The following is a 222,652-nucleotide window of genomic DNA, read 5'->3' on the forward strand; positions in this document are numbered from 1 at the left end:
ATCTGCAAGGCGTGGGCAGACCAGCCCGACCGCTTCACACAAAATCCGCACCACCAAATGCCGGGACTAAACACCTAGAAATCATTAATTCTAGAGCAAGAAATGCGTTCAGCGTCGCGGCAGCGCCACGACCCATCTGAACGCATGTTGCTCTAGCGGCACCGCGCTCCCCCCTTTGCGCTTCGGGGGAGCGCCAGCCCGGTTTCGCGTCGCCGCGAAGGTGCGCTAGCCTCGCGGCATGTTCACCCTGACCGATCTCGAAGACGCGCTGGCCCTTGTGCACCGCGCCTTCCCGCCGACGCCGCAATTCGCCTGGCCACTCCTCGCCGCCCGTACCGGGGCGGAAGTCTGGGTCAAGCACGAGAACCATACGCCGACCGGCGCCTTCAAGGTGCGCGGCGGCCTGGTCTTCATGGAACGCCTGAAGCGCGAGGATCCCGCCTGCCGCGGCATCATCTCCGCCACGCGCGGCAATCACGGGCAGAGCCTTGCCTATGCCGGCGCGCGCCACGGCGTGCCGGTGACCATCGTCGTCCCCTTCGGCAACAGCCGCGAGAAGAACGCGGCGATGCGCGCCCAGGGGGCGGAACTCATCGAGCATGGCGTCGATTTCGACGCGGCGCGGGAGGAGGCGATGCGCCTCGCCCAGGCGCGCGGGCTGCGCTTCGCGCCCTCCTTCGCGCCGGATCTGGTGAAGGGCGTGGCCACCTATGCGTTGGAACTCTTTCGCCATGTGGCGTCCGTGGGACCGCCACTGGATGCGCTCTATGTCCCGATCGGCCTCGGCTCGGGCATCTGCGGCTGCATCATGGCGCGTGACCTGCTCGGGCTGAAGACCGAGATCATCGGCGTGCAGAGCACCAAGGCCGATGCCTATGCGCGCAGCCTCTCGGCCGGGCATGTGGTGACGACGCCGAGCGCCGATACGCGCGCGGACGGCATGGCGACGCGCATCCCCGATCCTGCCGCTTTCGCCCTGATCGCGCGTGGCGCGGCGCGCATCGTCACGGTGAGCGATGAGGAAGTCGCCGCCGCCATCCGCGCCTATTGGACCGACACGCACAATCTGGCGGAAGGCGCGGGCGCGGCCCCCCTGGCCGCGCTGCTGCAGGAAGCCGCGACGATGCGTGGCCGGCGCGTCGCCACCATCCTCTGCGGCGGCAACATCGATCTCGACCTCTTCCGCGATTGGGTGCTGGCATGAGCGCGACGCTGCTGCTGCAACAGGTCCGTCCGCTCGGCGGCGCGCCGGTGGATGTGCTGATCCGCGATGGCGCCATCGCCGCGATCGGCCCAGGCCTGGACGCCGCCGGCGCGATGGTGGAGCCGGGGGCGAACCGCCTGCTGCTGCCCGCCTTCGTCGAAGGCCACACGCATCTCGACAAATCGCTCTGGGGCATGGGCTGGTGGCGCAACGAGGTGGGCCCGCGCCTGATCGACCGCATCGAGACGGAGCGCGCCGAGCGTGGCCGCCTCGGCCTCGATCCGGCGCGCCAGGGCCTGCGGCTGGCGCGCGAATTCCTGCTGCGCGGCACCACGCGCATCCGCACCCATGCGGATGTCGATACCGAGATCGGCACCGCGCACAGCGACGCGCTGGTGGCGCTGCGCGAGAGGCTGCGCGGCACGATGGATCTGCAGGTCGTTGCCTTCCCGCAATCCGGCCTGCTGATCCGCCCCGGCACGCTCGAGCTGCTCGAACGGGCGCTGCGCAACGGCGCGGACATACTGGGCGGGCTCGATCCCTCGGGCATCGACCGCGATCCGGTCGGGCATCTCGATGCGATCTTCGGCCTCGCCACGAAGCACGGCGTGCCGCTCGACATCCATCTGCATGAACCGGGTGAGCTTGGCGCCTTCGCGCTCGACCTCATCATCGAGCGCACGCGCGCCCTGGGCCTGCAGGGCAGGGTGGTGGTCAGCCACGCCTTCTGCCTCGGCGAGGTGGCGCGCGCGCCCGCGCTCTGCGCCGCCCTTGCCGAGGCCGGCATCGGCATCGCCACCACCGCGCCCCCCTCGCGCCCCGTGCCGAGCGTGAAGATGGTGCGCGCGGCCGGCGGGCAGATCTTCGCGGGCAATGACGGCATCCGCGACACCTGGACCCCCTACAACATGCCCGACATGCTGCAGCGCGCGATGCTGGTGGGGCTGAAGAACGAGTTCCGGCGCGATGACGAGATCGATGTCGCCTTCGCGATGGTGACCGATGCGGCCGCCGCGGCCTGCGGCTTCGCGGATTACGGCCTCGCTGTCGGCGCGCGCGCCGATCTCGTGCTGCTGGAAGCCGAGACGGTGGCGGAGGCGGTGGTGGCCACCCCGCCGTCGCGCACCGTCATCGCCCGAGGCCGCGTGGTGGTGCGCGAGGGCGCCTTCGCCGAGTCCTTGCAGAAATAGCCGCTCAGAACGGCACCGCCAGCGCCGCCTCGGCGAAGCCGATGCGCCGCGCCGGCGGGACGGGATGGCGCCCGGCCACGCGCTCGAGCATCAGCCGCACATCGGCGCGCCGCTCCGCCTTCATCGCGGCGTCGAGGAAGAGCAGTTCCAGCACCTCCTGCTGCGCGTGGCTGCCGCCCAGCCGGTACATGCCGCCCAGCGCCGGGCGCATCGCCTGCACCGCCGCGTCGTAGTCGCCCAGCGCATGCAGCCGCACCGCGCGGCCCACGGGCAGCGCGGCCTCGCGCAGGATCGTCGCATGGTGGCCGGGCGCCTGCGCCGCTTCCTCGATCGTGCCCAGCATCCGCCCGGCCGCCTCATGCCGCCCCGCCGCCATCAGCGCCATGATCCAGTGCGGCAGCGTGAAGGCCGAGAGCGTGTCGCCGATGCGCTTCTCCGCCTTGTCCGCAAGCTCTCCCCAGCGATCGCCGGGATCGACGCCGCGCAGCTGCAGCCGGAACAGCATCGAGGCCGCGTTCTGCATGTCGATGTAGAGATCGGGCTGCGCCTGCGTCACCTTGGAGTCGAGGTTGCGGAAGCGCGTGTCGTAGAGCGCGAGCACGGCGTCGAACTCGCCGCGCTCGATGTGGAACATCGCCTGGTGCCACCAGATGTGGTGCATCAGGTTGTTGCCGCCGTCGAAGTGCCGTTCCTGCCCGGTGATCCAGGCGATGCCCTCGCCGCGCCTTCCCTGCATCTCCAGCACATGGGCGATGCCATGCGTGGCCCAGAGATCGCCGGGATCGAGCGCGACCGCCGCGCGGCCCGCATGCTCGGCCACCGTGTAGTTGCCGCATTCCTCATTGGCGAAGCAGCGGCAGGCGAGCACGCTGCCATAGCCGGGCAGGTCAGCCGACCAATGCGGCAGCACGGCTTCCGCGAGCGAAAGCATGCGCTCCGGCTGGCCCATCCAGAAGGCGGTGAAGTGGTGCAGGCGGAAGGCCAGCAGGTCCTGCGGCGCCTCGGCGACGATGCCTTCCCAGATGCCGAGCGCCTTGTCCGGATCGCCCGCGATCCAGCTGGCGAGTGCGGCCATGTGCGCCTGCTCCCGCGGCGTGGCGGGCAGGGCTCGCGCGCGCTCCAGCGAGGCCTGCGCCCGGCCGAGCAGCGCCCGGTCATAGGCCAGCATGGCGAAGCAGCCCGCCATCACCTGGCCGAGCGGCGCCTCGGGATCCGCGGTGAGGAAGGCCTTGAGGCGTTGCCCGGTATCGAAACGATACTTCAGGAAGCCTTCGATCGCGTGGTCATAGGCCGCCGCCGCGGCGGCGGAAGCCGTGGTGAGCGTCAGGCCCTGGGCGTCCTTCGGCATGGCGTGTTCCTTCCTGAAGGGCGTGGGTTAGAGTACGATCCGTCCCGTTGGACGGATCTCGTGCTCTATAACTGATTGTTTCTAGAGCAAGAAATCCGATCTGACTGATTCAGTCAGATCGGATATTGCTCTAGTCGATGCTCTCGAGCAGATCGCACAGCGTGGCGCAGCGCGGAGCCAGGTCCGGCCAGAGGATGTGCTCATGCGGCGCATGCGCCCCCGCACCGGTGCAGCCGAGCCCATCCAGCGTCGGCACGCCGAGCGCGGCGGTGAAATTGCCGTCAGAGCCGCCGCCGCGATGCTGCGTCGGCAAGGCATAGCCATGCGTGGCGGCGAAGCCCTTGGCCCGTTCGTAGAGATCGAGGATCGCCGGGGTCTCCGCGAAGGGCGGGCGGTTCATGCCGCCGGTGATGCGGATGGTGATGCCATCCGTGGTCCCGGCCAGGCCGAGGATCAGCGCTTCCAGCCGCTCGCCCTCCGCAATCGTCGGCACGCGCAGGTCGATCTCGCAGCCAGCCTCGGGCGGAATCACGTTCGGCCGCGTGCCGCCCCAGACCGGCGCGACATTGGTGGTGATGCCGGCGGGCAGGTCGGTCAGCGCGTGCACCTGCGTGATCAGTCGCGCGAGGGCCACCACCGCGCTGCGCCCTTCGCTCCAATTGCCGCCGGCATGGGCGGACACGCCCTGGATGGCGACCTCGAAGCGGCCCACGCCCTTGCGTGCCGTCACACAGGCGCCACCCGCCCCGGCGGGCTCGGGGATCAGCACCGCGCGCGCCCCCTGCGCCAGCCGCTCGATCGGCGCGCGGCTGGTCGGGCTGCCGACTTCCTCGTCGGGCGTCAGCAGCAGGGTGATCGGGCGCTTGGTGCGCGTGCCCTGGCGCAGGATCTCGCGCACGCTGTGGAAGGCCATGAAGGAGCCCGCCTTCATGTCGTAGATGCCCGGCCCGAAGGCCTTGGCACCCTCGATGCGGAAGGGCATGGGCCCGGCCAGCGTGCCGTGATCCCAGACCGTGTCGAGATGCCCGGCGATGACGATGGGCGCCCCATGGCCCGGCGTGCGGCAGACCAGCGTGTCGCCATAGCCATCCCGGCCCGGCAGGCGCTCGACCTGCCCACCCACCGCGGCCAGATCGGCCTGGCAGCGATCCATCAAGCCATTCACGGCCGCCGCGTCGGTGGTCGGCGTCTCATGCTCCACCCAGAGGCGCAACTCGTTCAGGAGACGTTCGGAAGAACCAAGTTCGGTCGTGGGCATGAGATGTTTCCCGTGGGTCGCGGCGTCGCGTGCGGAGGAGTTGTTCCAGTGTCCCGCCGCCTTGTCCATGCGTCGGCCAGATGAAGGCTTGCCCACCCTTTGTGGCACGGCTACGCCAGATCATCCGCCCGCCGATCATTCCTGGAGAGCCCTGCCGCATGCCCAAGCTGTCGCGCATCTGTGTCTTCTGTGGCTCGGCTGTCGGGGCGCGCCCCGCCTATGCCGAGGCGGCGCGCGAACTGGGCCGGGTCGTGGCCGCGCGGGGCATCGGCCTGGTCTATGGCGGCGGCGCGGTCGGGCTGATGGGCATCGCCGCCGATGCGGCGCTGCAGGCAGGGGCGGAGGTCATCGGCGTGATCCCGCACGGCCTGCTCAAGCGCGAGGTCGGCCATGGCGGCGGCGTCGAGATGCATGTCGTGGACACGATGCATGAGCGCAAGGCGATGATGGCCGAGCTCTCGGACGGCTTCATCGTGCTGCCCGGCGGCTACGGCACGCTGGAGGAGGCGGTGGAGGCCCTGACCTGGGCGCAGCTCGGCATCCAGGCGAAGGGCGTGGTGTTCCTCGATGTCGAGGGCTTCTGGAAGCCCTTCCTCGACACGCTGGACTTCATGGTGGCCGAGGGCTTCGTCCGCCCGCCGCAGCGCCCGCTCGCCATGCGCGCTGCCTCGGTCGAGGAGGCGCTCGAGAAACTCGCCGCCTATACGCCGCCCGAGGGCACGCAGGTCTGGCTGCGCCCGGAGCAGGCGTGACCACCCCCGCGATCATCCGGGACTGGCGCGGCATCGACCCGGCCCATCGGGGCGGCACCGTCGCGCTGGGCAACATGGACGGGGTGCATCTGGGCCATCTGGCAGTGCTGCGGGCGGCGCATGCGGCGCGCCCGGACCTGCCCCTGGCGGCGCTGACCTTCGAGCCGCATCCGCGCGAGCATTTCCGCCCCGATGACCCGCCCTTCCGCCTCTCTTTGCTGCCGGCCAAGGCCGAGGCGCTGGGCGCGGCCGGGGTGCGGATCGTCTATGCGCTGCCCTTCGACGCGGCGATGGCGTCCATGCCGGCGGAGGATTTCGTCGAGCAGGTCCTGCATCGGGGACTCGGCGTGCGCCACCTGGCCTGCGGGGCGGATTTCGCCTTCGGCCATCGCCGCGGCGGCACGGTCGCGCTGCTGGCGGCGGAGGCCGAGAAGCGCGGCATCGGCCTGACCATCGTCCCCCCGGTGGTGGACGATCAGGGCCCGATCTCCTCCTCGCGCATCCGCCGCGTGCTGCAGGATGGCTATCCGGAGCGCGCGGCCCGCAAGCTCGGCCGCCCCTGGGCGCTGCGGGGCGAGGTGTTCCACGGCGACCGGCTGGGCCGGGAACTCGGCTGGCCCACGGCCAATATCCTGCTCGGCCGGCAGCTTGAGCCGGCCCGGGGCGTCTATGCGGTGCGGGTGCGCCTCGCGGATGGGTCCGAGGTGCCGGGCGTGGCGAATGTCGGCCGCCGACCCACTTTGGGCGGCGACCCGGTGACGCGGCTGGAGGTGCACCTGTTCGACTGGCGCGGCGATCTCTACGGGCAGGAGATCAGCGTGAGCCTGCTGGCCTTCCTGCGCCCCGACGCGAAATTCGACAGCCTCGACGCGCTGAAGGCGGCGATCGCCGATGATGCCGCCGCGGCCCGCCGCTTTCTGCAGGCCACGCCCCCGGGCTGAGCTTCTCGCGTGCCAGCGCTCAGCCCAGCCCGAGCCACTGGAACAGGCGCGCGGAAGGTGGCCAGGCCTGGGCGAGCGCGGCGTGATGCCTCACCAGAAGCGTGCCGCCCAGGGCCAGCACACAGATAGTTGCCGCCCAGCCGAGCAGCGCGGGCCGATCCGGGGCCACCGCTGGCGGGGCCTGGTGGGGCTTCGGCGGGGTTGTGGACGCAGGCTCGCCCTGGCGGGGCGCGGACAGCGGGGGGACCTCGGCAGGCGCCACTACGCCTGGCGGGGGGAGCGGCGCGGGCGCCGGGGCGCGTTCCGGGGTTGGGACCGGGGCTGGGACCGGGGCCGGTGCATGGAAGGTGTGATGGCATTTCGCGCATTGCATCAGCCGCGGCCCCGCCTTCAGCAGGTGGTCCGGCACCTCATAGGCGGCATCGCAGCTGGGGCATTGCACGAGCATCCAGCGCACATAGGGCGGCACTCGCCATGGCGTCCAGCCTTCATGCGGGTGCGCGCCCGGTTGCGGCGGTGCGGTGGCGCCCGCGCCTGACGCATGGCATGAACGACCCATGGTCAGGTTCGAGGCAGTCGGTCTGCGCTACGGGGCGAGTCCGGGCGCGGCGCTTCGCAGCGCGGCGGTGGCGCCCGAGGCGCTGATCGACGTCACCTTCTCGCTGCCGGCCGGATCCTTCACCTGGCTGCTGGGCGAATCAGGGGCCGGGAAATCCTCGGTCCTGCGCCTGATCCACCTCGCGCTTCGCCCCAGCCGCGGCGAGGTGGAGGTGATGGGCCTGCGCACCAGCCGCGCGAGCCGGGAGGCGATGGCCGCCTCGCGGCGGCGCATCGGGGTGGTGTTCCAGGATTTCCGCCTGCTGCCCTATCTCTCGGCCTTCGACAACGTCGCCCTGCCGCTGCGCCTCGCGGGCCGGCCCGAGGCGGCGTTGCGCGCCGATGTGACCGAGATCATGCGCTGGGTCGGGCTGAAGGACCGTGCGGCCGCCCTGCCGGCGGAGCTCTCGGGCGGGGAGCAGCAGCGCGTGGCGATCGCGCGCGCGGTGGTGCACCGCCCGGCCATCCTCGTCGCGGATGAACCGACCGGGAACCTCGATTCCCGCCAGGCGCGCCGGCTGCTCGCCCTGCTCTCCGAAATGAACCGGCTGGGCACCACGGTGGTGGTGGCCACCCATGACGAGGATCTGGTGGCGCGCTTTCCCGCCCCGCGCCTGCTGCTGCAGCACGGCCGGCTCTACGATCCGGACGGCGCCCGCGATGTCGATGGCCGGACCAGCTTGCCGCCAGAGGTCGATGATGCGGAGTGAACGCCGGCGCATGTCGCGCGACCCGCTGGGGCTGCGCCGCGCCCTCTCGGGCCTGCTGCTGCCCGGCCTGGTCGGCGCCATGGCGCTGCTGGCGGCGTTGGTCGTCTCCGGCGCCGAGAGCGCGGCCGCGCTGGCCCAGCGCTGGCAGCAGGGCGCGCTGAGCGCGATCACCGTCCAGATCCCCGCCGCCGATCCGGCCGCGCTGGAGCGGGCGGTGGCGGCGCTGCGCGCGACGCCGGAGGTCGCGCAGGCGCGCATCGTCGATGGCGCGCGGCTGGCCAGCCTGCTCCAGCCCTGGCTGGGCGAGGGCTCCGTCATCCCCCTGCCCGGCCTGATCGAGGTCGAGCTGCGCGAGACCCGGCGCGATCCGGACCTTCTCGCCGCCCGGCTGGCGGCCGCGGTGCCCGGCGCCGCCATCGAGTTCCATGGCGTCTGGGTGCAGCGGCTCGCGACCCTCGCACGCAGCCTGCAGGCGCTGGCCTGGGCCGTGCTGACGCTGGTCGCGGGCGTCGCCATCGCCGTCATCGCGGTCGCGACCCGGGCGGGCATCGCGGCGCGGCGCGATGCCATCGAGGTCCTGCACGGGCTCGGGGCGCGCGATGGCGACATCGCGGGCCGCTTCGCCCGGCGGCTCGGCACCCTGGCGGCGCTCGGCGCCAGCTTCGGGGTGGCCGCGGCCCTGCCCGCCCTCGCCCTGCTGTCGGACATCGCCAGCCCCTGGCTCGGCATGGCGGAGGAACGGGGCGGGCTGACCCGCCTGCCCTGGCCCATCCTGCTGGCCCTGCCAGCCATTGCATTCGTGATCGGATGGGGTACTGCGCAGGCCACCGTCCGGCGTTGGCTGCGCCGCTTCCCCTGATGCGGGGCGACGGCTTGCCGGAACCCCAGGAGCGCCCCGCTTGTTGATCTGGATTCGATCCGCCCTCTTCAACGCGCTGTTCTTCCTGCTCACCGCGCTGCTGGGGCTGCTGGCGATGCCGCTGCAATTGATGTCGCGGCGCCACACCATCGCGATGGTGCGCTTCTGGGCGCGCGCCGTCGTATGGCTGCTGAGCGTTCTCTGCGCGGTGCGGGTCGAGGTCCGCGGCCTGGGCAACCTGCCGGCGGGCAGTTGCGTGATCGCCGCGAAGCATCAATCCGCCTTCGACACCATCATCTGGCTCGCCCTGCTGCCCGATGCCGCCTATGTCCTGAAGAAGGAATTGCTGCGGATTCCGCTCTATGGCTGGCATGTGCGGCGCCTGGACATGCTGCCGATCGACCGTTCGGGGGGCGGTGCCGCCTTGCGCGGCCTGCTGCGCGCCGCCGCGGAGGTGCTGCGCAATGGGCGGCAGATCGTGATTTTCCCAGAAGGCACGCGCACCGCGCCCGGCGAGCGCGTGCCTTACCAGCCCGGCATCGTGGCCATCGCCGCGGCGACCACGGCGCCTGTCATTCCCGTCGCCACCGACAGCGGGCGAGTCTGGGGGCGGCGCACCTTCCGCAAGTGGCCGGGCGTGATCCGCCTGTCCATCCTGCCGGCCGTCGAGGTCTCGCGCGCCCGGGCCTCCCTGCTCCCGGTCCTCGAGGACCTCATCGAGGGTGAGACGGCCCGCCTCCTGGCGGAGCCCCGCAACCCGCACTAGGACCTGTGGACACTTGGGCTGCGGGCGCATCCGCCGGTGCTTTTCCGTGCTGGGCGCGTTGGCCATGCTCGCCGATGGATAGCCATCGGCTCCGCTGTCCGCCTTCCCAGCCCGAAAAATCCCTCGCCGGCTGCATCCCGGCCCCAACTGTCCACAGACCCTAGAGCAATATGCGTTCTTCTGGAATCATTTGGACGCGTTTCTTGCTCTAGATTCAATGATTTCCAGAGTACGATCTGCGTTCATCAGAACGCAGCGTGCTCTAGCCCGGCGGCCCGACGGCGCAATTCCGGCTGCACGGGCCTGCCGCGAGGGTGTATGCAGGCCGCAACGACGCAAGTCATGCCCCAGAGGTGGCGAGAAAAGAGTTGAGGCTGTCTCGAACACGCATTGTTCTGATCGCGACGGTCACGCTCGTGATCCTGGGGGGCATCCAGGCGCTGCTTTGGCGATTCATGGCGCAACAGGTCGAGCAGGGCTTCATGGCCTGGGTCCAGCAGCGGCGCGCCCAGGGCTGGCTCGTCAGCCACGCCCCACCGAGCCGAGGCGGCTGGCCCTTCACGGTGCAACTCGGCGTGCGCTCGCTCTCGCTGGAAGGCGGGGCGCTGACGATCCCGCGCGGGATCGCCGTTGATTTCGACCTGCTGACCTTCAGCACGGCGCTGCCCTGGATCGACACGCTGCGGATCGACTTCCAGGGCACCCACAGGGCGCGCATCGGCGGCGGGCAATGGACCATCGCCGCCGAGAGCATGGCGATGGACCTGCCCCTGGCCACTGGTGTCCTGCCGCGTGAGGCCCGGCTGAACGCGCTTGGCCTGCGTATCGGCGGTGCGGAGGGCGATATCGCGATCGGGCGGCTCGCGGTCGGTCTGGCGGCCTCCTCCACGGCCACCGAGGCCGAGGCGGCGATGCACCTGGCCGTCGAGGCGGCCGACATCCTGCTTGCCCCCGGCATGGCGGGCAGCGCGGATGGCCGCTTCGGTCGGGATATCGCGGCGCTCTCCCTGGACCTTGCACTGACCGGCCCGGTTCCGCCCGCGGGGCTGGCCCGAAGCCGCGCCGAAGCCTGGCGCGACAGCGGCGGCACCCTCGAAATGCGCGCCATCGGCCTGCGCTGGGGGCCGGTGACGGCGGCAGCCGCCGCGACCCTGGCGCTCGATGAGGACCTCCAGCCGATGGGCGCGGGCACCCTGCGCGTCGCCGGCGCGTCCGAGGCCCTGGGCGCGCTGGCCGAGGCCGGGTTGATCGGGCGACGTGCCTCGAACACGGCACGCGCCATGCTGCCGCTGCTCGGCCCGGCCACGGCGCCGGGGGGCGGACCGGCCGATGTCGAGGTGCCGCTGACGATCGAGGCGCGCACGCTGGCCATCGCCCGGATCCCCGTCCTGCGCCTGCAGCCGCTGCAATGGACGGCGCTGCCCTCCATCCTATCCGCCGATTGACGCGGTGCCTCGATACGCCGGAGAATCCGAACCCTGGGCCCAGAGAGCAGCTGATGACCGAAACACCGGACTTGCCGAGCCACGCGGACGAGCTGCACGGCGCCACCCTGGTGCTCGATACGCATGTGGACATTCCCTGGCCCGACCCGGCGGATCCCGCGACCGTAACGAAACGGCAGGTGGACTTCCCGAAGATGCGGGCGGGCGGCATGGGGGCCGCCATCTTCATCGCCTATGTGCCGCAGGGCCCGCGCACGCCGGAGGGGCACCTCGCCGCGGGGCAGCGGGCGGAGGCGATGCTGCGCTCGATCGCCACCACGGCCGAGGGCGGGCCCGATCGCGGGCGCTTCTGCCGCTCGGCCGCCGAACTCGCGGCCGCGCACGCGGCCGGATCGCTCGCGGTCCTCAGCGCGGTCGAGAACGGCTACGCCATGGGCCACGACCTCTCGCGTCTGGCCGCCTGGCGGCGCCTGGGGGCGGTCTATGTCACGCTGACCCATGACGGCCATAACGAGATCGCGGATTCTGCCCGGCCGCGCGCCGATCTGGGCGATGCGCCGGCGCTGCATGGCGGGCTCTCCGCGCTCGGGCGCGCGGTGGTGCTCGAGATGAACCGCTTGGGCCTGCTGATCGATGTCTCGCATGTCGCCAAGCCCGGCATGCTGCAGGCCGCGGCGCTCTCGCGCGCGCCGATCGTGGCGACCCATGCCTGCTGCCGCGCGCTGTGCGACCATCCGCGCAACCTCGATGACGAGCAGCTGGACGCGCTGCGCGATGGCGCGGGGCTGGTCCAGATCACCGCCGTGCCGGCCTTCCTGCGGCCCGCCAAGCCCGGCACCCGGTCCCGGGCGACGGTCAAGGATTACGTCGATCACGTGGACTACGCCGTCGCGCGGATCGGCATCGAGCATGTCGGGCTCTCCTCGGATTTCGATGGTGGCGGGGGGCTCGAGGATTGGGATTCCGCTGCCGCCACCGGCGCCGTGACCGCGGAACTGGTGCGCCGGGGCTATTCGCGCGGCGAGATCCGCCTGCTGTGGAGCGGCAACTTCCTGCGGTTGCTGCGCGCGGCGGAATGTGTGGCGCGCGGATGAGCGGACAGACGGCATGACGGAGGCGACCCCCGACCTCTTCCGGTCCCGCGCGGTGAGCGAGGCGGCGGCACCCGACCGCTATGACGAGCCGCTGCGCGTCATGCGCTCCTGGGCCTGGATCGCCGGCGCGGCGCTGGTGGCGCTGGCCGTCATCCTGCTGGTGTGGTCGGCGCTGGTCGATGTGCCGGTGAAGGTGCGCGGGCGAGGGATCCTGCTGCCGCCCGGCGGCATCAGCGACATCGTCTCCGACACCGATGGCCGGATCGAGACGCTGATGGTCCGCCCGGGCGACCGCGTGGCGATGTCACAGACCGTCGCGCTGGTCGACCAGTCGGAGGTGCGCCTGCAGCTCGCGCTGGCCGAGGGCCAGGCCGAGGATGCGCGCCGGCAATTCGACTCCCTCGTCGCCTTCCACCGGCGCGAGGAGGCCGCCGCCGATGCCTTCCGCGTGGCGCGCGACGCGGCCCTGGCGCAGAACCTGGTGCTGCTGCAGGAACGCCTGGCGATGATGCAGCAGCGCGAGGAAGTGCTGCGCACCCTGGCGCAGCAGAACCTCGTGAACCGCGACCGCTTCCTGTTCTCGCGCGTCGAGGTCTTCCAGGTGCATGAGCAGATCGCCGCCGCGCGCAACGAACGCGGGCAGCTCGTGCTCGACCAGGCGCTGAAGCGCACGCAGCGCGAGCGCGAGACGCTGGAGGCCGAGCGCCGGGCCGACGAGACCTCGCGCCAGGTGACGGCGCTGCGCGAGCGGCTGTCGCGGCTCGGCGCCATCAACGCCCCCTTCGCGGGCCGGGTGGTCGAGGTGAAGGTGAATGACGGCCAGGTCGTGCAGCGCGGCGTGCCGATCCTGGCCATCGAGCGCGAGCCGGAGAGCGGCCCCGCCGGGCCGGTCGCGGTCATCTACGTCACGGCGCAGGACGGCAAGCGCCTGGCCGAGGGCATGGCGGTGGAGATCTCGCCCTCCTCCACGCGGCGGGAGGAGCATGGCGTCATCCTCGGGCGGATCGAGCGCGTGGCGGATGTGCCGGCCTCCTCCGCCGGCCTGTTGCGGACGCTGCAGAACGACCAGCTCGTGCGCGGCTTCACCGCCGATGGCGCGACGCTGTTCGAGGTGCAGGTGCGGCTCGAGGCCGACCCCTCCACCCGCAGCGGCCTGCGCTGGACCACCGGAAGGGGGCCGGATTTCCTGATCGAGACGGGCACCCTGGCCGATGCCGAGGTCACGCTGCGCTCCGTGCGGCTGCTCGGCATGGCCTTCCCCGCCCTGCGCCGGAGCCTGACGCGGGACGCCGAGCCGTGACGCAGGCCCGCCGCGTCCGCACGCCGACGCTGCTGCAGATGGAGGCGGTGGAATGCGGGGCGGTCGCGCTCGGCATCGTGCTGGCGCATTACGGCCGCTGGGTGCCGCTGGAGGAGTTGCGCGCGCGCTGCGGCGTCTCACGCGATGGCAGCCGCGCCAGCCATGTCGCCGCCGCCGCGGCGCAGTACGGGCTGAAGGTGCAGGCCTTCCGCATGGAGCCGGGCAACCTGCGGGACGCGCCCAAGCCGCTGATCGGCCATTGGGGCATGAACCATTTCGTCGTCATCGACGAGGTGACCGACAGCCACGCCTACATCAACGACCCCGCCACGGGCCCCCGGCGCATCACGATCGAGGAGCTGGACCGGCTGTTCACCGGCGTGGCCATCCAGTTCGAGCCGGGCGAGGAGTTCCGCCGCGGCGGCACGCCCCCGCTCGCCATCAACGGCATCAAGGCGCGCATCCGCGCCAACGCCCCGGCCTTCGCCTTCATCGTCGTGCTGAGCCTGCTGCTGATCCTGCCCTCGCTGCTCGTGGCCGCCTTCTCGCAGATCTTCGTGGACGACATCCTGATCGCGCGCTTCGACGACTGGCTGGAGGCCCTGCTCTGGGCCATGGTCGCGACCGCGGGCGTGATGGGCATTCTCACCTGGCTGCAGCTCGACACGCTGCTGCGGCTCGAGACGCGGCTCTCCGCCATGGGCTCGGCGCAGTTCCTCGAACACCTGATGAAGCTGCCGATCGCCTTCTTCGCGCAGCGCCATCCGGGCGACATCGGCGCGCGCGTCATCCTGAACGACCGCATCGCGCGCCTCGTCTCCGGCGATGTCGGGCGCGGGCTGCTCGGGCTGGTGACGGCCGCGGCCTATGTGCTTGCCATGCTGCTCTACGACTGGCTGCTGACCACGGTGGTGGTCGTGGCGGCCGCGCTCAACCTGCTGGCCCTCGCCGTTCTCAGCCGATCGCTGCGCGACGACAACCAGCGCCTGATGGCCCGCACCATGCGCGCCGAGGGCCTGGCCAAGCAGGGCCTGCAGATGATCGAGACCTACCGCTCCTCCGGCACCGAGCATCTGCTGCTGGCGCAGCTGGCGGGCCAGCGCGCGGCGATGGCGAACATCACCCAGCGCCTGGCGCTGCGCCGCGCGATGCTCGACGGCATGCCGGCCTTCATCGCCATCGCCGCGGGCGCGGCGCTGCTCGCGCTGGGCGGCGCGCGCATCATGTCGGGCGAGATGACGATCGGCCAGCTCGTGGCCTTCCAGGCGCTGTCGATGGGCTTCATGGCGCCCGTCGCGCAGCTGATGAGCGTGGCGACGCAGATGCAGGATGCGCGCGCCAACCTCATGCTGCTGGAGGACACGCTCAACAACCAGCCGGCGCCGGAATTCGACGACCAGGCGCCGCATGCGCTCTCGGCGCGCTTCGCCGGGCGGGTCGAGCTGCGCGCGGTCAGCTTCGGGCACAGCCGGCTCGAGCCGCCGCTGCTGGATGGCGTCTCGCTGACCATCGAGCCCGGGCAGCGCCTGGGCGTGGTCGGCGGGTCGGGCTCCGGCAAATCCACCCTCGCGCTGCTGGTCGCCGGCCTCTACCGGCCCTGGTCGGGGACGATCCTGATCGACGGCAAGCCGCTCGAAGCGCTGCCGCGCGACGTGCTGCGCCGCGAGATCGCCGTGGTGGACCAGCAGGGCTTCCTCTTCGACGGGACCGTGCGCGACAACCTCTCGATGTGGGACACGACCCTGGCCGATGAGCGGCTGGTGGAGTGCGCCCGCACCGCCAACATCCATGCCGACATCCTGACCCGCCGCGGCGGCTATGCGGCGGCGGTGTCGGAGGAAGGGCGCAACTGGTCCGGCGGCCAGCGCAGCCGGATCGAGCTGGCGCGCGCGCTGGTCAACGACCCGGCCATCCTCATCCTCGATGAGGCGACGGCCGCGCTCGACAACCGCGCCGAAGCCACGCTGATGCGCAACCTGCGCCGGCGCGGCTGCACGATGCTGATCGTCGCGCATCGCCTGTCCCTCGTGCGGGATTGCGACCTCATCATCGTGATGGAGAAGGGCCGCATCGTGCAGCAGGGGCGGCCGGACGACCTGGCGGCCATGCCGGGTCCGTTCCGCACCATGCTGGTCGCGGGGTGAGGCCATGGCCACCGACCTGACCGTGCCCGACCCCGATCCCGAGGCGGCCGCGCGCCAGAGCGCGCCGGAGCCCGTCATCCTGCGCCTGCCCGCCCATGCGCCCCTCGCACTCGACGATCCGCAGGGCAGGTGGCTCGTGCTGACCGGCGAGGTCACGCTCTTCGCCCTGCAGCCGGGCGCCGCAGCGGGGGCCGAGGCACCGCGCCTCTATGTGGCGACGCTGCTGGCGGGCAGCCTGCTGTGCGGCGTGGGCCGCAGCGAGTTCGGCCTGCGCCTGATCGCCGTGGGCACGGCGGAAACCACGCTCCAGCCGCTGGATACCGAGGCCTTCCTGGCGCAGGAGAACGGGCCGCCGCGGCTCTGCGCGGGCATCCTGGCCTGGAGCCGGGCCCTGGCCGAGGGCGTGGCCCGCGCCCTGGCGCCGCGCCCGGTCGCGGACATCGCCATCACCCGGGCCGGCGGCGCCCTGCAGGCCCTGCCGCGCACGGTCGCGGTCTCGCGCGGCGAGCCGGTCTGGGTGCGGCTCGGCGAAGGCCCCTGGCTGCTCTTCGGGCTGGAGGTGATCCAGGGCTTCGTGCCGCTGCCCGCCGAGGCCTGGCTGGTCGGCGCCGGCCCGGTGCAGCCTGTGGGCGCGCTGGAGGCCCTGGCCGAGCCGGATTGGGCCGCCGGGCTCGCCGCCTTCAACGACTCCCTGCTGTCCGTCCTGCCCTCCGCCATCGCGCTGGAGGCGGCGGAGGAGCTGAACCGTGTGCGCCTGCGCCAGGCGCGCGACGAGGAGGCCGAGCGCATCGCGCTCGCCGGCTTCGCCAGCATCCTGGGCAACCGCACCGAGATCCTCGAGGCGGATGATTCCGAACCCTCGGTCACGGTGTTCCGCATCGCCGCGAACCATCTGGGCGTGCGCGCGAAGCGGCCCGTGCGGGTGCGGCGGGCCGATGTGGATGTGGCCTCGAGCAACCAGGAGCTGGCACGCGCCTCGGGCCTGCGGCTGCGCCCCGTGCAGCTGCCCGCGGATTGGTGGCAATCCGATTTCGGCGTGCTGCTCGGCGAACATGCCGATGGCGACCCGATCGCGCTGGTGCCGCAGGCGCGCGGCTACCGGATGCATCGCGCGAACGCGCCGCAGGGCGTGCGCGTCGGCGCGGCGGAGGCGGCGGCGATCAACCCCGCCGCCCATACGCTGCTGCGCCCCCTGCCGCGCAAGGCGCTCGACATCATGGAGCTGCTGAGTGTCGGCATGAATCGCGCCAGCGGGGATGTGGTGCTGCTCAGCCTCGCCATGCTGGTCGGCGCGCTGCTGGGCCAGGCGGTGCCGATGGCGACGGGCGTTGCCTTCTCCTTCCTGATCCCCGGGGGCCATCTCTCGGAACTGGCGCAGCTCAGCCTCGCGCTGGTGCTGGTGGCGGGTGTGGCCTGGGTGGTGAAGATCGCCTCCGAGATCGCGCGCCAGCGCATCGAGGCGCGCGCGGGGCCGGCGCTGCATGCGGCGATCTGGGACCGCGTGCTGCGGCTGCCGCTGGCGCAATTCGCGCGCCAGACGGTGGGCGAGACATCGGCGCGCGCCACGGCCGCGATCACCTTCGCCGCCCAGATCCGCGCCTTCGCCTTCGTGCTGGCCTCGGGGCTCGCCATCGTCTTCTCCTCGGCGCTGGTGATGGTGCTGTCGCAACCCACCGCCGCGCTGATCGCGCTCGGCCTGCTCGCGCTGCAATTGCTGATCGCGAACTATGCCGGCTGGCTGCAGGCGCGCGCCTTCGCGAGCGGCGAGGCGCTGTCCGGCCTGGCGGACGCCATGGTGTTCCAGATCGTCGCGGGCATCGTGAAGCTGCGCCTGACCGGCGCGGAGGCGCGCGCGCGCCGCGTCTGGAGCACGCGCTTCGCGGAGATGCGCCGGCGCATGACATCGGCGCGGCGCATCGGCAATGGCTATGACGCCTTCGCCGCCGCCTTCACGGTGGTCTCGACCGCCGCGGCCTTCCTCATCATCGCGCTGCTGCAGGTGCGTGAGCCGGGCCAGCCGGCGCCGAGCCTCGCCACCGTGATGAGCTTCATCGCGGCCTATGGCCTGATGGCCGCCGCCGGCACGCAGATCGCGAAGGTGGCCTTCTCGCTGTGGTTCCTGCTGCCGACGCGCAAATTCATCGACCCGCTGCTGGAAGCCCTGCCGGAATCCGATTCGGGGCGCGTCGATCCCGGGCGCCTGGCCGGCACCATCGAGATCACCAACGTCACCTTCCGCTACCCCGGCGCGGACCAGCCGGTCTTCGCGGGCCTGACCGTGCGGATCGAGCCCGGGGAGTTCGTGGCCATCGTCGGGCGCTCGGGCGTGGGGAAATCGACCCTGGTACGCCTGCTGCTGGGCCTCGAGGATCCGCTGTCGGGCGCGATCTATGTCGATGGGCAGGACATCCGCGGGCTGGATACCTATGCGCTGCGCAGCCAGGTGGCGACCGTGCTGCAGGCCTGCCGCGTGCCGCCGGGCAGCATCCGCGACGCGGTGCGTGGCCTGTCCATGGCAAGCGACGAGGAGATCTGGCAGGCGCTGCAACGCGCCTCCCTCGCCGCCGATGTCCGCGCCATGCCCATGGCGCTCGAGACGATGCTGACGGATGCCTCGCGCGTGCTCTCCGGCGGGCAGGTGCAACGCCTGCTGCTGGCGCGCGCGATGCTCCAGCGCCCCGCGATCCTCATCATGGATGAGGCGACGAGCGCGCTGGACAACCTGACCCAGGCGGCCACGATGCGCGCGGTGCGGCGCATGCCCTGCACGCGCATCGTCGTGGCGCATCGGCTTTCCACCATCCGCCGGGCGGACCGCATCATCGTGCTCGATGCCGGACGGGTCGTGGAAAGCGGCACCTTCGCGCAGCTCATCGAGCGCAAGGCCGGCGCCTTCGCGCGCCAATATGCCGAGGAAGCGCGCTGGGAAGCGGCCTCGCGCGCCAGCGGGAACGCGTCCTGATCGGTTCCGGGATCAGATCCCGATGATCTGATCCCGAGCGACCGAGGGTTTCGCCTTCGTGCCGCCAGGACACCGGGGCGGGCTGCCTGCCTGCCGAGGGGCTCACGCGAACCCCGTGCTGGCCTCCCTGGCACCAAAATTCCCAAATACCAGGCGCAGGAAGGTCCGACCTGCGGCCCGAAGGGCCGAGCGCACGAAGGCGCGCCGCGGCTTATGCGTCATGCGCGGAGCATGCCTTCGGCATGACGAAGCAAGGGCCGTGGATGCGGCCCGCGTCACGCCGGAGGCGTGCCTTCGGCACGACGCGACTGAGGGGCTCAAGGGTGAAACCTTCGTGCGATGGGTATAGGGCGCCAGATTGGGCTTGCATGTGTGCGGCGTCGCGGTCATTAATGTATGCGTTAATCGATAAGGTAGCGCACTTGGTCGCCTCCTCCCCGCATCCCGCCGCGCTTCTGGCTGCGATGGCATGCCGCGCCCGCCCGGGCCGGCGCCAGCGCGGCGCATGAGCGGCCTTCCCTCCGTCCCGGCCGGCGCGGCGGCCGGGACCGCCTCGGACACCGCCTATCGGCGACTCAAGGCGATGATCCTCGACAACCTCCTGCCGCCGCACAGCCAGCACCTGGAAGCCGAGCTCGCGCTCAATCTCGGCATGTCCCGCACCCCGGTGCGTGAGGCCATGATGCGGCTTGCGCAGGAAGGGCTTGTGGCGGTCACGCCTCGCCACGGCATGCGCGTGCTGCCGATCTCCGCCGCCGACATGCGCGACATCTATGACGTGCTGGAGAGCCTGGAGCCAAAGGCCGCCGAGCTTCTCGCCCGCCGTCGGGTCGGCCCCGAGCAGCTCGCGCCCCTGCATGCGGCCTGCGATGCGATGGAGGCCGCCCTGTCGCGCGGCGACCGCCAGGCCTGGGCCGCGGCGGATGAGGCGTTCCACCGGCATCTGCTGGAATTGTGCGGCAACCGCCGGCTGGCGGCGATGGTCATGCAGGTCTGGGAGCAATCGCATCGCGCCCGCATGGTCACGCTGAACCTGCGGCCCCTGCCGGAGAAATCGACCGCGGAGCATCGCGCCATGCTGGTCGCGATCGCCGCCGGCGAGGGTGAGAAAGCCCATGAGCTGTTTCGCATGCATCGGCGCCGCGGCGGCGCCGAACTCATTGCCTTGATAGAACGGAGTGGTCTGGGATGGCTCTAGGCGGCAACAGCCTCAACATCGCGGTGATGCCCGGTGATGGCATCGGCGTTGAGGTGATGGATGCCACGCTTGGCGTGCTGGAGAAGCTCGCACGCCGTCATGGCCTGGGCCTGGCGCAGCAACGGCTGGAGGCCGGCGCCTTCGCCTACCAGGCCACGGGCACGGCGCTCAGCGATGAGACCTTCCGCCGCGCCGAGGCGGCGGATGCCATCCTCTTCGGCGCCATGGGCTGGCCCGGAATCCGCTACCCGGACGGTACCGAGATCGCCCCCCAGCTCGATCTGCGCTTCCGGCTCGGCCTCTATGCCGGGGTGCGGCCGATCCGCGCCATCCCGGGCGTGCCGCTCGCCCTGGCCGATCCCCGCGCCGCGAGGATCGACCTCGTGATCCTGCGCGAGAGCACCGAAGGCCTGTTCTGGGCGCGCGGCCGAGGCGAGGTGATCGGCGATGCCGAGGCGCGCGACACGATGGTGATCACCCGCGCCACCACCGAACGCCTCTCCCGCTTCGCCTTCCGCCTCGCCGAACGCCGCGCCGCGCGGCTGGGCCGGGCGCAGAGGGTGACGCTGGTGGACAAGGCGAATGTCTTCACCTCGCTGGCCTTCATGCGCCGCGTCTTCGACGATGTGGCGCGCGAATTTCCGCACGTGCCGGCCGGCCACCAGTATGTGGACGCCATGGCGCTCGACCTGGTGCGAAAGCCCTGGGACTACGACGTGCTGCCGACCGAGAACATGTTCGGCGACATCCTCTCCGACCTCGGCGCCGGGCTGATCGGTGGCATGGGCTATGCGCCCTCGGCCGATATCGGCGACACCCACGCGCTGTTCCAGCCGAGCCACGGCACGGGCCCGGACATCCATGGCAAGGGGCTGGCGAACCCCACGGCGATGATCCTCTCCGCCGCGCTCATGCTCGACTGGCTCGCGATGCGCGGCGCCGGCCAGGCCTGGAGCGACGCGGCCACGGAACTCGAGGCAGCGGTGGATGGTGCCTTCGCCGAAGGTCTGCGCAGCGCGGAGTTCGGCGGCGCCGGCACGCTGGATGTCGCACGCGCCATCGCCGAACGCATCCCGCGATGAGCCTGCGCATCGGCATCATCGGCTGCGGCTACTTCGCCCGGTTCCACCGCGAGGCCTGGTCGCGCCTGCCGGTGCGGGTGGCCGCCATCTGCGATGCCGATGCGACGCGTGCGGCGGCGGCGGCGGCCGAGTTCACCCAGGCGCAGGCCCTCACCGACGCAGACCGGATGCTGCAGTCGGTGGATCTTGACCTGGTGGACATCGTGACGCCGCCGGACACACATGCGGCGCTGGTCGAGCTGTGCATGAAGCGCGGCATTCCCGCGATCTGCCAGAAGCCGCTTGCCCCGGATTGGGCCACGGCGCTCGCCATCGTCGAGACGGCGGAACGCCATGGCGGCACGCTGATCGTGCATGAGAATTTCCGCTTCATGCCCTGGTTCCAGGAGGTCGATCGGCTGCTCCGCGCAGGTGCGATCGGTGAGCCGCTGGACATCTCCTTCCGGCTGCGCTCCGGCGACGGCCAGGGTCCGGATGCCTATCTCGCGCGCCAGCCCTATTTCCGCACCATGCCGCGCTTCCTGGTGCATGAGACGGTGATCCACCTGATCGACGTCTTTCGCCTGCTGTTCGGCGAGGTCTCCGGCGTCTTCGCGCGCCTGCGCACGCTCAACCCCGCGATCATCGGCGAGGATGCGGCAACGGTGATGTTCGCCTTCGCCGAGCCGCGTCGCAGCGGCATCGTCGATGGCAACCGTCTGATCGATCACGCGAGCCGCGACCCGCGCATGACCAATGGCGTGCTGCTGGTCGAGGGCACGGGCGGTCAGCTGCGCCTCGACGGGCATGGCCGGCTGTTCCTGCGCCCGCATGGCGGCGCCGAGGCCGAGCACGCCTATGCCTGGCAGGATCGGGGATATGGCGGCGATTGCGTGTTCCGCCAAAGCGAGGCCGCGCTCGCGCATGTCGCGGAGGGCGCGCCCGTGCCCAACACGGCGCGCGCCTGGCTGCGCAACATGGAAATCGAGGAGGCGATCTATCGTTCCGCCGCGGAGCGCCGCTTCATCGAGGTGTGAAACAACGACAACAAGACTGAGGGAGCAACGAGAATGCACATCACCACCACACGTCGCGCCACCCTTCTGGGCGGCGCTGGCCTGCTCGCCAGCCCGCATGTGGCGCGTGCGCAGGGCATCACCATGCGCTTCAGCCACACCGATGGCGGCACCGGCAGCCGCCAGGCGGCCGCCGAGCGCTTCGCGGCGCGCATCCGCGACCTGACCGGCGGGCGCATCAACGTCCAGGTCTTCCACTCCGGCCAGCTCGCCAATGACCCCCGCGCCATCGAGCAACTGCAGCTGGGCGGGATCGACTTCACGGTCTCCGGCACCGGCTCCTACGCGCCGCACCAGCGCTCGCTGAACCTCACCGCGCTGCCCTTCCTGGTCGACACCTATGAGCAGGGCTGGGCGCTCTACGATGAGGGGCGCTGGATCAAGGCGCAGTTCGACCAGCTGCCCGCCAAGGGCCTGCGCATCCTCTCGACCTGGGAAGCCGGCTTCCGCAGCTTCACCACGCGCGCGCCGCTCAACTCGCCGGCCGATGCCCGCGGGCTGCGCATGCGCGTCTTCCCCAACGACATGATCCGCTGGATCATGGAGGCCATCGGCTTCAGCCCGGTCGTTCTCCCCGTGACGGAAGTCTACCTCGCCATCCAGCAGGGCACGGTGATCGGCCAGGAGAACCCGATCGACACCATCCACTCGCTGCGCTTCTACGAGGTGGCGCCGCACATCACGCTCACGCAGCACGTCTACAGCCCCATTCCGCTCGCCATGGCCGAGCGCAGCTGGCAGCGCCTGAGCCCCGCCGACCGCGAGCATGTGATGACCGCGGCGCGCGAGGCCGCGACCTTCAGCCGCAATGCGGTGCGGGAGGCCGAGGCCGGGCAGCTGCGCGAGATGGAAGGCCGCGGTGCGCGGGTGAACCGACCCAACATCGCGCCGTTCCGCGAGTCGGTGCAGAGCGTCTACACCCGTGCCCGCGAGGTCTATGGCGCGGAGGTCGATGCCATCCTCGCCGAGGCCGAGGCGATCCGCCGCGCGCGGCCCGCCGCGTGATGCTCGCCTCGCCGCGAGGCGACATGCCGCGCGCCCTGCGCCTGCTGGGCCTGGTCATCGATGCCGCGCTGGTCTTCGCCTGCGCGGCGATGGGCACGCTGGTCTTCTTCAACGTGCTCTCGCGCTTCATCTTCAACATCGACGTGGCCTGGAGCGGCGAGTTGGTGACCTTCCTGCTGGTCTGGGGAAGCTTCCTCGGCGGCGCGGCGGCGGTGCAGCGCGGCGCCCACATGCGGGTGGGCGAGGTGATCGAGGCGCTGCCCCTGCGTGCGCGCCTGCTGCTCGAGGCGATGGTGCTGGTGGCGACGCTGGCGCTGCTCGTCTTCGTGGCGTGGTACGGCCTCGCGATCTGCCGGCGCACCTGGGCGCAGGAGACCACGGTGCTCTACTGGCCGCAGGGGCTGCTCTACGCCGGCATGCCCATCAGCGCCGTACTGGCGATGCCCTTCATCCTCCATGACCTTCTGGTGCTGCTCCGCGGACGGCTGCCGGACTGGTCCGACAGCTGAGGCGGTCCGATGTTCCTCGGCGTCATCACGGGAATCTTCTTCGCGCTCGCACTGCTCGGCGTGCCGCTGGTCTGGGCGCTGCTCGGCACGGCCGTGCTGTCCAACTTCACGCTCGACTTCCCCTATCCCGACCAGGCGCTGATGGTGAACTTCATCGGCGGGGTCGAGCCCTTCCACCTCGTCGCCGTGCCGCTCTTCATCCTGGCGGGCGAGATCATCAGCCGCGGCGGCGTGGGCGAGCGGCTGATCATCTTCGCCCGCACATTGTTCGGCTTCCTCCCCGGCGGGCTGGGCATCGTGACGGTGGTGGGCTGCATGCTGTTCGGCGCGGTCTCGGGCTCCGCCATCGCCACCGCGGCGGCGATCGGGACGGTCATGGCCCCGGGCATGGCGGCAGCCGGTTATCGCCCGGCCTTCACCGGCGCGCTGATCGCCACCGCCGGCACGCTCGGCATCATCATTCCGCCTTCGATCCCCATGCTGGTCTTCGGCTTCGTGGCCAACACCTCTGTGGCCGAACTGTTCATCGCGGGCATCGTGCCCGGCATCCTCTTCGGCGTCGCGCTGATCCTGGTCTGCATCTGGGAAGGGCGCAGCACGGGATGCGATCCGGGCGGGCGCCCGGCCTCGCGCGCCGAGATCACCACGGCCTTCCGCGCCTGTGCGCCGGCGTTGCTGATGCCGTTGATCATCCTGGGCGGCATCTACAGCGGCCTGTTCACGCCGACCGAGGCGGCCGCGGTCGCCTGTGCCTACTCGCTCTTCGTCGCGATGGCGGTCTATCGCAGCCTATCGCTGATCCAGCTGCCGGGCATCCTGCGCGCGACCATGGTGACGTCCGCGGTGGTGATGCTGGTGATCGGCGCAACCAATGCGCTGGCCTGGCTCATCACGCTCGAGCAGGTGCCCGCGCAGATGCTGGAACTTGTGCGCGGCATCGCGACGGAACGCTGGAGCTTCCTGCTGCTGCTCAACGTGATCCTGCTGGTGCTGGGCGTCTTCCTCGAGCCGCTGCCCGCCCTGCTGCTGGCCGTGCCGCTCTTCCTGCCGGCCGCCCAGGCCTATGGGATCGACACGGTGCATCTCGGGCTGATCTTCACCTGCAACCTCGCCATCGGTCTCTACTCGCCCCCGGTGGGGGGCACGCTCTTCGTCGCGGCGAAGATCGCGGGCGTGGGCATGGCCGCGATCAGCCGGGCGCTGCTGCCGCTGTTCCTCTCGAGCCTGGTGGTGATGGCGTTGATCACCTATGTGGAGGCGGTGCCGATGGCGCTGGTCTGGCTGGGACGATGATGCAGGTCGCGGATGCAAGCTTCCACGGCGCGGGGCTGGTGCGCCCCGAATGTGTGCTGGTCGCCCGTGACGGGGCCGTCTTCACCGCGGATTTCCGAGGGGGTGTGGCCGCACTGCACCCCGATGGCACGCATGATCTGATCACCGGGCGGATCGCGGACCTGCCGCAGGGTCTCAAGCCCAACGGCATCGCCTTCGACCGGGACGGCAGCTTCCTCATCGCTCATCTCGGCAGCGAGGAGGGGGGCGTCTTCCGCCTGACACGCGACGGCCAGGCAAGCCCCGTGCTGCGAGAGGCCGAGGGTATCGCGCTGCCACCCACCAACTATGCGACACGTGATGGGCAGGGCCGCCTGTGGATCACCGTCTCCACCCGGCTGATGCCGCGCGAACGCGACTGGCGCCCGGATGCCGCCAGCGGCTTCATCGTCCTGGTGGATGATCGTGGAGCGCGCATCGTCGCCGATGGCCTGGGCTACACCAATGAATGCATGCCCTCGCCCGATGGGCGGTACCTTTATGTGAATGAGACCTACAGCCGGCATCTCGCGCGTTTCGCACTGCGCGCGGACGGCACCTTGGGGCCGAAGGAACGGCTGATCGAATTCGGCCCTGGCACTTTTCCCGATGGCCTCGCCTTCGATGCCGAGGGCCAGATCTGGATCACCGCCATCGTGGCCAACAGGCTGCTGCGGGTGGATCCGCACCGCCGCAGCGTGACCTGCATGCTTGATGGCGGCGATGCGGCACATGTGGCCGAGGTCGAGGCGGCATGGCGGGCCGGCCGCATGACGCCGGCGATGATGGCACGCGCGGGGGCGAGCCCGCTCGGCAACATTTCCTCCCTTGCCTTTGCGGGACCAGGCCGGAAGGCCGCCTGGCTCGGCTGCCTGCTCGGCGAACGCATCATGCACCTCGAACTTCCCGTCGCCGGACATCCCCCGCCCCATTGGCTCTGGTAGCCACGGGTTTTGCGCCCGGGCGGGCTGCTACATCAATGTCTCTGCGGAACGAAGCCCTGCTGCGCGCCGCGTCAGAAGGGCCAGATGACCGGCACCAGGAAGACCGAGACGATGAAGAACCAGATCATCAGCGGCAGGCCGAGCTTCCAGTAGTCGCTGAAGGCATAGCCGCCCGGGCCCATCACCATCAGGTTCGTCGGCGTCGCGATGGGCGTGAGGAAGGAGGCCGCGGCCGCCACGCAGACCGCCATCAGCACCGGCATGGGCGAGACATCCAGGCTGGTCGCCGCCGCCACGCCGATCGGGATGACGATCAGCGCGGTCGCGGTGTTGCTGATGAGCTGGCCGAGGATCGCGGTGAGCAGGAAGAGCCCCGCCACCAGCGCATAGGGCCCGGCCTCGCCGACCAGGGTCACCAGCCCCTCGGCCATCAGCTTGGCCGCGCCGGTTTCCTGCATGGCGGTGGAGAGCGGCATCATCGCCGCCACCAGGATCACCGTCGTCCAGTCGATGGCGCGGTAGGATTGTTCCACCGACATCACATTCGTCAGGATCAGCGCGAAGGCGGCGAGCAGCCCGGCCACGGCCGGCGGCACGATGCCGGTGGCGAGCAGCACCACCATGCCGCCCAGGATGATGATGGCCTGCTTCGCCCCCATGCCGAGCGGCACGGCCTGGCGACGCACCACATCGGGCGAGTTCACCACCAGCACCTCGGGATCGGCGAGCTGCACATCCAGCGCCTTCCAGGTGCCCTGCAGCAGCACGGTATCGCCGGCCTGGAGCCGCGTATCGCCCTGGTCGAGATCCGCGCCGCCGCGCTGCACGGCCACGACGATAAGGTCGCCGCTCTCGGTCGCCATGCCGGGGTAGAAATTCTGCCCGATCAGCGCCGAGCGGGGCGGGATCATGACCTCGGCCAGGCCGACCTGCTTGTTGAACAGCGTCTCCTCGATCTCGCCGGCCGCCTCCTCCTCGCGGAAGGCGAGATGCATCTCGGCGGCGAGCCGGGCCGCATCCTCGGCGCTGCCGCGCAGCAGCAGGTGGTCACCCGCGCGCATCGGCTCCCCGGCCCAGGGCAGGCTGGCATCGCCCTGCTGCACGGACATCAGGCGCAGGCCCGGAAAGGCCGCGAGGTCGATGCTCGCGGGCAGCGCGCCAATAAAGGGCGAGGTGTCGCGCAGTCGCAGGCGGAACACGCCGTCCTGCAGGCCGTACTGCTCGACCAGCGTGCGCGCATGGCGGCTGAAATCGCGCGGCATGGAGGGGCCGGAACGGTGCGGCAGCAGGCGCTCGCCGAACAGGATGATGATGGCCATGGTGCCCAGCAGCAGCGGCACGCCGACGATGGTGAAGGAGAAGAAGCCGAAATTCCCCGCCCCCGCATCGGCGGCCGCGTTCTGCACCAGCACGTTCACCGGCGTACCGGTAAGGGCAAGCAAGGAGCCCGCATGGGCCGAGAAGACGAGTGGCATCAGCAATTGGGAGGGCGGGCGCTTCAGCCGCACCGCCATCACCACCACCACCGGCAGCAGCGCCGCCACCGCGCCGTTCAGGCTGATCAGCGCGGTGAGCAGCGCCACGAGCAGCGAGGTGAGCAGCAGCAGCCGCGTGCGGCTGTCCTCGCCCGCCTGGGCGATCAATTGCTGCCCGGCCCAGGCCGTCACACCCGCGCGTTCCAGCGCGGCGCTGACCACGAAGAGGGCCGCGATGAAGATCACCGCCGGATCGCCGAAGCCCGCCAGCGCGGCGGAGAGGCTCAGCACGCCTGAGCCCCAGAGTGCCAGCGACACGCCCATCGCCACCAGCACCACCGGCAGGCGGTTCCAGACGAAGAGCACGATGGCGGCGCCGATGATCAGGGCCGTGATGGTGATGTCGCTCATGCGGGCAACTCCGAAAGGATTCTCATAGCGGCAGCAGCCAGGGCACCAGGATCAGGCTCGCGGCCATCACGATGACGGTGAAGGGCACGCCGATCTTCACGAAATCGCCGAAGCCGTAATTGCCCGGCCCGACCACCAGCGTGTTCGTCGGCGAGGAGACGGGCGTCATGAAGGCGGCGGAGGCGGCGATGGCGATGATCATCGCGAAGGGATAGGGCGAGGCGCCGATATCCTGCGCCACCGCCAGCCCCACCGGGGCCATCAGCACCGCCGTCGCGGTGTTCGAGATGAACAGGCCAAGAGCGGCGGTGATGACGAAGAGCAGGCCGAGCAGCACATGGGCCGAGGCCTCGCCCGCCACCGCGGTCACCGCATCCGCCGCCAGATCCACGCCGCCGGTGCGTTGCAACGCCAGCGAGAAGGGCAGCATCCCGACGATCAGGATGATGGTCTTCCAGCTGATGGAGCTGTAGGCGCTGTTGAAATCGACGCAGCGCAGCGCGCCCAGCAGCAGGCAGCCGATCAGCGCCGCATGCACATTGGGCACCACGCCGCTGACCATCATGCCGACCGTCAGCGCCAGCACCGCCACGGCCTGGGGCGCACGGCTGGCGGCGGGCAGGACCTCTTTCAGCTCGGCCGGCAGGTTCAGCACGGCGAGACCCTCCACCCCGCCCTGCAGGCGGCGGATGTCGGACCAGAAGCCGGTCAGCAGCAGCGTGTCGCCGGCCTTCAGCCGCTCATCCCCGAGGTCGCGGCTGACCACCTGGCGGCCATGCCGCAGGCCGATCACGGTCAGCCCCGTTTCCTCACGCAGCCGCGCGCTGCGCAGGCTCGCGCCGATCAGGCTGGAATCGGGCGTAACGATGGCCTCGACCATGCCGATCTCCTGCGCATGGTCGGTGAAATGCCCGGCCTCGCCCAGCGGCAGGATCTCGAGGCCGTAGCGCGTGGCCAGCGCCGCGATCTCCACATTCGGCGCCACGACATCGAGCAGCAGCACCTGCCCCGCGGCGAAGACGTGGCGCGGGGCGGGGCTCAGCACCTCGGTCGAGAAGCGCCCCGGCTGCTCGATGGCCAGCAGCGTGAAGCCGGGCGCGGCATCCACCACCTGCTCCAGCCGCTGGCCGATGAGCGAGGAGGCGGGGCCGATCCGGACGCGGAAGGAATGTGCGGCGAGGTCGTATTGCGTCACCCAGTCGCGCAGGTTCGGCGCGCGGCTTGCGTCTTCGCCGCGGCCGCCGCCGGCGGGCAGCATCCTGCGCGCCACCAGCATATAGGCGATGCCCAGGGCCAGGATGGCCACGCCGAACGGCGTGAAGCTGAAGAAGCCGAAGCCCTCGCCCCCCTGGCGGATCAGCTCGGCATTCACCACCAGGTTCGGCGCGGTCGCGACCAGGGTCAGCGTGCCGCTGATCAGGGCGGCGAAGCTCAGCGGCATCATCAGCTGGCCCGGCGCGATGCCTTTCGACTGGCAGATCCGCAGCACCACGGGGATGAAGATGGCGACCACCGCCGTTCCGCTCATGAAGGCGCCCAGCCCGCAGACGGAGAGCATCAGCAGCACCACCAGCCGGTTCTCGCTGTCGCCGGCCTTCTCGTTCAGCCAATCGCCCAGGCGCCGCGCCACGCCGGTGCGCACCAGCCCCTCGCCGATCACGAACAAAGCGGCGATCAGCAGCACGGCGGGATCGGCGAAGCCGGCCAGCGCCTCATTGATCGTCAGCACGCCGGTAAAGGGCATCAGCACGATCATCAGCAGCGCCACCGCATCCATGCGCGGGCGATTGGCGATGAACATGACGATGGCGGCCGCCAGCAGCAGCAGCACGAGGGCGAGGTCGGTGTTCATCAGGAAAGGCCTTGCCCGGGGCTCAACGGAGCGGAAAGAGCAGCGGCACGACCAGCGTGGCCACCAGGAAGAAATAGCCGAACAGCGGCAGGCCGAGCCGCGCATAGTCGCCGAAGCGATAGCCCGCCGGCCCCTGCACCATCATGTTCGCCCCCGAGGCGATGGGCGTGAGGAAGGCCGCCGCCGTCGCCACCCACACCGTGATCAGCGCCGTGCGTGGTGAGACACCCACCTCGGCCGCGGCCAGCACGGCGATGGGGATGATGACCAGCGCCGTGGCCGATCCGCTCATCAATTGCGAGAGCACGCCCGCCATCAGGAACAGCCCGGCCAGCAGCGCCAGCGGCCCGGCATCGCCCACCAGCCGCACCAGCCCCTCGGCCAGCAGCGCCGCCGCGCCGGTCTGGTACATGGCGGCCGAGAGCGGCATCAGCGCGGCGATGGTGACCAGCGTGCTCCAGTTGATGGCGCGGAAGGCCTGATCCGCCGTCATCACGCGCAGCAGGATCAGCGCGATCGCCGCCAGCAGGCCGGTGATGACCGCCGGCATCACGCCGCTCGCGAGCAGGCCCACCATCAGCGCCAGCACGGCCAGGGCGCGCTTCGCCCCCGTGCCCATGGCGATCGTCTGGCGCCGCACCGCATCCGGATTGTCCACCACCAGCACGTCCGGGTCGTGCACCAGATCGTCCAGCGCCTGCCAATTGCCCTGCAGCAGCAGCGTGTCGCCGGCGGCGAGCCGCGTCTCGCGCTCGCGCAGATTGGCGCCGTGGCGCTGCACGGCCAGGATCACCATCTCCCCGTTCGGGGTGATCATGCCGGGGAAGACCTTCTCGCCGATCAGCGCCGAGCGCGGCGGCAGCACCACTTCGGCCAGCCCCGCGCTGGCGTTGAACAGCGCGGCGCGGATCGCCGCCCCGGCCTCCTGCCCGCGCAGCTTCAGCTTCTGCGCCTCGGCGAAGGCGGTGACCGCATCGAGCGTGCCATGCACCAGCAGCCGGTCGCCCGGCGCGAGCACCAGGCGCCGCGTCTCGTTGCCCTCGGCGTCGTGGATGCCGATGAGCTGGAGCCCGGCCTCGGCGCGCAGATCCACCCAGGAGCGCCGCAGCCCCGCCGGCACCGAGCCGGGCAGGACCTCGAGCTGATAGAGCTCCTCGAACAGGTTGTATTGTTGCGCCAGCGTGCCGGAATGGCGGCTGAGATCCTCCGGCAATTGCCGCCCGCTGCGCTCGGGCAGCAGGCGCTTGCCGTAGAGCACGGTGATCGCGACGGTGCCCCCCATCAGCAGCACGCCGATGGGCGACAGCTCGAAATAGCTGAAGCCGGGCTGGCCCATATCGACCAGCCGGGTCGAGATCAGCACCGCCACCACCGTGCCGGTCAGCACCAGGGTCGAGCCGGCATGCGCCGCGAAGGCGAGTGGCATCAGCAGTTGCGAGGGCTTGCGCCCCAGCCGCACCGCCACCAGCGTCGCCACCGGCAGCATCGCCGCCACCGCGCCCGAGATGCCGATCATCGCCGCCAGCGCGCCGGTCAGCGCCATGGTGAGAATCAGCAGGCGCCTGCGGCTCTGCCCCGCCTTGCGCACCAGGAACTGGCTGGCCCAGGCGGTGACGCCGGTATGATCCAGGCTCGCGCTCACCACGAAGAGCGAGGCGACGAACAGGATCGCCGGGTCGCCGAAGCCCGCCAGCGCCGCCGTCGGTTCCAGGATGCCCGTGGCATAGAGCGAGAGGGCGACGCCCAGCGTCACCACCGCCGCCGGGGCGATGTTCGTGGCAAGGCAGGCCACCATCACCGCGATGATGGTGAAGACGGTCGCGATGCTGCTCATCGCGCCGTTGCCGGGGCGCCCTGCCGCGGCGCATTCACAGACCCCAAGGCAGCCCGAGCAGGTACCAGCCGGCCAGGAAGGCGGTCCAGACCACGCAGAGCACCGCGACATAGGGCAGCATCAGCGCGATGACGGTGCCGACCCCCGCATCCTTCTGGTACTTGATCGCGAAGGTCACGATCATCGCGAAATAGGCGTTGAGCGGCGTGATCGCGTTGATCGGGCTGTCGCCCACGCGATAGGCGGCCAGCACCACTTCCGGCTCCATGCCAAGCTGCATCAGCAGCGGCACGAAGACCGGCGCGAAGATCGCCCATTTCGCGATGGCGGCCGTGATGATGAGGTCGAGCCCGAAGACCGCCACCACGAAGCCGATCAGCACCGCGATGGAAGGCAGGTTCAGCGCCTTGAGGAATTCCGCCATCGAGACGGCGGCCAGGGTCGCCATGTTGGTGTAGTTGAAGAAGGCGATGAACTGGCTGATCACCAGCAGCAGCAGGATCAGCCCGGCGAGCGAGCCGATCGCCTTCTGCATCGCGGCCAGCGCCTCATTCGTCGTGTTCATGGTGCGCGCGCCCTTGCCATAGGCGATGCCGCAGACCAGGAAGATCAGCGCGATGGTGACGATCAGGCTGTTCATGAAGGGCGAGTTGGCGATCATCGCCCCCGTCTCGGCATTGCGCAGCGGCGCGCCGGGGGGCAGCAGCAGCAGCAGCACGAAGGCCAGCACGCCGAAGAAGGCGTTGCGCGCGTAGCGGAGGCCGCGCAGTTCATCCTCCGACATGCTGTTCTCGCCAGGCACCTGATAGTCGCCCGTGTACTTGCCCAGGCGCGGTTCGATCACACGCTCGGTGATCAGCGCGATCAGCACCGTGAGCAGGATGGTCGAGCCGATCGAGAACCAGAGATTGGCGGCGAGGTCGATCGAGGCGTTGGGGTTCACCAGCCGCGCCGCGTCATTGGTGATCTCGGTCAGGATGCCGTCCACCGGCACGATCAGGATGTTCACCAGGAAGGCCGAGGCGACGGCCGCGAAGGCCGCCGCGAGGCCCGCCAGCGGGTGCCGCCCCACGCTGAGGAAGGCCGCCGCCGCCAGCGGGATCAGCACGAGATAGCCGGCATCGGCGGCGATGGAGGAGATGATGCCGACGAAGACCAGGATGTAGGTCAGCGCCTTGGGGGGCGCGATGATGACGAGCTTGCGGATCAGCGCCTTGACCAGCCCCGCTTCCTCCGCCACGCCCACGCCCACCATCGCGATGATGATGACGCCCACAGCGTTGAAGCCCATGAAGTTGGCCACCACGCCGGTGTACATGAAGCGGATGCCCTCGATGGTCAGCAGGCCGCGCGCCGCCGTCGTCGCGCTCTCGATCTTGCCGGTGGCGGGGTTGTAGGCCTGGTAGGTGACCTCCGCGCCCAGGATCGAGAGCAACGTCGAGAGCACGACGATGAAGCCGATGAGATAGACGAAGATCATCACCGGGTGCGGCACCTTGTTGCCGACCCGCTCGACGGTATCGAGGATCTTCTGCATGCCGGTCTTCGGCGCGGTCGCGTCACTCATCGGTCACTTCCCCATCCCCACCAATGCGTCGCGTCAGCGCGCCAGAGCCGCCAGGATCCGCACCCAGGAGCGGATGCCCTTGTGGAAGCTTTCCAGGTTGTACTTCTCGTTCGGGCTGTGGATGCGGTCATCCTCCAGCCCGAAGCCGGCCAGGATCACATCCATCCCCAGCGACTGCTTCAGCTGATGCGTCACCGGAATGGAGCCGCCGCCGCCGATGAACACCGCCGGCTTGCCCCATTCATCGCTGAGCGCATCGCGCGCCTTGCCGAAGGCCGGGTCGTCGATCGGGAAGCGGATCGCCTGGCCCGAGCCGTGCTCGAGGAATTCGACGCGGCAATCGGCCGGCACGCGCGCCTTCACATGCGCGCGGAAGGCGGCGCGCACCTTGTGCGGGTCCTGGTCGAAGACGAGGCGGAAGGACACCTTGGCCGAGGCCTTGGCCGGGATCACGGTCTTGAAGCCGTCGCCCTGGTAGCCGCCGCCCATGCCGTTGATCTCGCAGGTCGGGCGCGACCAGGTCTGCTCGAGCGTGGTGCGCCCCTTCTCGCCGGCGGGAATCGACAGGCCGATCGCGCCCAGGAAGGCGTCCGAGCTGAAGCCGAGCGTATCCCACTGCGCGCGCAGGGCCACGGGCAGTTCCGGCACGCCGTCGTAGAAGCCCTCCAGCGTCACGCGGCCATCCGCGTCATGCAGGTCCGAGAGGATGCGCGCGAGGATGCGGTTCGGGTTCGCGGCGGCCGAGCCGTAGAAGCCCGAATGCAGGTCGCGGTCGGCGGCGTGGATGATCACCTCCTCCCCGCACAGGCCGCGCAGCATGGTGACGATGGCCGGCGTCTTCGGATCCCACATGTTGGTGTCGCAGATCAGCCCGATATCGGCGCGCAGCTCATCGGCATTGGCGTTGAGGAAGCCGGGCAGGTTCACGCCACCCGATTCCTCCTCGCCTTCCAGCAGGATGGTGACCGGGATGGGCAGCTTGCCGGTCACGGCCTTCCAGGCGCGGCAGGCCTCGACGAAGGCCATGAGCTGGCCCTTGTCGTCGGCGGCGCCGCGGCCGGTGATGATCTTCGTCCCATCCGGCAGGGTCTGGATGGTCGGCTCGAAGGGGTCGCGGTCCCACAGCTCGAGCGGGTCCACCGGCTGCACGTCGTAGTGGCCGTAGAACAGCGCCGAGGGGCCGGTCGCGGAGCGGTCATGCGCCACGACGATGGGATGGCCGGGCGTAGGCCGCGCCGAGGCGTCGAAGCCGATGCTCTTCAGGTCGGCCACATGCCAATCGGCATTCGCCTGGCATTCGGCGGCATAGGCCGGGTCGGTCGAGATCGACTTGATGCGGATGACCTTGAACAGGCGCTCCAGCGCCGCATCCAGGTTCGCGTCGACATTCGCGAGCACGTCATCGAGCTTGTCCATGTGCCCTCCCAGGCAAGTTCCGCATTGTCTCGGCCAAGGCGAGCGACGGGGGCGACGGCGCCCGGCCACGCCGCATGACGGCACGCCTGCCCCCGCCGGATGTCCTGGCGTTGGCGCGAGTAGAGCATGGATCGCCGGGCGCGCATCAGGGACTTCCCGATCCGCGCCCCGGTTTCGCCCCCACCGCGCCAGGGGCAGGCGTCGCGGGTCGTCCTCGCCCTGACGCCTGATCGCCTCGACCGCCAACCTATGTGGCTTCCGCCACGGGGAAATCCGTCCCAAATCCCGCCACTTTGCGAGCCGTCCCAAGCACTCCGCGTCAGGGCTGCCCCGGGATCGTCGAGACTTCCGAGGGCACCGACCGCCAGCGCGTGCCCGCCCGCCCGGCCGCCACGCCGTAGTCGAACAGCGCCTGCATGTAGACAGGGTCGAAGGGCTGGCTGCGCGGCGTGCGGAAATCGCTGCCGATATAGGCCACGCGGAACGCGATGCCGTCGCGCTGCGTGGTCAGGTAGATGCGGTCGATGTCGCTGAGCCCGCTGAAATGCAGCAGCGTGGAGGCGGCGCGGCTGGCGATGCTGAAGACGCCGCGCGTCGCGCTGCTGGCCTCGACATCGACGCGCCCGTTGCGGATGACATGCGCGGTGCGCGGCCGTTCCGTGCGCCGGCCGATCTCGCCGGGCACCAGCCGCACACCGGCGGGGTAGAGGAAGACCTGGCTGGCCGCGCCGCCATCCACATGCATTTCCTGGAAGCGCCGCCCCTCCTGCTCGACCTCGATCAGCACCGGGGGGAAGGCGCCGGGGATGGAGGCCGAGGCCAGCAGGATGCGCCGGAACAGATCAAGCGCCTGCGGATGGCCGCTGGCCGCGATGGCGCCGATGTTCCACACCACCGGGCGCTGCATGTCGAGATTGGTGGTGCCGATCAGCAGCATCCGGCCCTTGGCGTATTCGGCCGCGATGGCGGCCAGCATCTCGTTGTTCGCGTGGCGCTCGATGAGGCGGCTCAGCGGCGAGGTATCGGCCACCGCCTCCCCGAACAGGATCGAGAAGGCGGCGACGACGGTGCGCGGGATGATCAGCACGTCGGTCGGCGCCACGCCCACGAAGACGTCGCGCAGCGGCGCGTCATAGGCCGGGCCGAGGAAGGCGAAGGGGGCGATCAGCGCGCCCGCCGAGATGCCGGTGACGACGTTGAATTCGGGCCGGGTGCCGGATTCGGTCCAGCCCTGCATCAGCCCCGCCCCGAAGGCGCCATTGTCGCCCCCGCCCGAGAGCGCCAGCAGATGCGCCGGGCCGAGCGGCCGCCCGCCGGCCTGCGCCTGCTCGCGGCGGATCATCTCCGCCACCTCGCGCCGCAGGGCCTCGGGGCGCGCATCGGGCCAGAAGCGGGCATTGGGAATGCCCAGCACGGGCAGCCCCTCCGTCGCCTCGGCCGGCGGCGCGTCCAGGCGCAGGAAGCTGCCGCAGCCGCTCAACAGCAGCGCCAGCAGGGGCAGGCAGGCAAGCCGCTTCAGGCGTTCCAGCACGAGTTCGAGGCTCCTAAAGCCGGCGCAGCGCACCCGCGAAATCGCGTGCCGGCGCGCTGGCCGGCCGGCGGATCGGCGCGGCGAGGCAGCCGGCGAGCGCGGTCTGGCGCAGGTCGGAAGGGGAATAGCCGAATTCGCGGCGGAAGGCACGGCTGAAGGCGGAGGGGTCGAAGAAGCCGAAATCTTCCGCCACGCGGATGATGTCGCGCCGGTCCTCCGGCTCGGACAGCGCGCGATGCGCCTGGCGCAGGCGCTCGGCCTGGATGTAGCGCGCCACGCCGCCGAAGGGCTCGAACAGCCGGTAGAGTTGGGACCGCGACATGCCGGCGAGCTTCGCCAGACGCTCCGGCCCCAGTCGCGTGGAGCGCAGGTTCTGCCGGATGATCTGGCGCACCCGGGCCAGCCGGGCGCGTTCCACCTGCGCCTCCGCCTCGGGCGCCTGCGGCGCGCCGGGGGCGAGGCAGGCGCCCACCACGGCGCGCGTGGCCTCCGCCGCGCGGGGCAGTTCGGCCTCGGTCATCGTCGTCAGGCTCTCGGCCAGGCCGCCGATATAGCTGCGCAGCAGCCCCCCCATGGCGCCCGGCACCGGCGCGCCGCGGCAGGCATCGAGCGTCGGGCCCAGCACGGGAAAGGCATCGCGCGAGACGAAGAGGCACAGCCAGTCCAGCTCCGAGCGCTGGCCTTCCATCACCTGGTCGAAGGAGAAGATGTGCGGCTGGCCGGCCTCGACGCCGGTCTCGGCCGCGTCGGCCTGGATGCGCTGGTGGCCGCGGCGCGCCACATGGATCAGCCAATGGTCGAGCCCATCGCGCCGGATCTGGGCAGTGGTGCGGCGGAAGCGGGTCGGCGGCGCCTGCACCGTGCTCAGGGCGAAATGCCCGAAGGTCCACATCGAGAAGCGCGCCCTGTAGCCCGGCGCGGGGTCGAGAGATTCCGTGATCTCGACCACCGCGTTGCAATGGTCGCGCCAGGCGTCGAGTTGCAGGGCGGGCGGCAGGCCCTCGGTGGAGAAGCCGATGGGCCGGGCGAGCGTTTCCCCGATCATGCTCATGTCGGTCGCCCTCCTTCTCGCCAGGCCACGGGACGCCCCCGCGGGCATGCGGCGAGCCTGCCAGTTCCTTCCAAAAGTGGATAGGATTCGTTGCGGATCACAGCTGGGCTTGTCTAATCCATGCGGGGCCGCCCCGCGGCGCACGGCGCCGTGTTGGGGACACGGCGCACAGCGGCGGGATGCGTCGCGCATGTCGCCCCCCCGCCGCGCCGATAGCGTGCCGCCCCAAGGCGCGGAGAAGGAACCACGCGGATGCCGCACAGAGCGAGGACCGGGGCATGATCGGCCTGCCCGAGGAGCCGCTGGGCGCGCCACGTATCTCCACCGGCACGCTGCCCGATCCGGCCGAGATCGCCGCGCTGATCCGCACGGCGCATGAACGCTATGCGGGCGTCACCGAGGGGCGGGTCGCGGACTACATCCCCGCCCTGGCCGCAGCCCCCCCGGGGCTGTTCGGCATCTGCGTCGCCTCGGTCGAGGGCGGGGTCTTCGCCGTGGGGGATGCCGACATCCCCTTCTCCATCCAGAGCATCTCCAAGCCCTTCGTCTTCGCCCTGGTCTGCGAGGCGCTGGGCTTCGACGCAGCGCGCGCCCGGGTGGGCGTGAACGCCACCGGCCTGCCCTTCAACTCGATCATGGCGATCGAGCTGAATGGCGGGCGGCCGATGAACCCGATGGTCAATGCCGGCGCCATCGCCACCACCGCCCTCGTGCCCGGCGTCACGCCGGCGGCGCGCTGGGATTTCCTGCGGGCCGGGCTTTCCGCCTTCGCCGGGCGCGAGCTCACGATGGATGCGGCCATCTACGAATCGGAGGCCGCGACCAACCAGCGCAACCGCGGCATCGCGCGGCTGCTGCAATCCTATGGCCACATCGCCGCCGACCCGGAGGAAGCGACCGACCTCTACACCCGCCAATGCGCGCTCGCCGTCACGGCGCGGGATCTCGCCATCATGGGGGCGACGCTGGCCGATGGCGGGGTCAACCCGGTGACCGGCGCGCGGGTGGTGGCGGCCGAGCGCTGCAAGCGCGTGCTCGCGGTGCTGGCCACCGCCGGGCTCTACGAACGCTCGGGCGACTGGCTCTATGAGATCGGCCTGCCCGGCAAGAGCGGCGTGTCGGGCGGCATCGTCACCATCGCGCCGGGCAAGGGGGGCCTGGGCACCTTCGCGCCCCCGCTGGACGAGGCCGGCAACAGCCAGCGCGGGCAGCTCGCCACGCGCTTCCTGTCGGAGCGGCTCGGGCTGAACCTCTTCGCCTCCCGCCCCGTGCATCCGGCGGGGAGGGCGCCATGAGGCGCCCGCGGCTGCTCTTCCTGACCCTGGGCGGCACGATCAGCATGGTGCCCGCGGCCGGGGGCGGCCTCGCCCCCCGGCTGTGCGCGGCGGAGCTGCTCGCCGCCGTGCCGCAGCTGGCCGAGGTGGCGGAGATCGAGGCGCATTCCCTGCTCGGCCTGCCCAGCCCCTCGCTCGGCAAGAACCATCTGGTGGAGGTCGCCCAGCGCATCGAGGCCGCCTTCGGCCTCGAGCCCGGCTTCGACGGCGCGGTGGTGGTGCAGGGCACCGACACGATCGAGGAGAGCGCCTTCATCCTTGATCTGCTGGTGGCCGGCGACCGGCCGGTGGTGGTGACCGGGGCGATGCGCCCGGCCTCCGCCCCCGGCGCGGATGGGCCGGCGAACCTGCTCGCCGCCGCGCAGGTGGCGGCGGCCCCGGCCGCGCGCGGGCTGGGCGCGCTGGTGGTGCTGAATGACGAGATCCACGCCGCCCGGCATGTCCACAAGGGACACACCGCCCTGCCCTCGGCCTTCCTCTCGCCCAATGGCGGGCCGATCGGGCTGGTGGCGGAGGGGCGGGCGCGGATCTGGGCCCGCCCACCCCGCCTGCCCACCCTGCCCAGCCAGGGCGGGCCGCCACGCCCGGTGGCGCTGCTGGCCGCGGCGATGGGCGGGGATGGGCGGATGCTCGATGCGGTGGAAGGGCTCGGCTATGCCGGCCTTGTGCTGGAGGGCATGGGTGCGGGCCATGTCCCGGCGGAGGTCGCGCCGCTGCTCGGCCATCTGGCGCAGCGCCTGCCGGTGGTGCTGGCCTCGCGCTGCCTCGCCGGGCCGGTCTTCACCCACAGCTACGGCTATCCGGGCGGGGAGATCGACCTGCTCGGCCGCGGGCTGATCCCGGCCGGCACGCTTTCGGGCCCCAAGGCGCGGCTGCTGCTGGGCCTCGTGCTGCGTGCCGGCGGGCGCAGCGCCGCCGCGGCGGCCTTCGCGCCCTATCAATAGAAGAGCGCGAGACTACAGCCGGCGATCTGCCGGGCGGCCGCGCAGCCAGGCCAGCGTGCCGGCCAGCCCGGCGAGGTCCGTGCCGACGCGCCCGAAGCGCAGGCTCAGCGCATGGCCGAGCGCCCGGGCCGCATGGTGGCGCAGCCGGGCGCGCGCCTCGGCCCGCGCGGCGGCCGGTCCCGGCCCGTGCAGCGCGGCGAAGCGCAGCCGCGACCAGGCCATGTGCCAGGCCTTCAGCCGCGCCACCCGCCCGCCCGGCCGGCCCGACCTGCCCCCGGCATGGCGGATTCCCGCCGCCGGCACCACCACGGCCCCGCCCGCGCGGGCGCACAGATCGTCATCCTCGTAGAACAGGAAGAAGGCCTCATCGAAGCGCAGCCCCGACGCCATGCGAAGCAGCAGGCAGGCGCCGGAGGCGTAGTCGGCGCAGAAGGGCCCCTCGGGCCAGGGCTCCGAGTCGCGCCGGCGCGGCAGCAGGGGCCGGCGCGCCTGCCTGACATTCCAGGAACGTCCGGGCCGCCCCTGCTCATCCAGGATCAAGGGGGCGAGCAGCGGGGCGGCGAGGTCGGCCTCGGCCTGGGCGAGCAGCGGCGCCTGCACGGCGGGGTCGAAGCGCGCATCGGGGTTCAGCAGCAGGGCGAATTCGGTGCCCACCTGGTCGAGGCCCCGGTTGCAGCCCGCCCCGAAGCCGAGATTTTCCGGCAATTCCAGCAGCTTGGCGTCGGGCCGCCTGGCGCGCACCAGGCCCGGCGTGGCATCCCCCCCGGCATTGTCCACCACCACCAGGGGCATCCCGGCCGGGATCGCTTCCAGGAAGGGGATGATCTCGGCCGCGCTGCCATAGGTGACGGTGACGATGGTGATGCGCGCCGGGCTCTCCATGCCCCACCCTTCCCACGCCCCTAACCCCGGCCGCAAGGCACCGGGCGGGCAGCGTCGGGGGGCATGAAATCCCGCTGTCACATAAACGCAGGTCCGGGTTGCCCATTGAATGGCTGCACGTCGCTCCCTTTTAGGCTAGACCGCCATTCTTGGTGGCAACTCCGTGACGGAATTGATGGGAATGGGTGTTGTAATCGGGGAGGTGGCACGCAAGCTCGGCTACCGCCCGGGTATGGCCTGCGCGGTGCTCGGTGCGCCCCAGGGTTTGACGTTTGGACTGCCGAGCGGCGCGACCGCCGCGGCGGAGCTCATCCTGTGCTTCGCGGCCGACAAGGCGGCGCTGCGGGCGATCGCCCCGCGGGCGCTGAACCTCTATGGCATCGGGGCGCGGCTGTGGTTCGCCTATCCGAAGAAGTCCGGGCCGGTGCGCAGCGATCTCGACCGCGACCATGGCTGGGATCCCGTGACCAGTGAGGGGCTGCTTCCCGTCACCCAGATCGCGCTGGACGACACCTGGTCGGCGCTGCGTTTCCGCTTCCGGGAGGAAATCCCGAAGGTGATGCGCGCCGGGGCGTGATGGTGCCCCGCGGCCTCGCGGGGCGGCGTTAGCGCACGCTGCGTTCTCATGAACGCAGCTCGTGCTCTAAAAGTCATTGAATCCAGAGCAAGAAATGCGTTCAGCGTCGCGGCGGCGCCGCGACCCATCTGAACGCAGATTGCTCTAGCCGCCGCGCCGCGTTGGCGGGTCGCGCGACAGACCCTTGGCGGCCAGGGCCTGTTCATAGGCCGCCCAGCGTTCCGCCTGCTCCTCGCCGAGCTGGCGCAGATAGGCCCAGGAATAGATCCCCGTATCGTGGAGATCGTCGAAGACGAGCCGGATGGCGTAATTGCCCACCGGCTCGACCTTCATGATGCCCACATGCCGCCGCGCCGGCACGATCACGCGCTGGCCCGGCCCATGCCCCTGCACCTCGGCCGAGGGGCTCTCCACCCGCAGATACTCCGCCGGCAGGGCGAAGCGCGCACCGTCGTCGAAGGCGACATGCAGCGTCTTCTCGGCCCGGTTGAGCCGGATCTCGGTGGGTATGGGCGGCCGCGACATCAGCGAAGCCCGCTCCTCACAGCTTCCTGGCTTCGTCGGGCAGCATGATCGGGATGCCGTCGCGCACCGGATAGGCCAGCCCGGCCTTCTCGCTGACCAGCTCGCTCGCCTCGCGGTCGTAGCGCAGCGGGCCCTTGGTGACGGGGCAGACCAGGATTTCCAGCAGGCGCGGATCAACCGGCACCGGCGACTCGACCGCACTCATGGCGCGTTCCCTCAGCAATCGTGAACGAGGCCTGATTAGCTCGGCCGGCCCTCGGGCGCCATGCCATGGCTGCCCATCTGCATCAGCGCCACCAGCATGGCCGCCCGCGTCTCGGGCAGCTCGGCCTCCAGCAGCGCCTGCTTCTCGCGCGCGTCGAAGGGGCAGACCATGCACAGCGTCGTCACCAGCATGGCGTCGCTGGTCTGCTCCACCGCCTCCCAATTGGCTTCGATGCCATGCGCGCGGAAATAGGGGCGGATGGCGCCGAGCAGCTCGGCACGGTCGATGCGGGGCGGCGGGCCATCGATGACAAGGTCGTGGCCGAAATCGCCGTACTCCGCCCGCACGCGCCGGTAGCCGCGCCGCCCGACGACCTCCTCGGCGATGCGGAAGCGGATCACGCCGGTCAGGGTGATCAGGAAACGCCCATCCTCGGTCTCGCTGAAGCTGGTCAGCCGGCCGAGGCAGCCGACCCGGTAGACCTGGCTGTCGGCGCCGATGCGCGGCAAGGCGGGGTCGGGCTGCACCATGCCGAGCATCCGCCCGGCCGCCAGCGCATCCTCGATCATCGCCAGGTAGCGGGGCTCGAAGATGTTCAGCGGCAGCTTGCCCTCCGGCAGCAGCAGCGCGCCGGAGAGGGGGAAGATCGGGATCTCTGACGGCAGCGCGTCAAAGCCGGGATGGAAGGCGGGCATCGAGTCCGTTTCAGCCCCGGGGGCACAAGGTGTTGGCGCAGGAGATCCGCCCGAAGGGACGGATCGTGCGCCGAGGCGTCAGGCGCCGCCCGGATGTCGGGATCAGCGGAACAGTAGGGTGGAGAGCTTCCGCCGTCCCGCAAGGGTCGCGGGGTCATCGAAGCCCCAGGCTTCGAAGAACTTCAGCAATTGCTTGCGCGCCGCTTCCTCGTTCCAGGCGCGGTCGCGCTTGATCGACTCGATCAGCGCCTCGACCGCGCCGGCGCGGTTGTCCATGGCGTTCAGCGCCACGGCGAGGTCGATGCGCGCGGCATGGTCATCGGCGTTCACGGCCAGGCGGCGCTCGAACTCGCCCAGCTTCTCGCGCGCCTTGCGGCCTTCCACGGCCAGCTGCAGGGCCGAGCGGACCGAGGCGATCTCGGCATGGTCCTTGATCTTGGCGGGGGCCTCGTCGATCACCTCCTGCGCCTGGTCCTCGGCCTCCAGCGCCATGAGCATGCGCGCGAGCCCGGCGCGGGCCTCGGCATTCTCCGGCTCGGCCTCCATCAGGGCGGCGAAGAGCTCGGCCGCACCGGCATGGTTGCCGGCCTCGACAGCGGCCTTGGCCTCGGCAAGCAGGTCGGCGCCGGGCATCTGGCCGCCGGCCATCTTCAGCAGGTTCTCGACGAATTTCTTGATCTCGCCCTCGGGCAGCGCGCCCTGGAAGAGGTCGGCGATCTGGCCCTGCACGAAGCCGACCACGGTGGGCACCGACTGCAGCGGCAGGCCCATCTGAGCGAGCTGCGCGACGAGCTGGCGGTTCTTGTCGATGTCGATCTTCACCAGCCGCACGCGCCCGCCGGCGGCACGCACCACCTTCTCGATCGCCGGCGTCAGCGCCTTGCAGGGCCCGCACCAGGTCGCCCAGAAATCGACCAGCACCGGCACTTCGCGGCTGGCTTCCACCACATCGGCCATGAAGGTCCGCTGGTCGCCATCCTTGATCGGGTCGGGCGCGCCGCCCGGGGCGTTCTGGCGGGTCGGGTCGAAGATCGCATCCATGGCTGGCATTCCTCAGCGGCTTACTCTCGCCGCGCATAGATGCTGCGCGCGGGCCGCGAAGCAAGCGGGGGGCGTCACGTCGGCGCGGGAATCGCCACAAGTTCCGGCGCATGGCCGATATGCCGCAGAAAGCGCAGCATCTCGGCCGGGCGGATCGCGGTGGTCATGGTGTTGGTGAGCGGGTGGAAATTCACCCACTCGAACCCTTCCATCAGGTCACGGTCGAAGACCACCCGCACCGCGCCCGGGGTGGCATTGACCATCCCGAAGGGCGTGACCGAGCCGGGCTCGACCCCCAGATGCGCCCACAGCGCGGGTGCTTCGGCGAAGGCCACGCGGGGCATGCCCAGCGCCCGGCCCAGCGCGTTGACCGAGACGCGGCGCTCCTCCTCCAGCACCGCCAGCAGGAAGGGCCCCTCCCCCTTGGCGGGCCGGAGGAAGAGGTTCTTGGAATGCCCGCCCGGCAGGTCGGGGCGCAGCGCCTGGCTTTCCGCCACGGTGAAGACCGGCGGGTGGCTTACCGTGCGCGCCTCGATCCCCAAGGTGGCGAGGCGCGCGAGCAGGCCCTGCGGGGTTTCCATATCCCTCAGTCGAGCTTGATGTTGGCGGCGCGCACCACCGCGCCCCAGGCGGCGACCTCGCCCTCGAGCCAGCGGGCGAAGCTCGCCGGGCCCTCGACCTTCGCCTCGGCGCCGAGTTCCACCACGCGCCGCGCGATGGCCGGCGTGGCCATGGCCTCGGCGAAGGCTCGGTGCAGGCGCTCGACCATCGCGGGCGGGGTGCCGCCCGGCGCCAGCACGCCCTGCCAGCTGCCGCTCTCCTCCGCCGGCCAGCCGAGTTCCTTGAAGGTCGGCACGTCCGGGATCTGCGGCAGCCGCGCGGTGCCGGACACCGCGATGGCGCGCAGCCGCCCATCGGCGACGAAGGGCAGGGTGGCGGTGGCGCCGTTGACCATCAGCTGCGCCTCGCCGCTCGCCACCGCCGCCAGGCCCGGCGCGCCGCCGCGATAGGGCACCTGGGTGATCTCGGCCCCCCAGGCCTGGGTGAGCATCAGCGCGGTGAGGTGGTTGGCCGCCCCCACACCGGAATTCGCGAAGTTCAGCCGGTTCGCATTCGCCTTGGCATAGGCCACCAGTTCGGCGCCGCTGCGCACCGGCACGGAAGGGTGCGCGGCCAGCACATAGGGCGCGTAGATCAGCATGGTGACGGGGGCGAGGTCGCGCTTCAGGTCGAAGGGCAGGCGGGAGAACAGCGCCGGCGCGGTGGCCAGGATGCCGGCATCCATCAGCAGCGTCGTCGTCCCGTCCGGGATCGCCTTCGCCACATGGTCGGCGCCGAGATTGCCCGAGGCGCCGGCGCGGTTCTCCACCACCACGGATTGGCCGACGAGCCGCGTGAGTTCCATCTGCAGCAGCCGCGCCAGGATGTCGCTGGTCCCGCCCGGGGCGAAGGGCACGACGATGCGCATCGGCCGCGTGATCTCCTGCGCGCGGAGCAGCCCGGGCGCGGCGAGGGTGGCAAGGCCGGCGGCAGCAAGGCTGCGACGAGCGATCATGGCGGGGTTTCCTTCCTCCGGCGTGATGTGCCCACGCCCTTGCCCGATCTGTGCCGCGCGCGGGCGGGCGGCGCAACCTCGCCGGCGGGTGGCGGGGTTGGGGCCTTTGCGGGTTGCATCCGGTGGCGGCGACTCCCACCTCCCCTGCCATGCCGATCACCCCCCTCGCCCATCGCGGCGTCGTGGAGGTGGCGGGCGCGGATCGCGCCGGCTTCCTCCAGGGCCTCGTCTCGAACGACGTCACCAAGGCCGCGCCGGGCCAGGCCGTCTGGGCCGCGCTGCTGACGCCGCAGGGCAAGTGGCTCGCCGATTTCTTCATCCTCGCCGAGGGCGAGCGCCTGCTGCTGGAGGTCGAGGCCGCGCAGGCGGCGATGCTGGTCGCCACCCTCACGCGCTTCCGCCTGCGCGCGAAGGTCACGCTGCGCGACGCCTCCGCCGATTTCGTGGTGCACGCCGCCTGGGGCGGCGCGGTGCCGCCGCCCGGCGTGATCGCCGCGCCCGATCCGCGCCTGCCCGAGGCCGGCTTTCGTGTGCTCGCCCCCGCGCCACTGCCCGCCGACGCCACCGCCGCGGAATACGACGCGCACCGCCTCGCCCTCGGCCTGCCGGAGGGCGCGCGGGACATGATCCCGGACAAGTCTGTCCTGCTGGAGGCCGGCTTCGATGAGTTGCACGGCGTCTCCTGGACCAAGGGCTGCTACATGGGCCAGGAGCTGACGGCGCGGACCAAGTATCGCGGCCTGCTCAAGCGGCGGCTGTTTCCTGTCACGGTGGAAGGCCCCCTGCCCGCCCCCGGCACGCCGGTCACGCGCGACGGCGCGGAGGTGGGCGAGATGCGCTCCGGCCAGGGCAGCCTTGGCCTCGCGCTGCTGCGGATCGAGGCCGCCGAGGGCGCGCTGAGCTGCGGTGCGGCCACGCTGCGCCCGCGCATCCCCGGCTGGATGGTGCTGCCGGCGCGCGAGACCGCCTGATGGCGGCCGATCACGGCCCGGGCGTGCGCATCCCGCCGCCGGTCTTCCTCGCCGCCGTCATGGCCGGCGCCTGGGGGCTCGACCGGTTCTGGCGCATCGAGATCGGCCCCGCCGCGCCTGAACTGGGCGCGATGGTGGCAGCCGTGGCGCTGGCGCTGATCGGCTGGGCGATCCTGGTGATGCTGCGCGCCGGGATCGACCCGCGCCCCGACAAGCCCGACGCGGCGATGGTGGAAACCGGCCCCTTCCGCTTCGGGCGCAACCCGATCTATCTCGGCTTCCTGCTGATCGCGACGGGCTTCGCGCTCGCCTATGGCACGCTGTTTCCCTGGATCGGCGTGGTGGTGCTGCATGGGCTGCTCGACCGCCTGGTGATCGCGCGGGAGGAAGCCTATCTCGAGCGCCGTTTCGGCGCCGCCTACCTGGCCTACAAGGCGCGCGTCAGACGCTGGATGTAGGCAGCCGCACCGGCGGCGCCTCGCCCTCGAACCAGCCGACATCGAGGGTCGCGACCTCCCCGAAGGGCACGCGCGCCTTGGCGGCCATGCGGATGATGGGCCAAGCGGTGTAGGGCATGGAGAGCAGCGGCCAGGGATCGCGCCACTGCCAGCAGACATCGGGCGTGCTCAGCAGGCGCTTGAGATTGGCGCGGAAGGGTCCCCTCTGGAACAGCGAAAGCTGTGTCTCCGTCAGGCAGGACCAGAATTGCTGCAATTGCCGCGCGTCACGGTGGCGCGGCGGCGGGGCGTCCGACTCCGCGATGGCGCGGGCCAATTCCGGGGCGTCAAAGAAGTGCAGGCCGCTGGTGGTGCGCGGGTTGCACTCGATGCCGAAGGGGCGGCCATCCGCCTCCTCGATCAGGTCGAAGGAGATGAAGCCGGTCCAGCCACTGGCGGCGACGAAGCGCGCCACCCAATCCTCGATGGCGGGATGGTCCACGCGATCGAAGGACACGGCCACCGAGCCCGACATCTGCAGGCCGCGATAGACCACCGTGCCACGCACCCGCCCACGATGCGCCAGCGAGCAGGTGCTGAACTCGGCGCCGGCGACGAAGCGCTGCACGATGCAGGGCGCGGCCGGATCGGCTTCCGGCAGCACCGCCCCACGTGGCAGACGCACGACACCGCGGCCCGAGCAGGAATGCACGGGCTTCACCACCACGGCACTCTCGGCCGCCAGCGCCTGCGCCTTGGCCGAGCCGAGCGGCGCGCTGCCGGGCACATCGATGCCGTGCTGCTCGGCGAAGTCGATGAAGCCGCCCTTGTGGTGCAGCCGCGTCACCATCTCGGGCGGCATGGCCAGCACGCGCACGCCGGTCGGCAGATGGGGGGGCAGATGCGCCACATGCAGCGCCTCTTCCGAGACCGGCACCACCAGGCCCACGCGCTCGCGCCGCACCACGGCGGCGAGGGCCTCGAGATAGGCCTGCTTGCCCTCGCGCGGGGCGGGCACCTGGATCGAGGCCGCAACGTCGCGCGAGGCGCCGCAGAGATGCCGCGCGAAGGGTTCCGCCACCACCACGCGCCAGCCCGCGGCGGCGAAGCCGCGCGCGAGGTCGAGCGCCTTGGGCAACCGCCCGAGCGTGAGCAGGACGGTCCTGTTCATGGATCGGCCCCCCTGTCCACTTGGGTGACGCGGACGAAGATCTGCCGCACCGGGCGCGTGGTCAGCCGCGCCGCGGGGCGCACGCGCGCCGCGTCCTGCACATGGAAGTCGAAGCGGCGGAACAACCGCGCGATCAGCAGCGTCGCCTCGATGGTCGCGAAGGCCGCACCGGCGCAGATGCGCGGGCCGATGCCGAAGGGAATGTAGGCACCCGGCGTCATCTCGCCCTTCCGTTCGGGCAGGAAGCGGTCGGGATCGAAGGTGTTGGGGTCGCGCCAGTAGCGGCGATGGCGGTGCAGCACCCAGGGCGCGACCATGATCAGCGCGCCGCGCTTCACCTTGTAGTCGCCGATGCGCGTCGCCTCATTCGCCACGCGCGGCAGGAAGGTGATGGGCGGATACAGGCGCAGCGTCTCGTTGAAGATGTTGCGCGTGAAGACCAGGCGCTTCGTGTGCTCGAAGGTGATCGGCCCCGTGCCGCAGACCTCGCGCACCTCCGCGCGCAGCCGCGCCACCAGTTCGGGGCGCGTGGCCAGCAGGAAGAACACCCAGGTCAGCGCGCTCGCACTGGTCTCATGCCCCGCCAGGAACAGCACGCCGAGCTGGTCGATGAGTTCCTCCCGCGTGAAGGCGCGGCCTTCCCCGTCGCGCGCGGCGACGACGGCGGAGGCGATGTCGTCGAAGCTCTGCCCGGCATCGAGATGCCCATCCAGCAGCTCGCCCAGGCTCTGGCGGATGATGCGGCAGGATTCGAGCACGGCCTCGGTCTGCGGGATCTTCGTCCAGGCGCGATCCATGATCAGGCGGCGGATCTCCACCTGCGCGACGGAACGTTCGAAGAAGGTGAAGGCGTCGAACACCTCATGCGCGATGCGCGTCTCGAGCCCCGAGGAGAAGACCGAGCGGCAGATGATGTCGGCCGTCAGATGCGACATGGCGAGATCGAGTGAGAAGGCCTCGCCACGCTCGGCATCTCGCGCCAGCGTCTCCTCCGCCGCCGCGGCGCCTTCCTCCATGCAGGGGAAGGCGCGGTTGACGCGCATGAGGCTCAGCGCCGGGTCCATCATGTCGCGCTGGCGCCGCCAGGTGGACCCGGAGCTCACGAAGATGCTGTCGCCGATCAGCGGGTCGAGCGCATTCACCATCAGGTCGGATTTCGGGAAGATGCCTTCCGCGTCGAACAGCACGTCGCGCACCAGCTTGGGTTCGTTCACCACCACGATGGAGCGGCGCGAATAGCCGAGCGGGCCGATCGGCATGGTATAGGCCTCGGCCGGCAGCAGGCCGAGCAGATTGCCCTCGCCCTGCAGCATGGCGCGGATCAGCGCCACGACCGGCGAGCGGGGCACCGGATAGGGCGGCACGAAGGCGGCGGACTGTCCAGAAATCATGACACCATTCCCTCGCTTTACAGCCAGAAGTGTCAAGTGGCATTGTCACTTCGACGGAGACAGGGGAGGGCCATGGAACTGTTCCTGTTCCACAGCCTCATCGTGGCGCACATCATCACGGGCAGCACCGGGGCCATCGCCTTCTGGGTGCCGGTGATCGGGCGCAAGGGCGGCGCCAACCACCGCAAATGGGGCCGCGTCTTCACCTATGCGCTGCTCGCCACAGGCTGCTTCGCGCTGTGCATGAGCCTGCTGACGCTGGCCGACCCGATCGGGACCCACCCGCATCTGGAAGGCCGGTTCGATATCGAATTCATCCGCGGCATGTTCGGCTGGATGATGCTGCACACCGCCATCCTGACCATCAACCTGACCTGGTATGGCTGGCTCTGCGTGAAGAACCAGGGACGGCATGAACTCAACCGCACGAAGCTGAACATCGCGCTGCAATACATCGTGATGGTCGCGGCCGTGGCCTGCGCCATCGATGGCTGGCTGATCGGCCAGCCGCTGATGATGGGCATCGCCGTGGTCGGAATCGCCACGGGCCTGACCAATCTCTGGTTCCTCCATAAGCCCCGCATCGAACGGGCCGATTGGCTGAAGGAACACATCAAGGCGCTCGTCGGCGCGGGCATCAGCGTCTACACCGCCTTCATGGCCTTCGGCTCGGTGCGGATCTTCCCCGAAATGGCACTGCACCCGGGCATGTGGAGCATCCCACTCATCGTCGGCCTCGCCATCATCATCTGGCATCGCCTGGCGGTGGACCGCCAGGCCCGCATCCGCCGGCAACGCGTGCAGGCGACGGCATGAGGGTGGGGGCACGTCTGGCCTTCGGAGGGGGCTTCGCCCCCTCCGAACCTCCCCCACCAAGGGGCAGTGGCCCCTTGGAACCCATTCTGGATATTGGCCATGCGGAGGCAGGGGTTTCGCGCTGGCGCGAAGCCCCTGCCCCCGCATGGCCAAACACCCCGGCGGTCCAGGGCGCCCTGCGCCCTGGTGGGGGGAGTTCGAGGGGGGCGAAGCCCCTCTCGACAGCCCGCCGACGCACCCACCCCTGATGCCGACCCCGCATGTCGTTGTCGTCGGCGCCGGCATGGGCGGACTCGCCGCTGCGGCCGATCTGGCGCGCCAAGGCGTGCGCGTCACCGTGCTGGAGCGTGCGGCCGCGGCGGGCGGCAAGGCGCGGAAGGTACCGGTGGCGGGGGCAGCGGTGGATGGCGGGCCCACCGTCTTCACCATGCGCTGGATCTTCGAGGGGTTGTTCGCCGATGCCGGCAAGCGGCTGGACGATTTCGTCCAGATCGAGGGGGCGGAGATGCTCGCCCGCCATGCCTGGCGGGAGGGCGGGCGGCTGGATCTCTTCGCGGATATCGATCGTTCGGTGGAGGCGATCGGGGAATTCGCGGGCGCGGCGGAGGCGCGGGGCTATCGCGATTTCGTGGCGCGCAGCGCCGACATCTATCGCACCCTGGTGGGGTCCTTCATCGCCTCGGAGCGTCCTTCGCCGCTCGATCTGGTGACGCGGGTGGGCCTGGGGAACGTCGGCGCGCTGGTCCGCACGGCGCCTTGGCTCACCATGTGGCAGGCGCTGGGCAAGCATTTCCGCGATCCGCGGCTGCGCCAGTTGTTCGGCCGCTATGCGACCTATTGCGGCTGCTCACCCTTCCTGGCGCCGGCGACGCTGATGCTGGTGGCGCATGTCGAGCAGGATGGCGTCTGGCTCGTGCGCGGCGGCATGTCCCGGGTGGCGGCGGCGATGCGCGAATTGGGCGAGAGCCAGGGCGCGGCCTTCCGCTTCGGGGCGCATGTCGCGCGGATCCTGGTCGAAGGCGGCCGTGCGGCCGGGGTCGCGCTGGCGGATGGCGAGCGGATCGCGGCCGATGCCGTGGTCTTCAACGGCGATGTCTCGGCCTTGGGCCAGGGGCTGCTGGGCGAGGCCGCGCGCCCCGCCGCGAAGGAGACGCCGCGCGCCGCGCGCAGCCTCGCCGCCATCACCTGGTGCGTGCATGCGCCAACCTCGGGCTTCGACCTCGCCCATCACAACGTCTTCTTCGCCGAGGACTATGCGCGCGAATTCGCCGCCATCTTCGGCGCGCGCGGCATCACCGAGGCGCCGACCGTCTATATCTGCGCCCAGGATCGCGGCTTGAGCGAGGTCGCGCCCGGCGCGCCGGAGCGCCTGCTGCTGCTGGTCAACGCGCCCCCCGATGGCGATCGCGGCGAGTTCCCGGTGGAGATGCTCGCCCGCGTGCAGGAGACGAGCTTCGCCCTGCTGAAGCGCTGCGGGCTGGAGGTCCAGGCCACGCCCGAGACCACGCTGCGCACCACGCCGGCCGGCTTCAATGCGCTGTTCCCGGGCACGGGGGGCGCGCTTTATGGCCGGGCGAGCCATGGCGCGACGGGCACTTTCGGGCGGCCCGGCGCGGTGTCGAGGCTGCCGGGCGTCTACCTCGCGGGGGGCTCGGTGCATCCGGGCCCGGGCATCCCGATGGCGACCATGTCGGGCCGGCTGGCGGCGGCGCGGCTCTTGGCCGATCTGGCCGGCACGCGCGCCGTGGTCAGCCTGCCGGCCGGGTGAAGCGCGCGGCGAAGAAGCCGTCCAGCCCGCCGAGGTCGGCCCAGAAATCGGGGCGCGTGCGCAGCGTGCCGCCGGGCGTGATCGCCATTTCCAGCCCCGGCACCTCCTCGGGCCGGATCGGGTCCGGCACCAGGCCGAGGGCGGCGGCGCGGGCCAGATGCGCCTCTCCTTCCTCGGGCTGGAGCGAGCAGGTGGCGAGCACCAGCCGCCCGCCGGGCGCCAGCAGCGCCGCGGCGCGTTCCAGCAGCCGCGCCTGGGCGGCGGCCATCTGCGCCACGTCGCCGGGGCGCTTGAGGTGCGGGATGTCCGGATGGCGGCGGATGATGCCCGTGGCGGTGCAGGGCGCATCCAGCAGCACGGCGTCGAAGGTGACGCCGGGCGCCCAGAGCGCGGCATCGGCCTCGATCACCTCGGCCTCCAGATGCAGGCGGGCGAGGTTCTCCCGCAGGCGCGCGGCGCGCTTCGCCTCGCGCTCCACCGCCGTCACCCGGGCGCCGGCGGCGACGAGCTGCGCGGTCTTGCCGCCGGGGGCCGCGCAGAGATCCGCGATCCGCTCGCCGGGCCGCGCGCGCAGCAGCTTCGCGGGCAGGGCGGCCGCGGCGTCCTGCACCCAGAATTTCCCCTCGGCGAAGCCCGGCAATTCGGTGACGCGCGTGCCGGCGGGCAGGCGCAGCGTGCCGGTGGGCAGCGCCAGCGCGCCCTCGGGCGGGGTGGCGCCGGGCATAAGGGTGAGGTCGAGGGGCGCTTCCTCGGCATGGGCGCGGGCGATGGCGCGCACCTTCGGCCCATAGGCGGCGTGCCAGGCGCTCCAGAGCCAGGGGGGCGTGTCCAGCCGCTCGCGGTCCAGGCCTTCGAACAAAGCGGGGCCTTCGGTGGCGACCTTGCGCAGCACGGCGTTGGTCAGCCCGGCGAAGGCCTTGGGCACGATGGCGACGGTGGCGGAGACCACCGCATGGGCCGGCGTGCCGAGCAGCAGCAGCTCGGCCGCCCCCATGCGCAGCGCGGTGCGCACCGGCGCGGGCGGGGAGCGGCGCAGGAAGGGCTCGAGCACGGAATCGAGGCTGCCGGCATGGCGCAGCGCGGCGGCGGCGATGCGATGCGCGGCGGCCTTGTCGCGCGGGGAGAGATGCGTGCCGAGCCCTGCCAGGGCTTCCTCCAGCGGGCGGCGCTTCTCCCACACCGCCTCGAGCAGCGTGGCGGCGGCGCGGCGCGTGGCGAAGCCGGGCGTGCGGGTCAGGGTCTTGGGGGGTGTATCTGACATGTGGGGCGGTTTATGGCCCCCTGCCCGCGGGCGTGCTAGGGGCCGCGCGATGCAGCGCTTCGCCGACTTCCTGGACCGACTGCCGGAGACGCGCCGCGCGCCGCTCTGGCTGGTCCTGCTGTGCCTGCTCTTCTGGCTGCCGGGCTTCTTCACCATCCCGCCGGGCGACCGTGACGAAAGCCGCTTCGCCCAGGCCAGCCGCCAGATGGTGGAGAGCGGCGACTATGTCCGCATCCGCCTGGGCGAGGTCGAGCGCAACAAGAAGCCCGCCGGCATCCATTGGGCGCAGGCCGCGAGCGTGCATGTGCTGGAGGCAACGGGGCTGGGCTCGCGGGCCGATATCTGGGCCTATCGCGTGCCCTCCCTGCTGGGGGCGATCCTCGCCGTGCTGGCGACCTTCCATTTCGGCCGGCTGCTGGTGGGGCGCCGCGCCGCCTTCCTCGGCGCCGCCCTGCTGTCGAGCGCCTTCGTGCTCGGCATCGAGACGCATATCGCCAAGACGGATGCCGCGCTGCTCGGCACCATCGCGGTGGCGATGGGGCTGATGGGCCGCGCCTATCTCACGCCCGGCCATTTCACCGCGCGGCAGGCGGCCGCCTTCTGGCTGGTGCTGGGCGCCGCGGTGCTGCTCAAGGGCCCGATCGGCCCGGCCGTGCCGCTGCTGGCGGGGGTGACGCTCTGGGTCGCAGATCGCCGCGCGCCCTGGTTCGCGGCCCTGCGCCCGAAATGGGGCGTGGCCCTGATGCTGGCCGCCGCGGCACCCTGGTTCATCGCGGTGAGCATCGCCACTGAAGGCCGGTTCCTCACCGACGCGCTGGGCGGGGACATGCTGAACAAGGTCGGCGGGGCGGATGAGAATCATTGGGGCCCGCCCGGCTACTACCTGGCGATCTTCGGCATCACCGCCTTCCCCGCCGCCTTCCTGGTGCTGCGCGCCATACCGGGGATCTGGGCGGATCGGCTGCAGCCGGCCACGCGCTTCCTGCTCGCCTGGGCGGTCCCGGTCTGGCTGATGTTCGAGGCCGTGACCACCAAGCTGCCGCACTACACCCTGCCCGCCTACCCGGCGCTGATGCTGCTGGCCGCCGCCTGGGCGATGGACCCGCTGCGCCGGCCCACGCCGCGCTGGCTGGGGTGGTTCGCGACCGTGGCGCTGGTGGCCGCCGCGCTGGGCCTCGCCGTGGCGGCGGTGGCGCTGCCGGTGATCGCCGATGGGCGGGTCTCGCCCGTCTCGCTGCTCGCCCTGCCGGCGGCGGGCGCGCTGGTCTTCGTGGTGCTCTGGGCGCTGCGCGACGGCGCACCGGCGCGCGCCGCGCTGGGGGCGGTGCTGCTGGCGATCCCCTTGCAGGCGGTGGTGCTGGAGGGCGTGCTGCCGCGCCTGACCGCGCCCTGGCTTTCGCCGCGCATCGCCGCCTTGGTGCACAATGCCGCGCCCGGCCTGCCGGATGAGCGTTTCGGCATCGCCGGCTATCACGAGCCCTCGCTGCAATTCGCGCTCGGCGGGGAGATCCGCCTGCTGCGCGACGGCGCCGAGGCCGCGCGCTTCCTGGCCGCGCAGCCGGGCCGGCTGGCCGCGGTGGCCGACCGGCAGGAGGCCGGCTTCCGCGCCGAGGCCGCTGCCCTCGGCCTGACACCGCGCGACCACGGCATGGTCGAAGGTTTCAACTATTCGCGCGGCCGCCGGGTGGCGATCGTGCTGTATGGGGTGGGCGAATGATCGAGTGGGTGACGGGCATCGTGGCGGCGGGCGGGTGGCCCGGCGTCTTCGCGCTGATGTTCCTGGAGAACCTGTTTCCGCCGATCCCCTCCGAGGTGATCATGCCGCTGGCCGGCTTCGCCGCGGCACGTGGGCAGATGTCCTTCACGCTGGCGATCCTGGCCGGCATCGCCGGCACGGTGGCGGGCAACGCCTTCTGGTTCGAGCTCGCGCGCGTGATCACGGCGGACCGAATCCGCCCCATGGTCGGCCGCTATGGCCGCTGGTTCGCGGTGGGCGAGGCAGATCTGTTGAAGGCCGAAGACACGCTGCGGAAATACGGCCCCTTCGCGCTGTGCTTCGGCCGGCTGCTGCCGGGCATCCGCACGCTGATCTCCATCCCCGCCGGGCTGATCCATATCCCGCGCGGGCTGTTCTACCTCTGGACGACGCTGGGCAGCACGGTGTGGATCATCTTCCTGACCACCGCCGGCTACTGGATGGAGGACCATTACGACCAGGTCGAGGGCTGGCTGGAACCGCTCGCCTATGTCGTGGTCGCGGGCATACTGGGCACCTATGCCTGGCACATCTGGACCAGCCGAATCAGGAAGAACTGAGAAAACTGGCGTAATCCTGGGTGATTTGGCCGATTCGGGCGCCTGGGTCTATGCAGGCGCAACCTGTCGCTGAATCTGGATGACCATGAACGCTCCCGCGCTGCCGCCCATCGCCCTGTTCGACATGAAGGCGCAGCAGGCGCTGATCCGCGCCGATATCGACCGTCGCCTCGCCGAGGTGCTGGACAGCGGCGCCTTCATCAACGGCCCGCAGGTCGCCGAGCTTGAGGGCAAGCTCGCCGCCTTCGCGGGCTGCGGCCATGCGGTCGGTGTTTCCTCCGGCACGGATGCGCTGCAGATCGCCATGATGGGCGAGGGCATCGGCAATGGCGATGCGGTATTCCTGCCCGCCTTCACCTACACCGCGACCGCCGAGGTGCCGCTCGTGCTCGGCGCGACGCCGGTCTTCTGCGACGTCGATCCGGTGACCTTCAACATCGACATCGAAGACCTTCAGCGTCGCATCCGGCAGGTGGCGCAGGAAGGCCGGCTGCGCCCGCGCGCGGTCGTCGGCGTGGACCTCTTCGGCCTGCCCGCCGACTGGCCCGCGATCGAGGAGATCTGCGAATTGCAGGCCATGTTCGCGCTCGATGACGCGGCGCAGGCCTATGGCGCCGCCCTGCACGGCAAGCGGCTCGGCCGCTGGGGCCATGCGACGGCGTTGAGCTTCTACCCGACCAAGACGCTCGGCGCCTATGGCGATGGCGGCGCGCTGCTGACCGACAATGCCGACCGCGCCGAGCTGTGGCGGTCCTTGCGGACCCATGGCGAGGGCAAGACGCGCTACGAGGTCACGCGCACCGGCATGAACGGGCGGCTGGATACGATGCAGGCGGCGATCCTGCTCGCCAAGCTGCCGCTGCTGGAAGGCGAGCTGGCCGCGCGCACGCGCATCGCCGCGATGTACAATGAGGGCCTGGCCGGCCTGGTGCAGACGCCGGTGACCACGCCCGGTTCGGAGCCCGCCTGGGGCCTCTACTCCATCCTGGTGGAGAACGAGGCTGCGCGCGCGCGCATCCAGGCCGCGGCCCGGGCGCTCGGCGTGCCGAGCGGCATCTACTACCCCAAGCCGCTGCACCACCAGCCGGCCTATACCGTGGCCCATGCCGATGCCTTCGCCGCCGAGGCGCCGCCGCTGCCGGTCAGCGAGATGCTCTGCCAGCGCATCATGTCCCTGCCCATGCACCCCTACCTGACCGATGCCGAGGTCGCCCGCGTCATCGCCGCGATCCGCAGCGCCGTCTGACCTGGGCGGCCGGATGGCTGCGCCCGTCACGCGGCAGGCGCGCATCAATCTTGAGGCTTGAAACCGGGGTGCGCGTTGCGGTTGCATGACGGCTTCCGACAGGAGGCCCGCCATGCGCCGCCGTTCCATGCTTGCAACCGGGGCCGCCGCCGCGCTCACCCGGCTCGGCCCCGCCCGCGCCGATGAACCGGTGGATGTGGCGCTGGTGCTCGCCGTCGATGTCTCGCGCTCGGTCGATGAGGATGAGGCGCGGCTGCAGCGCGAGGGCTACCGGGCGGCCGTGACCGACCCCAAGGTGGTCGAGGCGATCCGCGGCGGCATGCTGGGCTCGGTCGCCATTGCCTATACGGAATGGGCGGGCATCGAGTTCCAGCGCCTGCTGCTGCCCTGGAAGCGGATCGCGACGCAGCGCGACGCGGATGACTGGGCCGCGGCGCTGGAAGCCGCGCCGCGCATCTCGCTCTCCTGGACCTCGGTGTCGGGCGCCATCGCCCATGCGCAATCCGTGCTGGCGCAATGCCCGCATGAGGCGACGCGGCGCGTCATCGATGTCTCGGGCGACGGGGTGAACAATTCCGGCCCGCCGGCCGAGGTCGCGCGCGACCGCGCGGTGGCGGAGGGCATCACCATCAACGGCCTGCCGATCCTGAACGACCGCCCGACCTTCGGCCGCGCGCCCCCCATTCCGCTCGACATCTACTACCGGGAGAGCGTGATTGGCGGCCAGGGCGCCTTCATGATCGCCGCCGAGGATTTCGAGAGCTTCGGCAACGCGGTCCGCCGCAAGCTGATCCGCGAGATCGCGGGGCTTGCGGGGCCGCTGGTGGAATACGCGTAAGGCGCAGAATGTCGGCACGACCTGCGGCCCGAAGGGCCGAGCGGCCGAATGGCCGCCGCGCCCGGTGGCGCGAGGCAAGCGGCCGGATGGCCGCGCCCGCCGCCTGAGGGCAAAAAAGCTAATCCACGTCGTCGAGGCTGAGGCCGAAGGCGGCGACACCTTCTTCCAGCAGGTCGCCCAGCCCATCCATGCCGAGCAGGTAGTCCGAGGCATCGCGCCCGGCATTGCGCTCGGCCGCCAGGGCCTTCGCTTCGTCCCATTCGGCGGCCTCGTAGTCGCCGCGGCCGATCCAGGCGAGCGCGATCAGCGCGGCCTGCTCATCCTCGTTCAGCTCGGTGATGAAGGCGCGCAGCGTGTCCTCGGGCAGGTCGTCCGGATCGTCGAGGTCCTCATCCTCGTCATCATCGCCAAGCTCGGCCTCCTCGGGCTCCTGCACGGCGCGGGCGTGTTCCACGATCGTCGCCACCGCCACCAGGGAGATGCCGAGATCGAAATCCTCGTCGGAAGGTTCAGCCATGGCGCAACCCCATCTGTCGGTTGCCCCCATTACAGCGTGAGGCAGCGCCGTTTTCCAGGGTGACGCGCGAAAATCGGCGTGACACGGGGAGGGGCGCCGCGGCGTGCCCCCCGTGTCACGCCTGGGCTGCTCAGCGCGCCGGCATGGCCCGGCGGGCGTTGCGCATCATCTCGAGCATCGCGGCCGGCACCCAGATGGTCTCCACCGACTCGCCCGTGCCGATGGTGACCGGAATCAGCCCCGGCCGGGGGCTCTGGGAGAACATCATGTCGAGATGCACGAAGTCGAAATTCATGCCCGACATGCCCGTGACCATCACGCGCCCGCCGCCCACGATGTTGCCTCGGGCCATCGGGCCGTAATCGACCTCGCAATTGTCGCCGCTGCTGCAGGTGACGCGCGGGTAGCTCTGCGCCGCGGCGTCGCCGGCGAAGATGGCGCCCGCCCCGACGAGAAAAACACCAGCCAGGATCGCCCGGATGGAATGACGCATGGTTCTGCTCCTCAACCTCAGGAAACGCGCCCGTGAAACCGGTGCCGTCCCGCCTGCGAGTATCCGGGGCTGCATCGCGGCACTCCAATGCGATGCCGGCATGGATTCGATGCCTGCCGCGTATGCGGCTCAGTTCCCGGCATGACAGCGGCGCACGGCCTCGATGAAGCTCGCCAGCGGCGGCGACCAGCGCCGTCCCGCCACGGTCACCAGGCAGATCTCGCGCGCCAGCGGCGCATCCGCCACGGGGCGCAGCACAAGCCCCGGCTGCACGGCGCTGAATTCGGGCAGGAAGCACACGCCGAGGCCAGCGGCCACGAGGCTCTGGATCCAGTCCTCGCGCTCACTGCGGCAGACCACGTTGATGCGCGCGCCGGCCTCGCGCAGCTTCTCCGAAAGCCGGTCGCGGATCTCGCAATTGATGCGCAGCAGATAGGTCTGCCCATCCATGTCGGCCATGCGGATCTCGTTGCGTTGCGCGAAGGGGTGGTCCGGCGCGCAGGCCACCATGGTGCGCTCGGCATAGAGCCGCTCGGTGTCCAGCCGCTCGCCCTCGCAGGCGGGGCGCGAGACCAGTGCCGCATCGAACTCGCCGGCGAGCAGCCGCGGGGCCAGCTGCTCCGCCTTCGCGTCGGTCAGGGTCAGCCCCACCCCGGGCTGACGCGCCCGGAAGCCCTGCAGGAAGGCGGCGAAGCGCGCCGGGCCGATCGAGCACATCACGCCCAGATGCAGGTCGGCCGCGGTCAGGCGGCGATGCCGCGCGGCCTCCAGCTCCGCTGCCTCGCTGCGCGCGAGCACGTCTTCCAGCCGGGGGCGCATGAGCCGGCCCAGCGCGGTCAGGTGCGTGTGGCCGCGCTCACGCGCAAACAGCGGCCCGCCCAGCTCATGTTCCAGCTTCTGGATGGCGCGGGTCAGCGTGGGTTGCGTGACACCGCAGGCCTCGGCGGCGCGGGTGAAGTTCAGGCTCTGGCAGACCGCCAGGAAGTAGCGGATTTCGCGAAGGTCCATGGTCCCGATCCCAGGCCGCGCGCGGCAGGCGGCGCGGCGATCGGGCAGGTCTTCGCGCGTGGCGGCGCGAAGGTTCCGCTCAGGCGGCCCAATCGGGGGCGAAGGCCGGGTTCACGAAGCGCCGGTCCTTGGGCAGGGCGGCCAGCGCGGCGTGCTCCTCGGCGGAGAGGCGCAGCCTGAGCGCCTCGAGATTCGCCGCCTGCCGGCTCGGCGCCGCGGCCTTGGGCACCATGGCGAGGTTCGGCTGCGCCAGCAGCCAGGCGAGGGCCACCTGCGCCGGCGTGGCGCCATGCGCCGCCGCGATGCGCGCCAGCACCGGGTGGTCGAGCGCCTGGCCTTTGCCGAGCGGCGAATAGGCGGTCAGCGCCATGTCGTTCGCCACGCAGATGTCGCGCAGCACCGACTGGTCGAGCAGCACATGGCATTCCACCTGCAGGCAGGCGAGGCCGCGCTTCTCGGCGATGGCGCGCTTCAGCAGCCCGGCCGGGAAGTTCGACACGCCGATGGCGCGCGCCAGGCCCTCCGCGCGCAGCGCCGCCAGCATCGCCAGCGCATCCGGCAGATCGAGCTCCGGGCTCGGCCAATGGATCAGCAGCAGGTCGACATAGGGCGTGCCGAGCCGCGCGAGGCTGGCCTCGAAGGCGGCGCGGATCTCGGCCCCGCGCGGCTTGTCGTACCAGACCTTGGTGGTGAGGAAGATCTCCTCGCGCTTCACGCCGCTGGTGGCGATGCCGGCGCCGACCGCATCTTCATTGCCGTACATCTCGGCCGTGTCGATATGCCGGTAGCCGAGCGCGAGGGCCGAGCGCACCGCCGCGGCGCATTCCTCGCCCTTCATCGGCCAGGTGCCCAGGCCGATCCGCGGCATGCGCAGATGCTTCGTGGCGATCACCGGCATGTCCATGGCGCGAATCCTATCGCTTCGAGAGATCGATGACACCGGCGAAGCCCTGCTCGGTGCCGAAGGCGAGGTGCGAGCCGGAAGGGTTCCAGGCCAGCGCCGAGACGCCGCCGCCGCGCGGGGGCGCGACGGGCACCACCTTGCCGGTCGCGATCTCGGCCAGCAGCACCAGGCCATCGTCGAAGCCGGCGGCGACGACCTCATGCTGGGGGTGGCAGGCGACGGCGGTGCAGAGCACGGCATCGCCGCCGGCGAGTTCGGTCGGCGCCTTGCCCATCGGCCCGCCGCCGAAGAAGGGCCAGAGCACGACGGATTCCGCCCCGCTCGTCGCCAGCCAGCGCCCGCGCGCGGAGAAGGAGAGGCTGCGCGTCTTGCCCGGATAGCCGGACATGCGCATGTGCTGCCCATCGGTCAGGCGCCAGCCATGCAGCGCGGCCTCCTGCATCGCGGTGACCACATGCTCGCCGGCCGGATCGAAGGCCACCGCATGGTGGCTGCCCTTCCATTCCAGCGGCCGGGCCGTATCCACCTTCGCATTCACGTACCAGAGCGACACGCCGCCATAATGGCTGGCCGCGATGCGCTTGCCCTTGGTGTCGAAGGCCAGACCGCCGACCGAGGACGGATGCGCCGGTAGCGTCTTCAGCGCGCGGCCCGCACCATCCAGCACATGCACCAGCTTGCCGACCGAGGTCGCGCGCACGCCGGAGTCATGGGCGATGACATGGTCGATCCATTTGCTGCCATAGCGCGCGACCTCCGCAAGGTTGCCATCGGCGCCGATGCGGACCAGCCGCCCGTCATCGCCGCCCGAGAGCAGGCCGTCCTTGCAATCGGCGGTGGCGCTGAGCACGGCGCCGTCATGCGCCTCGATGCGCGTCCAGCCCTCCTGCATCCGCGCCGGCGCGGCCAGGTGCACCGTCCCGTCGGCCAGCGCGAAGCCGAGGCTGCGCCCTTCCCGCCCGAACACCGCCGCGACGACCCAGGCGCCGAGTTCGCGCGAGGCCCCGCGCGCGGCGAGCAGGAAATCGGCCTCGGCCACTTCCGCCATCAGGCCGGCACCTGGCAGGCCTCGAAGCCGCGGCGCAGCTGCGGGCGGTTCAGGTCGCGGCCGATGAAGACGATCTTCGAGCGGCGCGCATCGCCTTCCTTCCACGGGCCGATGAAGTCGCCATCGGCGATCATGTGCACCGCCTGGAAGGCGAAGCGGCGGTCGTCATTCGCATAGGCGAGCACGCCCTTGGTGCGCAGCAGATCCTGCCCCTTGGCCTGCAGCAGGTCGCTGATCCAGGTGTTGAACTTCTCCGGGTCGATCGGGCGCGAGACCTCGAAGGAGACGCTGTTGATCTCGCTGTCATGCTCATGCTCGTCGCCGGTGGTGAGGAATTCGGGCTCCTGCGCCAGGATGCGCTCGAGCTTGAAGGCGTCGCGCCCCAGCACGGCCTCGATCGGCACGGCGGATTTGGTGGAGCGGCGGATCTCGGCATAGGGGTTGATGCCGCGGATCAGCGCCTCCACCGCATCGGCCTCGGCCGGCGTGACCAGGTCGATCTTGTTGAGCAGGATGACGTCCGCGAAGGCGATCTGCTCGCGCGCCTCCTTGGTGTCGGCCAGCCGCGCGGGCAGGTTCTTCGCGTCCACCACGGTGATGATGGCGTCGAGCCGCGTGGTGCGCTTCACATCCTCATCGGTGAAGAAGGTCTGCGCGACAGGCGCAGGCGCGGCGAGGCCGGTGGTCTCGACGATGATGCCGTCGAACTTGCCGCGGCGCTTCATCAGCCCGCCGATGATGCGGATCAGGTCGCCGCGGACGGTGCAGCAGATGCAGCCGTTGTTCATCTCGAACACTTCCTCGTCGGCATCGACGACAAGGTCGTTGTCCACGCCGAGCTCGCCGAACTCGTTGATCACCACGGCGTATTTCCGGCCATGCTGTTCGGTGAGGATGCGGTTGAGCAGCGTGGTCTTGCCCGCACCGAGATAGCCGGTGAGGACGGTGACGGGGACGGTGTCAGGCGTGGCATCGGCCATGGTGGGGGCCTCCGGTCAGGGGGATTTTGCGCCTATATGGGCGAGGCAGGGCGGGCGCGTCACCCCTCCCGCGGCAGATCGCGCAGCGCGCGCTCCAGCTCGACGAGGCCGACGGGCTTGAGCAGGTAGCCATTCATCCCCGCCTCGGCCGCGGCGGCGCGGCTTTCGGGCGTGTCCTGCGCGGTCACCGCCAGCACCGGCACGCGCCCGGCCGGCCCGGGCAGGGCACGGATGCGGCGCGCCACCTCGAAACCGTCCATCTCGGGCATCTGCAGGTCCAGCAGCACCGCCAGCCAGCGCCGCTGCTGGAGCATCTGCAGCGCCTCCTCCCCGCTTGCGGCGCCGAGCTGGGCATGGCCGGCGCGTTCCAGCACCGTGCCGAGCAGGCGGCGGTTCACCGCCACGTCGTCCACCACCAGCACCGGCGGCAGGGGCGCCGCCGCCGCGGGGGGAGCGGAATGGGCCGCGCTGCCCCGCGCCGGGCCGGGGATCACCTGCGCCACGCGCTCGAGCGGCACCTCGCGCAGCGGCAAGGCCAGGGTGAAGACGCTGCCGTGTCCCGGCGCGCTGCTGACCGTGAGACTGCCCCCCATGCGCTGCGCCAGATCCCTGCAGATCGACAGGCCCAGCCCCGCCCCACCGTCACTGGGCTGGAAGCGGTCGAACATGGTCGGCAGGCGCTCCGGCGCGATGCCACGCCCGGTGTCCGAGACCGCGACCTCCAGGCCCTGGCCCAAGACCTGCCGCGCCTCGATCCGCACCACGCCACCCACCGTGAAGCGGATGGCGTTGGCGACGAGGTTGGTGAGGATCTGGCGCAGCCGCAGCGGATCGCCGACCCAGGCGGCCGGCGTGCCGGGGGCAACGGCGGTGGCGAGCGTGGTGCCCTGCAGCGCCGCGCGGCCGCGCAGCAGCGCCACCACCTGTTCCATCGCCTCGTCGATCCGGAAGACCTCATCCGGGCGCGTGCCCTCCGGCGCCTCGATCATGTCGCGCAGCAGCAGCATGAGGTCGGAGGCCGCCTGCCGCGCCGCCCCGGCATCCTGCCGCGCCACCGGCGGCAGGCTGGGCGAGGAGAGCACGAGGTCCAGCAGCCCCAGCACGCCGCTGAGCGGCGTGCGCACCTCATGCGCCGCGATGGCCAGCATCTCCGCCTGGCGGTGCACCAGCGCGTTGCGCGCCGCGATGGCCTCGGCCGAGGCCGCCGCCGCCGCGGCCGCCGCCGCGTCGCGCTGGCGCACGCCGCGCAGCACGACCACGGCGGCCAGGATCTGGCACAGCGCGAGCAGGCCGAGCAGCGTCAGGCAGAGCCGGTGGTCGACATCCCACAGATGCTCGGCGCCGAGCACGCCCAGCGAGGCGATGGCCGGCGCCAGCAGCAGCAGCGCCGCACCCGGCATGGATCAGGCCGGGACGGCGTGCAGCGCGTCCGCAAGCGTGCGGAAGATGCGGTCCACATGCGGCCGCTCCACGATCAGCGGCGGGGAGAGCGCCACGATGTCGCCGGTGACGCGCACCAGCACGCCGGCATCGAAGCAGTGGCGGAAGACCTCCATGGCGCGGGCGCCGGGCTTGCCGGGGCGCGGCGCCAGCTCGATGCCGGCCACGAGGCCGATGTCGCGCACATCCACCACGCCCGTCGCGCCGCGCATGGCGTGCGCGGCGTCCTGGAAATAGGGCTCCATGGCACGCGCACGGGCCGGCAGGTCCTCGGCGCGGTGCAGTTCAAGCGTGGCGATGGCGGCGGCGGCCGCCAGCGGATGGCCGGAATAGGTGTAGCCGTGGAACAGCTCGATCCCCGCCGGCACGCCATTCACGATGGTGTCGTAGATGGCGGTGGAGGTGGCCACCGCACCCATCGGCACGGCGGCGTTGGTGAGGCCCTTGGCCATGGTCAGCAGGTCCGGGGTCACGCCCAGCCGCTCGGCACCGAAATTCGTCCCCAGGCGGCCGAAGCCGGTGATGACCTCGTCGAAGATCAGCAGGATGCCGTGCTTCGTGCAGATCTCGCGCAGCCGCTTGAGATAGCCCAGGGGCGGCACGAGCACGCCGGTGGAACCCGCCACCGGCTCGACGATCACGGCCGCGATCGTGTCGCCGCCATGCAGCGCGACCAGGTTCTCCAGCGCATCGGCCAGGTGCACGCCGTGTTCGGGCTGGCCCCGTGAGAAGGCATTCTGCGGCAGATGCGTGTGCGGCAGATGATCGACATAGGGCAGCGACACGGAAAACTGCTTGCGGTTCGGCCCGATGCCGCCCACCGACATGCCGCCGAAGCCCACGCCATGGTAGCCGCGCTCACGCCCGATCAGCCGCACGCGCTGGGCTTCGCCCCGGGCGCGGTGATAGGCAAGCGCGATCTTCAGCGCGGTATCCGCCGCCTCACTGCCGGAATTGACGAAGAAGACGCGGTCCATGCCCTCGGGCGTCAGCTCCGCCACGCGGGCGGCGGCCTCGAAGGCGATGGGGTGACCGAGCTGGAAGGTCGGCGCGAAATCGAGGATCGCGGCCTGCTTCTGGATCGCCTCGGTGATCTCGCGCCGGCCATGGCCGGCATTGCAGCACCACAGCCCGGCCGTGCCGTCCAGGATCTCGCGCCCATCGGGCGTGAAATAGGACATGCCCTCGGCGCGGGCGAGCAGGCGCGGCGTGTCCTTGAAATACTTGTTGTCGCTGTAGGGCATCCAGAAGGCGTCGAGGTTGTTCGGCCGGGGGATCTGGATTTCGTTCATCGTGCGGGGTCCTTCTGCCCCGCCACAAAAGCGCAGCCCGGCGATGGCCGCAAGCGCACGTTGTCGGCGCCTGCGCGCGCGCCTACACAGGGGCATGCGCCTGCTGACCCTCGATGGCTCCCTGGCCTGCTGCTCCGCCGCCCTGCTGGTGGAAGGGGCGCTGGTGGCCGAGGCGATCGAGCCCGGCGCGCGCGGCCAGCCCAGCGCCCTGCCCCCCCTTGCCGCCCGGATGATGCAGGCCGCCGGCGGCCGGGTGGAAGCCGTGGCCGTGGTGGTGGGCCCTGGCGGCTTCACCGGGCTGCGCGCCGCCATCGCGCTGGCGGAGGGCATGGCGCTCGGACTCGGCGTGCCGGTGATCGGTGTCACCACCGGGGAGGCGCTGGCCGCCGCCCTGCCGGAGCAGGCGCGTGCCACCCAGGCGGTCTGGGCCGCCATCGATTCCAAGCGCGGCCGGCTGGTGCTGGAATGCCTCGCCCCCGGTGCGCGAGAGGCCGGTGAAGCGATGGCAATGGCCGAGATCGATCTGCCCCGCCCGACGGAGCCGGTGCTCGCCGTGGGCGATGCCGCGCCGCTGCTCGCCGCCCGGCTGCTGGCGCGCGGCGCCGCCTGTACCCTGACCGACAGCCGACTGCCCCGCGCCGGCGCGGCCGGGCTGGTGGCCTGGGCGCGGCTGACCGGCGCGCTGCCCCCGCGCGACGCCACGCCGCGCTATGTCGAGCCGCCCGCCGTGCGCCCGCCGGCCGGCGCATGAAGGCTGCCGAGGCCGCCCGCATTCACGCCGCCGCCTTCCCCCCGGCCGAACGCTGGGGGGAGGACGCGATCGCCCTGCTGCTCGGCCTGCCCGGCAGCTACGCGCACCACATTCCCGACATCGGCTTCGTGCTGGCGCGCGTCGCGGCCGATGAGGCGGAGATCCTGACCCTGGCGGTGGTGCCGGAAGCCCGCGGCCAGGGCCATGGCGCGGTGCTGCTGATGACCGCCATGGCCGGCGCGGTGGCGCGCGGTGCGCGGTCCATGTTCCTCGAGGTCTCGATGGCGAATGTGCCGGCGCGCAAGCTCTATGCCGGCGGCGGCTTCACCGAGGTCGGCCGCCGCCCGCGCTACTACGCCGATGGCTCGGACGCGCTGGTGCTGCGGCGGGACTTCAACCTGGAGTAGGTTTTTTGCGTGCCCTCAGACGCCGGGCGCGGGCATCCGCCCGCTTGGCTTCGCCGCATAAGCGGCGGGCCGCATTCGCGGCCTCGGCCTGCGGAAGACGCAGGCCGCCTTGCTCATCTATCCGGCACGAAGGGCACGCCCAACGCCGCCGGCCCGCCCGCCCCGTCGCGGCGCACGCGCATGATCAGCACCAGCACCAGGATCGTGATCAGATAGGGCGCGGCCGCCAGCGCCTGGGAAGGCACGGGCACGCCCAGCGCCTGCGCATGCAGCTGCAGGATGGTGATGGCACCGAACAGATAGGCCCCAGCCAGCGCCCGCCAGGGCCGCCAGCTCGCGAAGACCACGATGGCGAGCGCGATCCAGCCGCGCCCGCCGGTCATGCCGCTGCTCCAGAAGGGGGTCGCCACCAGCGAGAGATAGGCCCCCGCCAACCCCGCGCAGGCGCCGCCGAACAGCACGGCGAGGAAGCGGATGCGCAGCACCTTGTAGCCCAGCGCATGGGCGCTGGTCGCACTCTCCCCGCAGGCGCGCAGCACGAGGCCCGCCCGCGTGCGGCCCAGGAACCAGGCCACACCCGCGACCAGCGCGAGCGAGGCATAGACGAAGGGATCCTGCGCGAAGAGGATCGGCCCGAGGAAGGGGATCTCCGACAGGAAGGGGATCTCGACCTTGCCGATCCCCGCGCGCTGCTGCCCCACGAAGCCCGCACCCACCACGCCCGACAGGCCGAGCCCGAAGATCGCCAGCGCGAGCCCCGCTGCCACCTGGTTCGCTGCCAGCCCGAGCGTGAGCGCCGCGAAGAGGGCGGCCATCGCCATCCCCGCCGCGATCGCCGCCAGCACGCCGAAGAAAGCCGAGCCGGTGAAGATCGCCACCGCGATGCCCACCGCGGCGCCCATGATCATCATGCCCTCGACGCCGAGGTTCAGCACGCCCGCGCGCTCCACCACCACCTCGCCGATCGCGGCGATCAACAGCGGCGTGGCGGCGGTGATGATGGTGAGGAGGATGGCTTCCAGCAGCATCATGCGCGCGCCCTCCCCACCCAGCGCACCCGGTAGAGCAGCAGCGTGTCGCAGGCGAGGACGAAGAACAGCAGCAGCCCCTGGAACACGCGCGTCACATCCAGCGGCAGGCGCAGCATGATCTGCGCATTCTCCGCCCCGATGAAGGTGATGGCGAGGAAGAGCCCCGCCACCAGGCAGCCCACCGGATTGAGCCGGCCGAGGAAGGCCACGATGATCGCCGTGAAGCCCGTGCCGGGCGAGAGCCCCGGCTGCAATTGCCGGATGGTGCCCGCGAGTTCGAGGATCCCCGCCAGCCCTGCCAGCCCGCCCGAGATGGCGAAGACCAGCCAGGTCAGCCGCTTCGAATCGAACCCGGCGAAGCGCGCCGCGCGCGGCGCCTCACCCGCCAGGCGGATCTCGAAGCCCTTGAGGCTGCGCGCCGCCATCACCGCCACCAGCACCACCATCACCAGCATGATCGGCGTGCCGAGGTTGAGCCGCCCGCCCTCGATCAGCAAAGGCAGCGTCGCCTCGCGCTCGAAGGTGACGGAGTTGGGCATGTTGAAGCCCGCCGGGTCGCGCCAGGGGCCGCGCACCAGCCAATCCAGCAGCAACTCCGCCACATAGACCAGCATCAGGCTGGTCAGGATCTCATTCACCGCGAAGCGCGTCTTGAGCGCGGCCGGGATCATCGCCAGCGCCATGCCGCCCAGCGTGCCGGCCAGCAGCATCGCCGGCAGCAGCCAGGGCCCGTTCGGCGTGCCATGCGTGACGATCGCCACCCAGCCGCCCGCCATCGCCCCGGCGAGGAACTGCCCCTCCGCGCCGATGTTCCAGACATTGGCGCGGTAGCAGAGCGCGAGGCCGAGCGCGATCAGCACCAGCGGCGTCGCCTTCACCGCGACTTCCTGCAGGCCCCAGGAATCCGAGACCGGCATGATGAAATAGACATGCAACGCCGCCCAGGGATCCGCCCCGAGGGCGATGAAGATCGGCACGGCGGAGAGCACCGTCAGCGCCACCGCCAGCAAGGGCGAGGCGAGGGTGAGCAGCGCAGGGGTCTGCGCGCGACGTTCGAGCAGGATCACGCGGCCGCCCCCCCCATCAGCAGGCCGAGCTTCTCGCGCGTCACCTCGCGCAGCGGCAGCGCGCCGGAGAGACGGCCATGGAAGATCACCGCGATGCGATCCGCGATCTCCAGCAGCTCATCGAGGTCCTGGCTGATCACCAGCACCGCCGAGCCCTGCCGCGCGAGATCGACCAGCGCCTGGCGGATCAGCCGCGCCGCGCCGGCATCCACGCCCCAGCTCGGCTGCGAGACGACCAGCAGGCCCGGCTTGCGCAGCACCTCCCGCCCCACGATGAATTTCTGGAGGTTGCCGCCCGACAGCGCGCGTGCCGCCGGGTCGCGCGGGCCCTTGCGGACATCGAAGGCGCGCGTCACCGCCTCCACCGAGGCGAGCATCCGCGCCCGGTCGAACAGCCCGTGGCGGACGAAGCCATTGGTCGCATGCCCGCTGAGCAGCGCGTTCTCCGACAGCGCGAAGCCCGGCGCGGTCGCGTGACCCAGCCGCTCCTCCGGCACGAAGGCCGCGCCGCGGCGGCGCCGCTGGGTGATGCCCTCGCGCCCCACCGCCGCGCCGTCGAGAATGATGACCTCGTCACGCGGGGCCGCGACCTCGCCCGAGAGGGCGGCGAAGAGCTCATCCTGGCCATTGCCCGCCACGCCCGCGATGCCCAGCACCTCGCCCGCCTGCACGGTGAGGCTGACATCGCGCAGCGCCGTGCCATGCGGGTCGGGCGAGGGCATGGAGAGGTTGATCACGGCGAGGCGCACCGGCCCCGCCGGCGCTTCCTCATGCCGCACGGCGCCGACCTCGCTGCCGACCATCATCGCGGCGAGACTCGCCGCCGTCTCGCGCCTGGGGTCGCAGCGCGCGACGACACGGCCCTGGCGCAGGATGGTCGCGGCCTCGCAGAGCCGGCGCACCTCTTCCAGCTTGTGCGAGATGTAGAGCACCGCGCGGCCCTCCCCGCGCAGCCGGTCGAGCGTGGCGAAGAGCCCCTCGGCCTCCTGCGGCGTCAGCACCGAGGTGGGTTCATCAAGGATCAGCAGCTTCGGGTCCTGCATCAGGGCCCGCACGATCTCCACCCGCTGCCGTTCGCCCACCGACAGGCGCCAGACCTCGCGGCCCGGGTCGAGCGGCAGGCCATAGGCGCGCGAGACCTCGGCGAGCCGTGCGGCCACCGCTGGCACGGGCTCGGCGGTATCGAGCGCGAGGGCCACGTTCTCCGCCACGCTCAGCGCGTCGAACAGCGAGAAATGCTGGAACACCATGCCGATGCCCCGCGCCCGCGCCGCGCGGGGGTTGGGCAGGTGCATCGGCTCGCCGCGCCAGAGCAGCCTGCCGGAATCGGGCTGCAGCAGCCCGTAGAGCATCTTCACCAGCGTCGACTTGCCCGCGCCATTCTCACCGAGCAGCGCATGGATCTCGCCCGGCTCGACGCGCAGATCGACCGCATCATTCGCGACCAGCGCACCGAACCGGCGCGTGACCTGCTGGGCCTCGATCAGGGGGGGCGTGGGATTCATTGCGGCTTTGCCTAGCCGTTCACGCGGCCCTTGCAAAGCGGGATCGCGCGCGGCTATACGCCCGTCATTGCATCAAGAGTTGGGCCGACGCCCAACGCCAACCTGCCCCTCCCGGGCAAGGTGGCGCCTCCGCAAGGGGGGATGTGGCCGGTCCGGCAACCAAACGGGACACGCAGCCACCTCGCCCCGCCCGGACGTCGGCCCCGACAGGAGGACGACATGCTCGATGGCCTGGGCCCTGCCCCCGATCTGACCCTGCTCTTCGCGCCCGAGGACCGGGTGGAGTTCGTCGCCTTCGGCGATTGGCGGATGCGCTGCGGGCGGCGGCAGGCCTCGCTGCTCTATGTCGTGCACCATGCCTCCTGCGGCGGCTGGAGCTCAGCCTGTCGCGTGGTGCGTGACGGCAGGCCGGGGCATCTCTCGGTGGTGATGGAGACGACGCGGGAAGGCGATGCGCGGGACGAATTGCGCGGCTGGCTGCAGGCGCGGCTGCGGGAGATGGCCCCGCGCTGAACCCCGCGCCATACTCGCGGCCCCGCAGGAGGAACCCGCCCGATGGCCGAAGAGATGGACCGCACGCTGTTCGACGCCGTGCTGACGCAAAGCGGACTGCCGCTGACCGAGGCCGAGCGCGCCGGCATCCATGAGGCCACGCGCCACCTCATGCCCATGCTGGCGCGGCTGCACGCGCCGCGCCCGGTCGCGCTGGAACCCGCCACGGTCTTCCTCCCGAAATGAGCGCCCTGCCCAACACCCTGGCCGGCGCCGCGCGGCTGATCGCGACGAAGCAGGCCTCGCCCAGGGAACTCGCCCGCATCGCGCTGGACCGCGCAGCGGCGCTCAACCCGCGCACGCACGCCTTCATCCGCCTCACGCCCGAGATCGCCCTGGCACAGGCCGCCGCGGCCGAGGCGCGGCAGATGGCCGGCACGCTGCGCGGGCCACTCGATGGCATCCCGATCGGCCACAAGGACATCTACGAGACGGCGGGCGTGCCGACCACGGGCCATTCGCGCATCCTTGAGCACCATGTGCCGGCGCACGACGCCGCCGCCGTGCAGGGCTGGGCGGAGGCCGGCGCGGTGATGATCGGCAAGCTCGCCACGCATGAATTCGCCTGGGGCGGGCCGAGCTTCGACCTGCCCTGGCCGCCCGCGCGCAACCCCTGGGACCTGAGCCGCTTCACCGGCGGATCATCTTCCGGCACCGGCGCGGCCGTGGCCTCGGGCGCCATCCTGGGCGGGACGGGCAGCGACACGGGCGGGTCGATCCGCGCGCCGGCGGCCTTCTGCGGCATCGCCGGCGTGAAGCCGAGCTTCGGCCTGGTCTCGCGCCGCGGCGTGCTGCCGCTGGCCTACAGCCTCGACACGGTGGGCCCGCTTGCGCCCACGGTGGAGGATTGCGCGCTGCTGCTGGCGGCGATCCTCGGCAAGGATCCGGGCGATGCAGCGCAGGACAAGCGCGCCGCGCCGGATGTGCTGGCCACGATCGGCGATGGCGTGAAGGGCCTGCGCATCGGCGTGGTGCGGCATTTCTTCGAGGACGAGATCCAGGCCACGCCGGCCGTGCGCGCGGGGATCGAGCACCTCTGCGACGTGCTGCGCGCCGAGGGGGCCAGCATCCGCGACGTGACGCTGCCGCCCTTGCTCGATTTCCACGATGCCGGCTGGGTCATCCTGATGACCGAGGCCACCACCGTGCACGCGCCCTGGCTCACCACGCGCTACCGCGAGTATGGCGAGGTGCTGCGGGAACGCCTGGCGATGGCGCGGCTGGTCTCGGGAATCGACTATGTGCAGGCGCAGCGGCGCCGCCGCGAACTCTGCGCGGCGGTGGCGGCGGTGATGCAGGATGTGGATCTGCTGGTCTGCGCCGGCCAGCCGCGCGAGGCACCGCCGATCGAGAGTGTCGCGAAATTCGCCTCCATCGCCACGCCGGGCCTCACCATCCCCTTCAACGTGACGGGCCAGCCCACGGTGAGCTTCTGCACCGGCTTCGGCGAGGGCGGGCTGCCGGTCGGCGCGCAGATCATCGGCCGGCCCTTCGAGGATGCGCTGGCGCTGCGCGCGGCGCATGCCTTCGAACGCGCGACGAACTGGGCCGGGCGCAGGCCCTCACTGTAGCAGGCGCGCACTCGCCCTTCGATGGCGCGCCGCATGGGCGCGTTCGTCGAGGGTGAGGATGCGCCCCTCGCGCACCACCACGCGCCCATCGATCACCGAAAGCGCCACGCGCGGCGGCGTGCAGAAGACGAGCGCGGCGAGGAGATCCGCAGCGCCCGCCTGCTCCAGGCCGTGCACGTCGAAGGCCACGAGATCCGCCGCCATGCCGGGCATCAGCGCGCCGATCTCGCCCTGCCGGCCCAGCACGCGCGCCCCGCCCAGCATGGCGAGTTCCAGCGCCTGGCGCGCATTCAGCGCGGCGGGGCCGTGGCCCACGCGCGCCAGCAGCATCGCCTGCCGCGCCTCACCCAGCATGTGCCCGCCATCATTGCTCGCCGAGCCATCGACACCGAGCCCGACCGGCACGCCCGCCGCGCGCATCGCCGGGATCGGCGCGATGCCGGAGGCGAGGCGCATGTTCGAACACGGGCAATGCGCCACGCCGGTGCCGCTGCGTGCGAAGGCGGCGATGCCGGGCGCATCGAGATGGACGCAATGCGCGTGCCAGACATCATCGCCGAGCCAGCCGAGTTCCTCGGCATACTCAGCCGGCGTGCAGCGGAAGCGTTCGCGCGTGAAGGCGATGTCCTTGTCGTTCTCGGCCAGATGCGTGTGCAGCCGCAGCCCCTTGCCGCGCGCGAGGATCGCCGCGTCGCGCATCAATTCGCGCGTCACCGAGAAGGGCGAGCAGGGCGCGATGCCGAGCCGCAGCATCGAGCGCGGCGAGGGGTCGTGGAAGCGCGCGGCGAGGCGCTCCATGTCGGCGAGGATCGCGCTCTCCTCTTCAACCACCGCATCCGGCGGCAACCCGCCCTTCGACTGGCCGAGGCTCATCGCGCCGCGCGTCGGGTGGAAGCGCAGGCCGATGGCGCGCGCGGCCTCGATCGTGTCCTCCAGCCGGCAGCCATTGGGGAAGAGGTAGAGATGATCCGCCGCCGTCGTGCAGCCAGAGAGGATCAGCTCCGCCATGGCCGTCGTCGTCGCGATGCGCAGATCCTCGGGCGTCATGCGCGCCCAGACCGGGTAGAGCGCGCCGAGCCAGTCGAACAACTCCGCATCCTGCGCCGCCGGCAGGGCACGTGTGAGCGTCTGGTACATGTGGTGATGCGTGTTGATGAGGCCGGGCAGCAGCACATGGCCGGTGAGGTCGATGGACTCATCCGCTTGTGGCGGCTGTCCATCGCCCAGCGAATCGATCACGCCATCCCGCAGCAGCACCCAACCGCGGGCGATCTCGCGCCGCGCGGTGTCCATGGTGACGACCAGCTCGGCATTCTTCAGCAGCAGCGAGGCCATCAGCGCGCAAGCTCCGTGACGATGCGCGCCACGGCGCCGCAGAGCGCGGTGGCACGCGGCAGATCCACGCCCTGCGGCCAGCGATCATCCGGATCATGGAAGCGCGGATTGCTGCCGATCAGCGACAGGAAACGCCCGCCGCGCAGCAGGATGTCATGCGCCTCGCCATTCGCGGTGTCGCCGGGCGCGAGGGTGATCTCGGCGGGCGGGTAGCCGGCCGCGATCAGCGCGTCGCGCATCCGTGCCGAGAGGCCCTCGACATTGCTGCGCAGCGTCAGCGCCCCACCCCCCGCCGCGCCGAGATTGGCGCCGAGATGCAGGAAGAGCGCGGCGTCGCGCACCAGGCCGGGCGCGGCATCAAGCCAGGCATTCAGGCCGATATGGCCCAGCTCATGCCCGCAGGTCGCGGCAAACTGCACGGGCCGCGCCAGGCTCTCGCCGCGCAGAACATGCAACGCCTCGAGCCAGGCCAGCACGCCGCCGGCGCGCTCGCCCAGGCTGGTCCACCAGGAGGTGCGCGGCGTCATCACCACCAAAGGCGGCGCGGCGCCGCCGGGCAACTCGGCCAGCACATTGGCGCTCTCGCCTGGGCTGCGCGTGGCATCGAGCGTGACGCGCACCTCCTGCCCGGCAAGGGCGGCGATGCGCGCGGCCTCCCGCCCCGCCACCTGCAGCACAGGCGGGCCGAAGGGGCTGCGGAAATTCGGCGCGTTCAGGGGTGCCAATCCATCGGGCTCGGTGCGCAGCGCGACGATCATGGCCTTCGCCGTGCTCTCGCGCCGCTGCTGCTCGAAGGGCATTTTCTTCAGCGAGGCCGCGCCGGGATGCATCTCGGTGAACAGGATCTCCGCACCCAGCCTTCCCTCGACACCGGCGGGCCCGGTGAGACCGCCATCGAAGAGCGGCAGCCCTTCGATCCGCCCCCCCTCCCAGGCGAGGTCGGCGCGGTGCACGACCAGGCGCTCGATCGCCACACGCATCAGCCGCGCCGCGCCGGCCTCGGCGGCCAGCCAGCGCGCGGCGGGCAGGTCATCGGCGGTCGCGGCGCGCAGCGTGCCGAGCCGGTCATAGGCGCGGAAGCGGGCTTCGAGGCGGTGCTGCATCACGCGGGGGGTCCTGTGGGCGGCGGGGCGGGCTTCGACTATAGCGCGATCATGTCATCCGCCACGCTTGCCGGCTGCGGCGCCCTCGCGCTCTGGGCCTTTCTCGCGCTGCTCTCGCGCCTGTCGGCGGGGATTCCGCCCCTGCAACTCACCGCGCTCGGCTTCGCGGTGGGCGGGGCGGTGGCGCTGGCGGTGGTGGCCGCCCAAGGGAAGCTGCGCCTGCTGCGCCAGAAACCGCTCGCCTGGGCGCATGGGGTGGGCGGGCTTTTCGGCTACCACGCGCTGTATTTCGCCGCCCTCGCCCTGGCCCCGGCGGTGGAGGCGAACCTCATCAACTATCTCTGGCCGCTGCTGATCGTGCTGCTCTCGGCACCGCTGCGCGGCTTACGGCTCGGCCCCGCGCGGCTCGCCGGCGTGGCGATGGGCTTTGCCGGCTGCGCCCTGCTGGTCGGGCCGGGGGCGAGCTTCCCGGCCGAGGCGGTGCCGGGATTCCTCGCCGCGCTGGGCTGCGCCGTGGTCTGGGCGGTGTATTCCGTCACGGCGGGCACGCGGCCTTTGCGAACCGTGCCGACCGAGGCGGTGGCGGGCTTCTGCCTCGCCACGGCGGCGCTCGCGGCTGTCGCGCATCTGCTGTTCGAGACCAGCGTGATGCCGGGCGGCGGGCAGGCGCTGGCGGTGCTGCTGCTCGGCCTCGGTCCGGTGGGGGCGGCCTTCTTCCTGTGGGATATCGGCATGAAGCGCGGCGATCCGCGCCTGCTCGGCACGCTGGCCTATGCGGTGCCGGTGGCCTCCACGCTGCTGCTGATCCTGGCGGGCGAGGGCGCCTTCACCCTGACCGTCGCCGTGGCGACGGCCATGGTCGCGGGGGGCGGATTCATCGCGTCGCGCGCGGATCGTCCCATCGCCGCAGGGCGCAGGCGCGGTAGCGCCGAGCACCCGAAGGCGTGAATCGGACGGCCTAATCCTTCTTCCTGAGCAGCGCGCGCACAACCTCCGCAGAACCCTGGTGGCGCGGGCCTTCGTCGAGGTGCACGGCACCTTCCAGCAATTCCAGCACCTCGAGCGCGCCGAACAGATCCTCGACGATGGCGCGGGACCAGAGCAGGTCGGGCATCTTCGGCCCGCCGCTGCGCCGGCCTTCCTGCGCGGGCGAGAAGCATTCCAGCGCCAGCAGCCCGCCCGGGGCGAGACTCCGCAGCACGCCGGCGGCCGCGGCCGCGCGATCGGCGGGCGGCAAATGCAGGTAGATCCAGGCGACGAGGTCGAAGCCCGCGGCCGGATAGTCCCAGGCGGCGGCATCGGCGGTGATCGTGGTCAGCGCCACGCCGCGCGCGGCCGCCAACCGCGCCGCCTTGGCCGAGCCCACCGGCGACCAGTCGAGCGAGGTCGTCACCAGCCCCTGCTGCGCCAGCCAGACGCCATTCCGCCCCTCGCCATCGCCCAGCGCCAGCGCACGCGTGCCCGGCTTCAGCCATTGCGTGAGACTGGCGAGGTAGCGGTTCGGCGCCTCCCCGAACTGGAACTCGCCGCTGCCATAGCGTTCATCCCAGGCAAGGGAGGTGCTCATGCGCGTGGTTCCCATCCCGGCGGCGCCAATTCAAAACCGGCGAACTCGAAGGCGGGAGAGACGGTGCAGGCGACGAGGCACCAGCGATCCCCCACCGGCCGCGCCGCCTGCCACCAGCCCTTCGGCACCATGCCCATCAGCGCCTGGCCCGCGCCGAGATCCGGGCCGATCAGGATCTCCCGGTCCACCCCGGTGCCATGCTGCGAGAGGGAGAGCAGCAGCGCCCCGCCGCCCTGCCAGAACCAGCCCTCATCGGCATCGACGCGATGCCAATGGCTGCGCTCGCCGGGCTGGAGCAGGAAGTTGATGGCCGTGCCCGCGCCCCGCCCGCCGCCGGGCGGCGCGTCGCGCCAGGTCTCGCGGTAATGCCCGCCCTCGGGATGCGGGGCGAGGCCGAGGGCCGCGATCACCGAAGCGGCCGGCAGGCTGGGGTCGAGCAGGTTCATGGCCTTCAGCCCGGCGGGGCGGTCTTGGCGAGCGGCGGCAGCACCGAGACGGCGGCGAACCAGGCGGCGAGGCGCGGATGCGCCGCGCGCCAGGGCTCGTTGGCGAAGCGGAAATCGAGATAGCCCAGCGCGCAGCCCGCGGCGATGGCGCCGATATCGGCGAGACCCTCGGGCGGGGCGGCCTCCAGCACTGCGAGGGCGCGTTCCACCGCGGCCTTCTGGCGCTGGTCGAAGGTCACCCGCGCCTCGTCCTGCGGCAGGGCCTGGCCCATGCGGCGCGCCACGGCGGCGTCCATGATGCCATCCGCCAGGGCGTGCATGATCTGCGCCTCAAGCCGCGCGGCGCTGCCGGTGGGCGGGAACAGCGGCGCGGCGTCGCCCAGCGTGTCGAGATATTCGCAGATCACCGGGCTGTCATAGACCGGCCGACCGTCATCGGTGAGCAGGCAGGGGATCTTGGAGAGCGGGTTGTCGCGGGTCAGCACCTCGGGCGCGCCATGCGGGTTGGTGGCGACGAGGTCGATGCGCCCCTCGATCCCGCGCGCGATGGCGCAGGCCACGACCTTGCGGGCGAAGGGGCTGGCCGGGGAGTGGTGCAGTTTCATGGATCGACGTGTCCTTCCTGGAACGGGAGCCAGCGGCCCGATGACCGAAGCGCCGCAAGGCGCGTAGGTCTGAATCGGTCCGCCATTCAAGCAGGCCCGATGACCGAAGCGCCGTAAGGCGCGTAGGTCTGAATCGGTCCGCCCTTATCTGAAATGATTCTTCGCTTCGCGCCGGGCGGTGAATTCGGCCAGGTCGCGGGCGCGGAAATAGGGGTTGGCGGCCAGCTCCTGCGCCAGCGTCGTCGGCACGGTGGGCCGCCCCGCCGCCCGCAGCGCCCCGGCAGCCTCTGCCTCAGCTCGTAAAGCCTTGTTGTCGGGCTCCACCGTCAGGGCGAAGCGGGCATTCGTCTCGGTGTATTCATGGCCGCAGCACAGGCGGGTATTCGCCGGCAGCTGCGCGAGGCGGCGGAAGGATTTGAACAGCGCCTCCATCCCCCCCGCCTCGAGCGGCCGGCCGCAGCCGAGCGCGAAGACGATGTCGCCGCACAGCAGCACATGGTCGGCGGCGAAGTGGAAGGCGATGTGCCCGGTGGTGTGGCCGGGCAGGTGCATCACCCTGGCCTCCGCCGCGCCAAGGCGCACCGCATCGCCCTCCCCCACCGCCTGGTCGAGGGGGGGCAGGCGATGCGCATCCGGCGCGCCGCCCACCAGCTTCGCCTGCGGGTAGCGCGCGCGCAGTTCCGCCACGCCGTTGATGTGGTCGCCATGATGGTGCGTCAGCAGGATGAGGTCGAGCCGCCCGCCCGCTTCCTCCACCGCCGCGATCGCCGGGCCGGCCTCGCCGGGGTCGCAGATGGCCACGGCCCCGGTCGGGCCATCGACCAGGCGCCAGAGGTAGTTGTCCTCGAGGCAGGGGATGGCGGTGACTTTCAGCGACATCGGGCAATTCTCCGAAGCTCGCGCGGACCAGTCCAAACCGGCCCCCGGACCCCCTATATCCCCGGCATGACGATCGAGGTCCATGGTCTGCGCGAATTCTACGCCTCCGCCGGCGGTGCCCTGGCGGCCGGGCTGGTGCGGGAGCGGCTGGCCGCCCTGTGGCCATCCCTGCCGGGCAGCCGCGTGCTCGGCCTCGGCCATGCCGCGCCCTATCTGGGCCTCTGGCGGGCGGAAGCACGAGCCTGCATCGCGCTGACCCCCTCGTCCGCGCTGCCGGTCGAGTTGCTGCGCTGGCCCGATGCGCCGGACGCCTGCGCAACGCTGGTGGCGGAGGAGGAAGCCCTGCCCTTCGCCGATGCCAGCTTCGACCGGGTGCTGCTGGTGCATGCGCTGGAAGGGGCGGGCCGCGCCCGGCGCCTGCTGCGCGAGGTCTGGCGCGTGCTGCGCGACGATGGGCGGCTGATCGTGGTGGTCCCGAACCGGACAGGCCTCTGGGCGCATCTGGACCGCACGCCCTTCGGCCATGGCCAGCCCTATTCGGCCGGGCAGCTCGAAAGGCTGCTCGCGCGGCACCTCTTCCGCGCCGAGCGGCGGGAGAGCGCGCTCTTCGTGCCGCCCTACGGGCTGCGCTTCCTGGGCACCGCCGCGCGGGGGTGGGAGCGGCTGGGCCGCACGCTCTGCCCGCGCCTGGCCGGGCTGGCGATGGTGGAGGCGGAGAAGGACCTGTTCTCGGCCATGCCGGCCGGCGCCGTCTCGGTGACACGGCGCGTCCTCGCCCCGCTGCCCTCCGGCGTCGCGGCGTCAACCGCGGATCAATCTTCCCATGCGAGTCTGCCGCGATGCAGACCCATGCCGCCCCCCGCCTGACCGATACGCTCGATCCAGCGGCGCTGAGCGCCGCGCTGCGCGCCGAGCTCGACCCGCGCATGGAGGCGCTGCGCGCCTTCATGGACCGGCGCATCGCCGAGCTGTCCGCCGAACTGCATGCCAGCGTCGAGCTGGCCGACATGACCGATTCGAAGATGTCGGGCGAGCTGGCGCGGATCCATGACCAGATCGGCCAGCTCGTCGCCGTGCCGGTGGCGAGCGCGCGCAACTCCGGACTGGAGCTGGAGGCGGTGGTGCACGCCACCGAGAGCGCGGCCAACACGATCATGGAGGCCGCCGAGGCGATCCAGGACTGGGTCGCCGCCGGGGCGCGCGACCCGGCGGCGGTGGCCGCCATCGCCGCGCGGGTGAACTCGATCTTCGAGGCCTGCAGCTTCCAGGATGTCACCGGCCAGCGCATCCGCCGCGCCATCCAGCACCTGCAGCAGGTGGAGACGATGCTGGAGACGATCATGCCAGCCCCGCCCGCTGCGGCGCGCCCGCAGGTGAATGTGGCGACGCAGATTCGCACCGTGGAGTCGAAGGGCGGGGACCTCGCCCAGGAAGACATCGACGCGCTGCTGAATTTCTGATCCCGCACGCTTTCGAGGACAGCAGAAGGCCCGGCGGGCTTACCCGCCGGGCCTTGTTCATCCAGCCTGGCGGCAGCCGTTATCCCGCACGCAACTTCGCGCAGAAGCCGGCTACCTCGGCGCGGAGCGCCTCGCCCTCCACCCCCACGGCCGCGCCCGAGCGGCGCAGCGTGGCGAGCCCCCCGGCGCTGCCGGCAATCTCCTGGGTGAGGCGACCGATATCCGCTGCGGCCTCATCGGTGCCGGAGGCCGCCTCGGCCGCGTTGCGGGCGATCTCGCGCGTTGCCGCACCCTGCTGCTCCACCGCGGCGGCGATGGCGCCGGTGACTTCCTCCATCCGCGCCACGGCACCGGCGATGCCGCGCACCGTGCCCACCGCGAGCTCGGTGGCGCCGCGCATGGCGCCGATCTGCGCGCCGATCTCCTCGGTCGCCTTGGCGGTCTGGGTGGCCAGCGCCTTCACCTCCTGCGCCACCACGGCGAAGCCCTTGCCGGCCTCGCCGGCGCGCGCGGCCTCGATGGTCGCGTTCAGCGCCAGCAGGTTGGTCTGGCCGGCGATGTCGCTGATCAGCCGCACCACATCGCCGATGCGGCTCGCGGCCTCGTTCAGCCCGACGACCGTGGTGTCCGATTCCCGCGCTGCGGTCGCGGCCTCCTGCGCCGTGCGGGCGCTCTCGCCGACCTGGCGGGTGATCTCGGCGACCGAGGCGGCGAGTTCCTCCGCCGCCGCGGCCACGGCCTGTACATTGCCGGTGGCCTGGGCCACGCGGCCCACGGAATCCCCGGCCCGCGCGGAGGTGCGCTCCCCGGCCTCGCCCACAGCATCGGCAGCCCGCTGCAACTCGCCCGCCGCGGTGCCGAGCCGCCCGGCGATGGCGCCGATGCTCGCCTCCAGCTGGTCGGCCGTGGCGCGCCGGCCCGCGGCGCGTTCCGCCTGCGCGGCCTCGCGCGCGGCCTCGGCCTCGGCGGCGATGCGCCGCGCCTCGATCGCCCCGTCCCGCAGCGCGGCAACGGCACGGCCGATGTCGCCAAGCTCGTCACGGCGGCCGAGGCAGGGCACGTCGGTCTCGAGCCGCCCGGCGCCGATCGCGCGCAGGGCCGTGGTCAGCCCGCCCAGGGGGGCGAGCAGCGCGCGCATCGCCCACCACAGCACGACCGCCAGCAGGACCAGCAGCCCGGCCGCGGCCATGACCGCCATGCGCGTCTGCTCATCGGCGGCAGCGGCGGCGGCGGCGAGGTCGAGCCCGACGAAGAGGATCCCCACCTGCCGCCCGGCCGCATCGCGCAGCGGCTGGTAGATGGTCAGGTGCGGCGTGCCGAGGATGATCGCCTCGCCGCGATAGGTCTCACCACGGCGCACGGCCTCCAGCGCCGGGCCCGGGCCGAGCACCGTGCCGACCGCGCGCGTGCCGTCGGGGCGCTGCACATTGGTGGCGATGCGCGTCTCGCCGGCGAAGATGGTGGCCACGCCCCCGCCCACCTGGCGCACGCGGTCCGGCACCGCGTTCAGGTCGTTCAGCGCGACATCGCCGCGGAACAGCCGGTTGCCGGGCTCCAGCCGGAAGGCCTCGCCCTTGTCGTTCACCAGCAGGTTGAGCAGCGTGAGGTTGCGCTCCAGCTGCTGGGCCACGACGCCGCTCTCGCGGCCCTGCATGCGGGCGATCGACCAGCTCTCGAGCGCGGCGAAGCCGGCGAGCAGGGCCGTCATCGCAACCAGGAGGATGCGCCCCCTGATCCCGATCCGGCCCATCAGCGCGGCGAAGGGGGCGGTGACGCGATGGTGGAAGGGTTGCATGGGGGTTTCCGGACAAGGGGCGAAGCATCCTATCGGGTGAGGGGTTAAGCCCGGCTGAATCTGCCGTGGATGCAGGCGACCTGCCTTTCCCGAGGGCAGTGCCGGCCGCCAACAACCGGGGCCGACCGCCCCCAGGCGCGGCGCCGGCCCAGCGCCGGCCCTGGCACATCAATTGCTTCGACCTCGCCATGGACATCTGGCCGCCCTGCCACGCCACGGCCGCGCGCCGCCCCCGGCCCGCTGCCGCCGCCGATGCCGCCCGCCTGCCTCCGCCCCCGATCCAGGATTGCCATGTCCAGCGAAATGAGCGGCCTCGCCGCGCTTGAGCGCCAGGTGGCGCGCGAGCTTGACCTGCTGGCCTATCCCGCCGCGCCCTGGGTGGCGCCGATGACCGGGCCCGATGGCCTGCCCGTGCTGGATTGCGCGGTGATCGGCGCGGGGCAGTTCGGCCTCGCGGTCGGCGGCCTGCTGAAGCGTGAGCGCGTGGCGGGCTTCCAGCTCTTCGACAGCGCCCCGCCGGGCCGCGAGGGCCCCTGGGTGACCTTCGCGCGCATGGCCATGCTGCGCACGCCCAAGGACCTCTCGGGGCCGGAGCTGGGCATCCCCTCCCTCTCCTTCCGCGCCTTCTGGGAGGCGCAGCACGGCGCCGAGGGCTGGGCACGGCTCTATCGCGTGCCGCGCACCGCCTGGATGGACTACCTGAACTGGTTCCGCCGCGTCATGGCGCTGCCGGTGAGCAATGGCTGGCGCCTGACCGGGATGGCGCCGGTGGCCGAGGGGCGCCTGCTGCGCCTCACCTTCGCGACACCCGAGGGCGAGGCGGTGCGCCACGCCAAGACGGTGGTGATGGCGACCGGCGCCGCGGGCGGCGGCGGCTACGGCCTCTCCCCCGTGCTGCGCGGCCTGCCGGCCGGGCGCGCGCTGCACGCCAATGACAGCTTCGACCCCGCCTGCCTCGCCGGGCTGCGCCTGGGCGTGCTCGGCGCGGGGGCGGCGGGCTTCGATGTCGCCATCACCGCGCTGCAGGCCGGTGCCGCCAGCGCCGAGGTCGCCTGCCGCCGCGCCGAATTGCCGCGCGACAATCCGCGCCGCTGGATGGAAAACGCCGGCATGCTCGCCCATTACGTCGACCTGCCGGATGCGACGAAATGGGCCTATATCCACGCGCTGCGGCAACTCGGCCAGCCGCCGCCGCAGCCCACCTTCGACGCCGCCATGGCGCTGCCCGGCTTTCGCCTCGCCACCGGCATGCCCTGGGAGTCGGTGCGCTGGACGGGCAGCGACATATTGGTCGAGGGCGGCGGGCAGGCGCGCCGCTACGATCTGGTGGTGGAAGCCAGCGGCTTCCAATCCGACATCGCGCTGCGCCCGGAATGCGCCGCGCTCGCCCCCCTCATCGCCCGCTGGTCGGACCGCTTCGCCCCGCCGGCGGGGCAGGAGGAGCCGCGCATGGCGCGCCAGCCCTATCTCGACCGTTTCGGCGCCTTCACCGAGAAGGAGCCGGGCCAGGCACCCTGGGTGGCGCGCGTGCTGACCATCACCGGCAATGCGGGGCTGAGCCTGGGGCCCATCGCGTCCTCGATCAGCGCGATGAAATACGTCGCGCCGCGCCTGGTGGAGGGGGTGAAGCGGCAATTGCTGCTCGACCAGCAGGCGCAGGACTGGGCGCTGTTCCACACGCTCGACCATGCGGAGCTGCGGCCCTTCTCCCTGCCGGCGCGCGACGCGGCATGAGACAGCATGGGCGCTACCCCTTCTCCGCCATCGCGCATCGGCCGGTCTGGGCCTGGCCGGGCGGCGCGCGGCTCGCGGTCTTCGTCGCCGTGAACCTCGAGGCCTTCCCCTTCGCCGAGGGGCTGGGCATTCCCCTGGTCAATCCGCTGCCCGAGCCGGATGTGCAGAATTTCGGCATGCGCGACTGGGGCAACCGGGTGGGCGTGTGGAACCTGCTCGATGCGCTCGACGAATACGCGATTCCGGCCGCCGGGCTGATCAACACCGCGATCTATGATCTCTGCCCCGAGGTCGCCGCCGCCTTCCGTGCGCGCGGCGACGAGTTCCTCGGCCATGGCCGGACCAATGCCGAGCGCCAATCCGACATGGACGAGGCAACCGAGGCCGCGATGATCGCCGCCTGCCGCGCGCGCATCACGCAGGAAGAAGGCGCGCCGCCGCGCGGCTGGATGGGCCCCTGGGTGGCCGAGACGCATGTCACGCCCGACCTGCTGGCCGAGGCCGGCTTCACCTATGTGATGGACTGGACGCATGACGACCAGCCGACGCGCCTCGCCACGCGCCGGGGCTCGCTGATCACCCTGCCCTATTCGCGGCCGACCAACGACATTCCCGCCCTGCACGCGGGGAAATGGCCGGCGGATGCCTGGGCCGATGCGCTGATCGACGGCATCGAGGAAAGCCTGCGCCTGAGCGCCCGCTGGCCGCTGGTGTTCAACCTCTCGCTGCATCCTTTCCTGGTCGGGCACCCGCATCGGCTGCGGCATCTGCGCCGCGTCTTCGCGCATCTGCACGCGCGCCGCGACGCGCTGTGGCTGACGCGCCCGGGCGCGATCGCGGACCATGCGGTGCAGGAGATCTGAACGATGACGACCGGTGCGATCCTGTTCCGCAACGCCACGCTGCTGCCCGGCGCGGGCGATTGGATGCCGCGCCAGGGCCAGGACCTGCTGATCCGCGACGGCGTGATCGCGGCGCCGGCGGCAGCACCGGATGCCGAGGTGATCGAGGCGCGCCACCTGCTGCTGCTGCCCGCCTTCGTCAACGCGCATACCCACTCGCCCGAGGCGCTGGCGCGCGGCCGCGCGCCCATGGCGCGGCTGGATGAGTGGCTCGCGGCGCAATATGCCGGCGGGCAGGATTCGCTGCCCGCGGCACGGATCCGCCACGCCATCCTGCTCTCCGCCGCCGAGGCGATCCGCGGCGGCGCCGTGCGCGTCACCGATCATTTCCGCCAGATCCCGCCCTCGGTCGAGGCGCTTCGCGTCGCCGCCGAGGCCTGGGCGGAGGGCGGCATCCGCGCGCGGCTCGCGCTGATGCTGCGCGACCTGCCCTCGCCTTCCGCCAGCTTCGTCCCGCCGAGCACCGAGGCCGCCCTCGCCATCGCGCGCGCCGCCCTCGCCGCGCGGCCCTTCGCCTGCGAGATCGGCCTCGGCCCCTCCGCGCCCCAGCGCTGCAGCGACGAATTGCTGCGCGGCCTCGCCGATCTCGCGCGCCAGGAGGGCGCCTTCCTGCACCTGCATCTGTGCGAGACGGCGAAGGACGCCGCGGATTGCCGCGCGCGCTTCGGCACGGATCCGGTCACGCATCTGGGCCGGCTCGGCCTGCTCGGCGCGCATGTCGATCTCGCGCATTGCGTGCACCTGACGGATGGGGAGCTGGACCAGCTGGCCGCGACCGGCACGCGCATGGTGCACAACCCGGTCGCCAATCTCCGGCTCGGCAGCGGCATCGCGCCCGTATCCCGCGCCCTGGCGCGCGGCGTGCGGCTGGGCATCGGCAGCGACGGGCCCGGCAGCAACGACACGCAGGACATGCTCGAGGCCACGAAGCTCGCGCTGCTGCTGCCGCGCGCCGGGCGGCCCGATGCGGAATGGCCGACCGCCGCGCAGATCCTCGACATCGCGACCGATGGCGCGCGCCTCGCCCCCGGCGCGGTGGCGGACCTCATCGCCTTCGACCTGCGCGGCGCCGGCTTCACCGATACGACACCGGAAGAACTCGCGCCGCGCCTGCTGATGGCCACCCGCCCGCGCGACATGGTGCATGTGCTCGGCGCCGGCGCCTTCCTGATGCGCGAGCGCGTGCTGACCTCCGCCACGCTGCGCGCCATCGCCCCATGAGCAGCATGCCCCTGGCGCAGAGGCTCCTTCATGCTATCCTCGCCTCGCCCTGGTGAGCCCGAAATCGGGACCTGGGCGACCCTGATGCGGCACGCCCGACCGGCGATGCCGTGCCCCGTCGCCGAGACCTGATCGCCATGGATGCCCTGCCCGTTTCGCATCTCCAGCCCCTGCCGGATGCCGCCGCGCGCCTTGCCGCGCTGGGCGAACGCGCGGCCTGGGAATTGGCGACGCTGAGCTACCCGGCGCGCCCCTGGGTGCGCCCGCGCCTGCATCCGGAGGGGCATGTGCATGACGTGGTGATCGTCGGCGCGGGGCAATGCGGGATCGCCACGGGTTTCGCGCTGCGGCAGGCCGCGATCCACAATGTGCTGATCCTCGATGCCGCGCCGCCCGGCGCGACGGGCATCTGGCGCCGCTTCGCGCGCATGGCGACGCTGCGCACGCCCAAGCACGTCACGGGCCCCGAGCTCGGCTTTCCGTCGCTGGCCGTGCGCGCCTGGTTCGAGGCGCGCTATGGCGAAGCCGCCTGGGCGAGCCTCGGCAAGATCGGGCGCGAAACCTGGCACGACTACCTCAACTGGCTCGCGCAGCAGCTCGACCTGCCCACCGAGCATGGCTGGCGCGTGACCGCGCTCGAGCCCCTGGCCGATGACCTGCTCGCGCTGACGGCCGAGCGTGCGGACGGCGCGCGCCGCCGCGTGCTGGCGCGCCATGTCGTGCTGGGCACCGGCATGGACGGCAATGGCGCCTGGGCCGTGCCGGCGCTGGTGCGTGAGAGCCTGCCGCGCGACCGCTACGCGCATACGGCGGAGGCGATCGATTTCGCGCGCCTTGCCGGCCGGCGCGTGGCCGTTCTCGGCGCCGGCGCCTCGGCCTTCGACAATGCGGCGACGGCGCTGGAACATGGCGCGGCGCGCGTCGATCTGCTGGCACGGCGTGAGAGCCTGCCGCGCGTGAACCCGAATCGCTGGATCGAGTTCCACGGCTTCCTCAGCCATTACGCCGAGCTGCCCGACGCACTGCGCTGGCGCTACATGCGCACGCTCTTCGCGATGAGCCAGCCGCCGCCGCAGGAGACCTGGGACCGCTGCGCCGCGCATCCGAACTTCCAGGTGCATCTCGGCGCGCCGATCGCCACGCTCGGCATGGCGGGCGATGCGCTGCGCATCGTCACGCTGCGCGGGGTCGTCACGGCGGATTTCCTCATCCTCGGCACGGGCCTCACCATCGACCTGTCGCTGCGCCCCGAACTCGCCGCCATCGCGCCGCACGCCGCGCTGTGGCGGGACCGCTACACGCCGCCCGCGGCGGAGGCGAACGAGACGATCGGCGGCTTCCCCTATCTCGGCCCCGACCTCTCCTTCACCGAGCGCAGGCCCGGCGCCGCCCCCTGGATCACGCGCGTGCGGAGCTGCAGCTTCGGTTCGCTTGTCAGCACCATCTCCTCCGCCGGCATCTCGATGCTGCGCCCGACGGTGGAGCGCATGGCGCGCGGCATCGCACGCGACCTTTTCCTCGAACAGGCGGGCGCGGACCACGCGCTGCTCGCCGCCTATGACGAGCGCGAACTCGTCTCCACCGCCCTCGCCTCGGACGCCACAAGGAGCATCGATCCATGAAGGACGGCGCCGCCCATCTCCGCAGCCTGCGCGACGGCCGCGCCATCTTCATCGATGGCCGGCGCGTTGCCGATGTCACCACCGACCCGGCCTTCGCCGGCGCCGTCGCCTCCGCCGCCGGGCTCTACGCCCTGCAGGCGCGCGAGGCGGAATCGATGACCTTCGAGTTGCCGGGCGGGACGCGCACCGGCCTTGCCTGGATGCAGCCGCGCAACCATGCCGAACTGGTGCGGCGCCGCCATGCGATGGAGCGCATCGCGGAGCAGAGCTGCGGCATGATGGGGCGCAGCCCCGACCATGTCGCCTCCACCTTCGTCGGCTTCATGGCGGGGCTACATGTCTGGCGCGACTATGATGCGAAGCGCGCCGATGCGCTGGCCGCCTATTTCGCGGAAGCCCGCGCGAAGGACCATTGGCTCGGCTACGTCATCATCAACCCGCAGGCCGACAAGTCGAAACAGGCGAAGGACCAGCCGGGGCGCGACCTGGTGGCGCAGGTGGTGGATGAGGATGCGGAGGGCATCACCATCCGCGGCGCGAAGATGCTCGCCACCGCCGGGGTGATGGCGAATGAGATCATGGTCTCGGGCATCGTGGCGCTGATGCCCGGCGACGAGCCCTATGCCTTCACCGCGATCACGCCGATGGCGACGAAGGGGCTGAAGCTGACCTCGCGCCGCAGCTACGAGGCTGCCGCGACCTCGACCTTCGACTATCCGCTCTCCGCCCGCTTCGACGAGAACGATGCCGTGGTGTTCTTCGACGATGTGAAGATCCCGTGGGAGCGCGTGTTCGTCCACAAGGACCTGCGCATGATGCAGGCGCAATGGCATGAGACGCGCGCGCATGTGATGCAGAACTACCAGTGCATCGTGCGGCTGATGGTGAAGCTGCGCTTCCTGCTCGGCCTGGCGCACAAGGTGGCGGAGACGAACGGCATTCTGGGCTTCCCCCAGACGCGCGAGACGCTGGGCCTGCTCGCCGCCAAGGCCAGCACGATCGAGGGCCTGGTCGTCGCGATGGAAGCCGCCGGCGAGGATTTCCACGGCACCTTCGTGCCCGATCGCCGCCTGCTGGTGACGGCGCAGGTGCTGGCCCAGACCACCTACCCCGAATTCGTCGAGGCCATCCGCGGCCTGTCGGGCGGCGGGCTCATCATGGTGCCCTCCTCGGTCGCGGATTTCGATGGCGGCGAGGTGGAGCAGATGATCCTCGCCTCCCAGCGCTCCCCGGTGACGGACAGCGAGGGGCGCGTGAAGCTGATGAAGCTGGTCTGGGATGCGATCGGCAGCGAATTCGGCTCGCGCCACCTGCAATACGAGATGTTCTATTCCGGCCCGCAATTCGCCATCCGCGGCAATGCCTATCGCTTCCATGACTGGGCCGGGCCGAAGGCGATGGTGGAGGATTTCATGGCCAGCTATGACCTGCCGCGCGCACCCGCACGGCACGCCGCCGAATGACGCTGGCGGAGATCCGCGCCCGCGCCTTCGTCGCTCACGGCGAGGTGCGACTCGCGGGCGCGGCGGAAGGCCCGCTCGCCGGGCTCACCTTCGCGGCGAAGGACCTGTTCGATGTCGCGGGCACGCGCAGCGGCTGGGGCAATCCGGACCGGCTGGCCGAAGCGCCGCTCTCGCGCAGCACGGCCAGCGCGCTGCTGCCCGCCCTCGCCGCCGGGGCGACGCTGATCGGCAAGACGCATACCGATGAGCTTGCCAGCGGCATGTTCGGCGAGAACCCGCATTACGGCGCGCCGATCAATCCGCGCGCGCCGGATCGCGTGCCGGGCGGCTCCTCCTCCGGCTCGGCCAGCGCGGTGGCGGCGGGGCTCTGCGACTTCGCCTTCGGCACGGATACGGGCGGATCGGTGCGCGTGCCGGCGAGCTTCTGCGGGCTCTATGGCATCCGCACGACGCATGGCCGCCTCTCCACCGCGGGGCTGATGCCCATGGCGCCGAGCTTCGACACGGTCGGCTGGTTCACACGCGACGCCGCGCTGCTGGCGCGCATCGGCGCGCTGTATTTCGGCAGGGCAGCGGCGCCGCGGCCGCGCCTGCTGCTGGCGGAGGATGCCTTCGCCTTCGCGACACCAGCGGTCGGCGCGGCCCTGCGCGCCTTCGCCGCGCGGCTCGGCCCCACGCAGCCGGTGACGCTGTACGAGGAAGGCCTGGCGCAGTGGCTCGACACCTTCCGCCCGCTGCAGCTCGGGGAACTCCACGCCACGCACGGCACATGGGCGCTGCAGGAAGGGCGCGTGCTGTCGCCGCTGGTGGCGGAGCGCATGGTGATCGCGAGCAAGGTCGCGCCCGCGACCATCGCCGCCGCCTGGCCCCGGCGCGAGGCGCTGGCCGCGCGGCTGCACGCGCTGCTCGGCGCGGATGGCGTGCTGGTGATGCCGACGGCGCATGACGTGGCGCCGCTGCGCGACGCGCCGGTGCCCGCGCAGATCGCCTATCGCGACACCACCCTCGCGCTCACCTGCGTGGCCAGCCTCTGCCGCCTGCCGCAGGTGAACATCCCGGCCGGCACGGCGGCGGGCGTGCCGGTGGGTCTCTCGCTGCTCGCCGCGCCGCATCGCGATGCGGAGCTGCTCGCGCTGGTCGAAGCGCTGGCATGAGGGATTTCGTCGGCTGCGCGGGCGCCTCGCCCGAAATCACCTGGCCGAATGGCGGGCGGCTCGCGCTCATCGTCGTGCTCAACATCGAGGAAGGCGCGGAGCCCTCGATCGAGGATGGCGATGGCGCCACCGAGCTCGCGCTGACCGATGGCATCCCGGGCGAGGTGCCGGCGGGCATGCGCGACCTCGTGGCCGAATCACTCTTCGAATATGGCGCGCGCGCCGGCGTCTGGCGGATCCTGCGCGAGGCCGAGGCGCGCGCCCTGCCGCTGACGCTCTCCGCCTGCGGCCGGGCGCTGGAGCGCAACCCGCCGCTGGCCGCCGCGATCCGCGCCGCGCCGCAGCACGAGGTCGCCGCGCATGGCTACGGCTTTCGTCGCCACTGGCTGCTGAGCGAGGAAGAGCAGCGCGCCGAGATCGCGCGCGCCGTCGCCGCGCTGGAGGCGACCACGGGCCGCCGCCCGCAGGGCTGGCAGAGCCGCTATTCCCCCACGCCCGCCACGCGCCGCCTGCTGCGGGAACAGGGCGGCTTTCTCTACGACGCCGATTTCTACGCCGATGACCTGCCCTGCTGGACGCAGGTGGAAGGGGCGCCGCATCTGATGCTGCCGCACAGCTTCCTGCACAACGACAACCGCTATGCCAGCGGCAAGGTGCAGACGGCGGATGATTTCCTGGCGCTGCTCGCCAGCGCCTTCCGCGTGCTGCGCGCGGAGAGCCGCGACGCGACGCGGCTGATGGTGGTGAGCCTGCATGCGCGGCTCAGCGGCCATCCCGCGCGCTTCGATGCGCTGCGGCGCTTCCTCGATCTGATCGAGGCGGCGCCGGAGGTCTGGCGCTGCACGCGGCTCGACCTCGCGCGGCACTGGATCGCGCAGGTGCCGCCACCATGAGTGAGATCCTGATCGCCAACGGGCTGCTCGCCGAAGGACATCGTTGCGATATCCTGCTGCGCGGCGGGCAGATCGCGGCGGTGTTCGAGGCGGGTGCAGGACCGGACCCGGCCGCGCGGATCGACGCGACGGATCGGCTGGTGATCCCGGGCCTCGTCAACGCGCATACGCATGGACATGCGAACCTGATGAAGGGCGTAGCCGATCGCTGGCTGCTGGAATCCTCGCTCACAAACGGCCCCTGGATGGGCGGGCGGCGCGATGCGGCGACCATCCACCTCTCCACGCTGCTCGGCGCGACCGAGATGCTCGAATCCGGCTGCACCGCCTGCTACGACCTCTTCTACGAATTCCCCGCGCCCACCGCCGCGGGCCTGCTCGCCGCCGCGCGCGCCTATGCCGAGGCCGGCATGCGCGCGGTGATCGCGCCGATGGTCGCGGATCGTGCCTTGTTCGAGATCCTGCCGGGATTCCTCCACACCCTGCCGACCGACCTGCGCGAGGCCGCGGCCGGCTTCCGCCTGCCACCGGCCGAGGCCACGCTGGCGGCGCTGCGGGAGGCCTTCGCGGTGGCGCCGGATCTGCCGCCGGGCATCAGCCTCGCCTTGGCACCGACCATCCCGCATCATTGCAGCGACGCTTTCCTGACCGGCTGTCGAGACCTTGCCGCGCAATTGGGGCTGCGGCTGCACACGCATGTCGCGGAATCGAAGCTCCAGGCGCTGCTGGCGCGCCAGCTCTGGGGCATGGGGCCGGTCGCGCATCTCGACCGCCACGGGCTGCTCGGCCCGCATTTCACCGCGGCCCATGCGATCTGGCTGGAGGACAGCGAGCTCGATCTCCTCGCCGCGCGCGGCGCCAGCCTCGCGCATATGCCGGCGAGCAACATGCGGCTCGGCAGCGGCATCGCCGCGATCCGCGCGGCGCGGGCGCGCGGCATCACCATCGGGCTCGGCACGGATGGCTGCAACTCGGCCGACAGCCTCGACATGATCGAGGCGATGCGCCTCGCCGCGCATCTCTCGCGCCTGCGCGAGGGCCCGCGCGATTCCTGGCTGGCGGCGGCCGAACTGCGGGAGATGGCGAGCGCAGGTGGGGCGGCGGTGCTCGGCCTCGGCGATCGGTGCGGCCGCATCGCGCCGGGAATGGCGGCGGATCTCGTGCTGCTCGACCTCGACCATCGCGGCTTCATCCCGCTGCAGGATGCGGGCAACCAGCTCGTCACCTGCAACCTCGCCGGCGCCGTCACGGATGTCTTCGTCGCGGGTGAGCGCGTGGTGCAGGGCGGGCGAAGCCGCGCCAATCGCGATCTGCGCGCGCGCGCCACGGCAGCACTCGCCGAATTGCAGCCGCGCCTCGCCCCCGCGCGCGCGCTGGCGGCGCGGCTCGAGCCCTTCGTCGCCGCCTATGCCGAGGCCGCGAGCGCCGCGCCCCTGCCGGTGATGGCCAAGATTCCCCAGGAGAACCGCAGCGCATGAGCGAGCTTCCGCGACTGACCATCGGCGTGTCGGATTGCGACCGCGCCCGCGCCTTGGCCGAGGGGCGCGTGCCGATCAGGGGCGTGGAAGCCGTGCCGACCGTGATGGCGCTGCAGCCGCTGTTCAACCTGCAGATGACGCGCCACAGCTTCGATTGCTGCGAATTCCCCATCGCCACCTGGCTGCGCCACTTCGATGCCGCGCAGCAGGACTATGTCGGCATCCCGGTCTTTCCCTCGCGGCATTTCCGCTTCTCCTGCGTCTTCGTGAACAAGGCGAAGGGGCTGACCAAACCGTCCGACCTGATCGGCAAGCGCATCGGCACCATGGTGTGGGACATGGCGGCGGCGGTCTGGCTGCGCGGCATCTTCGACGAGCATTACGGCCTGCCCTGGCGGAGCCCGATCTACGTCAATGCCGGCCTCAATGAACGCCGCAGCGGTGAGGACCACCCGCAGCACTACCCGCCCGGCGCGGTGATCGAGCATGTCGAGCACGCCTCGCTCTCCGAGATGCTCGAAGCCGGCGAGATCGACGCGCTCTACACCGCCCGCGCGCCGGACAGCTTCTTCACCGCGCCCGACAAGGTCGGCCGGCTCTTCGCCGATCCGATGGCCGCCGAGCTCGACTATTTCCGCCGCACCGGCATCTACCCGCCCATGCACCTGGTCTGCGTGAAGCGCCGCTTCGTCGAGGCGAATCCCGAACTGCCGCGCGCGCTCTACGACGCCTTCGCGGAGAGCCAGCGCCTCGCAAGGCTGCGGCTGCATGACAGCGCGACGCTCGCCGTGGGCATGCCCTGGCTGGTGCAGCAGCTGGAGGAGACGGAGCGCCTGCTCGGCCCGGCCTTCTGGGCCACGGGCTTCTCTGCCAACCGCCACACGCTCGAGACGCTGATCCGCTACATGCGCGCCGAGGGCATCCTGCGCGCCGCGCTCGCGCCGGAAGATCTGTTTCCCGCCTCGCTCCTGGAGACGTGACCATGGTCACCACCGATGACCGCGCGCAGCGGCTGATCGAGTCCGCGCAGAAGTATCGCGCGCCCTTCCGGCTCGACCCCACGCTGGCGCTCTACTGCCCGCAGGACAATCTCGATTCGCTCACCCATCCGCGCATCGCCGCCTGGTTCGACTTCATCCTGCGCGACTACACGCCGCAATTGCCCGCCGCGCCGCATCGCGTGCTGCTGCTGCTGCCCTGCACGGCGACGAAGCCCTACATCCATTCGATGGAGCATCGGCGCATCAACGCCGCACTTCTCGCCGCCGGCTTCCTGCCCACCGCGCCGGCCGATCCGAAGCTGCTCACCGCCCGCGCGCCGGAGGAGCCGGAGGCGCTGTTCAGCCTCGCGCCCCTGTTGCATCCGCGCGGCATCGTCATCCATCGCGCGGTGATCAGCGAGCCGCTCGGCCTCGTGCCCTATGAGCACATGCTGGACTATCCCGGCGGCGAATCCCCGGCCGTGGCCTATGACGATCCCGGCCTGTTCGAGGAACGCGGCAATGCCGTCTCCCCCTGGCGGGTGGATTGCACGGCCACGCGCGTCTCAGCCGCGAAGTGGAAATGGGGCGTCAACGAGAAGCGCGCCTATGTCGAGATGCACAACGCCATGTCCGATGTGGTGGCGAAGGTGCTGACGCGCTTCGGCGGGCTCTACACGCAGCGCATCTCCTGGGTCGCGCCCGGTCTCACGCATCGCAGCTTCGTCGTGGCCAAGAGCGAGCGCGCGGCGCATGGCATCGTCGCCACGCGGCAGGTGGGCGATGCGCGTCTCGCGCTGATCGGCGCGAACGATCTGCTGCCGCCGGAACTGCGCCTCACCGCCATGCCGACGCGCGAACAGTGCAACGCCGCGCTGCTGCGCCTCGCCGCGCGGCTCGGCCGCACGCCGGCCGAGGCGGCGGGGCATTTCGCACGCGGCGGCGGCAATGCCACGCCGCTCGCCCTGCCCGAACTGCTCGAGGATCTGCTGGCGGCGATCCTGCCGGGCAGGGAAGCGGCGTAGCGGCTAGAGCAATGCTCTACAGAGCACGAGATCCGTCCAAGAGGACGGATCGTGCTCTACCGCGCCGCCATCGCGGCCAGCAGCACCAGCACGGTCAGCAGCAGCATCAGCGCCCCGCTCGGCCAGGTGCGCAGCCGGGCATCGAGCAGCTCGGCGAAGCGGTTCACCGGCGGGGTGAGGCGCGTGAAGCCGCGCTCCGCCAGCACCAGCACGTCGCCTTCGGGCGGGCTCGGCAGCGCCCGCGCGCGCCGCAGCGCCTGGGCCAGCAGCGCGCCGAGCAGCACCGGCCAGAGCGCGCCCCACAATTTCGATGGCGCAAGCACCTCCGTGAGGCTGCCGATGCTGAGCGGCAGGAACAGCACCCAGGGCAGCAGCACGGCCGCCACGGTCATGCCGAGCCAGGGGATAATCAGCGCCCAGCACGGCGGCTCCCCGGCGCCGGATTCCGCCGCCTCGGCCTTCAGACGCGCCGCGAAATGCAGCATCAGCATCGTGGTGCCGGCGGCGGAGAAGGCGGCAAGCCAGCCGAGCAGCCCCTCGCCAAGCTGGGCCTTGGTCGATGCCTTGGCGAGCGCGCCCCCGGTCAGCGGCAGGCCGCCGAAGCTCAGCACCAGCAGCAGCACGGGGGCGGCCATCCAGCGCCAGCGCGCCGGGCCGAGTGCCAGCGCCACACCCACCGCGAGGAACAGCGCGCCCTTCGCCAGCACGTGATGCGCGGCGTAGAAGGCCGCGCTCAGCGGCGCCGAGGCGTCGCCCATCGCGAGGCCAAAGCCGAGTGCCGCCATCACCACGCCCATCTGGCTCACCGAGGAATAGGCCAGGATGGTCTTGGGGTTGCGTTGCAGGATGCCGAAGCCCACCGCGTAGAAGGCGCCGAACAGCCCGAGCGCGCCGAGGGCGACGCCCCAGCCCGGCTGCCCGGCCTCGAAGGGCAGGAAGCGGGCGAGGCCGATGATGCCGGCCTTGATGATCGCCCCGCTCAGCACCGCGGAGGCCGGCATGGGCGCCGCGGGATGGGCCAGGGGCAGCCAGACATGCAGCGGCACCAGCCCCGCCTTCAGCCCGAAGCCCAGGATCAGCGCCGCGATCGCCGCATCGCGCACCGGCGAGGCGGGCAGCGCCGCCACCACCGCCTCGATCGAGATGCTCTCCCCCGGCGTGCCCACGGCGAGCAGCACGAAGCCGAGCAGCAGGCAGACCTCGCCAAGCACCGCGAGCAGCAGGTAGCGCGACGCCGCGCGCCGCGCCGCCGCCGTGCGGTCATGCACCACCAGCCCATAGCCCGCGAGGCTGACCAGCGCGAAGGCGAGGTAGAAGCTCAGCAGATCCTCGGCGAGGAAGACGCCGAGGCTGCCCGCCAGCGTCAGCAGCCACCAGATCGCGAAGCGCGGGCGCGCGGTGTCGACATAGGCGCCGGCATAGGCTCCCGCCGCGCTCCAGAGCAGCGCCGCCACGCCCAGCAGCAGCGCCGAGGGCGTGTCGAGTGCCAGGCCGAGTTGCAGCCCCTCGACCATGAAGCGCAGCGGCGGCTGCCCCGGCGCGAGCAGCGCCGCCGCCAGGCCCGGCAGCGGCGCATAGGCGAGCCAGGAGGGCACGCGCGGCCGCAGCCTCGGCGCCAGGCAGGCCAGCATCAGGCCAAGCGGCGTCACGAAGCTTGCGACCAGCAGCAGATGCGCCAGGGCCGTCATGGCGCCCCCACCTGCATCAGCCCGAGCGCGCCCAGCGGCAGCAGGCCGAGCAGCACCGAGACGATGGCGAGGCCGAGTGCCACCTGCTCCGTCCGGCGCGGCACGGGGCCCAGCGCGGGCGCGGCCTCCTCACGCCCCGCCAGGGTGCCGGCCAGCACGCGGAAGACATAGCCGCCGGTCAGCAGGCCGCCGCCCAGGATCACCAGCGCCCACCACCATTGCCCGCTCTCGAGCGCGGCCAGCAGCAGCAGCCATTTCGCGGTGAAGCCGCCGCTCGGCGGAATGCCCATCAGCGACAGGCCGGCGAGGCCGAAGGCGAGCACGCTCAAGGGCGCCACGCGCGCGGCACCGTGCAGCTCCTCGATCCGGTCATGCCCGAAGGCGCCGGCGATGACGCCCGCGGCGAGGAACATCCCCGCCTTGGCGAAGGCGTGGCTGATCGCCTGCAGCGCGCCGCCGGTCCAGGCGCCGTCACCATATTGCGCGGCCTCGCCCACCATCAGCGGGAACATCAGGAAGAGGTAGCCGATCTGCGCCACGGTCGAGTAGGCGACCAGCAGCTTGAGCCGCGCTTGCCGCAGCGCCACCAGGCTGCCGAAGAGGATAGCGGCCGCCCCCAGCGCGGCGAAGACCGGCGCGACAGCGGCGGTCAGCGCCTCCGGCATCGCGCCGAACCACAGCCGCAGCAGCAGCACGTAGCTCGCCTTCACCACCAGGCCCGAGAGCAGCGCGCTGGCCGCCGGTGGCGCGCCGGCATGGGCGGGCGGCAGCCACAGATGCAGCGGAAACAGCGCCATCTTGCCGAGCAGCCCGGCCGACATCAGCGCGGCCGCCAGCATCGTCGCCCGATCCGCGCGCGCGACCTGCGCCAGCAGCAGGATGTCGAGCGTGCCATAGGCGCCATAGAGCAGCGCCGTGCCCAGCAGGTACATCACCGAGCCGATCAGCGCGAAGAGCAGGTAGCGCAGCTCCGCCTTGAACTGCGTCGCGCGGCCATCGAGGCAGGCGAGCGAGAGCGCGGCGAAGGTCAGCATCTCCAGCGCCACGAAGAGGTTGAACAGGTCGCCCCCCAGGAAGGCGGCGTTCAGCGCGCCGCCCAGCGCCAGCAGGAAGCACCAGAAGGCGAGGGCCTGGCGCGTCTCGGGCGCACCCGGCGCCGTGGCATAGTCGGCGCGCGCATGCAGCCCCGCCGCGGCCAGGATGACCGCGGTGGTGACCAGCATGGCGGCGGAAAGCCCATCGGCGCGCAGCGCGAGGCCGAGCGGCGGCACCCATCCGCCGACGAGATAGACCAGTGGCGCGTCGGCCCGCAGCACGCCGGCGAGGATCACGAGCGAGAGCGCCACGCCCGCGCCGAGCGTGGCCAGCGCCACCTGCTCGGCACGCCGCCCGCCCAGCGCGAAGGCGAGCAGCATGCCGGTGAGCGGCAGCAGCAGCGCCAGCACCAGCGCGGCGCCGCCGGGCGTCCCCGCCATCATGAGGGCGGCTTGTCCTCGGCGATGGTGGCCGCGCCGGTGATCTGGAACATCCGCAGCACCAGCACCACGGCCAGCGCCGTCGCCGCGAAGGCAACGACGAGGCCGGTGATCACCATCGCCTGGGGCACCGGATCGGCGCCGAACCCCGCCCCCGCGCCGCGCCGCGCCACCACGCCGAACAGCAGGAAGACGCCGCCGCCGAGCAGGTTGAAGGCCACCACCTTGCGCAGCAGCGCCGCATGCGTCGCCACGCCGAACAGGCCGAGCGCCACCAGCGCCGCGCCAGCCAGGCCGTAGAGCGTGGTGGCACTCATGCGCCATGCTCCGGCGGGCCGGCGACCAGCAGCGCGAGGCCCGCGGCGACGGAGACGGTCATCGCGATCTCGATCGTCAGGATCAGCGGTTTCGCGAAGGAAGGCGGATAGGCCAGGAAGTCGCCCGCCACGAAAAAGCCCAGCAGCCCGATGGCGATGAAGGTCAGCGGCCCCGCCACCACCGCCCAGCGCAGCGCCGCGCTGGAGACCGCCGGCATGCGCGCCAGCCCCGCGACCCAGGCGAGCAGGAACATGGCCGCGAGGATGGTGCCCCCCTGGAACTTGCCGCCCGGCGCATCGGCGCCGACCCAGGCGACATAGATGCCGATGACGAGCCCGACCGGCGGCAGCACGCGCGCGAGCAGCGAGAGCGGCCCCGATTCCTGCGCCGGGAAGCGCGGCCCGGGCACGCCGCCCCAGAGCCGATCGGGCGCCATCGACCAGACGGCGATGACGGCGAAGACCACCACCACGGATTCCAGCAGCGTATCCAGCCCGCGATAGGCCATCAGCACGCCCGTCACCGGGTTGCGCACGCCGAGCGACTCCAGCTGCTGCGCCACCGGCGCCGCGAGGCTCGGCGCCGGATCGGGCAGGCTCAGCACGGCCGCCGCCAGGGCGAGGCCGATGGCGGCGCAGATCACGCCCGCCAGTGCGCGCTGCCGCGCATTCGGCGTGGCGGCATCGATCTCCGCCGCGCCGCCGCGCAGCCGCGCCACGGCGAAGAGCAGCATCATGCCCGTCGCCCCCGCGCCGATCGCGGCCTCGGTCAGCGCCACGTCGATGGCGTCGAGCCGCACCCAGACCAGGGTGAGCAGCAGGCCATAGGCGACGAAGCCGACCACGGCGGCGAAGTTGCTGCGCACCGCCAGCACCCAGACCGCGACCGCGAGCACGCTCAGCCCCAGCGCGGCATCCATCAGCAGGCCGGGCATTACCGGCGCCGCCTCTCGCGGCGGAGTTGCGCGGCCAGCATCTGGGTCGCGGTGGCGCCGCCGAACAGCACCAGAAGCCAGATCAGCAGCAGCTTGAGCGCGGTGAAAAGGTCACCCGTCAGCGGCATCAGGCCGAGCACGATCAGCCCGAGGCCGAGATTGTCCGCCTTGGCCAGCGCGTGCAGGCGCGACAGCGGATCGGGGAAGCGCAACAGCCCCAGCGTGCCGGCGAGGAAGAACACGACGCCCGCCGCGATCAGCAGGAGGCTCGGCAGGGCCAGCACGCCGCTCATCGCCGCGTCAGGGCGCGCGCCGCCAGCACGAAGGCGACGGTGGCGAAGGCGCCGAGCAGCGCCAGCACCAGCGCGACATCGAGGATCGCGCTCTGCCCGCTCGCCTGGGCGAAGAGCAGCAGGATGGCGATGCCGCCGGTGCAGAGCAGTTGCGCCGCCATCATCCGGTCCGCCGCCGCGGGGCCGCGCAGCGCGCGCCACAGCCCGGCCAGCACGGCCAGCAGGATGATGCCGGCGGCGGCGTAGAGCGCCTCAGCCATCGCGCGGGGCGGCGCGCACGAACAGGGCCTCGCTGACGGCGAGGTCCTCGGCCACCGGCAGGCGCGTATCCAGCGCATGCACGGCGATCCGCCCCTCGCCCGCCAGCCCCGCCGGCAAGGCGCCCGGCGCGAGGCTGGAGAGTGCGGTGAAGCCATCGCGCGCCGCACCGGGCGGCAGGCGCGTGGCAAAGGCGACCATGCCCGGCTGCACCGGCAGGCGCGGATCGAAGGCGCGCCGCGCGATGTCCACACCCGCCACCAGGGATTGCGTGACGATGCGCGCCAGCAGGCGCAGCGCCGCGCCGGGGCTGCCGAGACCTGAGCCGGGCGGCAGCAGGCGCAGGCTCACCCAGCCCGCCGCGACCGCCGCCAGCACGCCCACCACCAGCCCCGCCGGCCCCGCGATCACCAGCCAGAGGCCGAAGAACAGCGCGGTCCGCAGCGCAAGGGTCATGCGCTGGCCTTGGGCGGATGGGCGCGGAACCAGGTGACGTAGAGCGTGGGCAGGAAGACCAGCGTCAGCAGCGTCGCCACCATCAGGCCGCCCATGATCGCGAAGGCCATCGGCCCCCAGAACACGGTGGGCGCGATGGGAATCATGCCGAGCACGGTGGAGAGCGCGGTGAGCATCATCGGCCGCAGGCGCGAGGTGCTGGCCGCCACCACCGCATCCCACAGCGCCATGCCCTCCGCCCGGTCACTCTCGATCTGCACGATCAGGATCACCGCGTTCTTCGCGATCATGCCAAGCAGCGCGAGGATGCCCAGGATGGCCACGAAGCCCAGCGGCTGCTGGAAGCTGAGCAGCGCGAGCACCACGCCGATCAGCCCGAGCGGCAGCACCGTCATCACCATGGTCAGGCGCTGGAAGCTCTGCAGCTGGAACATCAGCGCGGTGAGCATCAGGATCAGCATCAGCGGCACCACCGCGAAGACGGAGGCGGAGGATTCGGCGCTTTCCTCGGCGATGCCGCCCAGGTCGATGCGATAGCCCGCCGGCAGCGTGGCATTCAGCGCGGCCATCGGCGCGGCCACGCCCTGCACCACCGTCTCGGGCAGCACGCCGGGCACGACATCGGCCATCACGGTCAGCGTCGGCACCCGGTCCTGCCGCCAGATCAGCGGGTATTCCTGCTCATACTCGAAGCTGACGAACTGGCCGAGCGCGACATTGCGCCCGCCCGGCAGCGGCACCTGCAGGGAGCGCAGCGTGGCCAGCGAGACGCGCTCCTCCGCCGTCGCGCGGGCGATGACGTTGATCAGGTAGATGTCGTCGCGCAGCTGCGTCACCGTGCTGCCGGTGATCGTCGCGTTCACCATGTTGGCGAGGCCGGCGGAGCTGAGGCCGAGCAGCCGCGCCTGGTCCTGGTCCACGCGCATCCGCAGCACGCGCGCGGGTTCGAACCAGTCGAAATGCACCAGCCGCGCCTGCGGATTGGCCGCGAGGATGTTGGCGGCGCTGAGCGCGATCTCGCGCAGCTTCTCCGGATCCGGGCCGCTGACGCGCCATTGCAGCGGCCAGCCGACGGGCGGGCCAAGCTCCAGGGGCGCGACGCGGGCGATGGTCTGGGGGAATTCCTCGGCCAGCAGGCGCTCGAGCTTCACGCGCAGCCGCTCGCGCGCCGGCAGGTCCTTCGAGACGATGACGAGCTGCGCGAAGAAGGGGTTGGCGAGCTGCACGTTGAGCGGCAGGTAGAAGCGGATCGCACCGCGGCCGATATAGCTGCTCCAGCTCGCGATGTCGGGATCGCCGCGCAGCCGCGCCTCCAGCCGGTTCACCACCGCCTCGCTGGCGACGATGGAGGAGTTCTGCGGCAGGGTGAGGTCCACCGTCAGCTCGGGCCGGTCCGAGGCCGGGAAGAACTGGCGCGGGACGAACTGCACGGCCAGCAGCGACAGCACGAAGATGCCCACGGTGATGCCGATGGTGATCCAGCGGAAGCGCATGGCCAGCAGCAGCAGGTTCGTGAAGCCGCGCTGCACGGCGCCCGGCGGGGCGGGCGGCGCGCCGGCGGGCAACGCCTTCGGCGCCTTGAGCAGGGCGATGCCGAGCAGGGGGGCGAAGAGCACCGCGACGAACCAGGACACGACCAGCGCGATCGCCACCACGGCGAAGATCGAGAAGGTGTATTCCCCGGCCGAACTCGCCGCGAAGCCGATGGGCACGAAGCCGGCGATGGTGATCAGCGTGCCGGTCAGCATCGGCGCGGCCAAGGTCTTGTAGGCGAAGGTGGCCGATTGCTCCTTCGAATCACCGGCGGCGAGGCGCCGCATCATCGCATCCACCGTGGTCATCGCATCATCGACCAGCAGCGTCAGGGCGATGATGAGCGCGCCGAGCGAGATGCGCTGCAGGTCGATGCCCGCGAAGGACATCAGCGGGAAGACGATGGCAAGCGTGAGCGGAATGGCCAGCGCCACCACGGCGCCGGGCCGCACACCCAGGCCGATGAAGCTCGCCACCAGGATGATCACGATCGCCTGCCACAGGCTGGTGATGAACTCGTTGATCGCGGTGTCGACGGTCGCCGCCTGGTCCGCGACCAGGTGCGGCTCGATGCCGATCGGCAGCCCCGCCGTGATCCGCGCCATCTCCGCCTTGATGTTGCGCCCCAGCGCGAGGATGTCACCCGAATCGCGCATCGCGATGGCGAGGCCGAGTGCGGGCGTGCCGTTCACCCGGAACATCGGCTGCGGCGGTTCCGCGAAGGCGCGGCGCACCGTGGCGATGTCGCTGAGGCGGAAGATCCGGTCACCGGCCACGAGGTTGACGGCCAGGATGTCCTGCTCCGTCTCGAAGGCGCCGGAGACGCGGATGACCAGGCGCTCATCCGCCGTCTCGACCAGGCCGGCCGGGCGCACCGCGTTCTGCGCCTGCAGCGCGGCGACCACCGCGCTCATGCTCACGCCGAGGCCGGCGAGGCGCTCGGTGGAGAATTCGATGAACACCACCTCGTCCTGCGCGCCGAGGATCTCGATCTTGGACACGTCGGGCACCAGCAGCAGGCGCGAGCGCGCGGCCTCCACATGGTCGCGCAGCTCGCGCAGCGTGAAGCCGTCCGAGGTGAAGCCGTAGATGATGCCGAAGGTGTTGCCGAAGTCGTCGTTGAAGCCCGGGCCGATCACGCCCACCGGCAAGGTGTGGCGCATGTCGCCCACCCGCTTGCGTACCTCATACCACATGTCGGGCACGATGGCGGGCGGGGTGGAATCCTTCAGGTCGACGAAGATGGTGGTGACGCCCGCGCTGGTATAGCTGCGCACGCGGTCGATGTTGGGGGTCTCCTGCAGCGTGCGCTCGATCCGCTCGGTGACCTGCAGCAGCGTCTCGTTCAGCGTCGCACCCGGCCATTGCGCCTGCACCACCATGGTGCGGAAGGTGAAGGCGGGGTCCTCGTTGCGGCCGAGCTTGAGGAAGACGAAGGTGCCCGCCACGATCGAGACGATCATGAAATAGACCATGAGCGAGCGACGGTTGATCGCCCACTCCGAGAGGTTCGGCCCGATCATGTCGCGTTGCCGAGCAGGCGGACCTTCTGGCCCGGCCGCAGGGCCTGCACGCCGGCGGTCACGATGACGTCACCCGGGTTGAGCCCCTGCCCGATCAGCACGCTGTCCGGCTCGAAGCGCTGCACCTCGATGTTGCGCAGCGAGACGGTCTGCTGCGCCGTGTCCACCACCCAGACGGCCGGCTGGTTGTTCGCCCGGGTCAGCGCCGTGGCCGGGATGCGGATGCCGGCGGTGCCGCCGATCTCCATGCGCCCGGTCACGGTCGAGCCCAGGCGCAGCGCCGCCGGCGGATCGGCCATGCCGACGCGGACCTGGAAGGTGCCGGTCACCGGATCCGCCTGGGGCGAGACCTCCCGCACGCGCCCGATCGCATTCACCGTCGGATCGGATGTCAGCATGATAAGGATGCGCGGGTTTTCCGGCGCGCGATCCTTGAGATTGGCCGGCACGTCGAACACCGCGTCGCGGCCGCCCTGCTGGGCGATCTGCAGGATCATCCGCCCCGCCTGCACCACCTCTCCGGGTTCAGCGCCGCGCGCCACCACGGTGCCGGAGGTATCGGCGACGAGATCGGTGTAGCTGAGCCGGTTCTCGGCGATGTTGAGCTGCGCCTGCGCCGAATCCGCGGCGGAGATCGCGGATTGCAGCTGCTGGGCCGCCTCGTCGTAGCGGACCCGCGTGGCGAAGCCGCTGGCGAGCAGCTGGCGCTGGCGGTTGTAGTTGTTGCGGGTCTCCACCACGCGCGCCTGGGCGGCGACCAGCGATGCCCGGGCCGCGCGCAGGTTGCTTTCCTCATTGTCCCGGTTGAGCCGCGCCACGACCTGCCCGGCCGTCACGCGGTCCCCGACATTGACGCTGCGCTCGACCATCCGGCCCTCGATCCGGAAGGCGAGGTTGACGGTCGTTTCGGCCCGGATGGTGCCGGTGAGGGAGACAACCTCCCCGCCGCTGCGCGGCTGCACGCTGACCACCCGCACGGGCCGCGTCTCCGGGGCGGGCGGGGGGGCGCTGTCGCCGCAGGCGGCCAGCGCGGCGAGCAGCAGCATGGCGAGCGGCAGGCGTCCCCGGGGCAGGCCGCCACAGCGGGAACTCGGTACGGGTACGGCTCGGAACATGGGCATCCCCTGGCTGGCTGGCCGGCGTGAACCCTCGCCACGCAGGCGCGTCTGCGCGTTGTTCGGCGCGGGCCGGTTCGCCACCCGCCTGCACCGGCCCGCACGCCGCATCTGCAATGTTGTAGCCGAGCCGGAATCCCGACACCATCCGCATCGGCGGCGCGCCGGGTCCATGGTCTCGACCAACCGTCCCGGCACTGCGCCGGGCGTCCCAAAGGCCCGCCGGGCACCGCATGGCGGGTCGCCTCGGGCCAGGGCACGGCGGAAGCTGCGATGGCGGTCGAATGGCCCGCGGGCAGGATGGGGAGCGTGTGGCATGATGCTGGGCCTGTGCGCGGCCATCCTGGGGGCGGCGGCGCTGTTCTTCGCGCAATCCATCTTCGTGCCCATTGCCTTCGCCCTGTTCAGCATCGCCCTGGTCTGGCCGATGCAGCGCCGCCTGGCCGGCTTCCTGCCCGCGGGCCTCGCCATGCTGGTCACGATGCTGGTCGCGCTGGTCACGCTGGTGGCCATGGCGCTGCTCATCGCCTGGGCCTTCGGCGGCGTGGGGCAGTGGGTGGTGGCGAATTCGGCGCATCTGCAGGCGCTCTACGCCGCCAAGCTCGCCTTCCTGGAGAGCCAGGGCATCGCTGTCGCCGGCGTCTTCGCCGACAATTTCAACACGCGCTGGCTGGTGGTGATCGCGCAGGAGGTCACGGGCCGGCTGCACGGCATCCTGAGCTTCACCGTCGTCACCATCGTCTTCCTGGTGCTCGGCCTGCTGGAGGTCGAGGTGGTGGGCCGGCAGATGGCGCGCATGCGGCTCGGCCCGCCCTTGCTGGTGGCGGCGGCCGAGACCTCGGCCAAGCTGCGCACCTACATGCTGGTGCGCACGCTGATGAGCGTGGTCACGGGCGTTTGCGTCTGGGGCTTCGCCCGCTTCATGGGGCTCGACCTTGCGGCCGAGTGGGGCATCATCGCCTTCGTGCTGAACTACATCCCCTTCATCGGGCCGCTGGTCGCCACGCTCTTCCCCACCATCTTCGCCATCCTGCAATTCGCCGACTGGCAGGTGGCGCTGGTCGTGTTCGTATCGCTGAACCTGATCCAGACCGTCTCGGGCAGCTACATCGAACCGCTGCTGGCCGGTGCGCGGCTGGCCGTTTCTTCCTTCATGGTCCTGCTCGCGGTGTTCTTCGGCGCCTTCCTGTGGGGCATTCCGGGGGCCTTCATCGGCGTGCCGGTGATGATCGCCGCCCTCACCCTCTGCCAGCAATTCGAGGGCAGCCGCTGGGTGGCGACACTGCTCTCGGGCCGCGATCCGGGGCGGCAGGGCGGGTGATTCGCCTGGTTGTCGTGGGCGGCGCGCTGCCATAGAGGGCTGGCGCAGCAGGTTGAACGAGAGGTTCCCGTGGCCCGTACCCCTTCCTCCAAGCGCACCCCCGCCCCGCGGGAGCCCCTGCTGGTCGATCTCGGCCTGCAGGGCGGCGGCTCGCATGGCGCCTTCACCTGGGGCGTGCTGGATCGCCTGCTGGAAGAGGAATGGCTGAAGATCGAGGCGATCTCCGGCACCTCGGCGGGCGCCATGAACGCCGCCGTGCTCGCGCATGGCCATGCGACCGGCGGGGCCGAGGGTGCGCGCGCGGCACTCGACGCCTTCTGGCAGGCCGTCTCCAAGGCTGCCGCGTTGAGCCCGCTCAAGCGCGGCCCGCTCGACGTGCTGCTCGATCGCTGGACGCTCGACAATTCGCCCGCCTACATCGCCATGGATGTGATGACGCGGCTCTTCTCGCCCTATGACATGCCCTTCGGCGGCACCAATCCGCTGGCCGAGATCCTGCACGAACAGGTGGATTTCGCGCGCCTCGCCAGCGCGCCGATCAAGCTGTTCATCACGGCGACCAATGTCCGCACCGGGCGCGGGCGGGTGTTCCGCAATGCCGAGATCTCGCCCGAGGTGCTGATGGCCTCGGCCTGCCTGCCGCAGATGTTCCAGGCGGTGGAGATCGAGGGCGACCCCTATTGGGATGGCGGCTTCGCCGGCAACCCCACGATCATGCCCCTCATCGCCGAGTGTAAATCGGACGACACGATCCTGGTCGGCATCAACCCGGTGGAACGCCCGGGCACGCCGCGCAGCGCGCGCGACATCCTCAACCGGCTGAACGAGGTCTCCTTCAACGCGGTCCTGCTGAAGGAACTCCACATGATGGCGCTGCTGCGCAAGGGCGCGGACCCCACCAAGGCGGAGACGGCGCATTGGGCGAAGATGCGCATCCATCTTGTGCGCAGCGAGATGCTGACCGAGCTGGGCGCCTCCTCCAAGCTGAACGCCGAATGGCCCTTCCTGACCATGCTGCGCGACGAGGGCCGGCGCGCCGCCGAGGCGTTCCTTGCGGACCAGGGCAAGGATCTCGGCAAGCGCTCGACGCTCGACATCGACCGCCTGCTCGAGGGGCATTGAGCATGACCGCCCCTCGCCACCCCGCCGCGGCCTGCCCGTGACCATGCGCCGGCTGCGACGCCTCGCGCTATGGATCGGCGGCGCGCTGGCGCTGGTGGTGCTCGCCATCGTCGTGGTTCGCGCCATCGAGGCGCAGCGCGGCCCGGGGCTCGGCCTCTGGCACAAGGTGGTGCCGCCCGAGCTGTCCATCGCGGAGCTGGACGCGGCCGATTGGGCAGGCTGGATGGCCGCCGAGGAGCGCGCCTTCGCCGTGGTGCGGCGCGACGTGACCGAGGCATTGCCGCAAGCGGATCAAGCGCCGGTGAACCGCTTCTTCGCGGGCAGCCCGATGCACACGCCGCGCTTCGCGACCGACTGGAACCGCTCCTTCGTGCTGCAGCCCGAGGGCACCCCGCGCGGCGTGGCGGTGCTGGTGCACGGGCTGACGGACGCGCCCTTCTCCATGCGCCATCTCGCGCAGCGCTATCGCGAGGCCGGCTTCCTCGCCATCGGGCTGCGCGTGCCGGGGCATGGCACGGTGCCGGCGGGGCTGACCGATGTCACCTGGGAACAATGGATGGCCGCGGTGCGGCTGGCCGTGCGCGCGGCGCGCGCGCGGGTGCCGGAAGGCCAGCCGCTGCATCTGGTGGGCTATTCGAATGGCGGCGCGCTGGCGCTGAAATACGCGCTGGACAGCGTGGCCGATCCGCGGCTCGCGCGGCCGGATCGCGTGGTGCTGCTCTCGCCGATGATCGGCGTCACCGCCTTCGCGCGCTTCGCCGGAATCGCCGGCCTGCCCGCCCTGCTGCCCGCCTTCGCGGCGGCCGCCTGGCTCGACATCCTGCCCGAGTTCAATCCGTTCAAGTACAATTCCTTCCCGGTGAACGCCGCACGGCAATCGCACCGCCTGCCCACCGCCGTGCAGGCGCAAATCGATGCGCTGACGGCGAGCGGGCAGATCGCGCGCCTGCCGCCGGTGCTGACCTTCCAATCCGTAGTGGACGCCACCGTCAGCACGCGCGCGGTCCTCACCGGGCTTTATGCGCGGCTGCCGGCGAATGGCAGCGAGCTTGTGTTGTTCGACGTCAACCACAGCGCGAAGGCCGGCCCGCTGCTGACCCCCGCGGCTGCGGCCGCCCTCACCGGGCTGCAACCCGCCGGGCCGCAGCGCTTCCGCCTGACGCTCATCACCAATGCCAGCCCCGACTCGCCCGAGGCGGTGGAACGCAGCAGGCCGGCCGGCGGCACGGCGATGACGGAGCGCCCTCTCGGCCTCGCCTGGCCGCGGGAGGTGTTCTCGCTCTCCCACATCGCCCTCCCCTTCCCGCCGCAGGATGGGCTCTACGGGAACCTGCCCGACGCGGCCGATGATTTCGGCCTGCGGCTGGGTGCCGCGGCGCTGCGCGGCGAGCGCGGCGTGCTGGTGACGAGCCTCGATTCGCTGATCCGCGTCTCGTCCAATCCCTTCTTCGACTACCTCCTCACCAGGCTGGATGAGGTGATCCGCCCGGCACAATGATGGGACGCGGCCGCATGGTCGCGCCCCGCGCCGCGCGGGTGTAGTCTGCCGCGCGACACGCCAATCCACGCAAGGACCAGACACATGGCCGATCTGCTCGTCATCGCCTACGACACCGAAGCCCAGGCCGAGGAAGCCCGCACGCGCCTCTTCGCCCTGCAGCGCGAATACCTGATCGAGCTCGGCGACGCTGTGGTCGCGATCAAGCGCGAGGATGGCACGGTGAAGCTGAACCAGGTCTTCCAGCCGGTCGCCGCCGGCGCCGCGGGGGGCGCGCTCTGGGGCTCGCTGATCGGCCTGCTCTTCCTCAACCCGCTGGCCGGGGCGGCGATCGGCGCGGCCTCGGGCGCGCTGAGCGGCAAGCTCACCGATCTCGGCATCAACGACAATTTCATGAAGGAGGTCGCCTCCAGCCTCGAGAGCGGCAAGGCGGCGCTCTTCCTGCTCATCCGCAAGGTGACGGCGGACAAGGTGCTGGCGGCGATGGCGGGCACGGGCGGGACGGTGATGCGCAGCTCCTTCGACGAGACGAAGGAAGAAGCGCTGCAGGCCGCGCTCTCCGCCGCGCAGCAGGCGGCGAAGCCCGCCTGACGCGCGCAGGCAGATCGCCGGTCACGCGGCCGGCTTCAGCCGGCCGAGCGGCCGAATGGCCGCCGCGCCTAGTGGCGCGAGGCAAGCGGCCGAAGGCCGCGCCCGCCGATTGAGGGGATATTCAAGGCCTGAACAGGCCGTAGAGCGTGGTCGCGACCTCGGTCGCGATCAGCAGCATCACCGCGACCTCGAGGCCGCGGGATTGCCGCGCCTCGACCAGCGCCAGCAAGGTCTGGGAGGTCTCGTGGATCATCGCGAGCTTGCCTTCCAGCGCCTCGCTGCGCTCCCGCAATTCCCATTCCTCGGCCAGCGAATCGTAGAGCGGGGCGAGGTCGGGATTGTCCCAGAGCAGTTCCGACTTCGCCGCCGTATCCACCCGCCCCGCTGCCCGGCTGCGCGCCGCCAGCGCCTCGCCGATGGTGCGCAGCAACGCCCGGGAGGACACGCCGAGCCGCCCGCGCTGGCTGAGCCGCGTGACGATGGGCTCCAGCCGGTCCAGCGTGCGCGCCAGGCTGGCCTCCTGGTGTGAGAGCGCCGCGCTCTTGGCCAGTGCCTCCGCCAGGATGGCGAGGCGCAGCGGCGCGAGGTCGCGCAGCAGGATCGCACCACCGGTATCCGGCCCATCGGAGTCCGCCGGCGCGCGGATCAGCGCATCCTCCTCCACCGGCGTGGCGAGCGGGTCCGACAGGCGCGGGCGCAGCGTCATCACCAGCGCCTCGATCGCGGGCTGCGCCATGCCGATGGTCACCAGCGCGCCCCAGCGGAAGGCGAAGGCATGGCCGGGCCCCGCGATGGTCAGCGCCATGGGGCCGGCGGGCGAGGCGCGCGCGCGATCGAGCCCGCGAACATCCAGCCGCTCGGCCAGCAGGAAGGCGCGCGCCGGGATGGTCATGCGCCCAGCACCGAAAGGCGTTGGGGTGTCAGCAATCTCAGCCCTCCCTGCGGATCGGCCGCGAAGCGGTGCAGCCAGACATGCCGGGTCGCGTCATCCCGCGCGCCCATCACCGGCGAGGGCGCGGAGAGGATCCGCAGGCCCCCGCAACGGCCCATCCAATCATAATGCCGATGCCCATGCATCACGATCAGCCGCGGCGCGCGGCGGCGCAGGCGCTGCAGCACCCAATGGCCGTTCACCAGCGCGGTGCCGATGCGCTCGGCCAGCGGCGCGCCGGGGCGCGGATACTCGACGAGGTGGTGATGCAGCGCAACGATCCAGTGCGCATCCGGAAAGGCGCGCATCGCCGCCTCCGCCGCGCGCAGCTGCGCCATGCCCACCAGGCCGAGCGCATTGGTGAAGGAGAAATGCGTCTCCGCGTTGGAATCGAGCAGGATCACGCCGAGCCCGTCCGGCGTCGCGGGGGGAACGACCTGCGGAAAGGCGAGGTCCCAGTCGCGCCGCGCCTGCGCACCCGCGCGCACCCCGCCCGCATCCGCGAAGCGCGCCAGCCTTGCACCGCGCCCGCCCTCTGCAAGGAAGCCCTCGAGCGTCGGGCCGGGCCGCCCCTGCGCGCGATCCACGGTGAGGACCCGCGCGCCCTGCAACCGCGCCGCCGCCGCCAGGAATCGCAGGCGCCGCAAGGCGCCGCCGGGGGCGATGGGCAGTTCGAGCCGCGCCGGATTGGCGCGATCGACGATGTTCACATCGTGGTTGCCCGGCAGGATCAGCACGCGGTCGCGCAGAGCCGGATGCGCGGCGAGGAGATCCTCGAAGGCGATGAACTCGGCATTGCGCCCGGCATCGGTGATGTCGCCGGTGACGAGAATCCAGTCGATCCGCGCGCGTGCATCCTCGGCCTCGAGCAGCGCGAGGAGTCGGTCGAGCCGGTGATTGCCGCGCGGCCCGTCGCGCCCGCATTCCAGGCGGAAGCCATAGGTCTCGCCCACCAGATGCAGGTCGGAGAGATGCACCACGCGCCAGCGCGCCGCAGCCGCATCGGCGCCTGGTGCTAGATCTTCCGGCGTGCCGGCCATCGCCTCCGCGATCGACCATGCGGGCGCGCCGATCATCAGATAGACCGCGATGGCCCAGCCGCCATTCACCAGCGCGTCGCGCGCCGAGGCGGCGAGGCCGAGCGCGCTGGTGCTGCCCATGCTGATCGTCGGCAGCGGCCCAAGCGCCCAGGCGATGCTGCCCGCCGCGAGCGCGATCAGGCCGCCCGCCACCAGCCCGGCGACGCGCCGCGTGGCGGCGAAATCCCTCCCGCGCGCGATCCGCTCGATCACCATGCGCACCAACTCGCGCAGCGCGGTGTAGAGCGGCTGCACCAGCCCCGCATTGAGCGCCCAGAAATTGCGCTCGATGGCGGCGAAGATCCGTCGTCCCCAGCGCCAGGCGACGAAGCCGAGCACGGCGACGAACAGCGAGACGGAGACCACGCGACCGAAATCGGAAACCTGCCGCCACACCGTCTCGGCGAACCAGAGGATCAGTTTCGGTGTCGCGCCGAGCAACAGCGCTGGCAGTGCCAGCAACAGGACAGCAGCGAGCAGCAGCTTCGGCAGGCTGATCTCGAGCAGCATATGCGTCGCATGGCCCAGCAGCGAATGCCGGACCGTGCTCGACGCATCATCCTCGAGATCGCCCGCGCGCGGATCCACAAACGACATGCGCCGAGTGTAGGCGCGCGGGGCGGCGCCCGCCATGGCGAGCGCCGCCCCGGCTCACGTCACCCCTGCGCCTGCGGCATCTGCACCGCGACGAAGACGCTGCGGCCCTCGCGCTGGATGCGCAGCGCCACCGCGGCACCCGGGTTGCGCACCGCCTCGCGGATCGCACCCACGGCCTGCGGCACATCCGCCACGTCGCGCCCCGCCACGCCGAGGATCACGTCGCCGCGCCGCAGCCCCGCCTCGGCCGCCGGGCTCTCGGGCCGGACATCGGCGATCACCGCGCCCTTGGTGTCGGGCGCGAGGTTGAGGCTGCGCCGCAGCTCCTCCGTCACCGGGGCCAGGGCCACGCCCACCGGGCCGCCGCGCGTCTCGGTGGCGCTGGCGCTGCGCGGGCCGTCCTCGCCCGGCAGGGTCGCCAGCGTGATGCTGAGATCCTGCGCCGCACCGTCGCGCTGCAGGGCGAGCTTCACCGTGCTGCCCGGCCGCGCATCGCCGATGGCCCGCGCGAGGTCGCGCGGGTTGGTCACCGGCGTGGCGTCCACCGCCGTCACCACGTCGCCGGCGCGCAGGCCCGCACGGGCGGCGGGGCTGTCCGCTTCCACCTGGCCGACCAGCGCGCCCTCGGCCTTGGGCAGGCGCAGCGCCTGCGCCAGGGCCGGCGTCACCGGCTGGGTCGAGGCGCCGAGGAAGCCGCGCTCCACGCGCCCATTCGCCTGCAGCTGCGCCACCACCTGGCGCACCATGTTGGAGGGGATGGCGAAGCCGATGCCCACCGACCCGCCGCTCGGCGAGAAGATCGCGGTGTTCACGCCGATCACGCTGCCATCGGTGGCGAAGAGCGGACCGCCCGAATTGCCGCTGTTGATCGGCGCGTCGATCTGGATGAAGTCGTCATAGGGGCCCGCGCCGATGTCGCGGCTGCGCGCCGAGACGACGCCGGCCGTGACCGTGCCGCCCAGGCCGAAGGGGTTGCCCACGGCCACCACCCAATCGCCCGGCCGCGCGCGGTCGCTGTCGCCGAGCGTGAGGTGCGGCAGCGCCGCGCCGGCCTCGATCTTCAGCAGCGCGAGGTCGGTGCGCGGGTCGCGCCCCACCACGCGCGCGGTGAATTCGCGCCCGTCATCGAGCTTCACCTTCAGCGTCGCCGCGCCCTGCACGACATGGTTGTTGGTCACGACATGGCCGCTGGCATCGACAAGAAAGCCCGAGCCGAGCGCGCCACGGCCCTCACCGCGCCCCTGGCCGGGGCGGCCACGGGGCATCTCGGCCCCCGGCGCCGTGCGCTCGGTCGCGGTGATGGTGACGACCGCCGGGCGCACCCGCGCCACGAGATCGGCGAAGCCGGCCATCGGCAGGACGGGCTGGGTGATGGCGGGCGGCGTGATGGCGGCAGGCGCCTGCTGCGCATCGGCGCCATGCCAGAAGGCGAGGCCGCTGAGCGCGGTGCCGGCCAGCAGCAGGGCCGCGAAGCCGCCGCGGCGGCGCTTGGTGGTGTCGGTCATGGTGGTCTCCCGATATCTCGGCGCGGGGCGAAGGCCCGGCGCTGTGGCCGGACCATCGCGCGCGGATGCTGGAGCCACCCGGGAGGCTCCATGACAGATTTGTCAGAGTCCGCCCGGGCCGCGGATTGGCGCGGCGGGGGGCGCTGTGTAGCGTGCGGCCCGCAATCGGGGGAAAGACCATGACGACACGACGGATCCTGCTGGGCGCGGCGCTGGCTGCCCCGGCGCTGCGCAGCGCCACCGCCCAGGGCGCCTGGCCGGAGCGTCCCGTGCGCCTGGTCGTCGCCTTCGCGCCGGGCGGTTTCGCGGACCTCATCGGCCGGCAGCTTGCCGAGCATCTCGGCCCCGTCTGGCGGCAGAGCGTGGTGGTGGAGAATCGCGGCGGCGCGGGCGGCAATGTCGCGGCCCAGCAGATCGCGCGCGCGGCGCCGGATGGCTACACCGCGCTCGTCACCACCGGCGCATTCGCCATCAACCAGAGCCTGATGCGCAACCCCGGCTACCGGCCGGAAGAATTCGCGCCCGTCGCCGTCATCGCCGGCACGCCCAACCTCTTCGTCGTGCGCGCCGACAGCCCCGCCCGCAGCCTGCGCGACCTGGTGGAGCTTGGCCGGCGCCGGCCGCTGAACTACGGCACGGCCGGCGTGGGCGTGGCCGCGCATCTCTCGGCCGAGCTGCTGTTCAAGCGCGAGGGCGGGGTGGATGCGCAGCACGTGCCCTATGCGGGGGCGGGGCCGGCGATGCTCGCGCTGCTCGCCGGCACTGTGGACATGGTCGCGACCTCGCTGCCCAGCGCCGTGGCGCAGGTGCAGGGCGGGCAGGCGCGCGGCCTCGCGGTGACGAGTGCGACGCGCAACAGCGCGCTGCCCGAGGTGCCGACCATGGCGGAGGCCGGCTTCCCGCCGATCATCGACGTGGCCTGGGTGGCGATGTTCTTCCCCGCCGCGGTGCCGGCCGCGATCCAGGCCAAGGTCAATGCGGATGTGCAACGCGTGATGGCGCTGCCCGCCTTCCAGGCGCGCCTTGCGGCGAACGGCTTCGACCCGATCGGCGGCACCCTGGAAGAGGCGCGGCGCTACGTGGCCGATGAGGTCACGAGCTGGCGCGAAGTGGTGCGCACCGTCAACGTGCAGATCGATTGAGATGCTGATCCCCTGCGAAGGCCGGCGCATCGCCTGCGACCTGATCGGCGATGCGGACCGCGAGGTGGTCTGCCTCGTGCACGCGCTCGGCGCGGATGGCGGCATGTGGGCCGAGCAGATCCCGATGCTGCTGGAAGCCGGCCACGCCGTGCTGCGCATCGACCTGCGCGGCCATGGCGGCTCCGACGCCCCGCCCGGCCCCTACAGCATGGCGGGGCTGGCCGCCGACATCGCCTTCGTGCTGCGCCGGCTCGACCTGCCGCCGGTGCATTACGCGGGGCTCTCGCTCGGCGGCATGGTGGGGCAGGCGCTGGCGCTGGATCATCCGGGCCTGCTGCGCTCGATCATGATCTGCGACGCGCTGCCGGAATCCCTGCCAAATGCGGCGGAGATCTGGGGCCCGCGCATCCGCGCGGCGCGCGCGGCGGGATCGGTGGAACCTCTCGCGCAGGCGACGGTGGAACGCTGGCTCACGCCCGCATTCCAGGCGGCGAATCCGCAGCGCTGGCAACAGATCCGCGACACCATCGCGGCCACCGACGCGGAAGGCTATGCCGGCTGCGCCGAGGCGATCAGCGATTTCAGCCATGTCGCGCGGCTGCCCGGCCTTGCGGTGCGCGCCTGCATCGTCTGCGGCGCGGATGACCACGCCGTGCCGCCGGCGGAGGGCGAGCGCATCGCCGCCCTGGTGCCCGACGGCCGCTTCCATGCCATCGAGGGCGCGCGGCATCTGCCGAATGTCGAGAAGCCGGCCGTGTTCAACGCGCTGCTGAAGGCCTGGATCGCGGGCTGAGCCTCAATCCCGCAGATGGCAGGCGACCCAATGCCCGGGTCGCGCCTCTCGCAGCTCGGGCGCGGTCGTCTGGCAGGGGTCTGGCTTGGCGATCGGGCAGCGCGTGTGGAAATGGCAGCCCCTGGGCGGGTTGAGCGGGCTCGGCACGTCGCCCTGCAGGCGGATGCGGCTGCGCTTCACGGTCGGGTCGGGGATCGGCACGGCGGAGAGCAGCGCCTCGGTATAGGGGTGCAGCGGCGTGGTGTAGAGATCGCGCGCCGTGGTGATCTCCACGATGCGGCCGAGATACATCACCGCGACGCGATCGCTGATGTGCTCGACGACGGAAAGATCATGCGCGATGAACAGGAAGGTGAGGCCGAATTTCTCCTGAAGATCCTCGAGCAGGTTGACGACCTGCGCCTGGATCGAGACGTCGAGCGCGCTGACCGGCTCATCGCAGACGATCAGCTTCGGCGAGACCGCGAGCGCGCGCGCGATGCCGATGCGCTGGCGCTGGCCGCCGGAGAATTCATGCGGGAAGCGGCGCATCTGATCGGCGTTGAGGCCGACGGTCTCGAGCAGTTCCACCACGCGATCCTCGCGCTCGCGCGCGGTCTTCGCCAGGCGATGGATGATCAGCGCCTCGGCGATGATCGCGCCCACCGTCATGCGCGGGTTGAGCGAGGCGAAGGGGTCCTGGAAGATGATCTGCAGGTCGCGCCGCAGCGCGCCGAGATGCTCATTGTCCAGCGCGGTGACGTCCTGCCCGCGGAACCAGACCTTGCCGGAAGTGGGTTCGATCAGCCGCAGGATCAGCCGGCCCGTGGTGGATTTGCCGCAGCCGCTCTCCCCCACCAGGCCGAGCGTCTCACCCGCCGCGAGGTCGAAGCTGACGCCGCTCACGGCATGCACCTCGCCCACCGTGCGGCGCAGCACGCCGCCCTTCACGGCGAAGCGCTTCACCAGCTTCTCGACGCGCAGCAGCGGTTCGCTCATCGGGGCGCGTCCCTCATAGGATGCAGGCCACCTTGTGGCCGGGTGCGACCTCGCGCAGCGGCGGCTCGGCGGCGGTGCATGCGGGCATGGCGTAGCGGCAGCGCGCGGCGAAGCGGCAGCCGGGCGGCGGGTTGAGCAGCGAGGGCACGGTACCGGGAATCGCCTCCAGCCGCGTGTGCTGCGTGGCGGCGAGATCGATGCGCGGGATCGAGCGGATCAGCCCCTGCGTATAGGGATGGCGCGGCGTGGCGAAGAGCGCGCCGACCTCGGCCTCCTCCACCACCTTGCCGGCATACATGACGATGACGCGCTGCGCGTTCTCCGCCACCACGCCCATCGCATGGGTGATCAGCAGCACCGCCATGCCCAGGCGCTGCTTCATATCCTCGAGCAGGTCGAGGATCTGCGCCTGGATCGTCACGTCGAGCGCAGTGGTGGGTTCATCGGCGATAACAAGCTTCGGGTTGCAGGCCAACGCCATGGCGATCATCACGCGCTGGCGCATGCCACCCGAGAATTGATGCGGATAGTCATGGATGCGCGATTGCGGGTTGGGGATCTGCACCAGGCGCAGCATCTCCATCGCGCGGTCGAGCGCGGCGCGCTTCGAGAGGCCCTCATGGTGGCGCACGGTCTCGGCGATCTGCGCGCCGACGGTGTAGACCGGGTTGAGCGAGGTCATCGGCTCCTGGAAGATGAAGCCGATCTCCTTGGCGCGGATGCCGCGCATCTCCTCCGGGCCGAGGGGGACGATGTCGCGCCCCTGCCAGAGGATCCTGCCATCGACGATGCGCCCGGGCGGCATGTCGATCAGCTTCAGGATGGTCTTGGCGGTGACGGTCTTGCCGCAGCCGGATTCGCCGACGACGCACACCGTCTCGCCGCGATCCACCGCGATGTCCACGCCATCCACGGCGCGCACCATGCCGTCATCGGTCTTGAAGTGGACCTTGAGGTTGGTGATGTCGAGCAGGTGGTCCTTCGTCATGGATCGTCCCCGGCGGTCTGCGCAGCAGACCGAGGCCGCGAATGCGGCCCGCCGCCAGTGCGGCGAGCCAAGCGGCGGCACGCCGCGCCCGGCGCTTGAGGGCGAATATCTCCGCTCACTGGACGCGCCTCGGATCCAGCGCATCGCGCAGACCGTCGCCGACGAAGTTGATGCTCAGCACGGTGAGGAAGATGGCGAGCCCCGGAAACAGCGCCCAATGCGGCGCGAAATCGAGATTGTCCTTCGCATCGAACAGCAGGCGCCCCCAGGTCGGGATGTCCGGCGGAAAGCCGAGGCCGAGGAAGGAGAGCGTGCTCTCCGCGATGATCGCGGCCGCGACATCGATGGTGGCGGCGACGATCACCGGCCCCAGCGCATTGGGCAGGATGTGCCGCAGCACGAGGCGCAGGCGCGAGGCCCCGAGCGCGCGCGCGGCCTCGACGAATTCCTTCTCGCGCAGGGAGAAGAATTGCGCGCGCACCAGGCGCGCGACCGGCATCCAGTTGAAGGCGCCGATCACCGCGACGATCAGGATGAAGACGCCAAGCTCCTGCCCCACCACGCCGGTCAGCGTGTCGCGGAACAGGTAGATGATCAGCAGCAGCAGCGGCAGCTGCGGCAGGGAGAGGAAGAGGTCCGTCACCCACATCAGCGCCGCGTCGAGCTTGCCGCCCGCCATGCCGGCGACCGCGCCGATGAAGGTGCCGAGCCCGACCGCCACCAGCATGGCGGTGAAGCCCACCGCCAGCGAGATGCGCCCGCCATAGAGGATGCGCGCGAGCAGATCCTGCCCGAGATCGTCCGTGCCGAGCGGATGCTCCCAGCTCGGCCCCTGCAGCCGCGCGGTGAAGTCGATCTCGTCGATCGGCAGGCGCCAGACCAACGGGCCCAGCAGCACGCCGAGGATGAGGGTGAGCAGGATGGCCGCGCTCACCACCGCCAACCGGTGCTTGCGGAAGCGCCGCCAGGCCTCCTGCCACGGCCCGATGCGCGGGCGCGGCGCGGCGGCGGGGCTAGCGGTAGCTGATGCGGGGATCGAGCCAGCCATACAGGATGTCCGCCAGCAGGTTGAAGATGATGACGAGGGTCGCGGTGACGAAGGTGACGGCCATGATCACCGGCGTGTCGTTTGCCAGGATCGCGCTGATCAGCAGGCTGCCGATGCCCGGCACGCGGAAGATCTGCTCGGTGACGATGGCGCCGCCGAAGACGGCCGGCATCTGCAGCGCCACCAGCGTGACCACCGGGATCATCGCGTTGCGCACGATGTGCAGCCGCGTCACGCGCCCCTCGGGGATGCCCTTGGCGCGCGCGGTGGTGACATGGTCAAGCCGGATCACGTCGAGCACGGCGGAGCGCACGAAGCGCGTCCAGGCCGCGCCCTGGAACAGCCCCAGCACGGCGACCGGCATGATCGACTGGCGGAACTGCTCCCACCACCAGCGCCAGCCCGTGGCGTCGATCTGCGAGCGATAGACGAAGGGCAGCCAGTCCAGCGTGATGGAGAACAGCAGGATCAGCAGCAGGCCGGTGAAGAAGGTCGGCAGCGAGAAGCCGATGAAGGCAAGCGTATTGGCGATCTGGTCGAAGATCGAATAGGGCCGCGTCGCCGCATAGACGCCCACCGGAAGCGCGATGCACAGCGCCAGGATCTGCGAACTGCCGATGATGAGCAGCGTCGTCGGCAGGCGCTGCAGGATGAGGTCATCCACCGGGATTCGGCTGACGAAGGAATAGCCCCACTCACCGCGCAGCATGGCCAGCAGCCAGCTGATGTAGCGTTCGTGGATCGGGTCATCCAGCCCGAGGCTCGCGCGCAGGGCGGCGCGGACATCGGGCGGGACGGCGGGGTTGGAGGCCAGCTCCTCGAAGGGATCCCCCGGTGCCAGGGCCAGCACCGTGAACAGGATCACGCTGATCCCGAGCAGGCTCGGGATCGCGATGAGCAGGCGGCGGAGAAGGTAGTTGGTCACGCGCGCAGGCTGGCGTGATCAGGTTTCCCGCCACCAATCGCCGAGCAGCCAGAGCGTGGTGTCCCACCCGCTCAGCACATGGCGCAGATTGTTCAGGCTGCCGCTGACCGTGGGCCGGCTGACCAGCGGGATGACGTGGTTGGAGCCCACGATCAGGTCGTTGAGGCGGATGAACATCGCCGCGCGGCGGATCGGGTCGAGCTCACCCTGCGCGGCGCGGAAGGTGCTGTCGTATTCATCGTTGCGCCAACGCACAATGTTGCGTCCCTGCCAGGAATTGGCCCTGGTCGAGACCTCCCAGGAGACGTACTGGTTCATGAAGCGCTCGGGGTCGGCCTGCGGCATCGTCGTGGTGTACATCTGCACATCGGCCCAGAACTTCGTGTAGGTGTCCGGGTTGGCGACATCGGTCGAGAAGAAGACCGAGGCCGTGACCGACTTCAGCTCGAGGTCGATGCCCGCGCGCTGCGCGGCCTGCTTGTAGATCGCCTGGGTGCGCTGCCGCGGCGCATTGACCGAGGTCTGGTAGATGAAGCGCAGCCGCACGCCGTCCTTCGCGCGGATGCCGTCGCGCCCGCGCACCCATCCGGCCGCGTCCAGGATCTGGTTCGCCTTCTCGATGCTGAATTCCCAGCGCATGTTCGGGCTGCGGAAGCGCGGCGGATTGTTGAGGAAATTCGCCGTGGCCGGACCGCCGCGACCATAGATGAACTGCTCCAGCGCATTGCGGTCGATCAGCAGCGCCATCGCCTGGCGCACCGCCGGGTCGCGGAAGGCCGGGTGCTGCGTGCTGATATGCGCGCGCTCGCCCTCGACCTCGCGATGCGGATCGGTGGCGTTGAGCTGCACGAACTCGATGCCGCCGCCCTCGACGATGTTCACCTTGCCACGGCCCGCCGCCTCCAGCCGCTTGAGGATCTCGTCCTCCACCTGCAGGTTCCAGGCATAGTCATAGTCGGCCGTCTGCAGCACCGCGCGCGCGGCCGAGACCGCATCGCCGCCGCCCTTGATCTCGAGCGTGTCGAAATAGGGGCGGTTGTCCGTGTGGTAGTTGCGGTTCAGCTCGCCGCGCAGCGTGTCACCCGGCGCGAAGCTCGTCAGGCGATAGGGGCCGGTGCCGACGGGGCGGATATTGGTCGGCGCGTCGCGCGAATTGGCGCCGGCGAAATCCTTGAAGAGATGCTTCGGGATCATCATGCCCGAGGCGCCGACGAAGGCATCGGCCCAGAAGGGCGAGGGCTGCGCGAACTCCACGCGCACCGTGTAGTCGTCCACCTTCACCGCGTTCACGTCGCGATAACTGCCGGAGGTGACGGTCGCCACCGCGGGGCTGCGCGCATATTCCCAGTTGAAGATCACGTCATCGGCCGAGAAATCCTGGCCGTCATGCCATTTCACGCCGCGCTTGAGCTTCCAGGTCACGGAGCGGCCATCGGCGCTGAGCCCGCCATTCTCGCGCGACGGGATCTCGGCCGCGAGGATCGGGTGCAGCGTGCCATCCGCCGCCCAACCGGCCAGCGGCTCGTAGAAGACGCGGCTGGCATCCTGGTTGGTCGTGCCGGCCGCGAAATGCGGGTTCAGCAGCGTCGAGGCCTGCCAATAGAGGATCTTCAGCGCCCCGCCGCCGCCGCGCCGCGTCGGGCGATAGGCCGGCACGCTCTGCGCCGCGGCCGGCGCCGCGCCCGCGAGGGCGAGAAGCTGCGTCGCCATCGGCGCGGTGAAGCCCACCGCCGCCATGCGCTTCACGAAGCCGCGCCGCGAGAGCGCGCCGCGCTGCACGCGGCCGATCAACTGCCGGAGGTCATCCTCGGTCATGCTCAATCTCCCTTCATCCCTCGGCGCCGAGGACCGTTTGCCGGCCTGCTTGCGACGCCTGTCCCTGTTCAGTCGGTGAGGCTAGCGCAGGAGTTGCGCGATGGGCAATTCATTCGGGCGGGCTGCCCAATTCCTGCTCCACCACGCTGACCCAATAGGCCACGCCGAGCGGAATCGTCGCATCGTTGAAGTCGAAGAGCGGCGTGTGCAGCGCGGGCGAGGTACCGTCCGGCGCACCACCGCCGATCGACATGAAGGCGCCGGGCCGCTGTTCCAGCATCAGCGAGAAATCCTCGGCCCCCGTGCTCGGGTCCGGGTTCGGGTCCACCGCCGCGGCGCCGACGATCGCGGCGGCGGCGGCATAGGCGACCTTGGTCTGTTCCGGATGGTTCACGGTGGCGGGCACGCCCCGGTGATACACGGCCTCCGCCGTGCAGCCATGCGCCGCGGCCAGGCCATGCGCGAGCTCGGCGATGCGCCGCTCCAGCAGCGCGCGCACGGGTTCGGTATAGCTGCGCGCCGTGCCGCTGATGGTCAGCTCCGCGGGCATCACATTCGCCCCGCTATGCGCGCCGCCCGAGATCGCGCCGACGCTGAGCACGGCCGCATCCTTGGCCGCGATGTTGCGGCCGATGATGGTCTGCAGCGCCAGCACGAAATGCGCCTGCACGATGGTGACGTCGGTAGCGAGATGCGGTGTCGAGCCGCCATGCCCGCCGGTGCCGCGGAACACCACGGTGAAGCGGTCCGCCGCCGCCATGGTCGGGCCGGGCCGGATCGCGAAGGTGCCCGCCGCGCGGCGCGGCGCATTGTGCAGGCCGTAGATGGCATCGCAGGGGAAGCGCTCGAACAGCCCGTCCGCCAGCATCGCCCGCGCGCCGCCGCGCCCTTCCTCGGCGGGTTGGAAGATCAGGTGCACCGTGCCGGCGAAGTCGCGGTTCTGCGCCAGCCAGCGCGCCGCGCCGAGCAGCATGGTGGTGTGCCCGTCATGCCCGCAGGCATGCATCACGCCGGGATTGGTCGAAGCATAGGGCAGGCCCGTGGCTTCGGTGATCGGCAGCGCATCCATGTCAGCGCGCAGCCCGATCACCCGCTGCCCCGGCCGCGTGCCCTGGATGGTGCCCACCACGCCGAGCTTGCCCACGCCCTCCTCGCAGGCGATGCCCCAGTCGCGCAGATGCCGCGCGACGAGGGCGGCGGTGCGGTGCTCCTCCATCCCCATCTCGGGATGCGCGTGGATGTCCTGCCGGATGGCGGCGAGTTCCGCCTGCCAGGCCTTCACCCCCTCGACCACCTGACGGCCCATGCGCGCCCCCTTCTGCCGATGCCTCTGCCGGCAGCTTGGCGCATCGCGCCGGCCGCCGCAAAGGGGGCTCAGAAGCTCATGCCGATGCCGAGCGAATAGCCGGAGACATTGCCGTCGGCGAAGAGGTAGCGCGCGATCAGCCGCACGCGGTTGATGTTGAGCCCCATGGCGCCGAGTTCCCAGCGGCCGGTGTCGAACTCGATGCCGCCACCGGCCTTGGCCGACCAGTCGAAGCCGATGGCCTCCCGCTGGTCGCCGAGGTAGCTCGTGCCCGAGACATCGATCACCCAGCGCAGCGGGCGGCCGAACACCTCGCGCCCGGTCGGCCAGCGATAGCGGCCCCACAGGCCCAGCGACTGCGCCGTGGAATTGCCGCGCGCCGCGGGCATGGTGTCGCCGAAGGTCTCCAGGAACATGTAGGAATAGCGCAGCTCGATCTCGATCTCGCGCTCCGGCTTGTAGTCGTAATAGGCGAGGGTCAGCGCACCGCCGCGGCCCCAGACATTCACATGCGCGTCGTCCAGATGCGCGAAATCGACGTTGCGCCTGTATTCCAGGAAGGAGGCGAACATCCCCGCATCCGAGGTTGCGTAGCCGGCGGAGAAATTCGCGATCGGCCGCAGCCAGAGATTCTCCGCGATCTGGAAATCATAGCCGACGCCGAGCGTGGTGGTGATGTTGTTCCACCGCAACGGGTAGCGCCGCGCGCCCTCCCCGGTGAACAGCGCGCGCGGATCGTAGCGCGCATAGCCGAGATAGGCCTCGAGATAGAGCGGGAAGGATTCGCTGACGGTGAAGCCGAATCCGAGCTGCGTGAGGGTCAGCGTCGGGTCGGTCTCACCATCGGCGCTGAGGGAGGTGGAATTGAGCTGCAACGCACTCGCCGACCCATCCGGGATCACGTTGTAGCCCATCAGGCCCAGCACGCCGCCGCGCTGGACGCGCACCGAGTCCCGCAGCGCCGCGAGCCGCGCCGCCACCTCGTCGCGCCGCTCGCCGCTCACGGCGTGCTGGGCGTGGGCCATCGGCGCAGCGCCAAGGGCGAGACACGCGACCACCCCGACGCAAACGCCTCTCTTTCCCGCCCGCAAGACCCGATCCTGACCTGTTGGGAAGCAGGATAGGCCAAGGCGAGCCGGGCGCACAACGCGGACCGGTCGCACTCGCCCAAGCTAGATAGCGCGGCCCGCCTCATGCCCCTCGAAGACGGCCTCGAGCGCCGAGCGCGGTGCAGCGGCATCACCGATCACCCGCAGCCGATCCCCCCAGCCCTGCGCCGTCAGCGCCGCCACCAGCGCATCGCGCGGCGCCGCATGGGCGGGCGCGACGATGGCGTCGAAGGCCTGGGTCTCACGCCGCTCACCGGAGGGCAGGTCGAGCAGCGTGGTCGTGCCGGCGCCGTCCCAGCGCAGCACCTGCTGCATCGGCAGGATGCGCACGCCCTTCGCCTTGAGCCGCGCCCGCCAGGCGAAGGAGGAGTAGATGTTCACCTGCCAGCCTGGCGTGCCGCTGGGCACGATCAGCGTCACCGCACGGCCGGTCCCCGCCAGCCACTCGACGAAGCCGGCCAGCGCGAAGCTGCCGAGCATGTCCTGCACTGCGATCCGCTGCGGCAAGGCGGCGGGATCGGCCAGTGCCTGTTCCATGGTCAGCCCCTCCCCGCCCTCGGCAAAGCGCGTGCCCTGCGGATCCGCGCCGGTGGCGAGGACGACCAGATCGGGTCCATGCGCCGTGATGGCCTCGGCATCCGCCATCCGGTTGAGCCGCACGGTCACGCCCGCGCGCTGCAGGGCGGCGCGCTGCGCCACCAGCAGCCCCGCCGCCTCGGCGCGCAGCGCGTGGCGCTCGGTCCAGGCAAGGGCGCCGCCCAGCGTGCCGCTGCCCTCCCAGAGTTCCACCTGATGGCCCCGGCGGGCGGCCAGCGCCGCGGCCTCCATGCCCGCAGGGCCGCCGCCCACCACAAGCACGCGGCGCGGCGTGGCGGCGGGCGGCGGTGGCTCGGGCCAGGCTTCCTCGCGCCCCGCACGCGGGTTGCTGAGGCAGGTGATGGGCAGGGAGAGCGCGAGGAAACCCGCACAGCCCTGGTTGCAGCCGATGCAGGGCCGGCCCTCACCCTCGCGATTCGTGGCCGCAAGACGCACCAGCGCCGGCTCGGCGATGTGCGCGCGCGCCATGCCGACCATCGCGACATCGCCCTCCGCGAGAAAGGCCTCGGCCTCGGCCACGCCACGGAAGCGGCAGACGGCGAAGACCGGCACGGCCTGCCCCGCCGCGCGCAGCGCCTGCGCGATGCCGCGCGGCAGGTGATGGAAGGCATCGGGCGCAAAGCCCATATCCGCCATCTGCGTGCTGATGGTGTAGGAGCCGTGATAGGCGCTGTGGCTGACATTGACGAAATCTACGCGCGCCTCGGCCACCAGCTTCACCACGATGCGCTGCATGTCGGGCAGGGTGAGGCCGCCCTCGAGGAACTCATCGGCCGAGACGCGCAGCCCGAGCGCCACGGAATCGCCGACTGCCCTGCGCACCGCGCCCAGGCAGGCGGCGGCAAGGCGCAGGCGGTTCTCCTCGCTCCCGCCCCAGGAATCGGTGCGGCGATTGACGGCGGGCGAGAGGAATTGCTGCAGCAGATGGCCATGCGCCATGGTCAGCTCGATGCCATCGAGCCCGGCCTCCACCAGGTTGCGCGCGACCTCGGCATGGGCGGCGATGACCAGGCCGATCTCCTCCTCCGTCATCGGATGCGGCGGCGGCGCGGTGGCCGCCCAGGGCACGGCAGAGGCCGACCAGGCGGGCGTGCGCGTGAAATTGCCGTCGATATGCCGGCCGAGATGGATCACCTGGCCGAAGAGCAGCGCGCCCTCGGCCTGCACGGCCCTGGCGATGCGCGCGAAATGCGGGATGGCCTCGCGCTCATAGCCGTTCACCCCCTGGCGCCGGCCGAGGGAGGAGCGATGCACGCGGATCCCCTCGAAGACCAGCATCGCCGCGCCGCCGCGCGCGCGTTCGCGATGATAGGCGAGGTGCCGGTCGGAAGGGCGGTTGTCCTCGCCATAGCTGGTGGTGTGGGCGGGCACGAAGATGCGGTTGCGCGCGACGCGCGGCCCGAGCGCGATCGGGCGGAACACATGCGGAAACCGCGTCTCGCCCGATGTGCTCATCTGTCCCGTCCTGCTCCGACCCGGCACAGTCTTGACGCCTTGCACGCGCATGGCAACGTGGCGCGCGGGCTTCGACAGCAGAAAGCCCCGTGGGGAACGCCGCCATGATGCCGACCGCGCTGCTGCGCCGGATGCCGCCCGCCATCGCCGCCGTCCATCCCGCCACCGATGCGCCGCGCCTGTGGAATCGCGACAGCATCGAGCCGCACCGCGCGCGCCACCTGGTCGACCTGCCCGAGGGCGTGAACGACGAATTGCGCGCCGCGCTCGCGCATGTGCGCGCCAATGGCCTCGACCTCGAGACGGTGGAGCAGGAGGATCTGCGCCTGCCCTCGCTGGCGCGGCAGGCGGCGCGGTTTCGGGCCATGCTCGATGACGGGCCGGGCTTCTTCGTGCTGCGCGGCATCGACCTCGCCGGGCTCAGCGACATGGAGGCCGGAATCGTCGCCTGGGGCATCGCGAATTATCTCGGCCGGCCGATCCGCCAGGGGCTGCAGCGCGACCGGCGGCTCTTCACCGTCACCGATGCCGGTGCGGCGAACAAGGACCCGACGCGCATCGGCGCCTCCTCCCGCGAGAGCCGGCCGCATACAGACAATGGCTGCCTCGAGCCGCGCTCGCCCTGCGCCATCGGCCTGCTCTGCGTCTCGGATGCGATCGCGGGCGGGGAGAGCTGGGTGGTCTCGGCGGCGACGGTGCACAACGAGATGCTGCGCCTGCGCCCCGATCTCGTCGCCCTGCTGCATGAGGGCTTCCACTTCCTGCCGCCGCATCTGCACACCTGGCCGGCGGGGCCGAACACCATCGTCAAGCCGATCTTCGAATCCGTGCCGCGCTTCGATGGGAAGGGCGAGGAGATCCGCGTGCGCTATGCGCGCGTGATGGTCGAACCCGGCATGGCGCTGTTCGGCACGCCGCTGACCGAGCGCCAGCGCGAGGCGCTGGACCTGCTCGACACGCTGATCCAGCGCGCCGACCTGGGCTTCTCCTACCGGCTGATGCCGGGCGAGTTCCTCTTCGTGAACAACCTGGTGAACCTGCATGGTCGCGGCGCCTATGCCGACGACCCCGAGGGCGCGGGCAAGCGGCGCGTGCTGAAGCGGGTGTGGATGTGGCGGCGGCATATCGGCCCCGGCGACGATCCCGCCGCGCTCGATCTCGCCGAGCTCGGCTGAGATGACCACCGCGCTGACGCTGCGCGCCGAGGCCGCGACGGCGGAGAATGTCGCGCCCTTCGGCACGCTGCTCGGCGCCACCGCGCCCGGCCCGGTGCTGCGCAGCGCCTTCTATGGCGACCGCGTGGCGCTGCGGAAGCCGGGCCGCTTCGTCGCCGACGACACGCTGGAATTCACCGTCGCCACGCTGGAGCGCCGGCCCTTCCGCGTGAGCTGGATGGAGCGCCATTTCCTGCACACGCAGAGCTTCTTCCCGCTGGGTGGCCGGCCCTTCGTGATGGTGCTGGCCCCGCCCGGCGCGGCCGAGATGCCCGACCTGTCGGCGGCGCGCGCGCTGCTCTTCGACGGCACGGCCGCGCTGATGCTGCACCTGGGCACCTGGCACGAATTCCCCTTCCCGCTGCTGGACGGCACCGACGTGATCATCGCCATCCGCCGCGACACGGCGCGCGACCTGCAGCGCGTAGAAGGCAATGAGGCGCGCGGCCCGGACCTCGACAAGAAGGACATCGTCGCACGCGCCGGGGTGGAGATCTCGGTCAGCCTGTAAGACTGGCGATCTCCTCTGCCAGCCAGGGGCGCGCGGCGATGGCGCGCCGCAGGTAATGCGACCAGCGCAGGTCCAGCACCTTGTCCGAGAGGAGGAAGCGCTTGGCCTCCGCCGCCGTCGCGCCATCCACTTCCTGCAGCGGGCGGCCGCCGGCCGCGGCCATGGCGCCGAGCTGGATGCGGCAGGCATCGTCGAGCATGATCGCGCAATGCACCGCCTCGCGGATCGAGCGCCCGACGACGAGCGTGCCATGATTCGCCAACAGCAGCGCGCGGCGTGGCCCGAGCGCGGCGGCGAGTTCCACGCCCGTCTCCACCGTGTCGACGATACCGCCATATTCGGCATGCAGCGCGCAATCCTCATGGAACATCAGCGCGCTCTGGAAGAGCATGCGCAGGGGCTCGCCGGTGGCGCTCAGCATCACCGCGTTCAGGCTGTGCGTGTGGATGACGCAGGCGATGTCGGCGCGCGCGCGATAGAGCCCCGCATGGATCACCAGCGAAGGGTTGATGCGCCCCGGCCCGGCGAGCACGCGCAGATCCATGTCCGCCTGGTGCAGATCGGCCGCCCGCACCTCCTCGAATCCCTGGCCATAGCCATGGCACCAGAAGCTGTCGCCGCCCGGCAGCCGCGCCGTGAGATGGCCCGCGATGCCGGCATTCTGCCCCTGCAGGTCGAGGATGTGATAGGCGGCGAGCAGGTCCTGCCGCAGCACGGTCTCCGGGCTCATGGACTCTCCAGCGCGGGAATGCGGTTGGCGCCCTCGGCGATGCGCAGGCAGGAGGCGAGATGGCCGGGGCGCACCGCCTCCAGCGGCGGCGTGTCCACGCGGCATCGCGCCACCGCCACCGGGCAGCGGCTCGCGAAGCTGCAGCCGGGCGGCAGGTTGATCGGCGAGGGAATCTCGCCCTCCAGCACATGCCGCCGCAGCACGGCCGTGGGATCCGCCGGCAGATGCGCGGACATCAGCGCCTGCGCATAGGGATGCACCGGATCGGCGAACACCTCCGCCGCGGGCGCATATTCCACGACGCTGCCGAGATAGAGCACCAGGATGCGATCGCTGATCAGCTTCACCGTGCCGAGGTCATGGCTGATGAACATCATCGCCGCCCCCGTCTCCGCCTTCAGCTCGGCCAACAGGTCGAGGATGCCGGCGCGCACGGAGAGATCGAGCGAGCTGGTGGGTTCGTCCAGCACGATCAGCTTCGGGCTGGTGGCGATGGCGCGCGCGATGCAGACGCGCTGCAACTGGCCGCCCGACAGCTCGGCCGGGAATCGCGTGAGCAACTCGCCGGTCAGGCGCACGCGCCGCGCCAGCGCTTCGGCCTGGTCGCGACGCTCGGCGGCGGAGAGTTGCGTGTGCAGCTTGAGCGGCTCGGCGATCAACTCACCGATGCGGATGCGCGGGTTCAGCGCGCTCCAGGGGTCCTGGAACACCATCTGCATCTCGGCCCGCAAGGGGCGACAGGCGGATTCCGGCAGCGCGGTGATGTCGCGGCCGCGGAAAAGGATGCGGCCGGCAGTGGGCTGCAGCAGGCGGATGACAGTGCGGCCGATGGTCGACTTGCCCGAGCCGCTCTCCCCCACCACGCCGAGCGTCTCGCCGGCGTTGATCGTGAAGCTGACCTTGTTCACCGCATGCACGGTCGCGCCACGCCCGGCGCCGAAATGCTTGACGAGGCCTTCGACCTCCAGAACCGGCGTGCTCATGCCGGCACCAGGCGATGGCAGCGCGCGACATGGCCCGCGCCCAGCGCCACGTCGCGCGGCGGGATGGCGCAATCCGCGCCCAGCCGCGGGCAGCGGTCGCTATAGGCGCAGCCGGCCGGCAGCGCGAAGAGGTTGGGCGGCGTGCCGCCCACGCTGCGCGCGGCGCCGATCTTCAGCCGCTCCGGCGTCGCGCCGATCAGATTCTGCGTGTAGGGGTGGGAAGGGTTGTCGAAGACGGTCCTGACCGGACCGCTCTCCACGATCGCGCCGGCATACATCACCGCCATCTCGTCGCAGTAATGCGCCACCACGCCGAGGTCATGGGTGATGATGATGGCGCCGATCCCGGTGCGCCGCACGCGATCGCGCAGCAGATCGAGGATCTGCGCCTGCACCGTGACGTCGAGCCCGGTGGTAGGCTCATCGGCGATCAGCAGGCGCGGATCATTCATCAGGGCGAGGGCGATCAGCACGCGCTGCGCCATGCCGCCGGAGAGCTCATGCGGCCAGGCGCGCATGCGGCGCGGCGGGTCGGGGATGCCCAGCGCGCCGAGCATCTCGATGGCGCGCTGCCGCGCCTCGGCCTCGCTGGCCGGGCGATGCGCGCGATGGATGCGGATGAGCTGGTCACCGATGCGGCTGAGCGGGTCGAGCGAGGATTTCGGGCTCTGCACCACCAGCGCGATGTCGCGCCCGCGCAGCGCGTTCAGTTCGCCCTCCGGCATCGCCAGCAGGTCGCGCCCCTCGAAGAGCGCCCGGCCGCCGACCAGCTTCGCCGGTGGGCGCAGCAGGCCCATGATGGAGGTCGCGGTCAGCGACTTGCCCGCCCCCGTCTCCCCCACCAGGCCCAGGACGCGCCCGGCTTCCAGCGTGAAGCTGACGCCGTTCAGCGCGCGCGCCACGCGCAGCCTGTTGTCCAGGTCACGCGAGATGAAATGGGTGTGCAGGTCCTCGACCGCGAGCAGGCTCACCGCGTCGCCGCCTTCCGCCGTGGATCGAGCAGATCCTGCAGGCCATCGCCCAGCATGTTGAGGCCCAGCACCATCAGGATCAGCGCGATGCCGGGAAACACGCCGACCCACCATTGCCCGGTGACGAGGTATTCCGCGCCCTGGCGGATCATCGCGCCCCATTCCGGCGTGGGCGGCTGGATGCCCACGCCGAGGAAGGCCAGCGTCGCGCTGATGCGCACCGCCCAGGCCGCGCGCACGGCGGATTGCGCCATCGCACCCTGGATGGCGTTGGGCAGGATATGCACGAAGAGGATGCGCCAGGTGGGATTGCCGGCCGCGCGGGCGGATTCGACGAAGGTGGAGTGGCGCAGCGCCAGCACCTCGGCGCGCACGACGCGGGCGAAGACGGGGCTGTCGAGGAAGCCGATCACCAGCACGACATTGAGCAGCGAGGGCCCCGCCGCCGCCACGACGGCCAGAGCCAGGATGATGGAGGGGAAGACGCGCAGCGCATCGAAGAAGCGCATCGCGATCTCATCGAACCAGCCGCCGCGATAGCCGGTGTAGAGGCCGAGCGGCACGCCGGCGAGGATGCCCACCACCACGGCGGGAATCGCGATGCCGAAGGCCCAGCCGGCGCCGGCGATGACGCGCGAGAGCACGTCCATGCCATTGCCGTCGGTGCCAAAGAGATGCGCGCCCCCGGGCGGGGCGAGCACGTTGCGCGCATTCGCCGCCTGCGGGTCGAAGGGCGTCAGCAGCGGTGCGAAGACCGCCATCAGCGCGAAGACCAGCAGGATCGCCGCCCCCGCCGCCATGGTCGGGCTGCGCCGCGTGATCCCGGCGAGGCGCCGCAGCCAGCGCGGCGTGGTGCTGCCGATGACGGCGCCACTCATGCCGCGTGTCCCGCGCGCGGCTCGGTCAGCATGACGAAGAGATCCACCGCGAGGAACACGACCACGGAGAAGAGCGCGAGCGCCAGCACATAGCCCTGCACCGCCGCGAAGTCGTTCGCGATGATCGCCGACAGCCCGTATTGCCCCAGCCCGCCCCAGGCGAAGACGTATTCGATCAGCGAGGTCGTGCCCACCAGGCCCGTGATCTCGGTGCCGATGAAGGTCACCACCGGCGTGCGGGCGTTGCGCAGCGCCATGGCGCGCACCGCGCGCGGCGGCAGGCCCTGCGCGCGCGCATAGCGGATGTAGTCCGAGCCCAGCACCTCGAGCGTGATGGCGCGCGTCTGCTTGATGATCGGCGCGGCGGAGATGATCGCGACACAGAGCACCGGCAGCACGAGCTGGCGGAAGGCGGAATTGGCCACGTCCCAATCGGCGGCGATCAGCCCGTCGATCAGATAACTGCCGGTGACGCGCGGCGGCGGGTCCAGCATCAGGCTCAGCCGCCCCATGCCCGGCGGCGCCCAGTCCAGCAGGTAGAAGAAGACGAAGAGCATGATCAGGCCGAGCCAGTAGGTCGGCACCGAGAATCCAAGCAGGGAGAGGAACCGGCTGACCTGGTCGAAGCCGCGATCCGGGCGGAAGGCGGCGCGCAGCCCGATCGGGATGCCAAGCCCCGCGCCGATCAGCACGCCCCAGAACATCAGCTCGATCGTCGCCGGCGCGCGCTCCAGGATCTCGCCCAGCACGGGGCGGTTGCTGAGCCAGGAGGCGCCGAGATCGCCCTGCAGCACCCGGCCGAAATACACGCCGAACTGCACCCAGATCGGCTGGTCGAGCGCGAGCGAGGCGCGCACCAGCGCGATCTCCGCATCGGTCGCGGTCGGCCCGGCGAGCAGCCCCACCGGGTCCTGCCCGCCGATGCGCACCAGCAGGAAGGTGAGCAGCAGGATGACGAAGAGCAGCGGCACCACCAGCGCGATGCGCCGCAACAGCATCTTCCCGATCGGCATCTGGGCCTCGCCTCAGGTGATGCGCAGATCGTACCAGCGTTCGTGGTCGTCCGGATGCGGGCACCAGCCGGAGATGTTGCCGGCCATCGCCTCCCACACCGTGGGGTAGACGGTGACGATCCAGGGCGCCTCGTCCATCCACAGCGCCTGGGCTTCCTTCATCAGCGCCTCGCGCCGCGGCAGGTCGAGGCTCTGGCGCGCCTCGTCGATCAGCGCGTCCATGCGCGGATTCTCGAAGCGCGCGCGGTTCGACACGCCCTGCGAATGCGCGAGTAGGAAGGTGGCGTAGACGGGGTCGAGCACGATCGGCCCATCCTCGAAGCTGAAGATGGCCATGTCCTGCCGCGCCGGGGCGCTGCGGGCGCGCATGTCGCTGTCGCTGATGCGCACGGCGCGCGCGCGCACGCCGATGGCCTGCAGCTGCGAGGCGACCTGGATCGAGAGCGGCTCCTCCCAGTTGAAGATCTGCGAATAGAAGATCTCGATCTGCTGGTTGAAGTCGAAATTCGCCTCGGCCAGCAGGGCACGGGCGCGCGCGGGGTCGAAATCGTATTTGAAGGCGCTCGGGTCGTAGTTCGCCACGATGGGCGGCACGATGGAGCGCGCCTGCTCCGCGAAGCCAAAGAAGACACCCTGGATCAGCGCCTGCTTGTCCACCGCGAAGTTGAAGGCCTGGCGCACGCGCTTGTCGTTGAAGGGCGCCATGCGCGTGTTCATGCGCACCGAGGAGATGGTGCGCCCGAAGCTGTCCTGGGTGCGCACGCGCCGGTCCGCGCGCAGCTCCGCCACCTGCTGCAGGAAGGGCCGATGGATCCACTGCACCTGGCCGCTGCGCAGCAGCGTGATGCGCGAGGCGGCCGAGGGCACGGCGCGGTAGATCACGCGGTTGAAATAGGGCTGCTCGCGGAAGTAGTTGGGGTTGGCGACGAAGACCGCCTGCTCGCCCGCGCGCAGCGATTCCAGGTGATAGGCGCCGAAGCCCGCGGTGTTGCTCTCCATCCATTTCAGCGCCCAGGGATCGTCGGGCGTCGCGTGCTTCTTCACCTCGGTCGTGTCGTAGATGCCCGGCACGTAGAGCGTGAGCGCGGCGAGCAGGATCAGGCTCGGCGCCGAGAGCGTGAACTCCACCTCGTATTTCGAGATCGCCTTCACCGCCGTGACGTTGGAGACATTGGCGATGAAGCCGCCCGTGCGCCGCTGCGCGAAGGACTTGGCCCAGGACCATTCGACATCCGCGGCCGTCAGCTCATTGCCGAAGGGGCTGCGGATTCCCTGGCGGAGCTTGAAGACCCAGGTCTTGCCATCCGCCGAGTTGGTCCAGCTCTCCGCCAGATGGCCCTCGATCACGTCAGGGTTGAGATAGGGCCGGCCGTCGCGGATCACGCGGCCGTAGCGCGTCAGCCCTTCATAGCATTGCACCACCACTTCCTGCGTGCCGGGGCGCAGCGCGTCGCCGTCGAAGCCCTCCGGCGCGCCGGGGGCGGCCAGCAGCAGCGTGCGCCCGGCGCGCTGCGCCAGCACCGCGGGCGCGGCAAGCGAGGATGCGGCAAGGGCGGCGGAACCGAGCAGCAGGTCGCGTCGTTCGACGGCCATGGTTTTTCTCCTCCAGCGGCGGCGGTATTGACGCCGCTCTTGCCGACAAGTTCAAGCGGCACCGCATGTTTTTTTGCGCCTGCCGGCGTTGCCCTGCCCCGCGGGGGGCGGCAATCTCCGCGCGCAACGGATCGGGGACTGGGCCATGCATGATCTCGTCATCCGCGGCGGCACCATTGTCGATGGCACCGGCCGCGCCGCCTTCACCGGCGACCTCGCCATCGATGGCGACCGCATCGCCCAGGTCGGCGGCAAGGCCGGGCCGGGGCGGCGGGAGGTGCGGGCCGAGGGCCGGCTCGTCACGCCCGGCTGGGTCGATGTGCACACGCATTACGACGGCCAGGCGACCTGGGACCCGGTGCTCGCCCCCACCGTCTGGCATGGCGCCACCACCATCCTCTTCGGCAATTGCGGCGTGGGCTTCGCCCCGGTGCGCGCGCGCGACCGCCAGGCGCTGATCGACCTGATGGAAGGCGTGGAGGACATCCCCGGCATCACCCTCGCCGAGGGGCTCAAATGGGATTGGGAGAGTTTTCCCGATTATCTCGACGCGCTCGCGCGCCTGCCGCGCACCATCGACATCGGCGCGCAGGTCGCCCACCACCCGCTGCGCGTCTTCGTCATGGGCGAGCGCGGGCTGAACCGCGAGATCGCCACGGCGGACGACATCGAGCGGATGGCGAGCCTGACGGAAGAGGCGGTGCGCGCCGGCGCCTTCGGCTTCACCACCTCCCGCACCGACCAGCACAAGACGCCGAGCGGCGACCTCACCCCCGCGCGCTACGCCGAGGAGCAGGAGCTGCTGGCCATCGGCCGCGCCCTGGGCCGTGCGGGCAGCGGCACCTTCGGCATGCTCAGCGATTTCGAGGATGAGGCCGCGGAGTTCAAATGGCTGCGCCAGGTCGCCGCCGATTCGGGGCGCCCGGTCTGGTTCCTGCTCACCGACCGCGCCTATGACCCGCAGCGCTGGCGCCGGCTGATGGATGGCGTGCGCGCGGCGCGCGCCGATGGGCTGCCGCTCTCCGCCCAGGTGGCGAGCCGCCCGGTCGGGCTGATCCTCGGCCTCACCACCTCGCTCAACCCCTTCGCCCTGCGCGAGAGCTTCGCCGCGCTGTCGCACCTGCCGCCGGCGGAACAGCTCGCGCGGCTGCGCGAACCCGCGACGCGCGCGCAGATCCTGGCCGAGGAACCCTCGGCGCGGCTGATGGAAGTGCTGCCGCCGCTCTCGCGCGCCATCGGCACGCGCTTCGACAAGATGTTCGCCCTCGGCGACCCGCCGGATTACGAGCCGCCGCCCGAGCGCAGCATGGCCGCCATGGCCGCCGCCGCCGGGCAGAAGGCGGATGCCTTCGCCTATGACTACCTGGTCGGCGGCGATGGCGGGCGCATGCTCTACTTCCCGGTGGTGAACTACGCGCCGGGCGATCTCTCCGTGGTGCAGGAAATGATCACGGATCCGCACACCGTCGTCGGCCTCTCCGATGGCGGGGCGCATTGCGGCGTGATCTGCGACGCCTCGATGACCACCTTCATGCTCACCCATTGGGCGCGCGACCGCACGCGCGGCGCCCGCCTGCCGCTGGAATTCGTGGTCAAGCGCCAGACCAGCGAGACGGCGGATTTCTACGGGCTGAGCGATCGCGGGCGGCTCGCCCCCGGCCTCAAGGCCGATGTCAACGTCATCGATTTCGCGGGCCTGCGCCTGCATCATCCCGAGATGATCTACGACCTGCCCGCGGGCGGGCGGCGGCTGGTGCAGCGCGTCGATGGCTACGACATGACCATCGTCTCCGGCGTGCCGGTGATGGAAGGCGGGCAGGAGACCGGCGCGCGTCCCGGCGTGCTGGTGCGCAACCGCGGCTGACCAGGATTGTCCGGCAGGAAGATTGCGGCATCGGAGGTGCCGACATAGCCTTTCGCGAAAGGGATGCGCGCCGATCCGGCGCGATCCCGGGGAAGGAAACAATGGCATGATCCACCGTCGCAGCGGCCTCGCCGCGCTTGCCGGCATCGCCCTCGCCACGCCCGCGCTGCGGCGCGCGCAGGCGCAATCCCAGGCGCCATGGCCGAACCGGCCCGTGCGCATCATCATCCCCTTCGCGGCGAGCGGCGGTGCGGACACCTTCACCCGCCTGCTGACCGAGCCCCTTGCCGAGGCCTTCGGCCAGCCCTTCGTGGTCGAGAACCGCCCCGGCGGCGGCGGCGTGATCGGCACCGATGCGGTGGTGCGCGCGGCCCCCGATGGCCACACGCTGATGATGCTCACCGTGACGCACACGGCCAATGAGACGCTGCTGCCCAACCGCCCCTATGTGCTGATGCGCGACCTGACGCCGGTCGCCTGCCTCAACCGCACCTACCAGGTGCTGGTGGTGAATGCCGAATTGCCGGTGCGCAGCGTGGCCGACCTGATCGCCTATGCGAAGGCACGGCCCGGCGCGCTGGACTACGCAACGGCCGGCCCCGGCACGCCCTATCACATCGCCTTCGAGGTGTTCCGCCATGCCGCGGGGATCGAGGCGCAGCACGTGCCCTTCCGCCTCAGCGGCGATGCGCGCAACGCCGTGGTCGCCGGCACGGTGCCGACGATGTTCGACGGCATCGCCACCATGCTGCCGCTGATCCAGGCCGGGCGCGTGCGCGCGCTGGCCACCACGGGGCTCGAGCGCAGCGCGCTGATGCCCGACGTGCCGACCGTGGCCGAGACGCTGCCCGGCTTCCAGCAGGTCGGCTTCAACGGGCTGATGGCGCCCGCCGCCACGCCGCGCCCGATCATCGAGCGCCTGAACACCGAGGTGAACCGCATCGTGCGCCTGCCCTCCACCCAGGCCGCCTTCGCGCGGCTGGGCGCCGAGATCGCGCCCATGAGCATCGCGCAGTTCGACATGCTGCTGCGCCAGGACATCGAGCGCCGGCGGGAGTGGATCCGCATCGCCGGCATCCAGCCGGCGTGAGCGCCTTCACGCTCAACGGCGCCGCCGTGACGGTGGCGCTTGACGATGCCGTACCGCTGCTCGCCGCGCTGCGCGGCCCGCTCGGCCTGTCGGGGCCGCATTTCGGCTGCGGCGCGGAGGCCTGCGGCGCCTGCGCCGTGCTGCTCGATGGCCGGCCCGTGATGGCCTGCACCCTGCCGCTCGGCGCCGTCGCCGGGCGCAGCGTCACCACGGTGGAGGGGCTCGGCGACGAGTCCGCGCCACACCCGCTGCAGCGCGCCTTCCTCGAGGAACAGGCCGGGCAATGCGGCTATTGCCTGCCCGGCATCCTGATCGCCGCCAGCGCGCTGCTGCGCGACAACCCCGCGCCGGAGGAGGATGCGATCCGCACCGCGCTCGACCCGCATCTGTGCCGCTGCGGCAGCCACAACCGCATCATCCGCGCCGTGCAGCGCGCCGCGGCGGCGATGCGCGCATGAACCCGCCCAAGCTGCCCGCGAGCCTGCAGGCGAACCCGCGTCTCGGCGCCTGGATCGGCTTCGAGACGAAGGGCGCCGTGCGCGTCAGCCCCGGCAAGGTCGAGATCGGCCAGGGCATCCTCACCGCACTGTCGCAGATCGCCGCCGATGAGCTGGATGTGGCGATCTCGCGCATCGCCATCACCACCGTCGCCACGCCCGACAGCCCGGATGAGGGTGTCACCTCCGGCTCGCTCTCCGTGCAGAACAGCGGCGCGGCGCTGCGCCATGTCTGCGCCGAGGCGCGCGGCATCTTCCTCGGCGTCGCGGCCCAGCGCAGCGGCGTGCCCGTTGACGAGATCCGTGTCGACGACGGCATCTTTCTCGGCCCCGCCGGCCCGATCGGCTCCTATTGGGAGCTTGCGGCGCAGGGGCTTCTGGAGGCGGAGGCCACGCCCGGCGCGCGCGCCAAGCCGCCCGCCGCGCGTCGCCTCGCCGGCCAATCGACACCGCGGCGCGACCTGCCCGACAAGGTGTTCGGCCGTCCGCGCTTCCTGCATGACCTCCGCCCCGCCGGGCTGCTGCATGCGCGCGTGCTGCGACCCGCCGCGCGCGGCGCGACGCTGCTGGAGTTGCCGGACATCGCCCTGCCCGGCGGTGCCTTCCTGGTGCGCGACGGCAGCTTCCTCGCCGTGCTGGCCGAGCAGGAACATGACTGCGAGGCCGCCGCCGCGAAGCTCGCCCCAAGGCTGCGCTGGGCCGCGCGCGACACGCTGCCGGAAGAACACGCCCTGCCCGCCTGGCTGCGCCAGGCCAGCGCGCAGGAGAGCATCGCCTTCGAACGCGAGGCCGCCCCGCCGCCCGCCATCACGCAGGAGGCGCGCGCCAGCTTCTTCCGCCCGCCCGTCGCGCACGCCTCCATCGGCCCCTCCTGCGCCATCGCGCAATGGACGGGCGAGACGGTGGAGATCTGGTCGCACACCCAGGGTCCCTACAACCTCCGCATGGACATGGCGAAGGCGCTGCGCCGACCCGAGGACTCCATCCTCATCCGCCATGTCGAGGGTGCGGGCTGCTACGGCCACAACGGCGCCGACGATGTCGCGCTGGATGCGGCGCTGGCCGCGCGCGGCGCGCCGGGGCGGCCGGTGCGCGTGCTCTGGAGCCGCGCCGATGAGCTGGGCTGGTCGCCTTTCTCGCCCGCCATGCTCGTCGATGTCGCGGCCGCGCTGGATGGGCAGGGCGCCATCGCGCGCTTCGACGTGACGGTGACGAGCAACGGCCATTCCTCGCGCCCCGGCCGCGGCAAGCTGCCGACGCTGCTCGCCGCCGCCGACCTCGCCGAGCCCTTCCCGGTGCCGCCCGCGATCAACCACGGGCTCGAGCGCGGCGGGGGCGCGCAGCGCAACGCCGTGCCGATCTACCGCATGCCGGCGCTGCGCGTGACGATGCGCACCGTCACCGACATGCCGCTGCGGACCTCCGCCATGCGCGGCCTCGGCGCGCCGGTGAATGTCTGGGCGATCGAATCCACGATGGACCGGCTCGCGGCGCTGGCCGGCGCCGATCCGCTCGATTTCCGCCTGCGCCACCTCGATGATCCGCGCGCCGCCGATGTGCTGCGCGCGGCGGCCGAGATGGCGGGCTGGCGCGGGCGGGTGCGCGAAGAGGGCATCGGCATGGGCATGGCCGTCGCGCGCTACAAGAATCTCGGCGGCTGGTGCGCGGTCTTCGCGGAGATCGCGGCGGAGGAGGTGGTGCGCGCGCGCCGGCTCTGGATCGCCGCGGACCTGGGCGAGATCGTGAACCCCGACGGCACCATCAACCAGCTCGAGGGCGGGGCCATCCACGCCACCAGCCAGGCGCTGAAGGAGGCCGTGCGCTTCGACCGCCGCCGCGTCACCAGCGACACCTGGGAGAGCTACCCGATCCTGCGCTTCTCGGAAGTGCCGAAGGTGGAGGTGCGGCTGCTCGACCGCCCGGAGATGCCACCGCTGGGCGCGGGCGAGCCCTCCTTCGGCCCCACCGTCGCGGCGCTGGCGAATGCCATCGCCGATGCGCTCGGCGTGCGGCCGCGCGCCATGCCCTTCACGCCGGAGAACATCGCGGCGGGCGAGAGTGACTGAAACCCTCACCCTCGGCTGCTTCGAGACGGATCGCGTGCGCGCCATCCTCGATGGCCGCGTCACCATCCCGGGCATCCGCTTCGCGCGCGAACCGGGCGAGCCGCAGGACCTGTTCCGCCGCGCGCTGCGCGACAAGGCCTTCGCCGTCACGGAACTCTCGATGTCGTCGCACATCGTCACCACCGCGCGCGGCGATGCGCCCTACATCGCCGTGCCGGTCTTTCCCTCCCGCGCCTTTCGCCACAGCGCCATCTACATCCGCACCGATCGCGGCATCCGCGAGGCGTCGGACCTCGCGGGGCGGCGCATCGGCCTGCCGGAATACCAGCAGACGGCTGCACTCTGGGTGCGCGGGATGCTGCGCGACCAATACGGTGTCGATACCACCACCATCGCCTGGCGCACCGGCGGGCTGGAGGAACCCGGTGCGGGCGAGCGCATCGCGCTCTCCCTGCCCGCGCATCTCGATGTGCAGCCGATCCCCGCCGGGCAGACGCTGAACGGCATGCTGGCGGCAGGCGAGATCGACGCGCTGATCGGCCCGCGCCCGCCTTCCTGCTTCACGCGCCGCAGCGCGCCCGTGGACCGGCTCTGGCCGGATTTCCGCGCCGAGGAGGAACGCTATTTCGACGCCACGGGCTTCTTCCCGATCATGCATTGCATGGCCGTGCGGCGCGACGTGGCGGCGGCGCATCCCTGGCTGCCGGCGGCGATCTTCCACGCCTGGGCCGAGGCCAAGCGGATCGCCCTGGCGGAGCTTTCCATGGTGAATGTGCTGCGCATCTCCCTGCCCTGGATCGCCGCGGCGGCCGCGGCGCAGACGGCGCGCATGGGCGGCGATCCCTGGCCCTATGGCTTCGCGCGCAACCGCGCCGAGATCGTCGCGATGATCGACCATGCGGTGCGCGACGGCCTGGCCGCCGCGCCGATCGCGCCCGAGGCGCTGTTCCACCCCGCGACGCTCGACCTCATCGGCTGAGGCATCGCGGCGTCACAGGTGGCGGCCACTATCCACCGTGATGACGCTGCCCGTGGTCAGGCGCAGATGCGTGATGGCGGAAAGGATGGCCAGCGCCACGTCGTCCGCTTCCGCCACGATGCCGAGCGGCGTCGTCGCCGCCTGCTTCTCCACGCCCGCGCGCCCGCGCCCGGGCACGAAATCCGTGGCGACGGCGGCCGGCGCCACGCCGATCACGCGCAACTCCGGCGCCAGCACGCGCGCCAGCGACAGGCCCATGGTGTCGAGCGCGCCCTTCGAGGCGCAATAGGCGATGGAACTGCCCAGTCCCGTCTGCGCCGAGAGCGAGGAGACATTGACGATCACGCCATCGCCGCTTGCACGCAGCAGCGGCGCGAAGGCGCGGATCGTGGCGAAGGGGCCACGCACATTGGTGAGCAGGATGGCGTCGAAGGTCGCATCGTCCAGCGCGTCGAGATCCGCATGCGGCACGGCGCGCGTGAAGCCCGCCGAATTCACCAGCACATCGGCGCGGCCGAAGCGCGCCGCGACCTCGGCGGCGGCAGCGGCGATCTGCGCGCTGTCCAGCATGGGGATGTGCAGCGCGACATGCCCCTCGCCCGGCAATTCGGTGAGCAGCGCGGCGGCGCGCTCGGCCCCCGCATTGTAGCCGACCACACAGCGCGCCCCCGCTGCCGCAAGGCGCCGCACCGTCGCCGCGCCGATCCCGTTGCTGCCGCCGGTGACCACCGCCACCCGGCCTTCCAGCGAATAGGGGCCAAGCCCCCCGGCCCGGATGGCTGCCATGCGACTCTCCTTCTTTCCCGCCGCAGTAAGGAGGATTGCACGCCCCCGCGCAATCGCCCCAGGATGCGCGCCACAAGGCCGACGCGCGATCGTGCCGAGGGGAGAACAGGTCCATGCGCAGACACATCCTGGCGGGGCTCGGCGCCCTGCTGCTCGCCGCCCTGCCGGCGCAGGCGCAGAGCTGGCCGGAGCGGCCGATCACGCTGGTCCAGGGCTTCGGCGCGGGCGGCAATGCCGACACCATCGCGCGTCTCATCGCCGCGCCGCTCGCGGAGGCGCTGGGCCGGCCCGTGGTGGTGGAGGCGCGCACCGGCGCGGGCGGCAACATCGCCAGCGAATACGTGGCCCGCGCGCAGCCCGACGGGCACACGCTGATCCTGCTCACCGGGGGGCACACCGCCTCGGCCGCGCTCTACCGCGCGCTGCGCTTCGACCCGGTGGCGGATTTCGCCTTCGTCTCCACCGTCGCGGTCTTCCCCTTCGTCGTCGCCACACGCGCGGATGGGCCGATCCAGAGCCTGCCGGCGCTGATCGCGCAGGCGCGCGCGAACCCCGGCGGCATCACCTTCAGCTCCGTCGGCGTCGGATCCACCCAGCATCTGGCAGGCGAGTTGCTGGCGCAGACGGCCGGCGTGCGCATGACCCATGTGCCCTATCGCGGCGGCACCCAGCCGCTGACGGACCTGCTCTCGGGCCGCATCGACCTGATGGTGGACAGCATCACCGTGACCGGCGGCGGCATCCGCGCGGGCACGGTGCGCGCACTCGGCATCACCAGCCGCGAGCCCTGGCCGCTGCTCGATACCGCGCCCAGCGTCGCGGCGACGCTGCCGGGGTTCGAGGTGCTCTCCTGGGTCGGGCTCGCGGCCCCCGCGCGCACGCCGCAGCCGATCGTCGATCGCCTGCAGGCGGAGCTGGCGCGCATCCTCGGTTCGGCGGAGATGCAGGAGCGCCTCGCGCGTGTCGGCACGCTCGCGCGTGCCAGCACGCCCGGCGAGATGCGCGCCATGGTCGCCGCGCAGGTCGCGCAGTGGCAGCGCGTGGTCGAGGCCGCGGGGATCGAGCGGCAGTAGCCCCGCCTCTCAGCCCGGCCGCGCGTTCACCCGCCGGCCGATCTCCTGCGCGATGCGCGCCTGGTCGGCGACGAAGGCGGCGAATTCGGCGGGCGGCATGGCGATGCCCTCGAGGCCCAGCGTGTCGAATTGCTGGCGCACCTCGGCATCCGCCACCGCCGCCGCCACCGCCGCATGGACGCGGTTGACGATGGCGGCCGGCGCGCCGGCGGGCATCCACAGGCCGAACCAGTTCACCACGTCGAAGCCCGCGAGCCCGGCCTCCTGCAGCGTCGGCACCTCGGGCATGCCCTTCCAGCGCCGCGCGCCGGTCAGTGCGATGGCGCGCAGATTGCCCGCCCGCACATGCTGCAGCGCGATCTGCGTGCCGACGAAGAACATGTCGATGCGCCCGGCGAGCAGGTCCGTCGTCGCCTCCGCCACGCCGCGATAGGGCACGGAGAGGATGTCGGTGCCGGTCATGGTCTTGAACAGCTCGGCGGGGATGTGGCTCGCCGTGCCGTTGCCGGCATTGGCGTAGGTCAGCTTCCCCGGCTGCGCCTTCGCCAGCGCGACCAGCTCCTCGAAGTTGCGCGCCGGCAGGCCGGGATGCACGACCAGCGCCTGGCCGAAATTCTGCGCCGCCAGCGTCACATGCGTGAAGTCGCGCACCGGGTCGTAGGTGACGTTGTCGTTGAAGGGCGGGATGTTGGTGTGCGAGGCCGTGGTGAACAGCCAGGTGTGCCCATCCGGCGGCTGGCGCGCGACATAGGCGGTACCCACAAGCCCGCCGCCGCCGGCGCGATTCTCCGTCACCACCGGCTGGCCGAGGCTCGCGCTGAGCTTCGGCGCGATGGCGCGCAGGATGAGATCCGGCGGCCCGCCCGGCGGCGAGGGCACGACGACGCTGATGCGCCGGTTCGGGAAATCGCCCGTGCCCTGCGCGCGCGCCGGGCTCACGGCCAGCGCGGCGGCACCGAGGGTCAAATGGCGTCGCGTGAACAGGCGCATTCTCACTCCTCCGGGGGAAGCTTCAGGACAGCCGCGTGGGCAGGCCGCTCTCGATCGAATCCATGATGGCGCGCAGCACCGCGACATTGTGCACGGCGTCGCCGCCCGGCAGCACCAGCGGGCGGCGGGCGGCGACATGGGCGGCGAAATGTTCCAGCTCCGCGCGCTCGGTGCTGGTCTTGTCGAAGGTGAGCACCTGCGGGCGCTGCTTCACGCCGATATTGGCGCGGTCGATCGGGCAGTAGCGCAGCTCCCAGGTGGTCAGATGCTCGACATCGCCGACCTCGACCCAGGCATTGGCGCCGAAGACCTGCATCCGCCAGGTCTCGGCCGTGGCGATGACGGTGCCGAGATAGCCGGTGGCGCCGTTCTCGAAGCGGAACAGCATCGAGGTGGTGTCGTCCATGCCGAAATCCTGCACCAGGCGATGGCTCTGCGCCGTCACCTGCGCGATCGGGCCGGCAAGGTAGAGCATCGCATCCAGCACATGCACGCCGCGCCCGGTCATGCCCCCGGCCGGGCCCTCGTTGCGGTCATGCCGCCAATGCCCCTTGGGGAAGCGATAGGCGCTGGGGCCGCAGAAATTGCCCTCCATGTGCAGCACGCGGCCGAGCGTGCCATCGGCGATCATGCGATGGATCGCCTGCAGCGCCGGCTGGAAGCGCCAATTGTAGCCCACGCCGAGCGTCACGCCGGCATCCGCGCAGGCCTGCGCCGCGCGCGCGGCCTCCGCCGCATTCACGCCGAGCGGCTTCTCGGTGAAGACCGGCTTGCCCGCCTGCGCGGCGGCGACGATCTGCGCCGTGTGCTGGGTGTGCGGCGTGGCCAGCACCACCGCATCGATCGCCGGATCGGCCAGCGCGGCCTCGTAGCTTTCCAGCATCCGCAGGCCCTGCGCCGCGGCGAAGTCGCGCGCCTTGTCGGGCGTGCGCGTGGCGGCGGCGGTGAAGCGGATGGTGGGGCTCAGCCCCTGCACGCAGCGCACGAGGTGCTGGCCCCAGGTGCCGAGGCCGATGATGGCGGCGTTGATCATGCGAGGTGCTGCTTGAAGAAGGCGGTGGTGCGCTCCCAGGCGAGCTTCGCGGCGGCTTCCTGGTAGCGCGGCGTCGAGTTGTTGTGGAAGCCGTGCTGCGTGCCGGCATACATGTGCATCTCATGCGTCACGCCCTGCGCCTTCAGCGCGGCCTCGAAGGCGGGCCATAGGTCGTTGATGCGCGCATCGTGCTCGGCATAGTGGATCTGCAGCGCCGCCCGGATGCGTGGCACGGCGGCGGTCTCGGCCGCGGCGCCATAGAAGGGCACCCCGGCGCGCATCTCCGCCCCCAGGACGGTGGCGAGGAAGTTCGTCGTGCTGCCGCCCCAGCAGAAGCCCGTGACGCCAAGCCTGCCGCTGGAGAGCGCATGCGCCTTCAGGTGCACCGCACTGTTCAGCATGTCGGTGCGCAGCTTCGCCTGGTCGAGCCCGGCCTGCAGCGCGCGGCCGTCATCATCATTGCCGGGATAGCCACCCGCCGGTGCCAGCCCATCCGGGGCGAGCGCGAGGAAGCCATCGAGCGCGAGGCGCCGCGCCACATCCTCGATATAGGGGTTGAGGCCGCGATTCTCATGGATCACGAGCACCGCGGGAAAGGGCCCCGTGCCGCGCGGCTGCACCAGGTAGCCGCGCATCCGCCCGGAATTCCCGCCGGGCGAGTCATAGGCGATGTAGCGCGCGCGGATGCGCTCATCGGTGAAGGAGACGGTCTGCGCCTGCGCGTAGCGCGGCAGCAGCGCCTGCGCCATGGCGAGGCCCCCCACCACCGTCGCCGCGGCGCGGGCGAGGAAGTCGCGCCGGTCCATGCGGCCATGGCAGTATTCGTCGTAGAGATCGTAGATGCGCTGGTCGATCTCCAGCTGCGTGAGCGGGGGGTGGGCGAGGTCGGACATGCGGGATCCTCCTGGCCCGGAGCCTATTCCCATGGGGCGCGCGCGACCAGCGCCCCGGATTCCTTGACGCGCGCCGCACCGCCCCGCAGGTTCGCGGCATGACAGCTTCCCGCCCGGCCGCCGGCACCGCCATCGAGACGCTGCTGGCCCAGGGCGTCGCCGCCTATCGCGCCGGCCGGCTTGAGGAGGCGCGGCGCTGCGCGGAGGCCGCCCTGGCCGCCCAGCCCGATCGCGTCGAGCCGCTGCCCCTGCTCGCGCGCATCCTGGCCAAGGCGGGCGAGACGGGGCGCGCGCTGGAGCTTTATGCGCGCGCCGCCGCGGCCCAGCCGGCGCAGCCCGAATACCCCTATCGCCACGCCATGCTGCTGGTGCACGCCGAGCGCTTCGCCGAGTCGCTGCACGGCTTCGCGGAGGCGCTGCGCCGCCAGCCCGACCATGCCGGCGCGCGGCTCAACCAGGCCGTGGCGCTGCACCGGCTCGACCGTCTGCCGGAGGCGCTGGAGGCGGTGGGCGTGCTGCTCGCCCAGAAGCCCGGCCTCGCCGCCGCCTGGACGCTGCGCGCGCAGCTGCTGGAAGGGCTCGGCCGGCGCGCCGAGGCGGTGGCGGCCGAGGCCCGCGCCACCGCGCTGCAACCCGGCGACGCGGCGGCGCAGACGCGGTTCGCGCAAGTGCTGCTGCGCGCCGGCGAGGCCGAGGCCGCGCTCGCCCATGCCGCGTTGGCGATCGCGGCAGCGCCGGGCGATTCGGCGGCGCTGCTGGCACAGGGCCTCGCGCTGCAGGCGCTGCGCCGGCATGGCGAGGCGGTGCCCGCGCTGCGCGCCGCCCTGCCGGGTGCGAACGAGCCCCTGGCGGTGGAAAGCGCGCTGGCGAATTCGCTGGTCGCGCTCGGCGATTGGGCGGCGGCACAGGAGATCCGCCAGCGCGGCCTCGCCGCGACGGAGGCCGCGCTGGTGGCCACGCCGGAGGATGCGGCCCTGCGCCAGCGCCGCGCGCTGCTGCTCTCGCAGCTCGACCGGCTGGAAGAGACGCTGGTGGCGCTCGACGCCCTGCCACCGGACGAGGCGACCGAGCCGCAGCGCCTGCTGCGCCGCGGCGTCACGCTGTTCAGCCTGCAGCGGGAGGAAGAGGCGCTGCGCTGCTACACCGCGGCGATCGCGCTGAAGCCCGAGGAACCACGGCCGCATTTCGACCTGGCGATGCACCGCCTGGCGATGGGCGACCTGCCCGCCGCCTGGGCCGAGTATGAGTGGCGCTGGAAGGTGCCGGACTTCCCCTCGGCGCGGCGGCCCTTCACCCAGCCGCTCTGGCGCGGGGAGGCGCTGGGCCCCGGCCGCACGCTGCTGCTGCATGCCGAGCAGGGGCTGGGCGACACGCTGCAATTCTGCCGCTACGTCGCGCTCGCCGCCGAACGCAGCGGAGCGCGGGTGGTGCTGGAGGTGCAGCCGCAGCTGGCGGGGCTGATGCGCCGCCTCGCCGGGCCCGCGCAGGTGCTGGCGCATGGCGAGCCGCTGCCGGCCTTCGACGCCCATTGCCCGCTGCTGAGCCTGCCGCTCGCCTTCGGCACCACGCTGGAGACCATCCCGGCCACAATCCCCTACCTCACGCCGGACCCCGCCCTGCGTGAGGCTTGGCGGCGCCGGCTGGGCCCCGCGCGGCGGCGGCGGATCGGGCTGGTCTGGGCGGGCAACAGCGCGAACGGCACCGACCTGCGCCGCTCCATGCCGCTCGCCGCCGCGGCGCCGCTGCTCGGGCTGGATGCCGAGATCATCGGCCTGCAGATGGAGGTCCCGCCGCGCGACGAGGCCGCGCTGGCGGCGATGCCGGGGTTACGGCTGCTGGGGCCCGACTGCCCGGGGATGGAGCCGACCGCGGCGGTGGTTTCGCTGATGGATGCGGTGGTGACGGTGGATACCTCGATGGGGCATCTGGCCGGCGCGCTGGGCCGGCCGGTCTTCGTGCTGCTCGCCCAGCCCTGCGACTGGCGCTGGATGCTGCGCCGGGAGGACAGCCCCTGGTACCCCACGGCGCGGCTGGTGCGGCAGCGCCGGCGCGGCGACTGGGACGAGGTGATCGCGCGGCTGCTGCCCCTGCTGGCCCAAGGCTGAACAAGCGGGCTGAACTGGCTCAAAGATTGAAGGCGACCTCACCATGCTGGGCGATGTCGTAGCCGCCCATGCGCTCGGCCCGGCTGCGGAACAGGGGGGTGCGGGCGAAGCGCAGCAGCGTCTGCAGCGGCGCGTCGAAGTAATGCCGGCGCGCGACCACGAGGTCGAAGCGCTCGCGGACCAGGGGCACGAAGTCGAGGCCCCGCGCGGCGGCCTCGGCGCTGATGCCGAAGCCGATCTCGGCGCGGCCCTCGGCCACGGCGGCGGCGACCTCATCCTCGGCCAAGGCGGGGGTGGGCAGGAAGCCCACCTGCTCCAGCCGGATCCCGGCCTCGGACAGCAGGTGCCCGAGCAGAACATGGCTGCCCGCGCGCGGCTGGCGGCCGATGACGCGCAGGCCCGGGCGCAGCAGGTCGGCGATGCCGCGCAGGCCCAGCGGATTGCCCGCCGGCACCAGCAGCCCCTGGGCGCGCCAGGCCCAGGTGATGCCGACCATGCCGCGCCCGCCCAGCGCGTCGCGCACCGCCGGTTCGTTGAACTGGCCGCTATCGGGGTCGAGCAGGTGGCAGGCGGCGACCATGGCCTCGCCCTCGGCGAGCGCGGTCAGGCCCTCGAGGCTGCCCCCCACCCGCAACGCGAGGCCGCAGCCGGATTGCCGCACGGCCCAGTCCAACAGCGGGTCATGGCTGCCGGCGAGGATGGCGGGCGGGGTGTGGCGCGCGGCGGGCTCGGCGGAATCGGCCTGGGCGGCAAGCCAGGCCTCGAGCGGGCGGCGGGGAAACAGCCACTTCCCGCCAAGCTGCACAGCCGGCACGCGCCGGCCGCGCGCCAGGTCGTAGAGCGAACGCTCGGAGAGGCGCAGATAGGCCGCGGCCTCGCGCAGGGTCAGGACATCCGGCATCGGGCGGCAAATTCCGGCATATTCCGGCAGAAGGTCAAGAAGCGCGCTGGTTGACCGGCCCTCCCGCCAAGCCCAGCTACCGGTGCTCCGGGAGAGCTTCGTGCAGGATCTGGCCAGCGCCTTCAGCACCGCGGCATCGCTTGTCATGACCGCCGACCCGGCGGTGATGGGCATCGTGCTGCTCTCGCTGCAGGTCAGCCTCAGCGCCACCGTCATCGCCGCGCTGATCGGCCTGCCGCTTGGCGCGCTGCTCGCCGTGGCGCCCTTCCCCGGCCGCGGCGCGGTGCTGGCGGCGCTGAACGCGCTGATGGGCCTGCCGCCGGTGGTGGCGGGGCTGATGGTCTACCTGCTGCTCTCACGCGCCGGCCCGCTCGGGCAGTTCGGGCTGCTGTTCACGCCGGGGGCCATGGTGATCGCCCAGGCCGTGCTGATCACCCCCATCCTCGCCGCCCTCGCGCGCCAGGTGCTGGAAGGGCTGTGGGAGGAATATGCGGAGCAGCTCCGCTCCTTCGGCGCCGGGCCGCTGCGCGCCGTGCCCACCCTGCTCTGGGATGGCCGCTTCGCGCTGCTCACCGTGCTGCTCGCGGGCTTCGGCCGCGCCAGTGCCGAGGTCGGCGCGGTGATGATCGTGGGCGGCAACATCGAGGGCTTCACCCGGGTGATGACCACCGCCATCGCGCTCGAGACCTCGAAGGGCGACCTGCCGCTGGCGCTCGCGCTCGGCATGATCCTGATGGCGATCGTGCTGGGCGTGAACGCGCTGGCCCAGGCCCTGCGGGGGTGCGCGCAGCGCTGGGCCGGCTGATGCGCGCGCCCGACAGCATCCTGCCGCTGCGCATCGAGGGGCTGCGCTTCACGGCGCGCGGCGTGGAGATCCTGCACGGGCTCGACCTGGTGCTGGAGGAGGGCGCGCCGACGCTCATCATCGGGCCGAATGGCGCGGGCAAATCCGTGCTGCTGCGCCTGCTGCACGGGCTGCTGCCGCCCAGCGCCGGCGCGGTGCGCTGGGCCGGCAGCGCCGCCGCGGCGCGGCAATCGATGGTGTTCCAGCGGCCGGTGCTGCTGCGCCGCTCGGTGGCGGCGAATGTCGCCTATCCGCTCGCGCTCACCGGGCTCGCACGGCCGGAACGTGCGGCGCGGGTGCAGGCGGCGCTCGATCTGGTCGGGCTGGCGGCGCTGGCGGAGCGGCCGGCGCGCAAGCTCTCGGGCGGCGAGCAGCAGCGCCTCGCCCTGGCGCGCGCCGCCGCGCTGCGCCCCGCCGTGCTGTTCCTCGACGAGCCCTGCGCCAGCCTCGACCCCGCCGCGACGCGGGCGGTGGAGGATGTCATCGGCCGGCTCGTGGCGGCGGGCACCAAGATCATCATGACGACGCATGACCTCGGCCAGGCGCGGCGGCTCGCGGGGGATGTCGTCTTCCTGCATCGCGGCCGGGCGCTGGAACACACGCCCGCCGCCGCCTTCTTTGCCTGCCCCGCCACGGCGGAGGCCGCGGCCTTCCTGCGCGGCGAGCTGGTCTGGTGAGCCGGCACGGACCGCGGAGGATCGCCATCTTCCGCCGCGCCCTTCTCGCCACCGCGCTCCTCGGGGCCGCCCGGCCGGCCGCCGCGCAGGCGCGGCGCATCACCGTCGCCAGCACCACCAGCACGGAGCAATCGGGCCTGTTCGGCCATATCCTGCCGATCTTCACGCGCGAGAGCGGCATCACCGTGCGGGTGGTCGCGCTGGGCACCGGCCAGGCGCTGGATGTCGGGCGGCGCGGCGATGCCGACGTCGTCTTCGTGCATGACCGCGCCGCCGAGGAACGCTTCGTCGCCGAGGGTTTTGCCACGTCGCGCCACCACGTCATGTTCAACGACTTCGTGGTGATCGGCCCGGCCGCCGACCCGGCGCGCATCAACGGCCTGCGCGACACCGCCGAGGCGCTGCGCCGCATCGCCGCCACCCGCGCGCCCTTCATCAGCCGCGGCGACCGTTCCGGCACCCATGCGGCGGAACTGCGCCTCTGGCAGCAGGCCGGGCTGGACCCCGTGGCCGGGCGCGGCGCCTGGTACCGGGAGATCGGCCAGGGCATGGGCCCGGCGCTGAACACGGCCGCCGCGCAGGGTGCCTATCTCCTCGCCGATCGCGGCACCTGGCTCAGCTTCCGCAACCGCCAGGATCTGCGCATCCTGGTCGAGGGCGATGCCCGGCTGTTCAACCAGTACGGCGTCATGCTGGTGAACCCCCGGCGACACCCGAGCGTGAAGGCGGCGGACGGCCAGCGCTTCATCGACTGGCTGCTCTCACCGGCCGGGCAGGCGGCCATCGCCGGCCACCGGATCAATGGCGAGCAGCTCTTCTTCCCCAACGCGACGCAGCCCGAGCCGGTGTCGTAACCGCGGGGCCGCGCCGCTTGATCCCGCGCCGGGCAGGCCGCACGCTGCGCCGCTGCAGTGACGGGACACCAGGATGACCATCGGCCGCATCCAGACCGTGCTCGGCGACATCGCGCCCGAGGCCCTCGGCGTGACGCTGATGCATGAGCACATCCTGTGCGACATCACGCCCCCCGCCTTGCGTGGGCGCCCGGAACTCGAGGCGCCGATCACGCTGCAGAACCGCTACGACATCGACCATGGCCGCCGCCCCCATGCCGGCAAGACCAGGCTGCTGGACCGCGAGCTGGCGGTGGCGGAGGTCTCGGCCTTCGCGCGCGATGGCGGGCAGGCGATGGTGGAGCTGACCATCGGCGGCCTCGCCCCCGACCCGCTCGGCCTTGTCGAGGTCGCGCGGCGCAGCGGCGTGCACATCGTCATGGGCTGCGGGCATTACGTGCAGGTCTATCACGACGCCGCGAATGCGACGCGCGGCGTGGAGGATTTCGCCGCCGAGATGATCGGCGCGGTGCGGCAGGGCGCCTGGGGCACCGCGGTGCGCGCCGGGCTGATCGGCGAGATCGGCTGCTCCGAGATCTGGACCGCGCAGGAGCAGCGCGTGATGGCCGGCGCGGTGCTCGCGCAGCAGGCGACGGGCGCGGCGCTGACCATCCATCCCGGCGCCGTGCCGGACCAGCCCTTCGCGATCGTCGATTTCCTGCGCGCGCATGGCGGCAACCTCGGCCGCACCATCATCGACCATATCGACCGCACCATCTTCGATTCAGACCGGCTGTTCCGCCTGGCCGATACGGGCTGCGTGCTGGAATTCGACCTGTTCGGCTATGAGCACGCCTACTGGTCCTTCGCGCCGATCAACATGCCCAATGACGGCACGCGCATCGACATGATCCGCGCGCTGTTCGACCGCGGGCATGGCGCGCAGATCGCGATCTCGCAGGATATCTGCCGGCTGACCCGGCTGCTGGCCTATGGCGGCCACGGCTATGGCCACCTGCTGCGCAACGTCGTGCCCTTCATGCGCGAGAAGGGATTTTCGGAGGCGGAGCTCAACCTGATGCTGGTCGAGACTCCGCGCCGATTGCTGACGATCGTGTAAAAGCCAGGGGTGTGAAGGCCGGGCGCCAAGGCGCCCGACCCCCACAAGCGGGACTCACTTCAGGTCGAAGCGGTCCAGCTCCATCACCTTCACCCAGGCGGCGACGAAGTCCTGCACGAACTTCGCCTGCGCGTCGTCCTGGCCGTAGACCTCGGCCAGCGCCCGCAGCTGCGAGTTGGAGCCGAAGACGAGGTCCACGCGCGTCGCCGTCCACTTCTGCGTGCCCGTGGCGCGGTCACGCCCAACGAACTCCTCGGCCTCGCTCGTCGTCGGCGTCCACTCCGTGCCCATGTCGAGCAGGTTGATGAAGAAGTCGTTCGTCAGCGTGCCCGGACGGTGCGTGAGGACGCCATGCGGCGAGGAGCCGACATTGGCGCCCAGCACGCGCATGCCGCCGACCAGCACGGTCATTTCCGGCGCGGTCAGCGTCAGCAGCTGCGCCTTGTCCACCAGCTGCTCCTCGGCCGAGACCGTGAAGCGCGCCTTGCGGTAGTTGCGGAAGCCATCGGCCTCCGGCTCGAGCACCGCGAAGGAGGCGGCATCCGTCTGCTTCGCGGTGGCGTCGGTGCGGCCCGGCGTGAAGGGCACCTCGATCTTGTGCCCGGCCGCCTTCGCCGCCGCCTCGATGCCGGCGCAGCCGCCGAGCACGATCATGTCGGCCAGCGAGATCTCCTTGCCGCCGGTCGCCGCCGCGTTGAAGGCCTTGCGGACCTTCTCGAGCTTCGCCAGCACCTTGCTGAGCTGGGCGGGCTGGTTGACCTCCCAGTCCTTCATCGGCGCGAGGCGGATGCGCGCACCATTGGCGCCCCCGCGGCGGTCCGAGCCGCGATAGGTCGAGGCCGACGCCCAGGCCGTCTGCACCAGTTGGGAGACCGACAGGCCGGAGTCGAGGATCTGCTTCTTCAGCGCCTTCACATCCGCCTTGCCGACCAGCTTGTGCGTCACCGGCGGCACCGGATCCTGCCAGATCAGGTCCTCCTTCGGCACCAGCGCGCCGAGGTAGCGCGCCTTCGGCCCCATGTCGCGATGCGTCAGCTTGAACCAGGCGCGCGCGAAGGCATCCGCGAACTTCTTGGGGTTCTTGTGGAAGCTCTCGGAAATCTTGCGGTATTCCGGGTCCATCTTCATCGCCATGTCGGCCGTGGTCATCATCGGCGGATGGCGCTTCGAGGGATCATGCGCGTCCTCGACCAGCGTCCAGGCGGCGCGGTCCTTGGGGTGCCACTGCTGCGCGCCGGCGGGCGACTTGTGCAGTTCCCACTCATAGCCGAACAGCATGTCGAAATAGCCCATGTCCCACTTGGTGGGGTTGGGCTTCCACGCACCCTCGATGCCCGAGGTGATGGCGTCGCCGCCCTTGCCGGACTTCCAGGTGCTGATCCAGCCCAGGCCCATCTGCTCGATCGGCGCGCCCTCGGGCTCGCGGCCCACATGCTCGGCGGGGCCGGCGCCATGCGCCTTGCCGAAGGTGTGGCCACCGGCCACCAGCGCCACCGTCTCCTCGTCGTTCATCGCCATGCGCGCGAAGGTCTCGCGGATGTCGCGGGCTGAGGCGAGCGGGTCGGGACGGCCGTTCGGGCCCTCGGGGTTCACATAGATCAGGCCCATCTGCACGGCGGCGAGCGGATTCTCCAGCTCACGATCGCCGGTGTAGCGGGAATCGCCGAGCCAGGTGGTCTCGGTGCCCCAGTAGATGTCCTCTTCCGGCTCGTAGATGTCCTCGCGGCCGCCGGCGAAGCCGAAGGGCTTCAGGCCCATCGATTCGATCGCGCAATTGCCCGCGAAGATGAACAGGTCGGCCCAGGAGATGCTGTTGCCGTATTTCTGCTTGATCGGCCACAGCAGGCGGCGCGCCTTGTCGAGGTTGCCGTTGTCGGGCCAGGAATTCTCGGGCGCGAAGCGATGCGCGCCGTTCGAGGCGCCGCCACGGCCATCCGCCGTGCGGTAGGTGCCGGCCGCGTGCCACGCCATGCGGATGAAGAGCGGGCCGTAATGCCCGTAATCCGCCGGCCACCAGGGCTGCGAGACGGTCATCAGCGCGAAGATGTCCTGCTTCAGCGCCTCGAGGTCGAGCTTCTTGAACGCCTCGGCGTAGCTGAAGCCCGTGCCCATCGGGTTGGACTTGCTGGAATGCTGGCTCAGCATCCGCAGGTTGAGCTGGTTCGGCCACCAGTCGCGATTGCCGCGGGTGGTGAACCGCACCGCGGTCGGCGTGCCATGCATCACCGGGCATTTCCCGGCGGTCTGGCTGGCGTGTCCGTCCATATTCCTCTCCACTCCTGGTTGTTCTGCCCGAAGGGCAGTCAAGGCGATGTCCCGCGCGGCGGACGCACCTCTCCCGCCGCGCGACCGCGGTCTCATAGCAGGCTGGCTCGATTAGGGTAACTTGGAATATCTGATTATTGCGATAAGCTGAGCTGATGATAAACCTGACGCTCAAGCAGCTGCGCTACTTCGAGGCGCTGGCCCGCCACGGGCATTTCGGCCGCGCCGCGGAATCCTGCGCCATCTCCCAGCCCGCGCTCTCCATGCAGATCCGCGAGTTGGAGGAATCGCTCGGCGCGGCGCTGTTCGAACGCGGCCCCCGCCAGGTGCGGCTGACCAGCTTCGGCGAGGAGATCGCGCTGCGCGCGCGCAACATCCTGCGCGCGACCGACGAGCTGGCGGACCTTGCCCGCGCCGCGCGCGGCCGCCTCGCCGGGCGGCTCGGCCTGGGCATCATCCCCACCATCGCGCCCTATCTGCTGCCCGCCGTCATCGGCAACCTCACCCGCCTGCATGCCGGCCTCGACATCCATGTGCGGGAGACGCTGACGCCGAAGTTGATCCGCGAACTGGCCGAGGGGCGGCTCGACGCCGCGATCGTCGCGCTGCCGGTCTCCGAATCCTCCTTCGCCGAGGTGGCGCTGTTCAGCGAGGAATTCGTGCTCGTCCGCCCGGCGGAGGAGGCCGGCAAGCCCGCGCCGAGCGCTGAGACGCTGCGCCGGATGCGCCTGCTGCTGCTGGAAGAAGGCCATTGCTTCCGCGACCAGGCGCTGGCCTTCTGCAACATGCATGCGGCCCTGCCGCGGGAGGTGCTGGATGCAAGCTCCCTCTCCACCCTGGTGCAGATGGTGGGCGCGGGCATCGGCGTGACGCTGATCCCCGAGATGGCGGTGCCGGTGGAGACGCGCTCGGCCGCTGTCGCCATCACGCGCTTCCGTAGCCCGCGCCCGGCGCGCACCATCGGCATGGTCTGGCGCAAGACCAGCCCCATCGCCCCGCAGCTGCGCCAGATCGCCGAGGTGGTGCGCCAGGCCGGGGAGGCGTTGTTCGCGCAGCAGCAGACGACTCCCGCCCCTGGCACGGCCGGCGCGGCTGGGTGAACATGGCCCCGCCCTGACGGAGAGCGACGCCGATGCGCTATGATTTCGTGCCCCTGCCCCACCGCAAGCCGCTGCGCTGGCCCGGCGGTGCGCGCATCGCGCTGCTGGTGACGACCAATCTGGAATACTGGGACCAGGTGAAGGACACGGAGAAGCCCTTCTACCCCGGCGGGCCTTCCATCATCACCGATGTGCTGCCCGGCAATGTCTACGACAACCCGAACTGGACCTGGCGCGAATACGGCCAGCGCGTCGGCGTCTGGCGCATGTTCGAGACCTTCGAGAAGGCGGGCGTGCCCACCAGCTGTACGATGAACGCGAAATTCGGCCTCGAGCGCCGCGCCGTGGTGCAGCACGCGATCGATCGCGGCTGGGAGATCGTGGCCCACAACTATGTGCAGACCGACCTGCTGACCAACTACCAGTTCGACATCGAGGCCGAGCGCGCGGTGATCCGCGAGACGCTGCGCGTCTATCGCGAGGTCGTCGGCAAGCCGGCGAAAGGCTGGCTCTCCTGCTCGCTGCGCTCCACGCCGAACACGGCCGACATCGTGGCGGAGGAGGGGCTGACCTTCTTCACCGACCTGCTGAACGACGACCAGCCCTATCTGATCCATACGGCATCAGGGCGGCCGCTGGTCTCGATCCCCTATACCTCGGAGGTCAACGACTTCACCGTTTTCCTGCGCCAGGGCAAGGACGTGAATGGCGGCTTCGCCGTGTTCAAGGAACAGTTCGACGAGCTGTATCGGGAGGGCGCGGGCAGCGGGCGGCTGATGAACATCGGCCTGCACCCGCATGTCATCGGCCAGCCCTTCCGCATCCGCGCGCTGCGCGACTTCCTCGACTACGCCAGGACTTTCCCCGATGTGTGGTGGACGACGCGCGAGCAGATCGCGGCCTGGTACCTGGAGCACCACGCGGAGCACATCTAGCGCAGGGCGAAGCCCTCACCCGCGCGCGTGACGTGCCACAGCACGCGCCCGCGCGCATGGTGCGGCACCAGGGCGAGGCCCTCGCTCGCCGCTTCCTCGAGCAGCGCGCGGCGCGTCGCCACCGCGACCCCAGGGTCCGAGCAGAAGCGCGAGGTGACGTCGGGCGCCAGCAGCTGGGCGGGGTGGTGCACCGCATCGGCGGCGATCAGCACGGTGCGCTTCGTGCCGCGCAGCGTGATGCCGACCTGGCCGGGCGTGTGCCCCGGCAGCGGGCGAAAACGCAGGCCTGGGAAGGGCGCGTGGTCGTCCGGCACCTGGTCGAGCAGCCCGGCCTCGGCCAGCGGCAGCACGCTGTCGCGGAAGCAGCCATGGCCGACCGGCGCCACCGCATCCAGCGCCGCCCAATGCGCGAATTCGCGCGCCGCGACGATGTGCCGCGCGCGCGGGAAGGTCGGCACCCATCGGCCTTCATCGAGCCGCGTCGCCCAGCCGACATGATCGGCGTGCAGATGCGTGAACAGCATCGCCTCGACGGACTCCGGCGCCATGCCGAGCCGCGCAAGGAAATCCGTGCGTCGCCGGTGCCAGGAGGCACGCGCGGGCCGTTCCTTGTCGTCGCCGATGCCGCCATCGACGATGATGCGCCGCCCGAAGGCCTCGATGGCGAAGACCTGCACGCGCAGCAGGATGGAATCGGTGGCCGGCTCCACGCTCGCGGCATCGAGCACCGCGGCGCGATCCAGCAGCGAAGGCTCCGTGCCGGGAAACAGCAGGTCGCGCGGCAGGCGGAAAGGATCCTCATCCGCCACGCCGCGCAGCACGATCCCGCCGAGGTCGAGCGACCAGTCACTCATGGCATGAACTGCCCGCCATTCACCCACAGCACCTGCCCCGTCATGTAGCCGGAATCGGGGCCGAGCAGGAACATCACCGGCCCCACCACATCGTCCGGCTGCGCGAAGCGCTTGAGCGGAATCATCGCGGTATAGGCTTCCATGTTCACATGCGGCGTGCGGTCCTCGTTGCTGCGGCCCGTGCCGCCGCGCAGGAAGGCCGTATCCACCGCCGCGGGACCAACCGCATTCACCCGCACCGCCGGCGCGGCCTCCAGCGCCAGGGTCTTGGTCAGCGAGATCATCGCCGCCTTCGACGCCGCATAGGGCGCGTAGCCCGGCCGCGTGAAGGCCGCGAGGCCGGAGACGATCTGCACCATCGCCGCGCGCTCGCCCTTCATCAGTCGCGGCAGCGCGGCGCGCGCCGTGAGGAAGGCTGTGCGCAGATTGCCGGCCAGCGTCTCATCCCACTCCGCCGCGCCGGTCTCGGCGATCGGCGCCAACCGGTTCACGAAACCGGCGAGGTTGACGAAGCCATCGAGGGAATCGCCGAGCGTGCCGAAGGCAAGCGCGACGGACTCCTCCGAACTGCCATCCACCTCGATCGCGCGCACGCCCGCCGGCACGGGGTGTCGCGCCAGTGAGGCCGGCAGGTCGAGCACGCTGACGCGCCAGCCCTCGGCCAGCGCGCGCGCGACCAAAGCGCGGCCGATGCCGCCCGCGCCCCCCAGGACCGCGAGGTGACGCATCAGGCGCAGCTATCGGCCGGGAAGCTGTCGAACAGCGACCAGGCCTGGTTCCGGATCTCGATGATGAAGCCCGGCAGTTCCGCGTCGCGCGCCGCGTCGAAGCAGGTGTTCTCGCCGGTGACGCCGGTGAAGGTGATGCCGCGCAGCGCGTCGCGGATCGCGGTGCGCTCGGCCGCGACTCGCGACGCCTCGCCCGTCGTGCCGGCGCGCTCCATCGCCTGCTTCAGCAGGTAGACGGTGTCATAGGCCTGCGCGTCGGAGTGATGCGGGATCTTCTTCGTGGTCAGGCCGCGGCGCGCATTCTCCTCGGCGTATTTGCGCGTGAAGGCGCGCGTCGCGTCGTTGCGGTCCCACCAGAAGCCGGCGACGATCAGCATGCCCTCGCCCTCCGGCCCGAAGAGCTCGACCGAGTTGGGGTCGGCGAAGATCTGGCTGCCGATGACGCGGCCGGTGAAGCCCTGCCGGCGCAATTCGCGCAGCACCTTGCCCGCGCCGTCGGGCGTGGCGGCCAGCGCCACCACCTGCGGGTTGCGCTGCAGGATCTGCGTCACCTGCGGCGCCACGTCGAAGGTGCGGTACTGGAAGGAGACGGGCTCGCCAAAGGGGATGTTCCGCGCGCGCAGCAGCGCCGGGTAGAACTGCGTCGCCGTGATGTTGGAGATGCGCTCATCGGAGATGAACATGATCTCGGCGCGGCTGGTGGGAATGCCCTTGCGGTTCAGCGAGGTCAGCAGCCGGCCGAACTGCTTGCCCTCATCCTCGGTCAGGCGCCAGGCATAGCTGAAATTCGCCGTCAGCCCGGGCTGCGAGGCCGAGGTCGAGACCTGCACGATGCCCAGCCGCTCGCCCACCGGGAAGGCGACCGCGGACTCCCCCGAGGAGAAGGGGCCGACGATCGCCACCGCATTGTCGTCGCGCGCGAATTTCTGCGTGGCCGTGGCCGCCTGGCGCGGATCGGATCCCGTATCGAATTTCTCGAGCCGGATGCGCCGCCCGTTCACGCCGCCCGCCGCGTTGATCTCGCCCACCGCGAGATCAACGCAGGTCTCGGTGGCCTCGCCGGGCGACTTCAGCGGCCCCGACTTCACCATCGAGAGACCGAGCACGATCTCCCGGTTCTGCGCCAGCGCCGGCGCGGCCAGCAGGCCCGCCGTGGCGCCGAGGATGGTCCTGCGTTGCATCATCATGCTTCCCACTCCCTGTCGTTCAATACGCGCCGAGATAGGCGGCGGCGAGGGCATCATTGTTCGCAAGCGTTCCGGCCGGCCCGTCCAGCACGACGCGGCCCAGTTCCATCACATAGCCCCGCGCGGCGCTGCGCAGCGCCATGCGCGTATTCTGCTCGACCAGCAGGATGGCCAGGCCCTCCTGGTTCAGGCCGCGGATCAGGTCGAAAAGCCGGCCCACCAGCAGGGGCGAGAGGCCGAGCGAGGGCTCGTCCAGCATCATCAGCCGCGGCCGCGCCAGCAACGCGCGCGAGATGGCGAGCATCTGCTGCTCGCCCCCCGAGAGCACCGAGGCCGGCATGTCCCGCCGCGCCGCGAGGTTGGAGAAGCGCGCATAGACGCCCTCGATGTCGCGCGCGACATCGCCATCGCGCCGCGCATAGGCGCCCATCAGCAGGTTCTCATGCACGGTGAGGCTGACCAGGATCTGCCGCCCCTCCGGCACCAGCACCAGGCCGCGCTGCACGCGCGCCGGCGCGCTGAGCGCGGTGATGTCGGCGCCGTCGAGGAAGATGCGCCCCGCGGCCGGCTTCACCGCGCCGGCGATGGCCTTCAGCAGGCTCGACTTGCCCGCGCCATTCGCGCCCAGCACCGTCACCACCTCGGCGGCGCCGACGCCGAGCGACACGCCCCGCACCGCCTGGGTGCGGCCATAGCGGACCTCGAGCGCATCGACCTCAAGCAGCATCGGCGGCCCCTTCCTCGGCGCCGAGATAGGCCTCGCGCACCAGCCTGTCGGCGCGCGCGCCGGCCATGCTGCCCGCGAAGATGCGCCGGCCGAAATTCAGCACGACGACGTTCTCGCAGACCTCGTTGACGAAACCCATGTCGTGCTCGACGACGAGCAGCGCCGTGCCCTTCGCCGCGACCTCGCGCAGGAAGCGCGCGAGCTCCGCCGTCTCCGCCGGGTTCAGCCCCGCCGCCGGCTCATCCAGCAGCAGCAGCTTCGGCCGACTCGCGAGCGCGCGCACCACCTCGATCTTCTTGCGGATGCCATAGGGCAGGGCCGAGACGACCTCGCCCGGGTCGATGTCGAGCCCGGCCTCCGCCAGCAGCGCCTCCGCCTCCCGCCGCCAGCGCCCGCCCGGCATCCAGCCGATCGGCGTGAGCAGCGCGCCGAGGCCGGCCGCGCGCGCATGCTGGCCGAGCATGACATTCTCCACCGCCGAGAGATGCGGCATCAGGCGGATGTTCTGGAAGGAGCGCGCGAGTCCCGCCAGCACGCGCGCGCGCGGCGGCAGCGCGCCGATCGGCTGACCATCGAGGATGATGCTGCCGGCATCGAGCGGATAGACGCCCGAGATCAGGTTGAACACGGTGGTCTTGCCCGCGCCATTCGGCCCGATCAGGCCAAGCCGCCCGCCGCGCGGCAGGCTGAAGCCCACATCATCCACCACCTTGAGCCCGCCGAAGGACTTGGTGACGCCCTCCAGCCGCAGCAGCGCCTCATCCGGCATCGGCCAGGCGCCTCCGGCGGTTGAGCAGGCGGGCGAGCAGCGTGCGCGTCACGATGCCCTCGGGGCGGAACATCATCATCGCCACGATGATCACGCCGAAGACGACATAGCGCCAGGACCCGCCGATGCGCAGCAACTCCGGCACCAGGGTGAAGAAGGTCGCGCCCACCAGGGGGCCCCAGGCGGTCTGCGTGCCGCCGATCAGCACGAAGAGCAGCACGTAGATCGACAGCAGCGCGGAGAAATACTGCGCCTCGACGAAGGAGAAATGGTGCGCATAGAGGCTGCCGGCGAGGCCCGCGAGGCCCGCGCCCAGCGCGAAGCTCGCCACCTGCACGGCGCGCGCGGGCACGCCCATCAGCGTCGAGACCAGTTCGTCGTCGTGCAGCGCGCGCATGGCGAGGCCGAGCCGCGTCGCCATCAGGAAGAACACCAGCAGCGTCGCGGCGAGGGCGGCGCCGAGCAGCACCGGCAGGTCGACATAGTCGGGCACCACCATGCCCATCGCCCCGCCCAGCGCCGGCTGGGTCAGGATCACGCCGGTGACGACCTGGGCGAAGGCGAAGGTCGCCAGCACCATGTAGACGCCACGCGTGCGCAGCACGGGAAAGGCGATGGCGATGCCCACAAGCGCCGTCACCAGCGTCGCCGCCGGGATTGTCAGCGCCGGCGGCCAGCCGAGCTGCTCGCCCAGCACCGCGGCCGCATAGGCGCCGATCGCCATGAAGCCCGCGCCGCCGAGGTTGAGCTGCCCGGCCGCGGCGGTGACGAAGATGCCGTAGGCGAAGATGATGTTGATGGCGAGGATGGCCAGGATGCCGGCCCAGTAGCCCGACATGTCAGAGCTTCCCCTTGCCGATGCGGCTGCCGCCGAACAGGCCCTGCGGGCGCAGGATGATCGCCGCGAGCAGCGTGGACCACACCACCACCTGCGCCGCATCGCCGCCGAAGAAATGGATGCCGAGCGTCTCCAGCAGCCCCACCAGCAAGCCCCCCGCGATGGCGCCCCAGATCGAACCCAGCCCCCCCAGCACCATCGCCGCGATCGCCTTGGTGCCGACATGGTCGCCCATGAAGGGCGAGACATCGCTGTAGTTCACGACGAAGAGCGCGCCGGCGACACCGCAGAGCAGGCCGCTCAGCAGGAAGACGATCGGCACGATGCGCGTCACCTCCACGCCGAGCAGCGTGGCCGTATCCGGGCTCTCGGCGATGCTGCGCAGCGCGCGGCCGGTGCGCGTCCTCGCCAGCAGCCAGGACAGCCAGAAGACGATGCCGAGCGAGAGCAGCAGCGAGGCCAGCTGCGGCAGCCCCAGCACCAGCGGGCCGATCTGCCAGTCGAGCCGGAAGCGCACCGGGAAGCTCTGCGCCTCCGACCCCAGCACGATCAGCACCAGGTGTTCGAAGATCAGCAGGAAGCCGAGCGAGGAGACCAGCGGGATGGCATGTTCCGTAGCGTCGCCATGGCGCGTCTTGAGGTAGCGGAAGGTGAAGCGCTCGACGATGAGGGAGGCAAGGATGGCCACCGCCACGCCGCCCAGCAGCGCCGGCGCCCAGTGCAGCCCGCCGCCACCGAAAGGCAGGCCCCAGCGCGCGAGGCCCCAGGCGACCATGCCGGTCAGCATGAACATCGTCGGGATGGTGAAGTTGAGGAAGTTCAGCACGCCGATGGTCAGCGTGAAGGCGACCGCCACGGTCACGTAGATGCCGCCCAGCATCAGGCCCGAGATCACCTGCTGCGCCAGCGTGGCCCCGCCCGGCAGCAGCATCAGCACGGCGATGACGAGGATGGCGCCCAGCGCCACCCCGGCCGAAATGACAAGGGGATGCGCCCCCCGCGACAGCGCGGCCTGTGCCGTCATGCCAAGGTCTCGCGACGGGAAACGGGGCGGATCGGCGGCAAGGGCGGCTCCTGCAGCAAGAGCCGCTAAGGGGGCGCGATTCGCCGGCGCGATGCAACCCCCTTCCTGGCCAGGGGCGCTACACCGGTTCGTAATTCACGCTGCGCAGCAATTCGGTGGCGCGGGAGATCTCGTGCGCGATGAAGCGGCGCGTCTCCTCGATGCTCTCGGTCACGGGTTCGAGGATCTGCGCGGTCAGGCGCTCGACGATCGCGGCCTCGCGCATCGTCTCCTGCATCATGGCGTTGAGGCGCTGGCAGATCTCGGCCGGCGTGCCCTTCGGCGCCCAGACGCCGTACCAGGACTGGAATTCGTAGCCGGGCAGCCCGGCCTCGGCCATGGTCGGCACGTTCGGCGCCAGCGGCGAGCGCTGCGCGGTGGCGATGCCCAGCGCGCGCACGCGCCCATCCGCGGTGGCCGGCAGCAGGGCGAAGCTCGGGTCGATCAGCAGCTGCGCGTTGCCGCCCATCAGGTCGGTGAGCGCGGGCTGCGTGCCGCGATAGGCCACCATGTCGAGATTGGCGCCGGTGCGGCGGTTGAACTCGATGGTCGCCAGATGCCCGGCCGAGCCGAGCGAGGAGATGGCGATGTTCCACTCGCGCGGATTCGCCTTGGCCGCCGCCACCACCTCGGCGACCGTGCGCTGCGGGCGCGCGCCGGTCATCACCATCACCAGCGGCGCGCGCGCGGTGCGGGCCACCACCTCCAGGTCGCGCTGCGGGTCGAAATTCGCCCCCTTCAGCACCAGGGGCATGACCGCGGTGTTGAAGGCGGAGGCGAGCAGGGTGAAGCCATCCGGCGCGGCCTGCAGCACGGCGTTGGTGCCCACCAGCCCCGCGCCGCCGACGCGGTTCTCGACCACCGCCGTGGCACCCAGCTTCTCCTGCAGCTTCTGGCCGAGCAGGCGGGCCAGCGCATCATTCGCGGCGCCCGGCGGCCAGGGGCAGATCACGCGGATCACGCGCCCGCGCGGCCAGGCATCCTGCGCCTGGACGGCGGGGGCGGCGAGCAGGCCGGCGGCGGCGGTGCCGAGAAGGGTGCGGCGATGCATGGGACGTTCCTCCGTTCTGGTTCGTTCGGGCAATCGGATCAGCCGCCGCGCACCCAATCGGGATGCAGGCGCACATATTTGATGGCCTGGCGCCAATAGGTGTAGGCGATGTGCAGCATCCCATCCGGCGTCTGGCAGAGGCTGGGGTAGGAGAATTCGCGGTTCAGCCGCTCTTTCGAGTTGTTCGTCAGGCAGAAGCCGTCGCCGATCTCGAGGTTACGGCGCCAGGGCCAGGTCATGCCGCCATCGGCCGAGAGGGCGAGCGTCATGGGTGCGCGCGGCGCGCCCCAGAAGGCGCTGCGCTCGGTGAGCGGCGCGACCTCGGCGCCGCCGATGTCGTCATAGAGCGAGAGCCGCCGTCCCGTGGCGGCGGCGCGGCTGGAATCGTTGAACAGCAGCGCGATGCGGCCATCGGCCAAAGCGCAGGCCTGGATCGAGGAATTGTTGTTCGGCAGCACGGTCGGTACCGGCGCACTCCAGCTCCGCCCGCCATCGGTCGACCGGCTGCGATGGATGAAATCCGCCCAGCGGCTGCGGAAGAACGCGACCAGCGTGCCGTCCGGCCGGGCCACGATGTTCATGTGCACGCAGCCCGTGCTGCCGGGGACCGGATGCTCGGTCCAATGCGCGCCGCCATCGGCGGAGATCATCACCGAACTGGTGTCGAGATCGCCCGTCCAGGCGCCGACGGGCGGCTTGGTGCAGCGCCAGATCGGCAGCAGCCACTCGCCGCTCGGCAGCACGGTGATGGGGTTGCGGATGAAGGTGCCGAAGCCCGGCTGCTCGGGGAAAAGCGTCTCGATCGGGCCCCAGCTCCGGCCGCCATCGCGCGACAGGCGGCGGCGCACCAGGGCGGTGTCCTGGTTGCCGGCGACCTGCGCCGTCCAGAGCAGCCAGAGCACGCCATCCGGGGCGAGGAAGAGCAGCGGATTCTGCTCCGAGCGCGTCGGGTCGTCCGACAGGCGCAGGGGGTCGGACCAGCGCGTCGCGCCGGGCGCGAGCCGCGCAACATGCACGGAGATGTCGGGCACGCCCTCCTGCGTCCCGCCGAACCAGGCGCAGCCGAGATCGCCGCCCGGCAGGGGCAGCAGGAAGGCGGCGTGGTTCTGCACGCAGGGCGTGGGGATGAAGGCCTCCAGCCGCGCCGGATCGCCCGGGACGGGGGCGAGGGTCTCGGACCGCGCGATGGCGGGGTTGGTGTCGGGCATGTCGCGTCTCCTCAGGCCGGCGCCGTCATCGGCGCCCCGCCACGCCGATGGCGCCGAGCGAGAGGCGCACGCCCTCGCCCAGCTCCGCCGCGAGGCGCCGCACGGCGGGGGTGGCGGCGGCGAAGAAGGCCTCGGTGCCCAGCCCGCCCACACCGGCGGTCAGGCTCACGCCGGCGATCGGCTGGCCGGCGGCATCCAGCACCGGCGCGGCGACGGTGCGCAGCCCATAGGCGTTCTCGCCATCCGACATCGCCACGCCGCACGCCCGCACCTGTTCGAGCCGCCGCAGCAGCGCGTCCATCCCGGTGAGGGTGCGCTCGGAGAGCTTCACGCGCGGCACGGCCTCCAGATGCGCCACCTGTGCGGCCTGCGGCAGGAAGGCGAGCATCGCCTGGCCGAGCGCGGTGGCGTAGGCGCCGATGCGCGTGCCCGGCCGCCGCACCAGCCCATGCCGCTCCAGCCCGGCCTCGACGCGGGCCAGGTAGATCACCTCGCCCTGTTCGAGCACGCCGAGCGACCCGGCCTCGGCCAGGCCCGGCACCACCTCGCGCAGCAGCGGCGCGGCATGGCCGGGCAGGTCGGTCGCGGCCAGCACGGCGTGGCCGAGTTCCAGGCATTTCAGCGTCAGGCGGAAGCGCCGCCCCTCGGGCACCGCGCGCAGATAGCCGAGCCCGACCAGGGTGTGGATCAGCCGGAAGGCGGTGCCGCGGTCTAGCCCCGCGGCGGCGGCGATCTCGGCCACGGTCAGCGCCGGCAACCCATGGCCGAAGGCCCGGAGCACGGCGAAAGCCTTGGCGACGGACTGCACCTGGTTCTTCGGGTTGGCGGGCCGCGCGCGCGGCGACGCGGAGATGCTGTCCGGCATGTGACGGCGCCTGTCCCTCCCCCCTCGATCGCCCCGCATTTGATCGGAATGCGAACACTTGTTCGTTTTCTGCCGAATTGGTATCTGGCCCCGCAGCGTCGCGTCAAGCGCCGCGCCGCCTGCGCCAGGGGAACGCCGATGTCCGAAAGCCCGCCGCCCCATGCCGTGGTCAGCGGCGCGAGTTCCGGGATCGGCGCCGCCATCGTGGCGCGGCTTCTGGCGCAGGGCTGGCGCGTCACCGGCCTCGGGCGGCGCGACCCGGGCCTTGCCGATCCCGGCTACGCGCATCGCGGGGTCGATCTGCTCGATCCCGCGGCCACGCGCGCGGCGGTGGCCGGGCTGCGGCCCACCGCGCTGGTCCATGCCGCGGGGCTGATGCGCGCCGCCCCGCTCGGCGCGCTGGAGGCAGAGACGGCGCGGCTGCTCTGGCGCCTGCATGTGGAGGCCGCCGCGCTGCTGGCGGATCTGCTGGTGCCCGGCATGGCGCCGGGGGGGCGCGTGGTGCTGATCGGCAGCCGCACCTCGGCCGGCGCGGCCGGGCGCGGCGACTACGCGGCCTCCAAGGCCGCGCTGGTGGGGCTTGCGCGGTCCTGGGCCATGGAGTTGGCGCCGCGCGGCATCACGGTGAATGTCGTCGCCCCCGCCGCCACCGACACGCCGATGCTGCGCGACCCCGCGCGGGCCGCGAGCGTGCCGAAGCTGCCGCCGATCGGCCGCCTGGTGCGGCCGGAGGAGGTCGCGGCGCTGACCGCCTTCCTGCTGGGGCCGGAGGCCGGGGCCATCACCGGCCAGCAGATCATGGTCTGCGGCGGCGCTTCGCTATAGAGCAATATGCGTTCAGATGGGTCGCGGCGCTGCCGCGACCCATCTGAACGCATTTCTTGCTCTAGATTCGATGATTTCTAGAGCACGAGGCGATAGACCCGCGCCGCGGTGCCGGCGAAGAGCGCCGCCTTCTCCGCGGCACTCGCCCCCTGGGCGAGCCGCTTGAAGGCGTTCCAGAGCACGGCGTAGCTGCACATGCCCTTGTCCACCGGGAAATTGCTTTCGAACATGCAGCGATCCACGCCGAAGGCGGCGATGCAGGTCTCGATATAGGGCCGCCAGGCCTCGGCCAGCGTGGCGGAATCGGGCGGGCGCGGCGCCTCGTGGAAGGGGAAGCCGTTCACCTCCATCGCCAGCCCGCCGAGCTTCACCATCACGTTCGGCAGCGCCGACAGGGCGCGGATGTCGCGCGACCAATCGGCGAAGACCTCCGCGCGCTGCCCCCGGAAGGGCCCGACGCCGAGCGGCCCGCCGACATGGTCGAGCACGATCACCGCCTCCGGCACCGCGCGCGCCAGGGCCAGCACGGCGGGCAGTTGCGGGTGATAGGCCCAGACATCGAGGCTCAGCCCCTGTCGCGCCAGCACGCGGAGCCCCTCCGCGAAGGCGGGATGCGCGAGCGGCCCCGGCGGCGGCGTGACGAGGTTGGAGCGCACCTCGGGCGAATCGAACCAGGCGGTGCGGTTGCGCACGCCCTTGAAGCGCGGCCCGGCAGCGGCGCGATGCGCCTCCAGCACTGGCGCCACGGCCGCGCCCAGCGTCAGGTCCGCGAAGCCCACGATGCCGTCGCAGATGCGCGGGGTGCCGTAGCGGCCGGAGGCACTCATCGCCGCCACGCCGTTGACGAACTCGACCTCGCCGAGCGGGCGCAGCGCCTCATCGCCGGTCGCGCGATACATCGCGCCGCACTGGACGAAGACGGTGGCGCGGATGTCGTGCCCCGTGGCGAGATCCGCGCGCAGATCCTCGAAGAGGTAGCGTTCGCCCGGATGGTCCCAGAGGTGATGGTGCGGATCGATGATCGGCAGCGCGGGCTCGAGGATCGGCTCCTCATGCTGCGCCAGCCAGTCCGGGCGGATGGCGATCTGGCGCGAGGCGGTGAGACTCGGTGGCGGAATGGTCATGGGCCTCTCCTCAGAGCGCGCCGCTGGCCAGCGCATGATCGACGCCGCCCAGGATGTGCCGCGCCAGGATCTCCCGCGCCGCGGCGGCATCGCGCGCCAGCGCGCAATCGCGCAGCGCGGCATGTTCCTGCGCCGCGATGTCGCCGCGGAAGCCCAGCGCGAGATACTGGTAGCGCTGGTAGCGGTCGAAGATCGCGGCATGGGTCGCCATCAGCGTGCGTGAGCCGCAGGCGGAAACGAGCATGCGGTGGAATTGCGAATCGAGCCGCCGCCAGGGCGCGAGGGCCGCGGCCTCGCCGGCGCGCAGCCGCGCCTCCATCTGTGCCAGCATGTGGTGCGCGGCGACCACCTGCGCCTCCCACGCCACGTCACCGGCGCGGAAGGATTGCTCCATCGCATGGCCCTCGAGCAGCAGGCGCAGGCTGGCCAATTCGCGCAGATCGGCGGCGGTGAAGGGCGCGACCTCGAAGCCGCGCTGGCCTTCCGCCACCACCAGCCGCTCCGCCACCAGGCGGTTCAGCGCCTCGCGCAGCGTGCCGATGCCGACCGCGTAGGAATCGCGCAGCGCATCCAGCTTCAGCTTCTGCCCCGGCGCCAGTGCGCCGCGCAGGATATCGGCGCGAATCAGGTGATAGGCGCGCTCACCGGCCGTCCCGGCGGGGGCCACCGCCTCGCTCATCGCCGGGCCTGCCTTGGCGCGGGCGGGGCGCGCGCCGGCGCGGGGGGCCGCTCCGCGAAGGGCTGCAGCGCGCCGCCGCGCATCAGATGCTCGAGGCAGCCGCCGAGATGCGCGCGCAGCACCGCCTCGGCCCGCACCGCGTCGCGCCGCAGCGCGCAGTCCAGCAGCGCGGCGTGCTCGCCCGCCGCGACCGTGCCGCGGAAGGTCAGCGCCACCATCTGGTAGCGCAGATAGCGGTCATGCACCGCCGCATGGGTCTCGAGCAGCACGGCCGAGCCGCAGGCCTCGATCAGCGCGGCGTGGAAGGCGCGGTCGTAGCGTTTCCACAGCGCCGGCTCCACCGCCTCGCCCGCCAGCAGCCGGCGTTCCAGCACCGCCAGCCTGTGATGCGCGCCCACCACGCGCCCTTCCCAATCCAGGTCGCCCGCGGCGAAGGACAGCGCCATCGCCTGGCCTTCCAGCAGCAGGCGCAGATCCGCGATCTCGCGGAAATCCTCGATGGAGACGGGGGCGACGCGAAAGCCGCGCTGCCCCTCCGCCGCCACGAGCTGCTCGGAGGCCAGGCGGTTCAGCGCCTCGCGCAGCGTGCCCACCGCCACGCCGTAGATCTGGCGCAGCCCGTCCAGGCCGAGCTTGCGCCCGGGCGCGAGGCGGCCCTGCAGCACATCCGCGCGGATGCGCCGGTAGACGGCCTCGCCGGGCGCCCCCTGGAGCGCTGCGCTGGCCTCCGCGCTGTCCTGCCGTGTCACGCGCCGGGGTCCTGCTGGGCTGGGTTGCGGGGCGAGTATCCGCGCCTCCGCGCCACGCCGCAACATCGGATGGCGGCAAAATCATCCGATTTTTGGCAAAATCTCTGTTGATCATCCTTTCGCCTGCGATTAGCCTCATGCTCGGTTGCCTCGACGCAGCCCCGCCAATATCCAAGGTCCAGGGAGAACGCCCATGCCATCGCAAATCGGACGCCGGTCCGTGCTGGCGAGTGCCGCCGCCACGCTCGTCGCGGCCCCCGCCATCACTTCCAGCGCCCAGGCGCAGGCAGCGCGCCGCCGGCTGCGCTTCACCGCCGTCTTCTCCGACCAGGACATCCGCGCCGAGGCGATGCGCGGCTTCCAGCGCGACCTCGCCGCGGATTTCGATGTCGAGCTGCATCTCAACGCCACGCTGTTCCGCCAGGGCACGGAGCTGGTCGCGATCCAGCGCGGCAATGTTGAGATGGCGAACCTCGCGCCGCAGGATTTCTCGCGCCAGATCCCGGCCTGGTCGGTCATGGCCTCGGCCTATCTGTTCCGCGACGCCGACCACATGAGCAAGGTCTTCGCCAGCCCGGTCGGCGAGGAGTTCAAGCGCATGGCGCGCGAGCAGCTGAACGTGCAGGTGCTCGGCCCGCTCTATTTCGGCACGCGCCATGTGAACCTGCGTCCGCGCACGCGCGTCAGCACGCCGGCCGATTTGCGCGGCCTGAAGCTGCGCATGCCGCCGGGCGAGACCTGGCAGTTCCTGGGCGAGGCGCTGGGCGCCAACCCCACGCCGGTCGCCTTCGCCGAGCTCTACACCGCGCTGCAATCCGGCACGGTGGACGGCCAGGACAACCCGCTGCCGACCAGCCGCACCATGCGCTTCCATGAGGTGACGACGCAGTTCGTCCTGACCAGCCACCTCGTCGCCTATGACCTGCTCTCGATCTCGTCGCGCGTCTGGGACGGGCTGAGCGCGGCGCAGAAGGCCGCGGTGCAGGCCGCCGCCGACAAGGCGATCGCGGAGAGCACGCGCCGCCATCTGGCGCAGGAGGAGGAGATGGTGACCTTCTTCCGCGGCGCGGGGCTCGAGGTCTATGCGCCCAATGTGGACGCCTTCCGCGCCGAGGCGCAGCGCCGCTACCTGGCCTCGACCCAGTCGCAGGCCTGGCCGCCCGGCATCCTCGACCGCATCAACGCGATCCGCTGAGCGGCGCGACCGGCGGGTGGCCTTGCCATGAAGGGTCTCGGCCCCCTCGCCGCCTGGTTCGGCCGGCGCGCGGAGGATGTGCTCTCCGCGCTGCTGGTGGCGATGTTCATCGCCTTCATGCTGCAGATCGTCACGCGCTACGTCTTCAACGCGCCGCTGAGCTGGACGGCGGAGCTGTCCACCCTCGCCTGGGTCTGGGGCATCCTCTGGGGTGCGGGGCTCGTGCTGCGCGATGAGGAAGAGATCCGCTTCGACGTCATCTACGGGCTGATGGCGCCGCGCCTGCGGCGGATCTGCGACACGCTGACCAGCCTTGCGGTCGTGGCGGTCTTCACCTGGTCGCTGCCGGCGATGGTGGACTACGTCACCTTCATGAAGGTGGAGCGCAGCGCCTATCTCGGCATCCGCTTCGACATCCTCTACTCGGTCTACCTGGTCTTCGCGGTGGCGATGATCATCCGCCACGCCGCGATGGCCTGGCGCTGCATCCGCGGACAGCGCGCGTGAGCCCCTTCGCCCTCTCGCTCATCGCCCTGATCGGCCTGTCGCTGATGGGCCTGCCGATCGGGCTGACCATGATCATGGCCAGCATCATCTATCTCGGCCTGTCCGGGCAGGACATGTCGATCGCGGCCGAGCAGGTGCTGAACGGGCTGAACGGCAGCTATGTGCTGCTTGCCGTGCCGCTCTTCATCTTCTCCGCCGGGCTGATGAATGCCGGCAGCCTGACCGACCGTCTGCTGCGCTTCTGCAACCTGCTCGTCGGGCGATTCCGCGGCGGGCTCGGCCATGTGAACGTGGTGCAGAGCGTGATCTTCGCCGGCATGTCGGGCTCGGCGGTCGCTGATGCGGCCGGCAGCGGCAAGGTGCAGATCGACATGATGGTGCGCGGCGGCACCTACACGCCGAGCTACGCCGCGGCCCTTACCGCCGTCACCGCCGTGATCGGGCCGATTATCCCGCCCTCGATTCCCCTGGTGCTCTACGCGCTGGTGGCGGACGCCTCCATCGGCTTCCTCTTTCTCGCCGGCGTCGTCCCGGGCCTGCTGATGGCCGCGGCGCAGATGGGCATCAACAGCTGGATGGCGCACCGCCACGACTTCCCCGTCGCCGAGCGCGTGCCGCTGCGCGAATTCCCGCGCCTGACGCTGGAGGCCATCCCGGCGCTGCTCATGCCGGTGATCCTGCTCGGCGGAATCTATGGCGGCGTGATGACGCCCACCGAGGCCGCCGCCGTCGCCGCCGCCTATGCCTGGTTCATCGCCGCCGTCTTCTACCGCAGCCTCACGCTCGGCCAGACCTGGCGCGCGGTGGTGGAGAGCGCGCGTGCGACCGCCGCCATCGGCATGCTCATCGCCGGCGCGCTCGCCTTCAACTACGTCATCACCAGCGAGAACATCCCCAACACCGTGCGCGGCATCCTGGCCGGGTGGGAGATGTCGCCCTGGGTCTTCCTGCTGGTGGTCAACCTGATCCTGCTGGTGCTGGGCTGCCTGCTGGAAGGCAGCACCATCCTGCTCGTCGTCGTGCCGGTGCTGGTGCCGACCGCGCAGGCGCTGGGCATCGACATGGTGCATTTCGGCATCGTCGTCGTGGTGAACATCATGCTCGGCCTGGTCACGCCGCCCTATGGGCTGCTGCTGTTCATCGTGGCCAAGCTCTCCGGCGCGCCGCTCACCGCCGTGGTTCGCGACACCATGCCCTTCGTGCTCGCGATGCTCGCGGCGCTGATGGCGATCACCTTCCTGCCGGACCTCGTGCTGTGGCTGCCGCGCCAGATGGGCTACCAGGGGTGACGCCGATGACCACGCTGCATGTCCTCAACGGCCCCAATCTCGACCGGCTCGGCAAGCGCGAGCCCGAGATCTACGGCCACACCACGCTGGCCGAGATCGAGGCGCTATGCCGCGAGGCCGCCACGGGTGCCACGCTGGTCTTCCGCCAGACCAACTACGAAGGCCAGCTCATCGAGTGGATCCATGAGGCGATCGACACCGACGCCGATGGCATCGTCATCAACCCCGCCGGGCTCAGCTTCCGCTCCATCCCGCTGATCGACGCGCTGCGCATGGTGCGCGTGCCGATCATCGAGCTGCACATCTCCAACATCCATCGCCGCGATCCGCTGCACCAGCATTCGCTGGTCTCGGGCGTGGCGACGGCGGTGATCGCGGGCCTGGGCGCGCGCGGCTACGCCACCGCCATCCGCAGCCTGCGCGAGATGATCGCCGGATGACGCCGGTCGAGCAGCGCCCTTCCCTCCTGCTCGGGCTGATCGGCCAGGGGATCCAGGCCTCGCTGACCCCCGCGCTGCATGAGCGCGAGGGCGCGGCGCAGGGCCTGCGGGTGATCTACCGCAAGATCGACCTCGACCCGCTCGGCCTCGGCCCCGATGCGCTGCCCGAATTGCTCACCGCGGCGGAGCGCCTGGGCTTCGGCGGGCTCAACATCACCTATCCCTGCAAGCAGGCCGTGCTGCCGCTGCTGCAGGAGATCGCGCCCGAAGCCGCGGCGCTGGGCGCGGTGAACACGGTGGTGCTGCGCGCGGGCCGGCGCATCGGCCACAACACCGATTGTTCCGGCTTCGCGGAGGGCTTCCGGCGCGGTCTCGGCGACGTGCCGCGCGGGACGGTGCTGCAGCTCGGCGCCGGCGGCGCCGGGGCCGCGGTGGCGGAGGCGCTGCTCGCCGCGGGCGTGGGGCGGCTGCTGCTGCACGACATCGACACGGCGCGCGCCGAGGCGCTGGTCGCGGCGCTGGGCGCACGCCATGGCGCGGCACGCGTGGCGCGCTGCGCCGACCCCGCCGCCGCCATCGCCGGCGCCGATGGGCTGGTGAACTGCACCCCGGTCGGCATGACGAAGCTGCCCGGCACGCCCATCGACACGGCGCTGCTGCATCCCCGCCTCTGGGTGGCGGAGATCATCTACTTCCCGCTCGAGACCGCGCTGCTGCGCGCCGCGCGGGCGCTCGGCTGCCGCACGCTGGATGGCAGCTTCATGGCCGTCTTCCAGGCGGTCGGCGCCTTCCGCCTGTTCACCGGCCTCGAGCCCGATGCCGCGCGCATGCAGGCGCATTTCGCCGAGATGACGCGCGGCTGAAGCCGCCGCCGCGTCAGCCGCCCGCCTGCACCTTGTCCTGCGTCCTCGTCTCGAAATCGCTCGCCTCATGGCGTTCCCAGAGCTGGCTCGACAGCTCGCCCTGGGTGCGGTTCACCATCCGCCCGCGCACCGCGGCAGGGCGCGCATGGATCGCATCGGCCCAGCGATTGACATGCCTGTAGGACTGCACGTCGAGGAACTCCATCGCGCCATACATCCAGCCCTTCACCAGCCCGCCATACCAGGGCCAGATCGCCATGTCGGCGATGGTGTAGTCGCTGCCCGCGATGAATTCATGCTGCGCCAGGCGCTGGTCGAGCACGTCGAGCTGGCGCTTCGTCTCCATGGTGAAGCGGTCGATCGGGTATTCCATCTTGCTCGGCGCATAGGCGTAGAAATGCCCGAAGCCACCGCCGACATAGGGGGCGCTGCCCATCTGCCAGAACAGCCAGGAGAGGCACTCCGCCCGCGCCGCCCCGCCGCTCGGCAGGAAGGCGCCGAACTTCTCCGCGAGATGCATCAGAATCGCGCCCGATTCGAAGACGCGGATCGGCGTCGGCCCGGAACGATCGACCAGTGCGGGGATCTTGGAGTTCGGGTTGATCTCGACGAAGCCGGAGCTGAATTGCGCGCCCTCGCCGATGCGGATCAGCCAGGCGTCGTATTCGGCGCCGCTATGGCCCAGCGCCAGCAGCTCCTCCAGCATCAGCGTCACCTTCACGCCGTTCGGGGTGCCCTGGGAGTAGAGCTGCATCGGGTGGCGCCCGACCGGCAGCGCCGCCTCATGCGTCGCCCCCGCGATGGGGCGGTTGATGTTGGCGAAGCGCCCGCCATTCGCCTTGTTCCAGCTCCAGACCTTGGGGGGTGTGTACTCGCTCATGCGCAGGGCTCCCGTCTCGCGGATCGATCCTCGTGAAGATGGCGGCGCGTGGCGGGCTGCGCCAGGGGGGCAGCTAAGCCGCATTCAGCCCGAGCCGCCCCAGCCCCGGCAGCTTCAGCGCCGGCCGCCGCAGATCCAGCCCCAGCACGCCGCCGAGGAGATTGAGCTCGATGCCCTCCACCCAGCCCAGCGTGACGCCAAGATAGCCCCCCAGCGTCAGCCGGATCCCGGTGCCCGAGGCGGTGCGGCGCAGCCAGCGCCCATCATGCGGGAAGTCCTTGCCGATGGCGTTGGGCGGCAGCACCGCGCCGGCCTCCGGCACCGCCTCCAGCACCGCGGCGACGAAGGTGTTGGAGTTGGGGCCGGGCCAGGCGCGGTAGTCGCCACGATTCGGCCAGGGATAGCCCGCGATCGCGGCCTCGAGGCGCGGGATCATCGCCGCAGCGGCCGCGCCATCGGCGGCGAAGACGATCTCCGGCGCGCGGCCGAACCAGCGCCCATCGGGCTCGAAGCCGTTGACGCGGATCGGGTCGCCCCAGGCGGTGTAGTCGTAGCGCGTATAGTTCGCTGCGCCCTCCGGCTTGAAGACGATCCAGCTATGCACGGCGAAGATGCCGCGCCAGCGCACGGTGGGCGCGGCGAAGACGCGCAGCACGGCGGGATGATGCGTCGCCGCCGGGGGCAGATGCCCGATGCTCGAGCGATCCGCCTGCCACCACCCCGCGCCGACGCCGCGCCACTGGTGCAGCCCGGCCGAGACGCCGAGCGGCAGCAGGTAGAGCAGCAGCAGGATGGTCAGCACAAGGCGCGTGGTCCTCATCGCTCCTGCATCTGAGGGCGCGAGAACCCGCGCGCAACCCTCAGAGCCGGGCGGAGGCGATCCGCGCGCCCTCGACCAGCGCGGCGAGCTTGGCCCAGGCGATGTCGCCATGCACCGCGCCATAGCCCGCGAAGGTGCCGAAGCCGCAATCCGTGCCGGCGATCACGCGCTCCGGCCCGACGATGCGCGCGAAGGTCTCGATGCGCTGCGCGACCAGTTCCGGGTGCTCGACGAAATTCGTCGTGCTGTCGAGGCAGCCGGGGATCAGCACCCAATCCGCGGGCGGCGGGCTCTCCCGCCACACGGTCCACTCATGCGCGTGGCGCGGATTCGACGCCTCGAAGAGAAGCGCGCCGATGCGCAGCTTGCGCAATTCCGGCAGCACGCGCGCCAGCGGAATGTCGCGCGTGTGCGGGCCCTCGTAATTGCCCCAGCAGATATGCAGCCGGACATCTGACGGGGCGATGTTGCGCAGCGCGTGGTTGAGGATCTCCACATGCCGCGCCGCACGGCGCAGGAACTCCGCCTCGCTCATCTCGGGGTAGAGCATGTGCCGCCCGAGGCCGAGATCCGGCGCATCGATCTGCACGGTCAGGCCGGCGGCGACGATGCCCTCATACTCATGCCGCATGCCCTCGGCGAGGTCCTCCATATAGGCGTCGATGTCGGCATGGATGTCGGAGGGCTGGAACAGCGCGATGACGCCAGGCGAGGCGCTGTTCATGAAGCCGCGCGCATAGCCCGCCGCCGCCATCGCGCCGCGCATCACGCGCAGGTCATGCGCCAGCGGATCCATGCTCTTCACCGTGATCGGCCCCGTGCAGCGCGGCCGCCGATAGGTGGGCGTGCCCCCCGCCTTGGCGATCTTCTGGGCATAGGCGGGATAATCGCCGAGATCCGCCGGCATGCGACGCGGGCTGTCGCCGGCGAAACCGGTGAGCCGGTCCTTGATGTAGGTGGCGTAGGAGATCTTGGAGGTCTCGCCATCCGAGGGGATGTCGATGCCGATCTCCGCCTGGCGTCGCAGCACGTCCTGCGTCGCGTGCAGCATCGCGGCGTCGTAGGCGGCCGGGTCGAGCGCCTCCTCACGTTCGCGCGCGAAGAGGAAATCCGCGACGATCTGGCTGCGCGGCAGCGAGCCGACATGGGTGGTGAGGATCCTCGCCATGCGCCTTCTCCTTCAGACGAAGCGCGGCGGCGCCGGCGAATCGCCGCCCCGCACCACATAGGCGACCATGGTGGCGGAAGAGGTGGCGCGGAAGGCGCGCGTGGCGCCGATCGGCACGGTCAGCGTATCGCCCGGCCCCATCACCACCTCGCCTTCCGGCAGCGTCACGGCGAGCACGCCGGCATGGACGAAGATGACCTCCGCCTCGTCGCGCTGATGCGCGGGCACGCTGGCGCCCGAGTGCATCGTCAGCGCGCGGAGGTTGAAGCCATGCGGCCACCAGCCGCTGATCGGGCCGGGCGCGAAGCCATCGGCGGTGGCCTGCGGCGTGATGATGGCGCTCTCCGTCACACCGGGCCCGGAGAGTGGCGAGGCGGGATTCGCCACGAACTGCGCGGGCTTCACCACGCAGCCCGCCAGCTTCTCCGCCGGCGGCGTGGCGAGGCGCGCGATCTCCGCCGCATCGGGCACGCGCTGGCGCACCGCGCCCTCCGGCACGCGCTCACCCACCGTCGTATCGATGAGCTTGCCGCCTTCCAGCAGCACCAGGCCGTAATGCGCGGCGAGATCGAACACCTTCGGCGCCCAGGTCACCTTGCCCGGGTTGTCGCCACCCAGCACGGCGAAGAGGAAGCCCGTCTCCTCGCCGATGTTCTCGAAGCCGCGGAACATGTGGATGGGAATGGAGATGACATCGCCCGGCCCCATCAGCGCCTCGCCCTCATCGGCGTTGACGCCGAAGATCATGCGCCAGCGGCCGGTATGCGCGACGAAGACCTCCGCCGTCTCATGGCTGTGCTGGCTGTTGAGGCAGCGTGGCGGCTGGCGCGCGCCGCCGATGTTGAAGCCATGCGCCTCGGGGATGTGCACATGCTGGTTCGGATTCTCCGAGACACCGGGCCCGATCAGCGTGAAATTCTCCTTCGCGTCCGAGCCGGGCGAGCGGCTGTCCACGAAGGCGTTGCGGCAGGGGATGAGGTCCGCATAGCGGATCAGGCGCTGATGGCTCATGGCGTGGCGTCCGGCTGGAGTCGCAGGGTGGTGTCGGCGTCGAAGAGATGCAGGCGGGTGGCGTCGAAGCGCAGCGCGATGCGGCTGCCGATCCCGGCCCGCCAGCCGCGATCGGCCTTGGCGATGATCCGCGCCTCGCCGATCAGGGCGGTGACCAGCACCGCATCGCCGGTGAGTTCGACGGCATAGATGGTGGCGTCCACATCGCCCGCACCGGCCGGCTGCACGGTGATGTCCTCGGGCCGGATGCCGAGCACGGCGGGGCCGGCATGGCGCGTGACATGCGTCGTGGCGCGCAGCCCGCCCGCGGCGGTGAAGACGCCCGCCGCATGGTCGCCCCGCAGCAGGTTCATGGGCGGCGAACCGATGAAGCCGGCGACGAAGAGATCCGCCGGTGCGTCGTAGATCTCTTCCGGCGTCGCCAATTGGCGGATCTCGCCATGGTTCATCACGGCGACGCGATGCGCGAGCGTCATCGCCTCGATCTGGTCATGCGTGACATAGACGGTGGTCACACCCAGCTCGTGCTGCAGGTGCTTGATCTCCGCCCGTGTCGAGACGCGCAGCTTGGCGTCGAGATTCGACAGCGGCTCATCCATCAGGAAGACCGTCGGGCGGCGCACGATGGCACGGGCCAGCGCCACGCGCTGGCGCTGCCCGCCGGAGAGTTCCTTGGGCCGGCGATGCAGCAGCGGCTCGAGTTCCACCTTCGCCGCCGCCGCGCGCACCCGCGCCTCGCGCTCCGCGCCCTTGATGCCGCGCAGCTTCAGCGGATAGCCGATATTCTCCCCCACCGTCATGTGCGGATAGAGGCCATAGGACTGGAACACCATGGCGATGTCGCGCTCGCGCGGCGGCAGATCGTTCACGCGCTGGCCGCCGATGAGGATGTCGCCGCTGCTGGGTTCCTCCAGCCCCGCGATCATGCGCATCGTCGTGGTCTTGCCGCAGCCCGAGGGGCCGAGCAGCACCATGAACTCGCCGTCGCGGATCTCCAGCGACTGGTTGCGCACGGCGACGAAGCTGCCCCAGCTCTTGCTGACATTCCGCAGGACGACATCGGCCATCGGCGCCTCACTTCACCGCGCCGCCGGTCATGCCGCGCACGAAGTGGCGCTGGATGACGCTGGCGAGCAGGAACATCGGAATGGAGATCAGGATGCCGGCGGCGGCGATCAGCTCCCACAGATCGCCGCGCTCGGTGCGGAAGCGCGTGATGCCGACGGGCAGCGTCACCGCATCGTCGCGTGTCAGGATCAGCGCGAAAAGGAACTCGTTCCAGGTCAGGATGAAGCAGAAGACGGCCGAGACCAGCACGCCGGGCCAGACCATCGGCACGACGATGTCGATGATCACGCGCAGCCGGGTCGCGCCATCCACCAGCGCCGCCTCCTCGGATTCGGTCGGCACGGCATCCAGGAACCCCTTGAGCATCCACACGGCGAAGGGCGTGACGATCGCGAGATTGACGACGATGAGCGCCAGATGCGTGTCGAGCAGGCCGAGATCGCGGAACAGCAGGTAGAAGGGCAGCACGATCACCACGGCCGGGACGAATTGCGTGGCCAGGATGGTGAAGAACAGCGCGTGCTTGAAGCGCAGCTCGAAACGGCTGAAGGCATAGGCGGCCAGGGTCGAGAAGGGGATGGCGATCAGCACCGTCACGCCCGCCACGATCGTGCTGTTCAGCAACGTCTGCCCGATATTCCAGGGATGCGCGAAGATGGCGCGGAAATTGTCGAGCGTGGGCGTGAAGATGATCGTCAGGTCGAACAGGTCGACCGGCCGCTTGAAGGCGGTCAGCGCCATCCACAGGATCGGGAAGAGGATCAGGAACAGCACCAGCAGCAGGATGGCGGATTCCACCGCGCGCCAGAACAGGCGGCGCCGGCGGGCGACAGCGGCGCGATCCAGGCTCATGGGCTCGCCTTGCGCAGCACGAGCCGCGTGTACCAGACCGCGAGGAAGACCAGCATCGCGGTCAGGATCCAGGCGACGGCGCTCGCATAGCCCATGTCGTACCAGCGGAAGGCGATGGAATAGACGAGATAAGCGAGGGTCACCGTGGCCTGCCCCGGCCCGCCCCCCGTCAGCGTCACCACCTGGTCGAACATCTTGAGCGCGAAGACCGTCTTCAGGATGGCCACCACCGCCAGCACCGGCAGCAGCGCGGGCAGGGTCACGTCGCGGAAGACCTGCCACTCGCTCGCGCCATCGATGCGCGCGGCCTCCTCCGGCTCCTTCGGCAGGGCGGCCATGCCACCCAGCACCACCAGCGTCATGTAGGGCACCCAGCGCCAGGCATCGGAGAAGACCAGCACCAGCAAGGCCGGGCCCGGCTCCGCCAGCCAGACGAAGCCGCGCAGGAAAGGCAGCACCGCGCCGGCCAGCCAGGTGAAGACGCCCATCTCGGCGTTGAACATGAAGCGGAAGGAGATGCCGACCAGCGCGGGCGAGACCGCGAAGGGCAGGATCAGCACCGCGCGCGTGGCGCTGTGCAGCACCCCCGCGCGGCGCAGCAGCACCGCGAGTCCGAGTGCGGAAAGCACGGTGATGGTGACGTCGATGAGGACGAAGATCGCCGTCACCCGCAGCGCATTCGCGAAATCCGGATCGTCGGTCAGGGCGGTGACATAGTGCTCCGCCCCGATGAAGGGCCCCGGCGTCAGGCTGCGCGTCAGCCGCCAGTCGCGGAAGCTGGTGACGAGCGAGACGGCCAGCGGCCAGATCGTCGTCCCCAGCACAATCAGGGCCGCCGGCAGGATCAGCAGGTATTTCAGCCGGCGGTCCTGCATGCGCAATCAGCCGCGGCGGACGATGCGGCGCACCTGCGCGGCGGCGCCGTTGAAGGCATCCGGCACGCTCTTCGCCCCGGTCGCGGCCTCGCTCATCGCCGTCTCCAGCGCCTCGCTGATCTGCGGCCATTCGGGGCCGAAGGTGATGCTCTGCGTGGCGCGCAGGCCCTCCGCCGCGAAGCGGTGCATGCCGCCGAAGCGCGCATTCACCGCCTCATCCATCAGGTTCGGCTGCATCACCGCCACCACGTCGCTCTCGCGCGGATCGAGCAGGATGTCGCGCTCCAGCGCGGGGTTCGCGATCCAGGCGAGCAGCTCGGCCGCGGCCTCCTTGCGGCGCGAACGGCGCGGGATGCCCCAGACCCAGGTATTGGTGAAGGTGGTGCGCGGCTGGCCCGCATAGCTCGGCATCGGCGCGAAGCCGAGCTGCGGCGCCGTCAGCCGGCTTGCCTGCGGGTTCAGCAGGGTGGAGCGCACCCACCACCAGACCGGCAGCATCGCCGCATTGCCCTGGCCCATGCTGTTCACCGCATCCTGCTCGGCGAAGCTCACCGCGCCGGCGGGGGTCACGCGATGGCGGCGCAGCAGATCCACGTAATCCTGCACGGATTGCAGGCCGGCGGCGTTGTTGAAGGCGGGCTGGCCCTGCGCGTCGAAGAGCTGCCCGCCGCGGCCCCAGAGGAAATTGTACCACACCATCAGGTTCTGGCCGTTGCCGCGCCCATAGGGCACGGAGACGCCGGCGATGCCCGGCTCACGCGCCTGGATCGCCTGCGCGGTCTCCACCAGGCCCTCCCAGGTCGCGGGCGGGGTCAGGTTGTGCTTCTCGAACAGGTCACGCCGGTAGAAGAGCAGCTGCACATGGCCGCGGCTCGGCAGGCCGAGCAGGCGGCCGCCGACGCGCCCCTGGCGCAGATGCGCCTCCGGCCAGCGATCGAGCGGGATCTGCTTGGCGCGCACCACATCGTCGAGCGGATCGAAGAGGTTGTTGAGGGAGGCCACCCACTGGTCCATCGCGATGGCGAGGTCGTAGTCGCCGCCGCCGCCCACCATCTCCGCCGTCAGCGCCTCCCGCATGCTGGCGAAGGGGATGAAGGTGTACTTGGCGGTGATGCCGGTCTGCTCGGTGAAGGCGGCAAGCCGCGCCTCATGCGCGCGGAACTGGCTGGCCACCACGCAGAGCACCTTCAGCTCCGTGCCGGCGAAGGGCTTGCCCGGGCGCAGGCCGGGCGTGGCGGTGACGGAGGCGGCGGCCGGACCGGCCATGCCGAGGGCCGCGCCGGCGGCCAGGAAGTCGCGACGACGAATCGCCATGAACGGTGTCTCCTTCCCTCGGCGTCGGCTTCGCGCCGCGCCATTCTTGAATACGCATGCAAGCCTAGGGGCAGAGCCGCCATCCTGGCAAGCGGGCTTTGTCACTGGGGCTCGGGGGCGCGCCAGACGAGCTGGCCGTCGATGCTCACGCAGCCTTCCGGCGGCATGCGGGCGGAGCCACGCACCACCAGTTCGCCCCGCACCACCTCATGGCGCGTCGCCGCCTCGGGGTTCTCGATCATCTCGCAGATCAGCGTCACGGCCGCATCGACCATCGGCCGGAGGGGCTGCGAGAAGGAGGTGAGCGAGAAGCTCGGCCAGCGCGCCGGGCCGGTATCGTCGAAGCCGACCAGCGAGAGGTCGCGCGGGATGCGCAGGCCGAATTCATGGCGCGCGACCTCGGCCACGGCAGTCGCCATGTGGTCATTGCCGCAGAAGATCGCCTCCGGCCGGTCGGGGCGGTCGAGCAGGCGGCGCGCGGCCGCGGCGGCGGCGTCGAAGCGGTAGAGGCCCACCTCGCGCAGCGGCTTCGGATAGCCGTTCTCGGCGAGCCAGCCGAAGAAGCCGCGCTCGCGGTCGCGGCTGGTGGAGGAATTCTCGATGCCGGCGAGGAAGGCCATGCGCCGATGCCCGCCGGCGGCGAGGAACTGCGCGATCATGCGCCCGCCGCGCAGGTTCTCGCCGGTGACGGAGGAGACATTCGTGCCGCGCGTCGTGCGGTTGAACAGCAGCACCGGAATGCCCGCCGCGCGGCATTGCTCGGCCAGCGCGGAGGACAGGGTGGACGAGGCGAGGATCAGCCCGTCGATCCGCCAGGCCAGCACCTGTTCCAGCTGCGGGTCGGCATGGCGGCCGGCATCGGGCGTGAAGAGCAGCAGCTGGTAGCCGCGCGCCTGCAGGCCGCGCGAGAGCGTCTCCAGCACCTCCGGGTAGAAATGATTCTGCAGATAGGCGGCGGCGACACCGATGATGCGGCTGCGGCTGGTGGTCAGGCTGCGCGCGATGGCGTTGGGCCGGTAGCCGAGGCTGCGCGCGGCTTCCTCCACCCGCGCGCGGGTCTCGGCCGCGATGCTCGCGCCGGGGGTGAAGGCGCGGCTGACGGCGGATTGCGACACGCCGGCGAGGCGCGCCACATCCACCGCCGTGGCGTAGCGCTGGCCGCGCCGCGCGCTGCTCATCCGGCCGTCCAGCCGCCATCGACGAGGAGCGAGGAGCCCGTCATCAAGGCGGCCGCGTCGGAGCAGAGGAAGGTGATCGCGCCCATCAGATCCTCGACCTGGCCGAGCCGGCCGAGCTTGATCTTGCCGAGCACGAAGTCGCGGAAGGCCTTGTCCTCGAAGAAGGGGCGCGTCAGCGGCGTCTCGATGAAGGTGGGGCAGAGCGTGTTCACGCGGATCCGGTGCGGCCCGAGATCGATCGCCATGGCCCGCGCCATGCCCTCCATCGCCCATTTCGAGGCGCAATAGACCGAGCGCCGTGGCCCGCCCACATGGCCCATCTGCGAGGAGAGATGCAGGATCGAGCCCCCGATCCCCGCCGCGATCATGCCCTTCGCCACGGCCTGCGCGACGAAGAAGGCGGCGCGGAGGTTGAGCGCCATCACCGCGTCGAAATCCGCGACGCTCACCTCGGTGAAGGTCGCGGGGCGGTTGGTGCCGGCATTGTTCACCAGCGCGTGGAACGGCCCCGCCTGCGCGATCTTCGCGGTGGCGTCTTCGATGTCGAGCACATCCATTGGCAGCGCGATGGCCTTGCCGCCGGCCTCGCGGATCGCCGCGGCCGCGGCCTCGATCTCCGCGGCCGAGCGCGCCGCGAGCACAACCTCGGCGCCCGCCTGCGCCAGCGCGGCGGCGGCGGCAAGGCCGATGCCGCGGCCCGCGCCGGTCACCAGCGCGCGGCGACCATCGAGGCGCATGGAGGGGGTGCGCGGAAGCTCCATCTCACTCGGCCGCCTGGCCATAGGGCACGTTGCGCCCGCCATAGCGGCGCAGGCGGATATTCGCCTGCTCGGCATGGCCGACAAAGCCCTCGAGCATGCACAGGCGGGAGCAGTAGGCGCCCACCATCGCGCTCGCGGCATCCGTCAGGACCCGTTGGTAGGTCACGGTCTTGAGGAACTTGCCCACCCAGAGTCCACCCGTGTAGCGCGCCGCGCCCAGCGTCGGCAGGGTGTGGTTGGTGCCGATCACCTTGTCGCCGTAGCTGACATTGGTGCGCGGGCCGAGGAAGAGCGCGCCGTAGTTCGTCATGTTCTGCAGGAAGAAGTCATCGTCCGCCGTCATCACCTGCACATGCTCGGAGGCGATGCGGTCGGCCTCGCGCAGCATCTCGGCGCGATCCTCGCAGACGATGACCTCGCCATAATCGTTCCAGGCCTGGCGGGCGATCTCGCCGGTCGGCAGGATGGCGAGCAGGCGCTCCACCTCCGCCATCGTCTCGCGCGCCAGCTTCGCGCTGGTGGTGAGCAGGATGGCCGGGCTGGTCGGGCCGTGCTCGGCCTGGCCGAGCAGATCGGTGGCGCAGATCTCGCCATCCACCGTCTCATCCGCGATGATCAGCGTCTCGGTCGGCCCGGCGAAGAGATCGATGCCAACGCGGCCATAGAGCTGGCGCTTCGCCTCCGCCACATAGGCGTTGCCGGGGCCCACCAGCATGTCCACCGCGGCGATGCTCTCCGTGCCCAGCGCCATGGCGCCGATCGCCTGCACGCCGCCCAGCACGCGGATCTCGTCCGCGCCGGCAAGATGCTGCGCGGCGACGATGGCGGGCGCGGGGCGGCCCTGGAAGGGGGGCGCGCAGGTGGCGATGCGCGGCACGCCCGCCACCTTCGCCGTCACCACCGACATATGCGCCGAGGCCAGCAGCGGATACTTGCCGCCGGGCACGTAGCAGCCCACGGCATTCACCGGGATGTGCTTATGGCCGAGCACGACGCCGGGAAGTGTTTCGACCTCCACATCGCGCATCGAGTCGCGCTGGTGTTGCGCGAAGTTGCGCACCTGTTCCTGCGCGAAGCGGATATCGTCGAGGGCGCGGGCCGGCAGTTCGGCGATGCAGGCGCGGATCTCGGCATCGGTCAGGCGGAAATCGGCGCGGTCCCAATGGTCGAAGCGGGCCGACATCTCCCGCACCGCGACGTCGCCGCGCTTGGCGATGTCGGCCAGCAGCGCCTCCACCGTCGCGCGCACCGCGCTCTGGGCGGCATCCTTGTCCGCACTCGCGATGGAGCGCTTGAGCCATTGGGGCATGAGAGGGTCCCGAACCGTGCCTGTCGTCGCGGCAGTTTGCATGCGCTTGCAAGACCCGCACAAGGGGGCCTTGGTGGCGGCGGCCGGCGCGGGATGGTAGAAGCGGGCGCCGCCCCCTCCCCTCTCGCCGTCGCGGACCGGCAAGGTTGCACCCGTGCCAGACGCCCCGACCGACACGCCCTTCGAGATCTTCCTCGCCACCTTCCCGGGGCTGGAGGCCGTGCTGCTCGAGGAGGTGCGCGGCAAGGGCTTCCGCCATGCCCGCGCCGTGGCCGGTGGTGTCACCATCGAGGGCGGCTGGCCCGACGCCTGGCGCGCCAATCTCTGGCTGCGCGGCGCGGGGCGCGTGCTGGCGCGGGTGGCGCAGTTTCACGCCACGCATTTCGCGCAGCTCGATGACCGCGCGCGCGGCGTGGACTGGGCCCGGCTGCTGCGGCGCGACGTGCCCTTCCGGGTCGAGGCCAGCTGCGCGGGCTCGCGCCTCTATCACTCGGATGCCGTCGCGCAGCGCGTGGCGACCGCGATCCGGGAAACCCTCGGCGCGCGGGAATCGCCGGACGCGCCGGTGCTGGTCATGGCGCGGATGGAGAAGGACATCTGCACGCTCAGCCTCGATACCTCGGGCGAGCCGCTGCACAAGCGCGGCTACAAGCAGGCGGTGAATCCGGCGCCGCTGCGCGAGACCATGGCCGCGCTCTTCCTGCGCCAGGCCGGCTATGACGGCACCATGCCGCTGTTCGACCCGATGTGCGGCGCCGGCACCTTCGTGATCGAGGCGGCGGAGATCGCGCTGCGGCTGAACCCCGGCCGATCGCGCGCCTTCGCCTTCGAGCATCTGGCCACCTTCGATGCCGAGGCCTGGGCACGGATGCGCGCGGTGCAGCGCGCCGCGCCGCCACCCCCGCCGCTGACGGGCAGTGACCGCGATGCCGGCGCCATCGCCATGAGCAGGGCCAATGCCGAGCGGGCGGGCGTGGCGGCGGCCACCACCTTCACCCAGGCGCCGATCAGCGCCGCGAGCCCGCCGGAAGGCCCGCCGGGCCTCGTGATCTTCAACCCGCCCTACGGCACGCGGCTGGGCGAGCGCCAGGCGCTGCTGCCGCTCTACCGCGCGCTGGGCCAGACGCTGCTGAGCCGATTCGCCGGCTGGCGAGTGGCGATGGTGGTGAGCGAGCCGAAGCTCGCCTACGCCAGCGGCCTGCCCTTCCTGCCGCCCGGCGCGCCGGTGCCGCATGGCGGGCTGCGCGTGCAGCTCTTCCAGACCGGGCGGCTATAGGCCTACAAGGCTCGGCATGGTGGCCCGTCGCGCCCTTCGCCTTGTGCTGGCCCTGGTGCTCTGCCTGCAGAGCAGCCTGGCGCTGGCGCATTGCCTGCGTCTCGCTGCCCCCGCACCGCACCAGCCCTTCCATGTCGAGATCTGCACGCCCGATGGCGTGGTGACGATGGATCTCGCGGATCGCGAGGAGGCGCCCGCGGAGCACGACGCCGCGGGCTTCTGCATCGCCTGCCACGGCGCGGCGCAGGCGAGCCTGCCGGCCCCGCCAGACCTGCCGCTGCCCGTCCTGCGCCGGCTTGCGCCCCCGCCTTTGCCGCAACACGCGGGCGCGCCGCTTTCCGCCCGCGCGCCGCCCTACGAGCCCACCGGCCCACCCCAGCTTTCCTGACCTGCCGACACCCGCGCGCCGCCACCGGCGCCGGGTGATTTCGCGTGCGGGCGGCAGCGCCTGCGCGCGCGCGTCAGCATGGCGTCCTCATCGGCGCCTTTCAGGAAATCCGTCATGTCCGCTCTTTCGCGTCGTCCCTTGCTCGCCAGCCTTGCGCTTGGCGCCTTGCCGCTGCCTGCCCTCGCGCAGTCCCGCCCGATCATCGATGCGCTGGGGCGCGAGGTGCACCTCGCCGCGCCGCCGCGCCGCGTGGTGGTGATGTTCAACTACGAGGAATTCACCGCCATCGCCGGCGTCGAGGGCTGGCAGCGCGTGGTCGGCATGAACCGCTTCGTCTGGGAAGGCTGGCGCCCGGCCATCTTCGCCCGCTACCGGCCGCTCATCCCCAATCTCGGCGCCATGCCCGATGTCGGCAGCACGGATGAGGGCACTTTCAGCGCCGAGAAGGTGATCGCGCTGCGGCCCGATCTTCTCGTCATGCCTTATTGGTCCTGGGTCGCAGCCGAGACCGCTCGCGCGCAGATCGAGGCCGCGGGCATCCCGATCCTGGTCATCGACTACAATGCGCAGACGCTGGAGCGCCACATCGCCTCCACCCGCGCGCTCGGCGCCGCCATGGGCACGCCCGAGCGCGCCGAGGCGCTGGCCGAACGCTATCGGCGCAACATGGAAGGGATGCTCGAGCGCATCGCCCGCGTGCAAACGGGGGCCAGGCCAAAGGTGCATTTCGAGCTCGGCCAGGCCGGGGCGGGCACGATCGGCAACAGCTATGCCGGCACGATGTGGGGCAGGATCGCCACCACCATCGGCGCCGAGAACATCGCCGAGGGGCGCCTGACCGGCCCCTGGGGTCCGCTGGCGGCGGAGACGGTGCTGGCGGCGAATCCGGATTTCGTCTTCATCGCCGGCTCCTCCTGGGTCAATCGCCCGAACGCCGTGCGCACCGGCTACGACGTGGCCCCGGAGGTGACGCGCGCCTCCCTCGCCCCCTACGCCGCGCGGCCGGCCTGGCAGGCGCTGTCCGCCATCCGGCGCGGCGAGTTGCACGCCATCGAGCATGGGCTGGCGCGCACGATCTTCGACGATACCGCGACACTCTACATCGCCAAGCGGCTCTGGCCCGGCGCCTTCGCGGATGCCGATCCGGTGGCGGCGCTGGCGGAGTTCCATGCGCGCTTCCTGCCCGTCACCTTCTCCGGCACCTGGATGCTGCCGTGGCGGGCCTGAGCGCGACCGCCGAGGCCCAGGCCGGCTGGGCGCGGCTCGCCGCACGGCGCGCGGCGCTGCTCGGCGCCGGCGTGGCGGTGCTCGCGGCCTGCTTCCTGCTCGATGTCGCGACGGGGCCGGCGATGCTGCCGCTCGGCACCGTCGCGGCCTCGGTGCTCGGCGCGGGGCAGGACCCGATGGTGGAGGCCATCGTCTGGGCCATCCGCCTGCCGGTCGCGATCATGGCGCTGCTGGTCGGCGCGGCGCTGGGCCTGACGGGGGCGGTGATGCAGACCATCCTGAACAACCCGATGGCGTCGAGCTACACGCTCGGCGTCTCGGCCGGTGCGGGATTCGGCGCGGCGCTGGTCATCGTCTTCGGTGCGGCGCTGCCGCTGGCGGAGGGGCAGGCCGTGCCGCTCGCGGCCTTTCTCTTCGCCGGGCTCGCCTGTGCCGGCGTCTGGGCGCTGGGCGGAATCCGCGGCGCCACGCCGGAGACGCTGGTGCTGGCGGGCATCGCGCTGATGTTCCTGTTCCAGGCGCTGCTCGCGCTGCTGCAATTCATGGCCTCGCCCGAGGCGTTGCAGCAGATCGTCTTCTGGCTCTTCGGCAGCCTGCAACGCGCGACCTGGCCGAAGCTCGGTATCATCGCGGGCGTGCTGGCCATCGCGGTGCCGCTGCTGCTGCGCGATGCGTGGAAGCTCACGGCGCTGCGGCTCGGCGATGACCGCGCGGCGGCGCTGGGCGTGCGGGTGCGCGGGGTGCGACTGCGCGGCTTCCTGTTCGTTTCGGTGGCGACGGGCGTGGCGGTGGCCTTCGTCGGCACGATCGGCTTCGTGGGCCTGGTCGCGCCGCATGTCGCGCGCATGTTGCTGGGCGAGGATCAGCGTGTGCTGCTGCCCGGTGCCGCGCTGGCCGGCGCGGTGCTGCTCTCCGCCGCCTCGGTGGCGAGCAAGACGGTCTCGCCCGGCGCGCTGTTTCCTATCGGGATCGTCACGGCGCTGATCGGCGTGCCCTTCTTCGCCTGGCTCATCCTCTCCAGCCGGCGGTCGCATTGGTGAGCGCGCGGCTGGAGCTGGAGGCCGTCTCTGTGCGCTACGGCACGCACCCGGCGGTGCAGGGCGTGACGCTGGCGGCACGGGGCGGCGAGGTGCTGGCGCTGCTCGGGCCGAACGGGTCGGGCAAATCCTCGCTGCTGCGCGCGGCGGCGGGGTTGCTGGCGCATCAGGGGCAGGTGCGACGCCAGGGGATCGGGCCGCGCGGCATCGGCTTCATGCCGCAGGACAATGGCGCGCGCGCCGCGCTGACGGTGCTGGAGACGGTGCTGCTCGGCCGGCTCGGCGCGCTGGGAATGCGCGTGCCGCCGGAAGAGGTGGCGCGCGCCATCGCGGCACTCGACCGGCTGGGCCTCGCGGGGCTGGCGGGGCGGCTGCTCGGCGAGCTGTCGGGCGGGCAGCGCCAGCTGGTGTTTCTCGCGCAGCTGCTCTGCGCCGAACCCCAGGCGCTGCTGCTGGATGAACCGACCAGCGCGCTCGATCTGCGCAACCAGTTCACGCTGCTCGGCCTGCTGCGCGACCTGGCGCGGGCGCAGGGGCTGGTGGTGGTGGTGGCGATCCACGACCTCAACGCGGCCGCGGCCTTCGCGGATCGCCTCGCGGTGCTGCAGGCCGGGCGCCTGGTGGCGCTGGGCCCGCCGGAGGAGGTGCTCACGCCCCGGCTGATGGCCGAGGTCTATGGGCTGGAGGCCGAGCTCTGCATCAGCGCCACTGGCCGGCGCGTGATCCTGCCCGTGGCGGCGATCAATGCCGATGGCCGCCCGGGCTGCCCGCCGCCTCGATCGCCAGCATGACCTGCACCTCGCCCGCGCGCTCGAAGCGCAGCGTCAGGGGCACGGAGGCGCCGCGGTTGAGCGGGCCGGTCAGGCCGATCAGCATCACATGCAGCCCGCCGGGGCGCAGCTGCACGGTCTGGCCGGGCGGCACGGGGATGTCGTTGACCGGGCGCATGCGCATCACATCGCCCTCGCGGATATGCGTGTGCAGCTCCACCACGCGCGCGGCGGGCGTGCTGGCGGAGAGCAGGCGGTCCGGCTGGCTGCCGGTGTTGCGGATGGTCATGAAGCCCGCGCCATTGGCGTTGGCGCCGGCGGCGCGCGACCAGGGGCGGTCGATGCGCAGCTCGCCGGCGGCGATCTCGCTGGCGGCGAGGGGGGTGGCGGCCAGCAGCAGCGGGGTGCCGAGCAGCAGACGGCGGGTGAAGACGGTCATGGCAATATCCTTGAGGGCGCCGGCGCGGCGGCGCGGATGGGGGGCGCGGCGGCGCGGGGCCGCTGGCGCGTGATCGGTGAGCCCCGCCAAGGCGGGGATGCCCCGCGACCGGCAGCGCCGGGGCAGGGTCGGTCCGTTCAGGCCTGGGCCGGTGGTCCGGTCGGCTGGTAGGGCGGGGCGCGCGCACCGGGCGGGGCGGCGGCGTGCAGGGGCAGCGGCGGCGGGGCGAGGCGCGTCAGCGTCGGCACCGGCAGGCCGGGCGGTGCCAGCGGCGCGGCCTGCGGCGCGCCATGGCAGGTGAGGCAGAAGCCGGCATGGTCGCCGCCCGGCGCGGGGGCCTCATCCGCGCCGAGATCCAAGGTGACGATGCCGTCCGGCGTGCAGATCTCGACATGGAAGGCCGCGTGGCCGGCCGGGTTGGCCATGCGCAGGCAATGCGCCATCGCTAGGCCGCTCTGCAGGCAGAGCACCAGGGCAAAAAGCACCCGCAGCAGGCGTTGGACCGAACGGCTCACGCCGCGCTTCTAGGCCTTGGCGCGGGGGGCGCGCAACCGGCGCGGCGCCGGCGCGGCGGGCGCGGGGAGGGGCACCGGCATCAGGTTGATCCCGCCCAGCCGCACGCCGCGCTCGCGCACCAGGGCCTCGGCGAAGCCGCGCACCTCCGCCGCCGGGCCGCGCAGCAGCGCGACCTCCACGCAGAGATGGTGATCCAGATGCAAATGCAGCGTGGTGACGCCGAGGTCGTGATGCGCGTGCTGCGCCTCGGTCAGGCGGCGGCCGAGTTCGCGCTCGTGATGGTCATAGAGGTAGGAGACGGCGGCGACGCAGGGCAGGTCGGGCTGGCTGGCCCCGGCGGCATCCCTTAGCCCCGCGCGCAAGAGGTCACGAATCGCCTCCGAGCGGTTGGCGTCGCCGCGCCCGGCCATGAAGGCGTCCAGCGCGGCGGCGGTCTCGTCATCGAGGCTGATGGTCAGGCGTTGCATGGCGTGGCTCCCCTGCGCCACGGTAGCGCGGGGGCGGGCGCTGCACAGCCGGCGGCAGGTTATGATGATTCTTGGCAATCCTCATACCGGGGGCTAGCCTTCGCGGCTCCACGCCGGATTGCCGCCCATGCGCCGCCTCGCCTGCCTTCTGCTCTGCTGCCTGCTCGCCTGGCCCGCCGCGGCGCAGACCAGTGGGGGCACGGCGGTGATCGCGGTGGCGGGCGATCCGGGGCATCTCAACCCCGCCATCTCCACCGCCGGGCCGCTGCACGCGGTCGCGGGCTCGCTGTTCAACGGGCTGGTCACGCTGGATGAGGCCGGCACGCCGCAGCCCGACCTTGCCGAGGTCTGGGCCACGGCGCCGGACGGGCTCAGCGTCACCTTCCGGCTGCGCGGCGATGTGCGCTGGCATGACGGCACGCCCCTCACCGCGCGCGACGTGCAGGTGAGCTTCGAGCAGGTGCTGCTGCGCCACCATGCGCGCGCCCGCGCCGGCCTCGCCCCCGTGCTGGCGGCGGTGGAGCATGATGGCGATCGGATCGTCGTCTTCCGCCTCAACCGCCCGCACCCGGCGCTGCTGCGCCAGCTCGAGGTCAGCGAGGCGCCGATCCTGCCCGCGCATCTCTTCGACGGCACGGATCCCACCACCAACCCGGCCAATCTGCGCCCGGTCGGCACGGGGCCCTTCCGCTTCGACTCCTATCGGCGCGACGAGCAGGTCCTGCTGACGCGCAACCCGGCCTATTTCAAGCCGGGCCTGCCGCGGCTCGACCGGCTGGTCTTCCGCATCATCCCCGACGCCAACACCCAGGTGAACGCGCTGCTCGCCGGCGAGGTGGACATGCTGGCGCGCGTCGCCCCCCCCGATGCGGCGCGGCTGCGCGGGCGCGGCGTGACGCTGATGGAAACCCGCGCCGTGGCGGGGGGATCGAACTGCGTGATGTCGCTCGGCTTCAACCTCGACCGGCCGCTCACCGGCACCCTGGCGCTGCGCGAGGCCCTCGCGATGGGGGTGGACCGGCAGCGGCTGCTGGACCTTGCCGCCCATGGCCAGGGGCGGGTGGCGGCGGCGCCGATCGCCTCGGGCATCGCCTGGGCGCAGGCACCCCATGCGCTGGCCCCGTGGCGGCACGATGTGGCGGCGGCCAACCGGCGGCTCGACGCGGCGGGGCTGGCGCGCGACGCGCAGGGGCTGCGGGCCACGCTCGACATCGTGCATTTCCCGGCCTTCGCGCGGTGGTCGGAGCTGCTGCGCCAGCAACTCGCGCCGCTCGGAATCGCGCTGCGCCCGCGCATGATGGATCCCGCCGCCCTGGCGCAGACGGTCTTCACGCGGCGCGATTTCGACCTGACGCTGATCTCCTATTGCCAGGGCAGCGATCCCGAGATCGGCGCGCGGCGCATGGTGCATTCCTCGGCCGTGGGCAACGTGCCCTTCTCCAACGCCGCCGGCTATCGCAATGCCGAGGTCGATGCGCTGTTCGATACGGCAGCCGGGCTCACGGAGGATGGCGCAAGGGGGGCGGCCTATCGCGCGGCGCAGGCGATCCTGGCGCGCGACCTGCCCTATCTCTGGCTGGTCGAGACCGACTTCACCGCCGCCTGGCGCGACCGCTTCGCCGATTTCGCGCCCTGGACCAGCCAGGTGGCCGAACGCGCCTGGCGCCAGCCCTGATCCGCTTCCTCGCGCGGCGCCTGGTCTTCGGCGCGCTGGCCATCGGCCTCGCCGCCAGCCTCGCCTTCGCCCTCGCCTGGCACGCGCCGGGAGGGCCGGCGGTGGGGCTGGCGGGTGAGCACGCCGCGCCCGGCCAGCTGGAGGAGATCACGCAGCGCTACGGGCTGGACCGGCCGGCCGTCGCGGTCTGGCTGGACTGGATGGGCGGGCTGCTGCGCGGCGATCTCGGCCAATCCTGGCGCGCGCAGCAGCCCGTCGCCACGCTGATCGCCGAGCGCCTGCCGCTGACGCTGAGCCTGACGCTGGCGGGCGCGGCGCTGGCGGCGCTGGCGGGGAGCGCGCTGGGCCTCGCCGCCGCCTGCACGCCGCAGCGCTGGCCGGTGGCGGCGCTCGCGGGGCTGCATGCCGTGCCCGGGCCGGTGGTGGCGCAGGCGCTGGTGCTGGTCTTCGCCCTGGGCCTCGGCCTGCTGCCAGTGCAGGGCATCGCCGATGCGCGCGATCCGGCCGCGGGTGGCCTCGCGCTGGTGATCGAGCGCGCGCGGCATCTGGCGCTGCCGGTGCTGGCGCTCGCGCTGCACCAGCTCTGCTTCGTGGCGCTGCTGCTGCGCGCGGGGCTGCTGGCGGAGATGCGCCAGCCTTATGTGGTGGCGGCGCAGGCGCGCGGGATGTCGCGCGGCGCGGCGCGGCTGCGCCACGCCTTGCCCAATGCGGCCCTGCCGGTGGCGACGCTGAGCGCGCTGCGGCTGGGCAATCTGATCGGCGGCGCCCTGGTGATCGAGGTGGCCTTCGCCCTGCCGGGGCTCGGGCGGCTCGCCGTCTCGGCGGCGCTGGCGCGCGACCATCCGGTGGTGATCGGCAGCGTGGTCGTCGCCTGCGCCCTGGCCTGGGCGGCGAATCTGCTGGCCGATGCGCTGGCGCCCTGGCTCGATCCCAGGCTCCGGCAGACGGGACCATGACGGCGCAGCGCCTCGCCATCGCGCTGCTGGTCGCGCTCTACCTCGCCTGCCTCGCTTTCGCGCCCCCGGGCGCGCTGGCGACGCTGCCGGGCGGGGTGGCGCTGCACCCGCCGAGTCTCGCCCATCCGCTCGGCACGGATGACCTCGGGCGGGACATGCTGGCGGCGCTGCTGCAGGGCGGGCGCAGCTCGCTGGCCGTGGCGGCGGGGGCGACGGCGCTGGCGCTCGCCTGCGGGCTGGCGGCGGGGCTGCTCGCCGGGCTCGGCCCGCTTTGGCTGGATGAGGCGATGATGCGCCTCGCCGAGATCACCGCCAGCCTGCCCACTCTGCTGCTGGCCGTGCTGGTCGCCGCCCTGTTCGGGGGCGCTTCCTGGCATCTCGCGCTGCTGCTCGGCCTCACGCGCTGGCCGATGATCGCGCGGATCATCCGCATCGAGGTGCAGCGCCTGCGCGCGGCCGAGTTCTGGCGCGCCGCCGTCGCGCTCGGCGCACCGCTGCCCGGCCTCGCGCGGCGGCATCTGCTGCCGCATCTCGCCGCGCCGCTGATGGCCGCCGCCGGCATCGTCTTCGGCGGCGCGGTGCTGGCCGAGGCCGCGCTGGCCTTCGTCGGGCTCGGCGATCCGGGGGCGACGAGCTGGGGGCAGATGATCGCGGCGGGCTTCGGGCTGATCGGCCTGGCCTGGTGGGTCTGGCTCTGGCCGGCGCTGCTGCTGGTGGCGGTCAGCGGGCTGGTCGCGCTGGCGGTGCAGGCGGAGCGGCCGGCAGGCGCCGATTGACACCGGCGGCGGCGCGCCGCCACGCTTGGATCGTCAGCAAGAAGGCTCGCCCCATGGCCCGGCAGGAAGCGCCCGATCGTTTCGACCCCTGGCCGCCGGGCATCGAGCCCGAGGTGCCCGTGCCGGGTTACCCCAATACCTGGACGCATACCCCCGCCCAGCCGCTCCTGCGCCGCGCCCCCGGCCGCACCGAGGTCACCGGCCCGCGCGCGCTGCAGCGCAAGCTGCCCTGTGGCGAGGCCAACCTCGCCGAGCCCATCCCCGGCCGCCCCGCCATCGGCCAGCTCATGCATCTCTCCGGGCGCATCCTGGACGAGGATGGCCGCCCGGTGCGCGGCGCGGTGGTGGAGCTGTGGCAGGCCAATGCCGCCGGGCGCTACTACCACCCGATCGACCAGCGCGCCGCGCCGCTCGACCCGAACTTCGTCGGCAATGGCAGGCTGCTGACCGATGAGGAAGGCCGCTACGCCTTCTTCACCATCAAGCCCGGCGCCTATCCCGTGCCGGTGAAGGAGACCTGGTGGCGCCCGCCGCATGTGCATTTCTCGGTGCTCGGCCCGGCCTCGCTGTCGCGGCTGGTGACGCAGATGTATTTCGCCGGCGATCCGCTGAACGCGCATGACCGCATCCTCAACGCCGTGCCCGATGCGGCGGCGCGCGCGCGGCTGATCGCGCGCGACCTGCCGCCCTGGGAGGTGGGCGACCAGTGGCTCGGCTACACGCATGACATCGTGCTGCGCGGCCGCCACGCCACGCCGGCGACACCCTGAGGCGGCCGACATGCTCACCAATTCTCCGCTGCCGCCGACCTCCCAGGCCACGATCGGCCCCTTCTTCCCGCGCACCTATTTCCAGCCCGGCGACAACGACCTGACGCGCATCGCCACCGACGCCGCGCCAACCACGCAGGGCGAGGCTATCCTGCTGCGCGGCCAGGTGCGGCGCGAGGGCGGGGTGCCCTGCGTGAACATGATCCTCGAGGCCTGGCAAGCGGATGCGGCGGGGCGCTTCGACCATCCGCTCGACCCCGCGCGGCACCTCGCGGATCCCGATTTCCTCGGCTGGGGCCGCGCCTTCACCGATGCCGAGGGGCGCTACGCATTCCGCACCGTGATGCCCGGCGGCTTCGTGGATTCCACCGGCGCCCGCGCGCCGCACATCAACCTGATCGTGATGGGCGCGGGGTTGATGCGGCTCGCCATGACCACGGCCTTCTTCCCCGACCACGCCGCGCAGCACGCGGCGGATCCCGTGCTGGCGCTGGTCGATCCGGCGCGGCGGCCGCTGCTGGTGGCGACCGAGGAGGCGCGCGCGGACGGCCTGCGCGTCTTCCGCTTCGACCTGCTGCTGCGCGGCGATCCGGCGACGGAGACGCCCTTCTTCGAGATGTAGCTACCCCGCTAGAGCACGATCGATCCTCTCGGATCGATCTCGTGCTCTAGAACCTATTGAATCTACAGCACGAAATCCGATCACACTGATCGAGTGTGATCGGCTAGTGCTGTAGGGCGCAGAGGAATTTACCCCGCCGCTTCGCCTTGGCGAAGGGCGCGGGCATCGCCGCCGCCTGCTGCAGCGCGGCCAGGATGCGCGCCTGGTCGGCCCAGGCGATGGCCCCGCTCTCCTGCCCCAGCGCGATGCGCCAGGCGGCATCGGCCACGGGCGTGCCCGGCATCGCACGCTCGAGTAGCCGCGCCTGTGCCGTCACCTCGGCCGGCGTGCCGGGCGCGCGCGGCTCCCGCGCCGCCCAATCCTCGCACCAGTCGCACATCTACAGCACTCTCGACAAACACTGGATCAGTGTTTGTCGATTTCGTGCTGTAGTTTCAATATGTCCCAGAGCACGAGATCGATGCATCAGCATCGATCGTGCTCTATCGCTGCCCATCCCAGGCCGCGATATCCGCCTGCCGCAGCCCGCCAACGCGGGCATGCGGCCGCCCACCCGTGGTCATGGCCAGCGCGAAAAGGATCTCGTCGGGGCGCGGCGCGTCGGGCACGACGCAGGTGATGCCGTCGAAATGGCTGCGCACATAGGCGGCGTTGCGGTGATGGATCGGCAGATCGAGAACCGCGCCCATCGGCCCCACCTTGGTCATACTCGGCACGATGGACAGCGCCTGGCCGAGCAGCCCGCGCATCGCATAGCCGCCGGCCACATGCCACAGCGCGCCATGCTCCAGCTCGCCCGCCGTGCCGACCAGCCCGCCCTTGCCATAGGCCTCGATGCGCGACGCATCGCCGCCGAGCCCGGCGAGCAGCTTCTCCGCCACCATCAGCCCGATCGGCTTCATCGCCTCCATCATCCACATCAGCTCGGGCTCGAAACGGCCCGCGAAGGGATTGCGCAGCACCACCGCGCACCAGCCCTTCAGGATCGGCTGGTCGAGCACCGGCCCGCCATCATGGCGCACCTCCTCCACATGCAGCACGGTCTTGCGGATGACGAGTTCCTGGCTCATGGCGATGCCTCCGTCAGAAGCGGCAAGTCTGCCCCGAGCACGCGCGCCGCGCCAGCGAGGCGCAGCGCCGCGCCAAGGATATGCCCCTGCGCGATCCAGCGCGCGGCCAGCACCGCCCCCTGGTCGAGCGCCCGCGCGATCTCATCCGCCGTCAGCGCACCGACATGGGTGGTGACGCGCCGCGCGCCGAGATCGCTGTCCGGATCGAGGCTTTCGGCCGGCACGCGGGTGATGGCGGGGCTCGCCACATCCACCGCATTGGCGAGCAGCGTGGCCGCCGCATCCGCCGTCGCGGAATCGCGCGCGACCACCGTGACCGCATCGGCGATGCCGAGCGAGAAGGAGCGCCCATGCCGGCCCGAGGTCGCGATGCCGCCGATGCCGCTCTCCGGCGTGACGCGCAGCGCGCCTTCCCTCCGCCCGGAAGTGTCGGCGGCGAGCGCGATGTCCAGCGCGGTACCCGGCGCGACAAAGACCGCGATGTCGCCGCCATCATTGACGAAGGCGCGGCTGAGGCCGGGTGCCGCCGCGCGCATGGTCGCGAGCAGCTCATCCGCCACCGCGCCCGCCACCGCGGCCATGGCCGTGACGAAGATGCCCTGCCGCGCAAAGGGCGCGCAGCCCGCCGCCATGCGCCGCGCCACCGCACCGCGCAGCGGCGGTCCCGGCTGCGCCGCGCGCAGCGACGGCAACTCGGCCACAAGCTCATCAAGGATCGTCGCGAAGCGCCGCGCCGCGGCGGCCTCGGCGGAGGTCACCTGGTCCGCGGGACCATCGCCCTTCAGCACCACGTCGATCGGCCCGTGATGCAGATGCAGCCGCCCGCCAGTGAGGCGCTGCACCTTCATCCCTTGGCGAAGGGCCAAGGATTGCCGGGGATCCAGCCCTCGACGCGCAGCTGGTCGCCCAGGCCCCGCAGCAGATCCTCGACCGGCACGATGTCCTTCATGTGCCCGCCCAGCTGCGCATAGAGCGCGCGCGGCAGGGTGAACTCGATGGGCGCGACGAGGGCCGGCGTGGGCACATGGCCGAAGGCGTTCTTCGGCAGCTTCAGCACATCCGCCATCACCGTGATGCCCCCGCCGGGCCAGACATAGCAGGGCGCGCCGCCCATGGTGACGCGCGTCTCGCCCGCCGCCACGGAGCGCGTCAGCAGCACGGGATTCTCCGTGACACCCGCGCGCAGCGAACCGCCCGCGCCGGCCATGAAGATCACGGTGCAGAGCGAGGGTTCGCAATTCTCGCCGATGCGCTCGACCACCACACGCACCGCCTCGGGCATCGGCGCTTCCACCGGCCGCAGCGACTCATCCAGCACGCAGTAGAGCGCATCCTCCCCGGTGGTGGAGGTCAGCAGCAGGCGCAAGCCGGGCCAGGCTGTTCGGGGATCGATGCTCTCGATGATGCCGAGCGGATCGGTGATGTCCGTGCCACCCCAGCCGAGGCCCGGATTCGCCACCTGGAAATAGCGCCCGGGCGTGGAGCGCCGGCCACGCACGCGGATGCCCGCCGGCTTCATGCCGAGCACCTTGCCCGCCTGGTGTTCGCTGAGCACGCCGGTGATGTGGTCATCCACCACGATCACCTCATCGACATGGCCGAGCCATTGCTGCGCGAAGATGCCGACTGTGGCGCTGCCGCAACCCACGCGCATGCGCACTTCCGCACGCCCATCGACAATCGGCGCGGCGCCCGCCTGCACGCGCACGGCATGGCCGCCATCGATGGTCAGCTCCACCGCCTCGCCGGCGCAGAGCGCGAGCAGCGTCTCGCAGGTGATCGTGCCCTCGCGCTTCGAGCCCCCGGTGAGGTGCCGCACGCCGCCGAGGCTGAGCATCTGGCTGCCATATTCGGCGGTGGTGACATGGCCCACCTGCTCGCCCTTCGCGCGCACCGCCGCGGCCTCGGGGCCGAGATGGCGGTCCGTGTCGATCTTCACCTTCACGCCGCAATAGCTGAAGATTCCCTCCGTCACGATCGTCACCGTATCGACGCCGTGATGCGTGGCGCCGACGATGAAGGGCGCGGGCTTGTAGTCCGGATAGGTGGTGCCCGCGCCGATGCCGGTGACGAAGGCGCGCGACGGGTCGAGCAGCTTTCCGTCCCACGCCCCTTCGGCAAAGGCCACGACCGGCCCGCCCGCCTCGACCTGCTGCGCGAGCGTGATGGCCGGATCGGTGCGGACCAGCTGCCCATCCTGGTTGGCGTAGCGGCTGCACGCGCCGCTGCGCCCGGGGCGGATGCGGCAGAGCACCGGGCAGGCATCGCAGCGGATGATGCCCTCACCCTCCGCCTGGCCGAATTGCTGGCTGCGGGCTGCGGCGCTGACCCTATCGGACATGCAGCGCCTTCCACAGCCGATGCGGCAACACGGGCACCTGGCGCATCGTCACGCCCGTGGCGTGGCGGATGGCGCCGAGGATGGCGGGCGCGGTCGGCACCAGCGCAGGCTCGCCCACGCCCTTCGCGCCGAAGGGGCCCTCAGGTTCCGGATCCTCGATCAGATGCACGGTGATCTCCGGCACGTCGCCCGCGGTCGGGATCAGGTAGTCGTGCAGGTTCTCGGTACGGCCGGGGATGAATTCCTCCATCAGCGCGAGGCCGAGGCCCTGCGCGATGCCGCCATGGATCTGGCCCAGCGTCAGCGAGGGATTGATCGCGCGCCCGACATCCTGCGCCGCGACGATGCGCTTCACCTTCACGGTGCCGAGCGCCGTGTCCACCGCAACAAGCGCGAGTTGCGCGGCGAAGCCATAGGTGGCGTAGGGCACGCCCTGGCCATCGGCATCGAGTGCCGTGGTCGGCGGGTCATAGCGCCCCTCAGCCTCAAGATCGCTCTCCAGCGTCGCGAGGTCGATCTCCCGCGCCGCGCCCACGCGCAGGATCGTGCCATCGAGATGCAACGCCGCCGCCTCGCCCGCATTGGCGAGCGCGAGGAGGCGCGCGCGCAAGGCCTTCCCGGCCTCCATCGCCGCACGGCCACTCACGAAGGTCTGGCGGCTGGCGGAGGTCTTGCCCGCATCGAAGGTCAGGTCCGTATCGCCGAGCACGAAGCGGAAGCGTTCCAACGGCAAGCCCAGCGCATCGGCGCAGATCTGCGCGAGCACAGTCGTGCTGCCCTGCCCGATATCGACGGCGCCGTTGAACAGCGTCAGCGTGCCATCGCGCCCGAGCACGAGCCGCATGCGCGAGGGATTCGACATGGAGGTGTTGCCGCAGCCATACCACATGCAGGCGATGCCCGCGCCGAGGCGATGGCGCGTGTTGGTGCCGTTATGCGCGGCCACTTCCGCCAGCATCGCCTCCCAGGCCGGCTTCAGCGCATCGAGGCACTCGGGCAGACCGGCCGAGGCGTGCAGCACCTGGCCGGAATGCGTCACATCGCCATGGCCGATGGCGTTGCGGCGCCGGATCTCCCAGCGATCCAGGCCGAGTTGCGCGGCCAAGTCATCAACGAGCGATTCGGTCGCGATCGCCGCCTGCGGCACGCCGAAGCCGCGGAAGGCGCCGGCGGGCGTGTCATTCGTGTAGATCGCGGCCGAGTGGTTCGCGACATGCGGCACGCGATAGGGCCCCGCGGCGTGGACCGGCACGCGGTTCGCCACCGTCGGTCCCCAGCTCGCATAGGCGCCGGTGTTGAAGCGCGCCGTCATGGCGAAGGACGTGAAATGCCCCTCGGCGTCGGCGCTCATCCGCGCCGTGATGCGCGCCGGGTGGCGCTTCGTCGTGCTCGCCATGCTCTCGGTGCGCGAATAGACCATGCGCACGGGGCGATTCACCTTGCGCGCCGCAACCGCGAGCAAGGGCTGCACCGAGACATCGAGCTTGCCGCCGAAACCGCCGCCGCAGGCGGTGGGGATGATGCGCACCGACTCCTCGGGCAGCCCGAGCACGCGCGCCGTCTCCTCGCGATCCATGTAGGGCGCCTGGGTGCAGGCGATGATGTCCATGCCACCCGCGCGCGGGATGGCGTGCCCGGCCTCGGGCTCGATGTAGGCGTGCTCGACGAAGCCTGTCTCGAAACTGGCCTCGGCGGTGACGAAGGCGGGCGCCGTCGCGGCATCGCCGCGCACCAGCCGCCCGCGCACCAGCACATTGCCCGGCGCATGGGCGTGAAGCTGCGGCGCGCCCGGCGCCGCCGCCGCCTCCACGCCCTGCAGCACGGGCAGGATCTCCCAGGTGAGCGGCAGGTCCGAATCGCGCACCGCCGCCACGGCCGCCTGGGTGCCGACCAGGCCGAGCACCGCCTCGCCCCGGAAGCGCACGATTCCCTCGGCCAGCACGGGCTGGTCCTTGAGGTTCGGCATGATGCCGAAGCCGTTCAGCCCGGGCACATCGGCATGGGTGAGGATGGCTTCCAGCCCCAGGCGCTGCCGCGCCGCTTCCAGGTCACCCAGCGTGAAGCGCGCGCTGGCATGGGGTGCGCGCACCACACGCAGCCACAGCGCATCGGCGGGCGCGAAATCCGCGCCGAAGCGATCCGTGCCCAGCACCTTCGCCGCGCCGTCAAGCCGCACGATGCCTGCGCCCACCGCCGCGCCCGCCTCGGGCATCGGCATGGCGCGGGGCGCGACATCCATGATGGCGTCGAGGATCTTCGCATAGCCGGTGCAGCGGCACAGCACGCCGCCGATCGCATCCATCACCTGCGCGCGCGTGGGCGATGCCTCGCGCAGCAGCAGATCCGCCGCCGCCATGATCATGCCCGGCGTGCAGATGCCGCATTGCGCCGCGCCATGCGCGAGGAAGGCGGCGCGCAGGCGATCCAGCACGGGCAACTCGGCCTCGATGGTGGTCACGCTGGCACCGGCGACTTGCGCCGTCGGCACCAGGCAGGCGCAGGCCTGGCGGCCCTCCACCAGCACGGTGCAGGCGCCACAATCGCCCGCTTCGCAACCCACCTTCGTGCCGGTGAGGCCGAGCCGTTCCCGCAACGTCTCCGACAGCGGCGCGAAGGGCGCAGCTTCGATGGTGCAGGGCGCGCCGTTGAGCGTGAAGGCGATCATGCGTGCATCCCCCGCAGCAGGTCGCGCAGCAGTGTCAGCGCCGCCGCGCGGCGATAGGCGGCGGAGGCGCGGATGTCATCGATGGGCGTGAGGGCTTCAAGATGCGCCGGCTGCACCAGCGCCGCCGCCGCGCCCGGCGTGGCGCCGAGCAGCGCCGATTCGAGCGCCGGCAGGCGCTGCGCCACCGGCCCGCAGGCGCCGATGGCCAGCCGGGCCGCGGTGATGCGCCCGGCCTCGAGCGCCAGCACGCCCGCCACCATCACGATCGAGATGACGAGATAGTGCCGCGCGCCGAGTTTCTGGAAATGGCCGATGCCGCCTGGAAGATCAGGCACATGCAGGGCGATGGCGATCTCCTCCGCCCGCAGCGCCACCGCACGGTAGCCGGTGAGGAAATCGGCCACGGGCACCAGCCGCGGCCACGGGCCGGCGATCTCCACCATCGCCTCCAGCGCCAGCAGGTTCGGAATCCCGTCGCCAGCCGGCGAAGCGGTGATGAGGTTGCCGAGGATGGTGCCGCGATTCTGCACCTGCGCCCCGCCCACCTCCGCCGCCGCGCGCTTGAGCCCATCGAAGAGCGGCGGCAGCGCCGCCGCGCGCAGCGCCGACCAGGTCACCAGCGCGCCGATGCGCCAGCCCGTGGACGTGCGCTCGATCGCGTCGAGGCCGGGGATCCCGGTGATGTCGAGGATGTCCTTCTGCGTCGGCTCGCCCCAGGCGCGGCGCGTGGCCGCGGCCGGGTAGATATCCGTGCCGCCGGCGATGATGGCGACGTCCTGCGCGGCGCGGATCGACAGGGCCTCGGCCAGCGTCGCGGGGCGATGATAGGCGCTCATGCGAAGGGCCCGAACAGCTGCTCGGCCTCGGCGCGCGTGTAGTAGCCGCGTGCCACATCCTGCGCGACCAGGGCGCGGTCGCGCCCGCGGGGATCGCCATAGCCGCCGCCGCCGGGCGTCATCACCTCCACGCGGTCACCGGCCACGAGCCGCAGCCCCTGGTCCTTGGAGAGATGTTCCGGAATCGTCGTGACCCCGCCGCGATGCAGCCGCACGACATTGCGCGCCCCTTCCCCGCCGCCGCAGACGCCGGGCGGGCCGGTGCGGCCGTGATCCATGACGAAGCTGGCGCGGGCCTCGCCACGCAGCAATTCGACCTCGTAATGCACGCCGAAGCCGCCACGCCGCAGCCCGGCGCCGCCGGAGCCCTCATGGATCGCGAAACGCCTGAACAGCACCGGATAGTATTGCTCCATCACCTCGACCGGCGCGGTCTTGCTGATGCCGATGGTGGAGCAGCCATTGGTCAGCCCATCCTCCCGCGCATTGCCGCCATAGCCGCCGCCGGTGATCTGGTACATCACATAGCCCGCCTGGCGCGCGGGATCGAAGCCGCCAAGCGCGAAATTGCCCGAGGTGCCGGCCGGCGCCGCCCAGAGCTGGTCCGGGATCGCCTGCGCGAGTGCGAGGAACACCGCCTCCGCGATGCGCTGGCTGACCTCCGCCGCGCAGCCCGAGACGGGGCGCGGATATCGCGCATCGAGGAAGGTGCCCTCCGGCCGCAGCACGGTCAGCGGCGCGAAGGTGCCGGCATTGATCGGCACCTCGGGGAAGACATGCTTCACGCCGAGATAGATCGCCGAGCAGGTCGTCGCCCAGACCGAATTCATCGGCCCCTGGCAGGGGGGCGAGGAGCCGGAAAGGTCGAAGACCATGCCCTCGCCCTGCTTGGTGATGGTCAGGCGGATGCGCAGCGGCTCGTTCACCACGCCGTCGGAATCGACGATGGTCTCAGCGCTGTAGCTGCCATCGGGGATGCGCGCGATCTCGGCGCGCATGCGCGCGGCGGCGCGGGCCTGGATGCCGGCGATGGCGGCCTTCAGCGTCGCGGCGCCATGGCGCGCGACCAGTTCCATCAACCGCGTCTCGCCCACCAGAAGTGCGGCGGCCTGCGCCTTGATGTCGCCGATGCGCTGGTCCGCGACGCGGATGTTGGACTGGATGATGGACAGGATCTCGCGGTCCAGCACGCCGCGCTTGAACAGCTTCACGGGCGGCAGGCGCAGCCCCTCCTGCTCGACCTCGGTGGCATGGGCGCTGAACCCGCCCGGCACCATGCCGCCGATATCGGGCCAGTGGCCGGTGTTCTGCAGCCAGCAGAACTGCGCGCCCTCGACGAAGACCGGCTTGGCGAAACGCACATCCATCAGATGCGTGCCGCCGAGATAGGGATCGTTGACGATGTAGATGTCGCCGGGTTCCGGCGGCGCGACCGAGCCCTCGCGGATGAGTCGGGACAAATGCGCCGCCGAATGCGCCATGGTGCCGACGAAGACCGGCAGGCCCAGCTCGCCCTGCGCGATCAGCGCGCCATCCTCGACGCCATAGATCCCATCCGAGCGGTCATCGGCCTCGGCGATCACCGGTGAGAAGGCGGCGCGGGAGAAGGCGATGTCCATCTCGTTGCAGACCTGCTGCAGGCCCGCCTGGATCACCGCCAGGGTCAGCGCATCGGGCTCGGTCATGGTTGCACCCGGATGCGCAGATTGCCGATGGCATCGACCACCGCTTCCGATCCGGGCTCCAGCACCGTCGTCGCATCCGCCTGCTGCAGGATGGCGGGGCCGGCGATGCGCGCCCCGGGCGACAGCGCCTCGCGCTGCCAGATCCTTGCCTGATGCCAGGCGCCATCGGCGTAGAGGGCGCGCTCGCCGATCAGCGGCTCGCCCTCGGGCTTCGGCAGCAGCGCCGCCAGATCGAAGGCGCGACGCTTGCCGATCACGCTGGTGTTGAGGTTGACCAGTACGGCACGAATCTCCGGCATGCGGATCTGGAAGCGGGCGAAATAGGCGGCCTCGAAGGCGGCCTGGATCTCGGCGCGGGTCATCTCCGCGCGCGGCAGCGCCACGCGGATCAGATGCGTCTGGCCGCGGAACTGCATCTCCGCGCTGTGCAGCACCACCGCTTCCTCCACCTCGCCGCGCTCGGCCAGCACGGTGGCGAGGCCGCGTTCGCGCTGCGTGGCAAGGGTGGCGGCGATCTCCGCCTCGGGGATGTCATCCAGCCCGCGGTTGAGCGTGTTCACCAGATCCTGCCGCAGATCGGCGACGAGGCAGCCCAGCGCGTTGGTCAGCCCCGGGCGCGCCGGCACGAGCACTTCGGGAATGCCGATCTCGCGCGCCAATGCCACGGCATGCAGCGGGCCGGCGCCACCGAAGGCGAAGAGCACGAAGTCGCGCGGGTCATGCCCCTTCGAGAGCGACACCATCCTGATGGCGCCGGTCATGTGCACATTCGCGAGCCGGATCACCGCCGCCGCCGCCTGCTCCACCGAGAGGCCGAGCGGGTTGCCGATCTCGCGCGCGAAGACCTCCCGCAGCGTCGCGATCGACACCGGATCGCGCACCGCGAGCAGGCGCTGCGGATCGAGCCGGCCGAGCACGAGATTCGCGTCCGTGATGGTCGGTCGGGTCCCGCCGCGCCCGTAGCAGATCGGCCCCGGCGTACTGCCCGCGCTCTCCGGTCCCACGCGCAGCATCCCCGCGCGATCGAGGCTGGCGATCGAGCCACCGCCCGCCCCCACCGTGCGCACATCGACCATCGGCAAGTGGATCGGCAGCCCATAGGCGATGGAGAGCTCGGCCGAGACCTCCGGCACGCCGCCGGCGATCAGCGCGACATCGGTGGAGGTCCCGCCCATGTCATAGGTGATCGCATTCGCCAGCCCGCTCTGCGCCAGCGTCGCGGCGGCGGCCATGACGCCCGAGGCGGGGCCGGACATCACCGTCTTCGCCGCATCGCGCGCGACGAGCCGCGCCGGCACCGTGCCGCCATTGCCGTTCATCACCAGCAGGTCGCGACGATGCCCGGCCTCGGCCAGCTTCTCCTGCAGCCGGTGCAGGTAGCGATCGAGCACGGGCTGCACCGCGGCATTCACGCTCGCCGTCGTGCCGCGCTCATATTCGCGGAATTCCGAGAGAAGCTCATGCCCCAGCGTGACATAGGCGTTCGGCCAGAGCGCGCGCGCGATCTCCCCCGCACGCGCTTCATGCGCCGGATTGGCATAGGCATGGAGAAAGTGGATGACCAGCGCCTCGCACCCCTCGGCCAGCAGCGCGCGTACCTCGCGCGCCACGGCCTCCTCGTCGAGCGGCGTCAGCACATGGCCGCGCGCGTCCATGCGCTCCGCCACCTCGCGCCGCCACTCGCGCGGCACGAGCGGCGTGAAGCTGCCGGTGAGGCCATAGGGGTGCGGGCGCGTGCGCCGGCCGAGTTCCAGCACGTCGCGGAAGCCCAGAGTCGTGATCAGGCCGACCCGCGCCAGCTTGCGCTCGAGCACCGCATTCGTCGTCGCCGTGGTGCCATGGATGATCAGGTCGAGCGCGGCCGGATCGCTGCCCGCGGCCGCGATGGCGGCCAGCACGCCATCCGCCTGATTCGCCGTGGTGGTCGGCACCTTGGCGAGGCGCACGCTGCCATCCGCCTGTTGCAGCAACAGGTCCGTGAAGGTCCCACCCACATCGATGCCAGCGACGATCCGCATGCTCATACCGTCAGATAGGCTTCGCGCACATGGTCATCGGCTTCCAGCGCCGCCATCGTGCCCTGGTACTGGATGCTGCCCTTCTCGATGACATAGGCGCGGTCGCTGACGGCCGCGGCGAAGTCAAGATTCTGTTCGGAGAGCAGCACGGCGATGCCTTCCTGCTTCATGCGCAGCACCGCCTCGGCCATCAGCTCGACGATGACGGGGGCGAGGCCCTCGCTCGGCTCGTCGAGCAGCACGGCCTCGGGATTGCCCATCAGCGTGCGCGCGATGGTCAGCATCTGCTGCTCACCGCCCGACATGGCGCTCGCGCGGCGGTTGCGCATCTCGGCCAGGTTGGGGAAGACGGCGAAGAGTCGTTCGGGCGTCCAGGCCGCGCGGCCGGGCGACGCGGGCCGGCGGCCGACCTCGAGATTCTCGAAGACGGTGAGGTCGGTGAAGATCCGCCGCTCCTCCGGCACATAGCCCAGGCCGAGCCGCGCGATGCGGAAGGGGGCCAGGCCGGTGATGTCATGGCCAGCGAAGCGCAGCCGCCCGGCGCGCGGCGCCAGCAGGCCCATGATGGCCTTCAGCGTGGTGGATTTGCCCGCGCCGTTGCGCCCCATCAGCGCCGCGACCTCGCCGCGCCGCAGGGTGAGGGTGACGCCAAACAGCACTTCGGCCGGGCCGTAGCCGGCCTTCAGGCCCTCGACCTCCAGCACCGCGTCAGCCATGTGCCGCGCGCCTTGCCCGCAGCGCCGCCTTGTGGCCGGTGGTGCCGAGATAGACGCGCTTCACCTGCTCATCCGCGCGCACCTCCTCGGGCGAGCCGCGGGCGATGATCTCGCCGCGCACAAGCACGAGGATGCGATCCGCATGGGCGAAGACCGCATCCATGTCGTGCTCCGTGAAGAGCACGCCGATGCCCTCCTCGCGCGCGATATTGGCGGTGAGCTGCATCAGGCTCGCGCGTTCGCGCGGCGCCATGCCGGCGGTGGGTTCATCCATCAGCAGCAGCCGCGGTGCTGCGGCAAGTGCGATGGCAAGCTCCACGCGCTTCACATCGCCATAGGCCAGCTCGCCGATCGGGCGATCCGCGGCCGCTTCCATGCCAACGCGCGCGAGCAGGGCGAGGGCCTCGTCACGATAGAGATCATCGGTACGCGCGAGCATGTCGCGCGTGCGCCCGGCATGGGCGATCAGCGCCATCTGCACATTGCCGATCACCGCCATGGAGAGGAAGGTCTGCGCCACCTGGAAGGTGCGCCCCACACCCAGGCGGCACACCATGCGCGGGGCCATGCCCGTGATGTCCTGCCCGGCGAGCGTGACGCGCCCGGTATCGGGGCGGAGCTGCCCGCCGACCATGTTGAAGGTGGTGGATTTGCCCGCGCCGTTCGGCCCGATGATCGCCAGCATCTCGCCGGCCGCGAGCGTGAAGGAGACATCACGCGCCGCCACCACGCCGCCAAAGCGCTTGTTGAGTCCCTCGACCGAGAGCAGCGTCATGAGCGCACCACAACCGCCTGCCCGCGCAGCACGGCATAGGCGCCGCTCAGCCCGCGCGGGAAGATCAGGACCAAAGCGATGATCGAGGCCCCCAGCAGGAACCGCCAGAAATCCGTCAGCGGCATGAAGATGTCCTTGATCGCGTGGAAGGCGCCCGCGCCGATCACCGCGCCCATCACGGTCTGGATGCCGCCCAGCAGGATCATCGCCAGGAAATCGACCGACATCGGGATCGCCAGCAGCGTCGGGTCGATCGAGCCCTTCGAGAAGGCGTAGAGCCCGCCGGCAAGACCGGCCGCGCTGCCGGCCAGCGTGAAGCCCAGCCAGCGATGCGTGCGCACATCCACGCCGATGGCATCCGCGCGCTGTTCGGAGTCGCGCGCCGCGCGCAGCGTCGCGCCGAAGGGCGCGTAGACCACATGGCGCAGCGCGAGGATCGCGCCGATGGCCAACACCGCGACGAGGTAGAAATAGACATGGCGCGAGGCCGCCCAGGCGCTGGGCCACACGCCGACCACGCCATTGTCGCCGCCTGTCACCTCGACCCATTGGAAGCACACCGCATAGGCGATCTGCGCGAAGGCCAGGGTGAGCATGGCGAGGTAGATGCCCGAGAGCCGCACGACGAAAAAGCCGAACAGGGCGGCGAAGGCCCCGCCCACGATCGGCGCCGCCAGCAGCGCGGGTTCCATCGGCAGGCCGAGCTTCGTCACCAGCAGCCCCGCGCCATAGGCGCCCAGGCCGAAATAGGCGGCGTGGCCGAAGCTCACGATGCCGCCATTGCCCACCAGGAAGTTCAGCGAGAAGGCGGCGAGGGCGAAGATCATCACCTCGGTCATCACCTTCATCGCATAGGCGTCGCCGAAGAGCGGCAGCAGCAGCGCGGCAGCGATGGCGAGGCCCAGCAGCGCGCGCTCGGGCAGGGCGAAGCGCCGCGGCGCAAGGATGCCCTCCGGCAAGGCAGCGCGGCCCGCGGCGGGCTCGGGCTTGCCGAGCAGGCCCCAGGGCTTCACCACCAGCACCGCGGCCATCAGCAGGAAGACCAGCACCAGCGTGATCTTCGGGAAGACCAGCACGCCGAAGGCCTGCAGCAGGCCGATCAGCACGGCGGCGAGGAAGGCGCCGGTGATGCTGCCCATGCCGCCGATCACCGTCACCACGAAGACCTCGGTGATGATCGAGAGATCCATCTGGCCCGAGGCCGAGACGCGCGGAATCTGCAGTGCCCCGCCCAGCCCCGCGAGGAAGGCGCCGAGGAACAGCGTGCCGGTGAAGAGCATCGCCTGGTTCACGCCGAGCGCGCCCACCATCTCGCGGTCGCGCGTCGCCGCACGGATCAGGATGCCGAAACGCGTGCGGTGCATCAGCAGCCAGAGCAGGCCGAGCACGGCCGGCCCGACGAAGATCAGGAAGAGTTCATAGGCGGGAAAGCGCTGGCCGAGGATCTCCACGCCATGCCGCAGGCCGGGCGCGCGGGGCCCCGGGATGTCGACCGGCCCCCAGATCTTCAGCACCGCATCCTGCACCATCAGCACCACGCCGAAGGTGGCGAGCAGCTGGAACAACTCCGGCACCTTGTAGATCCGGCGTAGCAGCAGGACTTCCATCACCACGCCGAGCGCGCCCACTACCAGCGCGCTGATCAGCACGCCGGCGAAGAACAGCCAGGGGTTGCGGTCGAATTCCAGCAGCCAGGGCACGATCGTCACCGCCATATAGGCGCCGAGCATGTAGAAGCTGCCATGCGCGAAGTTGACGATGCGCGTGACGCCGAAGACCAGCGTCAGCCCCGAAGCGATGACGAAGAGCGAGGAGGCGCTGGCCAGGCCCGACAGGGCCTGGACCACGATGAAGCCGGGTTCCACTCAGATACGCCGCGCGGCGCGCACCTCGGCCTCGGGGAACATCACGGTCGCGCCATCCACGTAGCGGATGTTGCGCATCGCCCCCTGGCGGCCGCGCAGATGCGTCTCACCCACCCAGGTGCCCATGGTGCCCTGCTGGTCGAGCGCGCGCATCGTCACCGGGCCGGTCACCGTCTCCGTCCGCAGGTCGCGCAGCGCCTCCACCAGCGCCTCGCTATCCGTGCTGTTCGCCTTGTTCAGCATGGCGGCGATCTTCTGCACCGTGACATAGCCGAGCAGGCTGCCCTTGCGCGGCGTGTCGTTGAAGCGTGCGCGATAGGCGGCGACGTAGGCGGCATGCGAGGGCTCGGTCACCTGCTCCCAGGGATAGCCGGTGACGATCCAGCCCTCGGGCGTCTCGTCGCCCAGCGGGATCATGTATTCCGGCTCGCCGGTCAGTAGCGAGAGCACGAAGCGGCGCTCGAACAGCCCGCGCGTATTGCCCTCCCGCACGAAGGCGGTGAGGTCGGCGCCGAACAGCACGTTGAAGATCGCATCCGGCCGCGCCTGCGCCAGCGCGCCCACCGTGGCGCCCGCATCGACGCGCCCGAGCGCGGGATATTGCTCGGCCACGATCTCCGCGCCGGGGATGGATTGCGTGATCAGCCGCTTGAAATTCGCCGCCGCCGACTGCCCGTATTCGTAGTTGGGCGCGACGATCGCCCAGCGCCTTTCGCTGCGCCCGCGCGCGGCCTCGGTCAGCATGCGGGTCTGCATGTAGGTGTTGGGGCGCAGCCGCCAAGTGTAGCGATTGCCCTGCGCCATGGTCAGGGCATCGGACAGCGGCTCGGTCGCGAAGAACAGGCGCCGGCGCTGGTTGGCGAAATCCGCGACCGCGAGACCCACATTGGAAAGGAAGGTACCAGCGATGAAGGACACGTTCTCGCGCGTCAGCAGATCCTCCGCCACGCGCACGGCGTCACCGGGGGTCGAGCCATCGTCGCGGAAGATGAATTCCAGCGGCCGCCCGCCCATCACGCCGCCGCGCGCATTGATCGCATCGGCGGCGAGCTGCATGGCGTTGCGGTAGGGCACCGAGAAGGCGGCCATGCGGGCGTAGCTGTTCAGCTCGCCGATCCGCACCGGCGCGCCTTGCGCGCGAGGGCTGCGCAGCCCCACCAGCGCGGCTGTCGTCAGCCCACCCACCGCCAGCGCGCCGCGGCGCGTGATCCCGGTCCTGTCCATTCTCTCGAGCCCCCTCATTGGTTCCTTGTGGGGGGTATCCTCACCGTTGCCGCGCCCGCGGTCCAGGGGGGTCGCGCAGGGCTGTTGCGAGGGCGGCGCCGGCCGGGTCCAGCCGGCCGGGGCGGCGGATCAGCACCACGTCGCGGTTCACCACCGGCCCGCCCAGGGCGCGCATCACGATCCGCCGGCGCGGCAGCAGCAGCGCGCCGGCCTGGGGCAGCACCGCGATCCCCAGCCGCGCCTCGACCAGCGCCAGCACGGTCGCGATCTGGGAGACGGCCTGCACCGGCGGCAGGGGCGAGAGCCCGGCCGCGAGCCGCGCGGCCTCGATCAGCCCGCGCAGCGCGCTGCTTGCATCGAGCCCGACCCAGGCCTCGCCCTCCAACTCGCGCCAGGTGACGCGCCGGCGCGCCGCGAGGGGGTGGCCGGCCGGGCAGAACAGCGCAAGGCGATCGGTGAACAGCCGCTCCACCGTGAGCCCTTCCAGCGTCGGCGCGGGGAAGGTGCCCAGGCCGAGCGCGACGGCGCCGGCGCGGACCAGTTCCGGGATGGCGCTGGCCGGCGCCTCCACCAGGCTGGCGCGGCCCTCCGGCAGGGCGTTGGCGAAGCGGCGCAGCGCGGCGGGGGCGAGGGCGGCGGCCAGCAGCGGCGTTGTGGCGAGGCTGCTGGCCAGCGCCGCCCCCGCGGCGACGCGGCGCGCGGCCTGGGCGGCGGCGTCGAGATCGGCCAGCAGGGCGGCGGCGCGCGGCCGGAAGGCCTCGCCCGCCGGGGTCAGGCTGACGCGGCGCGTGCTGCGCGCGAGCAGCCGCGCACCGAGGGCGTGTTCCAGCCCGGCCACCAGCTCCGACACCGCGGATTGCGCGAGGCCGAGGCGGCGGGCGGCGGCGGTGAATCCGGCCTCCTCCGCCACGGCGAGGAAGGCGCGGAGCATGCGCGGCGTGGCATCCATCGTGAAACGCGATCAATTCATCTGATAAATCAGCTTGCGCGATGCCGGGCAGCCCCGCAACCCTCGCCGCCATGCCGGACACGCTGCACCCCCGCACCGGAAGCTGGATCGGCGCCTCCCTGCGCCGGGTGGAGGATGCGCGGCTGCTGACCGGGCAGGGGCGCTTCGTCGCCGACATCCCCCCGCCCCCCGGCACGCTGCACGCCGCCTTCCTGCGCGCGCCCTTCGGCCCGGCCCGGCTCGGCCCGCTGGACAGCGCACCGGCGCTCGCCCTGCCCGGCGTGCGCGGCGTGCTGCTCGCCGCCGAGCTCGGCCTGGTCGGCGCCCCCGCCATCAACCGCTTCGCCGACACGCCCGAAGGCGTGCTGCCGCGCTTCGCCGCCCTGGCCGAGGGGCGGGTGGCCAGCGCCGGCGAGGCCATCGCCCTGATCCTGGCGGAGAGCGCCGCCGCCGCCGCCGATGCGGTCGAGGCGCTGGCGCCCGACCTCGCGCCGCTGGCGGAAGCCCCCGCCCCGCCCGCCTTCACCGGCCGCTGGCAGCGCGCGCCGGAGCCGGGCAATGCGCCGCGCTGCGTGGAGGCCGGCATCGCCCATGCCCGCATCGCCCCCTCGGCGCTGGAACCCCGCGCCGTGCTGGCGGTGCCGGGCGCCGAGGGCATGACGCTGCATCTCTCCACCCAGACGCCGCATCGCGCGCGGCGCGACATCGCGGCCGCGCTGGGCATTCCCGCGGAACGGCTCCGTGTGGTGGCACCCGATGTCGGCGGCGCCTTCGGGGGCAAGGCCTCGATCTTTCCGGAGGAAATCGCGCTGGCCGCCGCCGCCTGGCGTCTCGGCGTGCCGCTGCGCTGGGTGGCGACGCGCGGGGAGGAATTGCTGGCCGCCACCATGGGCCGCGGCGGCATGCTGCAGGCGCGCCTCGTCTTCGACCCTCTCGGGCGCGCGAGGCGGCTCACCGCCACGCTCGATTTCCCGCTCGGCCATCGCCTGCCCTATTCGGCCGCGGTGCCGGGGCGCAACGCCGCGCGCGGCCTGCCCGGCCCCTATGACGTGCCGGGCATCGAAGTCACGCTGCAGGCGCGCCCGGAGGCGCGGCCCGCCATGGGCATCCATCGCGGCGCCGGGCGGCCGGAGGCGACGATGCTGCTCGAGAGGCTGATGGACCGTGCGGCGCGCAAGCTCGGCCTCAGCCCCGTCGCGCTGCGCCGGCGCAATCTGGTGCGGCGCTTCCCGCATGTCCTGCCGGGCGGGGAGGCGCTCGATTCCGGCGATTACGATGCCCTGCTCGACACGCTGCTGGCCGCCGCGGGCGGCAGCTGGGACAGCCTGGCCGCCGCGCGCGATGCGCGGCGCGCGCAGGGCGAGGCGGTGGGGCTGGGCCTCGCGCTCTATGTCGAGCCCTGCGGCCAGGGATTCGAGAGCGCGCGGATCACGCGCGAGGCCTCGGGCGGCTACACACTGGCCGTCGGTGCCACGGCGCAGGGCCAGGGGCGGGAGACGGCCTTCGCCCAGCTCGCGGCCGAGGCGCTGGGCATCGCACCCGCGCGCATTCGCGTGGTGCAGGGCGATACCGCCGCCACGCCGGAGGGCATCGGCGCGCTCGCCAGCCGCAGCACCGGCATCGGCGGCGGCGCCGTGCTCGCGGCCTGCGCGAAGCTGCTCGCGATGGCGGAATCCGGCCCGGCCAGCGCCGAGGCGATCTTCACCGCCGCGCGCGAATCCTGGGCCGCCGGCGCGGTGCTGGCGCAGGTGGCGCTGGATGCCGAGACCGGCCGGGCCCGTGTGGAGCAGCTCATCTGGGTGGATGACGCCGGCACGGTGCTCAACCCGATGCTCGCCAAGGGGCAGATGTGGGGCGGGCTGATGATGGGCGTGGCCGAGGCGCTGTTCGAGCACGCGGTCTTCGACGCGCAGGGCCAGCTGCTGACCGGCAGCCTGATGGACTATGCGCTGCCGCGCGCCGATGATCTGCCCGACACTGTGGTGCTGAAGGGGCTGGCCCAGCCGAGCCTTGCCGCCAACACGCCGCTCGGCGCCAAGGGCATCGGCGAGGCCGGCTGCATTGGCGTGCCGGCGGCGGTGGTGAATGCGGCGCTGGATGCCGCCTGCCCCGCGGGCGACGAGCCGGCGACGATCGAGCTGCCGCTGACCGCGGAACGACTCTGGCGATGGATGCAGGAACGAAGGAGATGAACGCCATGCGCGCGACGGATGCGAAGGATTTCGCCGCGGAGGCGCTGCGCGGCATCTGGTGTGCCGCGCTGATGCCCTTCACCCCGGGCAGCCTCGCGGTGGATGAGGCCGGCTTCCGCGCCAACCTCGCCCATTGGTTCGGCGATCTGGGCATCGATGGCGTCTTCGTCGCCGGCAAGCAGGGCGAGTTCTTCGCCATGTCCCTCGCCGAGCGCAAGCGCGCCTTCGAGATCGCCGTCGACGTGGCGCGCGCCGAGGGCAAGCGCACCATCATGAGCGTCTCCGACCAGAACATGGACACGGTGATCGAGCTCGCGAAACATGCCGAGGCGGTGGGCGCGGATTTCCTGGTGGTGCATGCGCCGGTGCTGCATTTCATCCATGACCGCGACGAGATCCTCTACGAATACTACCGGCACATCGCATCGCAGGTGCAGATCGGCATCTGCCTCTGGTCGCACCCCGACAGCGGCTACCTGATGAGCCCTGAGCTCTGCGCGCGCATCGCCGACATCCCCAACATCGTCGGCATCAAGTATTCCGTGCCGCGCGAGATGTATGTGCGGCTCACCGAACTCACGCGCGGCAAGCTGATCGTCAGCACGGCGAGCGAGGAGGAGTGGCTGGACAACATCCTCGAGCTCGGCTGGCGCTGCTACCTCTGCTCCTCGCCTCCCTACCTGATCCAGACCGCGGCGGATCGGCGGATGCGCGCCTATACGGACCTCGCCTTCGCGGGCCGGGCGGCGGAGGCGAAGGCCCTGTGGGAGAGCCTGCAGCCGGTGCGGCACGCGCTGAAATCCACGCGCCCCGGCGGCAAGCCGCATGCGCATCAGAAATACTGGCAGTCGCTGCTCGGCCAGGTGGGCGGGGCGGTGCGCCCGCCCATGCTCGAACTCACCGAGGCCGAGAAGCAGGCGACGCGCGCCGCCTTCCAGGCGTGCGGCCTCAAGCTTCCCCTCCACGCAGCCGCGGAGTGACGACGATGATGAAGCCCTTCAACTTCAACGCCTGGATCGCCGAGAACGAGCACCTGCTCAAGCCGCCGGTGGGCAACAAGTCGCTGTTCACCACGACCGACGGCATGGTGGTGATGATCGTCGGCGGGCCGAACCAGCGCGTCGATTTCCACGACGATCCGGTGGAGGAATTCTTCTACCAGCTGCGCGGCGACATGATGCTGAAGATCCATGATCGCGGGAAGATCGAGGATCTCATCATCCGCGAGGGCGATGTCTTCCTGCTGCCGCCGCATATGCGCCACTCGCCGCAGCGCCCTCTGCCGGGCAGCGTCGGCCTTGTCGTCGAAGGCACGCGCACCGAGGCGCATCGCGACGGCTTCGAATGGTTCTGCTTCAACTGCGGCGGGCTGGTGCATCGCGTCGAGGTGCAGGTGAAGGACATCGTGAAGGATCTGCCGCCGCTCTTCACCGCCTTCTATGGCAGCGAAGCGAAGCGCACCTGCCCGCATTGCGGCACGATCCATCCGGGCAAGGAGCCGCCGCCGGGCTGGGTCTGCCTGTGAGTCTCGCCGCGCCCGGGCTGCTGGACGGCGTCAACCATGTCGGCATGGCGGTGCGCGACCTGGATGTCGCCGCCGCGCGCTTCGAGGCGCTTGGTTTCCAGGTCACGCCCTATTCGCCGCACGCCGCCGCCTGGAAGCCGGGCGAGGCGGTGCAGCCGCTCGGCTCGGGCAATCGCTGCCTGATGTTCCCGGGCAACTATCTCGAGATCCTGGGCAGCGCCGATCCGCGCCAGCAGGCCGCGCGCGTCGCGGGCTTCCTCGCGCGGCACCAGGGGGCGCACATCATCTGCTTCGATGGCGAGGATCTGCCCGCCGCCGAGACGCGCCTCGCCGCCGCCGGCCTTGCCACCTCCGGCATCCTGCCCCTGCAGCGCGAGGTCGAGACGCCGGATGGCCCGCGCACCGCACGCTTCGAAAGGTTGCAGTTCTCGCCTGGGGATTCGCCGGAAGGCTACATCCAGGTCGCGCGCCACCTCACGCCCGACTTCATCTACCAGCCGCGCCATTGCGTGCACCCGAATGGCGCGCAGGCGCTGGTGGAGACGCTGGTGGTGGCGGACGACCTGCCGGCCTTCATCGCCAAATACGCCCGCTATGCCGGCTTCGGCCCGGCCGAGGACTCGCCCGGCCGCGCGGTGTTCCGCTTCGCCTCCGGGCAGCGCCTCACGCTGCTCGACCTGCCCCGCGCGCGCGCGGCGCTGCCCGGCACGCTGCTGCCCATGCCCCCCTGCATCGCCGCCATCGCCATCGCCTGCGCAGATCCCGCCGCTGCCGCGCGCCACGCCGCCGCATCCGGCGCCACCGTGCTCACCCTGCCCGATGGGCGGCCGATGATCCCGGCGGAGGAAGCCTGCGGCCTCGCCCTTTTGTTCGAACGGACGCCATGACCGATCGCAGCCGCCCCCCTATGCCCGGCCTGCCGGAGACGCAGTTCATCGGGCTCGACGCCACGGCGCTCGGCCTGCTCGGCACGCGCGCGAGCTACCGCGAGACCGGCCCGCGCGGCGCCGCCGAAGGCCTGCCCGTGCTGCTGCTGCACGGCATCGGCTCCAACGCCACGGGCTGGCGCTACCTGCTGGAGGATCTGGGCGCGACGCGGCGCGTCATCGCCTGGAATGCGCCGGGCTACTGGCTGAGCGATGGCTTCGCGGCAGACGCGCCGCGCATCGAGGATTTCGCCGATGCCGCCGCCGCGCTGCTCGGCGCCCTCGGCGTGGCGCGGGCGCATGTGGTGGGCAGTTCCTTCGGCGGCCTCGTCGCGGCCGGGCTCGCGGCGCGGCATCCGGGGCGGATCGGCAGCCTGACGCTGCTCGGCGCCTCGGCCGGCTTCCGCAGCAAATCGGCGGAGGAGCGCGCGCAAAGGCTGGCCATGCGCGCGGAGAGCATCCGCGAGGGCGGGCTGGCGCTGGCCGCCGAGCGCTGGCAGCGCCTCATCGCCCCGGATTCGCCGCCGGAGGTCGTCACGCTGCTGCAACGTACCCTCGCGGCCACGCATCCGCGCGGCATGATGCAGGCGGCGCGGGCCATCGATTCCGGCGACCTCATCGGCGATTTCGCGCCGCGCATCATCGCCCCCACGCTGGTGGGCTGCGGCAGCGAGGACCAGATCAACCCCGTGCCGGTGAGCGAGGCCATCGCCGCCGCCATCCCGGGCGCGCGCCTCGCGATCCTTCCGGGCGTGGGCCACATCTCGAAGCTCGAGGCGCCGCGCGCCCTGGCGGCGCTGCTGCGTGCCCATTTCCCGACAGGAGAAGCCGCCCGATGAGGATCGCCCGCCGCGCCCTGCCTGCCCTCGCCGCGGCGCTCCTGGCCGCGCCCGCCACCCTGCGCGCGCAGGGCGCCTTCCCCGCGCGTCCCGTGCGCATCGTCGTGCCCTATCCGCCGGGCGGCGGCGTGGATGTGATGGCGCGCGCGCTCGCCGATGCGCTGGGGCGCGCCTGGAACCAGACAGTGACGGTGGACAACCGCCCCGGCGGCAACACCATCCCCGGCGTCGAGCATGTGGCGCGCGCGCCGGCCGATGGGCATGTGCTGCTGCTGACCTCCGACAGTTCCATCACCTCCAACCCGCATCTCTACGCAACCCTGCCGGTGGACCCGATCCGCGACCTCGCCCCGGTCACGCTGCTGGCGGAGGTGCACCAGATGGTGATCGTGCAGGGGGCGCTGCCGGCGCGCGACATGGCCGGGTTGATCGCCGCGGCGCGGGCGCGGCCCGGGCAGCTCAACTACGGTTCCTACGGCGCGGGCAGCCAGCCGCAGCTTTTCTTCGAGGCGCTGAAGGCCGAGCAACGGCTGGACATCGTGCATGTGCCCTATCGCGGCCTCGCCCCCGCGCTGCAGGCGACCATCGCGGGCGAGGTGCAGATGACGCTGGCCGGCGCGGGCATCGCCGGGCCGCATCTGGCCGCCGGCACGTTGCGCGCGCTCGCCATCGGGCGCGACGCGCGCCTGCCCAGCCTGCCGGAGGTGCCGACCATGGCGGAGCTTGGCCTGGGTGCCATGGACCCGCGCACCTGGTTCGGCCTCTTCGCCCCCGGCGGCACGCCGCCCGCCACGCTGCTGGCGCTGCAGGGCGCAGTGGCGGCGGTGATGGGCGAGCCCGCCTTCGCCGCCCGCCACGTCACCGGCCGGGGCATGAGCGGCCACGCCAACACGCCCGAGGCCTTCGCCGCCTTCATCGCCGCCGACCTGATCGACAAGGGGCGGCTGATCCGCCTCTCGGGCGCGCGGGTGGAATGATTCCCGACGCACGAAGTTCCGACCTGCGGCCCGTAGGGCCGAGCGCGCGAAGGCGCGCCGCGGCCAATGCCGCGCAGCCAAGGCGGCCGGATGGCCGCCGCCCGGCGTCTGAGGGGCAGGAAGGTGATACCTTCCTGCGCTTGATATGAGGGCGCGGGCAGAGGGTTCTTGCAACGCGGTCTGACTCATGTGAACCAGAGGCCACAGGGCCGGGACGAACCGGGAGAAGGAGAGCAAACAATGAACAGGCGCACATTCCTCGCAGGCAGCACGGGCCTTGCGGCCGGCACGGCGATCGGCGGCGGGCTCGCCCTGCCGGCCTATGCCCAGGGCGCGGCGCTGCGCATCGGCATGATCACCACGCTCTCCGGCCCTGGCGGCTATCTCGGCCAGGACATCCGCGACGCCTTCCAGCTCGCCATGGACATGGAGCAGGGCCGGCTTGGCGGGCAGGCCGTGCAGCTCGCGGTCGAGGACGACGCGCTGCGCCCCGGCCAGGGCAAGGCGATCGCCGAACGCTTCCTGAAGAACGACCGGATCCGCCTGTTCACCGGCGTGGTGTTCTCGAACGTGCTGGGTGCCGTGGCGCCGGACGTGCTGGATGGGGATGGCATCTATGTGTCGCCCAATGCCGGGCCGTCGAATTTCGCCGGGCGCGAATGCCACCGGAACTACTATGTCGTCTCCTGGCAGAATGACAGCCTGCATGAGAGCGCGGGCGAGCTGGCGAACCAGCTTGGCTACGGGCGCATGGCGATCCTCGCGCCGAACTACCAGGCCGGGCGCGACGCGCTGACCGGCTTCAAGCGGCTCTACAAGGGCCAGGTGGTGCTGGAGACCTACACGCGGCTCGACCAGACCGACTACGCAGCCGAGATGGCGCAGATCCGCGCCGCGCGGCCGGATGCCGTGTTCCAGTTCCATCCGGGCGGGCTCGGCATCGCCTTCCTGCGGCAATATGCGCAGGCCGGTCTGCTGGCCACGATCCCGCAATGCGTCGCCGCCCCCTCGATGGACAGCACGACGCTGGCCGCGGTCGGCGATGCGGCGGAGGGCGTGAACTGCACCTCTCACTGGAACACGGATTTCGACAACGCGGCCTCGCGCCGTTTCGTTGAGGCGTTCCGGGCGCGCTACAACCGTATCCCGACCTATTACGCCCAGCAGGGCTATGACACGGCGCTCGCCATCGGCGCGGCGCTGCGCCAGACGCGCGGCAGCGTGGACCCTGCCGCCTTCCGCACCGCCATGCTGCGCGCCGATTTCGAGACGACGCGCGGGCGCTTCCGCTTCGGCCCGAACCAGCACCCGGTGCAGGATTGGTACGCGCTGAAGGTGCAGCGGGTGAACGGCCAGCTGGCGCTCGTGACGCAGCGCCGCGTGCTGGAGAATCACGGCGACGCCTATTCGGCGACGTGCCGCCTCTGAACCGCGTCTGGCCGGCAGGAAGCGTCGATCCATGAGCGTCCTGCTGGCCGAGCAGCTTCTCAACGGCGTGCAGCTCGGCGTCATGCTGTTTCTGCTGGCCGCCGGGCTCACCCTGGTCTTCGGCATCATGGGCGTGATCAACCTCGCCCATGGCTCGCTCTACATGATCGGCGCCTATGGCGCGGCGGTGGTGGCGCAGGCGACAGGCAGCTGGTGGCTGGCGCTGCTGGCCGGGCTTGGTGCCGCGGCGGCCACCGGCATGGCGATGGAATTGCTGGTGCTGCGCCGGCTCTATGCGCGCGACCATCTGGACCAGGTGCTGGCGACCTTCGGGCTGATCCTGTTCTTCAACCAGGGCATCACCATGCTGGTCGGCCGCCAGCCGCTTTTCGTCGAATTGCCGCCGCTGCTGACCGGCGCGGTGGAGATCCTGCCCGGCGTGCCCTACCCGGCCTACCGCCTGCTGATCATCGCCATCGGGCTGGTGGTGGCGGCGGGGCTCTATCTGCTGATCCAGCACAGCCGCATCGGCATGCTGGTGCGCGCCGGGGCGACGCATCGGGAGATGGTGCGCGCGCTGGGCGTGGATATCCGCAAGCTCTACACGCTGGTCTTCGGGCTCGGCGCGCTGCTGGCGGGCCTCGCGGGGCTGATGGCCGGGCCGGTCTACAATGTGCAGGTCGGCATGGGCGAGCAGATCCTGATCCTCACCTTCGTGGTGGTGGTGATCGGCGGCATCGGCTCGGTGCGCGGCGCGCTGTTCGGCGCGCTGCTTGTCGGCATCACCGATACGCTGCTGCGCGGCATCATGCCGGGGCTGCTGCGCGGCGTGCTGCCGGCGAGCGAGGCGGATGCGCTCGGCGCCTCGCTCTCCTCCATGGGAGTCTATGTGCTGATGGCGGTGGTGCTGCTGGTGCGGCCGCGCGGCCTGTTCCCCGCCCATGCGTGAGCGTGTCATCCTGGGCCTTCTGCTGCTTGGCGCCATCCTGCTGCCCTTGGGCGCGCAGGCCGCGGGCTTCCCCGCCACCACGGGCATCGCCACGCAGATCGTCTGCCTCGCCATCGCCGCCGCCTCGCTCAACCTGCTGATCGGCCATGCGGGGCTGGTGAGCTTCGGCCACGCCGCCTATTTCGGCCTCGGCGCCTATGTGGTCGGCATCCTCTGGGAGCATTTCCGCCTGGGCGAGCCGCTGCTGGGCTTCATTCCCGGCACGAACCAGCTGCTGATCACCCTGCCGCTCGCGATGCTCGTCGCCGGGCTGGCGGCGGCGGCGATCGGCGCGCTGTCGCTGCGCACCTCGGGCGTGCAGTTCATCATGATCACGCTCGCCTTCGCGCAGATGGTCTTCTTCCTCTTCGTCGGCCTGAAGCAGTATGGCGGCGATGACGGGCTGGTGGTGCGCCGGCGCAACCTCGTCCCCGGGCTCGACCTGCGCGACGCGATGCAGATGTACTGGCTCTGCCTCGGGCTGCTGGTCGCCTGGCTCTTCGTGCTGGCGCGCATCGTCGGCAGCCGCTTCGGCCGGGTGCTGGAGGGCATCCGCCAGAACGAGCGCCGCATGGCGGCGATCGGCGTGTCCACCTACGCCTACAAGCTGGTCGCCTTCATCATCTCCGGCGTGGGCTGCGGCATGGCCGGTGCGCTGATGGCGAACTACCTGCGCTTCGTCTCGCCCGAGATGATGTCCTGGCAGCGCTCGGGCGAGTTGATGGTGATGGTCATCCTGGGCGGCGTCGGCACGCTGTTCGGCCCGGTGCTGGGGGCTGCGGGCCTCGTCGGGCTGGAATACGCGCTGGGGGGACTCACCGAGCATTGGCAGTTCTTCCTCGGGCCGATCCTGCTCGGCGTGGTGCTCTATGCGCGCGGCGGGCTGATGGGTCTGCTCGGCTATGGGCGCGGCGGGGGACGGGGGCATGGCTGAGCCCGTCCTGGTCGCGGAGGGCCTCGTCAAGCGCTTCGGCGGGCTGGTCGCCACCGACAACCTCTCGCTTGAGGTACATACAGGCGAACTGCACGCGCTGATCGGCCCGAACGGCGCGGGCAAGACCACGCTGATGGGGCTGCTGACCGGCGAGATCCGCCCCGATGCCGGGCGCATCCTGTTCCTCGGCGCGGATGTCTCGCGCCTCTCCGTCGCGATGCGCGCGCGGCGCGGCCTCGCGCGCAGCTTCCAGATCGTGCAGTTGCTGGATGACGACACGGCTTTGGCGAATGTCGCACTCGCCGTGCAGGCCCATGCCGGGCATTCCTTCCGCTTCTGGCGCCGCGCGGCGGAGGAGGCCGCGCTGGTCGAACCCGCGCGCGCGCTTCTGGCGCAGGTCGGCCTTGGCGAGGCGCGGTGGGACACACGCGTGGGCGATCTTTCTCATGGCGAACGCAAGGTGCTCGAACTCGCCATCGCGCTCGCCGCCGCGCCGCGCCTGCTGCTGCTGGACGAGCCGATGGCCGGCCTCGGCGCCGCCGAGAGCCTCGCCATGACCGAGACGCTGCGTGCGCTGAAGGGGCGCATCCCCATCCTGCTCGTCGAGCACGACATGGAGGCGGTCTTCGCGCTGGCGGACCGCATCACGGTGCTGGTCTATGGCCGCGCCATCGCCTCCGGCAGCCCCGCCGAGATCCGCGCCGACCCGGCCGTGCAGGAAGCCTACCTCGCCGAGGAGCATGGCTGATGCTGGAGGTGCAGGGCCTCAAGGCGGGCTATGGCGCCAGCCAGGTGCTCTCCGACGTCTCGCTGCGCGTGGCGGAGGGCGAGGTGGCGACCTTGCTGGGCCGCAACGGCATGGGCAAGACCACCACGGTGCGCGCGGTGATGGGCCTGAACCCGCCGCGCGGCGGCTCCGTGACCTTCCGGGGCGAGGCTTTGGCCGGCCTGCCGCCCGAGCGCGTGGCGCAGCGCGGCATCGGCCTCGTGCCGGAAGGCCGGCAGGTCTTCCCCACGCTCAGCGTGCGCGAGAATCTCGTGGCGACCGCGGCGGATCGCTTCCGCCGGCCTTCGCCCTGGGATCTGCGGCGCATCTACGCGCTGTTCCCGCGGCTCGAGGAACGGCAGCGGCAATCGGCGCGCACGCTGTCGGGCGGCGAGCAGCAGATGCTCGCCATCGGCCGCGCGCTGATGACCAACCCCTGGCTACTGATCCTCGACGAGGCGACCGAGGGGCTGGCGCCGGTGATCCGCACCGAGATCTGGGCGACGCTTGCCACGCTGAAGCGCGAGGGGCTGGCGATCCTGGTGATCGACAAGAATTTGCGCGCGCTGAAGGCGCTCGCGGATCGACATCATGTGCTGGAAAAAGGCGCGACCGTCTGGACGGGTTCCGCCGCTGATCTGGAGCGCGATATGGAGCAGGTGCGCGGCTTGATCGGGGTGTGATCCTCACCCCGGCTGGATGTTGCGCTCCCGCACCACGGCGGCCCAGACACGCATCTGCTCGGTGACGAACTCACCGAAGGCGGCGCGCGGCATGGGCGCGGTCTCCACGCCATCGGCGGTGAAACGCGCGATCACCTCGGGCTTGCCGAGCACCTCCAGCGTTGCCGCGTGCAGCGTCTCCAGCACCGGCTCGGGCGTGCCGGCGCGTGTCCACAGGCCGAAGAAATTCAACGCCAGATAGCCCGGCAGCCCGGCGGCCTCGGCCACGGTCGGCACATCGGGCATGGCCGGGCTGCGCTCGGCGCCGGTGAAGGCCAGCGCACGCAGCCGGCCCTCGCGCACATGCGGCAAAGCGGTGCTCGGGTTCTCGAACATCGCATCGACCTGCGCGCCGAGCAGCGCGGGCATGGCGAGTCCGCTGCCGCGGAAGGGCACATGCGTCAGCGTCGCACCGCTGCGGCTGGCGAGGAGTTCGATCGCCATGTGGCTCATCGAGGCATTGCCGGCCGAGGCCACGTTCACCCCGTTGCGCGCGCGCGCCAGGGCAAGCAGGCCGGCCAGGTCGCGCGCCGGGGAGTTGGCCGGCACGACGAGGAAAAGCCCGTTGCGTACCAGCAGCGTGATCGGCGCGAAGTCGCGCGCGCTGTCATAGGGCAGGTTGGGGAAGAGCCCTGGATTGATCGCGAAGGGCGCGCCGGCGACGAGCAGCGTGTGCCCATCCGCCGGCTGGCGCGCGACATGCGCCGTGCCGATCTGCGTCGCGGCACCCGGGCGGTTCTCCACCACCACCGGGTAGCGATCGCCGAAGCGGCGCGGGAATTCCTGCGCCAGGATGCGCGCCGCCATGTCGGCCGTGCCGCCGGGCGCGACACCCACCACCACCGACATCTGGCGCGACGGGAAGCTGGCCTGCGCCGAGGCGCGGCGCGGCGCGAGCAGCAGGGCGGGCGTGGCGAGCAGGGCGCGACGGGGCATGTTCATGCCGGCAAGCCTGCCTCACCCCTCGCGCGCCTGTCCAGTTTTCGTCCGATGCATGGTGGAAGAAGCGCACGCATGGTCCTAGGCTCGCGGCAGTTGCTGATGGAAACCCAGATGCCCGAGACCCCGCCTTGCCAGATCCTGCCCATTCCCGGCGCCGGCATCGGCCACACCGCGCATCACACGGACTACATGGCGCGCGAGATCGGCACGGTCAGCCTCAGCCCGCGCGATCCAGTCATCGCGGGCAGCCATGCGAGCTTCGAACTCGTCTTCACCGCCGGGCGTTTCGGCGTGGATGACACGGGCTCCCTGCGCATCTGCACGCGCCAGGTCTCCGATCTCGCGCGGCCGCAATTCACCGATCCGAAGGCGGCGAACTACGTCTCGGCCGAGGCCTCGAACGGCGCGGTGCTGCGGCTGAGCTTCGACGCGAAGCTCGCCATGCGACCCTGGAGCCGCACCATCACCGTCACCGTCGAGCGCGGCTTCCTGGCACCGGGCGACACCATCACCGTTCGGCTCGGCGATCGCCGCTTCGGCTCGCCGGGGCTGCGCATGCAGACCTATGCCGAGGATGAGTTCCGCTTCCTGCTGCTGGCCGATGTCTTCGCCACCTGCAACTGGGCGCTGCTGCCCGACCAGCCGAGCATCGCCATTATCGCCGGCCCGCCGGTGACGCGCCGCGCCGTGCTGCCGACGCTGCGCCGCGCCGGCGAGGACTTTGTCCTGAATCTCCGTGCCGACGATGCCTGGGGCAACCCGACCGCGCAGCTGCGTGAGCGTGTTTTTCTGCGCGCCGTGGGTGGCGAGATCGCTGGCCTGCCCGCGCATCTCGACTGGCCCGTGGGGGCCCGCGCGCACCGGATCGAAGGCCTGCGCGCCGCAGCGGGCGAGGTGCAGGTGCAATGGTGCGACGAGGCCGGCGCGGTGCTCGCCACCTCCAACCCGCTGCGCCTCGTGCCCCATGCCGCGCTGCTGCCCTATTGGGCGGATCTGCATGGCCAGTCGGGCGAGACGGTGGGCTCGAACAGCGCGCGGCGGCTCGCGGAATACGCGCGCGACTGCGCCTTCGTCGATGCGATGTGCCACCAGGGCAACGACTTCCAGATCACCGGCGCATTCTGGGCCGATCTCAACCGCCTCACGGCGGAGTTCGACCAACCCGGCCGCTTCGTCTTCTTCCCCGGCTATGAATGGAGCGGCAACACCGCGCTCGGTGGCGATCGCAACGTGATCTTCCTGGAGGAGGGCCGCACCATCCGCCGTTCCTGCCACGCGCTGGTGGAGGATCTCGCCGATGCGGCCAATGACGCGCTGGATGCGAAGGCGCTGCATGCGGCGCTGCGCGCGGAGGGCGGCGTGCTCTGCCAGCCGCATGTCGGCGGGCGCTACGCCAATCTGCACTTCGCGCATGACCGCATGCTGGAACGCGCGGTCGAGGTGCATTCCGACTGGGGCACCTTCGACTGGCTGCTGGAGGATGCCTTCGCCGTCGGCGCGCGCGTCGGCATCTCCGCCAATTCGGACGGGCATAAGGGGCGGCAGGGGGCGTCGCATCCCGGCGCCTCGCAATTCGGCTCCTATGGCGGGCTGACCTGCCTCCTGGCCGAGGATCTCTCGCGCCCCGCGCTGTTCCAGGCGCTGAAGCGGCGGCACCACTACGCCACCACGGCGGCGACGCGCGTGCATCTCGATGTGCAGCTCAGCCTCGCCACGCCGGCCGCGCTGCATGAGGATGATCCCGCACTCGGCGGGCCGCCGATCGGGCACACGGATCGCGCGATGATGGGCGACATCCTGACGG

208 protein-coding genes, 1 pseudogene and 1 riboswitch (1 of these 210 cut by a window edge) are annotated in these 222,652 nt (G+C 71.4%); of the genes and pseudogenes, 97 read left to right on the top strand and 112 right to left on the bottom strand.

Annotation, left to right across the window (positions count from 1 at the left end):
- The first annotated feature begins 238 nt into the window (after positions 1 to 238).
- Positions 239 to 1,204, top strand: a complete 966-nt coding sequence (locus AC2D9U_RS18525; protein WP_484751691.1) for a threonine dehydratase — start codon at positions 239 to 241, stop codon at positions 1,202 to 1,204.
- Positions 1,201 to 2,394, top strand: a complete 1,194-nt coding sequence (locus AC2D9U_RS18530) for an amidohydrolase family protein (RefSeq protein WP_484751692.1) — start codon at positions 1,201 to 1,203, stop codon at positions 2,392 to 2,394. The genes AC2D9U_RS18525 and AC2D9U_RS18530 overlap by 4 nt, the downstream gene beginning before the upstream one ends.
- A 4-nt stretch (positions 2,395 to 2,398) precedes the next feature.
- On the opposite strand, the gene AC2D9U_RS18535 is transcribed toward AC2D9U_RS18530, so the two are convergent.
- Both AC2D9U_RS18535 and AC2D9U_RS18540 read right to left on the bottom strand, forming a co-directional pair.
- Complete coding sequence (locus AC2D9U_RS18535) at positions 2,399 to 3,742, bottom strand: tetratricopeptide repeat protein (RefSeq protein ID WP_484751693.1); 1,344 nt, start codon at positions 3,740 to 3,742, stop codon at positions 2,399 to 2,401.
- A gap of 130 nt (positions 3,743 to 3,872) precedes the next feature.
- Entirely contained in the window at positions 3,873 to 5,000 is a 1,128-nt protein-coding gene (locus tag AC2D9U_RS18540; RefSeq protein WP_484751694.1) for a M20 family metallopeptidase, read from the bottom strand.
- Positions 5,001 to 5,158: 158 nt separating this feature from the next.
- Here AC2D9U_RS18540 and AC2D9U_RS18545 point away from each other — a divergent pair, with 158 nt between their 5' ends.
- Entirely contained in the window at positions 5,159 to 5,752 is a 594-nt protein-coding gene (locus AC2D9U_RS18545) for an LOG family protein (protein WP_484751695.1), read from the top strand.
- Positions 5,749 to 6,693, top strand: coding sequence for a bifunctional riboflavin kinase/FAD synthetase (locus AC2D9U_RS18550; RefSeq protein ID WP_484751696.1), 945 nt, complete (start codon positions 5,749 to 5,751; stop codon positions 6,691 to 6,693). The genes AC2D9U_RS18545 and AC2D9U_RS18550 overlap by 4 nt, the downstream gene beginning before the upstream one ends.
- 19 nt (positions 6,694 to 6,712) lie before the next feature.
- Here AC2D9U_RS18550 and AC2D9U_RS18555 read toward each other — a convergent pair whose 3' ends face one another.
- Both AC2D9U_RS18555 and AC2D9U_RS18560 read right to left on the bottom strand, forming a co-directional pair.
- Positions 6,713 to 6,862, bottom strand: a complete 150-nt coding sequence (locus tag AC2D9U_RS18555; protein ID WP_484752090.1) for a hypothetical protein — start codon at positions 6,860 to 6,862, stop codon at positions 6,713 to 6,715.
- 180 nt (positions 6,863 to 7,042) lie between these two features.
- Positions 7,043 to 7,252, bottom strand: a pseudogene (locus AC2D9U_RS18560) (zinc-ribbon domain-containing protein); the annotation flags it as partial.
- Here AC2D9U_RS18560 and AC2D9U_RS18565 point away from each other — a divergent pair.
- The 15 genes from AC2D9U_RS18565 to AC2D9U_RS18635 all read left to right on the top strand — a co-directional run bounded on the left by AC2D9U_RS18565 (position 7,251) and on the right by AC2D9U_RS18635 (position 25,674).
- On the top strand, positions 7,251 to 8,000 hold the full coding sequence (locus AC2D9U_RS18565; protein ID WP_484751697.1) for a cell division ATP-binding protein FtsE: 750 nt from the start codon (positions 7,251 to 7,253) through the stop codon (positions 7,998 to 8,000). The pseudogene AC2D9U_RS18560 and the gene AC2D9U_RS18565 overlap by 2 nt on opposite strands.
- Positions 7,990 to 8,859, top strand: coding sequence for a cell division protein FtsX (locus AC2D9U_RS18570; protein WP_484751698.1), 870 nt, complete (start codon positions 7,990 to 7,992; stop codon positions 8,857 to 8,859). Before AC2D9U_RS18565 ends, AC2D9U_RS18570 begins: the two co-directional genes overlap by 11 nt.
- 43 nt (positions 8,860 to 8,902) lie before the next feature.
- Positions 8,903 to 9,625 carry a lysophospholipid acyltransferase family protein gene (locus AC2D9U_RS18575; RefSeq protein ID WP_484751699.1) on the top strand — a complete coding sequence of 241 codons (723 nt, stop codon included), beginning with the start codon at positions 8,903 to 8,905 and terminating at the stop codon, positions 9,623 to 9,625.
- Between the two features lie 455 nt (positions 9,626 to 10,080).
- Positions 10,081 to 11,070: a DUF2125 domain-containing protein gene (locus tag AC2D9U_RS18580; protein WP_484751700.1), complete on the top strand. Its 990-nt coding sequence runs from the start codon at positions 10,081 to 10,083 to the stop codon at positions 11,068 to 11,070.
- A 53-nt stretch (positions 11,071 to 11,123) separates the two neighbouring features.
- Positions 11,124 to 12,164, top strand: coding sequence for a dipeptidase (locus AC2D9U_RS18585; RefSeq protein ID WP_484751701.1), 1,041 nt, complete (start codon positions 11,124 to 11,126; stop codon positions 12,162 to 12,164).
- Between the two features lie 13 nt (positions 12,165 to 12,177).
- On the top strand, positions 12,178 to 13,464 hold the full coding sequence (locus AC2D9U_RS18590; RefSeq protein WP_484751702.1) for an NHLP bacteriocin system secretion protein: 1,287 nt from the start codon (positions 12,178 to 12,180) through the stop codon (positions 13,462 to 13,464).
- Positions 13,461 to 15,608: an NHLP family bacteriocin export ABC transporter peptidase/permease/ATPase subunit gene (locus AC2D9U_RS18595; protein WP_484751703.1), complete on the top strand. Its 2,148-nt coding sequence runs from the start codon at positions 13,461 to 13,463 to the stop codon at positions 15,606 to 15,608. Before AC2D9U_RS18590 ends, AC2D9U_RS18595 begins: the two co-directional genes overlap by 4 nt.
- Positions 15,609 to 15,612: 4 nt before the next feature.
- Positions 15,613 to 18,570 (top strand): ATP-binding cassette domain-containing protein, encoded by a 2,958-nt coding sequence (locus AC2D9U_RS18600; protein ID WP_484751704.1) that lies wholly within the window; start codon positions 15,613 to 15,615, stop codon positions 18,568 to 18,570.
- Positions 18,571 to 19,075: 505 nt separating this feature from the next.
- On the top strand, positions 19,076 to 19,768 hold the full coding sequence (locus AC2D9U_RS18605) for a GntR family transcriptional regulator (RefSeq protein ID WP_484751705.1): 693 nt from the start codon (positions 19,076 to 19,078) through the stop codon (positions 19,766 to 19,768).
- A complete protein-coding gene (locus tag AC2D9U_RS18610; protein WP_484751706.1) occupies positions 19,759 to 20,850 on the top strand; it encodes an isocitrate/isopropylmalate dehydrogenase family protein in 1,092 nt (363 codons plus the stop codon). Before AC2D9U_RS18605 ends, AC2D9U_RS18610 begins: the two co-directional genes overlap by 10 nt.
- The gene (locus AC2D9U_RS18615; RefSeq protein ID WP_484751707.1) at positions 20,847 to 21,866 is read left to right on the top strand and encodes a Gfo/Idh/MocA family protein; all 1,020 of its coding nucleotides are present in this window, start codon (positions 20,847 to 20,849) and stop codon (positions 21,864 to 21,866) included. Before AC2D9U_RS18610 ends, AC2D9U_RS18615 begins: the two co-directional genes overlap by 4 nt.
- A gap of 33 nt (positions 21,867 to 21,899) precedes the next feature.
- Positions 21,900 to 22,910 (top strand): TRAP transporter substrate-binding protein, encoded by a 1,011-nt coding sequence (locus AC2D9U_RS18620; RefSeq protein WP_484751708.1) that lies wholly within the window; start codon positions 21,900 to 21,902, stop codon positions 22,908 to 22,910.
- Between the two features lie 23 nt (positions 22,911 to 22,933).
- Positions 22,934 to 23,419 (top strand): TRAP transporter small permease, encoded by a 486-nt coding sequence (locus AC2D9U_RS18625; RefSeq protein ID WP_484751709.1) that lies wholly within the window; start codon positions 22,934 to 22,936, stop codon positions 23,417 to 23,419.
- Positions 23,420 to 23,428: 9 nt separating this feature from the next.
- A complete protein-coding gene (locus AC2D9U_RS18630; protein ID WP_484751710.1) occupies positions 23,429 to 24,712 on the top strand; it encodes a TRAP transporter large permease in 1,284 nt (427 codons plus the stop codon).
- Positions 24,709 to 25,674 (top strand): SMP-30/gluconolactonase/LRE family protein, encoded by a 966-nt coding sequence (locus AC2D9U_RS18635; RefSeq protein ID WP_484751711.1) that lies wholly within the window; start codon positions 24,709 to 24,711, stop codon positions 25,672 to 25,674. Before AC2D9U_RS18630 ends, AC2D9U_RS18635 begins: the two co-directional genes overlap by 4 nt.
- A gap of 71 nt (positions 25,675 to 25,745) precedes the next feature.
- On the opposite strand, the gene AC2D9U_RS18640 is transcribed toward AC2D9U_RS18635, so the two are convergent.
- From AC2D9U_RS18640 to AC2D9U_RS18670, 7 genes are all read right to left on the bottom strand, one after another.
- Positions 25,746 to 27,560, bottom strand: a complete 1,815-nt coding sequence (locus AC2D9U_RS18640) for an SLC13 family permease (RefSeq protein ID WP_484751712.1) — start codon at positions 27,558 to 27,560, stop codon at positions 25,746 to 25,748.
- A gap of 22 nt (positions 27,561 to 27,582) precedes the next feature.
- Positions 27,583 to 29,412 (bottom strand): SLC13 family permease, encoded by a 1,830-nt coding sequence (locus tag AC2D9U_RS18645; RefSeq protein WP_484751713.1) that lies wholly within the window; start codon positions 29,410 to 29,412, stop codon positions 27,583 to 27,585.
- 22 nt (positions 29,413 to 29,434) lie between these two features.
- On the bottom strand, positions 29,435 to 31,246 hold the full coding sequence (locus AC2D9U_RS18650; RefSeq protein WP_484751714.1) for an SLC13 family permease: 1,812 nt from the start codon (positions 31,244 to 31,246) through the stop codon (positions 29,435 to 29,437).
- 34 nt (positions 31,247 to 31,280) lie between these two features.
- Positions 31,281 to 32,813, bottom strand: coding sequence for an AbgT family transporter (locus AC2D9U_RS18655; protein ID WP_484751715.1), 1,533 nt, complete (start codon positions 32,811 to 32,813; stop codon positions 31,281 to 31,283).
- Positions 32,814 to 32,846: 33 nt separating this feature from the next.
- Positions 32,847 to 34,229: a M20/M25/M40 family metallo-hydrolase gene (locus AC2D9U_RS18660; RefSeq protein ID WP_484751716.1), complete on the bottom strand. Its 1,383-nt coding sequence runs from the start codon at positions 34,227 to 34,229 to the stop codon at positions 32,847 to 32,849.
- Between the two features lie 319 nt (positions 34,230 to 34,548).
- Complete coding sequence (locus AC2D9U_RS18665; protein WP_484751717.1) at positions 34,549 to 35,760, bottom strand: patatin-like phospholipase family protein; 1,212 nt, start codon at positions 35,758 to 35,760, stop codon at positions 34,549 to 34,551.
- 13 nt (positions 35,761 to 35,773) lie between these two features.
- A complete protein-coding gene (locus AC2D9U_RS18670; protein WP_484751718.1) occupies positions 35,774 to 36,811 on the bottom strand; it encodes a helix-turn-helix domain-containing protein in 1,038 nt (345 codons plus the stop codon).
- Between the two features lie 278 nt (positions 36,812 to 37,089).
- On the opposite strand from AC2D9U_RS18670, the gene glsA reads away from it, so the two are divergent.
- Entirely contained in the window at positions 37,090 to 38,106 is a 1,017-nt protein-coding gene (gene glsA / locus AC2D9U_RS18675) for a glutaminase A (RefSeq protein WP_484751719.1), read from the top strand.
- A complete protein-coding gene (locus tag AC2D9U_RS18680) occupies positions 38,103 to 39,089 on the top strand; it encodes an asparaginase (protein WP_484751720.1) in 987 nt (328 codons plus the stop codon). The genes glsA and AC2D9U_RS18680 overlap by 4 nt, the downstream gene beginning before the upstream one ends.
- Before the next feature lie 12 nt (positions 39,090 to 39,101).
- On the opposite strand, the gene AC2D9U_RS18685 is transcribed toward AC2D9U_RS18680, so the two are convergent.
- Complete coding sequence (locus AC2D9U_RS18685; protein WP_484751721.1) at positions 39,102 to 39,971, bottom strand: glycosyltransferase; 870 nt, start codon at positions 39,969 to 39,971, stop codon at positions 39,102 to 39,104.
- A 181-nt stretch (positions 39,972 to 40,152) separates the two neighbouring features.
- Here AC2D9U_RS18685 and AC2D9U_RS18690 point away from each other — a divergent pair, with 181 nt between their 5' ends.
- Positions 40,153 to 40,548: a hypothetical protein gene (locus AC2D9U_RS18690; protein ID WP_484751722.1), complete on the top strand. Its 396-nt coding sequence runs from the start codon at positions 40,153 to 40,155 to the stop codon at positions 40,546 to 40,548.
- 144 nt (positions 40,549 to 40,692) lie between these two features.
- Here the strand turns inward: AC2D9U_RS18690 and AC2D9U_RS18695 are convergent, their stop codons facing one another.
- The 6 genes from AC2D9U_RS18695 to AC2D9U_RS18720 form a co-directional block, all read right to left on the bottom strand.
- Positions 40,693 to 41,073 carry a gamma-butyrobetaine hydroxylase family protein gene (locus AC2D9U_RS18695; protein ID WP_484751723.1) on the bottom strand — a complete coding sequence of 127 codons (381 nt, stop codon included), beginning with the start codon at positions 41,071 to 41,073 and terminating at the stop codon, positions 40,693 to 40,695.
- 16 nt (positions 41,074 to 41,089) lie between these two features.
- Positions 41,090 to 41,278, bottom strand: coding sequence for a Trm112 family protein (locus AC2D9U_RS18700; protein WP_484751724.1), 189 nt, complete (start codon positions 41,276 to 41,278; stop codon positions 41,090 to 41,092).
- Between the two features lie 35 nt (positions 41,279 to 41,313).
- Entirely contained in the window at positions 41,314 to 41,973 is a 660-nt protein-coding gene (locus AC2D9U_RS18705) for an LON peptidase substrate-binding domain-containing protein (RefSeq protein WP_484751725.1), read from the bottom strand.
- A gap of 102 nt (positions 41,974 to 42,075) precedes the next feature.
- A complete protein-coding gene (locus AC2D9U_RS18710; protein WP_484751726.1) occupies positions 42,076 to 43,014 on the bottom strand; it encodes a tetratricopeptide repeat protein in 939 nt (312 codons plus the stop codon).
- Positions 43,015 to 43,088: 74 nt separating this feature from the next.
- Positions 43,089 to 43,595 (bottom strand): prolyl-tRNA synthetase associated domain-containing protein, encoded by a 507-nt coding sequence (locus AC2D9U_RS18715; RefSeq protein WP_484751727.1) that lies wholly within the window; start codon positions 43,593 to 43,595, stop codon positions 43,089 to 43,091.
- Positions 43,596 to 43,600: 5 nt separating this feature from the next.
- A complete protein-coding gene (locus AC2D9U_RS18720) occupies positions 43,601 to 44,569 on the bottom strand; it encodes a Bug family tripartite tricarboxylate transporter substrate binding protein (protein WP_484751728.1) in 969 nt (322 codons plus the stop codon).
- A 149-nt stretch (positions 44,570 to 44,718) separates the two neighbouring features.
- Here AC2D9U_RS18720 and ygfZ point away from each other — a divergent pair, with 149 nt between their 5' ends.
- Positions 44,719 to 45,540, top strand: coding sequence for a CAF17-like 4Fe-4S cluster assembly/insertion protein YgfZ (gene ygfZ / locus AC2D9U_RS18725; RefSeq protein WP_484751729.1), 822 nt, complete (start codon positions 44,719 to 44,721; stop codon positions 45,538 to 45,540).
- The gene (locus AC2D9U_RS18730) at positions 45,540 to 45,998 is read left to right on the top strand and encodes a methyltransferase family protein (RefSeq protein ID WP_484751730.1); all 459 of its coding nucleotides are present in this window, start codon (positions 45,540 to 45,542) and stop codon (positions 45,996 to 45,998) included. The genes ygfZ and AC2D9U_RS18730 overlap by 1 nt, the downstream gene beginning before the upstream one ends.
- Here the strand turns inward: AC2D9U_RS18730 and AC2D9U_RS18735 are convergent.
- Both AC2D9U_RS18735 and AC2D9U_RS18740 read right to left on the bottom strand, forming a co-directional pair.
- On the bottom strand, positions 45,982 to 47,148 hold the full coding sequence (locus tag AC2D9U_RS18735) for an ATP-grasp domain-containing protein (protein WP_484751731.1): 1,167 nt from the start codon (positions 47,146 to 47,148) through the stop codon (positions 45,982 to 45,984). The two genes, AC2D9U_RS18730 and AC2D9U_RS18735, sit on opposite strands and share 17 nt — an antisense overlap.
- Positions 47,145 to 48,539 (bottom strand): cytochrome P450, encoded by a 1,395-nt coding sequence (locus AC2D9U_RS18740; RefSeq protein WP_484751732.1) that lies wholly within the window; start codon positions 48,537 to 48,539, stop codon positions 47,145 to 47,147. The genes AC2D9U_RS18735 and AC2D9U_RS18740 overlap by 4 nt, the downstream gene beginning before the upstream one ends.
- A gap of 72 nt (positions 48,540 to 48,611) precedes the next feature.
- Here AC2D9U_RS18740 and AC2D9U_RS18745 point away from each other — a divergent pair, with 72 nt between their 5' ends.
- A complete protein-coding gene (locus tag AC2D9U_RS18745; protein WP_484751733.1) occupies positions 48,612 to 49,355 on the top strand; it encodes a hypothetical protein in 744 nt (247 codons plus the stop codon).
- Between the two features lie 247 nt (positions 49,356 to 49,602).
- Positions 49,603 to 51,123 carry a 1-hydroxycarotenoid 3,4-desaturase CrtD gene (gene crtD / locus AC2D9U_RS18750; RefSeq protein WP_484751734.1) on the top strand — a complete coding sequence of 507 codons (1,521 nt, stop codon included), beginning with the start codon at positions 49,603 to 49,605 and terminating at the stop codon, positions 51,121 to 51,123.
- Here the strand turns inward: crtD and AC2D9U_RS18755 are convergent.
- A complete protein-coding gene (locus tag AC2D9U_RS18755) occupies positions 51,104 to 52,384 on the bottom strand; it encodes an RsmB/NOP family class I SAM-dependent RNA methyltransferase (RefSeq protein ID WP_484751735.1) in 1,281 nt (426 codons plus the stop codon). The two genes, crtD and AC2D9U_RS18755, sit on opposite strands and share 20 nt — an antisense overlap.
- A gap of 49 nt (positions 52,385 to 52,433) precedes the next feature.
- Here AC2D9U_RS18755 and AC2D9U_RS18760 point away from each other — a divergent pair, with 49 nt between their 5' ends.
- The 4 genes from AC2D9U_RS18760 to AC2D9U_RS18775 all read left to right on the top strand — a co-directional run bounded on the left by AC2D9U_RS18760 (position 52,434) and on the right by AC2D9U_RS18775 (position 56,784).
- Positions 52,434 to 54,101: an ArnT family glycosyltransferase gene (locus AC2D9U_RS18760; RefSeq protein WP_484751736.1), complete on the top strand. Its 1,668-nt coding sequence runs from the start codon at positions 52,434 to 52,436 to the stop codon at positions 54,099 to 54,101.
- Positions 54,098 to 54,700, top strand: a complete 603-nt coding sequence (locus AC2D9U_RS18765) for a DedA family protein (protein WP_484751737.1) — start codon at positions 54,098 to 54,100, stop codon at positions 54,698 to 54,700. The genes AC2D9U_RS18760 and AC2D9U_RS18765 overlap by 4 nt, the downstream gene beginning before the upstream one ends.
- Before the next feature lie 85 nt (positions 54,701 to 54,785).
- On the top strand, positions 54,786 to 55,946 hold the full coding sequence (locus AC2D9U_RS18770; RefSeq protein WP_484751738.1) for a DegT/DnrJ/EryC1/StrS family aminotransferase: 1,161 nt from the start codon (positions 54,786 to 54,788) through the stop codon (positions 55,944 to 55,946).
- Between the two features lie 112 nt (positions 55,947 to 56,058).
- Positions 56,059 to 56,784 (top strand): DUF1194 domain-containing protein, encoded by a 726-nt coding sequence (locus tag AC2D9U_RS18775; RefSeq protein ID WP_484751739.1) that lies wholly within the window; start codon positions 56,059 to 56,061, stop codon positions 56,782 to 56,784.
- A gap of 118 nt (positions 56,785 to 56,902) precedes the next feature.
- Here AC2D9U_RS18775 and AC2D9U_RS18780 read toward each other — a convergent pair whose 3' ends face one another.
- The 8 genes from AC2D9U_RS18780 to aptA form a co-directional block, all read right to left on the bottom strand.
- Positions 56,903 to 57,301, bottom strand: a complete 399-nt coding sequence (locus AC2D9U_RS18780) for a DUF3775 domain-containing protein (RefSeq protein ID WP_484751740.1) — start codon at positions 57,299 to 57,301, stop codon at positions 56,903 to 56,905.
- Positions 57,302 to 57,431: 130 nt separating this feature from the next.
- Positions 57,432 to 57,794 carry a hypothetical protein gene (locus AC2D9U_RS18785; protein ID WP_484751741.1) on the bottom strand — a complete coding sequence of 121 codons (363 nt, stop codon included), beginning with the start codon at positions 57,792 to 57,794 and terminating at the stop codon, positions 57,432 to 57,434.
- Between the two features lie 129 nt (positions 57,795 to 57,923).
- Complete coding sequence (locus AC2D9U_RS18790; protein ID WP_484751742.1) at positions 57,924 to 58,802, bottom strand: LysR family transcriptional regulator; 879 nt, start codon at positions 58,800 to 58,802, stop codon at positions 57,924 to 57,926.
- A 79-nt stretch (positions 58,803 to 58,881) separates the two neighbouring features.
- Entirely contained in the window at positions 58,882 to 59,706 is an 825-nt protein-coding gene (locus tag AC2D9U_RS18795; protein ID WP_484751743.1) for an aldo/keto reductase, read from the bottom strand.
- 10 nt (positions 59,707 to 59,716) lie between these two features.
- On the bottom strand, positions 59,717 to 60,754 hold the full coding sequence (locus AC2D9U_RS18800) for a WD40 repeat domain-containing protein (protein ID WP_484751744.1): 1,038 nt from the start codon (positions 60,752 to 60,754) through the stop codon (positions 59,717 to 59,719).
- Positions 60,754 to 61,734: a CobW family GTP-binding protein gene (locus tag AC2D9U_RS18805; protein ID WP_484751745.1), complete on the bottom strand. Its 981-nt coding sequence runs from the start codon at positions 61,732 to 61,734 to the stop codon at positions 60,754 to 60,756. Before AC2D9U_RS18805 ends, AC2D9U_RS18800 begins: the two co-directional genes overlap by 1 nt.
- A 59-nt stretch (positions 61,735 to 61,793) precedes the next feature.
- Complete coding sequence (locus AC2D9U_RS18810) at positions 61,794 to 63,134, bottom strand: ATP-binding protein (protein ID WP_484751746.1); 1,341 nt, start codon at positions 63,132 to 63,134, stop codon at positions 61,794 to 61,796.
- Between the two features lie 3 nt (positions 63,135 to 63,137).
- Entirely contained in the window at positions 63,138 to 64,466 is a 1,329-nt protein-coding gene (gene aptA, locus AC2D9U_RS18815) for an omega-aminotransferase AptA (protein WP_484751747.1), read from the bottom strand.
- 94 nt (positions 64,467 to 64,560) lie between these two features.
- Between aptA and tsaB the strand changes: the two genes are divergently transcribed.
- Together tsaB and AC2D9U_RS18825 are read left to right on the top strand one after the other, a co-directional pair.
- Positions 64,561 to 65,217: a tRNA (adenosine(37)-N6)-threonylcarbamoyltransferase complex dimerization subunit type 1 TsaB gene (gene tsaB / locus AC2D9U_RS18820; protein WP_484751748.1), complete on the top strand. Its 657-nt coding sequence runs from the start codon at positions 64,561 to 64,563 to the stop codon at positions 65,215 to 65,217.
- Positions 65,214 to 65,624, top strand: coding sequence for a GNAT family N-acetyltransferase (locus AC2D9U_RS18825; RefSeq protein WP_484751749.1), 411 nt, complete (start codon positions 65,214 to 65,216; stop codon positions 65,622 to 65,624). The genes tsaB and AC2D9U_RS18825 overlap by 4 nt, the downstream gene beginning before the upstream one ends.
- Positions 65,625 to 65,737: 113 nt before the next feature.
- Here the strand turns inward: AC2D9U_RS18825 and AC2D9U_RS18830 are convergent, their stop codons facing one another.
- Genes AC2D9U_RS18830 through AC2D9U_RS18840 form a run of 3 tightly spaced genes read right to left on the bottom strand, consistent with a single transcriptional unit; the run spans position 65,738 to position 69,227 of the window.
- Positions 65,738 to 66,655: an ABC transporter permease gene (locus AC2D9U_RS18830; RefSeq protein WP_484751750.1), complete on the bottom strand. Its 918-nt coding sequence runs from the start codon at positions 66,653 to 66,655 to the stop codon at positions 65,738 to 65,740.
- Positions 66,652 to 67,722, bottom strand: coding sequence for an ABC transporter permease (locus AC2D9U_RS18835; protein ID WP_484751751.1), 1,071 nt, complete (start codon positions 67,720 to 67,722; stop codon positions 66,652 to 66,654). The genes AC2D9U_RS18830 and AC2D9U_RS18835 overlap by 4 nt, the downstream gene beginning before the upstream one ends.
- A complete protein-coding gene (locus tag AC2D9U_RS18840; protein ID WP_484751752.1) occupies positions 67,719 to 69,227 on the bottom strand; it encodes an ABC transporter ATP-binding protein in 1,509 nt (502 codons plus the stop codon). Before AC2D9U_RS18840 ends, AC2D9U_RS18835 begins: the two co-directional genes overlap by 4 nt.
- Before the next feature lie 64 nt (positions 69,228 to 69,291).
- A riboswitch (SAM-I-IV-variant riboswitch) is annotated at positions 69,292 to 69,400 on the top strand.
- 46 nt (positions 69,401 to 69,446) lie between these two features.
- Between AC2D9U_RS18840 and AC2D9U_RS18845 the strand changes: the two genes are divergently transcribed.
- From AC2D9U_RS18845 to AC2D9U_RS18855, 3 genes are read left to right on the top strand one after another with little or no spacing between them, the layout of a single operon-like run.
- Complete coding sequence (locus AC2D9U_RS18845) at positions 69,447 to 69,740, top strand: hypothetical protein (protein ID WP_484751753.1); 294 nt, start codon at positions 69,447 to 69,449, stop codon at positions 69,738 to 69,740.
- A gap of 42 nt (positions 69,741 to 69,782) precedes the next feature.
- Positions 69,783 to 69,965 carry a hypothetical protein gene (locus tag AC2D9U_RS18850; protein ID WP_484751754.1) on the top strand — a complete coding sequence of 61 codons (183 nt, stop codon included), beginning with the start codon at positions 69,783 to 69,785 and terminating at the stop codon, positions 69,963 to 69,965.
- Entirely contained in the window at positions 69,962 to 71,350 is a 1,389-nt protein-coding gene (locus AC2D9U_RS18855; protein WP_484751755.1) for an amidase, read from the top strand. The genes AC2D9U_RS18850 and AC2D9U_RS18855 overlap by 4 nt, the downstream gene beginning before the upstream one ends.
- Here the strand turns inward: AC2D9U_RS18855 and AC2D9U_RS18860 are convergent.
- Positions 71,342 to 72,685, bottom strand: a complete 1,344-nt coding sequence (locus AC2D9U_RS18860) for an 8-oxoguanine deaminase (protein WP_484751756.1) — start codon at positions 72,683 to 72,685, stop codon at positions 71,342 to 71,344. The genes AC2D9U_RS18855 and AC2D9U_RS18860 overlap by 9 nt on opposite strands.
- Entirely contained in the window at positions 72,685 to 73,788 is a 1,104-nt protein-coding gene (locus tag AC2D9U_RS18865) for a hypothetical protein (protein WP_484751757.1), read from the bottom strand. The genes AC2D9U_RS18860 and AC2D9U_RS18865 overlap by 1 nt, the downstream gene beginning before the upstream one ends.
- Positions 73,789 to 73,839: 51 nt before the next feature.
- Here AC2D9U_RS18865 and yddG point away from each other — a divergent pair, with 51 nt between their 5' ends.
- Positions 73,840 to 74,736 (top strand): aromatic amino acid exporter YddG, encoded by an 897-nt coding sequence (gene yddG, locus AC2D9U_RS18870; RefSeq protein ID WP_484751758.1) that lies wholly within the window; start codon positions 73,840 to 73,842, stop codon positions 74,734 to 74,736.
- Positions 74,737 to 74,746: 10 nt separating this feature from the next.
- Here yddG and AC2D9U_RS18875 read toward each other — a convergent pair whose 3' ends face one another.
- From AC2D9U_RS18875 to gloB, 4 genes are all read right to left on the bottom strand, one after another.
- A complete protein-coding gene (locus AC2D9U_RS18875; protein WP_484751759.1) occupies positions 74,747 to 75,355 on the bottom strand; it encodes a class I SAM-dependent methyltransferase in 609 nt (202 codons plus the stop codon).
- Entirely contained in the window at positions 75,352 to 75,801 is a 450-nt protein-coding gene (locus tag AC2D9U_RS18880) for a cupin domain-containing protein (RefSeq protein WP_484751760.1), read from the bottom strand. Before AC2D9U_RS18880 ends, AC2D9U_RS18875 begins: the two co-directional genes overlap by 4 nt.
- Before the next feature lie 5 nt (positions 75,802 to 75,806).
- On the bottom strand, positions 75,807 to 76,406 hold the full coding sequence (locus AC2D9U_RS18885) for a glutathione S-transferase N-terminal domain-containing protein (RefSeq protein ID WP_484751761.1): 600 nt from the start codon (positions 76,404 to 76,406) through the stop codon (positions 75,807 to 75,809).
- A gap of 144 nt (positions 76,407 to 76,550) precedes the next feature.
- Entirely contained in the window at positions 76,551 to 77,285 is a 735-nt protein-coding gene (gene gloB, locus AC2D9U_RS18890) for a hydroxyacylglutathione hydrolase (RefSeq protein ID WP_484751762.1), read from the bottom strand.
- A 66-nt stretch (positions 77,286 to 77,351) separates the two neighbouring features.
- Here gloB and AC2D9U_RS18895 point away from each other — a divergent pair, with 66 nt between their 5' ends.
- The gene (locus AC2D9U_RS18895; RefSeq protein ID WP_484751763.1) at positions 77,352 to 78,152 is read left to right on the top strand and encodes a class I SAM-dependent methyltransferase; all 801 of its coding nucleotides are present in this window, start codon (positions 77,352 to 77,354) and stop codon (positions 78,150 to 78,152) included.
- Complete coding sequence (locus AC2D9U_RS18900; RefSeq protein WP_484751764.1) at positions 78,125 to 78,745, top strand: hypothetical protein; 621 nt, start codon at positions 78,125 to 78,127, stop codon at positions 78,743 to 78,745. Before AC2D9U_RS18895 ends, AC2D9U_RS18900 begins: the two co-directional genes overlap by 28 nt.
- A gap of 79 nt (positions 78,746 to 78,824) precedes the next feature.
- Here AC2D9U_RS18900 and AC2D9U_RS18905 read toward each other — a convergent pair whose 3' ends face one another.
- Entirely contained in the window at positions 78,825 to 80,540 is a 1,716-nt protein-coding gene (locus AC2D9U_RS18905) for a methyl-accepting chemotaxis protein (RefSeq protein WP_484751765.1), read from the bottom strand.
- A gap of 303 nt (positions 80,541 to 80,843) precedes the next feature.
- On the opposite strand from AC2D9U_RS18905, the gene AC2D9U_RS18910 reads away from it, so the two are divergent.
- From AC2D9U_RS18910 to AC2D9U_RS18955, 10 genes are all read left to right on the top strand, one after another.
- The gene (locus tag AC2D9U_RS18910; RefSeq protein WP_484751766.1) at positions 80,844 to 82,274 is read left to right on the top strand and encodes an FAD/NAD(P)-binding protein; all 1,431 of its coding nucleotides are present in this window, start codon (positions 80,844 to 80,846) and stop codon (positions 82,272 to 82,274) included.
- On the top strand, positions 82,271 to 83,137 hold the full coding sequence (locus AC2D9U_RS18915) for a polysaccharide deacetylase family protein (protein ID WP_484751767.1): 867 nt from the start codon (positions 82,271 to 82,273) through the stop codon (positions 83,135 to 83,137). Before AC2D9U_RS18910 ends, AC2D9U_RS18915 begins: the two co-directional genes overlap by 4 nt.
- A 3-nt stretch (positions 83,138 to 83,140) precedes the next feature.
- Positions 83,141 to 84,397, top strand: a complete 1,257-nt coding sequence (locus AC2D9U_RS18920; protein ID WP_484751768.1) for an amidohydrolase family protein — start codon at positions 83,141 to 83,143, stop codon at positions 84,395 to 84,397.
- Between the two features lie 110 nt (positions 84,398 to 84,507).
- Positions 84,508 to 86,019, top strand: coding sequence for an NAD(P)-binding domain-containing protein (locus tag AC2D9U_RS18925; RefSeq protein ID WP_484751769.1), 1,512 nt, complete (start codon positions 84,508 to 84,510; stop codon positions 86,017 to 86,019).
- A complete protein-coding gene (locus AC2D9U_RS18930) occupies positions 86,016 to 87,482 on the top strand; it encodes a 4-hydroxyphenylacetate 3-hydroxylase family protein (RefSeq protein ID WP_484751770.1) in 1,467 nt (488 codons plus the stop codon). The genes AC2D9U_RS18925 and AC2D9U_RS18930 overlap by 4 nt, the downstream gene beginning before the upstream one ends.
- Positions 87,479 to 88,636: an amidase gene (locus AC2D9U_RS18935; protein ID WP_484751771.1), complete on the top strand. Its 1,158-nt coding sequence runs from the start codon at positions 87,479 to 87,481 to the stop codon at positions 88,634 to 88,636. Before AC2D9U_RS18930 ends, AC2D9U_RS18935 begins: the two co-directional genes overlap by 4 nt.
- On the top strand, positions 88,633 to 89,529 hold the full coding sequence (locus AC2D9U_RS18940) for a polysaccharide deacetylase family protein (protein WP_484751772.1): 897 nt from the start codon (positions 88,633 to 88,635) through the stop codon (positions 89,527 to 89,529). Before AC2D9U_RS18935 ends, AC2D9U_RS18940 begins: the two co-directional genes overlap by 4 nt.
- Positions 89,526 to 91,007, top strand: coding sequence for an amidohydrolase family protein (locus AC2D9U_RS18945; RefSeq protein WP_484751773.1), 1,482 nt, complete (start codon positions 89,526 to 89,528; stop codon positions 91,005 to 91,007). Before AC2D9U_RS18940 ends, AC2D9U_RS18945 begins: the two co-directional genes overlap by 4 nt.
- Complete coding sequence (locus AC2D9U_RS18950) at positions 91,004 to 91,987, top strand: substrate-binding domain-containing protein (RefSeq protein ID WP_484751774.1); 984 nt, start codon at positions 91,004 to 91,006, stop codon at positions 91,985 to 91,987. The genes AC2D9U_RS18945 and AC2D9U_RS18950 overlap by 4 nt, the downstream gene beginning before the upstream one ends.
- A 2-nt stretch (positions 91,988 to 91,989) precedes the next feature.
- On the top strand, positions 91,990 to 93,012 hold the full coding sequence (locus tag AC2D9U_RS18955) for a hypothetical protein (protein ID WP_484751775.1): 1,023 nt from the start codon (positions 91,990 to 91,992) through the stop codon (positions 93,010 to 93,012).
- Positions 93,013 to 93,068: 56 nt separating this feature from the next.
- Here AC2D9U_RS18955 and AC2D9U_RS18960 read toward each other — a convergent pair whose 3' ends face one another.
- From AC2D9U_RS18960 to AC2D9U_RS19000, 9 genes are read right to left on the bottom strand one after another with little or no spacing between them, the layout of a single operon-like run.
- Positions 93,069 to 94,700: a complex I subunit 5 family protein gene (locus AC2D9U_RS18960; RefSeq protein ID WP_484751776.1), complete on the bottom strand. Its 1,632-nt coding sequence runs from the start codon at positions 94,698 to 94,700 to the stop codon at positions 93,069 to 93,071.
- Positions 94,697 to 96,175: a complex I subunit 5 family protein gene (locus AC2D9U_RS18965; protein WP_484751777.1), complete on the bottom strand. Its 1,479-nt coding sequence runs from the start codon at positions 96,173 to 96,175 to the stop codon at positions 94,697 to 94,699. The genes AC2D9U_RS18960 and AC2D9U_RS18965 overlap by 4 nt, the downstream gene beginning before the upstream one ends.
- A complete protein-coding gene (locus tag AC2D9U_RS18970; protein WP_484751778.1) occupies positions 96,175 to 96,492 on the bottom strand; it encodes an NADH-quinone oxidoreductase subunit K in 318 nt (105 codons plus the stop codon). The genes AC2D9U_RS18965 and AC2D9U_RS18970 overlap by 1 nt, the downstream gene beginning before the upstream one ends.
- The gene (locus tag AC2D9U_RS18975; protein ID WP_484751779.1) at positions 96,489 to 97,427 is read right to left on the bottom strand and encodes a hydrogenase subunit MbhD domain-containing protein; all 939 of its coding nucleotides are present in this window, start codon (positions 97,425 to 97,427) and stop codon (positions 96,489 to 96,491) included. Before AC2D9U_RS18975 ends, AC2D9U_RS18970 begins: the two co-directional genes overlap by 4 nt.
- Entirely contained in the window at positions 97,427 to 97,720 is a 294-nt protein-coding gene (locus AC2D9U_RS18980) for a monovalent cation/H(+) antiporter subunit G (protein ID WP_484751780.1), read from the bottom strand. The genes AC2D9U_RS18975 and AC2D9U_RS18980 overlap by 1 nt, the downstream gene beginning before the upstream one ends.
- Positions 97,717 to 97,980, bottom strand: coding sequence for an MrpF/PhaF family protein (locus AC2D9U_RS18985; protein ID WP_484751781.1), 264 nt, complete (start codon positions 97,978 to 97,980; stop codon positions 97,717 to 97,719). The genes AC2D9U_RS18980 and AC2D9U_RS18985 overlap by 4 nt, the downstream gene beginning before the upstream one ends.
- Positions 97,973 to 98,434 carry a Na+/H+ antiporter subunit E gene (locus AC2D9U_RS18990; RefSeq protein WP_484751782.1) on the bottom strand — a complete coding sequence of 154 codons (462 nt, stop codon included), beginning with the start codon at positions 98,432 to 98,434 and terminating at the stop codon, positions 97,973 to 97,975. Before AC2D9U_RS18990 ends, AC2D9U_RS18985 begins: the two co-directional genes overlap by 8 nt.
- Entirely contained in the window at positions 98,431 to 101,490 is a 3,060-nt protein-coding gene (locus AC2D9U_RS18995; protein WP_484751783.1) for an efflux RND transporter permease subunit, read from the bottom strand. Before AC2D9U_RS18995 ends, AC2D9U_RS18990 begins: the two co-directional genes overlap by 4 nt.
- Complete coding sequence (locus AC2D9U_RS19000) at positions 101,487 to 102,536, bottom strand: efflux RND transporter periplasmic adaptor subunit (RefSeq protein WP_484751784.1); 1,050 nt, start codon at positions 102,534 to 102,536, stop codon at positions 101,487 to 101,489. The genes AC2D9U_RS18995 and AC2D9U_RS19000 overlap by 4 nt, the downstream gene beginning before the upstream one ends.
- Positions 102,537 to 102,921: 385 nt before the next feature.
- On the opposite strand from AC2D9U_RS19000, the gene AC2D9U_RS19005 reads away from it, so the two are divergent.
- The 4 genes from AC2D9U_RS19005 to AC2D9U_RS19020 all read left to right on the top strand — a co-directional run bounded on the left by AC2D9U_RS19005 (position 102,922) and on the right by AC2D9U_RS19020 (position 107,137).
- Positions 102,922 to 103,926 carry an AI-2E family transporter gene (locus AC2D9U_RS19005; protein ID WP_484751785.1) on the top strand — a complete coding sequence of 335 codons (1,005 nt, stop codon included), beginning with the start codon at positions 102,922 to 102,924 and terminating at the stop codon, positions 103,924 to 103,926.
- A gap of 69 nt (positions 103,927 to 103,995) precedes the next feature.
- Positions 103,996 to 105,048, top strand: a complete 1,053-nt coding sequence (locus AC2D9U_RS19010) for a patatin-like phospholipase family protein (protein WP_484751786.1) — start codon at positions 103,996 to 103,998, stop codon at positions 105,046 to 105,048.
- A gap of 43 nt (positions 105,049 to 105,091) precedes the next feature.
- Entirely contained in the window at positions 105,092 to 106,546 is a 1,455-nt protein-coding gene (locus AC2D9U_RS19015; protein WP_484752086.1) for an alpha/beta hydrolase, read from the top strand.
- 84 nt (positions 106,547 to 106,630) lie between these two features.
- The gene (locus AC2D9U_RS19020; protein WP_484751787.1) at positions 106,631 to 107,137 is read left to right on the top strand and encodes a DUF1269 domain-containing protein; all 507 of its coding nucleotides are present in this window, start codon (positions 106,631 to 106,633) and stop codon (positions 107,135 to 107,137) included.
- Positions 107,138 to 107,258: 121 nt separating this feature from the next.
- Here the strand turns inward: AC2D9U_RS19020 and AC2D9U_RS19025 are convergent, their stop codons facing one another.
- The 3 genes from AC2D9U_RS19025 to AC2D9U_RS19035 are packed head-to-tail and all read right to left on the bottom strand — an operon-like array spanning position 107,259 to position 111,249.
- The gene (locus AC2D9U_RS19025) at positions 107,259 to 108,029 is read right to left on the bottom strand and encodes an RMD1 family protein (RefSeq protein WP_484751788.1); all 771 of its coding nucleotides are present in this window, start codon (positions 108,027 to 108,029) and stop codon (positions 107,259 to 107,261) included.
- Positions 108,026 to 109,744, bottom strand: a complete 1,719-nt coding sequence (locus AC2D9U_RS19030) for a metallophosphoesterase family protein (protein WP_484751790.1) — start codon at positions 109,742 to 109,744, stop codon at positions 108,026 to 108,028. The genes AC2D9U_RS19025 and AC2D9U_RS19030 overlap by 4 nt, the downstream gene beginning before the upstream one ends.
- A gap of 59 nt (positions 109,745 to 109,803) precedes the next feature.
- Complete coding sequence (locus AC2D9U_RS19035; protein WP_484751792.1) at positions 109,804 to 111,249, bottom strand: trypsin-like peptidase domain-containing protein; 1,446 nt, start codon at positions 111,247 to 111,249, stop codon at positions 109,804 to 109,806.
- A gap of 179 nt (positions 111,250 to 111,428) precedes the next feature.
- Here AC2D9U_RS19035 and AC2D9U_RS19040 point away from each other — a divergent pair, with 179 nt between their 5' ends.
- Both AC2D9U_RS19040 and AC2D9U_RS19045 read left to right on the top strand, forming a co-directional pair.
- A complete protein-coding gene (locus AC2D9U_RS19040; RefSeq protein ID WP_484751794.1) occupies positions 111,429 to 112,391 on the top strand; it encodes a tripartite tricarboxylate transporter substrate binding protein in 963 nt (320 codons plus the stop codon).
- 1 nt (position 112,392) lies between these two features.
- Entirely contained in the window at positions 112,393 to 113,184 is a 792-nt protein-coding gene (locus AC2D9U_RS19045; RefSeq protein ID WP_484751796.1) for an alpha/beta fold hydrolase, read from the top strand.
- A gap of 3 nt (positions 113,185 to 113,187) precedes the next feature.
- Here AC2D9U_RS19045 and AC2D9U_RS19050 read toward each other — a convergent pair whose 3' ends face one another.
- The 8 genes from AC2D9U_RS19050 to AC2D9U_RS19085 all read right to left on the bottom strand — a co-directional run bounded on the left by AC2D9U_RS19050 (position 113,188) and on the right by AC2D9U_RS19085 (position 123,405).
- A complete protein-coding gene (locus AC2D9U_RS19050) occupies positions 113,188 to 114,162 on the bottom strand; it encodes an ABC transporter ATP-binding protein (protein WP_484751798.1) in 975 nt (324 codons plus the stop codon).
- Between the two features lie 13 nt (positions 114,163 to 114,175).
- Positions 114,176 to 115,150, bottom strand: a complete 975-nt coding sequence (locus tag AC2D9U_RS19055) for an ABC transporter ATP-binding protein (protein WP_484751800.1) — start codon at positions 115,148 to 115,150, stop codon at positions 114,176 to 114,178.
- A 115-nt stretch (positions 115,151 to 115,265) separates the two neighbouring features.
- On the bottom strand, positions 115,266 to 116,198 hold the full coding sequence (locus AC2D9U_RS19060; RefSeq protein WP_484751802.1) for an ABC transporter permease: 933 nt from the start codon (positions 116,196 to 116,198) through the stop codon (positions 115,266 to 115,268).
- The gene (locus tag AC2D9U_RS19065; protein ID WP_484751804.1) at positions 116,164 to 117,123 is read right to left on the bottom strand and encodes an ABC transporter permease; all 960 of its coding nucleotides are present in this window, start codon (positions 117,121 to 117,123) and stop codon (positions 116,164 to 116,166) included. Before AC2D9U_RS19065 ends, AC2D9U_RS19060 begins: the two co-directional genes overlap by 35 nt.
- 18 nt (positions 117,124 to 117,141) lie before the next feature.
- Entirely contained in the window at positions 117,142 to 118,938 is a 1,797-nt protein-coding gene (locus AC2D9U_RS19070) for a peptide ABC transporter substrate-binding protein (protein ID WP_484751806.1), read from the bottom strand.
- A gap of 109 nt (positions 118,939 to 119,047) precedes the next feature.
- On the bottom strand, positions 119,048 to 120,244 hold the full coding sequence (locus AC2D9U_RS19075) for a M20 aminoacylase family protein (protein WP_484751809.1): 1,197 nt from the start codon (positions 120,242 to 120,244) through the stop codon (positions 119,048 to 119,050).
- Between the two features lie 68 nt (positions 120,245 to 120,312).
- Positions 120,313 to 121,269, bottom strand: coding sequence for a hypothetical protein (locus AC2D9U_RS19080; RefSeq protein WP_484751811.1), 957 nt, complete (start codon positions 121,267 to 121,269; stop codon positions 120,313 to 120,315).
- A 147-nt stretch (positions 121,270 to 121,416) separates the two neighbouring features.
- A complete protein-coding gene (locus tag AC2D9U_RS19085; protein WP_484751813.1) occupies positions 121,417 to 123,405 on the bottom strand; it encodes an oxidoreductase in 1,989 nt (662 codons plus the stop codon).
- A 104-nt stretch (positions 123,406 to 123,509) separates the two neighbouring features.
- Between AC2D9U_RS19085 and AC2D9U_RS19090 the strand changes: the two genes are divergently transcribed.
- Together AC2D9U_RS19090 and AC2D9U_RS19095 are read left to right on the top strand one after the other, a co-directional pair.
- On the top strand, positions 123,510 to 124,580 hold the full coding sequence (locus tag AC2D9U_RS19090) for a TauD/TfdA family dioxygenase (protein WP_484751815.1): 1,071 nt from the start codon (positions 123,510 to 123,512) through the stop codon (positions 124,578 to 124,580).
- A 1-nt stretch (position 124,581) separates the two neighbouring features.
- Positions 124,582 to 125,130 carry an ureidoglycolate lyase gene (locus AC2D9U_RS19095; RefSeq protein WP_484751817.1) on the top strand — a complete coding sequence of 183 codons (549 nt, stop codon included), beginning with the start codon at positions 124,582 to 124,584 and terminating at the stop codon, positions 125,128 to 125,130.
- Here the strand turns inward: AC2D9U_RS19095 and AC2D9U_RS19100 are convergent.
- The 6 genes from AC2D9U_RS19100 to AC2D9U_RS19125 are packed head-to-tail and all read right to left on the bottom strand — an operon-like array spanning position 125,120 to position 131,298.
- Entirely contained in the window at positions 125,120 to 125,860 is a 741-nt protein-coding gene (locus AC2D9U_RS19100) for a class II aldolase/adducin family protein (RefSeq protein ID WP_484751820.1), read from the bottom strand. The genes AC2D9U_RS19095 and AC2D9U_RS19100 overlap by 11 nt on opposite strands.
- On the bottom strand, positions 125,857 to 126,843 hold the full coding sequence (locus tag AC2D9U_RS19105; RefSeq protein ID WP_484751822.1) for an ABC transporter ATP-binding protein: 987 nt from the start codon (positions 126,841 to 126,843) through the stop codon (positions 125,857 to 125,859). The genes AC2D9U_RS19100 and AC2D9U_RS19105 overlap by 4 nt, the downstream gene beginning before the upstream one ends.
- Positions 126,840 to 127,814, bottom strand: a complete 975-nt coding sequence (locus AC2D9U_RS19110) for an ABC transporter ATP-binding protein (RefSeq protein ID WP_484751824.1) — start codon at positions 127,812 to 127,814, stop codon at positions 126,840 to 126,842. Before AC2D9U_RS19110 ends, AC2D9U_RS19105 begins: the two co-directional genes overlap by 4 nt.
- Positions 127,811 to 128,692 carry an ABC transporter permease gene (locus AC2D9U_RS19115; protein WP_484751826.1) on the bottom strand — a complete coding sequence of 294 codons (882 nt, stop codon included), beginning with the start codon at positions 128,690 to 128,692 and terminating at the stop codon, positions 127,811 to 127,813. Before AC2D9U_RS19115 ends, AC2D9U_RS19110 begins: the two co-directional genes overlap by 4 nt.
- Complete coding sequence (locus AC2D9U_RS19120; protein ID WP_484751828.1) at positions 128,689 to 129,705, bottom strand: ABC transporter permease; 1,017 nt, start codon at positions 129,703 to 129,705, stop codon at positions 128,689 to 128,691. The genes AC2D9U_RS19115 and AC2D9U_RS19120 overlap by 4 nt, the downstream gene beginning before the upstream one ends.
- Positions 129,706 to 129,717: 12 nt before the next feature.
- The gene (locus AC2D9U_RS19125; protein WP_484751830.1) at positions 129,718 to 131,298 is read right to left on the bottom strand and encodes an ABC transporter substrate-binding protein; all 1,581 of its coding nucleotides are present in this window, start codon (positions 131,296 to 131,298) and stop codon (positions 129,718 to 129,720) included.
- 145 nt (positions 131,299 to 131,443) lie between these two features.
- On the opposite strand from AC2D9U_RS19125, the gene AC2D9U_RS19130 reads away from it, so the two are divergent.
- The 5 genes from AC2D9U_RS19130 to AC2D9U_RS19150 all read left to right on the top strand — a co-directional run bounded on the left by AC2D9U_RS19130 (position 131,444) and on the right by AC2D9U_RS19150 (position 137,794).
- The gene (locus AC2D9U_RS19130) at positions 131,444 to 133,162 is read left to right on the top strand and encodes an N-acyl-D-amino-acid deacylase family protein (RefSeq protein ID WP_484751832.1); all 1,719 of its coding nucleotides are present in this window, start codon (positions 131,444 to 131,446) and stop codon (positions 133,160 to 133,162) included.
- Positions 133,163 to 133,268: 106 nt separating this feature from the next.
- Positions 133,269 to 134,252 carry a Bug family tripartite tricarboxylate transporter substrate binding protein gene (locus AC2D9U_RS19135; RefSeq protein WP_484751835.1) on the top strand — a complete coding sequence of 328 codons (984 nt, stop codon included), beginning with the start codon at positions 133,269 to 133,271 and terminating at the stop codon, positions 134,250 to 134,252.
- Positions 134,249 to 134,710 carry a (2Fe-2S)-binding protein gene (locus tag AC2D9U_RS19140; RefSeq protein ID WP_484751837.1) on the top strand — a complete coding sequence of 154 codons (462 nt, stop codon included), beginning with the start codon at positions 134,249 to 134,251 and terminating at the stop codon, positions 134,708 to 134,710. Before AC2D9U_RS19135 ends, AC2D9U_RS19140 begins: the two co-directional genes overlap by 4 nt.
- Positions 134,707 to 136,815: a molybdopterin cofactor-binding domain-containing protein gene (locus tag AC2D9U_RS19145; protein ID WP_484751839.1), complete on the top strand. Its 2,109-nt coding sequence runs from the start codon at positions 134,707 to 134,709 to the stop codon at positions 136,813 to 136,815. The genes AC2D9U_RS19140 and AC2D9U_RS19145 overlap by 4 nt, the downstream gene beginning before the upstream one ends.
- Positions 136,808 to 137,794 carry a substrate-binding domain-containing protein gene (locus tag AC2D9U_RS19150; RefSeq protein ID WP_484751841.1) on the top strand — a complete coding sequence of 329 codons (987 nt, stop codon included), beginning with the start codon at positions 136,808 to 136,810 and terminating at the stop codon, positions 137,792 to 137,794. The genes AC2D9U_RS19145 and AC2D9U_RS19150 overlap by 8 nt, the downstream gene beginning before the upstream one ends.
- A 12-nt stretch (positions 137,795 to 137,806) precedes the next feature.
- Here the strand turns inward: AC2D9U_RS19150 and AC2D9U_RS19155 are convergent, their stop codons facing one another.
- Complete coding sequence (locus AC2D9U_RS19155) at positions 137,807 to 138,580, bottom strand: SDR family NAD(P)-dependent oxidoreductase (RefSeq protein WP_484751843.1); 774 nt, start codon at positions 138,578 to 138,580, stop codon at positions 137,807 to 137,809.
- Between the two features lie 113 nt (positions 138,581 to 138,693).
- Here AC2D9U_RS19155 and AC2D9U_RS19160 point away from each other — a divergent pair, with 113 nt between their 5' ends.
- Positions 138,694 to 139,653, top strand: a complete 960-nt coding sequence (locus AC2D9U_RS19160; protein ID WP_484751845.1) for a tripartite tricarboxylate transporter substrate binding protein — start codon at positions 138,694 to 138,696, stop codon at positions 139,651 to 139,653.
- A gap of 9 nt (positions 139,654 to 139,662) precedes the next feature.
- Here the strand turns inward: AC2D9U_RS19160 and AC2D9U_RS19165 are convergent, their stop codons facing one another.
- Genes AC2D9U_RS19165 through AC2D9U_RS19175 form a run of 3 tightly spaced genes read right to left on the bottom strand, consistent with a single transcriptional unit; the run spans position 139,663 to position 142,569 of the window.
- Positions 139,663 to 140,643 (bottom strand): Bug family tripartite tricarboxylate transporter substrate binding protein, encoded by a 981-nt coding sequence (locus tag AC2D9U_RS19165; protein WP_484751847.1) that lies wholly within the window; start codon positions 140,641 to 140,643, stop codon positions 139,663 to 139,665.
- Positions 140,644 to 140,665: 22 nt separating this feature from the next.
- Positions 140,666 to 141,676 (bottom strand): Gfo/Idh/MocA family protein, encoded by a 1,011-nt coding sequence (locus tag AC2D9U_RS19170; RefSeq protein WP_484751849.1) that lies wholly within the window; start codon positions 141,674 to 141,676, stop codon positions 140,666 to 140,668.
- Positions 141,673 to 142,569, bottom strand: coding sequence for a dienelactone hydrolase family protein (locus tag AC2D9U_RS19175; protein ID WP_484751851.1), 897 nt, complete (start codon positions 142,567 to 142,569; stop codon positions 141,673 to 141,675). Before AC2D9U_RS19175 ends, AC2D9U_RS19170 begins: the two co-directional genes overlap by 4 nt.
- 98 nt (positions 142,570 to 142,667) lie before the next feature.
- Between AC2D9U_RS19175 and AC2D9U_RS19180 the strand changes: the two genes are divergently transcribed.
- Positions 142,668 to 144,674, top strand: a complete 2,007-nt coding sequence (locus AC2D9U_RS19180) for a tetratricopeptide repeat protein (protein WP_484751853.1) — start codon at positions 142,668 to 142,670, stop codon at positions 144,672 to 144,674.
- A 19-nt stretch (positions 144,675 to 144,693) separates the two neighbouring features.
- Here AC2D9U_RS19180 and AC2D9U_RS19185 read toward each other — a convergent pair whose 3' ends face one another.
- The gene (locus AC2D9U_RS19185; protein WP_484751855.1) at positions 144,694 to 145,575 is read right to left on the bottom strand and encodes a substrate-binding domain-containing protein; all 882 of its coding nucleotides are present in this window, start codon (positions 145,573 to 145,575) and stop codon (positions 144,694 to 144,696) included.
- Positions 145,576 to 145,675: 100 nt separating this feature from the next.
- On the opposite strand from AC2D9U_RS19185, the gene AC2D9U_RS19190 reads away from it, so the two are divergent.
- The 4 genes from AC2D9U_RS19190 (at position 145,676) to AC2D9U_RS19205 (ending at position 149,049) form a co-directional block, all read left to right on the top strand.
- Positions 145,676 to 146,380 (top strand): ABC transporter permease, encoded by a 705-nt coding sequence (locus AC2D9U_RS19190; RefSeq protein ID WP_484751857.1) that lies wholly within the window; start codon positions 145,676 to 145,678, stop codon positions 146,378 to 146,380.
- On the top strand, positions 146,356 to 147,096 hold the full coding sequence (locus tag AC2D9U_RS19195) for an ATP-binding cassette domain-containing protein (protein WP_484751859.1): 741 nt from the start codon (positions 146,356 to 146,358) through the stop codon (positions 147,094 to 147,096). The genes AC2D9U_RS19190 and AC2D9U_RS19195 overlap by 25 nt, the downstream gene beginning before the upstream one ends.
- The gene (locus AC2D9U_RS19200) at positions 147,093 to 147,950 is read left to right on the top strand and encodes an ABC transporter substrate-binding protein (RefSeq protein WP_484751861.1); all 858 of its coding nucleotides are present in this window, start codon (positions 147,093 to 147,095) and stop codon (positions 147,948 to 147,950) included. The genes AC2D9U_RS19195 and AC2D9U_RS19200 overlap by 4 nt, the downstream gene beginning before the upstream one ends.
- A gap of 73 nt (positions 147,951 to 148,023) precedes the next feature.
- Complete coding sequence (locus AC2D9U_RS19205; RefSeq protein WP_484751863.1) at positions 148,024 to 149,049, top strand: phosphotriesterase family protein; 1,026 nt, start codon at positions 148,024 to 148,026, stop codon at positions 149,047 to 149,049.
- A 54-nt stretch (positions 149,050 to 149,103) separates the two neighbouring features.
- On the opposite strand, the gene katG is transcribed toward AC2D9U_RS19205, so the two are convergent.
- Complete coding sequence (gene katG / locus AC2D9U_RS19210) at positions 149,104 to 151,314, bottom strand: catalase/peroxidase HPI (RefSeq protein ID WP_484751865.1); 2,211 nt, start codon at positions 151,312 to 151,314, stop codon at positions 149,104 to 149,106.
- Between the two features lie 155 nt (positions 151,315 to 151,469).
- On the opposite strand from katG, the gene AC2D9U_RS19215 reads away from it, so the two are divergent.
- Entirely contained in the window at positions 151,470 to 152,414 is a 945-nt protein-coding gene (locus tag AC2D9U_RS19215; RefSeq protein WP_484751868.1) for a hydrogen peroxide-inducible genes activator, read from the top strand.
- Between the two features lie 32 nt (positions 152,415 to 152,446).
- Positions 152,447 to 153,349: a polysaccharide deacetylase family protein gene (locus tag AC2D9U_RS19220; protein ID WP_484751870.1), complete on the top strand. Its 903-nt coding sequence runs from the start codon at positions 152,447 to 152,449 to the stop codon at positions 153,347 to 153,349.
- Here AC2D9U_RS19220 and AC2D9U_RS19225 read toward each other — a convergent pair.
- The 10 genes from AC2D9U_RS19225 to AC2D9U_RS19270 all read right to left on the bottom strand — a co-directional run bounded on the left by AC2D9U_RS19225 (position 153,346) and on the right by AC2D9U_RS19270 (position 162,639).
- Positions 153,346 to 154,203: an MBL fold metallo-hydrolase gene (locus tag AC2D9U_RS19225; RefSeq protein ID WP_484751872.1), complete on the bottom strand. Its 858-nt coding sequence runs from the start codon at positions 154,201 to 154,203 to the stop codon at positions 153,346 to 153,348. The two genes, AC2D9U_RS19220 and AC2D9U_RS19225, sit on opposite strands and share 4 nt — an antisense overlap.
- Positions 154,200 to 154,931 (bottom strand): SDR family NAD(P)-dependent oxidoreductase, encoded by a 732-nt coding sequence (locus AC2D9U_RS19230; protein WP_484751874.1) that lies wholly within the window; start codon positions 154,929 to 154,931, stop codon positions 154,200 to 154,202. Before AC2D9U_RS19230 ends, AC2D9U_RS19225 begins: the two co-directional genes overlap by 4 nt.
- Positions 154,931 to 156,112, bottom strand: a complete 1,182-nt coding sequence (locus AC2D9U_RS19235; RefSeq protein WP_484751876.1) for an ABC transporter substrate-binding protein — start codon at positions 156,110 to 156,112, stop codon at positions 154,931 to 154,933. Before AC2D9U_RS19235 ends, AC2D9U_RS19230 begins: the two co-directional genes overlap by 1 nt.
- Before the next feature lie 25 nt (positions 156,113 to 156,137).
- On the bottom strand, positions 156,138 to 156,845 hold the full coding sequence (locus AC2D9U_RS19240) for an ABC transporter ATP-binding protein (RefSeq protein WP_484751878.1): 708 nt from the start codon (positions 156,843 to 156,845) through the stop codon (positions 156,138 to 156,140).
- Positions 156,835 to 157,614: an ABC transporter ATP-binding protein gene (locus AC2D9U_RS19245; protein WP_484751880.1), complete on the bottom strand. Its 780-nt coding sequence runs from the start codon at positions 157,612 to 157,614 to the stop codon at positions 156,835 to 156,837. The genes AC2D9U_RS19240 and AC2D9U_RS19245 overlap by 11 nt, the downstream gene beginning before the upstream one ends.
- The gene (locus AC2D9U_RS19250) at positions 157,604 to 158,452 is read right to left on the bottom strand and encodes a branched-chain amino acid ABC transporter permease (RefSeq protein ID WP_484751882.1); all 849 of its coding nucleotides are present in this window, start codon (positions 158,450 to 158,452) and stop codon (positions 157,604 to 157,606) included. Before AC2D9U_RS19250 ends, AC2D9U_RS19245 begins: the two co-directional genes overlap by 11 nt.
- A 1-nt stretch (position 158,453) precedes the next feature.
- Complete coding sequence (locus AC2D9U_RS19255; RefSeq protein WP_484751884.1) at positions 158,454 to 159,476, bottom strand: branched-chain amino acid ABC transporter permease; 1,023 nt, start codon at positions 159,474 to 159,476, stop codon at positions 158,454 to 158,456.
- Between the two features lie 118 nt (positions 159,477 to 159,594).
- Positions 159,595 to 160,566 carry a Bug family tripartite tricarboxylate transporter substrate binding protein gene (locus AC2D9U_RS19260; RefSeq protein WP_484751886.1) on the bottom strand — a complete coding sequence of 324 codons (972 nt, stop codon included), beginning with the start codon at positions 160,564 to 160,566 and terminating at the stop codon, positions 159,595 to 159,597.
- 38 nt (positions 160,567 to 160,604) lie between these two features.
- Positions 160,605 to 161,774: a sialidase family protein gene (locus tag AC2D9U_RS19265; protein ID WP_484751888.1), complete on the bottom strand. Its 1,170-nt coding sequence runs from the start codon at positions 161,772 to 161,774 to the stop codon at positions 160,605 to 160,607.
- A 25-nt stretch (positions 161,775 to 161,799) separates the two neighbouring features.
- Positions 161,800 to 162,639, bottom strand: coding sequence for an IclR family transcriptional regulator (locus AC2D9U_RS19270; protein WP_484751890.1), 840 nt, complete (start codon positions 162,637 to 162,639; stop codon positions 161,800 to 161,802).
- A 138-nt stretch (positions 162,640 to 162,777) separates the two neighbouring features.
- Here AC2D9U_RS19270 and AC2D9U_RS19275 point away from each other — a divergent pair, with 138 nt between their 5' ends.
- Positions 162,778 to 163,464, top strand: a complete 687-nt coding sequence (locus tag AC2D9U_RS19275; RefSeq protein ID WP_484751892.1) for an SDR family NAD(P)-dependent oxidoreductase — start codon at positions 162,778 to 162,780, stop codon at positions 163,462 to 163,464.
- 77 nt (positions 163,465 to 163,541) lie between these two features.
- Here the strand turns inward: AC2D9U_RS19275 and AC2D9U_RS19280 are convergent, their stop codons facing one another.
- Genes AC2D9U_RS19280 through AC2D9U_RS19290 form a run of 3 tightly spaced genes read right to left on the bottom strand, consistent with a single transcriptional unit; the run spans position 163,542 to position 166,016 of the window.
- Positions 163,542 to 164,588, bottom strand: a complete 1,047-nt coding sequence (locus AC2D9U_RS19280) for an amidohydrolase family protein (RefSeq protein WP_484751894.1) — start codon at positions 164,586 to 164,588, stop codon at positions 163,542 to 163,544.
- 10 nt (positions 164,589 to 164,598) lie between these two features.
- Positions 164,599 to 165,267: a GntR family transcriptional regulator gene (locus AC2D9U_RS19285; RefSeq protein ID WP_484751896.1), complete on the bottom strand. Its 669-nt coding sequence runs from the start codon at positions 165,265 to 165,267 to the stop codon at positions 164,599 to 164,601.
- The gene (locus AC2D9U_RS19290) at positions 165,264 to 166,016 is read right to left on the bottom strand and encodes a GntR family transcriptional regulator (RefSeq protein WP_484751898.1); all 753 of its coding nucleotides are present in this window, start codon (positions 166,014 to 166,016) and stop codon (positions 165,264 to 165,266) included. The genes AC2D9U_RS19285 and AC2D9U_RS19290 overlap by 4 nt, the downstream gene beginning before the upstream one ends.
- 193 nt (positions 166,017 to 166,209) lie before the next feature.
- Between AC2D9U_RS19290 and dctP the strand changes: the two genes are divergently transcribed.
- Genes dctP through AC2D9U_RS19315 form a run of 5 tightly spaced genes read left to right on the top strand, consistent with a single transcriptional unit; the run spans position 166,210 to position 170,310 of the window.
- Positions 166,210 to 167,211, top strand: a complete 1,002-nt coding sequence (gene dctP, locus AC2D9U_RS19295) for a TRAP transporter substrate-binding protein DctP (RefSeq protein WP_484751900.1) — start codon at positions 166,210 to 166,212, stop codon at positions 167,209 to 167,211.
- Positions 167,212 to 167,238: 27 nt separating this feature from the next.
- Positions 167,239 to 167,718 (top strand): TRAP transporter small permease, encoded by a 480-nt coding sequence (locus AC2D9U_RS19300; protein WP_484751902.1) that lies wholly within the window; start codon positions 167,239 to 167,241, stop codon positions 167,716 to 167,718.
- Positions 167,715 to 169,007 (top strand): TRAP transporter large permease, encoded by a 1,293-nt coding sequence (locus AC2D9U_RS19305; RefSeq protein ID WP_484751905.1) that lies wholly within the window; start codon positions 167,715 to 167,717, stop codon positions 169,005 to 169,007. Before AC2D9U_RS19300 ends, AC2D9U_RS19305 begins: the two co-directional genes overlap by 4 nt.
- 5 nt (positions 169,008 to 169,012) lie before the next feature.
- Complete coding sequence (locus AC2D9U_RS19310; RefSeq protein WP_484751907.1) at positions 169,013 to 169,447, top strand: type II 3-dehydroquinate dehydratase; 435 nt, start codon at positions 169,013 to 169,015, stop codon at positions 169,445 to 169,447.
- Positions 169,444 to 170,310 carry a shikimate dehydrogenase gene (locus tag AC2D9U_RS19315; RefSeq protein ID WP_484751909.1) on the top strand — a complete coding sequence of 289 codons (867 nt, stop codon included), beginning with the start codon at positions 169,444 to 169,446 and terminating at the stop codon, positions 170,308 to 170,310. The genes AC2D9U_RS19310 and AC2D9U_RS19315 overlap by 4 nt, the downstream gene beginning before the upstream one ends.
- 13 nt (positions 170,311 to 170,323) lie before the next feature.
- On the opposite strand, the gene yghU is transcribed toward AC2D9U_RS19315, so the two are convergent.
- The 11 genes from yghU to hisD form a co-directional block, all read right to left on the bottom strand.
- Positions 170,324 to 171,190: a glutathione-dependent disulfide-bond oxidoreductase gene (gene yghU, locus AC2D9U_RS19320; protein WP_484751911.1), complete on the bottom strand. Its 867-nt coding sequence runs from the start codon at positions 171,188 to 171,190 to the stop codon at positions 170,324 to 170,326.
- 73 nt (positions 171,191 to 171,263) lie between these two features.
- Positions 171,264 to 172,010, bottom strand: coding sequence for a DUF3750 domain-containing protein (locus AC2D9U_RS19325; protein WP_484751913.1), 747 nt, complete (start codon positions 172,008 to 172,010; stop codon positions 171,264 to 171,266).
- 40 nt (positions 172,011 to 172,050) lie between these two features.
- Entirely contained in the window at positions 172,051 to 173,178 is a 1,128-nt protein-coding gene (locus AC2D9U_RS19330) for a cobalamin-independent methionine synthase II family protein (protein WP_484751915.1), read from the bottom strand.
- Positions 173,179 to 173,190: 12 nt separating this feature from the next.
- Complete coding sequence (locus tag AC2D9U_RS19335; protein ID WP_484751917.1) at positions 173,191 to 174,189, bottom strand: cupin domain-containing protein; 999 nt, start codon at positions 174,187 to 174,189, stop codon at positions 173,191 to 173,193.
- A complete protein-coding gene (locus tag AC2D9U_RS19340) occupies positions 174,186 to 175,256 on the bottom strand; it encodes an ABC transporter ATP-binding protein (RefSeq protein WP_484751919.1) in 1,071 nt (356 codons plus the stop codon). Before AC2D9U_RS19340 ends, AC2D9U_RS19335 begins: the two co-directional genes overlap by 4 nt.
- Positions 175,257 to 175,263: 7 nt before the next feature.
- Positions 175,264 to 176,109 (bottom strand): carbohydrate ABC transporter permease, encoded by an 846-nt coding sequence (locus tag AC2D9U_RS19345; RefSeq protein WP_484751921.1) that lies wholly within the window; start codon positions 176,107 to 176,109, stop codon positions 175,264 to 175,266.
- Positions 176,106 to 176,984, bottom strand: coding sequence for a carbohydrate ABC transporter permease (locus AC2D9U_RS19350; RefSeq protein WP_484751925.1), 879 nt, complete (start codon positions 176,982 to 176,984; stop codon positions 176,106 to 176,108). Before AC2D9U_RS19350 ends, AC2D9U_RS19345 begins: the two co-directional genes overlap by 4 nt.
- Positions 176,985 to 176,990: 6 nt before the next feature.
- Positions 176,991 to 178,298 carry an ABC transporter substrate-binding protein gene (locus AC2D9U_RS19355; protein WP_484751928.1) on the bottom strand — a complete coding sequence of 436 codons (1,308 nt, stop codon included), beginning with the start codon at positions 178,296 to 178,298 and terminating at the stop codon, positions 176,991 to 176,993.
- A 101-nt stretch (positions 178,299 to 178,399) separates the two neighbouring features.
- A complete protein-coding gene (locus AC2D9U_RS19360) occupies positions 178,400 to 179,476 on the bottom strand; it encodes a LacI family DNA-binding transcriptional regulator (protein ID WP_484751931.1) in 1,077 nt (358 codons plus the stop codon).
- Entirely contained in the window at positions 179,473 to 180,237 is a 765-nt protein-coding gene (locus AC2D9U_RS19365) for an SDR family NAD(P)-dependent oxidoreductase (protein ID WP_484751933.1), read from the bottom strand. The genes AC2D9U_RS19360 and AC2D9U_RS19365 overlap by 4 nt, the downstream gene beginning before the upstream one ends.
- A gap of 1 nt (position 180,238) precedes the next feature.
- Positions 180,239 to 181,546: a histidinol dehydrogenase gene (gene hisD, locus AC2D9U_RS19370; protein WP_484751935.1), complete on the bottom strand. Its 1,308-nt coding sequence runs from the start codon at positions 181,544 to 181,546 to the stop codon at positions 180,239 to 180,241.
- A gap of 154 nt (positions 181,547 to 181,700) precedes the next feature.
- Between hisD and AC2D9U_RS19375 the strand changes: the two genes are divergently transcribed.
- The 5 genes from AC2D9U_RS19375 to AC2D9U_RS19395 all read left to right on the top strand — a co-directional run bounded on the left by AC2D9U_RS19375 (position 181,701) and on the right by AC2D9U_RS19395 (position 186,265).
- The gene (locus AC2D9U_RS19375) at positions 181,701 to 182,822 is read left to right on the top strand and encodes a THUMP domain-containing class I SAM-dependent RNA methyltransferase (protein WP_484751938.1); all 1,122 of its coding nucleotides are present in this window, start codon (positions 181,701 to 181,703) and stop codon (positions 182,820 to 182,822) included.
- Positions 182,823 to 182,838: 16 nt separating this feature from the next.
- Complete coding sequence (locus AC2D9U_RS19380) at positions 182,839 to 183,210, top strand: hypothetical protein (RefSeq protein WP_484751940.1); 372 nt, start codon at positions 182,839 to 182,841, stop codon at positions 183,208 to 183,210.
- Between the two features lie 114 nt (positions 183,211 to 183,324).
- Positions 183,325 to 184,437: an ABC transporter substrate-binding protein gene (locus AC2D9U_RS19385; protein ID WP_484751943.1), complete on the top strand. Its 1,113-nt coding sequence runs from the start codon at positions 183,325 to 183,327 to the stop codon at positions 184,435 to 184,437.
- On the top strand, positions 184,425 to 185,477 hold the full coding sequence (locus tag AC2D9U_RS19390; protein WP_484751946.1) for a FecCD family ABC transporter permease: 1,053 nt from the start codon (positions 184,425 to 184,427) through the stop codon (positions 185,475 to 185,477). The genes AC2D9U_RS19385 and AC2D9U_RS19390 overlap by 13 nt, the downstream gene beginning before the upstream one ends.
- Complete coding sequence (locus AC2D9U_RS19395) at positions 185,474 to 186,265, top strand: ABC transporter ATP-binding protein (protein WP_484751948.1); 792 nt, start codon at positions 185,474 to 185,476, stop codon at positions 186,263 to 186,265. Before AC2D9U_RS19390 ends, AC2D9U_RS19395 begins: the two co-directional genes overlap by 4 nt.
- Here the strand turns inward: AC2D9U_RS19395 and AC2D9U_RS19400 are convergent.
- From AC2D9U_RS19400 to nikR, 3 genes are all read right to left on the bottom strand, one after another.
- Positions 186,216 to 186,683 (bottom strand): copper chaperone PCu(A)C, encoded by a 468-nt coding sequence (locus AC2D9U_RS19400; protein ID WP_484751950.1) that lies wholly within the window; start codon positions 186,681 to 186,683, stop codon positions 186,216 to 186,218. The genes AC2D9U_RS19395 and AC2D9U_RS19400 overlap by 50 nt on opposite strands.
- Before the next feature lie 137 nt (positions 186,684 to 186,820).
- On the bottom strand, positions 186,821 to 187,198 hold the full coding sequence (locus tag AC2D9U_RS19405) for a DUF2946 family protein (protein WP_484751952.1): 378 nt from the start codon (positions 187,196 to 187,198) through the stop codon (positions 186,821 to 186,823).
- Positions 187,199 to 187,207: 9 nt separating this feature from the next.
- The gene (nikR, locus tag AC2D9U_RS19410) at positions 187,208 to 187,666 is read right to left on the bottom strand and encodes a nickel-responsive transcriptional regulator NikR (RefSeq protein WP_484751955.1); all 459 of its coding nucleotides are present in this window, start codon (positions 187,664 to 187,666) and stop codon (positions 187,208 to 187,210) included.
- Between the two features lie 127 nt (positions 187,667 to 187,793).
- Here nikR and AC2D9U_RS19415 point away from each other — a divergent pair, with 127 nt between their 5' ends.
- The 5 genes from AC2D9U_RS19415 to pcaG are packed head-to-tail and all read left to right on the top strand — an operon-like array spanning position 187,794 to position 192,465.
- Positions 187,794 to 189,341, top strand: a complete 1,548-nt coding sequence (locus tag AC2D9U_RS19415; RefSeq protein WP_484751959.1) for an ABC transporter substrate-binding protein — start codon at positions 187,794 to 187,796, stop codon at positions 189,339 to 189,341.
- The gene (locus AC2D9U_RS19420) at positions 189,341 to 190,297 is read left to right on the top strand and encodes an ABC transporter permease (RefSeq protein ID WP_484752088.1); all 957 of its coding nucleotides are present in this window, start codon (positions 189,341 to 189,343) and stop codon (positions 190,295 to 190,297) included. Before AC2D9U_RS19415 ends, AC2D9U_RS19420 begins: the two co-directional genes overlap by 1 nt.
- Positions 190,294 to 191,073, top strand: a complete 780-nt coding sequence (locus AC2D9U_RS19425; RefSeq protein ID WP_484751964.1) for an ABC transporter permease — start codon at positions 190,294 to 190,296, stop codon at positions 191,071 to 191,073. Before AC2D9U_RS19420 ends, AC2D9U_RS19425 begins: the two co-directional genes overlap by 4 nt.
- Before the next feature lie 53 nt (positions 191,074 to 191,126).
- Positions 191,127 to 191,843: a dioxygenase family protein gene (locus tag AC2D9U_RS19430; protein ID WP_484751966.1), complete on the top strand. Its 717-nt coding sequence runs from the start codon at positions 191,127 to 191,129 to the stop codon at positions 191,841 to 191,843.
- 10 nt (positions 191,844 to 191,853) lie between these two features.
- Positions 191,854 to 192,465, top strand: a complete 612-nt coding sequence (gene pcaG / locus AC2D9U_RS19435; RefSeq protein ID WP_484751968.1) for a protocatechuate 3,4-dioxygenase subunit alpha — start codon at positions 191,854 to 191,856, stop codon at positions 192,463 to 192,465.
- Positions 192,466 to 192,568: 103 nt separating this feature from the next.
- Here the strand turns inward: pcaG and AC2D9U_RS19440 are convergent, their stop codons facing one another.
- The 13 genes from AC2D9U_RS19440 to AC2D9U_RS19500 form a co-directional block, all read right to left on the bottom strand.
- Entirely contained in the window at positions 192,569 to 192,844 is a 276-nt protein-coding gene (locus AC2D9U_RS19440; protein WP_484751970.1) for a hypothetical protein, read from the bottom strand.
- A 103-nt stretch (positions 192,845 to 192,947) separates the two neighbouring features.
- The gene (locus tag AC2D9U_RS19445) at positions 192,948 to 193,535 is read right to left on the bottom strand and encodes an amino acid synthesis family protein (protein ID WP_484751972.1); all 588 of its coding nucleotides are present in this window, start codon (positions 193,533 to 193,535) and stop codon (positions 192,948 to 192,950) included.
- The gene (locus AC2D9U_RS19450) at positions 193,532 to 194,383 is read right to left on the bottom strand and encodes a UPF0280 family protein (RefSeq protein WP_484751974.1); all 852 of its coding nucleotides are present in this window, start codon (positions 194,381 to 194,383) and stop codon (positions 193,532 to 193,534) included. Before AC2D9U_RS19450 ends, AC2D9U_RS19445 begins: the two co-directional genes overlap by 4 nt.
- Positions 194,380 to 195,876, bottom strand: coding sequence for a type 2 periplasmic-binding domain-containing protein (locus AC2D9U_RS19455; protein ID WP_484751975.1), 1,497 nt, complete (start codon positions 195,874 to 195,876; stop codon positions 194,380 to 194,382). The genes AC2D9U_RS19450 and AC2D9U_RS19455 overlap by 4 nt, the downstream gene beginning before the upstream one ends.
- Positions 195,866 to 198,541: a molybdopterin-dependent oxidoreductase gene (locus AC2D9U_RS19460; protein ID WP_484751977.1), complete on the bottom strand. Its 2,676-nt coding sequence runs from the start codon at positions 198,539 to 198,541 to the stop codon at positions 195,866 to 195,868. The genes AC2D9U_RS19455 and AC2D9U_RS19460 overlap by 11 nt, the downstream gene beginning before the upstream one ends.
- Positions 198,538 to 199,377 (bottom strand): FAD binding domain-containing protein, encoded by an 840-nt coding sequence (locus AC2D9U_RS19465; RefSeq protein ID WP_484751979.1) that lies wholly within the window; start codon positions 199,375 to 199,377, stop codon positions 198,538 to 198,540. The genes AC2D9U_RS19460 and AC2D9U_RS19465 overlap by 4 nt, the downstream gene beginning before the upstream one ends.
- Complete coding sequence (locus tag AC2D9U_RS19470; RefSeq protein WP_484751981.1) at positions 199,374 to 201,062, bottom strand: hydantoinase B/oxoprolinase family protein; 1,689 nt, start codon at positions 201,060 to 201,062, stop codon at positions 199,374 to 199,376. The genes AC2D9U_RS19465 and AC2D9U_RS19470 overlap by 4 nt, the downstream gene beginning before the upstream one ends.
- Positions 201,059 to 203,080 carry a hydantoinase/oxoprolinase family protein gene (locus AC2D9U_RS19475; protein WP_484751983.1) on the bottom strand — a complete coding sequence of 674 codons (2,022 nt, stop codon included), beginning with the start codon at positions 203,078 to 203,080 and terminating at the stop codon, positions 201,059 to 201,061. The genes AC2D9U_RS19470 and AC2D9U_RS19475 overlap by 4 nt, the downstream gene beginning before the upstream one ends.
- A 2-nt stretch (positions 203,081 to 203,082) precedes the next feature.
- The gene (locus AC2D9U_RS19480) at positions 203,083 to 203,796 is read right to left on the bottom strand and encodes an ABC transporter ATP-binding protein (protein WP_484751985.1); all 714 of its coding nucleotides are present in this window, start codon (positions 203,794 to 203,796) and stop codon (positions 203,083 to 203,085) included.
- Positions 203,789 to 204,571, bottom strand: a complete 783-nt coding sequence (locus AC2D9U_RS19485; RefSeq protein WP_484751987.1) for an ABC transporter ATP-binding protein — start codon at positions 204,569 to 204,571, stop codon at positions 203,789 to 203,791. The genes AC2D9U_RS19480 and AC2D9U_RS19485 overlap by 8 nt, the downstream gene beginning before the upstream one ends.
- Positions 204,568 to 206,436: an ABC transporter permease gene (locus AC2D9U_RS19490; protein WP_484751989.1), complete on the bottom strand. Its 1,869-nt coding sequence runs from the start codon at positions 206,434 to 206,436 to the stop codon at positions 204,568 to 204,570. Before AC2D9U_RS19490 ends, AC2D9U_RS19485 begins: the two co-directional genes overlap by 4 nt.
- Positions 206,437 to 207,660 carry an ABC transporter substrate-binding protein gene (locus AC2D9U_RS19495; protein WP_484751991.1) on the bottom strand — a complete coding sequence of 408 codons (1,224 nt, stop codon included), beginning with the start codon at positions 207,658 to 207,660 and terminating at the stop codon, positions 206,437 to 206,439.
- Between the two features lie 40 nt (positions 207,661 to 207,700).
- The gene (locus tag AC2D9U_RS19500; protein ID WP_484751993.1) at positions 207,701 to 208,609 is read right to left on the bottom strand and encodes a LysR family transcriptional regulator; all 909 of its coding nucleotides are present in this window, start codon (positions 208,607 to 208,609) and stop codon (positions 207,701 to 207,703) included.
- 41 nt (positions 208,610 to 208,650) lie between these two features.
- Between AC2D9U_RS19500 and AC2D9U_RS19505 the strand changes: the two genes are divergently transcribed.
- The 11 genes from AC2D9U_RS19505 (at position 208,651) to AC2D9U_RS19555 (ending at position 219,867) form a co-directional block, all read left to right on the top strand.
- Complete coding sequence (locus tag AC2D9U_RS19505) at positions 208,651 to 210,801, top strand: xanthine dehydrogenase family protein molybdopterin-binding subunit (RefSeq protein ID WP_484751997.1); 2,151 nt, start codon at positions 208,651 to 208,653, stop codon at positions 210,799 to 210,801.
- Entirely contained in the window at positions 210,798 to 211,781 is a 984-nt protein-coding gene (locus tag AC2D9U_RS19510; RefSeq protein ID WP_484751999.1) for a dihydrodipicolinate synthase family protein, read from the top strand. The genes AC2D9U_RS19505 and AC2D9U_RS19510 overlap by 4 nt, the downstream gene beginning before the upstream one ends.
- Before the next feature lie 5 nt (positions 211,782 to 211,786).
- Entirely contained in the window at positions 211,787 to 212,326 is a 540-nt protein-coding gene (locus tag AC2D9U_RS19515; protein ID WP_484752001.1) for a 3-hydroxyanthranilate 3,4-dioxygenase, read from the top strand.
- On the top strand, positions 212,323 to 213,213 hold the full coding sequence (locus AC2D9U_RS19520; protein WP_484752003.1) for a VOC family protein: 891 nt from the start codon (positions 212,323 to 212,325) through the stop codon (positions 213,211 to 213,213). The genes AC2D9U_RS19515 and AC2D9U_RS19520 overlap by 4 nt, the downstream gene beginning before the upstream one ends.
- On the top strand, positions 213,210 to 214,091 hold the full coding sequence (locus tag AC2D9U_RS19525; RefSeq protein ID WP_484752005.1) for an alpha/beta fold hydrolase: 882 nt from the start codon (positions 213,210 to 213,212) through the stop codon (positions 214,089 to 214,091). The genes AC2D9U_RS19520 and AC2D9U_RS19525 overlap by 4 nt, the downstream gene beginning before the upstream one ends.
- Entirely contained in the window at positions 214,088 to 215,068 is a 981-nt protein-coding gene (locus AC2D9U_RS19530) for a Bug family tripartite tricarboxylate transporter substrate binding protein (RefSeq protein ID WP_484752007.1), read from the top strand. The genes AC2D9U_RS19525 and AC2D9U_RS19530 overlap by 4 nt, the downstream gene beginning before the upstream one ends.
- A 240-nt stretch (positions 215,069 to 215,308) precedes the next feature.
- Positions 215,309 to 216,496, top strand: coding sequence for an ABC transporter substrate-binding protein (locus tag AC2D9U_RS19535; protein WP_484752008.1), 1,188 nt, complete (start codon positions 215,309 to 215,311; stop codon positions 216,494 to 216,496).
- 31 nt (positions 216,497 to 216,527) lie between these two features.
- Positions 216,528 to 217,445: a branched-chain amino acid ABC transporter permease gene (locus AC2D9U_RS19540; RefSeq protein ID WP_484752010.1), complete on the top strand. Its 918-nt coding sequence runs from the start codon at positions 216,528 to 216,530 to the stop codon at positions 217,443 to 217,445.
- The gene (locus AC2D9U_RS19545) at positions 217,438 to 218,418 is read left to right on the top strand and encodes a branched-chain amino acid ABC transporter permease (protein WP_484752012.1); all 981 of its coding nucleotides are present in this window, start codon (positions 217,438 to 217,440) and stop codon (positions 218,416 to 218,418) included. The genes AC2D9U_RS19540 and AC2D9U_RS19545 overlap by 8 nt, the downstream gene beginning before the upstream one ends.
- Positions 218,411 to 219,166: an ABC transporter ATP-binding protein gene (locus tag AC2D9U_RS19550; protein WP_484752013.1), complete on the top strand. Its 756-nt coding sequence runs from the start codon at positions 218,411 to 218,413 to the stop codon at positions 219,164 to 219,166. The genes AC2D9U_RS19545 and AC2D9U_RS19550 overlap by 8 nt, the downstream gene beginning before the upstream one ends.
- Positions 219,166 to 219,867, top strand: coding sequence for an ABC transporter ATP-binding protein (locus AC2D9U_RS19555; protein ID WP_484752015.1), 702 nt, complete (start codon positions 219,166 to 219,168; stop codon positions 219,865 to 219,867). Before AC2D9U_RS19550 ends, AC2D9U_RS19555 begins: the two co-directional genes overlap by 1 nt.
- Before the next feature lie 3 nt (positions 219,868 to 219,870).
- On the opposite strand, the gene AC2D9U_RS19560 is transcribed toward AC2D9U_RS19555, so the two are convergent.
- Complete coding sequence (locus AC2D9U_RS19560) at positions 219,871 to 220,848, bottom strand: tripartite tricarboxylate transporter substrate-binding protein (protein ID WP_484752016.1); 978 nt, start codon at positions 220,846 to 220,848, stop codon at positions 219,871 to 219,873.
- 111 nt (positions 220,849 to 220,959) lie between these two features.
- Here AC2D9U_RS19560 and AC2D9U_RS19565 point away from each other — a divergent pair, with 111 nt between their 5' ends.
- On the top strand, positions 220,960 to 222,652 hold the 5' portion of the coding sequence (locus AC2D9U_RS19565) for a DUF3604 domain-containing protein (protein ID WP_484752017.1). It continues 626 nt past the right edge of the window; 1,693 of the gene's 2,319 nt are visible here — the first part of the coding sequence; the start codon lies at positions 220,960 to 220,962; its stop codon lies beyond the right edge, outside the window.

This window comes from Roseomonas sp. TF40 (genome assembly GCF_057219975.1).

Coding starts and splice junctions, on each gene's coding strand:
- AC2D9U_RS19550 (WP_484752013.1), top strand. CDS start 218,411: ATGGCTGAGCCCGTCCTGGTCGCGGAGGGCCTCGTCAAGCGCTTCGGC.
- AC2D9U_RS18735 (WP_484751731.1), bottom strand. CDS start 47,148: ATGAACAGGACCGTCCTGCTCACGCTCGGGCGGTTGCCCAAGGCGCTC.
- AC2D9U_RS18900 (WP_484751764.1), top strand. CDS start 78,125: ATGCAGACCCATGCCGCCCCCCGCCTGACCGATACGCTCGATCCAGCG.
- AC2D9U_RS18830 (WP_484751750.1), bottom strand. CDS start 66,655: ATGATGCTGCTGGAAGCCATCCTCCTCACCATCATCACCGCCGCCACG.
- AC2D9U_RS18935 (WP_484751771.1), top strand. CDS start 87,479: ATGACGCTGGCGGAGATCCGCGCCCGCGCCTTCGTCGCTCACGGCGAG.
- katG (WP_484751865.1), bottom strand. CDS start 151,314: ATGGACGGACACGCCAGCCAGACCGCCGGGAAATGCCCGGTGATGCAT.
- AC2D9U_RS19090 (WP_484751815.1), top strand. CDS start 123,510: ATGATGCCGACCGCGCTGCTGCGCCGGATGCCGCCCGCCATCGCCGCC.
- AC2D9U_RS18930 (WP_484751770.1), top strand. CDS start 86,016: ATGAAGGACGGCGCCGCCCATCTCCGCAGCCTGCGCGACGGCCGCGCC.
- AC2D9U_RS18710 (WP_484751726.1), bottom strand. CDS start 43,014: ATGGATGCGATCTTCGACCCGACCCGCCAGAACGCCCCGGGCGGCGCG.
- AC2D9U_RS18610 (WP_484751706.1), top strand. CDS start 19,759: ATGGCTCTAGGCGGCAACAGCCTCAACATCGCGGTGATGCCCGGTGAT.
- aptA (WP_484751747.1), bottom strand. CDS start 64,466: ATGAACGAAATCCAGATCCCCCGGCCGAACAACCTCGACGCCTTCTGG.
- AC2D9U_RS19030 (WP_484751790.1), bottom strand. CDS start 109,744: ATGTCGTTTGTGGATCCGCGCGCGGGCGATCTCGAGGATGATGCGTCG.
- AC2D9U_RS18605 (WP_484751705.1), top strand. CDS start 19,076: ATGAGCGGCCTTCCCTCCGTCCCGGCCGGCGCGGCGGCCGGGACCGCC.
- AC2D9U_RS18615 (WP_484751707.1), top strand. CDS start 20,847: ATGAGCCTGCGCATCGGCATCATCGGCTGCGGCTACTTCGCCCGGTTC.
- AC2D9U_RS19480 (WP_484751985.1), bottom strand. CDS start 203,796: ATGGCTGACGCGGTGCTGGAGGTCGAGGGCCTGAAGGCCGGCTACGGC.
- AC2D9U_RS18945 (WP_484751773.1), top strand. CDS start 89,526: ATGAGTGAGATCCTGATCGCCAACGGGCTGCTCGCCGAAGGACATCGT.
- AC2D9U_RS19355 (WP_484751928.1), bottom strand. CDS start 178,298: ATGGCGATTCGTCGTCGCGACTTCCTGGCCGCCGGCGCGGCCCTCGGC.
- glsA (WP_484751719.1), top strand. CDS start 37,090: ATGATCGGCCTGCCCGAGGAGCCGCTGGGCGCGCCACGTATCTCCACC.
- AC2D9U_RS19485 (WP_484751987.1), bottom strand. CDS start 204,571: ATGACGCTGCTCTCGGTCGAGGGACTCAACAAGCGCTTTGGCGGCGTG.
- AC2D9U_RS19180 (WP_484751853.1), top strand. CDS start 142,668: ATGACAGCTTCCCGCCCGGCCGCCGGCACCGCCATCGAGACGCTGCTG.
- AC2D9U_RS19450 (WP_484751974.1), bottom strand. CDS start 194,383: ATGAAGGTGCAGCGCCTCACTGGCGGGCGGCTGCATCTGCATCACGGG.
- AC2D9U_RS19250 (WP_484751882.1), bottom strand. CDS start 158,452: ATGTCGGGCTACTGGGCCGGCATCCTGGCCATCCTCGCCATCAACATC.
- gloB (WP_484751762.1), bottom strand. CDS start 77,285: ATGTCGCTGAAAGTCACCGCCATCCCCTGCCTCGAGGACAACTACCTC.
- AC2D9U_RS19310 (WP_484751907.1), top strand. CDS start 169,013: ATGACCACGCTGCATGTCCTCAACGGCCCCAATCTCGACCGGCTCGGC.
- AC2D9U_RS19330 (WP_484751915.1), bottom strand. CDS start 173,178: ATGGCGAGGATCCTCACCACCCATGTCGGCTCGCTGCCGCGCAGCCAG.
- AC2D9U_RS18685 (WP_484751721.1), bottom strand. CDS start 39,971: ATGGAGAGCCCGGCGCGCATCACCATCGTCACCGTCACCTATGGCAGC.
- AC2D9U_RS18630 (WP_484751710.1), top strand. CDS start 23,429: ATGTTCCTCGGCGTCATCACGGGAATCTTCTTCGCGCTCGCACTGCTC.
- AC2D9U_RS19360 (WP_484751931.1), bottom strand. CDS start 179,476: ATGAGCAGCGCGCGGCGCGGCCAGCGCTACGCCACGGCGGTGGATGTG.
- dctP (WP_484751900.1), top strand. CDS start 166,210: ATGCCATCGCAAATCGGACGCCGGTCCGTGCTGGCGAGTGCCGCCGCC.
- AC2D9U_RS19075 (WP_484751809.1), bottom strand. CDS start 120,244: ATGGGCCGTCAGGTGGTCGAGGGGGTGAAGGCCTGGCAGGCGGAACTC.
- AC2D9U_RS18920 (WP_484751768.1), top strand. CDS start 83,141: ATGACGACCGGTGCGATCCTGTTCCGCAACGCCACGCTGCTGCCCGGC.
- crtD (WP_484751734.1), top strand. CDS start 49,603: ATGCCGACCCCGCATGTCGTTGTCGTCGGCGCCGGCATGGGCGGACTC.
- AC2D9U_RS18670 (WP_484751718.1), bottom strand. CDS start 36,811: ATGAGCATGATCGGGGAAACGCTCGCCCGGCCCATCGGCTTCTCCACC.
- AC2D9U_RS18905 (WP_484751765.1), bottom strand. CDS start 80,540: ATGCAACCCTTCCACCATCGCGTCACCGCCCCCTTCGCCGCGCTGATG.
- AC2D9U_RS18955 (WP_484751775.1), top strand. CDS start 91,990: ATGGTCACCACCGATGACCGCGCGCAGCGGCTGATCGAGTCCGCGCAG.
- AC2D9U_RS19535 (WP_484752008.1), top strand. CDS start 215,309: ATGAACAGGCGCACATTCCTCGCAGGCAGCACGGGCCTTGCGGCCGGC.
- AC2D9U_RS19510 (WP_484751999.1), top strand. CDS start 210,798: ATGAACGCCATGCGCGCGACGGATGCGAAGGATTTCGCCGCGGAGGCG.
- AC2D9U_RS19315 (WP_484751909.1), top strand. CDS start 169,444: ATGACGCCGGTCGAGCAGCGCCCTTCCCTCCTGCTCGGGCTGATCGGC.
- AC2D9U_RS19265 (WP_484751888.1), bottom strand. CDS start 161,774: ATGCCCGACACCAACCCCGCCATCGCGCGGTCCGAGACCCTCGCCCCC.
- AC2D9U_RS19055 (WP_484751800.1), bottom strand. CDS start 115,150: ATGACGAAGGACCACCTGCTCGACATCACCAACCTCAAGGTCCACTTC.
- AC2D9U_RS19460 (WP_484751977.1), bottom strand. CDS start 198,541: ATGATCGCCTTCACGCTCAACGGCGCGCCCTGCACCATCGAAGCTGCG.
- AC2D9U_RS18645 (WP_484751713.1), bottom strand. CDS start 29,412: ATGAACACCGACCTCGCCCTCGTGCTGCTGCTGCTGGCGGCCGCCATC.
- AC2D9U_RS19560 (WP_484752016.1), bottom strand. CDS start 220,848: ATGAACATGCCCCGTCGCGCCCTGCTCGCCACGCCCGCCCTGCTGCTC.
- AC2D9U_RS18715 (WP_484751727.1), bottom strand. CDS start 43,595: ATGGAAACCCCGCAGGGCCTGCTCGCGCGCCTCGCCACCTTGGGGATC.
- AC2D9U_RS18875 (WP_484751759.1), bottom strand. CDS start 75,355: ATGAGCACCTCCCTTGCCTGGGATGAACGCTATGGCAGCGGCGAGTTC.
- AC2D9U_RS18910 (WP_484751766.1), top strand. CDS start 80,844: ATGAGCGGCCTCGCCGCGCTTGAGCGCCAGGTGGCGCGCGAGCTTGAC.
- AC2D9U_RS19125 (WP_484751830.1), bottom strand. CDS start 131,298: ATGGCCGTCGAACGACGCGACCTGCTGCTCGGTTCCGCCGCCCTTGCC.
- AC2D9U_RS18995 (WP_484751783.1), bottom strand. CDS start 101,490: ATGATCGGGCCGAACCTCTCGGAGTGGGCGATCAACCGTCGCTCGCTC.
- AC2D9U_RS18660 (WP_484751716.1), bottom strand. CDS start 34,229: ATGGACAAGCTCGATGACGTGCTCGCGAATGTCGACGCGAACCTGGAT.
- AC2D9U_RS19325 (WP_484751913.1), bottom strand. CDS start 172,010: ATGAGGACCACGCGCCTTGTGCTGACCATCCTGCTGCTGCTCTACCTG.
- AC2D9U_RS19515 (WP_484752001.1), top strand. CDS start 211,787: ATGATGAAGCCCTTCAACTTCAACGCCTGGATCGCCGAGAACGAGCAC.
- AC2D9U_RS19145 (WP_484751839.1), top strand. CDS start 134,707: ATGAACCCGCCCAAGCTGCCCGCGAGCCTGCAGGCGAACCCGCGTCTC.
- AC2D9U_RS18770 (WP_484751738.1), top strand. CDS start 54,786: ATGAACGCTCCCGCGCTGCCGCCCATCGCCCTGTTCGACATGAAGGCG.
- AC2D9U_RS18845 (WP_484751753.1), top strand. CDS start 69,447: ATGCTCGATGGCCTGGGCCCTGCCCCCGATCTGACCCTGCTCTTCGCG.
- AC2D9U_RS18885 (WP_484751761.1), bottom strand. CDS start 76,406: ATGAAACTGCACCACTCCCCGGCCAGCCCCTTCGCCCGCAAGGTCGTG.
- AC2D9U_RS18545 (WP_484751695.1), top strand. CDS start 5,159: ATGCCCAAGCTGTCGCGCATCTGTGTCTTCTGTGGCTCGGCTGTCGGG.
- AC2D9U_RS18755 (WP_484751735.1), bottom strand. CDS start 52,384: ATGTCAGATACACCCCCCAAGACCCTGACCCGCACGCCCGGCTTCGCC.
- AC2D9U_RS18850 (WP_484751754.1), top strand. CDS start 69,783: ATGGCCGAAGAGATGGACCGCACGCTGTTCGACGCCGTGCTGACGCAA.
- AC2D9U_RS18625 (WP_484751709.1), top strand. CDS start 22,934: ATGCCGCGCGCCCTGCGCCTGCTGGGCCTGGTCATCGATGCCGCGCTG.
- AC2D9U_RS18915 (WP_484751767.1), top strand. CDS start 82,271: ATGAGACAGCATGGGCGCTACCCCTTCTCCGCCATCGCGCATCGGCCG.
- AC2D9U_RS18730 (WP_484751730.1), top strand. CDS start 45,540: ATGGCGGCCGATCACGGCCCGGGCGTGCGCATCCCGCCGCCGGTCTTC.
- AC2D9U_RS18570 (WP_484751698.1), top strand. CDS start 7,990: ATGCGGAGTGAACGCCGGCGCATGTCGCGCGACCCGCTGGGGCTGCGC.
- AC2D9U_RS18880 (WP_484751760.1), bottom strand. CDS start 75,801: ATGAACCTGCTCGACCCCAGCCTGCCGGCCGCTTCGGTGATCGCGGCC.
- AC2D9U_RS18585 (WP_484751701.1), top strand. CDS start 11,124: ATGACCGAAACACCGGACTTGCCGAGCCACGCGGACGAGCTGCACGGC.
- AC2D9U_RS19085 (WP_484751813.1), bottom strand. CDS start 123,405: ATGAGCACATCGGGCGAGACGCGGTTTCCGCATGTGTTCCGCCCGATC.
- AC2D9U_RS18970 (WP_484751778.1), bottom strand. CDS start 96,492: ATGAGTGCCACCACGCTCTACGGCCTGGCTGGCGCGGCGCTGGTGGCG.
- AC2D9U_RS19500 (WP_484751993.1), bottom strand. CDS start 208,609: ATGGATGCCACGCCGCGCATGCTCCGCGCCTTCCTCGCCGTGGCGGAG.
- nikR (WP_484751955.1), bottom strand. CDS start 187,666: ATGCAACGCCTGACCATCAGCCTCGATGACGAGACCGCCGCCGCGCTG.
- AC2D9U_RS18540 (WP_484751694.1), bottom strand. CDS start 5,000: ATGCCCACGACCGAACTTGGTTCTTCCGAACGTCTCCTGAACGAGTTG.
- AC2D9U_RS18590 (WP_484751702.1), top strand. CDS start 12,178: ATGACGGAGGCGACCCCCGACCTCTTCCGGTCCCGCGCGGTGAGCGAG.
- AC2D9U_RS18580 (WP_484751700.1), top strand. CDS start 10,081: ATGGCGCAACAGGTCGAGCAGGGCTTCATGGCCTGGGTCCAGCAGCGG.
- AC2D9U_RS19230 (WP_484751874.1), bottom strand. CDS start 154,931: ATGCGTCACCTCGCGGTCCTGGGGGGCGCGGGCGGCATCGGCCGCGCT.
- AC2D9U_RS19130 (WP_484751832.1), top strand. CDS start 131,444: ATGCATGATCTCGTCATCCGCGGCGGCACCATTGTCGATGGCACCGGC.
- AC2D9U_RS18860 (WP_484751756.1), bottom strand. CDS start 72,685: ATGGCCTCGCTGCTGCTGAAGAATGCCGAGCTGGTCGTCACCATGGAC.
- AC2D9U_RS19100 (WP_484751820.1), bottom strand. CDS start 125,860: ATGAGCCCGGAGACCGTGCTGCGGCAGGACCTGCTCGCCGCCTATCAC.
- AC2D9U_RS18530 (WP_484751692.1), top strand. CDS start 1,201: ATGAGCGCGACGCTGCTGCTGCAACAGGTCCGTCCGCTCGGCGGCGCG.
- AC2D9U_RS18690 (WP_484751722.1), top strand. CDS start 40,153: ATGGGTGTTGTAATCGGGGAGGTGGCACGCAAGCTCGGCTACCGCCCG.
- AC2D9U_RS19505 (WP_484751997.1), top strand. CDS start 208,651: ATGCCGGGCAGCCCCGCAACCCTCGCCGCCATGCCGGACACGCTGCAC.
- AC2D9U_RS19045 (WP_484751796.1), top strand. CDS start 112,393: ATGCTGATCCCCTGCGAAGGCCGGCGCATCGCCTGCGACCTGATCGGC.
- AC2D9U_RS18740 (WP_484751732.1), bottom strand. CDS start 48,539: ATGATTTCTGGACAGTCCGCCGCCTTCGTGCCGCCCTATCCGGTGCCC.
- AC2D9U_RS19335 (WP_484751917.1), bottom strand. CDS start 174,189: ATGAGCCATCAGCGCCTGATCCGCTATGCGGACCTCATCCCCTGCCGC.
- AC2D9U_RS18975 (WP_484751779.1), bottom strand. CDS start 97,427: ATGCCCGGCCTGCTGATGGATGCCGCGCTGGGGCTGAGCGTGCTCGCG.
- AC2D9U_RS19170 (WP_484751849.1), bottom strand. CDS start 141,676: ATGATCAACGCCGCCATCATCGGCCTCGGCACCTGGGGCCAGCACCTC.
- AC2D9U_RS18535 (WP_484751693.1), bottom strand. CDS start 3,742: ATGCCGAAGGACGCCCAGGGCCTGACGCTCACCACGGCTTCCGCCGCC.
- AC2D9U_RS19135 (WP_484751835.1), top strand. CDS start 133,269: ATGATCCACCGTCGCAGCGGCCTCGCCGCGCTTGCCGGCATCGCCCTC.
- yghU (WP_484751911.1), bottom strand. CDS start 171,190: ATGAGCGAGTACACACCCCCCAAGGTCTGGAGCTGGAACAAGGCGAAT.
- AC2D9U_RS18985 (WP_484751781.1), bottom strand. CDS start 97,980: ATGGCTGAGGCGCTCTACGCCGCCGCCGGCATCATCCTGCTGGCCGTG.
- AC2D9U_RS18650 (WP_484751714.1), bottom strand. CDS start 31,246: ATGAGCAGCATCGCGACCGTCTTCACCATCATCGCGGTGATGGTGGCC.
- AC2D9U_RS19275 (WP_484751892.1), top strand. CDS start 162,778: ATGTCCGAAAGCCCGCCGCCCCATGCCGTGGTCAGCGGCGCGAGTTCC.
- AC2D9U_RS19425 (WP_484751964.1), top strand. CDS start 190,294: ATGACGGCGCAGCGCCTCGCCATCGCGCTGCTGGTCGCGCTCTACCTC.
- AC2D9U_RS19270 (WP_484751890.1), bottom strand. CDS start 162,639: ATGCCGGACAGCATCTCCGCGTCGCCGCGCGCGCGGCCCGCCAACCCG.
- AC2D9U_RS18795 (WP_484751743.1), bottom strand. CDS start 59,706: ATGGACATGCCGGTGATCGCCACGAAGCATCTGCGCATGCCGCGGATC.
- AC2D9U_RS18800 (WP_484751744.1), bottom strand. CDS start 60,754: ATGGCGGAAGTGGCCGAGGCCGATTTCCTGCTCGCCGCGCGCGGGGCC.
- AC2D9U_RS19175 (WP_484751851.1), bottom strand. CDS start 142,569: ATGTCCGACCTCGCCCACCCCCCGCTCACGCAGCTGGAGATCGACCAG.
- AC2D9U_RS19155 (WP_484751843.1), bottom strand. CDS start 138,580: ATGGCAGCCATCCGGGCCGGGGGGCTTGGCCCCTATTCGCTGGAAGGC.
- AC2D9U_RS18990 (WP_484751782.1), bottom strand. CDS start 98,434: ATGACCCTTGCGCTGCGGACCGCGCTGTTCTTCGGCCTCTGGCTGGTG.
- AC2D9U_RS18805 (WP_484751745.1), bottom strand. CDS start 61,734: ATGGCCGATGCCACGCCTGACACCGTCCCCGTCACCGTCCTCACCGGC.
- AC2D9U_RS18940 (WP_484751772.1), top strand. CDS start 88,633: ATGAGGGATTTCGTCGGCTGCGCGGGCGCCTCGCCCGAAATCACCTGG.
- AC2D9U_RS19415 (WP_484751959.1), top strand. CDS start 187,794: ATGCGCCGCCTCGCCTGCCTTCTGCTCTGCTGCCTGCTCGCCTGGCCC.
- AC2D9U_RS18600 (WP_484751704.1), top strand. CDS start 15,613: ATGGCCACCGACCTGACCGTGCCCGACCCCGATCCCGAGGCGGCCGCG.
- AC2D9U_RS18790 (WP_484751742.1), bottom strand. CDS start 58,802: ATGGACCTTCGCGAAATCCGCTACTTCCTGGCGGTCTGCCAGAGCCTG.
- AC2D9U_RS19400 (WP_484751950.1), bottom strand. CDS start 186,683: ATGACCGTCTTCACCCGCCGTCTGCTGCTCGGCACCCCGCTGCTGCTG.
- AC2D9U_RS18695 (WP_484751723.1), bottom strand. CDS start 41,073: ATGTCGCGGCCGCCCATACCCACCGAGATCCGGCTCAACCGGGCCGAG.
- AC2D9U_RS19455 (WP_484751975.1), bottom strand. CDS start 195,876: ATGTCCGATAGGGTCAGCGCCGCAGCCCGCAGCCAGCAATTCGGCCAG.
- AC2D9U_RS18765 (WP_484751737.1), top strand. CDS start 54,098: ATGATCGAGTGGGTGACGGGCATCGTGGCGGCGGGCGGGTGGCCCGGC.
- AC2D9U_RS19160 (WP_484751845.1), top strand. CDS start 138,694: ATGCGCAGACACATCCTGGCGGGGCTCGGCGCCCTGCTGCTCGCCGCC.
- AC2D9U_RS19545 (WP_484752012.1), top strand. CDS start 217,438: ATGCGTGAGCGTGTCATCCTGGGCCTTCTGCTGCTTGGCGCCATCCTG.
- AC2D9U_RS18620 (WP_484751708.1), top strand. CDS start 21,900: ATGCACATCACCACCACACGTCGCGCCACCCTTCTGGGCGGCGCTGGC.
- AC2D9U_RS18745 (WP_484751733.1), top strand. CDS start 48,612: ATGGAACTGTTCCTGTTCCACAGCCTCATCGTGGCGCACATCATCACG.
- AC2D9U_RS19115 (WP_484751826.1), bottom strand. CDS start 128,692: ATGAGTGGCGCCGTCATCGGCAGCACCACGCCGCGCTGGCTGCGGCGC.
- AC2D9U_RS18720 (WP_484751728.1), bottom strand. CDS start 44,569: ATGATCGCTCGTCGCAGCCTTGCTGCCGCCGGCCTTGCCACCCTCGCC.
- AC2D9U_RS19235 (WP_484751876.1), bottom strand. CDS start 156,112: ATGCAACGCAGGACCATCCTCGGCGCCACGGCGGGCCTGCTGGCCGCG.
- AC2D9U_RS18655 (WP_484751715.1), bottom strand. CDS start 32,813: ATGAGTGACGCGACCGCGCCGAAGACCGGCATGCAGAAGATCCTCGAT.
- AC2D9U_RS19240 (WP_484751878.1), bottom strand. CDS start 156,845: ATGCTGCTTGAGGTCGATGCGCTCGAGGTCCGCTATGGCCGCACCCAG.
- AC2D9U_RS19285 (WP_484751896.1), bottom strand. CDS start 165,267: ATGAGCGAGGCGGTGGCCCCCGCCGGGACGGCCGGTGAGCGCGCCTAT.
- pcaG (WP_484751968.1), top strand. CDS start 191,854: ATGCTCACCAATTCTCCGCTGCCGCCGACCTCCCAGGCCACGATCGGC.
- AC2D9U_RS19025 (WP_484751788.1), bottom strand. CDS start 108,029: ATGACCATCCCGGCGCGCGCCTTCCTGCTGGCCGAGCGGCTGGATGTT.
- AC2D9U_RS19470 (WP_484751981.1), bottom strand. CDS start 201,062: ATGACCGAGCCCGATGCGCTGACCCTGGCGGTGATCCAGGCGGGCCTG.
- AC2D9U_RS19105 (WP_484751822.1), bottom strand. CDS start 126,843: ATGAGCACGCCGGTTCTGGAGGTCGAAGGCCTCGTCAAGCATTTCGGC.
- AC2D9U_RS18865 (WP_484751757.1), bottom strand. CDS start 73,788: ATGCAGCACCGCCTCGAAGCCCGCTTCCGCGCCTATGACCGGCTCGGC.
- AC2D9U_RS19280 (WP_484751894.1), bottom strand. CDS start 164,588: ATGACCATTCCGCCACCGAGTCTCACCGCCTCGCGCCAGATCGCCATC.
- AC2D9U_RS19350 (WP_484751925.1), bottom strand. CDS start 176,984: ATGCAGGACCGCCGGCTGAAATACCTGCTGATCCTGCCGGCGGCCCTG.
- AC2D9U_RS19365 (WP_484751933.1), bottom strand. CDS start 180,237: ATGGAGCTTCCGCGCACCCCCTCCATGCGCCTCGATGGTCGCCGCGCG.
- AC2D9U_RS19020 (WP_484751787.1), top strand. CDS start 106,631: ATGGCCGATCTGCTCGTCATCGCCTACGACACCGAAGCCCAGGCCGAG.
- AC2D9U_RS18680 (WP_484751720.1), top strand. CDS start 38,103: ATGAGGCGCCCGCGGCTGCTCTTCCTGACCCTGGGCGGCACGATCAGC.
- AC2D9U_RS19070 (WP_484751806.1), bottom strand. CDS start 118,938: ATGACCGAGGATGACCTCCGGCAGTTGATCGGCCGCGTGCAGCGCGGC.
- AC2D9U_RS18825 (WP_484751749.1), top strand. CDS start 65,214: ATGAAGGCTGCCGAGGCCGCCCGCATTCACGCCGCCGCCTTCCCCCCG.
- AC2D9U_RS19120 (WP_484751828.1), bottom strand. CDS start 129,705: ATGCCGATCGGGAAGATGCTGTTGCGGCGCATCGCGCTGGTGGTGCCG.
- AC2D9U_RS19225 (WP_484751872.1), bottom strand. CDS start 154,203: ATGAGTGACTGGTCGCTCGACCTCGGCGGGATCGTGCTGCGCGGCGTG.
- AC2D9U_RS18635 (WP_484751711.1), top strand. CDS start 24,709: ATGATGCAGGTCGCGGATGCAAGCTTCCACGGCGCGGGGCTGGTGCGC.
- AC2D9U_RS19385 (WP_484751943.1), top strand. CDS start 183,325: ATGTCCGCTCTTTCGCGTCGTCCCTTGCTCGCCAGCCTTGCGCTTGGC.
- AC2D9U_RS19015 (WP_484752086.1), top strand. CDS start 105,092: ATGCGCCGGCTGCGACGCCTCGCGCTATGGATCGGCGGCGCGCTGGCG.
- AC2D9U_RS18640 (WP_484751712.1), bottom strand. CDS start 27,560: ATGAGCGACATCACCATCACGGCCCTGATCATCGGCGCCGCCATCGTG.
- AC2D9U_RS18965 (WP_484751777.1), bottom strand. CDS start 96,175: ATGGCGGGGACGCCCGGCGGCGCCGCGCTGGTGCTGGCGCTGCTGCTG.
- AC2D9U_RS18565 (WP_484751697.1), top strand. CDS start 7,251: ATGGTCAGGTTCGAGGCAGTCGGTCTGCGCTACGGGGCGAGTCCGGGC.
- AC2D9U_RS19555 (WP_484752015.1), top strand. CDS start 219,166: ATGCTGGAGGTGCAGGGCCTCAAGGCGGGCTATGGCGCCAGCCAGGTG.
- AC2D9U_RS19345 (WP_484751921.1), bottom strand. CDS start 176,109: ATGAGCCTGGATCGCGCCGCTGTCGCCCGCCGGCGCCGCCTGTTCTGG.
- AC2D9U_RS19530 (WP_484752007.1), top strand. CDS start 214,088: ATGAGGATCGCCCGCCGCGCCCTGCCTGCCCTCGCCGCGGCGCTCCTG.
- AC2D9U_RS19525 (WP_484752005.1), top strand. CDS start 213,210: ATGACCGATCGCAGCCGCCCCCCTATGCCCGGCCTGCCGGAGACGCAG.
- AC2D9U_RS19060 (WP_484751802.1), bottom strand. CDS start 116,198: ATGGCTGGCTCGATCCCCGCATCAGCTACCGCTAGCCCCGCCGCCGCG.
- AC2D9U_RS19005 (WP_484751785.1), top strand. CDS start 102,922: ATGATGCTGGGCCTGTGCGCGGCCATCCTGGGGGCGGCGGCGCTGTTC.
- AC2D9U_RS19220 (WP_484751870.1), top strand. CDS start 152,447: ATGCGCTATGATTTCGTGCCCCTGCCCCACCGCAAGCCGCTGCGCTGG.
- AC2D9U_RS18950 (WP_484751774.1), top strand. CDS start 91,004: ATGAGCGAGCTTCCGCGACTGACCATCGGCGTGTCGGATTGCGACCGC.
- AC2D9U_RS19475 (WP_484751983.1), bottom strand. CDS start 203,080: ATGCGGATCGTCGCTGGCATCGATGTGGGTGGGACCTTCACGGACCTG.
- AC2D9U_RS18895 (WP_484751763.1), top strand. CDS start 77,352: ATGACGATCGAGGTCCATGGTCTGCGCGAATTCTACGCCTCCGCCGGC.
- AC2D9U_RS19260 (WP_484751886.1), bottom strand. CDS start 160,566: ATGCATCGCCGCACCCTTCTCGGCACCGCCGCCGCCGGCCTGCTCGCC.
- AC2D9U_RS19095 (WP_484751817.1), top strand. CDS start 124,582: ATGACCACCGCGCTGACGCTGCGCGCCGAGGCCGCGACGGCGGAGAAT.
- AC2D9U_RS18775 (WP_484751739.1), top strand. CDS start 56,059: ATGCGCCGCCGTTCCATGCTTGCAACCGGGGCCGCCGCCGCGCTCACC.
- AC2D9U_RS18980 (WP_484751780.1), bottom strand. CDS start 97,720: ATGAGCGGCGTGCTGGCCCTGCCGAGCCTCCTGCTGATCGCGGCGGGC.
- AC2D9U_RS19540 (WP_484752010.1), top strand. CDS start 216,528: ATGAGCGTCCTGCTGGCCGAGCAGCTTCTCAACGGCGTGCAGCTCGGC.
- AC2D9U_RS18780 (WP_484751740.1), bottom strand. CDS start 57,301: ATGGCTGAACCTTCCGACGAGGATTTCGATCTCGGCATCTCCCTGGTG.
- AC2D9U_RS18700 (WP_484751724.1), bottom strand. CDS start 41,278: ATGAGTGCGGTCGAGTCGCCGGTGCCGGTTGATCCGCGCCTGCTGGAA.
- AC2D9U_RS19430 (WP_484751966.1), top strand. CDS start 191,127: ATGGCCCGGCAGGAAGCGCCCGATCGTTTCGACCCCTGGCCGCCGGGC.
- AC2D9U_RS19445 (WP_484751972.1), bottom strand. CDS start 193,535: ATGAGCCAGGAACTCGTCATCCGCAAGACCGTGCTGCATGTGGAGGAG.
- AC2D9U_RS19080 (WP_484751811.1), bottom strand. CDS start 121,269: ATGGCCCACGCCCAGCACGCCGTGAGCGGCGAGCGGCGCGACGAGGTG.
- AC2D9U_RS18705 (WP_484751725.1), bottom strand. CDS start 41,973: ATGCCCGCCTTCCATCCCGGCTTTGACGCGCTGCCGTCAGAGATCCCG.
- AC2D9U_RS18855 (WP_484751755.1), top strand. CDS start 69,962: ATGAGCGCCCTGCCCAACACCCTGGCCGGCGCCGCGCGGCTGATCGCG.
- ygfZ (WP_484751729.1), top strand. CDS start 44,719: ATGCCGATCACCCCCCTCGCCCATCGCGGCGTCGTGGAGGTGGCGGGC.
- AC2D9U_RS19495 (WP_484751991.1), bottom strand. CDS start 207,660: ATGGACAGGACCGGGATCACGCGCCGCGGCGCGCTGGCGGTGGGTGGG.
- AC2D9U_RS19440 (WP_484751970.1), bottom strand. CDS start 192,844: ATGTGCGACTGGTGCGAGGATTGGGCGGCGCGGGAGCCGCGCGCGCCC.
- AC2D9U_RS18840 (WP_484751752.1), bottom strand. CDS start 69,227: ATGAATCCCACGCCCCCCCTGATCGAGGCCCAGCAGGTCACGCGCCGG.
- AC2D9U_RS18960 (WP_484751776.1), bottom strand. CDS start 94,700: ATGACGGCCCTGGCGCATCTGCTGCTGGTCGCAAGCTTCGTGACGCCG.
- AC2D9U_RS19245 (WP_484751880.1), bottom strand. CDS start 157,614: ATGCCGGATGAGGCGCTGCTGCGGCTGGAGGGCGTCACCAAGTCCTTC.
- AC2D9U_RS18810 (WP_484751746.1), bottom strand. CDS start 63,134: ATGCCGGGTGCGGCGCTGCTGCTGCTGGCGCCGGCCATCGCCTCGCTG.
- AC2D9U_RS18525 (WP_484751691.1), top strand. CDS start 239: ATGTTCACCCTGACCGATCTCGAAGACGCGCTGGCCCTTGTGCACCGC.
- AC2D9U_RS19050 (WP_484751798.1), bottom strand. CDS start 114,162: ATGAGCGAACCGCTGCTGCGCGTCGAGAAGCTGGTGAAGCGCTTCGCC.
- AC2D9U_RS19300 (WP_484751902.1), top strand. CDS start 167,239: ATGAAGGGTCTCGGCCCCCTCGCCGCCTGGTTCGGCCGGCGCGCGGAG.
- tsaB (WP_484751748.1), top strand. CDS start 64,561: ATGCGCCTGCTGACCCTCGATGGCTCCCTGGCCTGCTGCTCCGCCGCC.
- AC2D9U_RS19215 (WP_484751868.1), top strand. CDS start 151,470: ATGATAAACCTGACGCTCAAGCAGCTGCGCTACTTCGAGGCGCTGGCC.
- AC2D9U_RS19185 (WP_484751855.1), bottom strand. CDS start 145,575: ATGCCGGATGTCCTGACCCTGCGCGAGGCCGCGGCCTATCTGCGCCTC.
- yddG (WP_484751758.1), top strand. CDS start 73,840: ATGTCATCCGCCACGCTTGCCGGCTGCGGCGCCCTCGCGCTCTGGGCC.
- AC2D9U_RS18760 (WP_484751736.1), top strand. CDS start 52,434: ATGCAGCGCTTCGCCGACTTCCTGGACCGACTGCCGGAGACGCGCCGC.
- AC2D9U_RS19040 (WP_484751794.1), top strand. CDS start 111,429: ATGACGACACGACGGATCCTGCTGGGCGCGGCGCTGGCTGCCCCGGCG.
- AC2D9U_RS18785 (WP_484751741.1), bottom strand. CDS start 57,794: ATGCGTCATTCCATCCGGGCGATCCTGGCTGGTGTTTTTCTCGTCGGG.
- AC2D9U_RS19255 (WP_484751884.1), bottom strand. CDS start 159,476: ATGACGGCACAGGCCGCGCTGTCGCGGGGGGCGCATCCCCTTGTCATT.
- AC2D9U_RS19205 (WP_484751863.1), top strand. CDS start 148,024: ATGACCATCGGCCGCATCCAGACCGTGCTCGGCGACATCGCGCCCGAG.
- hisD (WP_484751935.1), bottom strand. CDS start 181,546: ATGCCCCAATGGCTCAAGCGCTCCATCGCGAGTGCGGACAAGGATGCC.
- AC2D9U_RS19465 (WP_484751979.1), bottom strand. CDS start 199,377: ATGAGCGCCTATCATCGCCCCGCGACGCTGGCCGAGGCCCTGTCGATC.
- AC2D9U_RS19035 (WP_484751792.1), bottom strand. CDS start 111,249: ATGACCGACACCACCAAGCGCCGCCGCGGCGGCTTCGCGGCCCTGCTG.
- AC2D9U_RS19000 (WP_484751784.1), bottom strand. CDS start 102,536: ATGCTGCTGCTCGCCGCGCTGGCCGCCTGCGGCGACAGCGCCCCCCCG.
- AC2D9U_RS19340 (WP_484751919.1), bottom strand. CDS start 175,256: ATGGCCGATGTCGTCCTGCGGAATGTCAGCAAGAGCTGGGGCAGCTTC.
- AC2D9U_RS19380 (WP_484751940.1), top strand. CDS start 182,839: ATGGTGGCCCGTCGCGCCCTTCGCCTTGTGCTGGCCCTGGTGCTCTGC.
- AC2D9U_RS19165 (WP_484751847.1), bottom strand. CDS start 140,643: ATGCGCCTGTTCACGCGACGCCATTTGACCCTCGGTGCCGCCGCGCTG.